Source organism: Stenotrophomonas sp. 89682_Sma (genome assembly GCF_056481405.1).
Map to the genome: position 1 here is coordinate 791,980 of NZ_CM151147.1, position 226,873 is coordinate 1,018,852.

Genomic DNA, 226,873 nt, shown 5'->3' on the forward strand with positions numbered 1-226,873 from the left:
CCTGTTGCAGCAGCGGGTCAGGCAGCAGTCGAAAACCCCGGCGCGCATCGTCAACGCCAGCATGAGCGGCGAGACCACCGCGGGTGCGCTGACGCGCCTGCCGGGCCTGCTGGCGAAGGAAAAGCCGGCCGTGGTGGTGATTGCCCTGGGCGGCAACGACGCACTGCGCGGGCTGACCCCCGCACAGGTGCAGGGCAACCTGGAGAAAATGGTGCAGGCCAGCCAGAAGGCCGGTGCCAAGGTGCTGCTGCTCGGCATCGACGTACCGCCCAACTATGGCCCGGCCTACCGCCAGCGCCTGGCGGCGGCCTACAAGGCGCTGGCCACGCAGTACAAGGTGCCACTGCTGCCGTTCCTGCTGGAGGGCGTGGCGCTGCAACCGGGCATGATGCAGGCCGACGGCCTGCACCCGACCGCGCAGGCACAGCCGAAGGTGCTGGACAATGTCTGGCCGCTGCTCAGGCCGCTCCTCTGAACCGTTTGATTCCCTCTTGACGGAACTTCACATCACGTCCACCGTCGATGCGGCATGTTTCACAAAGCTGAAGTTAGAGGGAATCACATGCGTCAGACGAAGGAGACCTCCGGCTTGGTGCTGGTGGTCGAAGACAACCGCAACATCTCCGAGATGATCGGGGAATACCTGGAAGGTCGCGGCTTCGAAGTCGACTATGCACAGGACGGCCTGGATGGCTACCGCCTTGCGGCGGAAAACAGCTATGACGTCGTGGTGCTCGACCTGATGTTGCCGCGCCTGGATGGCATCGAAGTGTGCCGTCGCCTGCGCAATGATGCGCGCAAGTCCACCCCGGTGCTGATGCTCACGGCACGCGACACGCTGGACGACAAGCTCACCGGCCTCGGTTTTGGTGCCGATGACTACCTGACCAAGCCATTCGCGATCCAGGAGCTGGAAGCCCGCCTGCGCGCGCTGATCCGTCGCGAACGTCGCCAGGTCGGTTCGGAAGTGCTGAAGGTGGCCGACCTGGTGCTCGATCCGGTCAGCATGCGTGCGACCCGTGCGGGCACCGAGCTGCAGCTTTCGCCGATCGGCCTGCGCCTGCTGACCATCCTGATGCGTGAATCGCCGCGCGTGGTCACCCGCCAGGAGATCGAGCGCGAGATCTGGGGCAATGGCCTGCCGGATTCGGATACGCTGCGCAGCCACCTGTACAACCTGCGCAAGATCATCGACAAGCCGTTCGACCGTCCGCTGCTGCACACCGTGCAGAGTGCCGGCTACCGCATTGCCGACATCGCCCAGCCGATGGCCTGAGCAGGATACTCGCCGGTGCAGTGGCAAGCCCGGCCGGGTTGTGGCCACGTACGAGGGCAGGGCATGACCGGCCGGCGTTGTCGCCGGTCATCGCCCATGTACCCGCACGGCGTGGCGCGCTGCCTATAATCGCAGCGCTCTGACCGGGACCCCGCAATGCCGCACGGCCTGCCGCGCAAGATCCGTATCGCCTTCATCCTGCAGGCAGTGCTGGCCAGCCTGGGCATCCTGCTGGGTGCGTGGCTGGTCTCGCTGGTGATCAAGCACAGCCTGGTGGGCGCTGCCCTGCGTGAGGAGGCGGCGTACTACTGGACGCTGCACGAAGCGTCACCGGTGCAGCCGCCGCCCAATACCCAGAACATCCGCGGCTACCTGCTGGAAAGCGGGCAGTCGGCACTGTCGTTGCCGGCCAACCTGCGCAATCTGGAGCCCGGCTTCCACGAACTGCCCAAGGATGACCAGCTGGTGCTGGTGGACGTGCGCCCGGCCGGTCGCCTGTACCTGGTGTTCCTGCGTTCGCGCGCGGAGATGCTGGCGTTCTGGTTCGGCATCGTGCCGGTGCTGCTGACCCTGCTGGCGGTGTATGGCGCCAGCTGGGTGACCTACCGTGCCTCCAAGCGTCTGGTGTCGCCGGTGAACTGGCTGGCGCGGCGCGTCTCGCGCTGGGACCCGGGTCATCCGGAAGCGGCTGACCTGGAGCCGAACAAGCTGCCCGCCGACATGCAGGGCGAGACCCGGCAGCTGGCGGCGGCGCTGCACTCGCTGGCCAACCGGGTCAGCGCGCACGTGGCGCGCGAGCGCAATTTCACCCGCGATGCCAGCCATGAACTGCGTACGCCGTTGACCGTCATCCGCGTTGCCAGCGACATGGCACTGGGTGATGAAACCCTGCAGCCGCGCCTGCGCCGCAGCCTGCAGCGCATCCAGCGGGCTGGCCGCGACATGGAAGCGGTGATCGATGCGTTCCTGATCCTCGCCCGCGAGGCCGACGTCGAACCGCAGATCGAGCTGTTCGACGTCAACGACATCGTCCGCTATGAAGTGGACAACGCCAACGAACTGCTGGGGTCTCGCCCGGTGTCGGTGCACCTGCACAGCGATGGCCCGGTGCAGCTGCATGCGCCGCCGCGGGTGCTGCAGGTGGTGGTCAGCAACCTGGTGCGCAACGCGTGCAGCTACACCGACGAAGGGCGCATCGACGTGCACGTGCACAACGATCGGGTGGTGGTGCGCGATACCGGCATCGGCATGTCCCCCGAAGCGCTGTCACGGGCGTTCGAGCCGTTCTACCGCGCCGAACCCAGCCGCCCGCAGGGCACCGGCCTGGGCCTGTCGATCGTTCGCCGCCTTTGCGACCGCTTCGGCTGGAAGATCAGCCTCGCCAGCGAGCCGGGCAAGGGCACCGAAGCGACGGTGATCTTCCGCTGAAGCGGCACCTGCCGGGGTCGGATCCCGTTGCTGCGCAACGGGCTCTGACCCCATCCTGCTGGAATGTCGGTAGCTCCACGCCATGCCCGGCGTCCGCGGTGCCTCAGTTGCAGTTGACCTTCGGCGCCAGCGCCCTGGTCCAGATCGCATAGCCGGCCGGGGTCATGTGCAGCATGTCCTCGCGGAACAGCTTCGCATCCGGCTGGCCGTCGGCACCCAGCATCGGCGTGTAGATGTCGGTGAAACCGGTGTTGGGCAGCTTGGCCAGGGCGGCCTTGATCAGCGTGTTGGCCTCGTTGATCGCCGGCAGCAGGTGCGCACGCGACGGGCTCGGCTTGATCGACAGGTACTCCACCTTGGTCTTCGGCAGGTCGCGGTGCACGCGCTGCACGAAGGCGACCACGTCGTCGCGCACCTGGGTTGCGGTGCGGCCGCTGTTGAGGTCGTTGTCACCGGCGTAGAAGAACACCTTGCACGGCGCATACGGCACCACGATCTGGCCGGCATACCAGGTGCTGTCACGCACCTCCGAACCGCCGAAACCGCGGTTGAATACCGGCTGGCCGGGGAAGTCGGTGGCCAGGCTCTCCCAGAAGCGGATGGAGGAGCTGCCGATGAATTCGATGCCACCGCGCGGCGGTGGGCTGGCCTGGTCGGCGCTGGCGAAGCGGGCCATGTCTCCGGCCCAGGCCACGTTGGAGACCTGTTCGGGCACCCGGGGCGATGTGGACGGGCCCAGGGCCTGGGCCAGCGGTGCGGCAGTCAGCAGGCCCAGCATCAGCAGGCAGGTACGGCGACGGGACATCAGGCGCTCCAGCAGGGAAGGGGAGGGTCATCATAGGAGCACGGCACGGCATGGCGCTTTCCCCGGGCAGGCCATTCGCCCGGACAGCCGAGGGTATGGGGGGCAGCCTTGTGGCAAAATGGCCGCCATCTGCCTATTCCTGTGCACCCATGATTCCCTGCCGTGCGTCTGAGCGGTCGCTGCGCCGCGCCCCTGTTGCTGGATGCTCCACCCGTGGCTGACCAGTTCGGTCATCTGCCCCGCGGCCCGCGCCGCATCTTCCAGGCCGCCCGCTGGTCCTGGCAGGGCCTGCGCGCCGCCTGGCTGCACGAATCGTCGTTCCGGCTGGAGGTCTACCTGCTGATCCTGCTGACCCCGGTCGCGATCTGGCTGGGGCAGACGCCGGTCGAGCGTGCGCTGATGATCGGTTCGATGCTGCTGGTGCTGGCGATGGAACTTGCCAACTCGGCCATCGAGGCGGTGATCGAACGTTACGGCAGCGAAATCCACGAGCTGGCTGGCCGCGCCAAGGACATGGGCTCGGCGGCGGTGTTCGTGCTGATGATGAACGTGCTGCTGTGCTGGGCCCTGGTCGTGGTTCCGCACGCGCTGGCCGGCAGCTACGGCTGAAACCCCATTCCCCCACTGCCTTGAAGAGTTTCCATGTCCTTTGAGTTCCTCGCCGACCCCAACGCCTGGGTGACCCTGTTCACCCTCAGCGCGCTGGAAATCGTGCTCGGCATCGACAACCTGGTGTTCATTTCCATCGCGGTCAGCAAGCTGCCGGAAGAACGCCGCCCGTTCGCGCGCAAGCTCGGCATCGCGGTGGCCTGCATCACCCGCATCGCGCTGCTGGTATCGCTGGCCTACCTGGCGCACATGTCGGCCAACCTGTTCACCGTGGCCGGCATGGGCATCTCCATCCGCGACCTGGTGCTGATCGTCGGCGGCCTGTTCCTGATCATCAAGGGCTACATGGAGATCAAGGAACTGATCACCGGTGGCGAAGATGAGAACCCGGCCACCAGCAAGGCGTCCGGCGTGTTCGGCATGGTCATCCTGCAGATCGCCATCATCGACATCGTGTTCTCGCTGGACTCGGTGATCACCGCCGTCGGCATCGCCGACCACATCCCGGTGATGGTCGCCGCCATCCTGCTGTCGGTGATGGTGATGCTGCTGGCCGCCAACCCGCTGGGCCGCTTCATCGATGCCAACCCGACGGTGAAGATGCTGGCGCTGGCCTTCATCCTGCTGATCGGCGCGGTGCTGATCCTGGACGGCCTGGACGTGCACGTGCCCAAGCCCTACATCTACGCCGCGATGGGCTTCTCGGTGCTGGTGGAGTGGCTGAACCTGCTGATGCGCCGCCGCGCACGCGACCACCACGTGCCGGGTGCCGGCGACTGGTAAGCGTGTGACTTCGAACCCCCGGCCAACGCCGGGGGTTCTTCGTTGTGGGGCCGCTGCGCTCGCCGGGCATGGCCCGGCGAGGCAGCCGCCCCCGTCTGTGAACTGGAATCAACAGTGTTTTCCCGGGGCGAGGCTTAATCGCCTGCGGCAAAGCGCGCAGGCTACGCACCTGCCCGTTTCCGCCCCCAGGAACCCCCATGAACTCCAGAGCCGCCCTGCTGGCCCTTGCCGTCGGCGCTTTCGCCATCGGTACCACTGAATTCGCCCCGATGGGCCTGCTGCCGGTCATCGCCGATGGCGTCGGCGTCAGCATCCCGTCCGCCGGCATGCTGATCACCGCCTATGCCGTCGGCGTGATGCTGGGCGCACCGGTGATGACCCTGTTGATGGGCCGGTTCGGCAAGCGCACCGCGCTGATGCTGCTGATGTCGATCTTCGTGGTCGGCAACCTGCTGTCCGCGTTGGCGCCGAATTACGGGCTGCTGCTGCTGTCGCGCCTGGTCACCAGCCTCAACCACGGTGCTTTCTTCGGCATCGGCGCGGTGGTCGCCGCCAGCCTGGTGCCGAAGGACAAGCAGGCGGCCGCCGTGGCCACCATGTTCATGGGCCTGACCATCGCCAACATCGGTGGCGTGCCGCTGGCCACGTGGGTGGGCCAGCAGCTGGGCTGGCGCCTGTCTTTCGCCGGCACCGCGGTGCTGGGCGTGGTAGCGATCACCGCGCTGGGCCTGGCCCTGCCGGCATCGGCACCGGGCCCGCGCCCGGACGTGCGCCGCGAGATGAAGGCCATCCTGCAGCCGCAGGTACTGCTGGCGATGGGCACCACGGTGCTCGGCGCGGGTGCGATGTTCACCCTCTACACCTACGTGGCGCCGGTGCTGACCGAACTGACCGGTGCCTCCAACGCCTTCATCGCGATGTCGCTGGCGCTGATCGGTATCGGCTTCACTTTCGGCAACGGCATCGGCGGGCGCATGGCCGACTGGTCGCTGGACGGTGCCACGCGCATCCTGCTGGCAGTCCTGGCCCTGCTGATGTTCGTGCTGCCGCTGGCCTTCATGAGTCACGCCACCGCGGCGCTCGGTGTACTGCTGTTCGGTGCGGCGACGTTCGCCATCGTGCCGCCGCTGCAGATCCGGGTGATGGAAGCGGCCAGCGAGGCGCCGGGGCTGGCGTCGTCGATCAACGTGGGCGCGTTCAACCTGGGCAATGCCGTCGGCGCGGCGCTGGGTGGCGCGGTGATCAGCTCCGGTCTGGGGTACGCGGCGGTGCCGGTCGCCGGTGGTCTGCTGGCGGCAGCGGGATTGCTGCTGGCATGGCTGGGGCGTCCCCGCACTGCGGTGGCTGAGGCCTGCTGAGGGGTGTTGGATTCCGGCAGGGCTGCGCCCTGCACCCGCAGTGGCAACGTCAAAAGCTGGGCTACTGAGGGATGGCGGGGCGGGTCCGGTTGAGGGGGACGCCGTAAACCCGTCCCTGGGGGCTTGGCCGCGGCATCCATGCCGCGGACTGATCTGGCCCCCTGAAAACGGACGCCATGAAGCCGTTTCAGGCGGCAGCCCGGCGCTGCCGGGCGTAGTTGTTAGGCGAGCGGTAGCCCAGCGCCGAGTGTAGCCGGGCTGGATTGTAGAAGCCGTGGATGTAAGCAGCGATGGACTGGCTGGCTTGTTCCCTACTGGCGTAAGGCTCGGCAGCCTCTTCTGTCTTGAGCGTCGCAAAGAAGCTCTCGGCCACCGCGTTGTCCCAGCAATTGCCAGGCCGGCTCATGCTTTGGACCACGTCATGGGACTGCAGCAGCTGGCGAAACTGGTTCCCCCAGTACTGCCCACCACGATCTGAATGGAAGATCAGGCCGGGTCGTTGTGGATGCAGAGCCCAAGCATTGGCAAATGCTTTCGCCACCAGCTCTTCAGTCAGGCGCTTGGAAACGCTGTAGCCCAGCACCTGCCGGGTCTGGACGCTGATGACCACGGCCAGATGCAGCCATCCCTGGCGGGTGGGGACATACGTGATATCCCCAACCCACGCCGTCGGTCCGGTTCCGGGGGCAAATTGCCGATCCAGCAGGTTGGGGGCGAGCTGAGATGAGCCGCCGGAGGACTTGGGTCGGAATCGGCCTTTGGTCTTGCCCTGGATTCGCTCCTCGGCCATTAACCGTGCCACGCGCTTGTGGCCGACTGGGTGATTCCTGGCTCGTAAGGCCCTGACCAGCCGACGTCGCCCATAACTGCGCTTGCTGGTCACATGAATGGCCCGAAGCTCGGTACGGAGGGCCGAATCGACATCGCACGTTTGGGCACACTGCCGGCGCAGGTAATCATGGAATCCAGAGACAGAAACCCTAAGAACCCGACACAACAACCTGGTCGGGTAGTGAGTCCTTTGACTGGCGACGAAGGCGTACCTCACTTGGACTCTCTGGCAAAGAACGCCGCCGCTTTTTTTAGGATTTCCCGCTCCATCTTCAGATTGGCGTTCTCGGCCCGAAGGCGGCTGATCTCGCTTTCCAGGTCGGTGGCCGGCCTGCGAGCCTCAGAGGTCAACGACCGGCCAGCACGGACCGCGTCAAGCCAATTTGCCAGCGTCTTGACCGACATCTCCAGCTGACGGGCTGCTGCGGCAGGCCCGAGCGACTCGGCCAACTCCACGGCTTGGTGCTTGAACTCATCGGTGTAGCTACGACGGGTGATACGGGACATAAGGGACCTCCAGGTGCGATCAAAGTATCGCTTCTTGGCGTCCGCTGACGGGGGGCCAGATCAGACACCCCCGCCACCGGACCCACCCCGCCTTCGACAGTCTTCCGCGATCTGTCGGAATGCGTTCTGCGCTGCTGTTGGTAGGTGTCGACCTTGGTCGACACGGTAGATCCACGCCATGCGTGGATGGCAGACACCAGGAATGTCTGAAGGGTCGGCTTTTGCCTTTGATTTTTCTTTTGATCTTCCCGCGGTGCGCAGAAAACTGTCCATGGCCGGGAGGGTGGGTCGGCTGGGGGCGTGAGCCGCATGGATGCGGCGACCGAGCTTACATGGACGTACTTGCAGCGGCCCCCAGCCGACCCACCCTCCCGGCCCATCCCCGAGCTGGCTGGACCACACCGCGGAGGGGGCCGCGCTCGATGGCCGACCTTCACCCCAACCGTGGCATGCTCGGTGCCAAGCCCACCCGGAACCTCCGCCATGCGCCTGTTCACCCGTTTCCTGCCCCTGATGCTGCTGGCCTCCCTGCTCTCCGGCTGTGGCTACAACGCCATCCAGCAGAAGGATGAAGCGGTCAAGGCCAGCTGGTCCGAAGTGCTCAACCAATACAAGCGCCGCGCCGACCTGGTGCCCAACCTGGTGCAGACCGTGAAGGGCTTCGCCAGCCAGGAAGAGCGCGTGCTGACCGAAGTCACCAACGCCCGTTCGCGTGTCGGCCAGATCAACGTCAACGCCGATGACGAGGCCTCGCTCAAGCAGTTCCAGCAGGCCCAGGGCGAACTCGGCAGTGCGCTGTCGCGGTTGCTGGTGGTCACCGAGAACTACCCGGTGCTGAAGTCCGACCAGAACTTCCGCGACCTGCAGGCGCAACTGGAAGGCACCGAAAACCGCATCACCGTCGCCCGTGGTCGCTACATCCAGCAGGTGCAGGACTACAACACCTACATCCGCTCGTTCCCGCAGGTGATCACCGCCAAGATCTTCGGCTACAAGACCAAGCCGAACTTCACGGTGGAAAACGAAGCGCAGATCTCCAATGCGCCGGCGGTCGATTTCGGCAACGCGCCGCAGCAGCCGGCACCGCAGCCGGGCCACTGACCCATGCGCCTGGCCACCGTGCTGCTGGCCCTGCTGCTGTGGCTGCCGCTGGCGTCGCATGCCCAGCAGCTGGCGCCGATTCCGGCGCTGGATTCGCCGGTGGTCGATACCACCGGCACGCTGGACGCCGCGCAGAAGCAGGCGCTGGTACAGCAGGCGCTGGACCTCCAGCAGCGCAAGGGCAGCCAGCTGCAGGTGCTGGTGGTACCCACCACCCAGCCGGAAGACATCGCGCAGTACACCACGCGCGTCTTCGACCAGTGGCAGATCGGCCGCAAGGGCGTGGATGACGGTGTGCTGCTGGTGGTGGCCAAGGAGGACCGGCGCGTGCGCATTGAACCGGGTTACGGCCTGGAGGGAGCGATTCCCGATGCCATCGCCAACCGGGTCATCCAGGAGTACCTGGTGCCGCGCTTCCGCAGCGGCGACTACGCCGGCGGCATCACCGATGCCACGGCCGTACTGGTGAAGATCGTCGATGGTGAAGCACTGCCTGCGCCGGTCAGCGGCCAGCGTGGCCGCGAGCCCGAGGGTGGCGGCGATACCTGGTTCCTGGCGCTGTTCATCGGCGTGTTCGCCGGCAGCATCCTGCGCGGCGTGTTCTCGCGCGTGCCGCGACCGCTGCGTGGCCTGCTCGGCGGTGCCGGTGCAGCGGTGGCGGCGTTCCTGTTCACCTCAACCCTGCTGGCCAGTGGCCTGGCGGGCGTCGTGGGCCTGATCGTGGCCATGCTCTCCGGTCACCCCGGCCGCTTTGCCGGTGGCGGCGGCTGGGGCGGTGGCAGCTGGGGCGGCGGAGGCGGCTTCGGTGGCGGTGGTGGATTCGGCGGCGGCGGTTGGGGCGGTGGTGGTGGGCGCTCCGGCGGTGGCGGTGCTTCGGGGGGCTGGTGATGATCCAACGACTGTGTCGTCATGTGTTTTCGCCGTCGGTACGGCGCGCGTTCCCGCCGGCCACGCTGCAGGCGATCACCGAGGCCATCGCAGCCGGTGAGCAGCGCCACGGCGGCGAGGTGATGTTCGCGGTGGAAGCGGACCTGCCGCTGGCCGCGCTGTGGCACAGGGTCACCCCGCGCCAGGCCGCCGAGCATGCGTTTGCGCGCCTGCGCACCTGGGATACCACCCACAACAATGGCGTGCTGATCTACCTGCTGCTGGCCGACCATGCGATCGAGATCGTCGCCGACCGGGGCCTGCAGGGCCGGGTCAGCCCGGCGCAGTGGCAGCGGGTCTGCACCCACCTGCGCGAGGGCCTGCGTGGCTCCCATCCGGTGGAAGCGCTGCAGGATGCCATCGACGAGGTCTCCAGCCTGATCGAAGGGCACTTTCCGGCCTCGACCCGGTCGAACGATGACGCGTTGCCGAACTCGCCCCAGCTCCTTGGTTGAGCCGGGGCGGCACTGGCCCGAGAATAGGCGTTCAACCGCAAGGCACCTTCCATGATCTATTTCCACGACATCGACCCCATCGCCCTCTCGCTGGGGCCGATCAAGGTGCATTGGTACGGCATCATGTACCTGCTGGGCTTCACCGCCGCCTGGCTGCTGGGACGCAAGCGCATCGCCGCCGGCCGCCTGCCGGGCGTCGACGCCAATGGTTTCTCCGACCTGCTGTTCTACGCCATGCTCGGCGTGGTGCTGGGCGGCCGCATCGGCTACATGCTGTTCTACGCGCTGGGCGATTTCCTGCACAACCCGCTGCTGCTGTTCAAGGTGTGGGACGGCGGCATGAGCTTCCACGGTGGCCTGCTGGGCGTGCTGGGTGCCTGCTGGTGGTGGTCGCGCAGGCATGCACTGCACTTCTTCGACACCATGGATTTCATGGCGCCGCTGGTACCGCTGGGCCTGGGCTTTGGCCGCATCGGCAACTTCATCGGTGCCGAGCTGTGGGGCAAGTACACCGACGGTACCTGGGGCGTGGTGTTCCCGTCCGGCCTGCCGGCGCCGCTGAACCAGCTGGACCACGCGACCCTGCAGGCGCAGTTCGCCACCGGCGCGCTGAACCAGTTCGCGCGCCATCCGTCGCAGCTGTATGAAGCCTTCCTGGAAGGCCTGGTGATGTTCGTGGTGCTGTGGGCCGTGTCGGCCAAGCCGCGCCATCGTTACCTGGTCGGCGGCCTGTTCGCGCTGATGTACGGCCTGTTCCGCTTCGCGGTGGAGTTCGTGCGCATGCCCGACAACGGCGTCTACGTGGCCTTCGACTGGCTGACCCGCGGCCAGATCCTCAGCCTGCCGCTGATCGCCTTCGGCCTGGTGCTGCTGGCGATGTCGCGCCGCGCGCCGGTGCTGCAGCCGCAGTTGCCGGTGGCTGCCGAGGGCAAGGCATGAAGGCTTACCTGGACCTGCTCTCGCACGTGCTCGAGCACGGCGCCGAGAAGAGCGACCGCACCGGCACCGGCACCCGCAGCGTGTTCGGCTGGCAGATGCGCTTCAACCTGGCCGACGGCTTCCCGCTGGTCACAACCAAGAAGCTGCACCTGCGCTCGATCATCCACGAGCTGCTGTGGTTCCTGAAGGGCGACACCAACATCGGCTACCTGAAGGACAACCAGGTACGCATCTGGGACGAGTGGGCCGACGAGAACGGCGACCTCGGCCCGGTGTACGGCAAGCAGTGGCGCAGCTGGGCCACCGCCGATGGTCGCGAGATCGACCAGATGCAGTGGCTGGTGGACGAGATCAAGCGCAACCCCGATTCGCGGCGGCTGGTGGTCAGCGCCTGGAACGTGGGCGAGCTCTCGCAGATGGCGCTGATGCCGTGCCACAACCTGTTCCAGTTCTACGTGGTGGACGGCAAGCTCAGCTGCCAGTTGTACCAGCGCAGCGGCGACATCTTCCTCGGCGTGCCATTCAACATCGCCAGCTACGCGCTGCTGACCCACATGGTGGCGCAGGCCACCGGCCTGGGCGTGGGCGATTTCGTGCATACGCTGGGCGACGCGCACCTGTATTCGAACCACTTCGAGCAGGCACGCGAGCAGCTGTCGCGTGAACCGCGCGCGCTGCCGAAGCTGTGGTTGAACCCGGAGGTGACCGACCTGTTCGGCTTCCAGTTCGACGATATCCGCATCGATGGTTATGACCCGCATCCGGCCATCAAGGCGCCGGTGGCGGTGTGAGTGCGATGAAGCTCTCGATGATCGTGGCACTGGACCGCAACCGGGGCATCGGCCAGGGCAACGCCATGCCCTGGCACCTGCCGGATGATTTCAAGCACTTCAAGGCGCTCACCCTGGGCAAGCCGATCCTGATGGGGCGCAAGACCGCCGAATCGATCGGCCGCGTGCTGCCGGGGCGGACCAATCTGGTGCTGACCCGCAGCGGCCAGGTGCCGTTCGAGGGCATGCACGCGGTGGCGTCGCTGGACGAGGCGAAGGCGATTGCCGAGGGCGAGGGCGCCAGCGAGCTGTGCATCATCGGCGGTGGCGAGATCTTCCACCAGCTGCTGGACCAGGCCAGTGACCTGTACCTGACCTGGGTGGATGCCGAAGTCCCCGCCGACACCCATTTCCCCGAAGTCGACATGCAGGACTGGCGGGAAGCGGGCAGCGAGCCGCACCCGGCCGACGAACGCCATGCCTACGCGTTCCGCTTCGCGCACTACGTGCGCCGCTGATCGCGGAAGTGCCGACGGGAATACCGACGGAAACACCGGCGGAAACACCGACGGGAATACCGACGGAAACACCGGCGGAAACACCGACGGGGTAGAGTCGACTGTTGGTCGACTGCTCTTGGCGCCCCCCTGAACCCCTCGCGCTGCGCGCGATAGTCGACTGACAGTCGACTCTACCGGGGCGGCCACTACGGCATCCGGTAATGCCCGATGACGGTGTGCTGGAACAGCAGATTCTCTTCGCGCGTGCCGCGCGCGATGTTGTGCAGGACCAACGGCGTGCCGTCGGCCAGCCGACGGTCGGAGACGATGCCCACGTGCAGCAGGCCGTTGCCGTTGAGCTTCCAGGCGACGATGTCGCCGGCCGCATAGTCGGCGGCAGCGGCCGTGACCGGTTGCTGCCAACCCTGCCGTTCGAACCAGCGCATCAGGTTCGGCACACGGCGATGATCGATGTTGCGGTCCGGCCGTGACAGGCCCCAGATCGCGGGATAGGCACTGAAATTGCCGCGCATGTCTTCATGCACGCGCGCTTGCAGGTCCAGGCCTTGGTTGCGCAGGGCGCGCACCACCACGTCGGTGCACACACCGCGATCGAGCGGGACGTCGCCGCCGGGATAGGAGAGGACCCGGTAGGCGGGATCGTAACGGGTGGTAACGCCGATCTGCGCCCGCGCTGCGGCCACCAATGGCGGAGAAAGCGACTGCGGGGATGCCGACGCGTGATCGGCGTCTGCGCCAGTGCCAGGCGCTGGGGACGGATCGCGCTGGCAGCCGCTGACGCTGGCCAGCGTCAGCAGCAGCACCGTCCATGGTGCCCAGCCGCGTCGCGTCATGCCTGCGGCGCTGCACAGTTGTTGTTGGGCCCGCCGGAACCACCACCGCCACCACGACGGCGACGACGACGCGGACCACGATTGCCCGGGTTGGCAGCGGGCGCACTGCCGCCCGCCTGTTCCTTGCCCGGCGCCGAAGTGACGGGGCGCTCGTGCGCCGGTCGCGCTGGCGGGCGTGCGTTGGGCACGGGTGCGGGGACATCGCGGCCCGGCACCTGCACCACGCGCAGTTCATCGGTATCGAGCTGGATCGCGGTCAGCTTGCCGCCCCAGACTGCGCCGGTGTCGATGGCATGCACGCCCTGGGTGATGGTCAGGCCCAGCGCCGACCAGTGGCCGCAGACGATCTTCAGGTCGCGCTCGACCCGGCCCGGCACTTCGAACCAAGGGTACAGTCCCTGTTCCTGCGTGCCCGGCGTGCCCTTGTCCTCGATGCCGATGCGCCCACGCGGGGTGCAGTAGCGCATGCGGGTGAGCACGTTGATGATCGCGCGCGAACGGTCGTAGCCGGACAGGTTGGGCGCCCAGCTCGGCTTGTCGCCGTACATGTTGCGGAACAGCTTGCGGTAGCCGGCGCCGTGCAGCTGCGCCTCGACTTCGGCCGCATGCTTTTCGGCCATCTGCGTGGTCCACTTCGGCGCCAGGCCGGCGTGCACCATCATCCAGCCCAGCTCGCGGTCCACGTGCACCAGCTTCTGCAGGCGCAGCCAGTCCAGCAGCTCGTCGCGGTCCTCGGCCTGCACGATGCGCAGCAGGTCCGGGTTGACCTTGCGCTGTTCCTCTTCGGTGCGCGCACCGACGGCCAGCAGCGAAAGGTCGTGGTTACCCAGCACGACTACGCTGTGCGCGCGCAGCGAGTGGACCAGCCGCAGCGTTTCCAGCGATTGGCCGCCACGGTTGACCAGGTCGCCGCAGAACCACAGGGTGTCCTGCGCCGGGTCGAAACGGATCTTCTCCAGCAGTCGCTGGGTGACGTCATAGCAGCCCTGCAGGTCGCCGATCGCCCACACACTCATCGTTCGGCCTCCTTGTCAGTGCAGGGTACGCGGGATGGCCAGCACGAACGGTGCGACCGGCGCGGCAAATTCGGTGCCGTCGTCGGCGACCATGTCGTAGTGGCCCTGCATGGTCCCGTGATCGGTCCCCAGCATGACACCGGACGTGTAATGGAAGTCTTCACCGGGACGCAGCCGTGGCTGCTCGCCGATCACCCCGTCGCCATCGACATGCTCGACGCGGCCGTTGGCATCGGTGATGCGCCAGTGGCGTGCGACCAGGCGCGCGGCGACACGCCCCTGGTTGTGGATGCGGATCGTGTAGGCGAACGCATAGCGCCCGTCTTCCGGCGCGGATTGATCGTCGAGGAAGCGCGGTGCGACTTCGACGGAGATGGCATAAACGTCAGCGTCTTCCATACCGGCAGTGTAATCAGGAGGCATTGGCCAAGGCGATGAATTCGGCCACGTCCAGCTGCTCGGCACGGGCATCGGGACGCACGCCGGCGGCAACGAACTGCTCGGCGGACACCACGTTGTTCAGGGCGTTGCGCAGGGTCTTGCGGCGCTGCCCGAAGGCGGCCTTGACCACCTCGGCGAAACGCTTGTGGTCGTTGATGTTGATTGAGGCCGGGTCACGCGGCACCAGCCGTACCACGGCCGAATCGACCTTCGGCGGCGGCCGGAACGCACCCGGCGGCACCACGAACAGCGAGGTCACCTGGCAGTACGCCTGCAGCATCACGCTGAGCCGGCCATACACCTTGCTGCCGGGGCCGGCGGCCATGCGGTCGACCACTTCCTTCTGCAGCATGAAGTGCATGTCGCGGATCACTGCGGCATGTTCCAGCGCATGGAACAGGATCGGCGAGGAGATGTTGTAGGGCAGGTTGCCGACCAGGCGGATCGGCTGGCCGGCAGCCAGCTCGGTGAAGTCCACGCGCAGCACGTCGCGGTGGACGATGGTCAGCTCGCCCAGCGGTTCGGCGGCGGCGGTGAGCGGCGCGATCAGGTCGCGGTCGAACTCGATCACCGTCAGCTTCGGATGCACGCGCAGCAGCGGCAGCGTGATCGCGCCCTGGCCGGGGCCGATCTCGACCAGGCGGTCACCGTCTTTCGGGTTGACCGCCATCACGATCTTGTCGATGTAGTGGCGGTCGGCCAGGAAATGCTGGCCAAGCTGCTTCTTGGCCGGGGCGGTGAACACCGGGCCGGAGGGGGAATGCGGGGAATTCATGCGCTCAGTGTACGTTGCCGCGCAAGCTGCGCACACAACGTCGTTGCCGCCTGCAGGCTGGAAGGATCGGCGATGCCGTGGCCGGCCAGATCCAGCGCGGTGCCATGGTCCACCGCTACGCGTGGGTAGGGCAGGCCCAGGGTCAGGTTCACCGCCTGCTCGAAGCCCGAGTACTTCAGGACCGGCAGGCCCTGGTCGTGGTACATCGCCAGCACGCTGTCGAAGCCGGCCAGCTTGGCCGGCAGGAACGCGGTATCGGCCGGCAGCGGCCCGATCAGATCCATGCCCTCTGCGCGCAGGCGCTGCATCAGGGGAATGATCAGGTCCAGCTCTTCGCGGCCCAGGTGACCGTCTTCGCCGGCGTGGGGGTTCAGGCCGAGCACGGCGATGCGGGGTGCAGGCAGGCCGAATTCGCGCCGAAGTGCGGCATGCAGGGTGCGCAGGGTGTGTTCCAGGCTGGGCGCGGTGATCGCGTCGGCCACCTCGCGCAACGGCAGGTGAGTGGTGGCCAGGGCCACGCGCACGATGGGGTTGGCCAGCATCATCACCACCTTCACGCCGGCCTGGTCGGCCAGCAGTTCGGTGGTGCCGCTGTAGGCGATGCCGCCCTCGTTGATGACCGCCTTGTGTACCGGGCCGGTCACCACGCCGTGCAGTTCGCCGGACAGGCAGGCCTGGCCAGCGCCAAGCAGGGCGCCGATGACCGCGCCGGCATTGGCTGGATCGGCCTGGCCGAAGTGGCTCGGGGCGGCATTGGCCACCATGCGCAGGCGCAGGTCGCCGGGGACGCGCGCTTCGGCATCCTCGGGCAGCAGTTGCAGCGGCAGGTTCAGCGCGGCCGCAGCCGCGCGCAGCGTGTCCGGGTCGGCGAAGGCCAGCAGTCGGCAATCTTCACGCGGCTGCTGGACAAGGCGGACGCACAGCTCCGGGCCGATCCCGGCGGGCTCGCCCGGTACCAGAGCGAGCTCGGGTCGCATCGATCAGGACTGCGGCGGCGTGGCGGTGTTTTCCGCGCGGTCACCGGTGCGGAAGCTGACGTAGGCTTCGCCACGCAGTTCCTGCAGGAAGCGGTTGTACTCGTCTTCCAGCTTGCGGCGGCCAATGGTCTCGCGGACCTGGGCACGCTGGTTGTCGTTGGTCACGTCGGTCTGGCGAGTGGCCACGCGCTGCAGGATGTGCCAACCGGCATCGGTGCGGAACGGCTGGCTGACGCCGCCGTCCTGGATAGCGGCCACCTGCTGGCCAAAGGCCGGACCGAACGCATCGGCCGGGAACCAGCCCAGATCGCCGCCCTGGCCCTTGCTGTTGTTGTCCTCGGAGGACTCCTTGGCCACGGTCTCGAAGTCCGCGCCGCCAGCGATGCGGGCACGCAGGGTATCGATCTTGGCTTTGGCGGCCGCGTCGGTCTGGTGGTCGTCCACGCGCACCAGGATGTGGCGGCCGTGGTACTCGGTGACGGTGCTGGCGCCGGCAGTGGCACTGGCATCACGCACTTCCACCAGCTTCAGCAGCTGGAAGCCGCTGGGGCCGCGGATCGGGCCGACCACTTCGCCAGGCTTCATCTTTTCCATCATCTGCGCGAACGCCTGCGGGATTTCATCCAGGCTGCGCCAGCCCAGGTCGCCGCCTTCCAGCGCGTTGGGGCTGTCCGAATAGCGCACGGCCGCTGCGTTGAAGTCCAGCTCGCCCTTGTCCAGCAGGGCCTTCACGCCATCGGCCTTCTTCTGGCCGGTGGCGATCTGGTCGGCGTTGGCGCCGTCCGGCAGGGCAATCAGGATGTGCGCCAGGTGGTACTGGTTGCCCACCGTGGCCTGCTGCTTCAGCGCGGCGTCGACTTCACCCTCGCTGACGCTGATGCGGCTCTGCGCGAAGCTCTGGCGCAGGCGCTGCACGGTGATCTCGTCACGCACCGAGGCGCGGAAATCGTTGAAGTCGATGCCGTCATGGGCCAGGCGCTGGCGCAGGGCGTCCAGGTTCGAGCCATTCTGCTGGGCGATGGAATTCATCGCCTGGTTCAGCTCCTGGTCGCTGACACGGATGCCGCTGCCCTGGGCGCGGGCCACCTGCAGCTTGACCAGCACCAGGCGCTCGAGCACCTGGCGGCTGAGCACGTCTTCCGGCGGCAGCTGGTTTTCCCGGCCGGCGTACTGTGCCTTGATGTTGGCGATCGCACGCTGCAGTTCACTCTCCAGGGGGACGCCCTCATCAAAAACGGGGGGAAGGGGGTCGAGGGGCGGCGCCCCCGGGGAAAACGCCGGGGGGGGGGGGGGGGCGGGGGCCCCCGCGGGGGGGGGGGGGGGGGGGGGGGGGGGGGGGGGTGGGATCAGATTCGGATCGTAGTCATCGCGGGTCGCCCCGGTGTTGGTGGGCGGCACGAGATAGAGGTCGTCGCGGTTGTAGCCGAGGATAGCACGGCGCAGAGTGCGGTCCGTGTCCTGGCCGATGGAGCTCAGGCCCTTCAGGACGAACTCCACCTGGATGGCGTTGTTCATCTCGCCTTCGCGATTGCGGACATAGCGGCGACCGACCACACGCACGGCCAGGCAGCAGCTGTCCCACTGGACACCGCCGATGATTTCCAGCGGCTCCTTGTCCTGCAGCGAGTAGTAATAGCGGCCCACCAGGCTCCAGCGCGCATTCAGCGGGTACAGGAACGACAGGTCGGCCTGCTCCAGCAGGGTGCGGTCATGCTTGTTGGCACCGGGCAGAGCACCGGCATTGATGCGGTAGCGGTAGCTCAGGTTGACCACGCCATCGTTGGGCATCAGGTAGCGGGCACGGACGCTGGCCAGATCCTCGCGCTTGTACTTCGGGTCCCATTGGTAGGTGGCGCCCAGGGTCCAGCGGTCGTTGATCATGTAGTTGCCGTCGGCGATCCAGGCCGACTTGCCCTTTTCCACGGGCTCACCGCCGGGGGTGACGGTCACCCGCGACTCATCGAAGTACTGGATCTGGCCGATGGAGGCCGAGAAGCGCTCCTTGCCGGTGGTCTGGTCGATGAAGCGGGTGCTCAGCGCCAGGGTCAGCTGGTTGGCATCGTTCTGGCGGTCGGCGCCGGTGTAGCGCGAATCGCGGAACAGCTGGCCCCAGCTGAAGGTGAAGTCACGCGTATCGAAGATCGGCAGCTCGTCCTGGTTGCGGTACGGCGTGCGCAGGTAGAACAGGCGCGGCTCCAGGGTCTGCAGGAACGACTTGCCGCCGATGCGGGTCTCGCGGTCGAAGAACAGGCCGGCGTCGATGCTGCCGATCGGCAGGCTGCGGCTGGGCGAGGTATTGCCGCGCAGCTGCTCGGGCGTGGCCGTGGCCGGGTCGATGCCCTGCGAGCGCAGGATCTGGGCCTGGATGCCTCTCACACCATCCACCAGGCCACGGTCCAGCTGATAGGCGGTGTAGCGGTAGGCCAGGGTCGGGGTCACATACCAGGCTGCGCCGCTGATCGGGAATGACACATACGGCTTCACGTCCAATCGCGAACCGCCGCTGACACCGACGCCGTCGGTCCACTGCACTCCATTGCGGGTGTACTGCAGATCCTTGCCGGTGCCGACGGCGTTCTTGAAGTTGATGTCGTCGTGGGTGAAGCGCACCGCTTCGGCATAGATGCCGGCTTCCAGCCAGGGCCGGACCGGCTTGTCCCAGTTGAAGTACAGGCGCGGCTGGCGGTTGTAGGGCAGGGCGCGCTCGTCGAGGGTGTAGTCGGTCAGCTGCCAGCGGTCGGCCATGATGCCGGCCGTCCAGTTCGTGCCGGTGCCATACAGGCCCACCGTGCTCTGCAGGTTGGAGGCGGTCACCCCCACCAGGCGGTTGGCGAAATCCTCGACATAGCGCTCGTCGCTGACCCAGGCCAGGTTCGCGCGGGCCTGCCAGTGGCTGTCCACGTTGTGGTAGCCGGTGAACATCACCCGGCCGCGGTCACGGTCACGCAGGCGGTCGTTGGGCATGAACGAGGTCAGCACCTCGCCGCGGCCGCCGTTGTAGAGATAGCGGAACTCGTTGTCGAGCAGCAGGCCGCGCCGGCTCATGTAGCGCGGGGTCAGCGTGTCGTCGTAGTTCGGCGCCAGGTTGAAGTAGATCGGCTGGGCGTAGTCGAAGCCGTTGCGCCCGGACATGCCCAGCTGCGGGAACAGCAGGCCGGTCTTGCGGCGGTCATCGATCGGGAACTTGAAGTACGGCGCCCACAGCACCGGTACCTTGCCGATGCGCAGCACGGCGTTGCGCGCGGTGCCGAAGCCCTCGTCGTTATCCACTTCGATCTGCGGTGCCGACAGCTTCCACACCGGCTGCGAGGGGTCGCAGGTGGTGTAGGTGGAGCGGTGCATCTGGCCGACCGCACCCTGCAGGTCGACCGATTCGGCATCGCCGTTGCCCCGGCGCGACACCAGCTGGTACTTGATGTCGGAGATCTTGTGGGTGTCGCTTTCCTGGTTGCCTTCGGCACGCTTGGCGACCATACGGATCGACCCGTCCTGGTAGCGGACATTACCGTCGGCGATGTAGTTGCCGGTCTCGGTGTCGAAGCTGAGCTTGTCGGTACCGACGAACTGGTCACCCCGGCGCAGCGCCACGTTGCCCTCGTACTGCGGCACGGTGGTGGTGCCAAGCAGCTGGTCACCCTCGATGTCGGTCGGCTGCTGCTCGCGCGCGGCGGCGGCGCTGGCCTTGTCCTGGCCGGGGACCGGGGTCGGGGCGTCGGTGAACGCGGGAATGACGTCGGTGGCCGGGCACAGGCCCCAGTTGAGCGGCTTTTCATCGGCCATCACCGGCAGGCTGATGGCGATGCTCAGAGGCAGGGGAAGCAGGCGGAGGGCTCGGCGCACGCGGTTCGGATTCGGGCGAAAACGGACGGTAGCTTGCCCCATCCCTTGCATAGGGGCAATGAAGGGCGCAGGAGATTGCCGGTTCGGGTTCATCCGGCAGCGTTGCCACCAGCCGCTGAGATCAGGGCCTGGACATGGGCCACACTGCACTCGGCCAGTGCCTGCAGGTCATAGCCGCCCTCCAGCATCGAGACCACCCGGCCGGCCCCGTGGCGGCGTGCCAGCGCGTGCAGTTCACCGGTGATCCAGGCGAAATCCTCGGTCTCCAGCATCAGGTCGGCCTGCGGGTCGCGCAGGTGGGCGTCGAAGCCGGCCGAGATCAGCAACAGCTGCGGGCGGAAGTCGTCGATGGCCGGCAGCATCTCGTCGGCCCATACGTTGCGGAAGCGGAAGCCCCCGCTGCCGGGGGGAAGCAGGATGTTCATCAGGTTGCCTGCGCCGCGGTCACGGCGCAGGCCGGAATTGGGGAACAGGCCGGCCTGGTGCGTGCTGTAGTAGGAGACCCGGGCGTCGTGCTGGAAGATGTCCTGGGTGCCATTGCCATGGTGGACATCGAAATCGACCACCGCGATCCGCTCCAGCCCATGGCGGTCGCGGGCATAGGCGGCGGCAATGGCGATGTTGTTGAGCAGGCAGAAGCCCATCGCCGTGCTGCTGGTGGCGTGGTGGCCGGGCGGACGCACCGCGCAGAAGGCCAGCGGGTCGTCGCCCAGCATCACCGCATCGACTGCGGCCACGCCCGCACCGGCGGCGTGCACGGCGGCGCTGGCCGAGCCGGGCGAGGTCCAGGTGTCCATGTCCAGCTGGCGCAGCGGCACGGCCTGCGGCTGCAGCACGAAGTCCAGCAGGGCGCTGTCGTGGACCCGGGTCAGCTCACCGAACTTGGCCGGCGGCGCCTGGCGCCATTCGAGCTGGCCAGGGAAGGCCGCATGCAGCGCATCGAGTACGTGCTGCAGGCGTTGCGGGCACTCCGGGTGGCCGGGGCCGGGATCGTGCAGCAGGCAGGACGGATGGGTGTAGACCAGCATCGTGCCGACTCAGCGCTGGCGCTGCTGCGGTTGCCACAGCGCCTCGCCCTGGCCGTCGGCACGGGCCAGCACCCGGGCCAGCACGAACAGCAGGTCCGACAGCCGGTTGAGGTACTGCAGCGCCTCGCTGCGCACGGCTTCGTGGCGGGCCAGGGTGACCGTCTCGCGCTCGGCGCGGCGGACAATGGTGCGCGCCAGATGGCAGCGCGCAGCCGCCTCGCCCCCGGCCGGCAGGATGAACTCCTTCAGCATCGGCAGGCCGGCGTTGTAGTGGTCCAGCTGCTGCTCCAGTGCCGAGACATCGGCGGCGTGGATGGCGGCGTGGCCGGGGATGCACAGCTCGGCACCCAGGTCGAACAGCTGGTGCTGCAGATGCACCACCAGCGCGCGCACATCCTCGGGCAGGGCCGTAGCCAGCAGCAGGCCGAGCGCGGCGTTGGCCTCGTCGACGGTGCCGTAGGACGCCACCCGCGCGTCATCCTTGGCGACGCGCTGGCCGTCACCGAGGCCGGTACTGCCGTCGTCGCCGGTGCGGGTGTAGATGCGCGAGAGGCGATGACCCATGGCGTGGCTCAGTGCCGGATGTCGCGGCGGGCCTGCTGCAGCTTCAGCACCTGCTCCACGGCCAGCTGCAGCGCGGCGGCCAGCGCCACGTAGATGGCGGTGGTGCGCAGGTAGGGGCCGAACCACTGCGCGTAGTTCTGCGCCCAGCCGGCCAGGGTCGGCTCGGCCACGTTGCGGCTGCTCCAGTAGAAACCGCCCTGCGCCAGCAGGTGGCAGACCGCCACCGAGGCCACCAGCAGCAGCGTGCCCTTGGCCAACACCGGCCAGCGCGCGCTCTGGTAGTTGCGGCCCAGCAGCATGCCGCCGGCCCACAGCGAGAAATACGCGGGCAGCAGCAGCCAGTAACCTGGCGACACGCAGTAGTGTTGCCAGAAATCCAGGCCGCTGCTGCGGATCACGATCCAGTCCACCAGCACCGCGAACACCATCAGCAGCGGAAACGCCCAGCGCGTCCAGCGCGCCAGGTAGAAGCCACCGATGAAGAACACCGCCCACGAGGCATCGGGGATCGCTGCGAAGTGGTTGACCCGGGTCGCTGCCAGCACCAGAACGAGCACGGACAGGACGAAGGCGCGGTTGGCAGTGTCGGACATGGTGGCGGGCCCGGAGCGGATTCAGGTTTCATTCTAGCCCGCCGCGCGGGTTGGCGCAGGACCGGCCGTTCGGCGTACAGACGGGGCGAGCGCGTATCATGAACGCATGAGTGAAAGACATGACGTGCTGATTGTCGGTGGTGGCCTGGTCGGCGCCAGCCTGGCCATTGCCCTGGACCGCTTCGGCCGCGACGTGGGCCTGCTCGAGGCCAGCCCGGCCGGCGAGCTGCCGGCGGTGTTCGACCAGCGCAACCTCAGTTTCGCCGCAGCCACCGTCAATGCGCTGACCGCGCTGGGGGTGATGCAGAAACTGGCGATGGCGCCGGGCCCCATCCGGCGCATCCACGTCAGCCGCGCCGGCGATTTCGGCCGTGTGCAGCTGGAAGCGGCCGATTACGACCGGCCATGGTTCGGCCAGGTGGTGGTCGCCCGCGACTTCGGCCAGGCGCTGGAAGCGCGCCTGCAGGAGCTGCCACGGCTGCACCGTTACCGGCCGATGCGGTTCCTGGGCCTGGGTGAAGTGGTCGACGGCTACCGCCAGGTGCGGGTGGCCGACGAGGCCGGCGAGCGCGTATTGCTGGCACGGCTGGTGGTGGGTGCTGACGGTACGACCAGTGGCGTGCGTGGTGCACTGGGCATCGAGGTCGACCGCCATGATTTCCAGCAGACCCTGTTCGTGGCCCGCGTGCGCAGCCAGCGCGCGCCGGACGGCACGGCCTGGGAGCGCTTCACCGATACCGGACCGACCGCGCTGCTGCCGCGGGGTGACCGCCACTTCGGCACCGTGCATGGCGTGGCACGCGACCAGGCCGATGCCGTGATGGCGCTGGACGATGCGGCCTGGCTGCAGCGCCTGCAGGACGCGATCGGCTGGCGTGCCGGCCGTCTGCTTGAATCCGGCCCACGCAGTGCTTATCCGCTCATCCAGGTGCTGTCGCGCGCGCTGGCCGGCGAACGCACGGTGCTGCTCGGCAATGCCGCGCAGACCATCCACCCGCTGGGTGCACAGGGCTTCAACCTGGGCCTGCGCGATGCGCTGACCCTGGCCGAGCTGCTGGAAGATTCCATCGATGATGCCGGCAGCGATGCGCTGCTGCAGGCCTATGTCGCGCGCCGCGAGGAGGACCGCCGGCAGACCGTGGCGTTCTCCGGAGGCCTGGCGCGGCTGACCAGCAACCCGGCACCGCTGATGCGGCCGCTGCGCAGCCTCGGCCTGGTGGCCGCACAACGTGCTTCGGTACAGTCGATGCTGGTCGGTGGCGCGATGGGCTTCCGTGGCGAAGTGCCGCGGTTGTGCCGCGGAGAAGCCGCATGAGCCGCCGCGCCCGACTGGATGTGGCCATCGTCGGCGGTGGCGTGGTCGGTGCCGCGTGCGCGCTGGCGCTGGCCGACGCCGGGCTGTCGGTCGCGCTGGTGGAGGGCCGCGAACCGGCGCCGTGGCGGGCTGCGCAGCCGGACCTGCGGGTATTCGCCTTTGCCGCCGACAACGTGCAGCTGTTGAACCGCCTGGGCGTGTGGCCGGCGATCGCGCAGGCCCGCGCCTGGCCTTACCGGCGCATGCAGGTGTGGGACGCGGCCGGTGGCGAGGATCTGCTGTTCGACGCCGATCGCTTCGGTCGTCGTGAGCTGGGCTACATCGTCGAGAACGGACTGCTGCAGGACCGCCTGTGGGCGGCGCTGCCCGCGGCGGGCGTGCAGCTGCATTGCCCGGCGCGGGTGGAAGCGCTGGAGCAGGACGAGGAAGGCGTGCGCCTGCGCCTGGACGACGGTCGTCGCCTCGAAGCGTCGTTGGCGGTGGCCGCAGACGGTGCCGAATCGACCCTGCGCCAGCTGGCCGGGATCGAGGTGGAAAAGCATGACTACCACCAGCGTGGCGTGGTGGCCTATGTCGACAGTGAACTGCCGAACCAGGCCACGGCCTGGCAGCGCTTCCTGCCGACCGGTCCGTTGGCGTTGCTGCCGGTGGCCGAGCGCCGCAGCTCGATCGTCTGGACCCTGCCGGAGGACGAGGCTGCGCGCGTGCTCGCCTTGGACGAGGAGGCGTTCAACCGGGAATTGACCCGCGCCTTCGCTGCGCGGCTGGGCGAACTGCGCCTGGCCTCGCCGCGCGCGGCGTTCCCGTTGCGCCGCCAGCTGGCCCGCCACTACGTAGCCGGCCGTGTGCTGGCATTGGGAGACGCAGCGCATGTGGTGCACCCGCTGGCCGGGCAGGGCGTGAACCTGGGGCTGCGCGATGTCGCCGCCCTGCAGCAGTGGCTGGCGCCGTCGGCCGAACGCCGCGGCCAGCCGCGCCTGTCGCCGCAGCGCCTGCAGCGCTGGGCGCGCGAACGCCGCAGTGACAACCACATCGCCGCCTACAGCTTCGACGCGATCAACCGCCTGTTCTCCAACGACGAAATGCACCTGACCCTGGCCCGCGGCCGCGCGCTGGGCTGCGTGGGCAAATGGCCGCCGCTGGTGCAGGCGTTCTGGAAGCGCGCCGCCGGCGTCTGACCGGAATACAGGCCGCACGACGCGACGGGAGTCGCTGGCGTGTTACCAACCACGGGACGCCGCTTTGGTAGGTGCCAACCTTGGTTGGCACGTCTGTCAGGTAACGTCGGCCCAGATAGGGCGACGGCGTTTCCGATGCTGTGCCAACCAAGGTGGGCACCTACCGAAAGCGGACTCCGCTACCGCCGTTGATTCAATCCACCAGCCAACCGGCCAGGTCTGCACGATCCAGCTTGCCGCGATGCTTGCGGTCCAGCGAATTGAACTCATCGGCCAGCGCCGGATTCGCCTGTGCTTCCTCGCGGCTGATGAAACCATCGCCGTTCACATCCAGCGCAGCGAAGTGGATGCGGTACTGGCCAACCACGCTGCTGGGCTCCAGCGAACGCACCGTCACCTGCGCCTCGCCGGCCGGCTGTGCAATCTCGACGCTGCCGCTGACCCGGCCCGCATCCAGCGGCTGTTGGCGGATCGCGCCGCCGGTGGGGCCCAGCGGCTGGCTCTGCGCCGGGGTATGCGGCAGTTGCTGGGCCATGGTCGGCGCGGCAGCCAGCAAGGTGGTCAGCAGGGTGAGCGAGTGGTAGCGCATGGTTCCCTTCCTCGGTAGCGCCGGGCCATGCCCGGCGGGCGCGGTGGCCTCAGCGTAGCGGCGAGGCCAGTACCGTGATCTCCTCACGGTCGTGATAGAGCTGCTTGGCACGCACCACCAGCGGCTTGCCGGCCTGGTCCTGGAACAGGTCCAGGCACAGCCGGGTCTCGTCCCAGCGCTTCTTCATCGGCAGCTTCAGGTTGAAGATCGCGTGCCGGCACCAGCCTTCGCGGATCCAGGTGGCCATGCGCTCGGCCACGCGGCGCGGCTGCTCGACCATGTCGCAGACCATCCAGTCCAGCGGCTGTTCCGGATGCCAGTGGAAGCCATCGGCGCGCAGGTGCTCGACCAGTCCGGTGTCCAGCACGTGCTGGCGCAGCGGGCCGTTGTCGATGCTCAGCACGTGCATGTGCTGGCGGGTCAGCACCCAGGTCCAGCCGCCGGGTGCGGCGCCGAGGTCGGCCGCGCGCATGCCGGGCCTGGCCAGCGCCTCGCGTTCTTCCGGCGTCAGCAGGGTCAGCAGCGCTTCGTCCAGCTTCAATGCCGAACGCGAGGGCGCTTCGGGCAGCAGCTTCAGGCGCGGAATGCCCAAAGCCCACGGCGCGCTGTCGGCCGGGTCGGCCACGCAGACGAAGGCGTGAGTGCCGTCGACGAACACCACGTGCAGGCGCGGCAGGCGATTGTTCGGCTTGTCGGTCAGCTTGCCGGCCTTGCGCAGCGCCGGGCGCAGCGCGTTGCCGAAGGCGCGGGCCAGGCCGGACAGCGGCTTGCCGGCATCGGAGTCCGGGTGTTCCACCCACAGGTCGCCGAAGCGCGGTGCATCGGCCAGAACCTCCAGCATCGGGGTGATGCGGTCGGCCGGGTCCAGCTGCGGCAACTCGGCCAGTACCAGCAGCTTCTGCCGCGCGAAGATCAGCTCGCGCCAGCGCAGGCGGGGTGCCAGCGCGGCGGCTTCGTCGCACATGAACAGCACGTAGCCGTCATTGCGCTGGGTGCGCGCGTAGCCGGCGAAACCGGCTTCGCCGGCGCGGAACTGCAGTTCGCCGGCCAGCTCGGGCTCGAAGCCCTGCCGGCACAGGCACAGCAGGCCGATGCCGGCCTCAGTAACGGGCGCCATCGCTTTCCCCATAGGCGCGCAGCACGCTGCGTGCGGCGTCGCGGTTCAGGCCCTGCACCACTTCGATGCCGCGCTTGTTGAGTTCGCCCACCCAGTCGGCCGGCAGCGGGCCTTCGTCGAACGGGGTCAGTTCCTCGACGTCGGCCGAGTTGGCACCGATCAGCAGGCGGTCGATGCCGGCCCACACCGTGGCGCCGTAGCACTGGCAGCACGGCTGCGAGCTGGTGGCCAGGGTGACCGGCGACAGCACCGCGTTCAGGCGCGGGGTCTGCAGGCGCTGCTGGGCCAGCATGTAGGCCATGTTCTCGGCATGCGCCAGCGAAGTGGCGTGCGGCATCACCCGGTTCACGCCGGCGGCGATCACCTTGTCATCCGGGCCGAACACCACGGCGCCGAACGGGCCGCCGCTTGCGTGCTCGACGTTCAGCCGCGACAGCTCGATCGCCAGCGCGACCTTGGCCTCATCGCCCGGATATCGACGATCCAGGTCGATCTGGTCGTGGATCCAGGCGGGAAGGGTCAGGTGGACTTGCGCGTACAGCATCGCGGGGGTGCCTCGTATGGGATGGGAAAAAGTGCGGTTGCTCGGGAAACCGGCGCGCAGTGTAGCTGCCCCGGCCTGTATCGGGTGTGGCGGTGGGTCAGCCCGGCGCGCCGGTGCGGATCACCACGTACTGCTTGCGGAATTCCAGCCCGGCCTGCGGCCAACTGGCGGCATAGGCGCGCAGCAATGGCAGTGCAGGAGCGAAGTCGTGGCCATTGACCCGGCAATCGGCCTCGCACAGGCCATCGGCATCGCGCGAGGCGAACAGGCGGATGGCGAGGAACTGGCGTGCCTTCAGCAGGTCGTCGAAGGCGTCCATGCTCCTGGTGAACAGGCAACAGGGGCAGGAACCGTGGTCGTCCTCACTGCACGTGCTGGCGTCGACCTCCTGCGCGCGGTAGTGCGCCAGCGGCCCCAGCACCACGGTACGCTCGTGTTCCTCGCCGTCGTCGCCGGTCGGGTAGGTCAGGCCCATCATCGGCAGGCCCTGTGCGTCGTCGGCGCCCACTGCAGTCTGCAGCGTTGCCAGGTCCACCCGCACCCAGGTCTGGAAGCCGGACAACAGCGACGCCTGCTCATCGGCACCGTTGGCGTGCTGGTACTCGAACAGGCCATCAGCGAACAGGATGGGGTGCTGTGCCTCGATGACCGTGGACGTCTGCCAGCCGCCGTTGTCGCGTGCGTGCGCGGCCATTGCGTGAGGGGTCAGGCGCAGCCCGCTGTCCAGCAGCAGCGCGCCACCGTCGACGCGGCTGGTGATGCCGGCGTCCTGCAGGACCTGCTGCAGCAGCGGGAGGAGCGCGGTGGGGGTGGTTGTCATGTCAGGCCTGTGGATGGATCGGGTGGGACATCCAGGCTGGGCCGGGTGTCAATGGTCGAGTGCGTCGCGCTCGGCACGATAGCGCTGCGCGTCGGACTGCTGCTGCGGATCGTTGCCATGATCACGCAGCCAGGTGTCCAGCTCGCGGCGATAGTCCGCACGGAAGTCGGCATTGCCCGGGCTGAAATGCAGCTTGCGTGCCGCCACCTCCACGCGCTCGCGTGCGCTGGCACGGGCCTGCGCGATGCCGTGCGGCGATTCGTTGGTGAGGATGACGAAGTTGCGCGGGAAGCCCGGCGTGTACTTCACCACGAACGGCTGGTCCTGCGCAGGGATGCGGATCGTGTTCTCCAGCGGCCACAGCGAGGCGGTGTTGGTGTGGAACACCACTTCCACGTCGCGGCCCTCGGCGGTGCGCAACACCGCTTCGTAACGCCAGATGTACTGTTCGTTGAGCGTGGAATTGGTTTCCTCGGCCTTGACGATCACCGCTTCACCATGCTCGCCCACTGCATTGAGGAAGGTGGCGTTGAGGAAGCTGCCGAGGAAGATGTTGAGCATCGCCAGCGGGAACACCACGATGGCGTAGCCCGGGAAGCGCCGCCACCACGAGACCAGCCCGGCCAGCACCATCGCTGCAAAGAACGTCAGCAGCGGATGCTGGGAGATGAACCAGAGCAGGGCGGACAGGGCGGTGATCATCGTCGGGGGCGTGCGGGCGCCGTGCCGGCGCCCGCGCAGGTCCTCAGGCCGACCAGGTGTCGCGCAGGGTCACGCTGCGGTTGAACACCGGCTTGGCCTCGGTGTGGTCGCGGCGATCGGCGACGAAATAGCCGGTGCGCTCGAACTGGAACGACTGCTCCGGCGCGGCGCTGGCCGCGGCCGGCTCGACATAGCCGGTGACGGTGCGGCGCGATTCCGGGTTGAGGTAGTCGCGGTAGGTCTTGCCTTCCGATTCGTCGTCCGGGTTGGGCACCGAGAACAGGCGGTCGTACAGGCGGATCTCGGCCGGCACGCCGTGCACGGCGCTGACCCAATGGATGGTGCCCTTGACCTTGCGGTTGGCGCCTTCCATGCCCGGACGCGATTCCGGATCCAGCCAGCCGCGCAGCTCGGTGATGGTGCCGTCGGCATCCTTGATCACTTCGTCGCAGCGGATGATGCCGGCGCCGCGCAGGCGCACTTCGCCGCCCGGGACCAGGCGCTTCCAGCCCTTCGGCGGCACTTCGGCGAAGTCCTCGCGGTCGATCCACACCTCGCGCGCGAACGGCACCTGGCGGCTGCCGAAGCTCTCGTCCTTCGGGTGGTTGCTGAAGGTCAGCTGCTCTTCGTGGCCTTCCGGCAGGTTGCTCAGCACCAGCTTGACCGGATCGACCACTGCCATGCGGCGCGGTGCGGCGCTGTCGAGGTCCTCGCGCAGCGCGCCTTCCAGCACGCTGAAGTCGATCAGCGAATTCTGCTTGCTGATGCCCACGCGCTCCGCAAACAGGCGCATCGCGGCCGGGGTGTAGCCACGGCGACGCAGGCCCTGCAGGGTCGGCATGCGCGGGTCTTCCCAACCGTCCACCAGCTGTTCGGTGACCAGCGCCATCAGCTTGCGCTTGCTCATCACCGTGTAGTTGATGTTCAGGCGCGAGAACTCGATCTGGCGCGGCTTGGCCGCTTCGCGCGGCAGGCCGGCATCGACCAGCGGCTGGGTCAGCGCGTCGTCATGGGCGAAATCGACGTTGTCCACGCACCAGTCGTACAGCGGACGGTGGTCTTCGAACTCCAGCGTGCACAGCGAGTGGGTGATGCCCTCGATCGAATCACCCAGGGCGTGGGCGAAGTCGTACATCGGGTAGATCGGCCACGCGTTGCCGGTGTTCTGGTGCTCGACGTGCTTGATGCGGTACAGCGCCGGATCGCGCAGGTTGATGTTGCCGCTGGCCATGTCGATCTTGGCGCGCAGGGTGCGCGCGCCATCCGGGAATTCACCGGCGCGCATGCGGCGGAACAGGTCGAGGTTTTCCTCGACGCTGCGGTCGCGCCACGGCGACGGACGGCCCGGTTCGGTCAGGGTGCCGCGGTAGGCGCGCACTTCCTCGGCCGACAGGTCGCAGACATAGGCCTTGCCCTGTTCGATCAGCTTCTCGGCGGCCAGGTAATAGGTCTGGAAGTAGTCCGAGGCGTGGCGCAGCTCGTTCCATTCGAAGCCCAGCCAGCGCACGTCGTCCTGGATCGCGGCCACGTATTCCGGGTCTTCCTTGGCCGGGTTGGTGTCGTCGAAACGCAGGTTGCAGACGCCGCTGAACTCACCGGCGATGCCGAAGTTCAGGCAGATCGACTTGGCATGGCCGATGTGCAGGTAGCCGTTCGGCTCGGGCGGGAAGCGGGTCTTGATCGCCTGGTGCTTTCCGCTGGCCAGGTCCTCGCGCACGATCTGGCGGATGAAATCGCGCTTCTCGTGGCTGTCGGCGGGGGTCTCGGGGCTGGCGGGGGTGTGCTCGGACATGAGTCGGCGAAAAGAAAGGCAGAAAGACCAACAGTCTAGCGCGTACCGGGCAGGGCTGCCCGGTAGCCAGGGGGTTGCCGGCCAGCGGCCGGCACTACTCCCCATCTTCCGGGGTTGCTGGCCGCCGGATTGCGGATCGACACGCAGATCGGTAGTGCCGGCCGCTGGCCGGCAGGACTCACCACCGGCATTCAGCCCCCAGGCGTATGCTGGACCTCTGTCCCACGGAGCCGCCGCATGCACATCGTGTACAAGGCCGACAACCTGTTCGACGCCCACCTGGTCAAGCACGCGCTGGAAGATGCCGGCATCCCGGCCTTCGTGTTCGGCGAATCGTTGCTGGGCGGCATGGGGGAGCTGCCGCTGTTCGGCGTGCTGCGGGTGGGCATCCCCGACGCGGCACGGCCGCAGGCCGAGGACATCGTCGCTGCGCTGGACTTGGGCCAAGCCCCGTCCGACCCCATTTCGGATGCAGACGACATAGCCGGCCTGCCGGCATAGGAGCGCATCATGTTGGGAATTGGCCAGGGCATCCTCGGCATCGGCGCCTTCAAGCAGCGCCTGCCGCGCCCGGAAGAAGCCCTGCCGGGGCGTGAGCAGCCGCTGCCGCTGCACAGCAACCAGCACTTCGTGAACAGCCATCCGCTGAAGGATCGATTCGCCGGCCTGCAGCAGATCCGTTTCGCGCTGGGCTGCTTCTGGGGCGCCGAGCGCAAGTTCTGGACCGAGCCGGGCGTGTACAGCACCTCGGTCGGCTATGCCGGCGGCATCACTCCGAACCCGACCTATGAAGAGGTCTGCTCGGGCCTGACCGGCCACACCGAAGTGGTGCAGGTGGTGTTCGATCCGGCGGTGGTGAGCCTGGAGCGGCTGCTGCAGCTGTTCTGGGAGAGCCATGATCCGACCCAGGGCATGCGCCAGGGCAACGACACCGGCACCCAGTACCGCTCGGCGATCCACGCCACCGACGAGGCCCAGTACAAGGCAGCGCTGGCCAGCCGCGAGGCCTACCAGGCGCAGCTGGACGCCGCCGGTTACGGCCGGATCACCACGGAGATCGTGTATCCGGCGCCGGAGTACTACTACGCGGAGGATTACCACCAGCAGTACCTGGCGAAGAACCCGAACGGTTACTGCGGGATTGGTGGCACCGGCGTGAGCTGCCCGATCGGGCTGGATGTGGAGGCGCCGCGCTGACGCGCGGTGGTCCGCCTGCGGCGGGCAACGTCAACGTCAAAAGCCAAAGCGGCTCTGGGTTGCTGATGGTTGGGCGGGACGGGGGCGGCTGGCAGGACACGCCGTAAACCCCGCTCCGCGGTCCGGCCCAGCCGCTGGCGGCTGTGCGTTCGGGCGCTTGCGAAGCAGTGCTTCGCAAGCAAAGCGCCCTCACCCCTGGGGGCTCGATGGCGCCATCCATGGCGCCAACGGTCCTGCCAACCCACACCGCCCCACCCCCGACAGTTTCCCGGTGACGGTGGGAAAGAGCATTGGGTTACTGACGAACTGATGGAAAACAAAAAGGACGCGGCGTTCGCCGCGTCCTTTTTGTTTGGTTCTGCATTGCCCTTGTAGAGCCGAGCCATGCTCGGCTCCGAGCAAGCGAAGCGCGCGACCCGCTGTTGCTCTTCTATCTTTCTTCCGTGGCGGGCGGCCGCAGGAAACTGTCAGAGGGCGGGCGGGTTGGGTTCGCGGGAGTGTCCGCCGCATGGATGCGGCGGCCAAGCCCCCAAGGATGGGTTTACGGCGTCTCCCGCGAACCCAACCCGACCGACCCAGCGCGGCACAAGTCGACTAACTGTGATCTCTCTGTACGTTGTTCATCCGGGGCATCTTTGGAAAATGGTGGTTACCACACCGTTCCAGCCCCCAAAGAGCCCGGATGAACAATCATAAAAATGCCCGTTTGACGACGTTTAGTCGAGCGCTTCTGGTCCACCGTATCCTCCACGAGGGCTTACGCCCGGAAGAAGCAGCTCAAGCGTGTGGCGTAAGTGTGCGTACGGCCTACAAGTGGCTGGCCCGATTCCGCCAGTTCGGGGCACCGGGGCTGGAAAACCGCAGCTCACGGCCTCACCAGACGCCGCATGCCACACCTGCTCCGGTAGTCGAGCAGATCAAGGAGCATCGCCGTAAGCGGCAGACCTACCTGACCATCTCCAAGGCGCTGGGGGTCGGCCACAGTACGATTTCAAGGCTGATGCGCGCCCACGGCCTCAATCGGCTGTGTCGGCTTGATCCGCCCAAGGAGGTCATCCGATACGAATACGATCAGCCCGGAGGGCTGCTGCACCTGGACATCAAGAAGCTGGGCAACTTCCAGCGGCCAGGGCACAGAACCGATGCCAAACGCCGGGGAAATACCGCTGGCGGTGGCTGGGGCTACGTCCACGTGGCCATTGACGATCACTCCCGGGTCGCCTTCAGCAGCGTCCACCCCAACGAACAGGGCGAAACCGCCTGCCAGGCGTTGCTGGGCGCTCTGGAGTACTACGCCAGCCTGGGAATCACCTTCAAGCGGATCCTGACCGACAACGGTGCCTGCTATCGCTCCACCGCCTTTGCCAAGCTGCTCAAATCCCTTGGGATCAAGCACATCAGAACCAAGCCCTACACGCCGCGGACCAATGGCAAAGCCGAGCGCTTCATCCAGACCAGCCTGCGCGAGTGGGCTTACGCCTGCGAGTACGCATCCTCGGACCAGCGCAATTCCGTGTTGAGCCAATGGCTGCACCACTACAACTGGCACCGTCCCCATATGGCGATCGGCGGCCAGCCACCTATCTCCAGAGTGCCGCTGAACAACGTAGTGGGTTTACACAACTAACAGTCGACTCTACCGAACCGAGCGCCCCGCCACGAGGGGCTCAGCCGTTGGCCGGAATCACAGCTCCGAACGAATGCGCTCGCGCAGCGCCTGCAGATCCTTGGCAAACGCATCGATACCCGTCGCCAGCTTCTCGGTCGCCATCGGATCGGCGGCCAGGTCGGCGGCGAACTTCGCCGCGTCGATCGGGGTCACCGCCACGCCGTCGGCGGCACCGGCCACCAGCTTGCGCGGCAGCTCGCCGTGGTCGGCGTCCAGCTTCTCCAGCAGGTCCGGCGAAATCGTCAGGCGGTCGCAACCGGCCAGCGCTTCGATCTGCGCGGTCGAACGGAACGAGGCGCCCATCACCACGGTCGGCGAACCGCGGCGCTTGAACTCGGCATACACGCCACGCACGAACTTCACGCCCGGGTCTTCGTCGATGCTGGCCGGGGCCTGGCCGTTGGCCACGTACCAATCGAGGATACGGCCGACGAACGGCGAGATCAGGAACGCGCCGGCTTCGCTGCAGGCCAGCGCCTGGGTCGGGTTGAAGATCAGGGTCAGGTTGCAGTCGATGCCTTCGGCCTGCAGGATGCGCGCCGCCTCCACGCCTTCCCAGGTCGCGGCGATCTTGATCAGGATCTTCTCGCGCGGCACGCCGGCATCGGCGTACATCTGGATGAACTGGCGGGCCTTGGCCACGGTGGCGGCGGTGTCGTGGGCCTGGTCGGCATCCACTTCGGTGGACACACGGCCCGGCACCAGCGTGCTCAGCAGCGCGCCGACGCCGATGGTCAGGCGGTCGGCCACGGCGTGCACCACGGCTTCGCGGTCGCCCGTCTGCTGCCGGCCCCAGGCCAGTTCGCGTTCGATCAGCTCGGCGTAGACCGGCAGGTCCAGCGCCTTCTTCACCAGGGTCGGGTTGGTGGTGCAGTCCACCGGCTGCAGGCGCTTGATGGCGTCGTAGTCACCGGTATCGGCAACGACCACGGACAGTTCGCGCAGCTGGGACAGTTTGGACGGGGTACTCATTACGGCTCCTGGTGCAGGGGGATCGAATCGCGCGCGGTGCGCAGCGGTAATCAGGGGCGGTCGTTGTGGACCGCGGTCACGCGCAGGCGCAGCTTGCGGCCGCCGGGCGCATTCCAGTCGATGCTTTGGCCGATGGCCAGGCCGAGCAGGGCACTGCCGACCGGGGCCAGCACCGAAACCTTGCCTTCGTCGACGTTGGCTTCGCGGGGGAAGACCAGGGTCAGGACGTGCTTCTCGCCCGACACTTCATCTTCGCACTCCACGCGCGAATGCATCATGACGATGCCTTCGGGAATCTGGTCCGGTGCCAGCACGGTGGCCCGGTTGAGCTCTTCAGCAAGCGCGAGCGCGGCAGGCGTCTGGCTCAGCGCAGGGGATTCGAGCATGGCGTCCAGGCGGTCCATGTCGAAGGTAGAAACGGTGATCGACGGCGGCAGGCCGCTGGCGGTGTTCATGGTGAAGCTCCTTGGTTGAAAGCCATGCAAAAGGCGGCACCTGCTGGCGCCGCCTGTCTGTATTGTGGGGACAAATGCGGCCGGAATCGACTCCTGCCGATTCCGAGCCGATGCTGCGGGGGATCAGCCGTTCAGCGCGGGGCCGGGCAGAGCGGCCGCTTCGTCGGCGGCATTCACCGCATCAAGGGTGAACAGCGCCTCCGGCAGGCGCTTGAACTGGTCGGCCAGCTCCATCAGGAAGTCGTTCATGGCCGAGCTGCGGCGCCAGATCATGGCGATGCGGCGGCTGGGACGGCCCTCGCCGGTGAAGTCGAGCAGGCGGATGTTGTTCGAGCGCGGCACCGGCGGCTGCACCGACAGGCTGGGCAGCAGGGTGATGCCGACGTCGGCAGCCACCATCTGCCGCAGCGTCTCCAGGCTGGTGGCGCGGAACTCGGACTTCTCGTTGGCGCCGAACAGGCGGCACACTTCCAGTGCCTGGTCGCGCAGGCAGTGACCGTCTTCCAGCAGCAGCAGCTTCTGCGTGGCCAGTTCCTGCACATCCAGGTGTTCGCGGCGAGCCAGCGGGTGGCGCCCGGACACGGCCAGCAGGAACGGTTCCTCGAACAGGAACTCGGCGTGGAGCTGGTCGTCGATCACCGGCAGTGCCAGCAGCGCGGCGTCCAGCTTGCCCTCGCGCAGCCGGTCCAGCAGCACGTCGCTCTTTTCCTCGACCAGCAGCAGTTCCAGCTCCGGGAAGCGCTCGCGGATGCGCGGGATCACATGCGGCAGCAGGTACGGGCCGAGGGTCGGGAAGATCCCCAGGCGCACCGTACCGGCTTCCGGGTCGCGGCTGCGTCGCGCCGCTTCCTTCAGTTGTTCCACTTCGGACACGATCACCCGCGCCCGTGCGGCCGCTTCCTGCCCTGCCGGGGTCAGCATCACCTTGCGCGGTGCGCGTTCCACCAGCGGCAGGCCCAGCTCTTCTTCCAGCTTGCGGATCTGCGTGGACAGCGTGGGCTGGCTGACGAAGCAGGAAGCGGCAGCCCGGCCGAAATGCTTGTGGTCGGCCAGGGCTACCAGGTACTTCAGATCACGTAGGTTCATCCTTACACCCCAGGGGTAACGGACCGGCTGACGGCGTGGTTACCCGACAGGCAGACAATGTTCCCGGTGATCTGGGAACGGTGGATCAGGCCGCTTCAGCAACGGCACCGCTGCTGTTGCTCACCGACGAGCGGATCAGGTGGTCGAACGCGCTCAGTGCGGCGGTCGAGCCGGCGCCCATGGCAATGATGATCTGCTTGTAGGGTACTGTCGTGCAATCGCCGGCGGCGAACACACCCGGCAGGTTGGTCTGGCCACGGTCGTCAATGACGATCTCGCCACGCGGCGACAGCGCCACGGTGTCCTTCAGCCATTCGGTGTTCGGCAGCAGGCCGATCTGCACGAAGATGCCCTCCAGCTCGACGCGATGGGCGTCGCCGCCGACGCGGTCCTTGTAGACCAGGCCGGTAACGCGGCTGCCATCGCCCAGCACCTCGGTGGTCTGCGCGCTGGTCAGCACGGTGACATTGCCGAGGCTGCGCAGCTTCTTCTGCAGCACTTCATCGGCGCGCAGGCTGGAATCGAACTCCAGCAGGGTCACATGCGACACGATGCCGGCCAGGTCGATGGCCGCTTCCACGCCGGAGTTGCCGCCGCCGATCACCGCCACGCGCTTGCCCTTGAACAGCGGACCATCGCAATGCGGGCAGTACGCCACGCCCTTGTTGCGGTACTGGTCCTCGCCCGGCACGTTCATCTGCCGCCAGCGCGCGCCGGTGGACAGGATCACCGAACGCGACTTCAGCACCGCGCCGTTCTCCAGCTGCACCTGCACCAGGCCGTCTTCACCGGCCGGCACCAGCGCACTGGCGCGCTGCAGGTTCATGATGTCCACTTCGTACTCGCGCACGTGCTGTTCCAGCGCCGTGGCCAGCTTCGGGCCCTCGGTCTCCTTCACCGAAATGAAGTTCTCGATCGCCATGGTGTCCAGCACCTGGCCACCGAAACGCTCGGCGGCGATGCCGGTACGGATGCCCTTGCGTGCGGCGTAGATCGCCGCTGCAGCGCCGGCCGGGCCACCGCCCACCACCAGCACGTCGAACGCGTCCTTGGCGGCGATCTTCTCGGCATCGCGCTTGCTGGCATTGGTGTCCAGCTTGGCCACGATCTGCTCGAGGGTCATGCGGCCCTGGTCGAATACTTCACCGTTGAGGTACACGGTCGGCACCGACATGATCTCGCGCTTCTCGACTTCGTCCTGGAACAGGGCGCCGTCGATGGCCACGTGCTGGATGCGCGGGTTGAGTACCGCGGCCAGGTTCAGTGCCTGCACCACGTCCGGGCAGTTCTGGCAGGACAGCGAGAAATAGGTTTCAAACCTGTAGTCGCCTTCCAGGTTCTGCACCTGCTCGATCAGCTCGGCGGTGGCCTTGGACGGGTGGCCGCCCACCTGCAGCAGGGCCAGCACCAGCGAGGTGAACTCGTGGCCCATCGGCAGGCCGGCGAAGGTCAGGTGGATATCCTGGCCCGGCGTGCCCAGATCGAACGACGGCACGCGGCCCTGGCCATCGCGCAGTACCTGCAGCGAGATCTTGTCCGACAGGCTTTCCAGGGTCTGCAGCAGTTCCAGCATTTCCTGCGACTTGGCGCCGTCGTCGGCGTGCGCGGTGATCTGGATCGGGCGGGTCACGCGCTCCAGATAGGTCTTCAGCTGCGACTGCAGGTTGGCGTCCAACATCGGGTCATCTCCTGGCTTCAGGCAAACAGGGGGCGTGGCACCGCTGTAGAAGGTAGCGGACCAGCAGGGGGTAGGGGTGAACCCAAGACAGCAACCGTGGAAGGGGCTGGCTGGCCAAGGCTGGCGCGCGCGTTGGCTGTCTTGGGTTCACCCCCACGCCGGCGGGGGGACCGGCACGGGGATGAAGGGCACGCCGTGGCGTGGGGCCGCGGCAGGCCGGTACTGCTTTAGATCTTGCCGACCAGGTCCAGCGACGGGGTCAGGGTCTTCTCGCCTTCCTTCCACTTGGCCGGGCACACCTGGTTCGGGTTGGCGGCGGTGAACTGGGCAGCCTTCAGCTTGCGCAGGGTCTCGGACACGTCACGGGCGATCTCGTTGGAGTGGATCTCCAGGGTCTTGATCACGCCTTCCGGGTTGATGATGAAGGTGCCGCGCAGGGCCAGGCCTTCTTCCGGAATATGCACGCCGAAGGCGTTGGTCAGCTGGTGGGTCGGGTCGCCGACCAGCGGGAACTGGGCCTTGCCGACGGCCGGCGAGGTTTCGTGCCACACCTTGTGCGAGAAGTGGGTGTCGGTGGTGACGATGTAGACCTCGGCGCCAGCCTTCTTGAACTCGGCGTAATGGTCAGCCGCGTCTTCGATCTCGGTCGGGCAGTTGAAGGTGAAGGCGGCCGGCATGAAGATCAGGACGGACCACTGGCCCTTCAGGCTGTTGTCGGAAACCTTGATGAACTCGCCATTGTGGTAAGCGTTGGCTTCGAACGGCTGGATCTGGGTGTTGATGAGGGACATCATTTTTCCTCTGGTGAAGGGGAGTGGGTGAATCGACAGGAGCTAGGTTACCGACTCACTGGCGATAAGAACAATCCATTGATTGCATCTATTTGATAGATGGAGTCTATCAAAAGGTCATGAGCAGGCACTGAACCTTGCCGCTCCCATCCTGCAACTGCCTGTGTGACAAGGAAAATCGTCCTGGACGCGTGAACAGGGCTGATAGCCCCTCCTTATGCCCTCTGGCATAACCTGAACGGATTCCGGCTTTTGTAGAGCCGAGCCTACGCTCGGCTGCGGACCTGTAGAGCCGAGCCTACGCTCGGCTGTTCCAGAGGCAGCCGAGCATCGGCTCGGCTCTACAATTGCGGCATGTCTGTCAAAACCGAACCCTCCCTGCGCCAGGTGGTGGCCGAGGCCAGCGCCCGACTCGGCGGCGTTGAAGCCCGCCATGAGGCGGAACTGCTGCTGCTGCATGTGCTTGAGCGCCCGCGCAGCTGGCTGTTCGCGCACGCTACCGATCCGCTGGCCGCCAATGACCAGGCCGCATTCGAGGCGTTGCTGGCACGCCGCGTGGCCGGCGAGCCGGTGGCCTACCTGACCGGCCGCCGCGGCTTCTGGACGCTGGACCTGGAGGTCGACCCGGCCACGCTGATCCCGCGTCCGGAAACCGAGCTGCTGGTCGAGCTGGCACTGGAGCGACTACCGCCAGATCAGCCGCTGCAGTTGGCTGATCTGGGCACTGGCAGCGGTGCGATCGCCCTGGCACTGGCCAGCGAACGGCCGCAGGCGCAGGTGCTGGCCACTGACGCCAGCCCGGGCGCGCTGGCCGTCGCCGCGCGCAACGCCGCGCGCCATGAACTGCGCAACGTGCGCTTCGCCGAGGGCGGGCACGACTGGTATGCGCCGCTGCAGGGCGCGCGTTTCGACCTGATTGCAAGCAACCCGCCGTACATCGCCAGCGACGACCCGCACCTGGAACAGGGCGACCTGCGCTTCGAACCAGCTACCGCGCTGGCCTCCGGCGTCGATGGCCTGGATGACATCCGCCGTATCGTCGACGGTGGCCAGGCCCACCTGCGGCCCGAGGGCTGGCTGTTGATCGAGCACGGTTGGGACCAGGGCGCGGCGATCCGTGCGCTGTTCGACGCCGCGGGATTTGTCGAGGTGCAGACCGCACAGGACCTGGAGCAGCGCGACCGCATCACCCTGGGCCGGCGTCCGGCCTAGAATGGAGGTTCTCCTGCCCCGGCAGGGCATCACCCTGGAGCTGCAAGCATGCGTACGCTGTACCCCGCCATCACCCCCTACGACGTCGGCACCCTGAAGGTCGATGACCGCCACACGCTGTACTTCGAACAGTGCGGCAATCCGGACGGCAAGCCGGTGGTGATGCTGCACGGTGGACCGGGCGGCGGCTGCAGCGACAAGATGCGCCAGTTCCACGACCCGTCCAAGTACCGCATCATCCTGTTCGACCAGCGCGGCGCCGGCCGTTCCACCCCGCATGCGGACCTGGTGGACAACACCACCTGGGATCTCGTTGCCGACATCGAGAAGCTGCGCGAGCATCTCAAGGTCGATCGCTGGCAGGTGTTCGGTGGCAGCTGGGGCTCGACCCTGGCGCTGGCCTACGCCGAAACCCACCCGCAGCGCGTGACCGAACTGGTGCTGCGTGGCATCTTCATGCTGCGCCGCTGGGAACTGGAGTGGTTCTACCAGGAAGGCGCCAACCGCCTGTTCCCGGATGCGTGGGAGCACTACCTGAAGCCGATCCCGTCGGTGGAGCGTCATGACCTGATCTCGGCCTTCCACCGTCGCCTGACCAGTGACGACGAGACCACCCGCCTGGAAGCGGCCAAGGCCTGGGCGGTGTGGGAAGGCGCGACCAGCTTCCTGCATGTCGATGATGACTTCATCAACAGCCACGAAGACCCGCATTTCGCGCTGGCGTTCGCCCGCATCGAGAACCACTACTTCGTCAACGGCGGCTTCTTCGAAGTGGAAGACCAGCTGCTGCGCGACGCGCACCGCATCGCCGATATTCCGGGCGTGATCGTGCACGGCCGCTACGACGTGGTCTGCCCGCTGGCCAACGCCTGGGACCTGACCAAGGTCTGGCCGAAGGCGAAGCTGGAAATCACCCCGGCCTCGGGCCACTCGGCGTTCGAGGCCGAGAACGTGGACGCGCTGGTGCGCGCTACCGATAGCTTCGCCTGATCGGTAGCGCCGGGCCATGCCCGGCGAGGGGTCAGATCCCTTTCCCACGGAAAGGGCTCTGACCCGTGCGGAATCATCCACGCATGGCGTGGATCTACCGTGCTTCGCCGATCAGTAGAGCCAGGCCATGCCTGGCTGCTCCTGCTCTGTATCCTCATCCACGCATGGCGTGGATCTACCGTGCTTTGCCGATTGGTAGAGCCAGGCCATGCCTGGCTGCTCCTGCTCTGTATCCTCATCCACGCATGGCGTGGATCTACCGTGCTTCGCCGATCAGTAGAGCCAGGTCATGCCTGGCTGCTCCTGCTCTGTATCCTCATCCACGCATGGCGTGGATCTACCGTGCTTCGCCGATCAGTAGAGCCAGGCCATGCCTGGCAGCTCCTGCTCTGTATCCTCATCCACGCATGGCGTGGATCTACCGTGCTTCGCCGATCAGTAGAGCCAGGTCATGCCTGGCTGCTCCTGCTCTGTATCCTCATCCACGCATGGCGTGGATCTACCGTGCTTCGCCGATCGGTAGAGCCAGGCCATGCCTGGCTGCTCCTGCTCTGTATCCTCATCCACGCATGGCGTGGATCTACCAGTTCCCGGCCAGCAACGCGTCAGCCAGCACCTGCAGTTTCGGTGAGTGCTGCCGCGACGGCGGGTAGATCAGCGACAGCGCGCGGCTGCGGCCTTCAAACGGCTGCAGCACGCGCTGCAGGCGGCCATCGGCCAACGCGTCGGCCACTGCGAAATCCATTACCTGCACGATGCCGATACCGGCGATGGCCGCTTCCACCAGCGGATCGCCGCTGTCGAACACCATCCGCGTCGGCGGCGTGAACTCGCGCAGTTGCCCGTCCTGCAGGAACTGCCAGTCCACCAGCCGGCCACTGCGCAGGTTGCGCACCGCCAGGCACGCGTGGCCCTGCAACGCCGCCACATCGTCCGGTGCGCCACAGCGGGCCAGGTAGTCCGGGCTGGCCACTGTCACCCAGCGCAACGGCCGCAGCGGGCGCGCGACGATACGCTGGTCGGCGATGACGCCGGTGCGCAGCGCGGCATCGAAGCCTTCCTCGACCAGATCGACCAGGCGGTCGCTCAGCACCGCTTCCACCTGCAGCTGCGGATGCTGTTGCAGCAACGGTGCCAGCATCGGCACCAGCACCTTGCGCCCGAACATCGATGGTGCACTGATCTTCAAGGTGCCCGAGGGCGTGCACGGACGGTCGGCCAACAAGCGTTCGGCATCCTCGAAACCACACAGCAGGGGCGCGACCTGATCGACGAACTGGCGGCCATCCGGGGTCAGCGCCACGTTGCGGGTGTTCCGCTGCAGCAGCTTCACCCCCAGCGTGGCCTCCAGCCGACCGATCGCGCGCGACAGGCCCGACTGGCTCAGGCCCAGCTGCCCTGCGGCGACGGTGAAACTGCGGGCTTCGGCCACCTGCACCAGCATGCGCACCGCATTGAGGTCCATCGACATTCCATTCATGCTGAAAATCATGACAGATATGGCCGAGAAGGGGTTTATTGATTGCTCTGCATCAATGAGACTGCGCTCCCCCCACTGCCCCCGCCCGCCGATGCCTCCCCTCAAGTACCCGCGCTGGGCGCTGACCCTGCTGGCCACCGCCCAGCTGATCATCGCCCTGGACGCCACCATCATCTTCGTCGCCCTGCATGACATGGGCCGTGCGCTGCAGATCAACGCGCAGCAGCTGCAGTGGGTGGTCAGCGCCTACACCGTGGCCTTTGGTGGCAGCCTGCTGCTGGGGGGGCGTGCCGCCGATCTGATCGGGCGCCGTCGTTTCTACCGGCTGGGCATGCTGCTGTTCGCACTGGCGTCGCTGCTCGGTGCGCTGGCGCCGAATGCCACGCTGCTGATCATCGCGCGCGCGGCACAGGGCATCGGCGCGGCACTGCTGTTCCCGGCCACGCTGGCACTGATCAACACGCTGTACGCGGAAGGTCCGGTGCGCAACCGCGCGCTGGCGATCTGGAGCATGGCCAGCGCGGTGGGCCTGGCGCTGGGCACGCTGCTCGGTGGCGTGCTGACCCAGGCGTTCGGCTGGCCGGCGGTGCTGGCGGTAATCGTGCCGCTGGCCACCGCCTGTGCGGTCGCCGCAGGCGCGTGGTTGCCGGCCGATGGTCCGCAGGTGCGCGGCCGCTCCTTCGACCTGGCCGGTTGCCTCACCGTCACCGCCGGCGGCAGTCTGCTGGTCACCACCCTGGTGCAAGGGCCGGAGTGGGGCTGGACTGCACCGGCCACGCTCATCTGCCTGCTGCTTTCAGCGGTACTGCTGACGGTCTTCGTGCAGATCGAAAAGCGCAGCCGTGACCCGCTGATGCAGTTTTCGCTGTTGCGCCTGCCGGGCCTGCGCGCGGCACTCGGCCTGACCTTCGCCTTCATGAGCAGCTATGGCGTGCAGTACTACTTCCTGGCGCTGTACTTCCAGGATGGCTACGGCTGGAGCCCGCTGCAGGCTGGCATGGCTTTCCTGCTGCCGACACTGGTGTGCACCTTCGGCATCCGTATTGCCGAGCGCATGTTGCGGCATCGTTCACCAAGGCAGGTGCTGGCCTGGGGCTTCGCCGCGGGTGCCGTCGGCATCGCTGCGGTGGCGCTGGCGATGCCGCATGGCGCCGGTTACTGGCCGCTGCTGCCGGGGATCGTGGTGCTCAGCGTGGGCCAGGGCATGAGCTGGACAGCAATGTGGATCGTGGCCGGGCAGGGTGTGCCGGGTCCGCAGCAGGGTGTGGCGTCCGGCATGGCGGCCACTGCACAGCAGATTGGCGGCGCGTTGGGGCTGGCGGTGCTGGTGATGGTGGCCAACGCCGCGCGCGGCACGCAGGCGGCAACCAGTGCCGATGCCCTGCAGGGCATGGTCCATGCCCAGTACGGCGCCGCGCTGTTCGCCGCGCTTGGGGTGGTGATCGCGCTGGGCCTGCGCCCGGCGCCGGTAGACTCGGCTGCGACCGCCTGCCTGAGCACCGACGCATGATCGAACTGCTGGACCTGCAACAGGCCCTGCATGCCTTCGCAGCCTGCAACGACGACGATGAGGTGTGGAACGCCTTCGGCTGGGTGATGACCAGCGACGAGAACCTGCTGGCAGCACGGTTGTGGTTGCCGTCATCCAGTGATGAAGCGCTGGATGACGACGGCGAGCGATCGGCCGCGTCGGCAGCGATGGGGCTGTTCCCGTATCTGGAACCGGCCACGTTTGCCGACGTGCTGGACGTGCAGAAGAGGCAACGCCCGCTGTCGTCCGTGCAGGACTACGCGCAGGCGCTGGCGTACTACGCCGAGTACGACGCGTTCCGGCAGGTCGAGGGCATCGACGAGGCCCTGGGCGAAGCGGAAGCTGCGGAACAGGCGGCTGCGCGCGAGGCGGGTGTGGGCACAGGCATCTTCGCGTCCTTCGACTTGGCGCTGCGCGCGTGCCCGGGAGTGCAGGTCAAAGCCGCAGCCCAGCGCGTGGCGCGCCTGCTGGATATTCCGGTGGGCGAGGCGTTGGCGCGCTGCCGCGCGTTGCCGCTACTGCTGGGTGAAGCGCTGGATCGGCGCCGTGCGCAGGCGATCAAGGATGACTTCGCCGACATCGGCGCGACGCTGCAGGTGCAGGGTTTCAAACCGTTCCCGTGGATGGAGGTTCCAACGTTGCGGTAGTGCCGGCCGCTGGCCGGCAATGCAATGATCCAACTACCCTGAGGTTGCCGGCCAGCGGCCGGCACTACCGATCCGGGATGGATCCACGTGCGCTCAACCGAACGCCAGCAATTCCGGCTGCAATGCGCTGAAGATCCGCGCCAGCCGCTCCGCCCACGCCTGCTGCCCGGCCACGTCGGCAATCAGGTCCTGGCGGATCTCCAGCTCCACGTGCACCAGGCCACGGCCTTCGCCATGCACCGGCACCGCGTAGTCACTGGTACTGCTGACCGAATACGGCTCATTGTCACCCACCACCAGGTCGCCTTCGTCGCGCAGTGCCTGCAGCAGCGCATGGGCAAAACGCGTGTCCTGGTGGTACAGCACGCCGGCATGCCACGGCCGCTGCATGCCGTTCATCGCCGGGGTGAAGCTGTGCATCATCACCAGCAGGGTGGGGCGGCCTGCATCACGGCGTGCATCAAGCTCGGCGTCGATGCGCGCGTGGTAGGGCGCGTGGATCGCTTCGATGCGTTGTTGCCGCTGCGCTGCCGACAGCCCGGCATTGCCTGGCACCACCGTGTGGTCGCTCACTTCCGGAATCAGCGTTGGCGACGCCAGCGGGCGGTTGCAGTCGATCAGCAGCCGCGAATAGGTCTGTTCGATCGCCCAGGCATCCAGCCGTTCGGACAGTGCACGGGTGGTGCCGGCAATGCCGATGTCCCAGCCGATATGGCGGTCCAGTTCGGCCTGCGGCAGGCCCAGGCCTGCGAGGACGCGCGGCACCCGCTGGCCGGCATGGTCGGCCAGCAGCAGGAACGGCGAGGCGCCCTGCGGCCGGTGGATCGTGTGGATCGCCGGGTCGTCTGCGCCCAGCAGCGCAGGCAGCGCGTGCAGATCGGCGTCAGCCACGCGGGCGTCCGTCCAGATGGTGCTCGATCATCCACAGCCCGGCCCAGAGCTTGGCATCCAGCTCGTAGCCTTCGCCCATTTTCTGTACCAGCCAGGCTGCCGCCCGAGCACGCGGAATCTCGTGCACGATGATGTCTTCGCTGTCGTCACCACCGCCCTCGCCAACGCGGCGCAGGCCGGTGGCACGCACGAAGGCGATCTTCTCGCTGCTGGCGCCGGAGGAGGTCGGGCCGATCAGCAGCACTTCGGCGTGATCGGCGGTCCAGCCGGTTTCTTCCTCCAGTTCGCGCACGGCCGAAACTTCGATCGATTCGCCTGCATCGATGTCGCCGACCAGGCCGGCCGGCATCTCGATGGTGGGCGCCTGCAGCGGCACGCGGAACTGTTCGACGAACAGCACGTTGTCGTCAGGGGTGACGGCGATGATGATCGCGGCCAGGCCACCGGCATGGGTACGCTCGCTGTACTCCCAGGTGCCGCGCACCAGCATGCGCTGGTACTTGCCTTCATAGACGACGCGCGGGGCTTCGGTGTTGCGCTGGCTCATGCGGGCTCGCTGTGGGTGGGAAGAATATCGGGCACGCCGGCGGCATCGAACAGCCGGCGGCGGGTCATCGGGCCGAAGCGCAGGGTCTGGCACAGGCCGCCGAGCAGCTCGGGATCGGCGGTCTGGCGCAGCAGCCCGGCTTGGCTGCCTTCCAGCGGCGCGTCCAGCGCGATGGTGGTCAGCTGGCGCCAGAGCAGGGCGTGCTCGCGCTGTTCGCGCAGGCGCACGGCCATCTGCGCGGCACCGCGCAGGCGCAGGAACGGCACTTCGTCCAGGCGTTCGTACAGCGCGTCCATGCTGCCGAAATGGGCCAGCAGCACGGCGGCAGACTTGCTGCCGACGCCACTGACACCGGGAATGTTGTCCACCGCGTCGCCACACAGCGCCAGGTAATCGGCGATCTGGTGCGCGTGCACGCCGTGCCGTGCCTTCACCCCGGCCACGTTCCAGCGCTGGTTGCGTGCGTAGTCCCACTGTTCGTCGTGGTCCAGCAGCAGCTGCGACAGGTCCTTGTCGGCGGAGATGATCACGCCGCGGTGGCTGCCACGATGCACATGCAGGGCGCTGCCGATCAGGTCATCGGCCTCGTATTCGTGGTGGGCCAGAACGGCAAGGCCCAACGCTGCGCACAGCGCCTTGCAGTGCACGAACTGGCGCTTGAGCGCCTCCGGCGCCGGGTCGCGGTTGGCCTTGTAGGCCGGGTACAGGCGGTGGCGGAAGCCACTGTCCAGTGCTTCGTCGAAGGCGATGGCGATGTGACGCGGGCGCTCGCGCTCGAGCAGGTCCAGCAGGAAGCGGGCAAAGCCGTGCACGGCATTGGTCGGCCAGCCCTGCGCGTCCTGGAACTGGTCCGGCAGCGAGTGCCAGGCGCGGAACACGTAGATGCTGGCGTCGACCAGGTACAGCGACGGCGGTGGTACCGGCAGGGTCATGCCGGAGGCGTCCAGTCGCGCAGCAGGGCGGCCGGGTCCGGGCGCTCGCGCTCGGGCACGGCGGCCTTCGGCGTGCCGATATGGATGAAACCGGCGATGCCTTCGCCCTCGGCCAGGCCCAGGTAGGCGCGCACGGCGGGGTCGAAGGCCATCCATGCAGTCAGCCACTGCGCGCCGAAGCCCAGCGCCTGTGCGGCCTGCAGCAGGGCGAAGCAGACGCAGCCGGCGGTCATCAGCTGCTCCTGTTCGGGCACCTTCGGGTCCGGGCGTGGGCTGGCCACCACCACGATCACCAGCGGCGCATGGCTGAATCGCTGGCGGTCCTTTTCGAACACGGCCTCGCCGGCGTGCGGGTCGCGTTGGCGGCTGCGCTCGGCCAGGAAGTCGCCCAGAGTGTGACGTGCATCGCCGGCGATCTTCAGGAAGCGGAACGGCACGCGCTTGCCGTGATCGGGCACGCGCACGGCCGAAGCCAGCATCCGCTGCAGGGTGGCCGGGTCCGGGCCGGGCTCGGCCAGTTGCCGCGAAGGCACGGAGCGGCGGGCATCCAGGGCGAGCAGGGCGGCGGGGTCGGGCATGGAGTCTGAACCGGTCATCACGGAGGTTTGATTATAGTCGGGATGGTCAAAGACACCGTCTGTGTCGCGTCTGGCCGTTGAATACCAAACTGTGATGAACGTCATGCCACTGGCGGGAAACGGGCGGCCGCTTCCCCTCGCCTCGCAGGCCTTGCACGGCTTACGATATCTACCTTGCCGGGCCGCCGGTCATGAGGTTTGAAGTGAGGACTGTTTCACTGTCCGTGACGGGCTGGCCGGCCTACCATCGACGTACCGGTACATGGGGTGTGCCGGTTGTCGCGATGTCCACGTTGTCTGTCGTACCAGAGAAGGTGGGGAGCCTTCCCGAATGATGAGCGCGCCCACACCGATGGGGTCGCCGGGCCGTGACCCGGCCCAGCTCCAGCTTGCCCGGGACATGGTCCTGCCCGCGCTGTGCCAGGCCTTTGGCGCCGCACTGGCGCGCTTCGACGATGCCCTGTTCGATCGGGCCGGCAATGCCGGTTCGTCGCAGCTGCTGTTCCTGGATGCGATGCGAGAACTGCGCCGCCGCCGCGAGGACATTGCCGGTGCCTTCTCTGGCCACCTGCAGCGGGCCTGGGATGCGCTGGCCAGTGGTGAGCCCATGTCGGCCGAATCGACGCTGTCCGGCCCAGCCGAGGATGGCCTGAGCCTGCTGGCGGAGCACGTGCTGGAGTCGCGGCTGGCGGTGCGCAATTTCGCCACCGTGCTGCTGCGCGACTTCAAGCCGGTGCTGGCGCGGCTCGACCGCCGCCTGGGCCGTCTGATCGGCGGCGCCGAACTGGATGCCGACCATAATCCCATCAGCCCCGAACACCTGGGCGTGGCCATCCACGAAGCCTTTGCCGGCTGCGAACTGGCTCCGGAAGTGCACCTGGTGCTGATCAAGCTGTGCGAGCGCGACCTGCGCGCGCCGGTGGGCCGCATCTACGAGAAGCTGGACGAGCAACTGGCCGCGGCCGGGGTGATGTCGCAGATGGGGGCGCCGCGGCGTCCACTGTCCGCTGCACCCGACCCGCGCATGGCCTCGGGCCTGGATGACCTGGTGGAGCAGCGCGCGGGCACGGGCCTGGATGGCGAATTCAGTGATGACGAGCAGGCCGCACCGGCCTGGGCGCAGCGCTTTGCCGCGCGCTGGTCCGAGCGGCGTGGCCACATGCAGCAGCACCTGGGCGCCGAAGACGGCGGCACCGGCGAGGCCCATGCGGGCCAGCAGGGCATGCTGCTGGAGGCGCTGCACGAACTGCTGCAGCAGACCCGCCACGTGCGCGAGGACGCGACGTCGGCCGCACAGGTGGCGATCGGCCAGCAGCGTCCGCTCAGCCAGCGCGAGATGATGTCGGTGCTGTCGCTGCTGCAGGCCACGCCCAGTGCGACCCTGCGCGCGGCGATCGGCGAGGACGGCGAATCACTCGCGCAGCGGTTGAAGAGCGAAGTGCTGTCCAGCGCCACCCGCCTCGGTGTCGATCCGGGCCAGACCCGGCTGGACCCGCAGGACGAGGATGCGATCGATCTGGTGGGCATGCTGTTCGACGTGATGCTGGACGAGCGCGAACTGGAAGGCCGCTCGCGCGAGCTGATCGGCCGCCTGGTGGTGCCGTTCGTCAAGGTCGCCATGCTCGACCGCCGTATGTTCGTGCAGAAGACCCATCCAGCGCGCAAGCTGCTCAACTCGCTGGCCGAGGCCTGCGAAGGCAACACCGGCGAAAGCCAGGCCGAGCGCATGCTGATGGCCAAGGTCGAGGAGATCATCGAGCGCCTGGTCGCCGAGTTCAACGAGAACCTGGCGATCTTCCTGACCCTGGAAGAGGAATTCCGCGAGTTCCTCGTGCAGCATCGCCGCCGCGTGGAAATCGCCGAACGCCGCGCCGCCGAGACGCAGCGAGGCCAGGAAAAGCTGGAAATGGCCCGTACCCGTGCCGGTGCCGAGCTGGACCGCCGCATCGGTGATGCCACCCTGCCGCCGGCCATCGCCGAATTCCTGCGCCAGCCGTGGCAGCACCACCTGACCTTGGCGCTGCTGCGCGAGGGTGAGGAGGGCGCGTCGGTGGCCGAGGCCCTGAGCCTGGGCGACGGCCTGCTGGAGGAAGTGGCCGAGGCCCGCCGCCAGATCGTCGGCAAGCCGTGGCTGCAGGCCTGGCAGCCGGTGCTGGCCAAGGTATTCGCCAGCGTGGGTGTGCACGGCGATGCGGCAACCGGAGCGGTCGACGCGCTGCATGACACGTTGCAGGGCATTGCCGAATCGCGGCCGGAACTGCAGCGCGCACTGCCCGAGCTGCCGCAGGTGGCACTGCCGACCCCGCCGGTGGCCGAATCGCCGGCGGTGGAATTGAGCGGCCAGATCGATGCCGACGATTTCGACAACGCCGACGCTGATCGCTTCCGTCGCATGGAGATCGGCAACTGGCTGGACTTCGTCGACAAGGACGGCAAGGTGCAGGCCGGCAAGTTGTCCTGGGTCAGCCCGATTTCCTCGCGCCTGCTGTTCGTCAACCGTCGTGGCGTGCGCTTCTGCGTGGCCTCGCCGGAAGAACTGGCAGTGATGGTGCGGCTGGGACGTCTGCGCGCCCATGTGGATGATGGTGCATTCGACAGCGCCATGCAGGGCGTGATCGATCGGCTGGACCCGGGCAGCGCCACGCTGCACTGAGTGGAGCCGCCTGCTAGGATCGGGAAAACTCACCGATCAGCGGGGACCTGCATGGCCGTGGCGTTGCTGGGGATCAAGGAGACCGCGCCGGGCGAACGGCGCGTGGCGCTGACGCCGGAGACCGCGCGCAAGCTCGGCGCCCTGGGCATCACTGTCTGGTACGAGCCCGGCGCCGGACTGGCCGCGGGTTTCACCGATGCGGCGTATGACGATGCTGGTGCCCGCGCGTTCGATGCCAGCCGCTGGGCCGAAATCGACATACTGTTGTGCGTGCAGGCGCCGGCGGCGGCGGTGCTGGAACAGCTCACGCCGGGTGCCAGCGTGGTTGGCCTGTTGACTCCTGCCAGTGATCCGGCCCTGGCGGCACTGGCTGCCGATGACCGCCTGCACCTGTTCCCGCTGCAGCAGCTGCCGCGCACCACCCGTGCGCAGGCGATGGACGTGCTCAGTTCGCAGGCCGGCATGGCCGGTTACAAGGCCGCGCTGATCGCCGCCGAACGCGCACCCCGTTTCTTCCCGATGCTGACCACCGCTGCCGGCACCGTGCGTCCGGCCAAGGTGCTGGTGATCGGTGCTGGCGTGGCTGGGCTGCAGGCGATTGCCACCGCGCGCCGTCTCGGTGCGCAGGTGGAAGGCTTCGACGTGCGCCCGGAGACCCGCGAGCAGATCCAGTCACTGGGCGCGCGCTTCCTCGACCTGGGAGTGAGCGCGGCCGGCGAGGGCGGTTACGCGCGTGCGTTGACCGATGACGAACGTGCCGAGCAGCAGCGCCGCCTGGCCGACCACCTGCGCAGCGTCGATGTGGTGATCTGCACCGCGGCGGTGCCGGGCCGCCCGGCGCCGACCATCGTCACCGCTGCCATGGTGGAAGGCATGGCCACCGGCAGCGTGATCGTGGACCTGGCCGCCGAGAGTGGCGGCAACTGCGCACTGACCCGGCCGGGGCAATGCATCGAACACCAGGGCGTGACCATCGACGGCCCGTTGGGTCTGGCCAGTCGCGGCGCGACCCAGGCCAGCGAAATGTATGCGCGCAACCTGCTGAACTTCGTCGCGCTGTTCGTGCGCGAGGGGCAGCTGGCGTTCGACTGGGAAGACGAGTTGCTGGCCAAGACACGCTGGCTGGCGTGAGTCGGTAGATCCACGCCATGCGTGGATGAACGGCCCTGTGTGCGGACCAAGGTCCGCACCCACCCTGCGGATGCCGGCGTTACCGCGGCTTCGCCGGCGGCGGGTTCTCGCGCACCCAGTCCTTGCGCTGTTCCGGCGTCATCTGCGACCAGCGCTCGCGCAGTGCGTCGCGCTGCGCGGGCGGCAGTTCCCGCATCTGGCCGAACAGGGCCCGGGCCTGCTCACGCTGTTCCGGGCTCATGTGCTCGAAGCGGCGCAGGCCACGGCGGGCCTTGTCGCGCTCCTCCGGGCTCATCGTCTGCCAGCGCTGGCCATGCGAGAGCATGCGCTGGCGCTGGCCGGCATCGGCGCTGTTCCAGCGGTCGCGCAGTGGCGCCAGCAGCGATTCCCGCTGCGCTTCGCTCAACTGTTCCCAGGCCGGCAGCGGCGTGGCCGGCGCAGGGCGTGCCGCAGGGGCGGGCGCGGCGCTCTGCGCCAGCGCCGGGAGGGCCGGCAGCAGCAACAGGGTCATCAGCAGGGGCAGGGTGTGCAGTCGGGACATGATTCACTCCATCGCCAGGTCGGTATCGCCCAGCCACAGGTACAGATCGGGATTTTCGTCGTAGAGCGCGCTGTTGTCTTCCACCGAGGCCAGCACAGGTGCCGGCGCGGGGCCCGTCAGCGTGCCATGGCCAGTGAACTGCAGGCCGATACCCAGCGCCACCACCAGTGAACAGGCGCTGGCCAGCCACCAGCGCAGGCGCCCGTGCCGGGTCGCGCTGGCGCCGTGTCGGGCCTGGCGCAGGCGTGCCAGTGTGGCCGGCGACAGCGCGTGCAGCGACTGCGCGTGCAGGCTGCGCAGGGTGTCATCGGAAGGCAGGGAGAGGTTCACGGGTGGATCTCCAGGTAGTCCTGCAGCGCCTGCCGGGCGCGTGCCAGATGGGTTTTTACCGCGCCTTCGCTGCAGCCCATGGCGCGGGCGGTGGTGGCCCCGTCCAGGTCCTGCAGCACGCGCAGGGTGAAGGCCTCGCGCTGGCGGGTGGGCAGGCGGCGCAACGCGTCCACCAGCTGCTGGTACTGCTGGCGCTGTTCATGCGCCTGTGCCGGGTCCGGGCCGGGATCGGCCCAGTCGATCTCGCCGCCTTCCGCGTCCTGGTTGTCGCGCCAGAACGGCAGGCGGAAGCGGCGCCGGCGCTGCACGTCGATCACGCGCCGGCGCAGGATGCTCCAGAACAGCGGCGCCCACTCGGCTGCCGGCTTGTCGGCGTAGTCCAGCATGCGCAGCAGCGCGTCCTGCACCGCGTCCATGGCGTCGTCGCGCTGGCGCAGGCCAGCCTCGGCGAAACGGAACGCACGCGGGCCGACGCTGGCCAGGAACGCTTCCAGCGACGCCGGCAGGGCATCGGTCTCGGCGCTCGGGGGGACAGGGCTGCTCACCAGCACAGGGTACGGTTCCTCGCTCGGGGTCACCATCGACAACGCGTGAGCGCGGCTTCGGTTGACCGTGGGCGCGCGCGGGGTTCAGCCCGTGGTTATGATGGGCCGACGAAGACAGAGCGGGAGCGTTGCCAGTGAGTGACGGGTTCGTAGCGCTGTACATCTTCATGCTGGCGGCCATCGCCGGCCACGTGATCATTTCGCGGGTGCCGGTGATCCTGCATACCCCGCTGATGTCGGGATCCAACTTCATCCATGGCATCGTGCTGATCGGCGCGATGGTGGTGCTGGGACACGCGCAGACGCCGCTGGAGAAAGCCCTGGGCTTCCTCGCCGTGGTGCTGGGTGCCGGCAATGCGGCCGGTGGCTACGTGGTCACCGCGCGCATGCTGGAAATGTTCAAGCCGAGCGCGCCCAAGGGTGCCAGGGACGAACCGAAGGAGCCGCAGGCTTGAACATCAGCACCGTCGAACTGCTCGACTGGCTGGTCAAGGCCAGCTACCTCGTCGCCGCCACGTTGTTCCTGCTCGGCCTGCAGCGCATGGCCTCGCCGCTGACCGCGCGCAGCGGCATCCGCTGGGCCGGGCTGGGCATGCTGCTGGCTACGGCGGCGACCTTCTTCCTGCCCGAACTGCACAACGTGCCGCTGATCCTGGTGGCGCTGCTGCTTGGCGCGGGCCTGGCCTGGTGGTCGGCCGGCAAGGTCGCCATCACCGACATGCCGCAGATGGTGGCGCTGTACAACGGCATGGGCGGTGGCTCGGCGGCGGCGATCGGCGCGGTGGAGCTGCTGCGCTACGCCTTCCTTGCCAACCGCGATACCAGCCACTGGAGCGCGCAGGCGCTGGCCGATCTGGCCGCGCGCCAGCCGTCGGGCACGGTGCTGCTGCTGGCGGTGGTCGGCGCAGCGATCGGCGCGGTGTCGCTGTCCGGCTCGGTGATCGCCTGGGCCAAGCTGGATGGACGCCTGGACAAGCGCGTGACCTGGCCGGGCCAGCAGGTGATGAACCTGCTGGTGGCGCTGGCGGTGGTGGTACTGGCGATCATCGCCGCCAGCACGCTCAGCACCTGGGCGATCGTCGCCTTCTTCGTACTTGCGCTGGCGCTGGGCGTGCTGATGACGCTGCCGATCGGTGGCGCCGACATGCCGGTGGTGATCTCGCTGTACAACGCGTTCACCGGCCTGGCGGTGTCGTTCGAAGGTTACGTGCTGGGCAACGAAGCATTGATCATCGCCGGCATGATGGTCGGCGCGGCGGGCATCCTGCTGACCCGGCTGATGGCCAAGGCGATGAACCGGCCGATCCGCAACGTGCTGTTCTCCAACTTCGGCGGTGGTGCTGGTGGCGAAGCGCAGGCGATCAGCGGCTCGCAGAAGCCGATCGAGGCGGCTGACGTCGCAGCGATGATGGCCTTCGCCGAGCGCGTGGTGATCGTGCCTGGCTACGGCATGGCCGTGGCGCAGGCGCAGCACAAGATCTGGGAACTGGCGCAGCGGCTGGGCCAGCGCGGGGTCAAGGTGAAGTTCGCGATCCACCCGGTGGCCGGGCGCATGCCCGGGCACATGAACGTGCTGCTGGCCGAAGCGGGCGTGCCCTACGACCTGATCGCGGACATGGACGACATCAACCCGGAGTTCGCCAACACCGACGTGGTGCTGGTGATCGGCGCCAACGACGTGGTCAATCCGGTCGCACGCACCGATCCGGCCAGCCCGATCTACGGCATGCCGGTGCTGGACGTGGTCAATGCGCGCAACGTGGTGGTGATCAAGCGCGGCAAGGGCACGGGCTTCGCGGGCATCGAGAATGCGCTGTTCTACGCCGACAACACCCGCATGCTGTATGGCGACGGTGCCGAAGCGGCAGCCTCGCTGGTCAGCGAGTTGAAGGCGCTCGACGGCGGGCATTGAGGACCGGGGTCGGATCCCTTTCCGCAGGAATGGGCTCTGATCCCTTTGCCGGCCAGCGGCCGGCACTACCATCCCATCCATGCATGCGTGGATCTACCTGCATGTCCCCGGCGGGCGTGGCAACCGGCGCGCTCAGCGCGCCAGCCAGGCGCCCACGGCCAGGCCCAGCGCCAGCCACAGCCACTCCACCGCGCCATTGGCCAGGGTGATCAGGGTCCAGGCCAGGTGCGGGCCCATCCGCATCGTGGCGTCCCACAGGTCCAGCCCGATCGAGCCGCCCATCCAGGCGCTGGCGATGGCCCAGTTGGCCACGGCGGCCACCAGCAGGGTGCCCACCACGACCAGCACGATGCGCAGCAGGCCCGGGCCGAGCGTACCCATGCGCAGCATGAACACCAGTTCCAGGGCGGTCAGTACCGCCATCCAGCCGACCTGCCGGCCGGTCATCAGTGCCAGCACCATCCAGGCAAGGGGAGCAACAACCAGGCCCAGCAACAGCATGATGGGCCAGAGCCAGGTTACGGTCCTGGCACGCGCGGCATTGGAGGACATCGAAGCTCCCTGAAGATCACCCACAGGATACTGTGGTTTGCGGCGGTGCACCGGCGGCAGCAGGGCGGCTGGGCTAGAATGCCGTCTTGCGTGGCCCCGGCCACGTCCCCATATCGGTCCCCATGTATTCCCGTAGCAGCGAACCTGTCCACTTCGAACGCGATTGCGAGGCCGTGATGGTCCCGCAGGGCGATACCGTGACCCTGCCCGCCGGCAGCTATGGGTACATCACCCAGGCGCTGGGCGGCAGTTATTCGGTGTTCGTCGAGGGCAACCTGTTCCGCATCGCCGGCAAGGACGGCGACGCCATCGGCAAGGAGGCACCGGCACCGCTGGAACTGCCTGCCGATGCCACCGATGAACAGGTGGAACAGCTGGTGTGGCAGCAGCTGCGCACCTGCTTCGATCCGGAAATTCCGGTGAACATCGTCGAACTGGGCCTGGTCTACGAAGTCGAGATCAAGCACCTGGATGAAGGCCAGCGCGAGATCGACGTGAAGATGACCCTGACCGCACCGGGCTGCGGCATGGGCGACATCCTGGTCGACGACGTGCGCAGCAAGCTTGAAATGATCCCGACGGTGGCCGAGGCCGACGTCGACCTGGTGTTCGACCCGCCGTGGAACCAGCACATGATGTCCGAGGCGGCCCGGCTCGAGACCGGCATGCTTTGACCCAGGGCCCGCAGTGACGCGGGCCCGGCACTACCCGCAACCAGAACAGGAATCCTCCGGTGTCCCAGTCCATTCCCAGCTTCGCCGTCACCCGTTCGGACCACCCGCGCAGCGCTGAAGAGCGCGCCCAGATCCTGGAGAAGCCGGGCTTCGGCCTGCACTTCACCGATCACATGGTGGAAGTGCGCTGGGACAAGGATGCCGGCTGGCACAACGCCAACGTGCGTGCCTATGGCCCGCTGCAGCTGGACCCGGCCGCGGCCGTGCTGCACTACGGCCAGGAAATCTTCGAAGGCATCAAGGCCTACCGCCATGCCGATGGCTCGATCTGGACCTTCCGCCCGGATGCCAACGGCCGTCGCCTGCAGCGTTCGGCACAGCGCCTGGCGCTGCCGGAACTGCCGGTGGAGATCTTCGTCGAATCGCTGAAGCAGCTGATCGCCGTGGACAGCGCCTGGGTGCCGTCGGCCGATGAGTCCAGCCTGTATTTCCGTCCGTTCATGATCGGCGATGAAGCCTTCCTCGGCGTGCGCGGCGCGCACAAGGCCGGTTACTACGTCATCGCCAGCCCGGCCGGCCCGTACTTCGCCAAGGGCGTTGCCCCGGTGTCGATCTGGCTGTCCACCGAATACGCGCGTGCAGCCAAGGGCGGCACCGGTGCGGCCAAGTGTGGTGGCAACTACGCCGCCTCGCTGCTGCCGCAGCAGAAGGCGCAGGCGCAGGGCTGCTCGCAGGTGCTGTTCCTCGACCCGGTCGAAGGCAAGTACCTGGAAGAACTGGGCGGCATGAACGTGTTCCTGGTCTACAAGGACGGCACCCTGGTCACCCCGGAACTGTCGGGCAGCATCCTCGAAGGCATCACCCGCGAGAGCATCCTGCAGCTGGCCCGCGACCGTGGCATGAAGGTCGAAGAGCGCAAGGTCACCATCGATGAGTGGAAGCAGGGCGTGACCTCCGGCGATATCGCCGAAGTGTTCGCCTGCGGTACCGCTGCGGTGGTCACCCCGATCGGCCAGCTGAAGGGCGAGGGCTTCTCGGTGGGCGACATCAACGCCCCGGCCGGCGAAGTGACCATGTCGCTGCGCAAGGAACTGACCGATATCCAGTACGGCCGCCTGCCGGACCGCCACAACTGGCTGGTCAAGCTGGGCTGATCGCCCACGGCCCCCTGTAGAGCCGAGCCCACGCTCGGCTGCTTTTCCGGAAAGCCCGTCCCCGTGACGGGCTTTCTGCGTTTTGGGGCCTGGGGTCAGATCCCTTTTCCGTGGGAAAAGGGATCTGACTCCGGATCTGCGGACGCCGATGTCGGCAAAGTCATTCCAGGACACGTGACGACCCAGTCAGGTCTGTGCAGGACACGAGAAAGTTCCTTCACCTTCACAAACCCTCGACCCGAAAAGTCTCAGAACGAACATTTCATCTTGCTGAAAAGACGCTGAAAATCTTGTGGTGTCCGGTTTCGGCCTTTAGCGTCATCTGCACGGCGGATCGTTAGGGGGATCCGCTGACTCACCGGACTTCGAACCTCGCCAATGCAAGCCAGCCCACGGTTCGGGCCGGTGCTTCTGCCGATTCCGGCATTCACACCACAAGAAAGGGAAATACGATGTCCCAGGTAACGCAACCGCGTGTGCGTCGAGTGTGGGTGGTCCTTGGTGCGTCCGTTCTGTCATCGCTGCTGCTGGCCACGCCTGCGCTGGCCGGTGATGTCCAGCTTAGCGGCCTGCAGTCCGCGCCGACGCACCAGCGTTTCATCGTGAAGTACCGCGACGGCAGCGCCGCCGTGGCCAACACCAATGCGCTGGCTTCGTCGCTGAAGACGGCCGCCGCTGGCCTGGCCAGCAGCCAGGGCCGCGCGCTGGGCCTGCAGGAGGTCCGCAAGCTGGCCGTCGGCCCGACCCTGGTCAAGACCGACCGTCCGCTCGACCAGGCCGAATCCGAACTGCTGATGCGCAAGCTGGCCGCCGACCCGAACGTGGAATACGTCGAAGTCGACCAGATCATGCGCGCGACGCTGACCCCGAACGACACCCGCTTCAGCGAGCAGTGGGGCTTCGGTACGTCCAACGCGGGCATCAACATCCAGCCGGCCTGGGACAAGTCGACCGGCACCGGCGTGGTCGTGGCGGTGATCGACACCGGCATCACCAACCATCCTGACCTCAACGCCAACATCCTGCCCGGCTACGACTTCATCAGCGACGCAGCGATGGCGCGCGATGGTGGCGGCCGCGACAACAACCCGAACGATGAAGGCGACTGGTACGGCGCCAACGAGTGCGGCTCGGGCATCCCGGCCTCCAACTCCAGCTGGCATGGCACCCACGTCGCCGGCACCGTGGCGGCGGTGACCAACAATGCCAGCGGCGTCGCCGGCACCGCGTTCAACGCCAAGGTCGTGCCGGTGCGCGTGCTCGGCAAGTGCGGCGGTTACACCTCCGACATCGCTGATGCGATCGTGTGGGCATCCGGTGGCACCGTCAGTGGCGTGCCGGCCAATGCCAATCCGGCCGAGGTCATCAACCTCTCGCTGGGCGGTGGCGGCAGCTGCTCGACCACCTACCAGAATGCGATCAACGGCGCGGTCGGCCGTGGCACCACCGTGGTGGTCGCCGCCGGCAACAGCAACGCCAACGTGTCCAGCTCGGTGCCGGCCAACTGCCCGAACGTGATCGCGGTGGCGGCAACCACCTCGGCCGGTGCACGTGCCAGCTTCTCCAACTACGGCACCGGCATCGACATCTCGGCACCGGGCCAGAGCATCCTGTCCACCCTCAACACCGGCACCACCACGCCGGGCAGCGCAACCTACGCGTCGTACAACGGCACCTCGATGGCGGCGCCGCACGTGGCCGGCGTGGTCGCGCTGATGCAGTCGGTCGCTCCGAGCCCGCTGAGCCCGGCGCAGGTCGAGAGCATCATCAAGAGCACGGCACGTCCGCTGCCGGGCGCCTGCTCGGGTGGTTGCGGCGCCGGCATCATCGACGCCAATGCCGCCGTGGCTGCGGCGATCAACGGTGGCGGCAACCCGAACCCGGGTGGCAACGTGCTGCAGAACAACGTGCCGGTGACCGGCCTGGGGGCTGCGACCGGTGCCGAACTGAACTACACCGTTGCGGTTCCGGCCGGCAGCACCCAGCTGCGCGTGGCGATCAGTGGCGGCAGCGGTGATGCCGACCTGTACGTGCGCCAGGGCAGTGCCCCGACTGATACCACCTACACCTGCCGTCCGTACCTGAGCGGCAACAGCGAGACCTGCACCATCAACAGTCCTGCTGCCGGCACCTGGTATGTGCGGGTGAAGGCGTACAGCACCTTCTCGGGCCTGACCCTCAACGCCCAGTACTGAGCCCAAGCCCCTCTCCATGGGCACGCCCCGGCTTAGGCCGGGGCGTTCTTGCATGGGGCCGCGCGGTGGTGCGTGCCGCCGCGTCGTGGTGGGTGCCGACCTTGGTCGGCACACCGTTCCTCAGACCGACTCGAAACGGTTCGCGGCCACGTTCTTGCGCACGTGCTGCGGGTCGAAAATGCGGCCGTTCATGGCGATGTACACGCCGCTCGGCAGCGACTGCACCGCACCGATCGCGCAGCCGATGTTGAACTCCGCATCCGAACCACGGAAGCGCGCCGGGCTCAGCGCGCCGGTCATCACGATGGTCTTGTCCGGGATCGTTGCCAGCACCTTGCCGGTCTGCACCATCGAATCGGTGCCGTGGGTCACCAGCACGTGGCGGGTGGGCTGCGCGGCGATGGTGGCGCGGATCAGTTCGCGGTCTTCATCGTTGATGTGCAGCGAATCCTTGCGCAGGATCGGAATCACGTTGAAGCGGAACGTCACGCCCAGCTCGCGCAGGATCATGCCGATCTGCGGATCGCCGATCTGGTAGTCCGACTTGTCGTCGAAGTAGATCTTGTCGATCGTGCCACCGGTGGTGACGACCAGGAGCTCTTCCATCATGTGCATGCGCGAAACCAGGACAGGTACAGCGGCGCGGGGCCAGGAACGCAGATGATACGGCCCGGCGGGCGCAGCGTCAGCGTCGCTTGCCGAAGCGGGCACGCAGCCCGGGCAGGCTGGCGCTGAAGATCACCAGCAGCGCCAGGGCGATCTCGATCAGCGCCAGCCAGCGTGTTTCCGGGTGGCTCCAGGCGCTCATCACGCCGTGGCTGAACCAGCCCAGCGCCAGCACCGAAGCCCAGAAACCGGCCTTGCGCCAGCCCAGGCGCAGCGCAAAGGCCAGCGCCAGCGGCGGCGCGGTGAACACCAGCTGGGTGGCCAGCCAGTGCTTGTCATTGATGAACCAGCCTGCGAACAGCGCAGCCAGCCCCATCAGGGCCAACAGCAGGACCGTGCGCGGCGGCCGGTTCATCGGGCCAACCGCTGCGCGATGTCGGCCACCCGGCGGCCCAGCGCCCGCGCCAGCACGGCCTCGTCGTCGGTGGGCTGCGGGTCGTCGGCGGCTCCGGCCACGTGGCTGGCGCCATAGGGCGTGCCGCCACTGGTGGTGTGGCTCAGCGCCGGTTCGGTGAACGGGATGCCGACGATCACGCAGCCGTGGTGCAGCAGCGGCACCTGCATCGACAGCAGGGTCGATTCCTGCCCGCCGTGCATCGAGGCGGTGGAGGTGAACACGCCGGCCGGCTTGCCCGAGAGGGTGCCGTTGACCCATTCGGCGCCCAGCCCATCCAGGAAATGCTTGACCGGGGCGGCCATGTTGCCGAAGCGGGTGGGGCTGCCGAGCAGCAGGCCCTGGCACTCGACCAGGTCCTGCACGCTCACATAGGGGGCGCCATCGTCGGGTACAGGCGGCTGCGCGGTCTGGGTCACCGCGGCCACCGGCGGCACCGTGCGCAGGCGCGCGCTCATGCCCGGCACTTCGCCGATGCCCCGCGCGATCTGGCGCGCCAGCCGTGCCACCGAACCGCCCCGGCTGTAGTACAGCACCAGAATCTCGCCCATCGTGCCCGCTTCTCCTCGTCGTGTGGCCACCAGTATGGCTATCCTGCCAGCATTCCGCATCGGGTACCCTTCCACCGATGGAACCTTTGGATACGCTCAACCTGTGGATGGAGCGCGCGCGGGATCGCGCACGGGCCATCAGTTTCGGCCGCTTCCTGTGGCATCGCTTCCTCGACGACCGCCTGTTCCAGGCAGCGGCGGCGCTGGCGTACACCACGGTGTTCGCACTGGTGCCGCTGGCCATCGTGGTGTTCGGCGTGCTCTCGGCCTTCCCCGTCTTCGACCGCTGGAGCGACCAGCTCAGCGACTACGTCTTCTCCAACTTCGTGCCCAACGCCGCGCGCGCGGCCGAGGGCTACCTGCGGCAGTTCTCGGCCAGCGCCGGCCAGCTCACCGCCGCCGGCTTCATCGCGCTGGTGGTGTCACTGCTGATCACCCTCAACAGTGTTGAAGAGACCTTCAACCAGATCTGGCGGGTCGGCTCGACCCGGCCCAAGCTGACCCGCTTCCTGGTCTACTGGACCGTACTGACCCTGGGCGCGATGCTCGCTGCGGCTTCGCTGGCGGTGTCGGCGCGGGTGTTCGCGATGCCGCTGTTCGGTACCCAGGAGGGCCGCTGGCTGGCCGAACTGGCGCTGCGGCTGGCGCCGATCCTGATCGAGTTCGTGTGCATCACGCTGATGTTCCGGGTGGTGCCGCACCACACGGTGAAGTGGCGGCACGCGGTGCCCGGCGCGATCCTGGCGGCGGTGATCCTGGAGCTGGTGAAATGGGGCATCGGCGCCTACCTGGGCAGCTTCCAGTCCTACCAGAAGCTCTATGGCACGGTGGCCTTCGTGCCGATCCTGCTGCTGTGGATCTACCTGTGCTGGGTGGCGGTGCTGCTGGGCGCATCGCTGTCCTCGTCGATGGCGGCCTTCCGCTACCAGCCGGTGGAACTGCGCCTGCCGCAGGGCTACGAGTTCTATGGCCTGCTGCGCCTGCTGGGCCGCTTCCACCATGCACGTGCCAAGGGCAAGGGCCTGGCCGATGATGAAATCCTGCGGCTGGAGCCGATGCTGACCGATTCGCTGCTGCAGGACCTGGCCTGCAACCTGCAGGAGATCGGCCTGCTGCGCCGCGACGAGCGCGGCGAGTGGTTGCTGTCGCGCGACCTGGATCAGGTCAGCCTGGCCGATCTGTACGAATGCACCCAGCTGCGCATCCCGGTGGCCGAGCAACATCTGCCGTACCGGGACGACAGCCTGGGTCGCGCCGCACTGGCGGCGCTGGACGACCTGCGACTGCCCCTGCGCGAACGCCTCAAGCGCAAGGTCAGCGATATCTATACCGAATCTGGAGACATGCCATGACCCGCAAGACCCCGTTGCTGCTGCTCCCGCTGGCCCTGCTGTTGGCGCTGGCAGCCTGCAAGCCGGCGCAGGAGCCGACCCCGGCCAGCAGCCAGCCGCCGGCGCAGGCACCGACACCGAGCACGCCGGCACCGGTCGAGGAGACCCCGGCCGAACGCACCACCGCGGAGTTCCCGACGCTGAAGATGAAGGCGGTTGATGGCAGCGACTACGACCTGGCCGCGCACCGTGGCAAGTGGGTGGTGGTGAATTTCTGGGCGACGTGGTGTGCCCCGTGCCGCAAGGAAATGCCGGAGTTGTCGGCGCTGCATGCGATGCGCAGCAACATTGAAGTGGTCGGCCTGGCGTATGAGGACATCGAAGCGCCGGAGATGCAGGCATTCCTGACCAAGCATCCGGTGACCTATCCGATCGTGATCGTCGACCCGTTCGATCCGCCGGCCGATTTCGCCACGCCGCGCGGCCTGCCGCTGACGCACCTGCTGGACCCGCAGGGCAAGCTGGCGCACAGCTTCCTCGGCCCGGTGACGGCCGCCGACATCGAAAAGCAGATCGCTGCTGCCAGGTAGTGGGTTGGTCGGCAGGGCCTGCGGCCCTGCACCCGCTGAAACATTCAAGCAACGGCAACAGCAACAGCCAAAGTGCGATTTCCGTGTTGTGGCGGGGCGGTGTCGGAGTGCGGGGACGCCGCAAGTACGTCCATGTAGGCTTGGCAGCCGCATCCATGCGGCTGACACCCCGCACTCCGACACCGCCCCGCCTCTGACAGATTTCTGCGGCTGTTGGTGGGTGTCGACCTTGGTCGATACGTTAGATCCACGCCATGCGTGGATGAATCTCCATTGAGATCGAATATTTCGACAATCGAATGAAGAGCATCCACGCATGTCGTGGATCTGCTGCCGGTCGCGAGAATCTGTCGAAGGCGGGGTGGGTCCGGTTGCGGGGGCGTGAGCCGCATGGATGCGGCGACCGAGCTTACATGGACGTACTTGCAGCGTCCCCGCAACCGGACCCACCCCGCCTACCCACAGGTAACCCGCTTCTGCTTCGGCTGTTGCTGTTGCCTTGGTTCGTAGCAGGTGCAGGGCCGCAGGCCCTGCCGACCCACCCTATTCCTCGACCGGGAAATCCTCGATCGGCTTCAGCACGTCGTAGTGCTCGCGATGCAGCTTGCCTTTCAGCTTCGGCAGTTCCGGCAACGGTGCATCCACGCGCGTATCCGGCAGCCGGTCCAGCAGGTTGCGCACCAGCGTCAGCCGGCCCAGCCGCTGGTCGTTGAAATCCACCAGCGTCCACGGCGCCGCCTCGCGATGCGTCGCGCGCAGCATCGCCTCGCGGGCCTCGGTGTAGGCGCTGTACTTGCTTCGTGATTTCAGGTCCACCGGAGAGAGCTTCCAGCCCTTCAGCGGGTCGATATGACGTTCGGCGAAGCGCTTCTCCTGCTGCTCCTGGTCAACGCACAGCCAGTACTTGAACAGCAGGATGCCGTCGTCCACCAGCAGCTGTTCGAACACCGGCGCCTGGCGCAGGAACTGCTGGTACTCGGTTTCGCTGCAATAGCCCATCACCCGTTCGACGCCGGCACGGTTGTACCAGCTGCGGTCCATCAGCACGATCTCGCCGGCGGCCGGCAGGTGCGAAGCGTAGCGCTGGAAATACCACTGCGTGGCTTCACGGTCGGTGGGCTTGGGCAAGGCCACCACCCGGCACTGGCGAGGGTTGAGGTGCTGGCTGATGGCCTGGATCGCGCCGCCTTTGCCCGCCGTGTCGCGTCCTTCGAACAGCACCAGCAGGCGTTGCCCGCTGTGCTGCACCCAGCGCGCCATCGCCGTCAGTTCCAGCTGCAGTGGCAGCAGCAGTTCGTCGTACTCCTTGCGCTTGAGCTTGGCCATCGTCACACCACGCGGGAAGGAAGCCCGAGCGTAGCGCAGGTGGCGCTCAAACGATGTCGATGCCGGGTAGAGTCGACTGTCAGTCGACTATCGCGCGCAGCGCGGGGTTTTCGGCTTCCTGCCGAGGGCAGTCGACTAACAGTCGACTCTACCCAGTCGATGTCATCCAATCGACGTTACCAGTCGACGCCATCCAATCGACGTTACCTCGTCGGTTCTGCTGTACCCACCCAACCATGTTCGCGCGCCAGCTGCTGCACCAACGCCGACAGATCGCGGGCAAACCCGCCCATGTCGAACAGCCCGCTGCGCTCGCGCGCCTGTGCGAGCTCAGCGCGCAACGCGGCCAGCGCCGCCGGGTCGTTGCCCAGTGCGCTGGCAGTGGCGATGAACGCGGCATCGTCGGCGACGTTCAGCCGGGTCAGGCCGAGGTGATGGTTGAGGCTGCCGGCCACGCGCGCGGCGAAGGTGTCGCCGGGGCAGGTCAGCACCGGGCAGCCGGCCCACAGCGCGTCGGAGGCGGTGGTGTGTGCGTTGTACGGATGCGTGTCGAGGAACAGGTCGGCCAGCGGATAGCGAGCCAGGTACTGCGGATGTGGCAGCTTGGCCATGAACACCAGGCGTGCCGGGTCGAGGCCAGCGGCCTGTGCGGCCCCACGCAGGCGCGCATCGGCCTGGCCGGGACCGGACAGCAGCCACAGCACGCTGCCGGGCACCGCCTGCAGCACCGCGAAGGCGCGGCCCATGCTGCGCGGATTGAGCTTGTAGCTGTTGTTGAAGCAGCAGAACACCACGCCCTGCGCGGGCAGACCGCAGTCGGCACGGGTCGGCGCGGGTTCCAGCACGCGCGTGTTGTCCGACGGCTGGAAGGCGCGCGGCAGGCGCAGTACGTGTTCGCTGTAGTGCGGCTCCAGTGCCGGCGGCAGGGCGAAGGCATCGCCGACCACCGCGTCCATCCACGGCGCCCCCGACGTGCCCGGATAGGCCAGCCAGTTCAGCTGCAGCGGGGCAGGGCGCATCGCCAGCACTTCCGGCGCGCCGCCACCGCCCCAGCCGCGCAGGTCGAACAGCAGGTCGATGCCCTGGGCGCGGATGCGTGCGGCGGTATCGGCATGGCGCAGGCCGGCCACATCATGCAGTTGCGTCGCTGCCTGCAGGCGCTGGCGGATGCGGCTGCCGTCGTCGCGGTTCAGTGCGAACAGATGCAGTTGCAGTGCGGGGTCGTGACGCAGCTGCTCAAACAGCGCCACGGTCAGCAATCCGGTCGGATGTGCGCCGAACCCATTGGAGAGGAAACCGACGCGCAGCGGGCCGTGCGGGCGCACCGTTGCCGGTGGCAATGGCCGCACCGAGGCAGCCACGGCCAGCGCACGGGTGCGCGCGCAGGCCAGCTGTTCGGCAGCGCTGGCGTCCTCGCTGAGGAAGGCGAACGGTTCGACCACGCCCTGGCCGCTGGCAACGGCGGCGCGCACCTGTGCAGCCAGCATATCCACGTCCTGCCAATCGCACAGGCGACGCTGCCAGGCCAGGCGCTGGGCGGCGATGTACGGTTCGGCCGGCATCAGCCCATGTGCGCGTCGATAGGCCGCCGACGCGCCTTCGGCATCATCGGCATCTTCCAGTGCGTGGCCCAGCCACAGCGCAATGCCGGGATGCTGCGGTGCCAGCGCCGAGGCCTGGCCGAGCAACTTGGCCGCGTCGCCATGTGCACCGACCATCCACGCCACGCGGCCCAGCCGTGCCAGCGCTTCGGGGTGGTTCGGGCGCAGCTGCAGGGCACGTCGCGCGGCCTGTTCGCCGGCAGCGATGTCGCCGGCTTCCAGTTCCACGTCGGCCAGCATCACCCAGGCGACGAAGTCGTCGGGCTGGCGGGCGATCGCTTGCTGCAGTTGCTGTCGCTGCTGCCAGGCCGACATCGTGCTCAGCCCGCCGACAGCTGGGCCAGGGCGTCGACCTGGTGTTCGTGGCTGAGCCGCTGCAGCAGCGGGTCGAGGTCGCCGGCCAGGATATTGGGCAGGTCGTACAGGGTCAGGCCTTCCACACGGTGGTCGGTGATGCGCCCCTGTGGGAAGTTGTAGGTGCGGATGCGCTGGCTGCGGTCGCCACTGCCCACCTGCAGGCGCCTCGACTCAGCCTGGGCGGCGTCCTGGCGCTGGCGCTCGGCGTCGAGCAGCTGCGCTTTCAGGCGCTTCATCGCCTTGTCGCGGTTGGCGTGCTGGCTGCGTTCGGTCTGGCATTCCACCACCACGCCGGTCGGTACGTGGGTGATGCGGATCGCCGATTCGGTCTTGTTGACGTGCTGGCCGCCGGCGCCTGAGGAGCGGAAGGTATCCACCTTCAGGTCGGCCGGGTTGATGACGATGTCATCGACTTCGTCGGCTTCCGGGATGATCGCCACGGTTGCGGCCGAGGTATGGATGCGGCCCTGCGATTCGGTGGCCGGAACGCGCTGCACGCGGTGCGTGCCGGATTCGAACTTCAGGCGCGAGAACGCGCCCCGGCCGACCACGCGTGCCACCACTTCCTTGTAGCCGCCGTGCTCGCCGGGATTGTCCGATTCGATCTCGACCTTCCAGCCCTGGCGTTCGGCATAGCGGGCGTACATGCGGAACAGGTCGCCGGCGAAGATCGCCGCCTCATCGCCACCGGTGCCGGCGCGCACTTCCAGGAACAGGTTGCCTTCATCGCGCGGATCGCGCGGTACCAGCAGCAGTGCCAGTTCCTGCTCCAGTTCCAGCAGGCGCGCCTGCGCGGCGGCGATTTCCTCGTCGGCCAGTTCGCGCAGGTCGGGATCGGCGCGCATGCCTTCGGCGGCGGCCAGGTCGGACTTGGCACGCGCTTCATCGGCGAGTGCAGCAGCGACCGGTTCAAGTTGGGCGAATTCGCGCGAAAGGTCGCGGAAACGGGTGTTGTCGGCGACCACGTCGGGTTCGGCGAGCAGGCGTTCCAGTTCTTCGCGGCGCTCGGCCAGCGCTTCCAGCTTACGGCGCAGGGTCGGCGTCATCGGGTCTCACGGGTGGGTGGCGGTAACCCGGCGTGGCCGGGAACAGGCGCTCGGCGGCGCGGGTCAGGTCGGCATCGCCGCTCAGTGCGGCAGCGCGCAGGGCAGCGGTAGGAGGATGCAGCAATCGATTGGTCAGGCCGTGCGCCAGCAGTTCCAGCACTTCGTCGGCCGGCTTGCCATTGGCCAGCTGCTGGCGCGCGCGTTCCAGCAGTTCAGTGCGGGTGGCCTCGCCGAACGCACGCAGCTGTCGCAGCGGCGCCTGGTGGGCGCTGGCCTGCTGGGTCTCGACGAAGCGCGATACCTGAAGGTCGATGATCGCCTCGGCCTCGGCGGCTGCCTCGCGGCGTCCACGACGGTTGTCTTCCACCGCACGTTCCAGGTCGTCGACGGTGTAGAGGAAGGCGTCGTTGAGCGTGCCGACCTCCGCCTCGATGTCACGTGGCACGGCCAGGTCGAACAGCAGCATCGGTTTGTGCCGGCGTGCGCGCAGGGCCTTGGCCACCATCTCGCGGTGGATCACCGGTTCGCGTGCGGCGGTGGCCGAAAACACCACGTCGGCCTCGCCGAGGTGGCGGTCCAGTTCGGTCAGCGGCAGTGCCACGCCGCCGTGGCGGCTGGCCAGCTCCTGCGCGTGGGCGAGGGTGCGGTTGGCGATCAGCAATCGCCGCACCTTGCCCTCACTCAGGTGGCGTGCAGCCAGCTCGATGGTCTCGCCCGCGCCGACCAGCAGCACGGTGGAATCGTCCAGGCGCGCGAAGGCGTTCTGCGCCAGGCGCACTGCGGCCGAGGCGACCGACACCGGATTGGCGCCGACCTGGGTGTCGGTGCGCGCACGCTTGGCGACCGAGAACGTCTGCTGGAACAGGCGGTCCAGCCGCTGGCCGAGCAGGCCGTGGTCTCGCGCGGTCGACCACGCATCCTTCACCTGGCCAAGGATCTGTGGTTCGCCCAGCACCATCGAATCCAGCCCGGTGGCGACCCGGAACAGGTGGCGTACGGCTTCTGCATCGGCATGCTGGTACAGGTAGCCCTGCAGGTCGCCGGCCTGGGCGCGCAGCCACTGGTCCAGTGCCTGTGCCGAATCGGCCACGGCGTACAGTTCGGTGCGGTTGCAGGTGGACAGCAGCACCGCCTCGGCGATCTGCGGGGTATCGCGCAGCGAACCGAGCGCGCGCGGCAACGCCTCACCGGCGAAGGCCGCGCGCTCGCGCAGCTCCACCGGTGCGGTCTGGTGATTCAGTCCGAGCACCCACAGGGTCATTGTTCAGTTGCTTGCGATAAGCTGCTGGCCATTGGACGACATTTTAAGGCCCCGATGCCGACGATGCCCGCATTGATTCGCATCCCCAGTGTTCTGCTGCTGTCCCTGGCCTGTGCCCAGGCCCTGGCAGCGGTGCCGGCCAAGGCCCCCGTACGGGCCCCGGCCACGGAGGAACTGGCGCTGGAACCGGTGATGGCCGGTGAATTCGCCCTGCAGGCCGGCAAGCTGGCCGAGGCCGCCCGCTGGTACCTGCAGGCGGCCCAGCAGACCGACGGCGACGCCGGCCTGGCCGAACGTGCCACCCGCATTTCCATGCTGGCCAACGACGATGCCAGTGCCGCCAAGGGCCTGGCCCTGTGGCAGCAGCGCGCGCCCAGTTCGTTGACCATGCGCAGTGCCGCGGCCGCGCTGGCCATGCGCCAGGGGGATGTGAAGGCCGCGCTTGGCGATCTGCAGGCGTTGCTGGCCGACGCCGACGAGCGCGGCTGGAAGTTCGCCCTGGCCGCCCTGATCGGCGGTGGCCGCGACCCGGCGGTGCCGGCGCAGGTGCTGGGCGAGCTGGTCGACGCCAACGCCATTCCGCCGAAGATCGAGGCCTGGCAGGAGTTCGGTCGCCTTGCCCTGCGCATGGACAAGCCCGACCTGGCGCGGCGCATGATCGATGAAGTGGTCAAGCGTTTCCCCGAAGAACCGCGCGTGGCGCTGCTGCGTGCCAGCCAGCTGCAGCAGGCCGGGGAGACCGGCAAGGCGTTGTCGCTGCTGCACGATGTGGAGCCGAAAACCCGACAGGACCCGGAACTGCGCAATGCAGTGGCCATTGCCTACGACAGTCTCGGCCAGCCGTCAGCAGCCGAGCGCGTACTGGCCTTCGGCCCGCAGGACGTGCAGACCTGGGGCATGCGCGCCTCGCTGCTGGCCAAGCAGGGCGACAAGGCCGCGCTCTCCAATCTTTACAACGAACTTTCACGACAGGCGGCCAAGCCGGACCCGGCGCAGCGTCTGTTGCTCGGCAAGATCGCCGAATACCTCAAGCGTTACCCCGAGGCCGTGCAGTGGTACCACAGCGTGCCCGGTGGCGATGAACTGAGCGAGGCACGCCTGCGTGCAGCCAACGCCCAGGCCCTGGCCGGGCGCCTGCCGCAGGCATTGGATGAAGTGCACGCGATCCAGTCCGATGCGGTGGTCGACGACGACGTGCGTCGCGACGCCTACCTGCTGGAAGCCGAACTGCGCCAGCGCGCCGACGACAGTGCCGGGGAGCTGGACGCGCTGGCCCGGGGCCTGGCCGCCTACCCGGATGACAATGGCCTGCTGTACGCCCGCGCACTCACCTGGGAACGCCGTGACGACATTCCGCGCGCCGAGGCCGACCTGCGCAAGATCCTGGTGACCGACCCGGAAAACGTGCCGGCGCTGAACGCGCTGGGCTACACCCTGGCCGACCGCACCGGCCGGCTGCAGGAAGCGCTGGAACTGATCGACCGCGCGCGCGTGGCCGAGCCGGACAACGCCGCCATCGTCGACAGCTATGGCTGGGTGCTGTATCGCCTGGGTCGCAAGGAAGAAGCGCTGGTGCAGCTGCGCCGTGCCTGGACCCTGGCCAAGGACCCGGAGATCGCCGCACATGTGGGCGAAGTACTGTGGGTGCTGGGCAAGCACGACGAGGCACGTCATTTCTTCGAGGAAGCGGCCAAGCTCGACCCTGAAAACCGCGCGCTGCTGCGCGCCCGCGAGAAATTCAATCCATGAGTGTTTCCCTGATCCGGCCGCTGCTGCTGGCGGCCGTGACCCTGGCGGTCAGCGCCTGTACCACCGTGGGCACGCAGAAGACCCCGCCACCGGCGGTGGTCGAGACGGTCTCGGCCGAAGCGGCACAGGCCGAAGCAGGGCGCGTGGCGGCCCTGCATGCGCAGCCAGACTGGACCTTCCAGGGCCGGGTCGCGGTGAGCAAGGGCAAGGACGGCGGCAGCGGTCGCATCGACTGGAAGCAGGAAGGCCGCCGCTACGTGGTGGAGTTGAGCGCGCCGGTGACCCGGCAGAGCTGGAAGCTGACCGGCGATACCCATTCCGAAGCCGGCCGCCTGGAAGGACTGGCGGGAGGCCCGCGCGACGGCGAGGACGCCCAGCAACTGCTGCTGGAGGCGACCGGCTGGGACATCCCGGTCAACCAGCTGCCGGAGTGGATCCGTGGCCTCGTGGCCGGCGATGCTGCCGGTCCGGAGAAGGTCGAGCGCGACGGTGAAGGCCGGCCGCGCCGCATGCAGCAGATGGGCTGGCAGGTGCAGTACCTGGACTGGTATCCGGCCGAGGCCGGGCGCCCGGCGCTGCCCCGCCGGATCGAGGCCAGCAATGGTGACGCCAAGGTGCGCCTGCTGGTGGACCAGTGGGGTCAGGGCGCCCCATGAGTGCCGGGCGCGATGACGCGGGCTGGTCCTGGTGGCCGGCCCCGGCCAAGCTGAACCTGTTCCTGCATATCACCGGCCGCCGCGCCGATGGCTACCACGAGCTGCAGACCGTGTTCCGGCTGCTGGACTGGGGCGACCGCATCGGCCTGCGCCTGCGTGAAGACGGCTTGGTGCGCCGGCAGGGGGATGGCCTGGCGGGCGTGGCCGAGGCCGATGATCTGGCGGTGCGCGCAGCGAAGCTGCTGAAAGAGGCGGCCAATATCGCGCAAGGCGTAGACATCGTCGTCGAAAAGAACGTTTCTGCAGGGGGTGGCTTTGGCGGCGGTTCCTCCGATGCGGCCACCGTACTGGTGGTGCTGAACCGGCTCTGGCGGGCCGGTCTGGACGAGGATGCGCTGGCCGCGCTGGGCCTGCGCCTGGGCGCGGACGTGCCGGTGTTCGTGCGCGGCCGCAATGCCTGGGCCGAAGGCGTGGGCGAGCGCCTGCAGCCGATCACCCTGGCCCCGGCCTGGTACGTGGTGGTCGAACCTGGCGTTCATGTTCCTACGCCGGCGCTGTTTGCAGACCCGGATTTGACGCGCGACAGCCCAGTTGCGAAAATAGAGGACTTCGCTTCCGGGACCCTGGTCGGGAACGCGTTCGAACCGGTGCTGCGCCGCCGCGAGCCTGCCGTAGAGGCGGCGCTTGTCGCGTTGAGCAGCATCGGGTCCGCGCGGCTGACCGGTTCGGGAAGTGGTTGTTTCGTCGAGTTCGCATCGCAGTCTGCCGCAGAGCAGGGACGGTCGAAGTTGCCGAAGGAGTTGCGGGCAAGGGTGGCAGCGGGCGTTGCGCGTTCGCCACTGCTGGATGCACTCGAGCAACACTGATTTATCAATGCAGGGGCGTCGCCAAGAGGCCCAAGGCACCAGGTTTTGATCCTGGCATTCGTAGGTTCGAATCCTACCGCCCCTGCCAATAGCGGCTGTGTCCGCGCCTTCCAGCGCATCGCCCGCGCGGGACGTGGAAACAGCCGCGGTGTTGTCAGCAGCAAGGGTCCATCAGGGTCCTTGCCGACTCCGGATCCCCGCCACTCGTCCCCGCCCGAGACAATCATGATGCAAGAGTCCCCGAACCTGCTGGTCTTTTCCGGCAACGCCAACAAACGTCTGGCGCAGAACATCTGCAAGGAACTGGGGGTTCGCCCGGGCAAGGCGCTGGTCTCGCACTTCTCCGATGGTGAAGTGCAGGTGGAGATCGAAGAGAACGTCCGCAAGCAGGACGTGTTCGTGATCCAGCCGACCTGCGCGCCGAGCGCGGAAAACCTGATGGAACTGCTGGTGCTGATCGACGCGCTCAAGCGTGCATCGGTGGCCAGCGTGACCGCCGTGGTGCCGTACTTCGGCTACTCGCGCCAGGATCGCCGCATGCGTTCCTCGCGCGTGCCGATCACCGCCAAGCTGGCGGCCAAGATGTTCAGCACCGCTGGCGCTGATCGCGTGCTGACCGTCGACCTGCACGCCGACCAGATCCAGGGCTTCTTCGATATTCCGGTGGACAACGTGTATGCGTCCCCGCTGCTGCTGGCCGACATCTGGCGCGCCTACGGCACCGAGAACCTGATTGTTGTCTCGCCGGACGTGGGCGGCGTGGTCCGCGCCCGTGCAGTGGCCAAGCGCCTGGATGACGCCGACCTGGCGATCATCGACAAGCGCCGCCCGCGCGCCAACGTCTCCACCGTGATGAACATCATCGGTGACGTCGAAGGCAAGACCTGCGTGATGGTCGATGACATCGTCGACACCGCCGGCACCCTGTGCGCCGCTGCCGCTGCCCTGAAGGCGCGCGGTGCGCTCAAGGTCGCTGCCTACTGCACCCACGCGGTGCTGTCGGGCCCGGCAGTGGACAACATCACCAATTCCCAGCTCGACGAGCTGGTGGTGACCGACACCATCCCGCTGAAGGACGCCGCGCGGGTGTGCAGCAAGATCCGCCAGCTGAGCGTGGCGGAAATGCTGGCCGAAACGATGCGCCGCATCGCCTTCGGCGAGTCGGTCAGCTCGCTGTACGTCGATTGAGTATTTCGCCCTCGCCGGCAACGGTGGGGGCATACCCCGGGTGCTTCTGGTCGCGGAAGCATCTTCAACCGCCACGCCGCAAGGCGCGGCAACAACCTGAGTAGTCGAAAATGTCGAAGACCCATGAAATCAAGGTCACCAAGCGTGAACTGCAGCGTAAGGGTGCGAGCCGCCGCCTGCGTCACGCTGGTGTGATCCCGGCCATCGTGTACGGCGGCAACGCCGAGCCGGTCGCCATCAGCCTGGACCACAACGAAATCTGGCTGGCCCAGCAGAACGAGTGGTTCTATGCCTCGATCCTGGACCTGAACCTGGACGGCCAGGTGCAGAAGGTCCTGCTGCGTGACATGCAGCGCCACCCGTACAAGCAGCTGATCATGCACCTGGACTTCCAGCGCGTGAACGAGAACGAAGCCCTGACCGCTTCGGTCCCGCTGCACTTCGTCAACGAAGACACCTCGCCGGCCGGCAAGGCTGCCGACGTCGTGGTCACCCACGAACTGAAGGAAGTGACCATCACCTGCCTGCCGAAGGACCTGCCGGAGTCGATCGAAGTCGACCTGGGCGAGCTGAAGGCCGGTGACGTGGTGTACCTGTCCAACATCAAGCTGCCGAAGGGCGTGGAAATCCCGGCCCTGGCGCTGGGCAAGGACCACGACGACGCCATCGTCACCGCCAAGGCCGGCAAGGCCGACGCGGCTGACGAAGAAGCGGCTGCCGCCGAGTAATACCGCTACGGTGCCTGCCTCCGGGCAGGCACCGTATTGGAAGGAACCATGGCAGGACTGCGACTGATCGTCGGTCTGGGCAATCCCGGATCGGAACACGCCCGGACCCGGCACAATGCCGGGTTTCATTTCGTTGAGGCCCTGGCGGAAAAAGCCGGTGCGCGATGGAATGTGGACAGCAAGCTGTTCGGCGAGACCGCCAAGGTCGAGATTGCCGGGCAGACGGTGTGGCTGCTCAAGCCCGCCACCTTCATGAACCTCAGCGGCAAGTCGGTCACGGCGGCGCAGCGGTTCTGGAAGATCGAACCGGAAGAGACCCTGCTGGCCCATGACGAACTGGACCTGGCGCCCGGCGTGGCGCGGCTGAAGTTCGACGGCGGCCACGGTGGCCAGAACGGCCTGCGCGATACCATCCGCCTGCTCGGTCACGGCAAGTTCCATCGCCTGCGCGTGGGCATCGGCCATCCCGGCCACAAGGACCGCGTGGTGGGTTGGGTGCTCGGCCGCCCGTCCAAGGACGACGACGTGCTGATCGCGCGCGCCATCGACGATGCGATCGACGTGATGCCGCTGGCGGTGCAAGGCGATTTCAGCGAAGCGATGAAGCGCCTGCACACCCCGAAGTAACCCGCTTTGGGTAGGTGCCAACCTTCCCGATTCCGGTGGGTGCCGACCTTGGTTGGCACGCAATGATCAACACCGAGATGGATTGGCCAAGCAGCGCGCGCGCTGTTTCACCAATCACTTTCACCCCAGAGAGCTGTCACCCATGGGTATCAAATGCGGCATCGTCGGGCTGCCCAACGTCGGCAAGTCGACCCTGTTCAATGCGCTGACCAAGGCGGGTATCGCCGCAGCGAACTTCCCGTTCTGCACCATCGAACCGAACGTCGGCATCGTGCCGGTGCCGGATCCGCGCCTGGGCGAACTGGCAGGCATCATCAACCCGCAGAAGGTCATCCCGACCGCGGTCGAGTTCGTCGACATTGCTGGCCTGGTGGCTGGTGCCGCCAGCGGTGAAGGCCTGGGCAACAAGTTCCTGGCGCACATCCGCGAAGTCGATGCGATCACCCACGTGGTGCGCTGCTTTGAGCACGGCGACATCGTGCACGTGGCCGGCAAGGTCGATCCGATCTCGGACATCGAAACCATCGATACCGAGCTGGCGCTGGCCGACCTGGACAGCGTCGAGAAGGCGCTGAACCGTGCTGAGCGTGCGGCCAAGGGCGGCGACAAGGACGCAGCGGCGCGCAAGCCGGTGCTGGCCAAGCTGCAGGCGGCGCTGTCGGATGGCAAGGCTGGCCGTTCGGTGGGCCTGGACGAAGAAGAGAAGGCGCTGGTCCGTGACCTGTTCCTGCTGACCCTGAAGCCGGTGATGTACATCGCCAACGTGCTGGAAGACGGTTTCGAGAACAACCCGCACCTGGAAGCCGTGCGTGCGCATGCCGCCGCCGAAGGTGCGCAGGTGGTGCCGGTGTCGGCCGCGATCGAAGAAGAGCTGTCCCAGCTCGACGACGAAGACCGCGATACCTTCCTGGCCGACCTGGGCCTGAGCGAGCCGGGCCTGAACCGCGTGATCAACGCGGCCTACAGCCTGCTGGGCCTGCAGACCTACTTCACCGCCGGCGTGAAGGAAGTCCGCGCGTGGACCGTGCGCAAGGGCGCCACCGCCCCGCAGGCCGCCGCAGTCATCCACACCGACTTCGAGAAGGGCTTCATCCGCGCCGAAACCATCGCGTATGACGACTTCATCAAGTACAAGGGCGAAGCCGGCGCCAAGGAAGCCGGTCGCCTGCGCCTGGAAGGCAAGGAATACCGCGTGCAGGAAGGCGACATCCTGCACTTCCGCTTCAACGTCTGATCCTGCGGCAACGGATCGACCCTGGACGCCCCGCCCTGTGCGGGGCGTTCGCGTTTGCGGGTATGGACAAAAAAGCACCACACTGCGAAACGCTTGCGGTGTGATGTTCGCCGGCACTTGTCCACAGCAAACTCCCATCGCTTTCCACGTCGGGTGTGGAAAACCGGCGAACCCGATGTAGAGCCGAGCCGATGCTCGGCTGCGATGGACTTGAGCCGAGCATGGGCTCGGCTCTACACGTTTCAATCATGTGGCGTGGTCAAATTTTGGCCACGCTTCGAAACGCCTGCGGTGCAATGCTCGCACCCACTTGTCCACATCAAATCCCAACCACTCTCCACGACGGGTGTGGAAAACCGTCGAAGAGCATGGACAAAAAATAACCACGCTCCGAAACGCTTGCTGCGCAGTGCTCGCCGCCACTTGTCCACACCAAACCCCCACCGCTTTCCACGGCCCGTGTGGAAAAAGAACCCGGCACTCCCTTGCCGGGTTCTTCCCGCATCACCAGTTGTACGAGACGCCCAGCTGGGCGCCGACATCGCGGAAGCCCATGCTGCCGCTCTGCCGGCTGATCTCTCCCCAGCCGCGCCATCCGCCGGACAGGTTCAGCTGCACGCCGGCCTTGGCCTCGTAGATGTCACGCGGCAGCTGGCGGCGCAGTTGCTCGCCGTCCATCGCCAGCCCCGCGCCATTGCCGCCGGACCACCAGTTCACCGCCACGTACGGGTGCACCTGGCCCTGCGCCGGGCTCAACCCACGGCTGTACAGGCGCAGGCCGAGGCGGGTGCTTGTCTCGCCACCGCCGCGGTCCTCGACCACTGTGCCGTTGGCCTCTACTACGCGGTCGCTGTCATAGCGGCTGTGCACCACCTGCAGCTGCGGTTCCAGGTAGATGCCGCGCTGCGCGGTGTGCCGCAGCGGCAGCACGTAGCCGGCTTCGGCAGACGCGCTCCAGCTGCGGGCGTCATAGCGCTCCTTCTGCAGACCGTCGCCCTGCACACTGTTGCGGAAGCGTCCGTACTGCAGCGAGCCATCCACATAGGCGCCGCCTTCCATGCGCGCATCCTGCAGCCAGGTGGCGTAGGCGCCCACGCTGGTGCCGGTCACCACGCCACGCGCGGTATAGCCGGTCAGCTGCGAGCGGCTGTCATTGCGCGCGCGGCCGTGGCCGAGCATCGCGCCCGCCTGCAGCTCGCCCGTGCCACCCACTTCGAAGCGGCGGCCGACGCCGACCAGCACGCTGCTGATCTGGCCATCGACCTGTACCTGGCGGTTGCGGTCGTGGCTGTCGGGCTGCCCACTGCGAAGATGCATCCAGGCCACGGCATCGCTGTTGGCGCCGGCCGCGGCGGCGGGATCACCGGCACGGTCGTGCAGGCTGTGCCGGAACATGCCCAGCGCGGCACCGCGGTTGGCCACGTAGGCGGCCGGTTCCGGACGTTCCACCTGCGGGCGCGGCGGATCGATCGGTGGCTCCGGCGGCAACGGCGGATCGATCGGGGGTACCGGCGGCACTGGCGGATCAACCGGCGGTTCCGGCGGCTTCGGCGGATCAACCGGAGGTTCCGGCGGATCGACCGGCGGTACGTATTCCGAACGCAGGTACCAGTTGCCATCATCCGGCGTCGATACGCCACCCTTGCACAGGAAGTAGTCGTAGGCGCCCGCAACCGCGCGCCCCTGCAGGCTGAACTGTGCATCCGACTGGCCAGCCACGGTGATCAGGCGGATGCCCTCCTGGGTCAGCGCACCGGCACCGCCGGCATTGCGCACGTTCACGCTGGCAGTGCCGCTGCTGTTGCCGTTGATCACCAGCTGGTCACCGAGCGAGGTGTCGTCACCCAGCGCGCGGTTGAAGATCCACTGGCCACCGTTGCCCACGTAGTCGCCGCTGACGGTAACGGTCTTGAAATCGCCGGCCGCCGGCGCATCGAAAGCGATGGTGCCGGTGTGCTCGAGCGTGCCGACGCTGGAACTGGCGCGCACGTTCCACTGGCTGCTGCCGTCCAGCGACAACTGGGCGACCTGGTAGCCGGAATCATCACGTAGCGCACCGCTGAACGTGGTGCCGTTGCGCAGCACCATATGCACGTCAGCCGTTGCGCTGTCGACCACCACGTCACCGCGCAGCGTGCTGGCGTCGGCGCTGAAGTCGATGCGGCTGGTCGCCACGCTGCTGCCATCGGTGAACACCGTGTCGCTGACCCGCAGCAGGCGGCCGCTGCCGTCGCCCGCGGTCACGTCGCTGCCATTGACGGTCAACGCATGGTTGCTGCCCTGCAGCCAGAACGCGGCGCCGCTGGCGGTTTCGATATGGCTTTCGTTGAAGGTGGCACGGTTCCAGTAAGGACCGAAGGCGGTCAGGTAGGAGCGGTAGCCGCCGCTGTTGCTGCCGGTCATGCGGATGTCCAGGCGGTCGGCCTGGGTCAGCCGCGCCGTGTTCATGTGCACGATGCCGAACACGTTCTCGCCGTCGCTGCGGATCGCAACGTTGTCGAGCAGCGCGGTGGCGGTGGAGCCGCCGATGAACACGCCGCCGCCGCCGTTGCCGCGCACGTCGATCACGCTGCCGTTGGCTTCGATGCGGCTGGCGGTGCTGCCGGTGGAGCCGGTCACGCGCACGCCGTAGGTCGCATCACCGTGCGTGGTGATCCGGCCACCCTGCACGGTGGCAACGCCGCCGGCGATCTCCACGCCGTAGCCATAGGTGTCGGTCCAGGTATCAACGGTGCTGTTGGTCAGCTGCAGGCGCGACTCATCGCTGGCCAGCCAGAACCCGGAGTAGCCCTCACGCACATCGAACACGGCGTCGCGGGCGGTCAGCTGGCCCCAGCTGTTGATGTTCACGCCATAGCCGCCCACGGTATAGAAGCTGCCGCCGTTGATCACCGCACTGGAGTAGGTCTTGTTGATGCGGCTGCCGAGAAGGCGCATGCTGCCGCCCACCGAGTGCGCTTCGACGTTGTCCAGCAGCACGCTGCCACCGCTGTCGATATCGAACCAACCGTTTTGCAGGTAGGTGTCGTACAGCTCGGCGCGGCTGCCTGCGCCATCGACGGCGACACCGGCAAGGATGCCGCCGGGGGCGAGGGTGATCCGGCTGTTGCGGACCGTCAGCAGGCCGGCGCTGTCGGCGCGCAGTCGGGCACCACCGTCGCCGCTCATCTGAAGATCGGACAGATGCAGCTCGCTGCCCTTGCCGGACGCACCGGCCAGTGTCCCGCCGGTACCGGTCATCGAAAGGCGGCCGCCGGTGTAGCGGATCACGCCGCCGTTGTAGGCCTGCACGCTGCCGAATCCGCTGCCATTGCGGGTGGTATCGATGTCGACATCCCGGGCGTCGATCACACTGCCGGCACCATTGGCATACAACGCATAGAAGCCAGTGCCGGTGGCCGGCGAGATGGACAGCGCAGCGCTGCGCAGCTGTACCTGGCCGCCGTTGCTGGCGGACACGGCACTGCCATTGCCGGTCACGTTGATGCGGCTGCCATCGATCAGAGCATTGCTGCCTGCACCGGTGACGGCCAGCGCGAAGCTGCCCGTGCCATGGGTGAGGACATCATCGGCACCCAGCTGCAGGCTGTTGCCATCGCTGACCTGCAGCGGCCCGGTCAGGTCGGCGCCCTGGGCCGGCAGTGCCGCCCACAGGGCGGTGGCCAGCAGGCTGGGAAGGAGAGGAGCAGGCGCGGGACGCGCGCGCCCGGACGCACGGCGGCGCCGAGTTGGGGAGGCGTTCATGCTGGTGGACTTCCTGTGGCAGGGCGCAGCGCGGCTGCGCGAACTGGCGCGGCAGGGCCGCGTCGCTGCGGAAGCCCGCTGTGATGGCAGCAGGGGCGCCATCGGCTTCCGTTCCCCCACATGGCGATGCAGCTACTGCCGGCAGGCGCACCATGGCGGGATGCGTCCAGCCTAGGAATCGGCACAGTTCTGTGGAATCAGGCGTTTCCTAAAGCCCATGCAGGCCCTCCTGCGGGGCCGGCAGGGTTCAGCCTGCAGTGGGGCTCAGGCGAACAGCGAGGCCTGCAGGCAGTACTCGATCAGGGCCTGGTCGCTGTCCACGCCCAGTTTGCGCATGGCGCTGATCTTCTGCGTGCTGACCGTCTTGGCGCTGCGCTGCAATTGCCGCGCGATGTCACCCACGCTCATGCCGCCGGTGAACAGGCGGATCACTTCCAGCTCGCGCGGTGACAGGCGGGCGCGGACCGCATCGGCATCGGCCGGTTCGCTGGCAGCGACCGGCAGCAGGCCGGGCGGGCGGTAGACGCGGTCGGCCAGCACCACGCGCAGGGCCTGCACCAGGCTGCCCAGGCCATGGCTCTTCAGTACCACCCCACCGGCGCCGGCTGCGTACATTGCTGCCACCAGCGACGGGTTGGAGACCATGGTCAGCACCAGCAGGCGGGTGTCCGGGAAGCTGCGGTGCAGGAACGAGATCAGCTTGATGCCATCACCGAAGTGGTCGCCCCCGGGCATGCTGTAGTCGGTGATCACCGCCTGTGGCCGGGTCTGCGTCATCAGGTCGATCAACGTGGCCGGATCGGCGGCTTCTCCCACAACCTCCAGGTCCAGTTCGCCCGCCAGCACATCGCGGATGCCGGCAAGGACGATCGGATGGTCGTCGGCAATGAGGATCCGTGTAGTCATGGCAGGTGCGGGTCGTCTGGGAGGGAAGGGGAGCCGGTATCAAGCAGGGGTTCGAGCAGCCGTTGCAAGCGCTGCTGGAACGCGAGCAGCGGGGCGTTCACCGCGTCCAGTCCGTCACCCTGCGCGATGCGCTGTTCGATCTGCAGGCCGTTGTCCACCAGGTCGGGTGCGCCAACAATGACCAGTGCACCGCGGATGCGATGCAGCACCTGCGCGACGCGCGGGGCATCGGTGGCGGTGATCGCCTGGCGCAGGCTGTCGAGATCGTCCTGCATGGTCTGCACGAACAGCGCCTGCATTTTCGGGGGCACCTGCAACGGAGCATCGTGGCCAGCGGCGACGAGCGGCGCCGATCCGGCCGCCGGCGCAACGCTCGCGGAATCCGTGCGGGTGATCCGGGCCAGCAGGCCCTGCAGCGCTTCCAGGGTGATCGGCTTGACCAGCAAGCCCTGCATGCCGGCTTCCTCACAGCGCCGGCGCTCGGCCGGGTCGGCGTTGGCGGTGGCACCGTGGATCGGCACGCCAACGCCGCGTGCCCGCAGTTCGCGGGCCAGGCCGTAGCCATCCAGCCCGGGCATGTTCAGGTCGGTCAATACCAGCGCGAATGCCCCCTGCTGCCAGTAGCCCAGAGCTTCATTGCCATCGCTGGCGACCACGGCGCGGCATCCCAGTTGTTCCAGCTGGTCGCGCAGGATCGCTTGGTTGATCGGGTTGTCTTCGGCCACCAGCACCTGCAGGTTGAAGCGACGGGGCGGCGGGAGCCGACCTTCCGCACTGGTTGCCGATGCCTGGCCACTGGCCGCCGCCAGCGCCATCACGATGGCGTCGAGCCGGTGCAGTCCAATCCGCCAGGCGCCGTCGATCAATTGCGGGCGTGCGCCGCCGTCACGGCTGGCTGCCACGTGCGGGCTGCCCGTGGCCGGCGGCACCGGGCCATCCAGCACCACATCGAGCAGGACCGAGGGTACTGGCGCGTTCGTCGCGACGTCTTCCCGGTACACGCTGGCGATCGCACCGCGTTGCTGCAGGCGTTCGCACAGCGACTGCACCAGTTCGCGTGCGGCGCCCCGCACCTGCACCCGCAGGGGGGCCGGCAGCCGTGGCGGTGGCGACTGCTGCGGATCGGCCGGCGCCGGTGGCAGCGGCAGTTCCACGCTGAAACTGCTGCCCAGGCCGCTTTCGCTCACCACGCGCAGGTGGCCGTCCATCAGCGCTGCAAGATGGGCGCAGATCGCCAGGCCGAGGCCGGTGCCACGCATGGCATCGGTGCCCGGGTTGGCCTGGAAGAACGGCTCGAACAGATGGGCCTGGTGCTCGCTGGCAATGCCGATGCCGGTGTCCGTCACCTGCCACTGGATCCAGCAGCAATCGTCCTGCAAGCGCGTGGATACCCGTACCACCACGCGTCCGCTGTCGGTGAACTTCAGCGCATTGCTGATCAGGTTGTTGAGTACCTGGCGGATCCGTGCCGCATCGCCACACACTGTCTCGGGTACGTCGGCATCGATGCAGGCATAGAACTGGAGGTTCTTGCCGGCCGCCGCAGCGGCATACGAATCCATTGCATCCTCGGTCAGCCGTACCGGATCGAACGGGCTGGGCTCCAGGCTCAACTGCCTGGCTTCGGCCTTGCTCACGTCAAGGATGTCGCTGATCAGCTGCATCAAGGTCGACGAGGAGCGCTGTATGGTGGCCAGGTAATCCTGTTGCTTCGCATCGAGTGGCGTCAGTCCCAGCAGTTCAAGCGTGCCGAGCACGCCGTAAAGTGGGGTTCGGATCTCATGGCTCATCGTCGCCAGGAACTGGCTCTTGGCGCGGTTGGCCTGGTCGGCGGCCTGGCGCGCCTGTTGCAGGACCTGCTCGGCTTCATGCTGGGTGCTGAGATCGATGAACAGGCACAACACGGCGGGTTCGCCGCGGTAGCGTGCCGGCGTGGCGGTGACCAGCAGGTGGCGGTCCTCCGGCGTGGTGTAGGCCAGACCGTCGCCGAGCGTGGTGCCTCCGGCCGTCAGTACACTGCGCTGCCAGGGGCCATGCCATCCGCCAGCGTGGTGGTCTTCGCCCAGCCAGCGGCGGGCGAGGGTGTTGTCCAGCAGCACCGTGCCGTCACTGCGCCGCAGCAGGCACAGCCCGATCGGTGCGTTGTCCAGGATGGTGCGGCTGAAAGCTTCGCTTTCGAGCAGGCGCGCGTGATTGGTGCGCAGTGGCTCGATGACCGATCGGCGGTAGGCGCGCAGCACCAGCGTGCCACCCAGTGCCAGCATCAGCGCGACCAGCGTGGCGCCCAGCAACGGCCCCTGCGGATGCTGGAAGATCTGGCGCCAGCCCACGTGGTAGACCGCCACCACCCCCGGCCGCGGCGCGGCCGGACCCCCAGGCCGCCCGGCCGGCCGCCAAGGGGGCGCGGGCGCGCGGGGCCCGGGGGGCCCCCCAAACGGGCGGCGGCCCCGGGGCCCCCACCCCCAAAGCGCAAACAACGGGGCCCCCCCCCCCCGGGGGGAACCCCCCCCCCCGCCCGGCCCGGGCCCCGGGGCCATCGCTGGGCTCGCCCCACAGGCGCGCGTCCTGTGGCGCATGCGCAATCGCCAGCAGACGGGTCTGGCCATCGCGCCAAGGCACGTCGACCCAGATGATGCCACCGCGCTGCAGGGCCGGCTGCGTGGCCAGCACCCGGTGGATGTCGCTGATCGCCGGGCGCAGGTGGTGCGGGCTGCTCTGGCTGGCGTCAGCGCCGGTCATCTGCACCGGCGCCAGCACGCCGCGCGTGCCCTGGCCATCGACCAGCAGGCACTGCGGTGGTGGGAAATGCGAGGCCGACCAGAACGTGCCGTAGAAGCGCAGGAAACGATCCCCCAGTTCGGTTGGCGGTATCGCTTGGTTGTCGGTGTTCTCCACCAGCGCGAAGTTGGCGAACATCGGGCCACGCTGCGGTTCCACGCTGGCATCCGGAACCGGCTGGCCGCGTGCGCCGACATCATGCAGCCGCCACTGGCGCAGGAAGCGCTCCTGTTCGCGCAGCGTGCCGTCGAGGCGGCGGAAGTGGTACTCGATCTTCCTGTGCTCTTCGTTCAACAGCTGCGTGCCGCTGGACAGCAGCAGGCCGGCCTGCAGTGTGGCCAGCACGACCACGCCGATCAGCAGGGCATGGACGCGCAGGGAGCGGCGGGCAAGTCGACGTACGGGAGCGGCCTCGGCCGGCATGGCGGGTCTCGGAGCAATGGGCAGTCAGCGGCAACTCGCGGCGGCGGGGAATTGCCGGGTATCGCCGCCCATACAGGATCGTCAATGGTGCTTGATGAATCCGTGAAGCCCGAGTGGAACCGGGCTCATCGCAGGGCGGCCGATGCCGCCTCGTCCATTCGCGGCGATTCGTCATCCAGCAGACGGGTGAATTCATCCGATGGCAGCGCCTGCGAAATCAGGAAACCCTGCACCTGGCTGCAGCCGAGCTGGCGCAACGCCGCCAGGTCGGCATCGCTTTCCACGCCTTCGGCCACGATGGTAAGGCCCAGCTGGTTGGCCAGCGCGATGATGGTCGACAGGGTCAGATGCAAGGCAGGATCGCGGGCACAGCCACTGACCAGCGCACGGTCGATCTTGACCTCGGTGAAGGGCGTATTGACCAGGTTGTGCACCGAGCTCAGGCCTTGCCCGAAATCGTCCTGGGCGAGGCCGAAACCCTTCATGCGCAGGCGACAGGCGCCTGCATAGAAGTCGCTGACGTGCCGCGTGGTGCTGTTTTCCATCAGTTCGAAACACAGTTCACCCGGTGTGCCGCCCAGCGCCAGCGTCATTGCCAGCAGCTCGTCGGGCAGGTCGGACTGCTCCAGCAGATGCGGCGGCAGGTTGATCGATACCGGCACGCGGAAGCCCTGCTTGCGCCAGCGCGCCTGTGCCTTGATGCTGGCCTTGAGCATCATCCGCAACAGTTCGCCTTCCAGCCCATGGCGGCACATCGCGGGCAGGAAGCTGCCCGCGGCCAGTGTTCCCAGCTGCGGATGGCGCCAGCGCACCAGTGCTTCAGCAGCGACCACGCGCCCGGTCTGCAGCGATTTCTTGGGCTGGAACCAGGCCGTGAGGCCGCCGTCGGCCATTGCCTGGCGCAACTGTTGGGCATCGGGTTCCGGCAGCGCCGCCGCGCGTGCCGGTGCTGCATCCACCGACGGTCGCGCCTGCGCCAGCGCGTCGAGCAGCGCCTCGACGTCGGTCGCGGCCACCGGCTTGGGCAGCAGGCCGATCACCTCCAGTCCGAGCGATTCGGCCATCAGGCGCGCTGACGTCATCATCCGTCGCGATGCCGCGCTGACCACGGCCAGGCGTGGTGGCCGCGGTTGGGCGGCCAGCGCCTGTATGAACTGGATGCCGTCCTGTCCCGGCATCAGCAGATCGCTCACTACCAGATCGTAGGATTGGCAGGCGCACAGGGCGATCGCTGCTTCCACGTCCTCGCAGGCGTCGACCTGCACACCACGGCGGCTGCCGAACAGGTTGGCGAGATAGCCGCGCTGGAACGGCTGGTCTTCCAGGATCAGGATGCGCTGGGTCATGCGGGGTTTCCTTGGCGCAGGGCGGTGATCGCCTTGCGCAGGCGGGCGATGTCGATGGGTTTGCTCAGATAGCCCCGCATGCCGCTGGCAAGGCAGCGCTCGCGTTCTTCGGCGGTGGCGTTGGCGGTGGCACCGATCACCGGCAGTGGAATGCCGTCATCGCGTAGTTGCCGTGCAAACGCGTGGCCATCCATGCGCGGCATGTTGATGTCGGTCACCACCAGGTCGAAGCTGTGTTCACGGCACAGCTGCAGCGCTTCCATGCCGTCCTGGGCCAGTTCCACGTCGCAGCCCAGGGTGCGCAGCTGTTCTGCCAGGATCACCCGGTTGATCGGATTGTCCTCAACGGCCAGCACGCGCATGCCCAGCGGCATCAGCGGCGCTGCGCCCGCGGCTTCCGGCAGCGCCGTACCGCGTTGCTGGAGGTTGGCCACTGCGTTGCCGATCGCGGTCATGCCATGCAGGCTGACCACCAGGCTGCCATCGGGTGCCGCGATGGGCTGGTCGCCGCCGTCGATCGAGGCCACGACACGCGGGCCCTTCCAGGGCAGCGGCGTCGACGCTTCACCGTCCATCAGGATCGCGCCGTCATGGTCGAGCAGGGCAGGCTCACCGTGCAGCGGCTGTGCGTTGGCACCCCAACGTTGCAGCCAGCCGCACGCACTGTCGACCAGTTCGCGGTCACGGCCACGAACCAGGATCGGCGGCTCCGGCTTCAGGGTCGGCCCATCTTCGACAGCAGCCAGCACCGGCAGCGGCAGGCGCACACTGAAACTGCTGCCCAGCCCGGGTTCGCTGACCACCTGCAGCTCGCCACTCATCAGGCGGACCAGGCGGTCGCTGATGGACAGGCCAAGCCCGGTGCCCTGCGCGCTGGCTGCGCCGCGTACCTGACGGAAGGGCTCGAACAGGCGCGCCTGCTCTTCGGCGGCAATGCCCACGCCGGTGTCGGTCACTTGCCAGGCCAGCACGCTGGACTCGGCCTCGCGCTCCACCTGGCGTACGCGGAGGACCACGCGGCCGTGTTCGGTGAACTTGATCGCGTTGCTGAGCAGGTTGCCCAGCACCTGGCGGATCCGGTCGGCGTCGCCAAGAACGCGCGTCGGCAGGCGCGGGTCGGTGCAGACCAGGATCTGCAACCCCTTGCGGGTGGCGGACGCGGCGAAGCTGCGCAGCACGCTTTCGGTCAGTTCGCGCGGCGAGAATGAACTCGGCTCCAGGCTCAGCTGCCCGGACTCGATCTTGGAAACATCCAGCACGTCGCTGATCAGCTGCAACAGCACCGATGACGAGCTCTCGATGGTGCGCAGGTACTGCGATTGCCGCGCATCCAGCGCGGTGTGTCCAAGCAGTTCAAGCGTCCCCAGTACGCCGTACAGCGGTGTGCGGATTTCGTGGCTCATGGTGGCCAGGAACGCGCTCTTGGCCTGGTTGGCGGCATCGGCGGCCTGTCGTGCCGATGACAGCGCCGCCTGTGCCTGGCGATGCCGCGAGATGTCGTGGAAGACGCACAGCAGCACATCATCGCCCTGATAGCGGCAGGCGGCGTGCAACACCTGCAGTTGCCGGCCTTCGCGGGTTGTGAACTCCAGCCCACGGCCGCGTTCGCCGGCATGCCCGCGCCATGGCGCCTGCCAGTCGCTGTCTTCGCCATCCTGCCCCAGCCAGTCGCGCAGCAGCTGGTTGCAGAGCAGTAGATGGCGGTCACTGCGTCGCAGCACGCAGATCCCGACCGGGGCCATGTCGATCACCGTCGAGCTGAAGTCCAGATTCTCAAGCAGCCGGCGGTGCTGCTGGAGTGCCGGCTGGATCAATTGACCGTCGACGCGATGCCGCAGCAGGCGCAGCGTAAAGCCGGCCAGCAGCAGCGCCATGCTGCAGGCCAGCAGTGGCACCGCCAGGTCGCCCAGCAACAACGAGGGAGGCAGGTGGTAGACCAGCCGCCAGCCATCGTTGCCGACGCTCTTCACCAGGGCCACGCCGCGCGGTATGCCGCTGCTCCACAGCGTGCCGAAGCTGTCGTCCTGGCGTTGCCGCAACGTTTCCCAGCCCGCCCTGTCCAGGCGGGGCGTCTGGCTGGACAAGGCCGGTTGCGCCTGGTCATCGAGCAGCGCGTAGCCACCAATACCCTGGCCATCAATCATGCTCGCCGCCGCCGCACCATCCAGCAGCAGCAACAGCCACTGCGCCGGGTGCGGCCCCGCCTGCACCGGTTGCGCCAGTACCACTCCGGTGTCGCCCGGGCGCAGCCAGTACACGGGGTCGGCGCCGTCCAGGCTGCCGTTGCGCGCCTGCAATGCGTGCAGCGGCGGCAGTTGTGCCAGCGCCACGTCCACCTCGGCGCCAGCCAGCCTGTGCGGGCCACCTGTATCCACCAGTACCAGTTGTGTCTGCAGCGCCTGCAGCGTGTGTTCGGCACGTGCCGACAGCAGCAGTTGCTGGCCGCCTGCGCCATCGGGGATGTCCAGCGCAATCCGGCGCATGCCCTCGGCGTCGGTTGCCGAGGTGACCGGTGGGCCCTTCACCACCGAGTCGCCAAGGTAGCGCAGCAGGGCTTCACGCTGGTCGAAGTAGATCTGTGCCTTGTAGGCGGCTGCGTTCATTTCCCGGCGATGGGTCGAGATGTCCTCGTTGAACGTGCTCAGCAGGTAGAAGCCCGCCGCGGCTGCCAGGCAGATGAACACGCACACGGTCAGGCAGCGCAACAGCACCGATGCGGTGCTGGGCGGCGTGGACTGCGGCAGCAAGGGGCGGGGAATGCGGAACATGAACCGATGCTAGGGAGCCACGCCGAAGTGGCGGAATCAGTTGTTTCCTAAAAGCCGCTGCCGGGCTGCCCGCAGTGGCGCCGTGCGGGGCTTCCGTTCAGCAATGCATGAAAAAGCCCCCGCCGGAGCGGGGGCTTTGGGGAGCATGCTGCGGGCCGTCCTGCTTACAGTGCGCTGCCGCCGAACTTGTGGGTGTACTGCAGGTTGATGGTGCGGCCGACGCTGTCGAACCAGGACACGTCGTAGTACGGGTACGCGGTGTAGGTGGCGTCCTTCGGCGGCATCTTGTTGAACACGTTGACCACCGACAGCGACAGGCGCGAATGGTCGTCGAAGCGGTACTGCACCGAAGCGTTGTAGCGGTAGGTCGCCTTCACGTATGGGCTGTCACCGCTTTCCCAGTCGAACGACTGGTCGTAGTTGTCCGAGGTCGGCAGCTTGCCCAGGCGCGAACCGTAGACCGTGGCCGACCACGCGTCCTTCTCCCAGGTCACGCTCAGGCTGGTCTTGGTGCGCGGGATGTCGAATCCGCTGTTGACCGCGAACTGGTCCAGGGTCGGATCGCCAGGGTAGCGCTGGAAATCGTGCTTCTTCACCCAGGTGTGGGTGCCATTGAGGATGAAGTCGCCCATGCCGGTCTGCAGGCGGTAGCGCAGGCCGACGTCGATGCCGGAGGTGGACTCGCGGGCGACATTGATCGGGGCCACGCGCACGCCATACAGGCGGCCATCGCTGGTGCGGGTGATGCGGTCGAGCGCATCCACGCAGGTCGGCGAGCTGATGTCGGCAGTGCCGAGCCGGCAGTTCGCTTCGTTGGCCAGGATGGTGCGCACATCCATGTCCTGCACCTGCTTGCGCATGTCGATGTCGAACCAGTCCACCGACAGGTCCAGGCCGATCGCCGGCGACCAGACGAAGCCAGCGCTCCACGAGGTGCTGGTTTCCGGGTCGAGCTGGCGGTTGCCGGTGCGGCTGCGGATCAGGTTGCGCTCGTAGTCGGAGCAGTCGCTGGCGCCGTCGGCACGGCAGCTGTACAGGTCCTCGGCAGTGGTCTCGTCGTTGCCGGGGCCCGCGAACACGTAGTGCAGGTCCGGCGCGCGGAACGCCGTGCCATACGAACCACGTACCAGCAGGGTGTCGATCGGGCGCCATTCCAGGCCGCCGCTCCAGGTCGCCTTGCCGATGGTGTGGCCCGAATAGCGGTACTGGTCGTAACGGCCGGCCACGCTCAGGTTGATCGTCTCGTGCAGCGGCATGCGCAGCTCGGCGGCGGTCGCCCAGCGGTTGCGCGAGCCCTGGCCGTCCGAGTCCTTCCAGCTGTAGTAGTAGTACTGGGTGGCCAGCGGATCGGGATTGAGCGCGTAGGCCTGCTGGCCCACTTCCACGGTCGCGGCGAAACCGGCATCACCGCCCGGCAGGCCGAACAGCGCCGAGTTGGTCAGGGTGAACGCTGCGGTCTCGGTGCGCGACTTCGGCGAATAGGTGGTGCGTGCGGCAATCGAATCGTACTCGGCGCGGGTCAGCGGCCGGTACAGCCGCGACGGGTCCGCGTTGTAGATCGGGAAGCCATCATCATCCACACCCAGCTGCGGGCCCAGGAACAGGTCATTGGCCTTGGAGGCGATGATCTGCGCCCAGCTGATCCGCGACTGGTACTGCGAGTGGCTCAGCGCCGCTTCGTAGTCCCAGTTGCCGATCAGGTTGCCCTTGAAGCCGGTGGTCACGCTGAAGGTCTTCTGCGTGCTGCGTACCATCGCATTGCGCAGGCCGCCCATCTCCTCGGGCGAGAACTGGCGCTGCCAGAACTCGATCTCGCCGGTGGCCTGGTTGTTGAAATAGCCCGACTCATCGCCACTGGCATCCATCCGGCCCCACTTGGTGACATCGCGCATCAGCGACATCGTGTGGTAGCCCAGCTGCACGTCGGCAAACCACTGCTGGCCATTGTCGAAGTCGTAGCTCAGCGATGCGTAGCCGTTGGCTCCACGGCGCTTGCTGAGGATGGTGCCGTAGCCGATCGACGCGTCGCTGCCGCAGTAGTAACCGTACTTCGGACGGTAGGCGCGGTAGGTGCTGCCCTGGTTCTGCCCGGCCAGTGCGTCGCAGGTGGCGGCACCCGGGTCCAGGTAGTTGTCGTCGTAGTCGGTACGCAGGTAAGCGCGGCGCGCGATGCGCGAGCCCTCGGTGGGGCCGTCCTGGGTCGAATCCTGGATGTCGCGCTCATAGGCCCACAGCGGGGTCTGCGACTGCAGCTCGACGCTGTACACGGCGTTGAAGTTGCCGCGGCTGAAGCCGCTGGCCAGGCTCATGTCGAACGACTCGCCACCGCCTTCGCTGGTGGTGCCCATGCGCATGTCGATCGTGGTGCCGTCGGCCTTCTTCTTCAGGATGAAGTTGACCACGCCGGCGATCGCGTCCGAGCCGTAGATGGCCGAGGCGCTGCCGGTCAGCACTTCGATGCGCTCGATCATGCCCAGCGGGATGTTGGAGACGTCGGTGAAGTTGCTGCGGCCCTTGAACGGCATCGGGAAGTCGGCGATGCGGCGGCCGTTGACCAGTACCAGTGTGTGGTTCGGGCCCAGGCCGCGCAGGTCCACCTGCTGGGCGCCCGGCGAGAAGTCGGCGCCACTGGAGGACTGCTGGCTCTGCGTCTCACCGCCGTTCTGGGTCATCGCGCGCAGCACGTCCGGCACGGTGGTGAAGCCGCTGGAGCGGATCTGCTCGGCGCTGATCACCGTGATCGGGGCGGGGCCTTCCACCTGGGCGCGCGGAATGCGCGAACCGGTGACCTGCACCGCGTCCAGTTGTTGAACCGAAGAGGAAGCCGGAGCCTGGGCCGCCGCGGAAGCAGCCACGCCCATCAACGCCAGCTGGATCGACCACGCCATCGCCTTTCTACGCATGAGGAATTCTCGGAAATGAAGCCGGCCCGCAGAGGAGGGGCCATGTCCCCCATTCAGATTTCCGGAATGGGCGCGCGCATTTAACGCCTTTTTCATGTCCTTGACTACTGGGTCTCTATCTGGCAAAGAGTGAAAACGCTTGCAAGTCGATTTTGTTCAGGGAGATCAAGATGCGACGCCCCCACAGCCCCCTGCGCGGACGCTTCCTCTGGCTGGCACTGCTGGTTCTGGCGTGGCCCTTCGCGGCCCTTGCCGAGGATCTGCAGGGGCCTGGCTTTGCCTATTACGAAGTGGGTGACCTGGAGGCGCCGAGGCCCGGTCCGCGCGCACCGGCGATGATGCTGATGGGCGGTGGTGAATGGGTGCCCGAGGCCTTCCAGTGGTGGCTCCGGCAGGCCGGCAACGGCCGCGTGCTGATCCTGCGCGCTTCCGGTGGCGATGAGTTGCAGGAACGGCTCTATCGCGAGATCGGTGGGATCACCGCGGTGCAGACCCTGGTCTTCGACAGTCGCCGCGGCGCGGACGATCCCGCCGTGCTGCGCGTGGTTGCCGCAGCCGATGCCATCTTCATCGCCGGCGGTGACCAGTCACGCTACATCCGCTTCTGGAAGGGCACCGCGCTCAACCGCGCGCTCAACGCACATGTGCGTGCAGGCAAGCCGATTGCCGGTACCAGCGCCGGACTGGCGATCCTCGGTGGCTATGCCTACGGCGCGATGGATGGTGGCAGCATCACCTCGGCCGGAGCCCTGGCGGACCCGATGGGCAGCGCGGTGACCATGGACAGCGGCTTCCTGCAGATGCCCTACCTGCAGCGCGTAGTCACCGACACCCACTTCGACAAGCGCGACCGGCTCGGTCGCCTGATCGTGTTCGTGGCGCGCGCCGCACAGGACAGTGGCGACCCCGATATCGTCGGCATCGGGGTCGACGAGGACACCGCTCTCTGCGTCGAACCGGATGGCCAGGCCCAAGTCTACAGTGCCGACGGCGAAGGCAAGGTCTGGGTGGTCAGCCCCGGGCGTGATGCGGACCGCCTGGTCGAAGGAGAGCCGTTGCGCTTCCATGCGGTGCCGGTGACGGTGGTCGCCAGCGGCAGCCGCATGCGCCTGGACGATTTCCAGGCCGAGGCCGATTACCAGGCCGTGGCCGACGTCAGCGACGGCGAGATTGAGTTCACGCTTCGGTAGTGCCGGCCGCTGGCCGGCAACTTACCTTCCCTGATGCGCCCCTTGCCGGCCAGCGGCCGGCACTACCCTGCAATCCATTCCCTCGTTACTGCTGGAGACGTACCCGATGAAACTGCGCCTGGCGCTGTCCGCGCTGCTGTCCCTGCCGTTGCTCGCCCAGGCCGCACCGGCCACCTCGCCGCTGCTGGTCATCCATGGCGGCGCCGGCGTCGAGCGCAAGGACCTGTCACCGGCCGAAGAGAAGGCGGCACGTGAAGCGCTGCGGGCGGCGCTGCTGAAGGGGCATGCCGAACTGGCCGCGGGTCGCCCGGCGCTCGCTGCGGTCACCGCGGCGATCACCGTGCTGGAGGACGATCCGACCTTCAATGCCGGCAAGGGTGCGGTGTTCACCCACGACGGCCGCAACGAGCTGGATGCGGCGGTGATGGATGGCGCCACCCAGGCCGCGGGTGCGGTGGCCGGCGTGCAGCGGGTGCGCAACCCGATCCTGCTGGCGCAGACCGTGATGCAGAAATCCAGGCACGTGATGATGGTCGGGCAGGGCGCAGAGGCGTTCGCGGTGGAGCAGGGCATCACCTTGGTTGATCCGGCGTACTTCCGCACCGACAAGCGCTGGCAGCAGCTGCAGCGCGCGCTGAAGGAAGAGGCCAGCGGCCAGGCGCATGCCGACCTGGAGACCGCAAAGCACTTCGGTACCGTGGGTGCGGTCGCATTGGACGCGCAGGGACATCTCGCGGCGGGCACCTCCACCGGTGGCATGACCAACAAGCGGTATGGGCGTGTGGGTGATTCGCCGATCATCGGCGCCGGTACCTGGGCCGACGCACGCTGCGCGGTGTCTGGCACCGGCTGGGGCGAGTACTACATCCGTACTGCTGCCGCGCACGAGATCTGCGCACGCATGCGTTACCAGGGGCAGAGCCCGGAGCAGGCCGGCAAGGGCGTGATCAACGAGACGATCCCGCAGATGGGCGGCGATGGCGGTGCGATCGTGCTCGCCGCAGACGGAAAAATGGCCACGCCGTTCAACACCCAGGGCATGTATCGGGGCTGGATCGGCGCCGACGGTGTCCCTCATGTCGCAATTTTCGCCAGCGAGACCCTGCCGGTCCCCAGGCAATAACCTTGCGTATCAATGGGTTTGCGACAACGTGTGAAAAAGATGGAAAAAAGCGTTGACAGGCTCCCGTCCCATCAGCAGAATAAGCGGCTCACCACCACACACCGCAACGCTTCGGCGGCAACGGGATGGGGTGGTAAGGAGGGATACCCAAGCGGCCAACGGGGGCAGACTGTAAATCTGCTGGCTTACGCCTTCGGTGGTTCGAATCCACCTCCCTCCACCAGTTTCACGTTATGACATTCCCGGCGCGGGAGTAGTTCAATGGTAGAACCTCAGCCTTCCAAGCTGATGGTGCGGGTTCGATTCCCGTCTCCCGCTCCATTGAATGAACTTTGAATATTATCGAGTTCATGTCATAATGCAAAACTCGGCTCACGTAGCTCAGTCGGTAGAGCACTTCCTTGGTAAGGAAGAGGTCGAAGGTTCGATTCCTTTCGTGAGCACCATCTTAAGCATCACCTCTCAGACGAATTCGAGATAAGCAGCCATGGCCAAGGGTAAGTTCGAGCGCACCAAGCCGCACGTCAATGTCGGCACCATCGGTCACGTCGACCACGGCAAGACCACGCTGACCGCCGCACTGACCAAGATCGGTGCCGAGCGCTTCGGTGGCGAGTTCAAGGACTACTCCTCGATCGACGCCGCTCCGGAAGAAAAGGCTCGTGGCATCACGATCTCGACCGCGCACGTCGAATACGAATCCCCGGTCCGTCACTACGCCCACGTCGATTGCCCGGGCCACGCTGACTACGTCAAGAACATGATCACCGGTGCCGCCCAGATGGACGGCGCGATCCTGGTGTGCTCGGCCGCTGACGGCCCGATGCCGCAGACCCGCGAGCACATCCTGCTGTCGCGTCAGGTCGGCGTGCCGTACATCGTCGTGTTCCTGAACAAGGCCGACATGGTTGACGACGCCGAGCTGCTCGAGCTGGTCGAGATGGAAGTGCGCGAGCTGCTGAGCAAGTACGACTTCCCGGGCGACGACACCCCGATCATCGCTGGTTCGGCCCGTCTGGCGCTGGAAGGCGACCAGAGCGACATCGGCGTGCCGGCCATCCTGAAGCTGGTCGACGCCCTGGACAGCTGGATCCCGGAGCCGGAGCGTGCGATCGACAAGCCGTTCCTGATGCCGGTGGAAGACGTGTTCTCGATCTCGGGCCGCGGCACCGTGGTGACCGGTCGTATCGAGCGCGGCGTGATCAAGGTTGGCGACGAAATCGAAATCGTCGGTATCCGTCCGGTGCAGAAGACCACCGTGACCGGCGTTGAAATGTTCCGCAAGCTGCTGGACCAGGGTCAGGCAGGCGACAACGCTGGCCTGCTGCTGCGCGGCACCAAGCGTGACGACGTCGAGCGTGGCCAGGTCCTGGCCAAGCCGGGTTCGATCAAGCCGCACACCAAGTTCGAAGGTGAAGTCTACGTGCTGTCGAAGGACGAGGGCGGCCGTCACACCCCGTTCTTCAATGGCTACCGTCCGCAGTTCTACTTCCGCACCACCGACATCACCGGCGCAGCTGCTCTGCCGGAAGGCGTCGAAATGGTGATGCCGGGTGACAACGTCAAGATGGTCGTCACCCTGATCAACCCGGTGGCAATGGACGAAGGCCTGCGCTTCGCCATCCGCGAAGGCGGCCGTACCGTCGGCGCCGGCGTGGTCTCGAAGATCATCGAGTAAGCCTGCAGTACCGGTGGTTGCATAGCGCCGCCGGTTACGCGAATGGCGGGCCGGGAACCTCGGTCCGCCTTCGCCGTCTAAGGGAAGGCAAGTTTCAAAACGTACGCCAGTAGCTCAATTGGCAGAGCAGCGGTCTCCAAAACCGCAGGTTGGGGGTTCGAGTCCCTCCTGGCGTGCCATCTGCCCACCTTATCCAGCGGCCTGGGCCGCTAAAGCAGACACAGCCTGATGAATAGCAAGATCGAACACTCCAAGGACAACTCCGCCAACGGTGGGGATATCGTCAAGTATGTCGCCGCATCGCTGCTGGTGCTGGCCGGTCTGTTCGTCTGGTTCTGGTTCTCCGCCGACTCCGGTCGCGCCACCCAGCTGGGTGCGTGGGCGGGTCAGCTGCGTGCGTTGGCGGTCGTAGTCGGTCTGGTTGGCGGTATCGGCGTGTTCATGCTGACCGGCAAGGGGCGCGACACCCGCGAATTCCTCTCCGAGTCGCGCTTCGAACTGCGCAAGGTGGTCTGGCCGACGCGCCAGGAAGCCATCCGCATGACCTGGGTCGTGATGGTGGTGGTGACCATTCTCAGTCTGTTGCTGGGTGGGTTCGATTACGTCATTCAGTGGCTGGTTCAGTTGTTCCTGAGCCGCTAAGGAGAATTGCATGAAGCGTTGGTACGTCGTTCACGCCTATTCGGGCTTCGAGAAGTCGGTGGCGCAGGCTCTGCGCGATCGCATCGTCCGTGACGGCATGGAAGAGCGCTTCGGCGATGTCCTGGTCCCGACCGAAGAAGTGGTCGAGATGCGCGCTGGCCAGAAGCGCCGTTCCGAGCGCAAGTTCTTCCCGGGTTACGTGCTGGTCCAGATCGAGACCCACGAAGAAGCCGGTATTCCGCGCATCGACAACGAAAGCTGGCACCTGGTCAAGGAAACCCCGCGCGTGATGGGCTTCATCGGCGGCACCGCCGACCGTCCGCTGCCGATCGCCGATTCCGAAGCCGAGGCCATCCTGAACCGCGTTCAGGAAGGTGTCGAGAAGCCGCGCCCGAAGGTGCTGTTCGAGCCGGGCCAGATGGTCCGCGTCACCGACGGCCCGTTCAACGATTTCAATGGCGTCGTCGAAGAGGTCAACTACGAGAAGAGCCGTCTGCGCGTCTCGGTGCTGATCTTTGGTCGTGCCACCCCGGTCGAACTCGAGTTCGGCCAGGTCGAAAAGGCCGTCTGATCCAGCTGTAGAGTCGAGCCATGCTCGACTCCGGGGTCTGGATGGTGTGGCAGTCGAGCATGGCTCGACTCTGCAAAGGGAACCGGGCCTTGCCCGGTTTCTTCCGTTTACGTGCCGCTTCAGGCATGTGAAGAAAAAACCTGATATAGTGCGCGGCTCCCCGCTGGGAAGCCAGCAGGACGAGGCCGCCGCAAGGTGGCCTTCAGCATGATTTCAAAACGCGATGCCGGGACGCGTGATTCCCGGTCCGATGGGGAGCCTGTTGTCGAAAGGCGCTAGCACCCGGAGAGCATACTCATGGCAAAGAAAGTTGTCGGTTACATCAAGCTGCAGGTGAAGGCCGGTCAGGCCAACCCCTCGCCGCCGGTCGGTCCTGCGCTGGGTCAGCGCGGTCTGAACATCATGGAATTCTGCAAGGCGTTCAACGCTGCCACGCAGAAGCTCGAGCCGGGCCTGCCGGTTCCGGTGATCATCACGGCCTACTCGGACCGTACGTTCACCTTCATCACCAAGAGCACCCCGGCCACCACCCTGCTGAAGAAGGCCGCTGGCATCTCGTCGGGCTCCAAGCGCCCGAACACCGAGAAGGTCGGCAAGGTCACCCGTAAGCAGCTGGAAGAGATCGCCAAGGCGAAGGAACCGGATCTGACTGCCGCCGATCTGGACGCCGCCGTGCGTACCATCGCTGGCTCTGCCCGTTCCATGGGCCTCGTGGTGGAGGGTTAATAAGATGGCACAGACCAAGCGTGAGAAGGCCATCAAGGCCGCCGTCGTTCCGGGCAAGGCATACGCCTTCGAGGACGCGATCAACATCCTGAAGAGCGCCACCAAGGCCAAGTTCGTCGAGTCGATCGACGTCGCTGTGCGCCTGGGCGTCGATGCGAAGAAGTCCGACCAGCAGGTCCGTGGCTCCACCGTGCTGCCGGCCGGTACCGGCAAGTCGGTCCGCGTCGCCGTGTTCGCTCCGGCCGGTGCCAAGGCTGATGAAGCCCTGGCCGCTGGCGCCGAAGCCGTCGGTATGGATGACCTGGCCGAGAAGATGCAGGCCGGCGATCTGAACTACGACGTCGTCATCGCGACCCCGGACGCCATGCGCGTCGTCGGTAAGCTGGGCACCGTGCTGGGCCCGCGCGGCCTGATGCCGAACCCGAAGGTCGGCACCGTTTCCCCGAACCCGGGTGAAGCCGTGAAGAACGCCAAGTCGGGTCAGGTCCGTTACCGCACCGACAAGGCCGGCATCATCCACTGCACCATCGGCAAGGCCGACTTCGCCGAAGACGCGCTGAAGTCCAACCTGACCGCGCTGCTGCTGGACCTGATCAAGGCCAAGCCGGCCACCTCGAAGGGCACCTACCTGCAGAAGGTTTCGGTCAGCTCGACGATGGGCCCGGGCGTCACCGTCGACCAGTCGTCGCTGACCCTGAAGTAATTGTTTGAAGCGGTCACGGTGCCCCTGGTGCCGTGACCGTGACATTTGAAGGCATCGCTGGCAGTGCATCGCCCGCGGTAGCCGTCAAAGACCGCAGGCGCGGTCGTGGCACTACCGGCGACGGGCACGGAAGCTCGATCTGGCAAGGAGTCGCCGCCGGAGCAGTCACGAACGCTTAATCGATTCCCCGGAATCAACCTGCGTAGATGGTGCCCTTCTGGAGTTTTTCTGGTTCACGCATGTCTGGGATTTCCCTGATTGCCTCCAGGTCTGGAACGGCCCACCCCCCGGAACATCATCCCGATGTTCCCGGCGTCCAGGACGGATGCCGCACAGGACCGCACACGGCAGGAGCCGTAAGCGGAGTTCAATAGGAGGAGTGCAATGGCTCTCAATCTGTCCCAGAAGCAAGAAGTAGTCGCCGAGCTGGCAGACGTCGCCGCCAAGGCCCACTCCTTGATCGCAGCCGAATACGCTGGCACCACGGTCGCCCAGATGACCGCGATGCGCAAGCAGGCTCGTGAAACCGGTGTTTTCTTGAAGGTTGTCAAGAACACCCTGGCTTCGCGCGCCGTTGAAGGCACCGAGTTCGCAGTCGCCCAGGACCAGATGGTTGGTCCGCTGCTGTACGCGTTCTCGCTCGAGGAGCCCGGCGCTGCCGGTCGCCTGATCAAGGAAGCCGCCAAGGGCAACGACAAGCTGAAGGCTAAGGTCGTCGCCATCGGTGGCGAAGTGTTCCCGGCAAGCCACGTCGACGTGCTGGCCTCGCTGCCGACCCGCGACCAGGCCCTGGCCATGCTGGCCCGCGTCCTGACCGAGCCGGTCACGATGTTTGCCCGCGCCATCAAGGCCGTTGGCGAGAAGCAGGGTGGTGGCGATGTCGCCGCCGACGCTGCCGAATCGGCCGCCGAGACCGCCTGAGTTTCGACTTACCGTGGTTCCTGACGGAACCTCAACCCAGAAAATCATCCAAAGGTATTAATCATGTCCCTTACCAACGAACAGATCGTCGACGCCATCGCCGAGAAGTCCCTGATGGAAGTGATGGAGCTGGTCAAGGCCATCGAAGAGAAGTTCGGCGTCTCCGCCGCTGCTCCGGTTGCCGTGGCTGCTGCCGCTGGCCCGGCCGCTGCTGTTGAAGAGCAGACCGAGTTCACCGTCACCCTGAAGTCGGCCGGCGACAAGAAGGTCGAAGTCATCAAGGCCGTCCGCGCCATCACCGGCCTGGGCCTGAAGGAAGCGAAGGACCTGGCCGAAGCCGGTGGCGTCCTGAAGGAAGGCGCTTCGAAGGAAGACGCCGAGAAGATGAAGAAGGACCTGGAAGCTGCTGGCGCGACTGTCGAAGTCAAGTAAGCAGTTACCTTGCATCGTCACCGATTCACGGCGATGCAGCCAAGGCTGGGGGCGTAAGCCCCCGGCCTTTGGTCGTTGTTGCGGTGTTGTGAATCCACGCCATGCGTGGATGTAATCGGTAGATCCACGCCATGCGTGGATGCAAGAAGCAGCAAAAAGCCCAACACGGGCTGCAGTCAAACCCCGGCCGGCCAGCGCAGCGCGCGGCAGCAGGGGCGTGGTAGCAGACGAGTTGGCAGTTGGAAGTAGCGGGAGAAGGCGTGCTGGTGCCGGCAATACCAGCGACTTCCAACTGACAATTTCAAGTTTCCTTCTGGGTCGTGGACGCACGGCCCGCACAACAAGGTGGAAGACCTCATGACGTCCTATTCGTTCACCGAAAAAAAGCGTATCCGCAAGGATTTCGGCAAGCAGCGTTCGATTCTCGAAGTGCCGTTCCTGCTCGCCATCCAGGTGGATTCCTACCGTGAATTCCTGCAGGAAAACGTCGATCCGGCCAAGCGCACGGACCACGGCCTGCACGCTGCGCTGAAGTCGGTCTTCCCGATCGCCAGCTACAGCGGCAACGCTGCCCTGGAATACGTCGGCTACAAGCTGGGCGAACCGGTCTTCGACGAGCGCGAGTGCCGCCAGCGTGGCATGAGCTACGGCGCCCCGCTGCGCGTGACCGTGCGCCTGGTGATCTACGACCGTGAGTCGTCGACCAAGGCCATCAAGTACGTGAAGGAGCAGGAGGTCTATCTGGGCGAAATCCCGCTGATGACCGAGAACGGCACCTTCATCGTCAACGGCACCGAGCGCGTCATCGTCTCGCAGCTGCACCGCTCGCCGGGCGTGTTCTTCGACCACGACCGTGGCAAGACCCACAGCTCGGGCAAGCTGCTGTACAGCGCCCGCATCATTCCTTACCGCGGCTCCTGGCTGGACTTCGAGTTCGACCCGAAGGACGCGCTGTTCACCCGTATCGACCGTCGCCGCAAGCTGCCGGTGTCGATCCTGCTGCGCGCGCTCGGCTACAGCAACGAAGAGATGCTGGCCGAGTTCTTCGAGATCAACACCTTCCACATCAACCCGGATGAAGGCGTCCAGCTGGAGCTGGTGCCGGAGCGCCTGCGTGGCGAAACCCTGGGCTTCGACCTCGCCGACGGCGACAAGGTCATCGTGGAAGCCGGCAAGCGCATCACCGCGCGCCACATCAAGCAGCTGGAAGCCTCGGGCATCGCCGCCCTGGCCGTGCCGGACGACTACATCGTCGGCCGCATCCTGTCGCACGACGTGGTTGACGCCTCGACCGGCGAACTGCTGGCCCAGGCCAATGACGAGATCACCGACGAGCAGCTGCAGGCCTTCCGCAAGGCCGGTGTGGATGCCGTGGGCACCCTGTGGGTGAACGATCTGGATCGTGGCCCGTACCTGTCCAACACCCTGCGCATCGACCCGACCAAGACCCAGCTGGAAGCCCTGGTCGAGATCTACCGCATGATGCGTCCGGGCGAGCCGCCGACCAAGGACGCTGCGCAGAACCTGTTCCACAACCTGTTCTTCACCTTCGAGCGCTACGACCTGTCCGCGGTCGGCCGCATGAAGTTCAACCGTCGCGTGGGCCGCAAGGAAACCACCGGCGAAGCCGTGCTGTACGACAGCAAGTACTTCGGTGAGCGCAACGACGAAGAGTCCAAGCGCCTGGTCGCCGCCCACGGCGACAGCTCCGACATCCTGGACGTGATCAAGGTCCTGACCGAGATCCGCAACGGTCGCGGCGTGGTCGACGATATCGACCACCTGGGCAACCGTCGCGTGCGTTCGGTCGGCGAAATGGCCGAAAACGTGTTCCGCGTCGGCCTGGTCCGCGTCGAGCGCGCGGTCAAGGAGCGCCTGTCGATGGCCGAGTCCGAAGGCCTGACCCCGCAGGAGCTGATCAACGCCAAGCCGGTTGCCGCTGCCATCAAGGAGTTCTTCGGCTCCTCGCAGCTGTCGCAGTTCATGGACCAGAACAACCCGCTGTCGGAAGTGACCCACAAGCGTCGCGTCTCGGCCCTGGGCCCGGGCGGTCTGACCCGTGAGCGCGCCGGCTTCGAAGTGCGCGACGTGCACCCGACCCATTACGGCCGCGTCTGCACCATCGAGACCCCGGAAGGCCCGAACATCGGCCTGATCAACTCGCTGGCCGTGTACGCCCGCACCAACCAGTACGGTTTCCTCGAGACCCCGTACCGCAAGGTCGTGGACGGCAAGGTCTATGACGAAGTCGAGTTCCTGTCGGCCATCGAAGAAAACGAGTACGTCATTGCGCAGGCCAACGCGCTGACCGACGCCAAGGGCACCCTGACCGAGCAGTTCGTTCCGTGCCGCTTCCAGGGCGAATCGCTGCTGAAGCCGCCGGCGGAAGTCCACTTCATGGACGTCTCGCCGATGCAGACCGTGTCGATCGCGGCCGCGCTGGTTCCGTTCCTGGAGCACGATGACGCGAACCGCGCACTGATGGGCGCCAACATGCAGCGTCAGGCCGTGCCGACCCTGCGTGCGCAGAAGCCGCTGGTCGGTACCGGCATCGAGCGCGCCGTGGCACGTGACTCCGGCGTGACCGTGAACGCCCGTCGTGGTGGCGAGATCGTGCAGATCGACGCGGCCCGCATCGTGGTCAAGGTCAACGAGGAAGAGATCGTTGGCGCCACCGACGCAGGCGTGGACATCTACAACCTGGTCAAGTACACCCGGTCGAACCAGAACACCTGCATCAACCAGCGTCCGCTGGTCCAGGTGGGTGACGTCATCGCCCGCGGCGACGTGTTGGCCGACGGTCCGTCCACCGACATCGGCGAACTGGCCCTGGGCCAGAACATGCTGATCGCGTTCATGCCGTGGAACGGCTACAACTTCGAAGACTCCATCCTGCTCTCCGAGCGCGTGGTGGAAGAGGATCGTTACACCACGATCCACATCGAAGAGCTGACCTGCGTCGCGCGTGACACCAAGCTGGGGCCGGAGGAAATCTCCGCCGACATCCCGAACGTCTCCGAGCAGGCGCTGAACCGCCTGGACGAGAGCGGCGTGGTGTACATCGGTGCCGAAGTCCGCGCCGGCGACATCATGGTCGGCAAGGTCACCCCGAAGGGCGAAAGCCAGCTGACCCCGGAAGAGAAGCTGCTGCGCGCGATCTTCGGCGAGAAGGCTTCGGACGTGAAGGACAGCTCGCTGCGCGTTCCGCCGGGCATGGACGGCACCGTCATCGACGTGCAGGTCTTCACCCGCGACGGCATCGAGAAGGACAAGCGCGCCCGCCAGATCGAAGAGTCTGAAATCAAGCGCGTCAAGAAGGACTTCGACGACCAGTTCCGCATCCTGGAAGCGGCCATCTACATGCGTCTGCGTTCGCAGATCGTGGGCAAGGTGGTCAACGGTGGCGCTGGCCTGAAGAAGGGTGATGTGATCACCGACGCCTTCCTGGACGGCCTGAAGAAGGCTGACTGGTTCGCCCTGCGCATGAAGGATGAGGACGCTTCGGAAGCCATCGAGCGCGCGCAGAAGCAGATCCAGGCGCACGAGAAGGAATTCGAGCGTCGCTTCGCCGACAAGCGCGGCAAGATCACCGCCGGCGACGACCTCGCCCCGGGCGTGCTGAAGATGGTCAAGGTGTTCCTGGCCGTGAAGCGCCGCATCCAGCCGGGCGACAAGATGGCAGGCCGCCACGGCAACAAGGGTGTGGTGTCCAACGTGGTGCCGGTCGAGGACATGCCGTACATGGCCTCGGGCGAAACCGTGGACATCGTGCTGAACCCGCTGGGCGTGCCGTCGCGTATGAACATCGGCCAGATCCTGGAAGTGCACCTGGGCTGGGCGGCCAAGGGTCTGGGTCGCAAGATCCAGGCGATGATGGAAGCCCAGGCCGCCGTTGCCGACCTGCGCAAGTTCCTGGACGACATCTACAACCACGACGACACCAACGTGGCCAACCGTGTCGACCTGTCGCAGTTCAGCGACGAGGAACTGCTGCGCCTGGCCCGTAACCTCACCGACGGCGTGCCGATGGCCACCCCGGTGTTCGACGGCGCCACCGAAGCGGAAATCAAGCGCATGCTGGAACTGGCCGACCTGCCGAGCAGTGGCCAGACCCAGCTGTACGACGGCCGCACCGGTGAAGCGTTCGATCGCCACACCACCGTGGGTTACATGCACTACCTGAAGCTGAACCACCTGGTCGACGACAAGATGCACGCCCGTTCGACCGGTCCGTACTCGCTCGTTACCCAGCAGCCGCTGGGCGGCAAGGCGCAGTTCGGCGGCCAGCGCTTCGGTGAAATGGAAGTCTGGGCGCTGGAAGCCTACGGCGCGGCCTACACCCTGCAGGAAATGCTGACGGTGAAGTCCGATGACGTGCAGGGCCGCAACCAGATGTACAAGAACATCGTCGACGGTGAGCACGAGATGGTCGCGGGCATGCCGGAATCCTTCAACGTGCTCGTGAAGGAAATCCGCTCGCTGGCCATCAACATGGAACTGGAAGACAACTGATCCATGCCGGCGCGGCGGCCTCCACCGCCGCGCCGCTGGCAGTCAACTGAAAGCCCATCGACACAGCATTCCTCCTTCTGGAGAACACCATGAAAGACCTGCTCAACCTCTTCAACCAGCAGCGCCAGACGCTGGACTTCGACGCGATCAAGATCGCGCTGGCCTCGCCGGACCTGATCCGTTCGTGGTCCTTCGGCGAAGTGAAGAAGCCGGAAACCATCAACTACCGTACCTTCAAGCCGGAACGCGACGGCCTGTTCTGCGCCGCCATCTTCGGCCCGGTGAAGGACTACGAGTGCCTGTGCGGCAAGTACAAGCGCATGAAGCACCGCGGCGTGGTCTGCGAAAAGTGCGGCACCGAAGTGACCCTGGCCAAGGTGCGCCGCGAGCGCATGGGCCACATCGACCTGGCCTCGCCGGTCGCGCACATCTGGTTCCTGAAGTCGCTGCCGTCGCGCATCGGCCTGATGCTGGACATGACCCTGCGCGACATCGAGCGCGTGCTGTACTTCGAAGCCTACGTGGTGACCGAGCCGGGCCTGACCGCCCTGGAGCGCCGCCAGCTGCTGACCGAAGAACAGTACCTGCAGGCCCGCCAGGAGCACGGTGACGACTTTGACGCCGCCATGGGCGCCGAGGCCGTGTACGAACTGCTGCGCACGATCGACCTGCAGTCGGAAATGACCCGCCTGCGCGAGGAAATCGCCGCTACCGGTTCGGAAACCAAGCTGAAGCGACTGACCAAGCGCATCAAGCTGATCGAAGCGTTCCTGGAATCGGGCAACCGTCCGGAATGGATGGTCATGACCGTGCTGCCGGTGCTGCCGCCGGACCTGCGTCCGCTGGTCCCGCTGGATGGCGGCCGCTTCGCGACCTCCGACCTGAACGACCTGTACCGCCGCGTCATCAACCGCAATAACCGCCTGCGCCGCCTGCTCGAACTGAGCGCGCCGGACATCATCGTGCGCAATGAAAAGCGCATGCTGCAGGAATCGGTCGATGCGCTGCTGGACAACGGCCGTCGTGGCCGTGCCATCACCGGCACCAACAAGCGCCCGCTGAAGTCGCTGGCCGACATGATCAAGGGCAAGCAGGGTCGCTTCCGCCAGAACCTGCTCGGCAAGCGCGTCGACTACTCCGGCCGTTCGGTCATCGTGGTCGGCCCGTACCTGCGCCTGCACCAGTGCGGCCTGCCGAAGAAGATGGCGCTCGAGCTGTTCAAGCCGTTCGTCTTCGCCAAGCTGCAGCGTCGTGGCCTGGCCACCACCATCAAGGCCGCCAAGAAGCTGGTCGAGCGCGAAGAAGCCGAAGTCTGGGACATCCTGGAAGAGGTCATCCGCGAGCATCCGGTGATGCTGAACCGTGCGCCGACCCTGCACCGTCTGGGTATCCAGGCGTTCGAGCCGGTGCTGATCGAAGGCAAGGCCATCCAGCTGCACCCGCTGGTCTGCACCGCGTTCAACGCCGACTTCGACGGTGACCAGATGGCCGTCCACGTGCCGCTCTCGCTGGAAGCCCAGCTGGAAGCGCGTGCGCTGATGATGTCGACCAACAACATCCTGTCGCCGGCCAACGGCGAGCCGATCATCGTGCCGTCGCAGGACGTCGTGCTGGGTCTGTACTACATGACCCGCTCGCTGGAAAACAAGAAGGGCGAGGGCATGGCCTTCGCCAACATCGCCGAAGTCAAGCGCGCCTACGACAACCGCGTGGTGGAACTGCACGCCAAGGTCAAGGTCCGCATCACCGAGGTGGTGACCGACGAAGATGGCAACAAGCAGAACAAGACCTCGATCGTGGACACCACGATCGGTCGCGCCCTGCTGGCTGAAATCCTGCCGGAAGGCCTGCCGTTCGCGCTGGCCAACACCGAGCTGACCAAGAAGAACATCAGCCGCCTGATCAACTCCAGCTACCGCCAGCTGGGTCTGAAGGACACGGTCGTGTTCGCCGACAAGCTGATGTACACCGGCTTCGCCTACGCGACCCGCGCCGGCGTCTCGATCGGCATCGACGACATGCTGATCCCGGACGAGAAGAAGGGCATCCTCACCGAGGCCGAAGCCGAAGTGCTGGAAATCCAGGAGCAGTACCAGTCGGGCCTGGTCACCGCCGGCGAGCGCTACAACAAGGTGGTCGACATCTGGTCGCGCACCAACGAGCGCATCGCCAAGGCGATGATGGACACCATCGGTACCGAGAAGGTGGTCAATGCCAAGGGTGAGACCATCGACCAGAAGTCGATGAACTCGCTGTACATCATGGCCGACTCCGGTGCGCGTGGTTCGCAGGCGCAGATCCGCCAGCTGGCCGGTATGCGTGGCCTGATGGCGCGTCCGGACGGCTCGATCATCGAGACGCCCATCAAGGCGAACTTCCGCGAAGGCCTGAACGTGCAGGAGTACTTCAACTCCACCCACGGTGCCCGTAAGGGTCTGGCCGATACCGCGCTGAAGACCGCGAACTCGGGTTACCTGACCCGTCGTCTGGTCGACGTCGCGCAGGACGTGGTGATCACCGAGGTGGATTGCGGTACCACCGAAGGCCTGATCATGACCCCGATCGTGGAAGGCGGCGACGTGGTCGAGCCGCTGAAGGATCGCGTGCTGGGTCGCGTGGTTGCCGAGGACGTGTTCCTGCCGGGCAACGACGAAGATCCGATCGTCACCCGCAACACCCTGCTGGACGAAGCCTGGGTTGCCAAGCTGGAAGATGCCGGCGTGCAGACCATCAAGGTCCGCTCGACCATCTCCTGCGAATCGGCCTTCGGTGTCTGCTCGCGCTGCTACGGCCGCGATCTGGCCCGCGGCCACCTGGTCAACATCGGTGAAGCGGTCGGCGTCATCGCCGCTCAGTCGATCGGTGAACCGGGTACCCAGCTGACCATGCGTACGTTCCACATCGGTGGTGCGGCGTCGCGAGCTGCTGCGGTCGACAACATCACCGTCAAGACCACCGGCTCGGTCAAGTTCAGCAACCTCAAGTCCGTCGAGCACGCCAATGGCTCGCTGGTGGCAGTGTCGCGCTCGGGCGAAATCTCGGTGCTCGATGCCCACGGCCGTGAGCGTGAGCGTTACAAGCTGCCGTACGGTGCGACCATCACGTCCAAGGACGGTGATGCGATCAAGGCTGGCCAGACCGTGGCCAACTGGGATCCGCATAACCACCCGATCGTGTCGGAAGTGGCCGGCTTCATCCGCTTCATCGACTTCGTCGACGGCATCACCGTCATCGAGAAGACCGACGAGCTGACCGGCCTGGCGTCGCGCGAAATCACCGATCCGAAGCGTCGTGGTACCCAGGCCAAGGACCTGCGCCCGATCGTGCGCATCGTCGACGCCAAGGGCAACGACCTGTCGATCCCAGGCACCGACCTGCCGGCGCAGTACCTGCTGCCGCCGCGCTCGATCGTCAACCTGCAGGACGGCGCTGCCGTCGGCGTGGGTGACGTGGTCGCCAAGATCCCGCAGGAAGCGTCGAAGACCCGCGACATCACCGGTGGTCTGCCGCGCGTGGCCGACCTGTTCGAAGCGCGCAAGCCGAAGGATCCGGCGGTGCTGGCCGAGCGTTCGGGCATCATCAGCTTCGGCAAGGACACCAAGGGCAAGCAGCGCCTGATCATCAAGGACACCGATGGTTCGGAGCACGAAGAGCTGATCCCGAAGTACCGCCAGGTCATCGTGTTCGAAGGCGAGCATGTCACCAAGGGTGAAACCATCGTGGACGGCGAGCCGAGCCCGCAGGACATCCTGCGCCTGCTGGGTGTCGAACCGCTGGCTGCCTACCTGGTGAAGGAAATCCAGGACGTGTACCGCCTGCAGGGCGTGAAGATCAACGACAAGCACATCGAGGTGATCACCCGCCAGATGCTGCGCAAGGTCGAGATCACCGACCAGGGCAGCAGCAAGTTCCTGAACGGCGAACAGGTGGAGCGCCAGCGCGTTATCGAGGAGAATGCCCGCCTTGCAGCCCGCAATGAGCTGCCGGCGCACTTCGATCCGGTGCTGCTGGGTATCACCAAGGCCTCGCTGGCGACCGAATCGTTCATCTCGGCCGCGTCGTTCCAGGAAACCACCCGCGTGCTGACCGAAGCGGCCGTCCGCGGCACCTCGGACAACCTGCGTGGCCTGAAGGAAAACGTCATCGTGGGTCGCCTGATTCCGGCCGGTACCGGCCTGGCGTACCACAGCAACCGCCGTCGCGGCGCTTCCGGTCTCACCGAGTCGGAAATGCAGACCCTGGCCGGCACCCCGGCTGCGGTCGAGGCACCGGTGGTTGAAGCCGAAGCTGAACAGGCCTCGGAAGACTGATGCACCGGTCCGGCCCCAGGGCCGGACCACCCGGGCGGGTAGAGTCGACTGCTATCGAGAGTCGACTAACAGTCGACTCTACCGGGCAGGGCAGGGTGGACCGCTCGCGGTTCACCCCGCCAACCTGAACGGGGTACATGGAGGCCCCCCAGTAACGTTCCGGGATCAGGAACGGGCTTGACAGGAGGCGTTTGACTGCTTTCCTGGCAGGTTGCTACAATCGTCTGTCTCAGCAGGCCAGAATTTTGGCCTGCTTTAACATTTCCGCATCTCTGGCCGGATTTTCCGGCCACCAATCAGAAGAACCTACTGATGGCGACGATCAACCAGCTGGTCCGCAAGCCGCGGCAAGCGACCACCTACAAGAGTGCCTCGCCGGCGCTCGACAAGTGCCCGCAGCGCCGTGGCGTCTGCACCCGTGTCTACACCACCACTCCGAAGAAGCCGAACTCGGCTCTGCGCAAGGTTGCCAAGGTCCGCCTGACCAACCAGGAAGAAGTGATTTCCTACATCGGTGGTGAAGGCCACAACCTGCAGGAGCACTCCGTGGTCCTGATCCGCGGCGGTCGCGTCAAGGACCTGCCGGGTGTGCGTTACCACACCGTTCGTGGCTCGCTCGACGCCGCCGGCGTTGCCAAGCGTCGCCAGGCCCGTTCCAAGTACGGCGCCAAGCGTCCGAAGGCATAAGGAGAGAGCACTATGTCGCGTAAGGGTAATACTCCGCAGCGTTCCGTCCTGCCCGATCCGAAGCACGGAAGCGAAACCATCGCCCGCTTCATCAACATGGTCATGCAGAGCGGCAAGAAGTCCGTCGCCGAGAAGATCGTGTACGGCGCCATGGACGTGATCACCGAGAAGAACAGCAGCGCCAACGCCATTGAACTGGTGCAGAAGGCTCTGGACAACGTCGCTCCGGCGGTCGAAGTCAAGTCGCGCCGCGTCGGTGGTGCCACCTACCAGGTGCCGGTCGAAGTGCGTTCGTCGCGCAAGATGGCCCTGGCCATGCGCTGGCTGATCGACTCCGCGCGCAAGCGTGGTGAGAACACCATGCCGAAGAAGCTGGCTGCTGAACTGATCGACGCCTCGGAAAATCGTGGCGGCGCCATCAAGAAGCGCGAAGAAACCCACCGCATGGCCGAAGCCAACAAGGCATTCGCCCACTACCGCTGGTGAGTTTGACGGCCTTGTAAAACAGGCAGGGCAGCACCACTTCGGTGCGTGCTGCCTCGCGGTCCCAGAAGGACTGCGCCAATCCGAAGGCCGCCGAAAGGCGGCGTTCGGCCATCCGAAATCCAAGAAATCTGAGAGGCTCCCGTGGCCCGTTCCACTCCCATCGAGCGTTACCGTAACTTCGGCATCATGGCTCACATCGATGCCGGCAAGACCACCACGTCCGAGCGCATCCTGTTCTACACCGGCAAGAGCCACAAGATCGGTGAAGTGCATGACGGCGCCGCCACCATGGACTGGATGGAGCAGGAGCAGGAGCGTGGCATCACGATCCAGTCCGCTGCCACCACCGCGTTCTGGAAGGGCATGGACAAGTCCCTGCCGGAGCACCGCTTCAACATCATCGACACCCCCGGGCACGTCGACTTCACCATCGAAGTGGAGCGCTCGCTGCGCGTGCTCGACGGTGCCGTCTTCGTCCTGTGCGCCGTCGGTGGCGTGCAGCCGCAGTCGGAAACCGTGTGGCGCCAGGCCAACAAGTACCACGTGCCGCGCATCGCGTTCGTCAACAAGATGGACCGCACCGGTGCCAACTTCCAGAAGGTCGTCGGCCAGCTGAAGGCCAAGCTGGGCGCGGTTGCCGTGCCGATGCAGCTGCCGATCGGCGCTGAAGACAACTTCAAGGGCGTCGTCGACCTGCTGAAGATGAAGGCCATCCACTGGGATGAGGCTTCGCAGGGCATGAAGTTCGAGTACAGCGACATCCCGGCCGATCTGCAGGCGGCTGCGGAAGAGGCTCGCCAGTTCATGGTCGAGACCGCTGCCGAAGCCAGCGAAGAGCTGATGGAAAAGTACCTGGGCGGCGAAGAGCTGGCCGAGGCCGAAATCATCAACGCGCTGCGTACCCGCACCCTGGCCACCGAGATCGTGCCGATGTACTGCGGCTCGGCCTTCAAGAACAAGGGCGTGCAGGCCATGCTGGACGGCGTGATCCAGCTGCTGCCGTCGCCGGTCGACGTGCCGGACGTGAAGGGCGTGGACGTTGACGACGACACCGTCGAAATGACCCGCAAGTCGGACGACAAGGCGCCGTTCTCGTCGCTGGCCTTCAAGATCATCACCGACCCGTTCGTCGGCGCGCTGACCTTCTTCCGTGTCTACTCGGGCACCCTGAACGGTGGCGACACCGTGCTGAACTCGGTGAAGGGCAAGAAGGAGCGCATCGGCCGCATCCTGCAGATGCACTCGAACAACCGCGAGGAAATCAAGGAAGTTCTGGCGGGTGACATCGCTGCTGCCGTGGGCCTGAAGGACACCACCACCGGTGACACCCTGTGCGCCGTGGATGCGCCGATCATCCTGGAGCGCATGACGTTCCCGGAGCCGGTGATCTCGATGGCCGTCGAGCCGAAGACCAAGTCGGACCAGGAAAAGATGGGTCTGGCGCTGGGTCGCCTGGCGCAGGAAGATCCGTCGTTCCGCGTCAAGACCGACGAAGAATCCGGCCAGACCATCATCTCGGGCATGGGCGAGCTGCACCTGGACATCATCGTCGACCGCCTGAAGCGCGAGTTCAACGTTGAAGCCAACGTCGGCGCGCCGCAGGTGGCCTACCGCGAAACCATCACCCTGGCTGACGTCAAGTCGGACTACAAGCACGCCAAGCAGTCCGGTGGTAAGGGTCAGTACGGTCACGTCGTGATCGAGCTGTCGCCGATCACCGCTGAAGATCGTGCCGATCCGAAGATCGCTCCGATGATCAAGGACGATTTCCTGTTCATCAACGACATCACCGGCGGCGTGATCCCGAAGGAATTCATTCCGTCGGTTGAAAAGGGCCTGCGCGAAACCATCACCAGCGGCCCGCTGGCTGGCTTCCCGGTCGTGGACGTCAAGGTGAAGCTGGTGTTCGGTTCGTACCACGACGTCGACTCCTCGGAAATGGCGTTCAAGCTGGCTTCGTCGATGGCCTTCAAGCAGGGCTTCGCCAAGGCCAAGCCGGTGCTGCTGGAGCCGATCATGAAGGTCGAGATCGTGACCCCGGAGGATTACCAGGGTGACGTGATGGGCGACGTCAGCCGTCGTCGCGGCGTGCTGCAGGGTTCCGACACCACCGGTGACGGTTCGGCCAGCATCATCAACGCGATGATCCCGCTGGGTGAAATGTTCGGCTACGCCACGGCGCTGCGTTCGCAGACCCAGGGCCGCGCCACCTTCACCATGGAATTCGATCACTACGAGCCGGCTCCGACCAACATCGCCGAAGCCGTCATGAAGAAGGGCTGAGCCTCGCTCAGCCTCTCTTGAAACCATTTACGAACAATCAAGGTATAGAACAATGGCAAAGGGTAAGTTCGAGCGCACCAAGCCGCACGTCAACGTCGGCACCATCGGTCACGTCGACCACGGCAAGACCACGCTGACCGCTGCACTGACCAAGATCGGTGCCGAGCGCTTCGGTGGCGAGTTCAAGGATTACTCCTCGATCGACGCCGCTCCGGAAGAAAAGGCGCGTGGCATCACGATCTCGACCGCGCACGTCGAATACGAATCCCCGATCCGTCACTACGCCCACGTTGACTGCCCGGGCCACGCCGACTACGTCAAGAACATGATCACCGGTGCCGCCCAGATGGACGGCGCGATCCTGGTGTGCTCGGCCGCTGACGGCCCGATGCCGCAGACCCGCGAGCACATCCTGCTGTCGCGTCAGGTCGGCGTGCCGTACATCGTCGTGTTCCTGAACAAGGCCGACATGGTTGACGACGCCGAGCTGCTCGAGCTGGTCGAGATGGAAGTGCGCGAGCTGCTGAGCAAGTACGACTTCCCGGGCGACGACACCCCGATCATCGCTGGTTCGGCCCGCCTGGCGCTGGAAGGCGACCAGAGCGACATCGGCGTGCCGGCCATTCTGAAGCTGGTCGACGCCCTGGACAGCTGGATCCCGGAGCCGGAGCGTGCGATCGACAAGCCGTTCCTGATGCCGGTGGAAGACGTGTTCTCGATCTCGGGCCGCGGCACCGTGGTGACCGGTCGTATCGAGCGCGGCGTGATCAAGGTTGGCGACGAAATCGAAATCGTCGGCATCCGTCCGGTGCAGAAGACCACCGTGACCGGCGTTGAAATGTTCCGCAAGCTGCTGGACCAGGGTCAGGCAGGCGACAACGCTGGCCTGCTGCTGCGCGGCACCAAGCGTGACGACGTCGAGCGCGGCCAGGTGCTGGCCAAGCCGGGCACGATCAAGCCGCACACCAAGTTCGAAGGTGAAGTCTACGTCCTGTCGAAGGACGAGGGCGGCCGTCACACCCCGTTCTTCAACGGCTACCGTCCGCAGTTCTACTTCCGCACCACCGACATCACCGGCGCAGCTGCACTGCCGGAAGGCGTCGAAATGGTGATGCCGGGTGACAACGTCAAGATGGTCGTCACCCTGATCAACCCGGTGGCGATGGACGAAGGCCTGCGCTTCGCCATCCGCGAAGGCGGCCGCACCGTCGGCGCCGGCGTGGTCTCGAAGATCATCGAGTAATCTGGTAGTATCTACGCCCCGATGTTGCCTGGGTAGGGCATCGGGGCGTATCAAATGGGAAAGCAGGCACAGGATGTGCCTTGTGTTCCCCGGACCAGGAAGGGTCAATGCCATTCAGGCGGCGTCAACAGGCGACTGTTGACAGCTGCCTTGTGTGCCATTATGCTTCTACGTCTGGGCAGGCCTGGGAACGGGTCTGCCTACGTTTTTGAGGTCTATGGAGTGACCTTGTCGGCCTGCAGGAGTGTGGGCCGTCCGTATTCAGGAATTTCATGGGGCAAAGCAACCCAGAGGCTTTGTCTGTCGCTCTTTTAACGAAGGAACCTACCGCCATGGCGGACCAAAAGATCCGGATCCGGCTGAAAGCGTTCGATCATCGTCTGATCGACCGTTCGGCCAGCGAGATCGTTGAAACGGCAAAGCGGACCGGCGCGCAAGTGCGTGGCCCGATCCCGCTGCCGACCAAGATCGAGCGCTACACCGTTCTCGTCTCCCCGCACGTCGACAAGGACGCGCGTGACCAGTACGAGACCCGCACGCACAAGCGCGTGCTCGATATCGTTGACCCGAATGACAAGACCGTGGACGCGCTGATGAAGCTCGAACTGGCTGCCGGCGTCGACGTTCAGATCAAGCTGACCTGAGGACTACGACCATGACGAAGAAGTATTCGTTGGGCTTCGTGGGCCGCAAGGCTGGCATGAGCCGCGTGTTCACTGAAGATGGCCGCTCCATCCCGGTGACCCTGATCGAAGCAACCCCGAACCGCATCGCGCAGATCAAGACCGTCGAAACCGACGGCTACAGCGCCGTGCAGGTGACCGTCGGCGCGCGTCGCGCTGCCCTGGTCAACAAGCCGGAAGCCGGCCACTTCGCCAAGGCGAAGGTGGAAGCGGGTCGTGGCCTGTGGGAATTCCGCGTTGAAGACGCGCAGCTCGGCGATTTCGCCGTTGGCGGCGAAGTCAAGGCGGACATCTTCGAAGTCGGCCAGATCGTCGACGTCCAGGGTGTCACCAAGGGTAAGGGCTTCCAGGGCACCATCAAGCGCCACAACTTCCGTATGGGCGATGCAACCCACGGTAACTCGCTGTCGCATCGCGCGCCGGGTTCGCTGGGTCAGCGCCAGACCCCGGGTCGCGTTTTCCCGGGCAAGAAGATGTCGGGCCACATGGGCGCGGTGCAGCAGAGCACCCAGAACCTGGAAGTGGTCAAGGTCGACGTCGAGCGCGGTCTGATCGCGGTTCGCGGCGCCGTTCCGGGCGCGGCGGGTGGCGATGTGATCGTCCGTCCGGCGAGCAAGGCATAAGGAGAGATGACGATGGAACTCGTTATCACGGGTAGCAACAACAAGGTCTCGGTCTCCGAAGCCGTGTTCGGTCGCGATTTCAGCGAAGATCTGGTCCACCAGGTCGTCGTTGCTTACCGCAACGCCGGTCGCGCCGGCACCAAGGCACAGAAGACTCGCTCTGAAGTGGCTGGTACCACCAAGAAGTCGAAGAAGCAGAAGGGCGGCGGCGCGCGTCATGGCGCACTGACGGCTCCGATCTTCGTCGGCGGCGGTGTCACCTTCGCGGCCAAGCCGCGCAGCTTCGAGCAGAAGGTCAATCGCAAGCAGTACCGTGCCGCCATGTGCGCGATCCTGTCCGAGCTGAACCGTCAGGGCCGTCTGACCATCGTGGAGTCCTTCGACGTCGAAGTGACCAACACGAAGGGTCTGATCGCCAAGCTGGCCGGCCTGGAAGTGGGCAAGCGCCCGCTGATCGTCACCGAAGAAGCGTCCGAGCACCTGTACCTGTCCGCCCGCAATCTGCCGTACGTGCAGGTGCGTGACGTCCAGGGTCTGGATCCGGTCTCGCTGGTGGGTGCCGACACGGTCGTCATCACCGCTGACGCGGTCAAGAAGGTCGAGGAGTGGCTGGCATGAACAGCAACGAAAAAATCTTCAGCGTGCTGCGTGCCCCGCGTGTCTCCGAAAAGACCGCGCGCCTGCAGGAACTCTCCAACCAGTATGTCTTCGAAGTTTCGAACGAAGCCACCAAGGCCGATGTAAAGGCCGCGGTTGAGCAGCTGTTCGACGTCAAGGTCGAAGCCGTCAACGTGGTCAACGTCAAGGGCAAGAACAAGTCCTTCCGTAACCGTGCTGGCCGCCGCGGCGATTGGCGCAAGGCGTACGTTCGCCTGGCCGATGGCCAGTCGATCGATGTAACGGCCAAGGCCTGAGGTACATCCCATGCCATTGATGAAATTCAAGCCCACTTCCCCCGGCCGCCGTTCGGCCGTGCGCGTGGTCACTCCCGACCTGCACAAGGGTGCTCCGCACGCCGCGCTGGTCGAGTCGCAGAGCCGCTCGGGTGGTCGTAACCACCATGGCCGCATCACCGTGCGTCACGTCGGTGGTGGTGCCAAGCAGCACTACCGCATCATCGACTTCAAGCGCAACAAGCTGGGCATCCCGGCGCGCGTGGAACGCATCGAATACGATCCGAACCGCACCGCCCACATCGCTCTGCTGTGCTACGTCGACGGTGAGCGTCGCTACATCATCGCCCCGAAGGGCCTGAAGGCTGGTGATCAGGTGATCGCTGGTTCGGATGCCCCGATCAAGGCTGGCAACACCCTGCCGCTGCGCAACATCCCGGTCGGCACCACCATCCACTGCATCGAACTGAAGCCGGGCAAGGGCGCTCAGATCGCTCGCGCCGCTGGTGCGGCCGTGCAGCTGGTGGCTCGCGAAGGCATCTACGCCACCCTGCGCCTGCGCTCGGGTGAAATGCGCAAGGTGCCGGTCGAGTGCTGCGCCACCATCGGCGAAGTCGGCAACGACGAGCACAGCCTGGAAAAGCTGGGCAAGGCCGGTGCCAAGCGTTGGCGCGGCGTCCGCCCGACCGTTCGTGGTGCTGCCATGAACCCGGTTGACCACCCGCACGGTGGTGGTGAGGCCAAGGCCGGCCAGGGTAACCCGCATCCGGTCACCCCGTGGGGTGTCCCGACCAAGGGTTACAAGACGCGCCATAACAAGCGCACTCAGCAGTTCATCGTCCGCGATCGTAGGGGCTAATCGACCATGGCACGTTCACTCAAGAAGGGCCCGTTCGTCGATCACCACCTCGTCAAGAAGGTGGAGGCCGCTGCGGGCAGCAAGAAGCCGATCAAGACCTGGTCGCGCCGTTCGATGATCCTGCCTGACATGGTAGGCATCACCATTGCCGTGCATAACGGCAAGAACCACATCCCGGTTCTCGTCAACGAGAACATGGTCGGCCACAAGCTCGGCGAATTTGCCATCACCCGGACCTTCAAGGGTCACGGTGGTGACAAGAAGTCGGGCAAGTAAGGAGAGATGACAATGGAAGCGAAAGCCATCCTGCGCACTGCGCGCATCTCCCCGCAGAAGGCTCGTCTGGTCGCTGACCAGGTGCGCGGTCTGCCGGCCGAACGTGCGGTCAACCTGCTGAAGTTCTCGGACAAGAAGGCTGCCCACCTGATCAAGAAGGTGGTGGAGTCGGCTATTGCCAATGCCGAGAACAACCAGGGCGCCGACGTCGACGAGCTGAAGGTTCAGACCATCATGGTTGATGAAGGTCCGACCCTGAAGCGTTTCATGGCGCGGGCGAAAGGCCGCGGTACCCGCATCCTCAAGCGCACCAGCCACATCACTGTGGTTGTGGGCGCCGCCAAGTAAGCGGATAAGGAAAAGACCATGGGTCATAAAGTTCATCCGATTGGTATCCGCCTCGGCATTTCCAAGGACTGGAACTCCAAGTGGTACGCCAACAAGGCCGAGTTCGCTGGTTACCTGGCAGCCGACCTGAAAGTGCGCGACATGCTGCGCAAGAAGCTGGCCCAGGCCGGCATCAGCAAGATCCTGATCGAGCGTCCGGCCAAGACCGCTCGCGTGACGATCCACACCGCCCGTCCGGGCGTGGTGATCGGCAAGCGCGGTGAGGACATCGAGAAGCTGCGCAAGGAAGTGAGCGAGATGATGGGCGTCCCGGCGCACATCAACGTCACCGAAGTGCGCAAGCCGGAACTGGACGCGCAGCTCGTTGCCGAGTCGATCGCCCAGCAGCTGGAGCGTCGCATCATGTTCCGCCGTGCAATGAAGCGCTCGGTCGGCAACGCGATGCGCCTGGGTGCCCTGGGCATCAAGGTCAACGTCGGTGGCCGCCTCAACGGTGCAGAAATCGCCCGTTCGGAGTGGTACCGCGAAGGCCGCGTGCCGCTGCACACCCTGCGTGCCGACATCGACTATGGCTTCGCTGAAGCCAAGACGACCTACGGCATCATCGGCATCAAGGTCTGGATCTACAAGGGCGAGGTCTTCGATTTCTCCCAGGTTGGCCAGGAAAAGCAGGACGACACCCCGTCGCGCAACGATCGTCACGATCGCGGCGACCGCGGTGACCGTCAGCGCCCGGCCCGTGAAGCGAGGTAACGACAATGTTGCAACCCAAGCGAACCAAGTACCGCAAGGTACACAAGGGCCGTAACGATGGCCTGAGCTGGAGCGCCAACGCTGTCAGCTTCGGCGAATACGGCCTGAAGGCAACCGCACACGGTCAGCTGACCGCGCGTCAGATCGAAGCGGCCCGCCGCTCGATCAGCCGCTACGTCAAGCGCGGCGGCAAGATGTGGATCCGCGTGTTCCCCGACAAGCCCATCACCAAGAAGCCCATCGAAGTCCGAATGGGTTCTGGTAAGGGCAACGTGGAATACTGGGTGGCCCAGATCCAGCCCGGCCGCATGATCTATGAAATCGAGGGTGTTTCCGAGGAAGTGGCTCGCGAGGCGTTCCGCCTGGCCGCCGCCAAGCTCTCGGTCACCACCACTTTCGTGACCCGTACGGTGCGCTGATGGATATCAAAACTCTCCGTGAAAAGTCGGCTGACGAACTCAAGGCCCACCTGATCGACCTGCGTAAGGAACAGTTCTCTGTCCGTATGCAGCAGGTCACCGGCCAGCTGCCGAAGACCCACGACATTCGCCGGGTCCGTCGCGAGATTGCTCGCGTCAAGACCCTGCTCGGCAGCACGAAGTAAGGATGGCCGCTATGAGCGACAATACTGAAAAGAAGACGCTGCGCACGGTCGAAGGCCGTGTCGTCAGCAACAAGATGGACAAGACGGTTACCGTCCTGGTTGAGCGTCAGGTCAAGCACGCGCTGTACGGCAAGTACATCAAGCGCTCGACCAAGCTGCACGCCCACGATGCCGACAACGCCTGCAAGGAAGGCGATGTCGTCCGCGTGACCGAGATTGCTCCGATGTCCAAGACCAAGAACTGGCGCGTGGTGGAAGTCATCACGCGTGCGGCTGAATAAGGAGTCTGAATCATGATCCAGATGCAGAGCTACCTTGACGTCGCGGACAATTCGGGTGCCAAGCAGGTGATGTGCTTCAAGGTGCTGGGTGGTTCCAAGCGCCGTTACGCCGGCATCGGCGACATCATCAAGGTCACCGTGAAGGATGCGATTCCGCGCGGCAAGGTCAAGAAGGGTGAAGTGTATGACGCCGTCGTGGTGCGTACCCGCAAGGGTGTGCGTCGCGCCGACGGCTCGCTGATCCGCTTCGACGGCAACGCTGCCGTTCTGCTGAACAGCAAGCAGGAGCCGATCGGTACCCGTATCTTCGGGCCGGTGACCCGTGAACTTCGTTCGGAGAAGTTCATGAAGATCGTCTCGCTCGCTCCCGAAGTGCTGTGAGCGACAGGAGATAATCATGGCTAACCGTATCAAGAAGGGCGACCAGGTTGTCGTCAACGCTGGCAAGGACAAGGGCAAGCAGGGCGAAGTCGTCCGCGTCGACGGCGACCGTGTGGTCGTCGCCAACGTGAACATCGTCAAGCGCCACACCAAGCCGAACCCGCAGGCAGGTGTTGCCGGCGGCGTGGTCGAGCGCGAAGCTTCGATCCATATCTCCAACGTGAACGTGCTGAACCCGGCTTCGGGCAAGGGCGAACGCGTTGGCTTCAAGGTGCTGGAGGATGGACGCAAACTGCGTGTGTTCCGCTCCAGCGGTGAGGCGCTCGACGCCTGAGGAATGTGAAGATGACTTCCCGTCTCGAAAAGATCTACAAGGAAGAAGTGGTGCCGGCGCTGATGAAGCAGTTCGGCTACACCAACCCGATGGAAGTACCGAAGCTCGTCAAGGTCACCCTGAACATGGGTGTCGGCGAGGCTGCCACCAACAAGAAGATCCTGGAAAACGCCGTCGCGGACATGACCAAGATTTCCGGCCAGAAGCCGGTTGTCACCAAGTCGCGTATCTCGGTCGCGTCGTTCAAGATCCGTGATGGTTGGCCGATCGGCTGCAAGACCACGCTGCGTCGCCACAAGATGTACGAGTTCCTGGACCGCCTGATCAACATCTCGCTGCCGCGCGTGCGCGACTTCCGTGGTGTTTCCGGCCGTTCCTTCGACGGCCGCGGCAACTTCAACATGGGTGTGAAGGAACAGATCATCTTCCCGGAAATCGACTTCGACGCCGTCGATGCGATCCGCGGCATGGATATCGCCATCACCACCACTGCGAAGACCGATGCGGAAGCGAAGGCGCTGCTGGCAGCGTTCAAGTTCCCGTTCCGTAACTGATCTGTCGAGGAAACCGAAATGGCAAAGACCTCCATGGTCAACCGCGACATCAAGCGGGAAAAGCTGGCCAAGAAGTACGCTGAAAAGCGTGCGGCTCTGAAGAAGATCGTGTCCTCCGTGGACGCGACCTACGAAGAGAAGATCGAGGCCGCAACCAAGCTGGCCAAGCTGCCGCGCGATTCGTCGCCGAGCCGCCAGCGTAATCGTTGCGAGCTGTCGGGTCGTCCGCGTGGCGTCTACAGCAAGTTCGGCCTGGGCCGTAACAAGCTGCGTGAAGCCACCATGCGTGGCGACGTCCCGGGTCTGCGCAAGGCCAGCTGGTAACCCCAGCCGGCCCTGCGATCAGGAGCCCCTTCGGGGGTTCCTGAACCGGGCAGGGGAGGCATTCAGCTTTCCCGACGCAAAAAAACCGAGGAGCCCGGCGCAAGCCGGGCTCTTTTGGCGTATACTCCCGCGTCTTGCCCTGCGCAAACGGGGTCGTAGGAGTGGGCTTCCGGCCCGCTGCATCAAGGGACCTGGCCCGTTTCCAGGAGACAACAGATTTTCGCGAAAGCGGATATCGGTGCACTCAAAGGTACTCATATGAGCATGACTGATCCCATCGCCGACCTGCTGGTCCGCATCAAGAATGCGGCCGCGGTGGGCAAGCAGACGGTGAAAGCCCCGTCGTCCAAGATCAAGGTTGCGATCGCCCAGGTCCTGAAGGACGAGGGTTACATCGCCGACCTGCGCGTGACCCAGCTGGAAAACAACAAGTCCGAGCTGGAAATCGTGCTGAAGTATTTCGAAGGCAAGCCGGTCATCGCGACCCTGAAGCGCTTCTCGCGTTCGGGCCTGCGCCAGTACCGCGGCAAGAGCGAGCTGCCGAAGGTCATGAACGGCCTGGGTATCTCCATCATTTCCACCTCCAAGGGCATCATGACTGATGCGCAGGCGCGCCAGCTGGGCGTCGGCGGCGAAGTCCTGTGCTTCGTGGCCTAAGGCGAAAGGAGTAGAACTATGTCCCGCGTAGCCAAGAAGCCGATTACCCTGGGTAAGGTTGAACTGAACGTCCAGTCGGACAGCGTCACCGCCAAGGGCCCGAAGGGCACCCTGTCGCTGGCCAAGCCGGCCGGTATTGCCATCAACGTCGACAACGGCGTTGCCACCCTGAGCACCGAAAGCGCCGACCTGGTCGCACTGACCGGTACCGTGCGTGCGATCCTGTCCAACATGGTCAAGGGCGTGTCCGAAGGCTTCGAGCGCAAGCTGGAGCTGGTGGGCGTGGGTTACCGCGCTGCCATGCAGGGCAAGGACCTGAACCTGTCGCTGGGCTTCTCGCACCCGGTCGTGTTCGTGGCGCCGGAAGGCATCACGCTGTCGACCCCGACCCAGACCGAGATCCTGGTCCAGGGCGCTGACAAGCAGGTCGTCGGTGAAGTTGCCGCCAAGATCCGTGCGTTCCGCAAGCCGGAACCGTACAAGGGCAAGGGCGTGAAGTACTCCGACGAAGTCATCATCCGTAAGGAAGCCAAGAAGGCATAAGCGCGAGTCCCTCGCAAGAGCCCGCACATCCCTGTGCGGACTTCTCAGGGAAAAGCTCTTCCTTCAGCTTTCAAGGAATAATCAAAATGAACAAGAACATCGCCCGCCTGCGTCGCGCCAAGTCGACCCGTGCCCACATCCGTGAGCTCGGCGTCGCCCGCCTGTCGGTGCTGCGCACCGGCCAGCACCTGTACGCCCAGGTCTTCACCGCCGACGGCTCCAAGGTGCTGGCTGCTGCCAACACCACCCAGGCCGACGTCATCGAAGGCCTGAAGAACGGCAAGAACGCCGATGCTGCTGCCAAGGTTGGCCGCATCGTTGCCGAGCGCGCCAAGGCCGCCGGCATCGAGAAGGTTGCCTTCGATCGTTCGGGCTACCGCTACCACGGCCGCATCAAGGCCCTGGCAGAAGCCGCCCGCGAAGCCGGCCTGCAGTTCTAAGGGACAAGGGCAGGGGGCCATTGGCCTCCTGCCCACCTGCTCGCCAGCCTGAGTGAGGCTGGACGGCGCCGCTCTTCTGCAGCGGCCCACCGGAACGCCGCGTCACGCCACAACCATAAGCGGCTTCGAGCCGTACATACCCAAACAACCAAGGAATCAACATGGCAGAAGAGCGTCAGCAGCGGGGTCGCGATCGCGACCGTAACCGCGAAGAGAAGATCGACGACGGCATGATCGAAAAGCTGGTCGCGGTCAACCGCGTCAGCAAGACCGTCAAGGGTGGCCGCCAGTTCACCTTCACCGCCCTGACCGTCGTCGGCGACGGCGAAGGCAAGGTCGGTTTCGGCTATGGCAAGGCCCGCGAAGTGCCGGTTGCCATCCAGAAGTCGATGGAACAGGCCCGCAAGAACCTGGTCAGCGTTGACCTGAACAACGGCACCCTGTGGCACACCATCAAGGATGGTCACGGCGCAGCCCGCGTGTTCATGCAGCCGGCTTCGGAAGGTACCGGCGTGATCGCCGGCGGTGCCATGCGCGCCGTGCTGGAAGCCGTTGGCGTGAAGAACGTGCTGGCCAAGGCCACCGGTTCGCGCAACCCGATCAACCTGGTGCGTGCCACCGTGAAGGGCCTGGCTGCTGCACAGTCGCCGGCTCGCATCGCGGCCAAGCGCGGCAAGAAGGTGGAGGAACTCAACCATGGCTAATGAGTCCAACAAGACTGTCAAGGTCCGCCTGGTGCGTGGCCTGCGTGGCACCCAGTCGCGTCACCGCCTGTCGGTGCGTGCGCTGGGCCTGAACAAGCTCAACGATGTGCGTGAACTGAAGGACAGCCCGCAGGTGCGCGGCCTGATCAACAAGGTTCAGTACCTCGTCCAGGTTGAGGAGTAATCGACCATGACTCTGCGTCTCAATGAACTGAGCCCGGCACCGGGCGCCCGCACCGAGCGTACCCGCGTCGGTCGCGGTATCGGCTCGGGCCTGGGCAAGACTGCCGGCCGCGGCCACAAGGGTTCGTTCGCCCGCAAGGGTGGCGGCAAGATCAAGGCTGGCTTCGAAGGCGGCCAGACCCCCATGCAGCGTCGTCTGCCGAAGATCGGCTTCCGTTCGCCGATCGCCAAGGACACCGCTGAAGTGCTGCTGTACGCGCTGGACAAGCTGCCGGCCGGTGAGATCGACTTCGCCGCCCTGCGTGCTGCCAAGCTGGTCCCGAGCACTGCCAAGAAGGCCAAGGTCGTCGTCAAGGGCGAAGTGACCAAGGCGTTCACCCTGAAGGGTATTGCTGCCACGGCGGGTGCCAAGGCCGCGATCGAAGCTGCCGGCGGCAGCGTAACGGAGTAAGAAAATCATGGCGCAAGCTGGCATCGGTAACCTCGCGGGCGGAATGGGCAAGTTCACTGAACTTCGCCAACGTTTGCTGTTCGTCGTCGGGGCTTTGATCGTCTATCGCATCGGCTGCTACGTGCCGGTGCCGGGCGTCAATCCCGATGCCATGCTTGCCATGATGCAACAGCAGGGCGGCGGCATCGTGGACATGTTCAACATGTTCTCGGGCGGCGCCCTGCACCGTTTCAGCATCTTCGCGCTGAACGTGATGCCGTACATCTCGGCATCGATCGTGATGCAGCTGGCCGTGCACATCTTCCCCGCCCTGAAGGCGATGCAGAAGGAAGGTGAGTCCGGCCGCCGCAAGATCACACAGTATTCGCGCATCGGCGCCGTGCTGCTTGCAGTGGTGCAGGGCGGCTCGATCGCGCTGGCCCTGCAGGGCCAGGTCTCGCCGTCGGGCGCTCCGGTCGTGTACGCGCCGGGCATGGGCTTCGTGCTCACCGCCGTGGTCGCGCTGACCGCCGGCACCATGTTCCTGATGTGGGTCGGTGAGCAGGTCACCGAACGCGGCATCGGCAACGGCGTGTCGCTGATCATCTTCGCCGGTATCGTCGCAGGCCTGCCGGGTGCGATCATTCACACCTTCGACGCCTACCGCGACGGCAACATCCAGTTCATCCAGCTGCTGCTGATCGCCATTGTCGTGCTCGCGTTCACCTTCTTCGTGGTGTTCGTCGAGCGTGGCCAGCGCCGGATCACGGTGAACTACGCGCGCCGCCAGGGCGGTCGCAACGCGTACATGAACCAGACCTCGTTCCTGCCGCTGAAGCTCAACATGGCCGGCGTCATCCCGGCAATCTTCGCCTCGAGCCTGCTGGCCTTCCCGGCCACCCTGGCCATGTGGTCCGGCCAGGCCGCCAACCAGAGCAGCTTCGGCCAGATCCTGCAGAAGGTCGCCAATGCGCTGGGTCCGGGCGAGCCGCTGCACATGATCGTGTTCGCCGCGCTGATCACCGGTTTCGCGTTCTTCTATACCGCGCTGGTGTTCAACTCGCAGGAAACCGCCGACAACCTGAAGAAGTCGGGCGCGCTGATTCCGGGCATCCGTCCGGGCAAGGCCACCGCCGATTACATCGACGGTGTGCTGACCCGCCTCACCGCAGCGGGTTCGGCCTACCTGGTGATCGTCTGCCTGCTGCCGGAACTGATGCGCACGCAGCTGAACGCCTCGTTCTACTTCGGCGGTACTTCGCTGCTGATCGTGGTGGTGGTGGTGATGGACTTCATCGCCCAGGTGCAGGCGCACCTGATGTCCCACCAGTACGAGAGCCTGCTGAAGAAGGCCAACCTGAAGGGCGGCAACCGCGGCGGTTTTGCCCGCGGCTGATTGGCCTGTTATACTTTCGTCTTCCTGACGTGATGGTCCCTCCGCTTCGCGGACTCCGGCCACACAAACGAAGGGCGGCCCCCGCAGCGGTTCCGGGTGGGGGTGTGATGAGGTGGTCCCGCGCTGGAGTAGCGCGGGCGGCCCCGGGGGGAACCCCAGGTCCAACCCCATCCGGCGCCGGAGCCTGGGCACACTCCCCAGGCCGGGTTCATGAAACCAATGGTTTCACGGGCTTCCATGTAAACCGGAACCTTGTTAGTATCGCTAGTTCACTTTTTTGATCCATCCTGCCGGATTGGCGTGCCCGAGGCGCGCTGTCGGCCATCACTCAGCTGGAGAACCGCGTCATGGCGCGTATTGCAGGCGTCAACCTGCCAGCCCAGAAGCATGTCTGGGTCGGGTTGCAAAGCATTTACGGCATCGGCCGTACCCGTTCGAAGAAGGTCTGCGAAGTCGCAGGGGTTGCTTCGACCACCAAGATCCGCGATCTGTCGGAGCCGGAAATCGAGCGCCTGCGCGCCGAAGTCGGCAAGTACATCGTGGAAGGCGATCTGCGCCGTGAGATCGGCATCGCGATCAAGCGCCTGATGGACCTGGGCTGCTACCGCGGCCTGCGTCACCGTCGTGGCCTCCCGCTGCGTGGCCAGCGCACCCGTACCAACGCCCGCACCCGCAAGGGTCCGCGCAAGGCGATCAAGAAGTAAGGGACTGAGAAATGGCTAAGCCCGCTGCTAAGACCAAGAAGAAGATCAAGCGCGTCGTCACCGACGGCGTTGCCCACGTCCACGCTTCGTTCAACAACACCATCGTCACCATCACCGACCGCCAGGGCAACGCTCTGTCGTGGGCGACCTCCGGTGGCGCTGGCTTCCGCGGTTCGCGCAAGTCGACCCCGTTCGCTGCCCAGGTGGCGGCTGAAAAGGCCGGTCGTGCTGCGCTGGACTACGGCGTGAAGTCGCTGGAAGTCCGCATCAAGGGCCCGGGTCCGGGCCGTGAGTCGGCCGTGCGTTCGTTGAACAACGTCGGCTACAAGATCACCAACATCATCGACGTGACGCCTATCCCGCACAACGGGTGCCGTCCGCCGAAGAAGCGTCGCGTCTAAAGGGAGCGATAAGAAATGGCTCGTTATATCGGTCCTACCTGTAAGCTCGCCCGCCGCGAAGGCGCCGACCTGTCCCTGAAGAGCCCGGCGCGTGCGCTGGACTCGAAGTGCAAGCTGGAGCAGAAGCCCGGCCAGCACGGCGCCACTGCCCGCAAGGGCAAGCTGTCCGACTACGCCACCCAGCTGCGTGAAAAGCAGAAGGTCAAGCGTATCTACGGCCTGCTCGAGCGTCAGTTCCGCAACTACTACAAGAAGGCCTCGACCAAGAAGGGCAACACCGGCGAGAACCTGCTGCAGCTGCTGGAAACCCGCCTGGACAACGTCGTCTACCGCATGGGCTTCGCCGTGACCCGTCCGGCTGCCCGTCAGCTGGTGTCGCACCGCGGCGTCACCGTGAATGGCAAGTCGGTCAACCTGGCTTCGTACCAGGTCAAGGCTGGCGACGCCATCGCTCTGTCTGAAAAGGCTGCCAAGCAGCTGCGCGTCCAGGAAGCCCTGACCGTCGCCGCCCAGCATGACCTGAGCCCGTCGTGGGTTGAAGTGGATTCCGGCAAGTTCACCGGCATCTTCAAGGCTGTTCCGGATCGTTCGGATCTGCCTGCGGACATCAACGAAGCGCTGATCGTCGAGCTGTATTCGAAGTAATTCACATTGGAGAGCCCCCGGCGACGGCCGGGGGTTCACTAGGAGAACCCGCAACATGACGGTTACCGCCAACCAGGTTCTGCGTCCTCGCGGTCCGCAGATCGAACGCCTTACCGACACCCGTGCAAAGGTCGTTATCGAACCTTTGGAGCGGGGTTACGGGCATACGCTGGGTAATGCCCTGCGTCGCGTGCTGCTGTCGTCCATCCCGGGCTTCGCCATCACGGAAGTCGAAATCGACGGCGTGTTGCATGAGTACACCACGGTCGAAGGTCTGCAGGAGGACGTGCTCGAAGTCCTGCTGAACCTCAAGGACGTGGCCATCCGTATGCACTCCGGCGACAGCGCCACCCTGTCCCTGTCCAAGCAGGGCCCGGGCGTTGTCACCGCTGCCGACATCAAGGTCGACCACAATGTGGAGATCCTGAACGGCGACCATGTGATCTGCCACCTGACCAAGGACACGGCAATCAACATGCGTCTGAAGATCGAACGTGGTTTCGGCTACCAGCCGGCTGCCGCGCGTCGTCGTCCGGACGAAGAAACCCGTGCCATCGGCCGCCTGGTCCTGGATGCCTCGTTCTCGCCGGTCCGCCGCGTCGCCTATGCCGTGGAAGCGGCCCGCGTCGAACAGCGTACCGACCTGGACAAGCTGGTCATCGATATCGAGACCAACGGCACCATCGATGCCGAGGAAGCCGTGCGCACCGCCGCCGACATCCTCAGCGACCAGCTGTCGGTGTTCGGTGACTTCACCCACCGCGACCGCGGTGCGGCGAAGCCGGCCAACAACGGCGTGGATCCGGTGCTGCTGCGCCCGATCGACGATCTGGAGCTGACCGTGCGTTCGGCCAACTGCCTGAAGGCTGAAAGCATCTACTACATCGGCGATCTGATCCAGAAGACCGAAGTGGAGCTGCTGAAGACCCCGAACCTGGGCAAGAAGTCGCTCACCGAGATCAAGGAAGTGCTGGCTCAGCGCGGCCTGTCGCTCGGCATGAAGCTGGAGAACTGGCCGCCGGCCGGCGTCGCCAGCCACGGCATGCTGGGCTGATATCGGTAATGCCTGAAGGCTCCACCGGCAACGGTGGAGCCTTCAACGCAACACAACATGCCACGACGAACCCCAGGTTCGCGCGGCAGGTCGTCCAGGAGGGGCGGCCAGGACCATCCGCAGTCCGCGCAGCAACGCCAGGATGGCGACAACGATCCGCACAGCCTCATCATTAACCAAGGAATATCACCATGCGTCACCAGAAGTCTGGCCGTAAGTTCAGCCGCACCAGCGCCCACCGCGAAGCGATGTTCAAGAACATGGCCGCCTCGCTGTTCAAGCACGAGCTGATCAAGACCACCCTGCCGAAGGCCAAGGAACTGCGCCGCGTTGCCGAGCCGCTGATCACCCTGGCCAAGGTCGACTCTGTCGCCAACCGCCGTCTGGCCTTCGCCCGCCTGCGCGACAACGAAGCCGTGGGCAACCTGTTCACCATCCTGGGCCCGCGCTACGCGAACCGTCCGGGCGGCTACCTGCGCCTGCTGAAGTGCGGCTTCCGCGCCGGCGACAACGCGCCGATGGCCTACGTCGAACTGGTCGACCGTCCGGTCGTGGCCGAGGAAGTGGCCGAGTAATCGGACCGCTCCAACGCGACACAGCGAAAGCCCGGCCTCCGCCGGGCTTTTGCGTTCTGGTAGCGCCGGGCCATGCCCGGCGTTTCCGTATCCGCTACGCTCGCCGGGCATGGCCCGGCGCTACCTGCGGCACAATGCGACCCACACCGTTCCGACAGGCGTGGCTTGTGGCGGTTCAGACGGCGCGCACTCTCGGTTACGCTTGGCGCCTGATCCATTCGAGCGTTGACGATGAATCCACTGCGCTGGCCCTTCCGCGCCCAGTTCTTCCTGGGCTTCCTGATCTGCGCGGGCCTGCTTGGCTACGCCATCTTCCTGCAGTTGAAGATGGGCCTGGAGCCGTGTCCGTTGTGCATCTTCCAGCGCCTGGCGTTCGCTGCGCTGGGCCTGCTGTTCCTGATCGGTGCACTGCATGGTCCGTCCAACCGCCCCGGCCGGGCGACCTATGGCGTGCTGGCCTTCATTGCCGCGGCAGTAGGTGTCGGCATCGCCGCGCGCCACGTGTACGTGCAGATGCTGCCGCCGGAGATGGGCGCGACCTGCGGCCCGCCGCTGAGCTTCCTGCGCGAGACCATGGGGCCGCTGGAAGTGTTCCGCACGGTGCTGACCGGTACCGGCAACTGCGGCAACATCGACTGGACGTTCCTGGGCCTGACCATGCCGATGTGGTCGGGCGTGTGGTTCGTGCTGCTGGCGCTGTGGGCGCTGGTGGTGTCGCTGCGCAAGGTCAGGCGCTGAACGTGGCCACGCATGGCGTGGCTCTACTGGGTAGTGCCGGCCGCTGGCCGGCATACCGTGGGATTGCCGGCCAGCGGCCGGCACTACCTCAGAAGTCCTGCTGCAGGCTCAGGTAGGCACCGCGGCGTGGTCCCCACTGCGGCGCGAACACACCCACGCCGCCACCGTCGCGCAGCTGGTAGCTGCGGTCCAGCGCGTTGATCACCGCCAGCTGCACATGCAGCGGATGCCCGCTGTCGGCGTTGAAGTCATGCCCGGCGCTGAGGTTCACCTGCAGGTACGACGGCAGCTCGCCGCCGTTGGGCACGCCCTCGATGTCGGAACGCAGGCCGCTGCCGAACACGTAGTTGGCGCCGATCCGGTTGTGCCCGGCGAAGGCGTAGCTGAGGCCACCCGATGACGTCAGCTTCTGGTCGTGGTCGAGGTGGATCCAGTGATCGGCCACATAGGCCAGGGCATCCGGATCGAGGTTGTACTGGCTGGTGATGACCTGGGTGCCGATCGCCTTGTTGTAGGCCGCGTTGAAGTAGGCGCTGAACGGGCCGTTGCTGTAGTCGGCGCTGAACTCCAGGCCGCGGATGTGGCCACGGCGATAGTTGAAGGTCGAGTAGATGTAGGCGGCGCCGAACTGGCCTTCATCCTGCAGGCGCGCGACGCGGCGATCGTAGGCATCCAGCCCGAGCGTCAGGTGCTCGCCCAGTTGCTGTGAGAGACCGATGTCGTAGTAGTCGCTGCGCTCGGCCAGCGGTGTGTTGTTGCCGCCACTGGGTTGCTGGTTGGTGGTGCCGTCGTACAGCGCAATGTCGCTGCTGGCGATCAACTCGCTGGCCGGTGGCGTGAAGTAGCGCGAATAGCCAGCGTGCACGGTGGTGCTGTCGCTGGCATTCCAGACCACGCCCACGCGCGGGCTTAGCTGGCCCTCGCTGCGGCCGAAGGCCCTGTAGCGGTCGCCGCGCAGGCCGTAGTTCACGGTCCAGTCCTCGCCGATCTTCCACTCGTCCTGCACGTACAGTGCCAGCGTGCTGGCGTGGAACGCGCTGCGATCGGCAATCAGCAGCGGCGTGGTGCTGGACTGCTGGCCGTTGTCGTCAACCGGGAACACCCAGCTGTTGCTGCTGGCCCGCGCGTTCTCGTAGTTGCCGTACAGGCCATAGCGCAGCGTGTGGTCGTTGCCCAGCGGCGTGGAGAAATCGGCCTGCAGGGTGTTGGCGCGATTGCTGCGCAGCACCTGCGAGGCGACGCCACTGAACACCAGGTCACCGATGACATCGGGATTGAAGCCGACATCGCTGTAACGCTGCCCGGCCGAGAGCTGGTAGGCGGTGCTGCCAAGCGTGCCCTGCAGCACCAGCATGCCGAAACGGGTGGTCTCGCGCTGGGTTTCATCCAGCTGGCTGGAATCGAAGGTGGTGGTATCGAGATAGCCGAACTGCGGCGCCTGGCCCGGATTGACCGGAATCTGGAAGCGGTTGTTGGCGAAGCCGGCAAACACGCTCAGGCGGGTGTTCTCATTGACCAGGTAGGTCAGGTCGGCGAACGCCTTGCCCTGGTGCGTGTCGTCGTGCAACGGCTTGCGCGTGTTGGTGGGGTTCTCCAGGCCGACGTCGTTCTGGTCGTAGTTGCCGGTCAGGAACCAGCTCCAGCGCCCCTGGTTGCCCCACCAGGAGGCATTCGGATTGACCTTGCCGAACGAGCCGGTGGTCAGCCCCGCGCTGCCGCCATTGCCCAGCTCGGCACCGTTGCGGCTGGTGATGTCGACCACCGCCGCGGTGCGCTCGCCGAACTGCGCCGGCAGCGCGCCGTCCATCAGGCGGATGCTCTTGATGGTGCGTGCATCCAGGGTCTGGCCGAAGCCGGAGATCGATTCGGGCAGCAGCACGCCGTTGATGCGGTACTGCAGGTTGGCGTGGTCGCCGCGCACATGCACGCCGCCATAGGAATCCTGGACCACGCCCGGGGCCTGCAGCAGTACCTGGCTGAGCGGCGCGGAGGCACCCAGCGGCTGTTTCTGGATGTCCTCGGCGGTGATCTGGTACTGGCTGCTGCCGATGTCAGGCGACAGTGTGTTGCGGGCCTGGTCGAGCTGGGCGTGGACGGTGACCGCGTCCAGGTCCTTGACGGACGAAGAGGTGTCGTCGGCTGCCAAGGCGAAGGCGGGCAGGCTGGCCAGGGCCAGGGCGAAGGTGATGCCGGTAGCGAGGGGCGAGGGCTTCATGGTGGGAGAGGTGGCGGCTGGATGTGGAAGGGGCCGGTCCATGACATGGAAGTGTTACTCCGTAACAAAGCATGCGCCTGTCCCGGGCGGCTGACCATGCAGGATCTGGCCACTGGCGTCGGCCTTTCCCTGCCGTTCAGGCGGGCAGGCCAGCCGGACCGGCCCTTTGCGTCAGCGGCTGGCTCTGCGACCATGACCGCCCCCATCCCGGAAGTCTGCAATGAGCCTGTCCGCCGTTCCGCCCGTCCCCGATCCCGCCGCGACCGCCGCTGGCGCTGCCTGGTCGCCGGAGAGCTGGCGTGGCAAGACCGCGCTGCAGATGCCGACCTATCCCGACCCGGTGGCACTGGACGCGGCCCTGCACGAGCTGAAGCGGCTTCCGCCGCTGGTCACCTCGTGGGAGATCCTGGCGCTGAAGCAGCAGCTGGCCGAGGCGCAGGAGGGCAAGCGCTTCCTGCTGCAGGGCGGTGACTGCGCCGAGAATTTCAGCGACTGCGAATCGGGCACCATCTCCAACCGGCTGAAGGTGCTGCTGCAGATGAGCCTGGTGCTGGTGCACGGCCTGCGCCAGCCGGTGATCCGCGTTGGCCGCTTCGCCGGCCAGTACGCCAAGCCGCGTTCGGCCGACACCGAGACCCGCGACGGCGTGACCCTGCCCAGCTACCGCGGCGATGTGATCAACGCGCCGGCCTTCACCGAAGCGGCACGCCTGCCGGACCCGAAGCGGATGCTGCAGGCCCACGCGCATTCGGCGATGACGATGAACTTCGTGCGCGCGCTGATCGACGGTGGTTTCGCCGACCTGCACCACCCCGAATACTGGAACCTGGAGTGGGTAAGCCACTCGCCGCTGGCCGCCGAGTACCAGAAGATGGTGGCCTCGATCGGCGATGCGGTGCACTTCATGGAGACCCTGGCCGGGGCCCGCGTGCACAACCTCAACCGCATCGATTTCTACACCTCGCACGAAGCGCTGCTGCTGCCCTACGAGCAGGCGCTGACCCGGCAGGTGCCGCGCCAGCAGGGCTGGTTGAACCTGAGCACGCATTACCCGTGGATCGGCATGCGTACCGCTGCGCTCGATGGCGCGCACGTGGAGTACCTGCGTGGCGTGCGCAATCCGATTGCGATCAAGGTGGGCCCGTCGGTGACACCGGACCAGTTGCTGCGCCTGATCGACGTGCTCAACCCGCATGACGAACCGGGCCGCCTGAGCTTCATCCACCGCATGGGCGCCGCGCAGATTGCCGAGAAGCTGCCGCCGCTACTGGATGCAGTCAAGCGCGACGGGCGTCGCGTGCTGTGGGTGTGCGATGCGATGCATGGCAACACCGAAAGCACCGCCAACGGTTTCAAGACGCGCCGCTTTGACAACGTGCGTGGCGAAGTGGAGATGTCGTTCGACCTGCATGCGGCCGCAGGCACGCGCCTGGGGGGCGTGCACCTGGAACTGACCGGCGAGGACGTGACCGAATGCACCGGTGGTGCGCGCGAACTGACCGAGCGTGACCTGGAACGCGCGTATCGTTCGACGGTGGATCCGCGGTTGAACTACGAGCAGTCGCTGGAGATCGCGATGGCGATCGTGCGCAAGCAGGAACAGGTGCGGTAAGGGGTTTTCGGCAGGGCTTGCAGCCCTGCACCTGCCAGAAGCCGAAGCAACAGCAACGGCAGAAGCGGGCATTCCGTGGGATGGCGGGGCGGTGTCGGAGTGCGGGGACGCCGTGAACCCATCCCTGGGGGCTTGGCAGCCGCATCCATGCGGCTGACACCCCGCGCTCCGACACCGCCCCGCCTCTGACAGATTCCGGCGGCTGTTGGTAGGTGTCGACCTTGGTCGACACATCTGTCAGACATCGAATGAGTCATCCACGCACGGCGTGGATCTACCGTGTCGACCAAGGTCGACACCCACCAGGGCAATACGCCGTTCCGACAGGTCGCAGGAAACTGTCGAAGGCGGGGTGGGTCCGGTTGCGGGAGTGTCCGCGGCATGGATGCCGCGGCCAAGCCCCCAAGGATGGGTTTACGGCGTCTCCCGCAACCGGACCCACCCCGCCATCCCACAGGAAACCCGCTTCTGCTTCGGCTGTTGCTGTTGCTCCAGCACGCAGCAGGTGCAGGGCTGCAAGCCCTGCCGACCAACACCCTCCTTACGAACGGCTGACGTGACGCTCATGCGCCATGCGCGAGGCTGTCCGCTTGGCTGTTCGAGTGGAGGTAGCAACGGTGCACTGGCAAAGCGCACAGGCCTACGCATGGCCGTTGGGATTGGCAGCAGTAGTGGGCGGCATCGGCGCGTGGCTGATCCTCTGGATCTATCATCGGCTGAAAGGGCGTGATCGCCGACGTGCCCGCATCGGTCGTGTGCTCGGCCTGCCGATGGCGACCGCATGGCCACTGCTGCTGTTGATCCCCGCGCTGCAGGCCACGCCACTGCAGGATCCTGTGCTGGGCAATCTGCAGCATGTGCTGCACATCGCGCTGACCGCCTGCTTCATCTGGTTGCTGGTGCGCGCGGTGGCGGCGGGTGAGCGCGCGATCCTGCGCAGCCATCCCATCGATGTCTCCGACAACCTGGAGGCACGCCGCATCCAGACCCAGACGCGGGTGCTCAGTCGCGTGCTGATGGGCGGCATCATCGTGCTCGGCGCCTCGCTGGTGCTGTTGACCTTTCCGATGGTGCAGAAGATCGGCACGGCTCTGCTGGCGTCGGCCGGCCTGATCGGCCTGGTGGCCGGTATCGCGGCCAAGCCGGTGTTCGGCAATCTCATCGCCGGTCTGCAGATCGCGGTGACGCAGCCGATCCGGCTGGATGACGTGGTGATCGTCGAAGGCGAGTGGGGCCGCATCGAGGAGATCGGCAGCAGTTACGTGGTGGTGCGCATCTGGGACGAGCGGCGGATGGTGGTGCCGTTGACCTGGTTCATCGAGAACCCGTTCCAGAACTGGACGCGGCGCAGTGCCGATCTGCTCGGCACGGCGTTTCTGTGGCTGGACTACCGGGCGCCGATCGCGGCGATCCGCGCCGAGCTGGAGCGCATCTGTCGTGGCGAAGCGCTGTGGGATGGCCGGGTCTGCGTGACCCAGGTGACCGAGACCAGCGAGCGTGCGATCCAGGTGCGGCTGCTGGTCAGCGCGCGCAGTTCCGGCGATGCCTTCGACCTGCGCTGCCTGGTACGCGAGCGCATGCTTGATTTCCTGGCGCGTGAGCATCCGCAGTCGTTGCCGCAGGTGCGTGCGCGGCTCCAGCATGCAGACGAACTGGACATGCCGCGCGGTCCACGTGCACGCACCGTGGATGTGCGATCGCCGGGGGCGGAGGATGGCGAGGCCGCGATCGTGCCGATGGAGGCTCGTGACCGGTAGTGCCGGCCGCTGGCCGGCAACGTCGGGATGATCGAGCTGCCGGCCAGCGGCCGGCACTACCGGAGGTCAGGATCCCCCGGCGTCACCGCCGATCACGGCTCGCCGGCGTCGATCAGCGCATCGGTATCGAAGTGCGGCGGTCGCCGGGCACGGGTGCGCTGCTCGTAGGCGTAGGCCATCTCGATCAGCTTCGGCTCGCTCCAGGCGGTGCCCATGAACAGCAGGCCGACCGGCAGGCCATCGATCTGGCCCATCGGCACGGTCAGGCTGGGGTAACCGGCCACGGCGGCGGCGCTGTAGCTCTCGCCGGGGAAGTCGTCGCCCTCGCTGCGGATCGGCCACGCCACGCCGGTGGTCGGCGCCACCAGCGCATCGAGTTGATGGGCGGCGAGGGCGGCATCGATGCCTTCCGGGCCGGCCAGCCGGCGCGCATCGCTGCGCGCGCGGATGTAGGCCGGGTCTGCCAGGCCGGCGGTGGCGTCGGCCTCCACCAGCAGCTCCTGGCCGAACAGGCCCAGCTCCTGCTTGCTGTGCGCCTGATTGAACGCGATCAGCTCGGCCAGGCTGCGCAGCGGGGCGCGATGGGTGCTGAAGTAGCGCTCCAGGCCCGCCTTGAATTCGTACAGCAGCAGCGTGCGCTCGGCCTCGGCCCAGGCGCCCTGGTTGGGCAGTTCGACGGGTACCACGACGGCACCAGCGCGACGCAGCTCGGTCGCTGCCTGATCGATCAGCGGCGGCATGCCGCGGTATTTCAGCAACGGCGTCTGCAGCAGGCCGATGCGTTTGCCGCGCAGGCCCTGCGGGTCCAGGCGCGCGGTGTAGTCGTAGACCGCACGGCCGGGCATGGTCGCGGTGGCGGGATCGGCGTCATCGCGGCCGGCGATCGCGGTCAGCACGGCAGCAGCATCGGCGACGCTGCGTGTCATCGGTCCGGCGGTGTCCTGGCTGAAGGAGATCGGCACGATGCCATCGCGGCTGACCAGCCCGACAGTCGGCTTCAGGCCGACCACGCCGTTGATCGCGGCCGGGCAGACAATGCTGCCGTCGGTTTCGGTGCCGATCGCCACGCTGGCCAGGTTGGCGGCCACGGCCACCGCGCTGCCGCTGCTGGAGCCGCACGGTGAATGGCTGATGCGGTAGGGGTTGCGGGTCTGGCCGCCGCGCGCGCTCCAGCCGGAGATGGAGTCGTTGCCGCGGAAGTTGGCCCACTCGCTGAGGTTGGTCTTGCCCAGCACCACGGCGCCGGCGTCGCGCAGCCGGCGCACCAGGTAGGCGTCGTCCGGGCGGAAGCCCTGCAGGGCCAGCGAGCCGGCACTGGTGGCCATCGGTGCGGCGTTGATGTTGTCCTTCAGCAGCAGGGGGATGCCATGCAGCGGACCGCGCAGGCGACCTTCGCGGCGCTCGCGGTCGCGTGCGGCGGCTTCCTTCAGGGCATCGGGGTTGAGCTCGATCACCGCGCGCAGGCGTGGCCCGGTGCGGTCGAGGCTGGCGATGCGCTGCAGGTAGGCCTGGGTCAGGGTGGTGCTGTCCAGCTCACCGGCGGTCATCCGCGCCTGCAGGTCGGCGACATCGGTTTCGGCGTACGGGAACGGCACGTTGCGGCTCGCAGGTTCGGCCGCATGCGCGCTGGGCGTGGCCGGGCTGCAGCCAGCCGAAAGCAGCGCCGGCAACGCGGCGAGCAGGCAGGTCAGCAGAGGCGGCAAGGACGGGCGCATGGGGCGGCTTGGTCGGCTCCAATCCCCAGTGTAGCGGGTGCTCAGCGGTGGCGCTTGCGCAGGTCGCGGGCGAGGACGTAGACCACGATCAGGTTGATCGCCAGGATTGTCCACGACGGCCAGCCGGGATGGCGGATGATCGCGAAGATGTCGAAAGGCAGGTACAGCGAGGCGGTCAGGCAACCCAGCCAGGAGGCCCAGGCCTTGGCCCGCCACAGGCCCCAGGCTTCGACCAGGTGCAGCAGGCCGTAGCCGATCATTCCCGCCGCGGCCAGGTGGACCGCGTCGGGACTGATCATGTGCAGCAGCGAGGGCAGGGTGCCATGGTCCGGATCCAGGCTGAAACGCCGGATCAGGACCATGATGCCGTGCCGCAGCGGCTGCGGCCCGAGCACTTCCAGCCCGGTGGCGGCCAACAGCGCAAGCATCGCCTTGCTCGCTTCGAGCAGGGCGATGACATGCAGGCCCGGATGCCGGTGTGGATCCGGGTTGTAGCCGCTCTGGTTCACGGGGTGCTGGCTCAGCCGCCGCGCGAAGCCTTCTTGCGGTCGCTTTCGGTCAGGAACTTCTTGCGCAGGCGGATCTCCTTCGGGGTGATCTCGACCAGCTCATCGTCTTCGATGAAGTCCAGGGCCTGTTCCAGCGAGTACTTGATCGCCGGGGTCAGCTGGATCGCATCGTCCTTGCCCGAAGCGCGCATGTTGGTCAGCGGCTTGGTCTTGATCGCGTTGACGGTCAGGTCGTTGTCCTTGGAGTGGATGCCGACCAGCTGACCTTCATACACGTTGTCGCCTTCAGCAGCGAACAGCTTGCCGCGTTCCTGCAGCGGGCCCAGCGAGTAGGCCGGCGTGGTGCCCGGTGCATTGGCGATCATCACGCCGTTGATGCGCTTGGCGATCGCGCCCTGTTCCTTCGGACCGTAATGGTCGAACACGTGGAACAGCAGGCCCGAACCCTGGGTCAGGGTCTTGAACTCGTTCTGGAAGCCGATCAGGCCACGGGCCGGGATCTGGTACTCCAGGCGCACGCGGCCCTTGCCGTCCGATTCCATGTTCTTCAACTGGCCCTTGCGGGTGCCCAGCTTTTCCATCACGCCGCCCTGGTGGATTTCTTCGATGTCCACCACCAGCTGCTCGATCGGCTCCATCAGCTGGCCGTCGATTTCCTTGATGATCACTTCCGGGCGTGACACGGCCAGCTCGTAGCCTTCGCGGCGCATGTTCTCGATCAGCACCGACAGGTGCAGCTCGCCACGGCCGGAGACCAGGAACTTGTCGGCGTCTTCCAGCTGCTCGACCTTCAGGGCCACGTTGTGGACCTTTTCACGGTCCAGGCGGTCCTTGATCTGGCGGCTGGTCAGGAACTTGCCACCGGACAGGTCCTTGTTGCCGGCGAACGGCGAATTGTTCACCTGGAAGGTCATCGAGATGGTCGGCTCGTCGACGGTCAGCGCAGGCAGGGCTTCCGGGAAGTCCGGTGCGCAGATGGTGTCGGAGATGGTCAGCTCCTGGATACCGGAGATGGCCACGATGTCGCCGGCCTCGGCCGAATCCTGCTCGATGCGCTCCAGGCCCATGAAGCCCAGCACCTGCAGCACCTTGCCGTTGCGCTTCTTGCCTTCACGGTCAATGACCGCGACCTGCATGTTCTTCTTCAGGGTGCCGCGCTGGATGCGGCCGATGCCGATCACGCCCACGAAGTTGTTGTAGTCCAGCTGGCTGATGCGCATCTGGAACGGGCCTTCCGGGTCCACTTCCGGGCGCGGCGCGTGCTGCATGATCGCTTCGTACAGCGGGGTCATGTCGCCGTCACGCACGGTGTCTTCCAGGCCGGCATAGCCGTTCAGGCCCGAGGCGTAGACGATCGGGAAGTCCAGCTGCTCGTTGGTGGCGCCGAGCTTGTCGAACAGGTCGAAGACCTGGTCGATCACCCATTCCGGACGGGCGCCCGGACGGTCGACCTTGTTGACCACGACGATCGGCTTGAAGCCCATCGCGAAGGCCTTCTGGGTCACGAAGCGGGTCTGCGGCATCGGGCCGTCCATCGCATCGACCAGGATCAGCACGGTGTCGACCATCGACAGCACGCGCTCGACCTCACCGCCGAAGTCGGCGTGGCCGGGGGTATCGACGATGTTGATCCGGTTCTTGATGCCGGTCTTCTTGTCTTCCCAGGTGATGGCGGTGTTCTTGGCCAGGATGGTGATGCCGCGTTCCTTTTCCTGGTCGTTGCTGTCCATCACGCGCTCGGCGAGGACGGTGCGCTCGGACAGGGTGCCGGACTGCTTCAGCAGCTGGTCGACCAGGGTGGTCTTGCCATGGTCGACGTGGGCGACGATGGCGATGTTGCGAAGATTTTCGATGGACATACGAAAGGGGGCCAGTCGGCGCCGGATTTGGAAAAAGAAGTCCAACATTATACGTCGAACTTGACGATTCGCGAAAAGGTGGATTTCACGCCGGCCCAGCGGCGCATTCAGCTGGCTGTCCGCCGCTTCGGCCGAGGTCGCCAGGACGGGGCCCCCGGCTCACCTTCCGCTGGCTGAAGGCGGGGGCTCCACCGATGGTCGAAGGCACCGCCGCCACGAGGCAGGTGTAAACTAGGTGGCTAGACGCATTCCCCTTTGCACCAAGGATCTTCATGTCCCTCATCGCCACTTTCGACACCACCCAGGGCCCGATCAAGGTCGAGCTGTTCGCCGACAAGGCGCCGCTGACCGTGGCCAACTTCGTGAACCTGGTCAAGCACGGCTTCTATGACGGCCTGATCTTCCACCGCGTGATCGCCGACTTCATGATCCAGGGCGGCTGCCCGCAGGGTCGTGGCACCGGCGGCCCGGGCTACAAGTTCGAAGACGAGAAGAATGGCGTGAAGCACGAGGTCGGCTCGCTGTCGATGGCCAACGCCGGCCCGAACACCAACGGCAGCCAGTTCTTCATCACCCACATCAAGACCGATTGGCTGGACGGCCGCCACACCGTCTTCGGCAAGGTCCTGGAAGGCCAGGCCATCGTCGATTCGGTCAAGCAGGGCGACGTGATCCATTCGATCACCCTTGAAGGCGACGTCGACGCCGTGCTGGCCGCCCAGGCCGACCGCGTCGCGGAGTGGAACAAGCACCTCGCCGCCTGATCCCCCTTCGAAACGGCCACCCACGGGTGGCCGTTTCCCTGTTCCCCGCCGCCCGCCAGGCCTGCGTGGCTCCGCCCGCGGCGTCCCATCAAACGCTTGCAAGCAAGAGGAAACCCCCATGAAAGCACCCGTTCGTGTTGCCGTGACCGGCGCCGCCGGCCAGATCGGTTATGCCCTGCTGTTCCGCATCGCCTCCGGCGAAATGCTGGGCAAGGACCAGCCGGTCATCCTGCAGCTGCTGGAACTGCCGGTCGACAAGGCCCAGGCCGCCCTGAAGGGCGTGATGATGGAGCTGGAAGACTGCGCGTTCCCGCTGCTGGCCGGCATGGTCGGCACCGATGACGCCGAAGTCGCGTTCAAGGACGCCGACATCGCCCTGCTGGTCGGCGCGCGTCCGCGCGGCCCGGGCATGGAGCGCAAGGACCTGCTGCTGGAAAACGCCAAGATCTTCACCGCCCAGGGCGCGGCGCTGAACAAGGTCGCCAGCCGCGACGTGAAGGTGCTGGTGGTCGGCAACCCGGCCAATACCAACGCCTACATCGCCATGAAGTCGGCCCCGGACCTGAAGCCGGAAAACTTCACCGCCATGCTGCGCCTGGACCACAACCGCGCGCTGAGCCAGCTGTCGACCAAGCTCGGCAAGCCGGTCGGTGGCATGGAGAAGCTGGTGGTGTGGGGCAACCACAGCCCGACCATGTACCCGGACTACCGTTTCGCCACCGCCGATGGTGCGTCGATCGCCGATGCGATCAACGACCAGGAGTGGAACGCCAACACCTTCATCCCGACCGTGGGCAAGCGCGGCGCGGCGATCATCGAAGCCCGTGGCTCGTCCTCGGCTGCGTCGGCCGCCAATGCCGCCATCGACCACGTGCGTGACTGGGTGCTGGGCAGCAACGGCAAGTGGGTCACCATGGGCGTGCCGTCCGACGGTTCCTACGGCATTCCGGAAGGCGTGATCTTCGGTTTCGCGGTGACCACCGAGAACGGCAAGTACACCCTGGTCAAGGATCTGCCGATCGACGACTTCAGCCAGAAGTACATCGACAAGACCCTGGCCGAGCTGGAAGAAGAGCGCGCCGGCGTCGCCCACCTGCTGGGCTGATGCGGGCGGTACCGGTGCGAGCCGGTACCTCTTCCATCAAGGTAGGTACCGACCGCTGGTCGGTATGCAGAAAACGGGGAGGCTTCGGCTTCCCCGTTTTTGTTTGGAATTCCTGGAACCGCATGATCCACCTGCATTACATCGATGACGCGCTGCTGGTGGCCGAGAAGCCGGCCGGCCTGCTGTCCGTGCCTGGCCGCAGCGCCGAGAACCAGGACTGTGTCGTCGCGCGCCTGCAGGCGCTGTACCCGGATGCGTTGACCGTGCATCGCCTGGACCAGGTGACCTCCGGCCTGCTGCTGCATGCGCGTGGCAAGGACATGCAGGCAGCGTTGTCGATGCAGTTCGAGCAGCGCCAGGTTGGCAAGCGGTATGAAGCGGTGGTGCAGGGGTTGCTCGAAGGCGATGCCGGCGAAGTGGACCTGCCGCTGATCGTGGACTGGCCGAACCGGCCGAAGCAGATGGTCGACCATGAGCGTGGCAAGCCGGCGTTGACCCGCTGGCGCGTACGGGCCCGTGATGTTGAGGCGCAGCACACCCGGGTGGAGTTGGAACCGATCACTGGCCGCAGCCATCAGCTGCGCCTGCACATGGCCAGCCTCGGTCATCCCATCGTCGGCGACGTGCTGTATGACGCGGCACCGGCGCAACGCGTGCATCTGCATGCGCGCAGCCTGCGGTTCACCCACCCGGTGACGGGCGAAGCGCTCGCGTTCGAGTCTGCGGCTCCGTTCTAGGGGGTCGGCAGGGCTTGCAGCCCTGCACCTGCAGAATCAACGTCAACATCAACGTCAAAAGCGGGCTGTCCGTGGGTTGGCGGGGCGGTATGGGTGGGCAGGACACGCCGTAAACCCATCCATGGGGGCTCGATGGCGCCATCCATGGCGCCAACGGTCCCGCCCACCCACACCGCCCCGCCTCTGACAGATTCCCGCGGCTGTTGGTAGGTGTCGACCTTGGTCGACACGATTTTTCTTTCAGATATCGAATGAGTCATCCACGCATTGCGTGGATCTACCGTGTCGACCAAGGTCGACACCGACCAGAACAATATGTCGTTCCGACAGCTCGCGGGAAACTGTCGAAGGCGGGGTGGGTCCGGTTGCGGGAGTGTCCGCGGCATGGATGCCGCGGCCAAGCCCCCAGGGATGGGTTTACGGCGTCTCCCGCAACCGGATCCGCCCCGCCATTCCCCAGTAGCCCAGCTTTTGACGTTGACGTTGATTCTGCAGGTGCAGGGCTGCAAGCCCTGCAGAACAAAACCCCACCCCCTACCAAGGTAGGGCGGCCCGCGCGCCAGCGCCGGACTATCCTCGAACCCATGACTTTGTCTGGGAGGGCTGCGTCATGAACTACGAGGAAACCTACCGTCGCTCGATCGACGAGCCGGAGGCCTTCTGGGGCGAGGAAGCCAAGCGCATCCATTGGCATAAACCGCCGCAGCAGGTGCTCGACTACAGCAACCCGCCATTCCGGCGCTGGTTCGTCGGCGGCGAAACCAATCTCTGCTACAACGCCGTGGACCGCCACCTGGCCGAGCGTGCCGACCAGCTTGCGCTTGTCGCCATCTCCACCGAGACCAACAGCACACGCGAGATCACCTATCGCCAGCTGTACCGCGAAGTGAACGACTTCGCCGCCGTGCTCAAGCACCTCGGTGTCGGCCACGGTGACCGCGTGGTGATCTACATGCCGAACATGGCCGAAGCCGTGTTCGCGATGCTGGCCTGCGCGCGCATCGGTGCGGTGCACTCGGTGGTGTTTGGTGGCTTCGCCGCGCACAACCTGGCGCTGCGCATCGACGACGCCAAGCCCAAGCTGCTGATCGCGGCCGATGCCGGCATGCGCGGTGGCAAGCTGATTCCGTACAAGCCGATGGTCGACGCCGCCTGCGCCGAAGCAGCCTCGCCACCACCGCACGTGCTGATCGTGTCGCGCGGACTGGACGCAGCCGAACCGCGCGTGCCGGGGCGTGACGTGGAGTACACCACGCTGCGCGCGCAGATCGGTGAGGTCGATGTACCGGTGCAGTGGCTGGAAGCGAGCGAGCCGAGCTACCTGCTGTATACCTCCGGCACCACCGGCAAGCCGAAGGGCGTGCAGCGTGATGTCGGTGGCTATGCGGTGGCGATGGCGCAGTCGATGGAAACCGTGTTCGACTGCAAGCCAGGGCAGGTGATGTTTTCCACCTCCGACGTCGGCTGGGCCGTCGGCCATTCCTACAACGTCTACGGCCCGCTGATCGGTGGCTGCACCTCGCTGCTGTACGAAGGGCTGCCGACCAATCCCGATCCGGGCATCTGGTGGGCGCTGTGCGAGCAGTACAACGTGCGCACCATGTTCTCTTCGCCCACCGCGATCCGCGTGCTGAAGAAGCACGACGCGGACTTCATCCATCGGCATGACCTGCGTGCGCTGAAGTACCTGTTCCTGGCCGGTGAGCCGCTGGACGAGCCCACCGCGCACTGGATCAGTGAAGCGCTCGGCAAGCCGATCATCGACAACTACTGGCAGACCGAGACCGGCTGGCCGGCACTGACCCTGCTGCCGGGCCTGGAAATGAAGCCGGTGCGCTTCGGTTCGCCCGGTTTCCCCAATCTTGGTTACCGGATGAAGGTGATCGACGAGAACACCGGCGAGGAGGTCGCGCCGGGGCAGAAGGGCGTGCTGGTGGTGTCGCCACCGTTGCCGCCGGGTTGCATGAGCACCGTGTGGAACGATTACAGCCGCTTCCTGCAGAGCTACTTCAGCCACTTCAAGGAACTGTTGTACAGCTCGCTGGACTGGGCGATCCGCGACGACGATGGCTACACCTTCATCCTCGGTCGCACCGATGATGTCATCAACGTAGCCGGGCATCGCCTCGGCACACGCGAGATCGAGGAAGCCATTTCCAGCCATCCGCGCGTGGCCGAGGCGGCGGTGATCGGGGTCAAGGACGAGTTGAAGGGGCAGGTGCCGCTGGTGTTCGTCACCCTCAAGCAGGGGCTCAACGGTGAGGATCCGGCGCCGGTGGTGGCGGAGATGATGGCCACGGTGACCACCTCGCTCGGCGCGGTCGCGCGCCCGGCGCATGTGCATGTGGTCAACGCACTGCCCAAGACCCGTTCGGGCAAGTTGTTGCGGCGCTCGCTGCAGGCGCTGGCCGAACAGCGTGATCCGGGCGACCTGTCGACGCTGGATGACCCCAGCGCGCTGGAGGAGATCCGCCGCGCGCTGGGGCGCTGATCCGGTAGTGCCGGCCGCTGGCCGGCATCCCCATCAATCCCGAGGTTGCCGGCCAGCGGCCGGCACTACCCGCGGCACTTGCGCTAAGCTCGGCCTGTCATCGACCTGCAATACGCGGCGCGCGCCGGGGAAGGCGCGTGCCGTCCGGGGATGGCACACAGGGGAGCGTGCCCGCCAGGGCGCGCCGGCATTGCGCATCGAGGGAGGGGGAGGCAATGGCATTGCTGCACGCCAAGACGGCTGCTGGCCGTCAGGAAATCGAAGACCGTGGCCGGCGCCTGCCGGCGGCATTGCGTTCGATCCTGCTGATGGTCGACGGCCATCGCGACGACACCGAACTGCGCGGCCTGTTCGAAGGCCTGCGCGCACCGGTCGATGCACTGGAGCAGCTGGAAGCGCTGGGCCTGATCGAAGTGATCGGTGGCAATGCCGAGGTGGCACCGGTACGCGGCATCAGCACCGGCCGCGAACAGGATCCGGCGTTGTACCAGCAGTTGTACGACGCGATGAGCGAGGCGGTGCGGCGCCACCTCGGCCTGAAGGGCTACTTCATGCAGTTGAAGATTGAACGCTGCACCGATGCACTGGCGTTGGAACGCCTGTGCCCGGAGCTGCTGGCCGCGGTGGGAAAGGCGCGCAGCCCGGCGCTGGCGCAGCGCTGGTGGCAGGAAACCCAGGCGGCGGTGGTGAACGCTGGCAATGAGGTCGTGCAGGCCTGACTCACCGCGTAAAGTGATCGGTTCACTTCCCCACAAGGAGTCCCGCGTGCAGGACGACCACGACGACACCGATACCCTCGGCTGGGACGCGATCAATGCGGCGCTGGCGCCCCTGTATGCCGGGCAGGAGCCGCGTCATTTCGGCACCGCGCTGCCTTACACGCTCGGTGGCCAGGATCCGCTGGATGGCATCAGCGTGTACTGGGTGGATGCGCCGGTACCGCATTGGCACTACATCACCTACGGCTTCTCCGAGCTGTACGCCAAGGAGAGCAGCGATGCCGGCGCCAGCGGCTATGGTTTCGAGCTGACCTTCCGCCTCGCTGCCGAAGCCGGTGAGCACGCCGGCAGCACGCCGCCGGTGTGGCCGATGAACCTGCTGCAGAACCTGGCGCGCTACGTGTTCGGCAGCGGCAACGTGTTCGAGGATGGTCACCACCTGAATGCCAACGGCCCGATCGCGCTGGAGACCGACACGCGCCTGTGCCACCTGGCCTTCATTGCCGATCCGCAGTTGCCTGCGCGCGACACCGCCAATGGCCACCTGCAGTTCCTGCAACTGGTCGGCCTGACCAACGAAGAGATGGAGGCGGTCAAGCGCTGGTCGACGCGCGGTGTGCTGCAGGCGCTGCAGCCGGCGATGCCGCTGTGGATCAGTGATCTGCACCGTCGCAACCTGCTGGAGGATCCGGCACTGGCAGCCCAAGTGCAGGCCGGCAGCGAGCGCGAGGGCTCCAGCACCGGCATGCTGTTCATCGAGACGTTGGATTGGAGGCAGGAGGCCGGCGTCACCACCCTGGTGCTCGGCGCGGGCCAGGTCGCCAGCGTCTGCGAACTGCTGCCGCTGCGCCTGCGCCACGGAAAGTCGCTGGAACTGGCCAGCCGCGAGCGGCAGTGGGAGTTCATTCCAGCCGAGCGCGGTGACGTGGGCGAAGTCTCGGCCGACAGCGCGCGCTGGGCCCTGGACGAGACGGGGCTGCAGGCCCTGGCAGGCGTGCGTGCCGAACGTGGCATCTACCCGGTGGCGGGAGCGCTGCGCATCGAAGTAGTGCCAACCTACCTGCGCGACGCCAACGGTGAAGTGATCCGCCAGATCGGTTGACCGCACCGATGAAATCTACGGGGTCAGAGCCGCCTGCGGTGCAGGCGGATCCGACCCCGCGTTCGGAGGGCTGCGGGGTCAGATCCGTTCGCCACGCGAACGGCCCTGACCCGGGGCATCCTCAGGCCAGGCCTTCGGCCTTCAGCGCGGCCTGCACACCGGCATCGGCGTCCATGCGTGCCTTGTAGGCGGCCAGGTTGTCCAGGCCGGACAGGTCGACCTTGGTGCCGGCGGCCCAGCGCAGGGTGATGTAGAAGTACGGGTCGGCGAAACTGCGGAAGCCGGCCAGCCACGGCTTGTCGGTCAGCTGCTTGTCGGCGGTCTCGAACAGGCCACGCAGGCGCTTGTGTGCGGCGGCGCGGATTGCATCGAACTGGCTTTCGTCGGCAATGAACTTGCCCGGCGCGAACAGCGGCGAGAAGGCCGGGTGCACGTCGGAATTGACGAAGGCCAGCCAGCGGGTGGCTTCGGCACGCTGTCGCGGGCTGCCATCACCGCCGAGGCCGGCCTGCGGATAGGTGTCGGCGATATAGCCCATGATCGCGGCGTTCTGCAGCAGCACGAAATCGCCATCGACCAGCGCGGGCACCGCGCCGGCCGGATTGATCTTGAGGAATTCCGGACCCTTCAGGGTGTCCTTGTTCAGCAGTTCGACCTCGAACGGCTGGCCGGTCCACTGCAGGGCGATGTGGTCGGCGGTGGAACAGGCACCGGGCTTGCTGTACAGCTTCATGGGAACTCCAGGTGATGCGGGCGGGAAACGCCCACTATCCCAGAGCCTGGCGGCGGGCGGCAACGCTGCCGCCAGCACGGATCGTTACGACTGCCGCGGCTTGAGGTTCTGCACCTTATAGAAGGTGTGATCGCCGATGGTGGCCACCTGGTAGGCATTGCGCCAGTTCGGGCTGGCGATGGACAGCGCGGCGAAGTGGCTGGCACCGGGCACGATCTCGCGGCGCTCGCCTGCCGGCAGCGCCCAGTTGCGCTCGGCGTCGAAGGCCACGTTCATCGCCTCGCTCCAGGCTGCGTCGTTGCCCAGCTGGGTGCCGGGGGAGACGATGGTTGGTGCGAACTGCTTGCGCGCGGTGACCACCTGGCACATCGAGTCGCCCCACAGGCCACTGTCGAGACGGCGCAGGGCGACCTCGGCAACGGCCTGCTGGCCGCGCAGGGTCTGGTCGCGGGCTTCCAGGTAAACGGTGGTGCTCAAACACAATGAATCAGCGGCCGGCTGCGGCAACAACTGCGACAGCCAGAGAATCCAGGCCAGTTTCATATAACTCCTTGCTCCGTGTGGGCCGCACTCTCCACTTCCGGTCGCAGGGGCGACAGGACGCGAGGTACGACTTGGCGTCATGGGGAGGCGGCCATCGGGGCCGCCCCGTGGGCGGCCCCAAAAGACACGATCAGTACCGATCGAAGGGGCCGCACCGGCTCACCGGAAACTGGCTGGTGAGCGGAAAGATGGCGCAAGGTAGGGGGGCATAGCCGAACGCATCGTGAACCGCCAGGCTTGACATTCAGGTTCGGGAGGGGTGACGGAAATCACATTCCGTCACCCATTCAGGCACTCATCAGAGCCCAGCGGCGACCCGACTGCCCTGGTCGATGGCCCGTTTTGCATCCAGTTCTGCGGCCACATCGGCGCCGCCGATCAACGTCGCGCTGATGCCAGCGGCCTGCAGCTCTGCCTGCAGCGCACGATTCGGTTCCTGCCCGGCGCAGATCACCACCTGATCGACCGGCAGCAGCTGTTCGCTGCCCTCAACGCGGATGCGCAGGCCTTCATCGTCAACACCCAGGTACTCGACGCCGCCGAGCATGCGCACGCCCTTGGCCTTCAGCGTGGCGCGATGGATCCAGCCGGTGGTCTTGCCCAGCCGCGCACCGGGCTTGCCCGGGCTGCGCTGCAGCAGCCACAGCCGGCGCGGCGAGGCCTCGGCCTGCGCCCGCGCCAGGGAGCCGCGGGTCTCGAAGGTACTGTCCACGCCCCATTCGGCCATCCAGCGCTGTGGGTCCAGCGAGGGCGACTCACCGGCGTGGCTGAGGAACTCGCCGACATCGAAGCCGATGCCGCCGGCGCCGATGATCGCTGCATTGGCGCCCACCGTGACCCGGCCCAGCAGCACGTCCAGGTAGCTGACCACCTTGGCGTGGTCGGCGCCGGGGAAGTCGACCTTGCGCGGGGTGATGCCGGTGGCCAGCACCACCTCGTCGAAGCCGGCCAGGCTGGCCGCATCCGCTCGCGTGCCCAGGCGCAGCTGCACGCCGGTTTCAGCCAGCTTGTGGCGGAAATAGCGCAGCGTCTCGTGGAACTCTTCCTTGCCGGGGATGCGCTTGGCCACGTTGAACTGGCCACCGATCTCGTCGTTGGCATCGAACAGGGTGACCTGGTGGCCGCGCTCGGCGGCCACCGTGGCGCAGGCCAGGCCGGCCGGGCCGGCACCGACCACCGCAACCTTTTTCGGCGTGGCAGCAGGGTGGTAGACCAGCTCGGTCTCGTGTGCGGCACGCGGATTGACCAGGCAGCTGGCCAGCTTGTTCTCGAACACGTGGTCCAGGCAGGCCTGGTTGCAGGCGATGCAGGTGTTGATTGCCTCGGGGTGGCCGGCTCGGGCCTTGTTCGGCCACTGCGGGTCGGCCAGCAGCGGGCGCGCCAGCGACACCATGTCGGCGCCGCCATCGGCCAGGATGCGCTCGGCGACCTCGGGCATGTTGATGCGGTTGGTTGCCACCAGCGGCACCTTCACATGCGGCTTGAGCTTGGCGGTGACACCGGCAAAGGCCGCGCGCGGCACCGAGGTGGCGATGGTGGGAATGCGCGCTTCGTGCCAGCCGATGCCGGAATTGATGATCGTCGCGCCAGCGGCCTCGATGGCCTGCGCCTGCTGCACGATCTCTTCCCAGTTGCTGCCGTCTTCCACCAGGTCCACCAGCGACAGCCGGTAGATGATGATGAAGTCCGGCCCGCAGGCCTCGCGGATGCGGCGCACGATCTCTACCGCAAAACGCATGCGCTGGTGGGCGTCGCCACCCCAGCGGTCGGAGCGCTTGTTGGTGCGCGGGGCGATGAACTCGTTGATGAGGTAGCCCTCCGAGCCCATCACTTCGACGCCGTCGTAGCCGGCTTCGCGGGCCAGCTTTGCGCTGCGTGCGTAGTCGGCGATATGCCGCTCGACACCGCTGGCCGACAGCGCACGCGGGGTGAACGGATTGATCGGTGCCTTCAGCTTCGACGGTGCCACCGACAGGGGATGGTAGGCATAGCGGCCGGCATGCAGCAGCTGCAGGCAGATCTTCGCGCCATGCTGGTGTGCGGCGGCGGTGAGCTGCCGGTGCGGGCGTACTTCCCAGGGCCAGGACAGCTTGCCGCCGAATGGCTTCAGCCAGCCCACCACGTTGGGCGCGAAGCCGCCGGTGACGATCAGGCCGACACCGCCCTCGGCGCGCTCGGCGAAGTAGGCTGCCAGGCGCGGGAAGTCGCGGGCGCGATCTTCCAGGCCGGTGTGCATCGAACCCATCAGCACGCGATTGCGCAGCTGGGTGAAGCCCAGGTCCAGCGGGGCGAACAGATGGGGATAGGCGCTTTCGTTGGCTGGCGACATGGTCGATACGCTTGCGTACGGAAGCGCGAAGCGTGCCGGGAAACGGCGGCCGGGGCAAGGGGCGCGGGCGTAGTGCCGGCCGCTGGCCGGGTACGCTCGGCACATGCGTGCTGTCGCTCCCGCAATTCGCTGCGCGAACCGCGGGCCCCACTTACCGGCCTCCACGCCCCCGCGCCTGCGGCGCTGTCCCCGAACTCCGGGGGGCGGTAGTGCCGGCCGCTGGCCGGGTACGCTCGGCACATGCGTGCTGTCGCTCCCGCAATTCGCTGCGCGAACCGCGGGCCCCACTTACCGGCCTCCACGCCCCCGCGCCTGCGGCGCTGCCCCCGAACTCCGGGGGCGGTAGTGCCGGCCGCTGGCCGGGTACGCTCGGCACATGCGTGCTGTCGCTCCCGCAATTCGCTGCGCGAACCGCGGGCCCCACTTACCGGCCTCCACGCCCCCGCGCCTGCGGCGCTGCCCCCGAACTCCGGGGGGCGGTAGTGCCGGCCGCTGGCCGGCATACGGGGCAGCTCAGGGTGATTGCGGTTGCCGGCCAGCGGCCGGCACTACCGGGGGACGGCCAATCCCGAACCAGCCCAGCGTTACCCCGCACAGGGGGCCGATCAGCAGGGCGAAGGCGAGGGTGCCGACACCGACGTTGCCGCCGAGCCACCAGCCCAGCAGCAGCACGCTGCCCTCGATCAGGCTGCGTACCTTCCAGATCGGCCAGCCGGTGCGGGCGTGCAGGCCGGTCATCAGGCCATCGCGCGGGCCAGGCCCGAGCTTGGCGCCGATGTACAGGCCGGTAGCCAGGGCGACCAGCAGCATGCCGGCGCAGAACATCGCCAGCTGCCAGCCAAGGCCGACCGCCGAGGGGAGCAACCACAGACCGAACTGCGCGGATGGGCCGATCAACATCACGTTGAGCACGGTGCCGATGCCCGGCTTCTGCCGCAATGGCCACCAGAGCAGCAGCACCAGCGCGCCGATCACATTGGTGGCCAGGCCGAACGACAGCGGTGTCTGTGCGGCGATGCCCTGCGACAACACGTCCCAGGGGGCTACGCCGATCGCTGCACGGATCATCAGCGAGGCGCCGAAGCCGTAGAGGAACAGGCCGATGATCAGTTGCAGCAGTCGCAGGGGCAGGGCGGTAGGCATGGCGGTGCTCGGGGAGAGGGGGATCTGTTTCCACCGTAATCCCGATTCATCCGTCGCCATAGATACAGATGCCGGCCAATCCGCCGCCACAGGCGGAACCTCTAGAGCCGAGCCCATGCTCGGCTGGCGATGCCAGGCAAAGCAGCCGAGCATGGGCTCGGCTCTACATCGGCGTTCCAGCCTGGCTCAATCGCCCCAGCCCGCCAGCGCCAGCTTGCCGACCGTGCGTCCGCTGGCCAGGCGCTGATGCGCGATGTCCAGATTCGCCGCATTGATCGTGCCCAGCGTCTCGCTGAGGGTGCCGCGCAGCTGGCCAGCGTCGATCATGCTGGCCGCGCGGCTGAGGATGCGGTGCTGTTCGATGCGGTCCGCAGTGGCGAAGCGCGAACGCGCGAACATGAATTCCCAGTGGATGCCGATGCACTTGGCCTTGTAGGGATCACCGATGCGCAGCGCACCGCGCGGTTCGACGATGAGGCCGACATGGCCCTGTGGCGCCAGCAGCTGGCCCAATGCGTCCCAGTAATGGTCGGTGTCGGCCAGGTTGAGGGCGACCTGTACTGCGTCGATGCCCAATGCCTGCAGCTGGGGCAGCAGCGGCTGCCGGTGGTCGATCACATGCTGGGCACCCATCTGCCGGCACCAGTCGATCGACGACTCGCGCGAGGCGGTGGCGATCACCTCGAATCCTGCATGCCGGCCCAGCTGGATCGCCATCGATCCAACGCCGCCTGCTCCGCCGATCACCAGCAGGTGCTGGCCGGCATGGCGGCGGTCATCCAGCTGCAATGGCATGCGCTGGAACAGCAGTTCCCATGCGGTGAGCGTGGTCAGTGGCAGGGCGGCCGCTTCGGCGAAGTCGAGCGTGGTCGGCTTGCGCGCTACCAGCCGCTCGTCCACAAGATGAAACTGCGCATTGCAGCCCGGGCGGGTGACATCACCGGCGTAGTAGACCTCGTCGCCGGACGCGAACAGGCTGGCGTCCTCGCCGATCGCTTCGACCACGCCGGCGGCGTCCCAGCCGAGCACGCGGGGTGCTTCGAGCGTGGCTGGATCGGTGGCCGCCCGCTGCTTGCCGTCGACCGGATTCACCGAGACGGCTTCGACCCGGATCAGCAGGTCGCGGCCACCCGGAGGCAGCGGCGGAGGCAGGTGGATATCGCAGAGGGCGGGGGCGGATTCACGACTCAGGGCGACGGCTTTCATCTCGGCTCCGGCTGGGTTCGTGGCTCCATCATAGAGTTCCTCACGTTTCAGCAGATGTGCTGAATCGCGTGGAGCAACCTGTTGCGCAATATGTCGTATTCCGCACCTAAACCCCGTCAAACCCTTGCGGCGTGAGGGTCTTGCGGTTTTTCATCATCCTGTATAGGGTTTCAACGTCGGACCGGTGGAGGGTCGGGCACAACACTTCACATGTTACGGGACTGTTAACATGACCTTCACCCGCCTGAGCATAATGTTCGCGGCGGTGGCGTGCTGAATCGGCTGTCGAACATCGACGCACTAGTGCTGGCCCATGCCTCTACCGGTTTCATACCCCCGAAATAGGAGCTGTACTCAATGAACAAGAAGATCCTTACTGCCGCGCTGCTGGGTGGTCTGGCTTTCGCCCAGGCTGCGTCCGCGCAGGAGTTCGATGACCGCTGGTACCTGACCGGTTCGGCCGGCTTCAACTTCCAGGACAGCGACCGCCTGACCAATGACGCTCCGTTCGTCACTCTGGGCCTGGGCAAGTTCATCAGCCCGAACTGGTCGCTGGACGGTGAGCTGAACTATCAGAACCCGAACTTCGACGCCAACAAGGACATGAACTGGTCGCAGTACGGCGTTTCGCTGGACCTGCGTCGCCACTTCATCAAGGAAGGCCGCGGCTGGAACCCGTACCTGCTGGCCGGCCTGGGCTACCAGAAGTCGGAAGAAGAGTACAACCCGATCGGCGGTGGCCTGGCTGACCGCAAGGACGGCAACTTTGCCGCCAAGGTCGGCGTCGGTCTGCAGACCACCTTCGAGAAGCGCGTTGCTGTCCGTGCCGAAGTCGCCTACCGCGCTGATTTCGACGACCAGAGCGTGAACCCGAAGCGTGCCGGCAACGATGAAAGCTGGTTCGGCGACGTGCTGGCTTCGGTCGGCGTCGTGATCCCGCTGGGCCCGGCTCCGGTCGCGGCTGCTCCGGCCCCGGCTCCGGTTGCTCCGAGCTGCGCCGACCTGGATGACGACGGTGACGGCGTCAACAACTGCGACGACAAGTGCCCGAACTCGCAGCCGGGTCAGACCATCGGTCCGGACGGTTGCCCGGTGCCGGTCTCCATCGACCTGAAGGGCGTCAACTTCGACTTCGACAAGTCGAACCTGCGTCCGGACGCCGTGGCGATCCTGAGCGAAGCCACCGAGATCCTGAAGCGTTACCCGGATCTGCGCGTTGAAGTCGCCGGTCACACCGACTCGAAGGGTACCGACGCTTACAACCAGAAGCTGTCGGAGCGTCGTGCTACCGCCGTGTACAACTACCTGACCAAGAACGGCGTTGACGCCGGTCGCCTGGTCGGCCCGATCGGCTACGGCGAGAGCCGTCCGATTGCTCCGAACACCAACCCGGATGGTTCGGACAACCCGGAAGGTCGCGCCAAGAACCGTCGTACCGAGCTGAACGTCCAGAACTAAGTTCTGACGCTCTGCCCGCAAGACACAGCAGGACCCGGCTTCGGCCGGGTCTTGTTGTTTCTGGGGTCCGGAATCCAGGTAGTGCTGGGTGCGGGAGCAACCGTTCGTCGGGTTTTTGTCCGTAAAACCAATGAGTTGCCGTATTCATTGAAAGTGGCGCTTGAAAGCTGTCGCGGCATTGCTAAACTCGCCGCGTCACTTCCTTTCGTGGATGCCCCTCATGCTGCGCTCTGCATCGGCCGCCTTCCTGGCGCTGGCCCTGGTTCCCGCCGCCCACGCTGCGGTCGATTGCTCGGTCAACGCCAGCGCCTCGCCGCTGCCGTTGCCGGCCACGACCATCGCGCCGGTGGCCGACGAGTTGTACATCCGTGGCAACCAGCTGGGCATGCCGGCCGGTGTGCTGAGCAGCAACTACGATCCGTCGCAGTCGCTGGACCAGGTGCTGCAGCGCCTGCGCATCGACGGCTGCCAGAACATCGCCAAGGCCATTCCGAGCGCACCGGCGGTGAAGCCGAACGATCCGGCGGCCTACAAGCCGCAGACCGAATTCGACAACACGCCCTGGCGCTTCGACATGAGCCAGAACGGCAAGCGCATGACCGCCGAAGAGTTCGACGCCTGGATGAAGGCGCGCGGCGTGCGCGTGGTCAAGGCGCGTCCGGCTCCGGCCACCACCCCGGCTCCGGCCGAAGCACCGGCTGAGACCAAGCCGGTCGACAAGAAGTAAGCGCTGCGGGGAGCAGAGGCTTGCGCACGCGCCGCCCACCTGCCGCCCCCGCCGCCCGCTCCCACGCACCGCGTGGGCGTGCGACGCCCGCTGCCGCAGCCGCCGGTGTCCGTCATGGCCTGGCGCGCGTGCTGTCCAAGGCCGGCGTGTGCTCGCGCAGCGAAGCCGCGCGCTGGATCGCCGATGGCCGCGTACGCGTGTCCGGGCGCATCGTCCGTGACCCCGAGTTTCCGATTGCACAGCCGGCGCCGCCGATCGAGGTCGACGGCCAGCCGTTGGGCGCGCCGCAGCGCCTGTACCTGATGCTCAACAAGCCGCGCGGGGTGGTGACAACCGTGCAGGACGAGCGTGGCCGCGACACCGTCTATCGCTGCTTCGATGGCGCTGGCCTGCCGTGGATCGCACCGGTCGGGCGGTTGGACAAGGCCAGCGAGGGGCTGTTGCTGTTCAGCAACGATCCGCAGTGGGCCGCGCGCCTGACCGATCCGGAAACCGGCCCGCAGAAGACCTACCACGTGCAGGTGGACCGCCTGCCCGACGAGGATACCCTGGCTGCGCTGCGCGCCGGTGTTGAGGACGAGGGCGAATTCCTCGTCGCCCAGGCCGTGTGCGTGCTGCGCAGCGGCGACAAGACCGCGTGGCTGGAGGTGGTCCTCGACGAGGGCCGCAACCGCCACATCCGCCGCCTGCTGGCGGCCTTCGACCTGCAGGTGCTGCGCCTGGTCCGGGTCGCGATCGGTGGGCTGCAGCTCGGCGATCTCGGCAAGGGCCAGTGGCGGGTGCTGGAGGTCAGCGACCAGCAGCGGCTGGGGGCCGCTGCACCGGGCTGATCATCGCCCGCGGCCGGCAGCTGCCGGCCACCGTTCCAGGCGTAGGGGGCGCCTGGTTGTTGAATTTCCCGAACGGAGCCTGCCCATGTACCACCCGACCCTCAATCAAACCCTGCGCTGCGCAGGCCTGCTGCTGCCGATGGTGCTGTTGACCGCGTGCGGCGGCCACAAGAAAGTGGCGAAGGCGGAAACGCCGGCCGAGACCCCGGTGGTGGAAGTGAAGACGCCGGAACTGGATGGTCGCGGCAGCTATCGCTTCCTGATGAGCAACGGCGACAAGAAGATGACCGCCGATGAATTTGATGCCTGGATGAAGGCCAACGGCATCCGCGTTGCCAAGGGTAACGGCCAGGACGCTGCCGCCAAGCCGGTGGTGGTGGCCAGCAAGGACGAACCGAAGGGCAAGAAGAAAAAGAAATGACGCGCGTCGCGCGTCATTTCGGTAGCGCCGGGCCGTGCCCGGCGAGCGCATAGCGCGGCTATCGGGAAACCGCCGGGCATGGCCCGGCGCTACCCGTGGGGATCCGACCCCGGGGCGATCAGCCCTTGATCACGCCCAGCTCGACACCGATGCGGGTGAACGCATCGATCGCGCGGTCCAGCTGTTCGCGGGTGTGCGCGGCACTGATCTGGGTGCGGATGCGGGCCTGGCCCTTGGGCACCACCGGGAAGAAGAAGCCGATCGCGTAGATGCCTTCTTCCAGCAGGCGCTCGGCGAACTTCTGCGCCAGCGGTGCGTCGTACAGCATCACCGGGCTGATCGGATGCACGCCCGGCTTCACGTCGAAACCGGCGGCGACCATCTTCTCGCGGAAGTGGCGGGTGTTCTCCACCAGGGTGTCGCGCAGGTCATCGGCGGCGGCCAGCATCTCGAACGCCTTGATGCCGGCGGCGACCACGTGCGGCGGCAGCGAGTTGGAGAACAGGTAGGGGCGCGAACGCTGGCGCAGCAGTTCGATCACCTCGGCGCTGGCGCAGGTGAAGCCACCCAGCGCCCCCCCCATGGCCTTGCCCAGGGTACCGGTGATGATGTCGATCTTCTCCAGCACGCCCTTCACTTCGGCCGAGCCGCGGCCGGTGGCGCCGAGGAAGCCGGTGGCGTGGCACTCATCGATGTGCACCAGTGCGTTGTACTTCTTCGCCAGTGCGGTGATCTCGTCCAGCGGGGCGATGAAGCCGTCCATCGAGAACACGCCGTCGGTGGTGATCAGCTTGGTCTTGCAGCCGGCGGCATCGGCGGCCTGCAGCTGGGCTTCCAGGTCGGCCATGTCGCAGTTGGCGTAGCGGAAGCGCTTGGCCTTGCACAGGCGCACGCCGTCGATGATCGAGGCGTGGTTCAGTGCATCGGAAATGATCGCGTCATTCTCGCCGAGCAGCGGCTCGAACAGGCCGCCGTTGGCATCGAAGCAGGCGGCGTACAGGATGGTGTCCTGCTTGCCGAAGAAGTCGGCGATCTGCTTCTCCAGCTGCTTGTGCAGGTCCTGGGTGCCGCAGATGAAGCGCACCGAGGCCATGCCGAAGCCGTGGGTATCCAGCGCATCCTTGGCGGCCTGGATCAGGTCCGGATGGTCGGCCAGGCCTAGGTAGTTGTTGGCACAGAAGTTCAGCACCTTGCGGCCGTCGTCGAGGGTGATCTCGGCCGACTGTGGGCTGGTGATGATCCGCTCGGACTTGAACAGGCCCTGGGCGCGGATGGCGTCCAGTTCCTCGGCGTAGTGGCGGGTCAGGGCGGAGGAGGCGTCGGTCATGGCGTGGGCACGGCTCAGCACGGGGAAACCGCTGATTCTACCGGGCAACGATGGCCATCGACCGGGCCGGGCAGGGCACCGCCACGGGCGGCACATGTTGCATCGCAATAGCAAACGGGTTAAAAATTCGTGAACCGCGCCTGTCTGGCGCCGGTTGCCCGCTCCCCCTTCCCGCCCCCGCCACCCTCGGAGACGCCCATGAAGCACGCCCGTGCCTGCCTCGCCATTGCCGCCGCCCTGACCCTCGCGCCGTTCGCCGCCAGCGCCCAGGACAACGAATCGCCGTACAGCTGGAACGTCACCGCCGTGTCGGACTACCTGTTCCGTGGTGTGTCGCAGACCGATGAGGATCCGACTCTGCAGGCCGGATTCACCTACACCAGCCCGGTTGGCCTGTACGCCGGCGTGTGGGGTTCGGGTGTGGATTTTGGTCCGGGTGACCCGAAGACCGAGGTCGACTACCTGATCGGCTACGGCGTGGACGTCACCGAGCGCGTCAACTTCGATGTGCTGCTGAACCGTTACACCTACCTGAAGTCCAGCCACCAGAACTACAACGAGCTGATCACCACCACCACGCTGGATGACACCTACAAGCTGACGGTGGCCTACACCAACGATGTATGGAACAGCAGCACCGATGGCTGGTACTTCGGCCTGGGCGGCAGCTGGGGCCTGCCGAAGGACTTCACCCTGAATGCCAACGTCGGTCGCAGCACCTTCGAGGACGGCATCGCCAAGGACTACACCGACTGGAACGTCGGCGTCGCGCGCCAGTTCGGCCTGTTCAACGTCGGCCTGGGCTACTACGGCACCGACGGCAACGGCCGTGACAATTCCGGCAAGCTGGCCCACAGCCGGGTGATGCTGAGCGTCGCGATCGGTAACTGATGCGCCTTCGCTGATGTCCACGAAAAAGGCGCCCAATGGGCGCCTTTTTCAATTCCAGCAGCATGCCTCACCCCGGCTGGGGGAGAGCCCCCTTGTTGTTCAAGGGGGCGCGCCGACGGCGCGGGGATAAGGAAACCTGCGGGGGAATTGACCCGAAGGGTCAATTCCAGCTCAGCACGACCTTGCCGGCCTTGCCTTCTTCCATCAGGTCGAAGCCCTTCTGGAAGTCGTCGATCGGCAGCTGGTGGGTCATCACCTTGCCGAGCGGGAAGCCGGACAGCACCAGCTGGGTCATCTTGTACCAGGTCTCGTACATCTTGCGGCCGTAGATGCCCTGCACGGTCAGGCCCTTGAAGATGATCTTGTCCCAGTCGCAGCCGGCGCCCTTGGGCATGATGCCGAGCATGGCGATCTTGCCGCCGTGGTACATGCAGTCGAGCATGTCGTTGAACGCACGCGGGTTGCCGCTCATTTCCAGGCCCACATCGAAGCCCTCCATGTGCAGTTCCTTCATCACGTCCTTCAGCGACTGGTTGGCGACGTTGACCACGCGGGTCGCGCCCATGTCGGCGGCCAGCTTCAGGCGGAAGTCGTTGACGTCGGTCACCACCACGTTGCGCGCACCGATGTGCTTGCAGATGCCGGCGGCGATGATGCCGATCGGGCCGGCACCGGTGATCAGCACGTCTTCGCCGATCACATTGAATTCCAGCGCACAGTGCGCGGCGTTGCCATACGGGTCGAAGAACGCAGCCAGCTCCGACGGGATCTGGTCCGGGATCGGCCACAGGTTGCTGGCCGGCATCACCATGTATTCGGCGAAGGCGCCGTTGACGTTGACGCCGATGCCGACGGTGTTCGGGCACAGGTGCGGGCGACCGCCACGGCAGTTGCGGCAGTGGCCGCAGACGATATGGCCTTCGGCCGAGACGCGCTGGCCGATCTCGTAGCCGGTCACGGCCGAGCCGAGTGCGGCGACGCGACCGACGAACTCGTGGCCGATGGTCAGGCCCGGCTTGATGGTGCGCTGGCTCCACTCGTCCCACAGGTAGATGTGCAGGTCGGTGCCGCAGATCGCGGTCTTCTCCAGCTTGATCAGGACCTCGTTCGGGCCCGGGGTCGGCACCGGAACTTCTTCCAGCCAGATGCCCTTGGCCGCTTCGCGCTTGACCAGGGCCTTCATCGTTTGCTGCGCCATCGGGGTGGAACTCATCAGGGGGAAAGCGCGGATTATAGGGTGCCGCGCGGAATTCCCATGTTGCGCTGCGGGTGCAGTGGTGGAACGAAAGGCGTGCGCCGGCGGGCGTTTCGAACGTACTGCGAACAGCGGCGCCTCCCTGATCCGGGAAAGGGGGCGTGGTCACCCTGGCCGGGACACGCAAAAGCCCATCCATGGTGCTCGATGGCGCCTTGCTCGTGCGCGCTGTCCTGCGCACACGGCAAGACCGGGGTTGGGCGTCCTGCCCAACCCGCCAGTCGCATGCGCCCGGCCCATGGCGCCAACGGTCCCGTCCAGGGTGACCACGCCCCCTCTGGACGATTTCCGTGTGCGCGGCCGGCGTGCGCGTGGCAGAGCAAGAAGCACGCCCATGACTTCCGGGGTTCGGGCCGGGGCAGGGCGGCGGGCTACAATCGAGGGTTCCACTACCAGGGGCCGCTCCATGCGCTCGAACCTGCTTGCATTCTCCATCGTCGCCAGCCTCGGGCTGGCCCAGGTCGCCCATGCCGCTGAAGGCATGTGGGTGCCGCAGCAGCTGCCGGAAATCGCCGGCCCGCTGCAGAAGGCCGGCCTGAAGCTGTCCCCGGAACAGCTGTCCAACCTCACCGGCGACCCGATGGGTGCGGTTGTCGCCCTCGGCGGCTGCACCGCCAGCTTCGTTTCGCCGCAAGGCCTGGTGGTCACCAATCACCACTGCGCCTATGGCGCCATCCAGCTGAATTCGACCGCGCAGAAGAACCTGATCAAAGACGGCTTCAACGCCCCGAAGCACAGCGATGAACTGAGCGCCGGCCCGAACGCCCGCGTCTACGTGCTCGACCAGATCACCGACGTCACCGCGCAGGCCAAGGCCGCGATTGCCGCGGCGGGCAACGACCCGCTGGCCCGCAGCCGCGCGCTGGATGCCTTCGACAAGGCCCAGGTTGCTGCCTGTGAAGCCGAGGAAGGCTTCCGCTGCCGCCTGTACACCTTCTCCGGCGGCAATACCTACCGCCTGTTCCGCAACATGGAAATCAAGGACGTGCGCCTGGTCTACGCGCCCCCGGGCAGCGTCGGCAAGTACGGCGGCGACGTCGACAACTGGATGTGGCCGCGCCACACCGGTGACTTCTCGTTCTACCGCGCCTACGTTGGCAAGGACGGCAAGCCGGCGGCGTTCTCGGCCGACAACGTGCCGTACCAGCCCAAGCACTTCCTGAAGTTCACCGACCAGCCGCTGGGCGCCGGCGACTTCGTGATGGTGGCCGGTTACCCGGGCCGCACCAACCGCTATGCGCTGGCCGGTGAGTTCAACGAAACCGCCAACTGGACCTACCCGACCATTGCCCGCCACTACAACGCGGTGCTGAAGATGATCGACGAGGCCGGCAAGGCCGATGCCGACGTCAAGGTGAAGTACGCCGCGACCGCCGCCAGCATGAACAACGTGGCCAAGAACTACTCGGGCCAGCTGGAAGGCTTCAAGCGCATCGACGCCGCTGGCCAGAAGCAGGCCGAAGAAGCCGCCGTGCTGGCGTGGCTGAAGAAGCAGGGCGCCGCCGGCAAGCCTGCACTGGCGGCGCACGCGCAGCTGGTCAAGCACCTGGACACCAGCAAGGCCACCCGCGAGCGTGACCTGTTCGTCGGCCAGTTCAACAACACCCAGGCGGTCAGCGCCGCCATCGGCCTGTATCGCCTGTCGATCGAGCGCACCAAGCCGGACGCCGAGCGCGAAGTCGGCTACCAGCAGCGCGACCTGCCGACCCTGGAAGGCGGCCTGAAGCAGATGGACCGCCGCTACGTGGCGAAGATGGACCAGCAGCTGCAGGCCTACTGGCTGGACCAGTACGTCGCTCTGCCGGCCGCACAGCGCAACAACGACGTGCTGAATACCTGGCTGGGCGGCAGCGATGCCAACGCCGTCAAGGCGCTGGTCACCAAGCTGTCGGGCACCGAGCTGGGCAGCCTGGACGCACGCCTGAAGTGGTTCAAGGCCGACCGCGCCGCGTTTGAAGCCAGCAGCGATCCGGCCATCCAGTACGCGGTGGCGATCATGCCGTCGCTGCTGAAGCAGGAAGAGCAGAAGAAGATCCGCGAAGGCGAGTCGCTGACCGCGCGTCCGCTGTACCTGCAGGCACTGGCCGACTACAAGAAGAGCCAGGGTGAGTTCGTGTACCCGGATGCCAACCTGTCGCTGCGCATCACCTTCGGCAACGTGATGGGCTATGAGCCCAAGGACGGCGTGGCCTACACCCCGTTCACCACGCTGGAAGGCATCGTCGCCAAGGACACCGGCGTGGATCCGTTCGATGCGCCCAAGGCGCTGCTGGATGCGGTCAAGGCCAAGCGCTACGGCGGCCTGGAAGACAAGCGCATCGGCTCGGTGCCGGTGAACTTCCTGTCCAACCTGGACATCACCGGTGGCAACTCCGGTTCGCCGGTGCTGGACGCCAACGGCAAGCTGGTCGGCCTGGCCTTCGACGGCAACTGGGAATCGGTCAGCTCCAACTGGGTGTTCGACCCGGTGATGACCCGCATGATCTCGGTCGACAGCCGCTACATGCAGTGGATCATGCAGGAAGTGGCGCCGGCACCGGAGCTGCTGAAGGAATTGAACCTGGCCAAATAAGGTAGTGCCGGCCGCTGGCCGGCAACGCCGGCACGCCCGGTGCGCAATTCATCCACGCATGGCGTGGATCTACCAACCCCGCGACCCACGTCGCGGGGTTTTTTCATGCCCGGCCCGGTGCGCCGAACAGGTATCATCCCTGTTCCGCGTACTTCACAGGATGTGAACGAAACGCGGAATCCTCCTCCCCCAGGACCCCTTGCACGCATGCGCATCCTGCTTGCCCGCCACGGCGAAACGCCGTGGAACGCCGAAGGCCGCTACCAGGGCCAGATCGACATCCCGCTTTCGCCGATCGGTGAAGCCCAGGCCCAGGCACTGGGTGCCCGCCTGGCCTCGGTGGACATCACCCGTGCCGTCGCTTCGCCGCTGTCGCGCGCGCAGCGCACCGCGCAGCTGGCGCTCGGCGCCGCCCGTGCCGACATGCTGCTGACCGAGCCGGAGCTGCAGGAAATCGCTCACGGTGAGTGGGAAGGCCTGCTGGCCAGCGAAATCAACGAAAAGGATCCGTCGCGCCTGCAGGCCTGGCGCGAAGAACCCGATACCGTGCTGATGCCTGGCGGCGAATCGCTGCGCCTGGTGCTGGAGCGCAGCTGGCGTGGGCTGGCGCGTGCCACCGAAGGCCTCGGCGAGCACGACACCCTGCTGGTGGTCGCCCATGACGCGGTCAACCGCGTGATCCTGTGCAAGGTGCTGGGCCTGCCGATCTCCCGCCTGTGGACCTTCCGCCAGGCACCCACCACGCTCAACCTGCTCGAAGGCCCCGACCTGGACAGTCTGGAAGTGGTGCGCCTGAACGACTGCGCCCACCACACGCCGTTCTTTGGTGAAGCCAAGCACCGCGCCCTCTGATCCCTCCCCTCGCATCAACTGCTTCTGCTGGAACCGCTGCCGTGACGAACACCCCGACCACCCTGGCCGACTGGCTGGACTACATTGAACGCCAGCACCCGGCGACCATCGACATGGGCCTGGAGCGCGTGCGCGCCGTGGCCACGGCGATGGGCCTGGGCGCGCCGGCCAAGCGCACCATCGTGGTCGGTGGCACCAATGGCAAAGGCTCTACCGTGGCCTTCATCGAAGCCATCGCGCGCGCCGCGGGCTGGAAGGTCGGCGCGTACACCTCGCCGCACCTGCTGCGCTACAACGAGCGCGTGCGCATCGACGGCCAGGACGTGGACGATGCCGCGCTGGTTGCCGCGTTCAATGCCATCGAGGCGGCGCGTGGCGAAACCACGCTGACCTATTTCGAGTACGGCACGCTGGCCGCGCTGCAGTTGTTCGCCGACGCCGGACTGGACCTGGCGGTGCTGGAAGTGGGCCTGGGCGGTCGCCTCGATGCGGTCAACATCATCGACGCCGACGTGGCCGTGATCACCACCGTGGACATCGACCACGCCGAATGGTTGGGCGAGGATCGCGAGGCGATCGGCACCGAGAAGGCCGGCATCATCCGCGGCTGGAAGCCGGTGATCCTGGGCGAGACCGATCCGCCGTCGAGCGTGCTGCGCCGTGCCTACCTGGTCGGTGCGAATGCGATCCGTGGCGGCAGCGACTATTTCTACGAGCCGATCGATGCCCAGCGCTGGCGCTGGCGCGATGTCGGCCTGCGCATGGAACTGCCGACCCCGGCGCTGGCCGGCCCGATCCAGCTTGCCAATGCGGGTGCCGCCATCGCCGCGTTGCGCGCGCTGGACAAGCCGGTGCCGCGCGCGGCGTGGGCCGCCGGTGTCGCAGCGGCGCGCATTTCCGGCCGGCTTCAGGCATTCGAGCGCGATGGCGTGCAGATCCGTGTGGACGTGGGCCACAACCCGCAGGCCGCCGGCCAGCTCGCGCGTGCGCTGAAGGCCGAGGTCTCGGCCGGGCGCACCCTGGCGGTGTACGCCGCGCTGCAGGACAAGGACGCAGCGGGCGTGGTGCAGGCGCTGGAGGACGTGGTGGGCGAGTGGACCCTGGCCGGGCTGGAGGGCCCGCGTGGGCAGAGCGCCGCCCAGCTGCAGGCACGCCTGGCCGGCACTGCCGCCGCCACGGCGCTGCTGGCTGACAGCGTCGAACAGGCGCTGGCGCAGGTGCTGGCCCAGGCCGAGCGTGGGGACCGGGTACTGGTGTTCGGCTCCTTCCATACCGCCGCCGCCGCCCTGCAATGGCTGCAGGGCGCCACCTGATACGCGTTCAGCCAACGCCGACGCCGTCCGGTCCGGCACCCGTATAATCCATGGCAATCTCCGGACAGTTGCCTGCCTCACGTGGATACGCCTCTGAAACAGCGTCTGATTGGTGCCATCGTGCTGGTGGCACTGGCCGTGATTTTCCTGCCGATGCTGGTCAAGGGACCTGCACCGGACAGCGGCGTCGCCAATGTGCCGATCGCCGCGCCGGACGCACCGGCCGATGGCCAGTTCGAAACCCGTGAACTGCCGCTGGTGGCCCCTGCGGGCGGCGCCACGGGGCTGCAGAGCGGCCAAGCCAGGCCGCTTGCGGAGGCCGCGGCACCTGCCACGCCGCCGACCGTCGACACCTCGCCGGCGGTTGCTGCCGGCAACTATGCGGTCACCTTCGGTGCATACGGCAGCAAGGCCGACGCCGACGCAGTGATTGCCTACCTGAAGCGCTCGCAGCTGCCGGGCTTCGCCGAAACGGCGACCATCAACGGGCGCCAGGCATGGCGCGTGCGTGTCGGGCCGTATGCCGATCGCGCACAGGCCGAGGCGGCCCGCCTGCAGGCGGTGAAGATCCGCGCCGATGTGAAGGCCGAGGTGATCACCCTGGATGCCGCAGCGGGCAGCAGCGCCCCGGTGGCAGCCACCCCGGCACCTGCCACGCCAAGCGCCAGCACCCCATCCGCAGCCACCGCGCCGTCGGCCAGCAGCAACCCGGTGCGCAGCGAAAGCCTGCCGCCGAGTACGCCGACCGCTACGACCACCCCGGCCGCCAAGCCGGAGCCGCCGAAGCCGGCGCCGAAGCCCGAAACCCCGAAGCCGGATGCCGCCGCCAGCAAGCCGGCAACGGCCCCGACCACGCCCGCCGCACCGGCGGCCAGCGGCGTCGGCTTTGCCGTGCAGCTGGGCGCGTTCGGCCAGGCCAACGATGCCAACGCCCTGCGCGACAAGGTGCGCGCCGCTGGCTTCAGCGCCTTTGTCGAGCAGGTGCGCACTGAAAAGGGCACCCTGCATCGCGTCCGCGTCGGGCCGGTGGCCAACCGCGCCGATGCCGAGCAGCTGAAGGCGCAGGTCGCCGCCAAGGTCGGCGTGGCCGGCATGGTGCGACCGCACCCATGACCCACGCGCAGCCCCGTTGCCAGCGCCGCCGAAGGAGCGGGGCGCCATGATCGACGTGGTGCTGCTGATCGTGATCGCCGCCTCGGCCCTGCTGGGCATGCTGCGCGGGTTCGTCGGCATCGTCATCGGCACCCTGTCGTGGCTGCTGGCCGCGTGGGCGGCCTTCGCCTTCGGCAATGACGCGGCCCATTGGTGGGCCGCGCCGGCCGCACCAGGCGGCGAACACTTCGTTGGTGGCTACCTCGGCGTGGGCATCGGCGTGATGATCGTGGTCGCCGTGGTCGGCATGGTCATCAAGGCCCTGGTCCACCGCAGCATGCTGACCAGCCTGGATCGCCTGCTGGGTGGCGTGCTGGGCGTGGTCCGTGGCGGCCTGATCGCCGCGATCCTGCTGCTGCTGGGCAGTTTCACCCCGCTGACCGCCGAGCCTTCCTGGCAGCGTTCGGCGGTGCGCCCACTGCTGAACCCCACCGTTGCCTGGATGAACAGCAAGCTGCCGCACTGGGAGGTTCCCGGGGCCGATCTGCTGCCCAAGGCCTTGCCGACCGACGCGCTGTCCCCATCTGCATTGATGGAGTTGGGCAAGAACGCAGGCGCCGGGTTGGGAAAGCCGGGCGCGGCAGGCGATAATGGCATCCTCAACCAGGTAGTGGCAGGCAGCGGATGGCTGCGGCCTGCGAAAGCGGAACAGGGCGATTCCTACGATCCGGCCGAAGTGCGTCCGGACGCCCCAGCACTGCCGGACAGTATCGAGCCGGGCGATCCGGCCAATGTCGACCGCAGGCGCGGCGACCACCGCGGCCAGGTACGGCCACCTTCCTTGTAACTGGGCACAGCCCAGCGGAGACCTCGCACCATGTGTGGCATCGTCGGAATCGTCGGCAACCAGAACGTCGCCGGGCAGTTGTATGACGGCTTGACCGTCCTCCAGCACCGTGGCCAGGACGCGGCGGGCATCGCCACTGCCAATGGCAGCCGCCTGCGCGTGCAGAAGGCCACCGGCCTGGTCCGCGATGTGTTCGATGCCCGCACCATGTCCACCCTGGAAGGCAGCGTCGGCATCGCCCATGTGCGTTACCCGACCGCCGGTTCGGAAGGCATGGACGAGGCGCAGCCGTTCTACGTCAATTCGCCGTACGGCATCGCGCTGGCCCACAACGGCAACCTGATCAATACCGAGGCGCTGCGCCAGCAGGTGTTCGAACAGGACCGCCGCAACGTCAACACCGATTCGGACAGCGAAGTGCTGCTGAACGTGTTCGCCTACGAACTGGAACAGCAGCGCCAGCTCAGCCCGGAAGCGGCCATCCGTGCCGTGGCCGGCGTGCACCGCCGCTGCAAGGGTGGCTATGCGGTGGTCAGCGTGGTGCTGGGCCTGGGCCTGGTCGCCTTCCGCGACCCGCATGGCATCCGCCCGCTGGTGCTGGGCAAGCGCAGCCATGCCGAAGGGGACGAGTACATCGTCGCCTCCGAATCGGCCGCACTGGACGTGCTGGGCTTCCAGCGCGTGCGCGACGTGCAGCCGGGCGAAGCACTGGTGATCACCGCGCGCGGCGAGCTGTTCTCTGAGATCTGCGCCGAGCCGGCCGAGCACACCCCGTGCATCTTCGAGTACGTGTACTTCGCGCGCCCGGATTCGATGATCGACAACGTGTCGGTGCACAAGGCGCGCATGCGCATGGGCATCAAGCTGGGCGAGAAGATCCTGCGCCTGCGCCCGGACCACGACATCGACACCATCATCCCGATCCCGGACACCTCGCGCGATGCCGCGCTGGAAATCTCCAACGTGCTGGGGGTGAAGTACCGCGAAGGCTTCATCAAGAACCGTTACATCGGCCGCACCTTCATCATGCCGGGGCAGGGCGAACGCGTGAAGTCGGTGCGCCGCAAGCTCAACCCGATCCACCTGGAGTTCCGCAACCGCGTGGTGCTGCTGGTGGACGATTCGATCGTGCGTGGCACCACCAGCCAGCAGATCGTGCAGATGGCCCGTGATGCGGGTGCACGCAAGGTCTACCTGGCCAGCGCCGCGCCGCCGGTGCGCTATCCGAACATCTACGGCATCGACATGCCGGCTGCAGAAGAACTGGTCGCGCACAACCGCAGCGTGGAAGAGATCGAAGCCCACCTGGGTTGCGACTGGCTGATCTACCAGGATCTGGAAGACATGGAAGCGGCAGTGAGCGAGGGCAACCCGGCGCTGCGCAACTTCGACTCGTCCTGCTTCAACGGCCACTACCCGACCGGTATCGAACCGGGCTACTTCGAGCGCATCCAGCAGCTGCGTTCGGACGACGCCAAGCACAAGCGCCGCGCCTGAGGTCCAGGCGTGGTTGACGTGCCCGACGTCGGTGGCGACCTGCTGCGCGCGGCGCAGCAGTGCCTGGCCGAAGCCGATCCGCTGCGCAAGGTTGCGCTGACCCAGGCCTACGCCGCGGCGTTCCGTGCCGGCCGCCTGAAGGTGGCCGCCGATGCGCTACCGCCGGAGCCGATCCGCATGCCGGGCCGGCCGGCGCAGCTGGTGCTGGTGCACCCGCGCGAAGTGCCGCGGCGCGGACTGGGTGGTGTGGAAGGGCGGGCTGCTTTCATCCACGCCATCGCGCATATCGAACTCAACGCGATCGATCTGGCCTGGGATGCGGTGTACCGCTTCCGCGGCCTGCCGCCGGCGTTCCATGCCGACTGGGTCAGCTGTGCCGACGACGAATCGCGGCACTTCATGCTGCTGCGCGAGCGCCTGCGGGTGCATGGCCACGACTATGCCGACTTCCCCGCGCACAACGGGTTGTGGGAAATGTGCGAAAAGACCGCGCACGATGGCCTGGCACGCATGGCGCTGGTGCCGCGCGTGCTCGAAGCGCGCGGTCTGGACGTGACGCCCGGCATGATCGAGAAGCTGCGCAATGTCGGCGATGGCGAAACCGCGGATGTGCTGGAAGTGATCCTGCGCGAGGAAGTGGCGCACGTCGCTGCCGGTTCGCGCTGGTACCGCTGGTACTGCGATCGCGCCGGTGTCGAACCGCGCGCACGTTTCAAGGAACTGCTGGTGGAGTACGCCGGCGGCTACCTGCACGGGCCGTTCAACATGGAAGCCCGCCTGCTGGCCGGGTTCGATGCGGATGAGCTCGCCAACCTGGTCGAGCAGGCGGGTTGAGAAAAAGGGGACGGAGGGGATTAAGTCGTTAATGCCACAAATGACTTAATCCCCTCCGTCCCCTTTTCCTATGCATTCGGCAGCACCACGCGCTTGCCGTCCACGGTCGGCCGGTTGATGTAGAACAACCCCGGCCCTGGCCGGTACGGCAGTTCGCTGACGCCGGCATCGGCGGCGTAGGTCAGTGCGGTGTCGCCCAGCGCGTCGAAATTCCAGTGTGCCGACTGCATCAGGTAGCGCCGGCGCAGCAGCATTTCCTGGGTCTGGGTCAGTGCCTGTCCGTCGACCAGCCGCCGTGCGATCGGCAGCAGGGCGGACGGCAGCTCCCACCCGGGAACTTCGGCGGCATCGGCGGTCCATTGCACGCCGGCATTGATGGCCTGCTGCTGCATCACCTGCAGTGCGATCAGCTGGTAGCGCCAGTCGATCCTCCGGCGCAGCACCACTGCAGCGGTCACATACAGCACCGGTGACAGCAGCACGCTGCGGCTGCCGGCACGGCGCTGCTGCTGCCATTGGTGCCAGACATCCACCCAGATCTCTTTTTCCCCAACGCCCAGTTGTTGCCGCCAGCGCTCGGCATCGGCCTGCGTTTCAGCGTAGGCCGTGGTCGCCTGCAGCAGGGCCAGCGGTGGCTTCTGGTAGTCAGCCACTGCTGGCCGACGCAGCTGTTGCCGGCGTGGACGACTGAGCAGCTTGGGGCCTTCCTCCAGCTGGTTGTAGCCACCACCGATGTTGGCGTGTACGCCGGGCAGGGCGATTTCGGTGAATGGCGGTGCCACGCTGGTCAGCGGATAATGCTGGCGATGTTCATCGCGTGCAGTGAGCTGCACGACGCGACCGGCGATGCCGCTGTGCAGGGCCAGCTGCGGCCGCTCATCGGCGCGGCCGCCATTGACTGCGACCACGGTGTCGAACAGTCCGATGAAGCGCAGCACCGGTGTGGCGGGGGCGAAGTTCGCAGTGCAGGACAGGCCGGCGGTCTGCAGCAGCTGGCGCCAGCGCACGCTGTCCCAGCCCTGCAGTTGGTTGGCGATGTCACGTGCGGCAGCAGCACCGCGTGAATAACCGAACAGGTCCAGCTGCACACCCTGCAGCGGTCGCTGCCAGCGTGCGGACAATTCCGCCAGTGCGGCCGGCAGCAGCACCTGCAGCGCGCGCTGCACTTTCGCTCGCACGCCGCTGGCACCGATTCCGAAGGCCAGCCCGATCAGATCGTCGTCGGCATCATCGCGGGTACCCACGCCTTCCACGTAGATCGACAGCGAGGGGGCGGCCATCGCATCACGGCGGCTGTCGGGATACAGCTGCTGCAGGCGCGCGATATTGGTCAGGCCGTTGTCGTAGCTGCTGGTCAGCCGGCTCTGGTAGGTCGAATCATCATCGGCCCGCAGCTGCGCCGGCCGCGGCTGCGGGACCTGCGGACGACCGCGCGCCAGATTGTGTGCGTTGTTGCGGGTGCCGTCGAAGAACAGGCCGATCCGCAGCAAGCCAACATCTTCGTCCGTGTCCTGCGATGGTGCCATGTGCATTCCCCGTCGTGGCTGCGTCACGGTAGCGCGAAAGCTGTGTATTGGCGAAGTGTAATGACGCTTTTGACCTCACTGAACGCAGATGCGGTTGATCACAGTTCCTGATTTTCATTCCCATTTTCTATTGAATTCACACGACCCACGCAGGCCATATGGCCAAACCCGGCAAACCCGGGGGTGCTGCATCAACGCTGTTCACATCATTCAAGGAGCGACGCAATGTTGTCCAGATCGATTGGCAAAGCGGCAGGTGGCCTCGTATTGGGTTTGTCGGTGGCGGCGGCCGCGCATGCGGCACCGTTGTTCGAACCGGTAACGGTCATCAGCCGGGCATCGGCCAACAGTGAGCCTGCACTCGGCAAGCTGCTGGCCACCCCGTCCACGGCGACGGTGCAGGAAGTACGTGTCGACGCGGCGGCTACGGCACAGCCACAGCTGGAATTCGAGCTGCTCGGCAAGCGGGTGCAGGCGGTGCGCAGCAAGGTCGAGGCGCTGCCCGATGGTGGCAGCATCTGGTACGGCCAGTTCCGCTCACCGTCCGACCGGTTGACCGCCGCCACCTCCAATGGCCAGGACGATCCGGGTAATTCGTTGATCCTGGTGCGTTCGGGCGACACCATCACCGGTTCGATCCGCAAGGACGGCAAGCTCTATCGCCTGCGTCCGCTGGGCAACCGCCACGTGCTGGTGGAAGTGGACGAATCGCGGATGCCGGCCGATCACCCGGCCGATTACAACCAGCTGCCGAAGATCCCGATGGCCGACAACGACCACATCGGCATCGCGCAGGCTTCGTCGGGAACGCCGGCGACCATCCGCGTGCTGGTGGTGGCGACCAATGCCGCGGTCACTGCCTATGGCGGCAACATGCAGTCGCTGGTGCAGCTGGCGGTGGCCGAGTCCAACCAGGGCTACACCAACAGCAACGTTGGCCTTACCCTGCAACTGGCCGGTTACGAGACCACCAGCTACACCGAGTCCGGCAACTTCACCACTGATCTAACCCGCTTCCGCGGCACCAGCGATGGTTTCATGGACAGCATCCACACCAGCCGCAACAACACGGCGGCCGACGTGGGTGTACTGCTGATCAACAACAGTGCCTACTGTGGCCTCGCTTCGGGCATTGGCTCTACCGCATCGACCGCGTTCGCAGCGGTGTACTGGGATTGCGCGACCGGGTACTACTCCTTCGCGCACGAGATCGGCCACCTGCAGAGCGCGCGGCATGACATCGCCACCGACTCCAGTACCTCGCCCTACGCCTATGGCCACGGCTACCGCTATGAACCGGCCACCGGCACCGGCTGGCGCACGATCATGGCCTACAACTGCACCCGCAGCTGCCCGCGCCTGAACTACTGGTCCAACCCGAACATCAGCTACAACGGCATCCCGATGGGCAACGCCAGTACCGCCGACAACCAACGCGTGCTGGTCAACACCAAGGCCACCATCGCGGCCTTCCGCTGAGTCCGTACGGTCCGCGGCCGCCTTGCGCGGCCGCGGATTTCCTGCCGACGGGAATTACCCGCGGGCGAGGGTATCCAGCGACCAGCCGCTGGCATCCACGCGCAGTACCGAACCCTGCTCGTACCAGTCGCCCAGCACGATGCGGGTGCAGGCGCGGCCACCGACCTGCAGCGAGTGGATCGCCGGACGATGGGTGTGGCCATGGATCATGGTGTCCACGCCATGGCGCACGAAGGTGGCATCGACTTCGGACGGAGCCACGTCGGTGACGGTCTCGAACTGCGCGCGATCACCCTGCTTCATTTCCGACTGGCGGGCCTGGCTGGCTTCGCGCGCCTTCTGCGCGAACGCGATACGCGCGGCCAGCGGCTGTGACAGGAACTGTGCCTGGAACACCGGGTCACGCGTCTGTGCACGGAACTGCTGGTAGGGAATGTCATCGGTGCACAGCAGGTCACCGTGCTGCAGCAGCACCGGGCGACCGTAGAGGTCGATCATGCACGGGTCGGGCAGGATGCGCAGGCCGGCACGGCGCGCGTAGTCCTCGCCAAGCAGGAAGTCACGGTTGCCGCGGATGAAATACACCGGCACGCCGCTGTCGGACAGCACCTTCAGTGCATCGGCCACCGCGTCGGAGGCGGGCGAGGGCGTGTCGTCGCCGATCCAGGCTTCGAACAGGTCGCCGAGGATGTACAGCGCATCGGCGCCGGGCGCCTGCTCGCGCAGGAAGCGCAGGAACAGGTCGGTGATCTCCGGACGGCTGGGGTCCAGGTGCAGGTCGGAAATGAACAACGTGGTCATGCGGCCATTCTAGGACATCCATCGCCGGGCATGGCCCGGCGCTACCGAACGGATCTGACCCCGGGGGCTACACCGGCAACGGCAACCAGGCCAGGCTGGCCGAGGCCAGCCCGATGGCGATGCCGGTGGCGGCCAGCACGTCGGACGGGTAGTGCAGGCCGAGTACCACCCGCGACAGCGCCACGCCCGCCGTGAATGGCACCAGCAGTGGCGCCAGCCACGGGTAATAGGCCAGCGCCACGATGGTGAACGACACCGCGTGCAGGGTATGCCCGGAGGGGAAACTGAACTCGTCCAGCGGTGCCACCCAGGCGCGGATGCGCAGGTCGGCGGCATACGGGCGCGGGCGCCGGGTCCAGCGCTTGAGGCCCTTGTACAGCAGCAGCGCGGCCAGGCCAGTGGCGGCCATGTGCACGGACGCGCGCAGGCCGTCGAAGCCATCAAGCAGCACCAGGGCGCCCATCAGCACATACCAGAACACGCCATCGCCGAGCCGGCTGATGACCGCGAACAGGCGGCGCACGCGGCGGCGGCGGCAGTAGTGGTTGGCCCGCCGGCACAGGCGTGCTTCGCGGTCGGCCAGCAGTTCAAGCCGCGTTGTGCGCATGGCCGGTCCTCCGCGACTGGGCCAGTTCGGCCAGCAGGGCGTCGAATTCCGCCACCACCTGCTGCGGATGCAGGCGCTTCATGGCGCGTGCGGCGTTGCTGCCCAGCACGTGGCGCTGCGCGTCATCCGCGGCCAGTTGCACGGCCGCTTCGATGAACTGCTCATCGTTGTCCACTGCGGCGCCATTCTCGCCATTGCGCAGGTACTCGCGCGCAGCGCCGTAGTCGAAGGCCACCGTTGCCACGCCGCTGGCCATGCTTTCAAGGGTCACGTTGCCGAAGGTCTCGCTGCGGCTGGGGAACAGGAACAGATCGCCGCTGGCGAAATGACGTGCAAGGGCTTCGCCGCGCTGGATGCCGCAGAAGATGAAGTCGGGATTCTCATGCGCCAGCTTTTCGCGGGCCGGGCCATCGCCCACCCACACAAAGCGCGCCTTGGGACGGATCTGCTGCAGCCGGCGGAAGGCCTTCACCGCCAGCCCGAGGTTTTTCTCCGCAGCGATGCGGCCGACGTAGATCGCCACCAGGCCGTTGCCGTCCACGCCCCACTCTTCGCGCAGGGCAGGGTCACGACGGTTCGGATCGAACTGCTGGCTGTCGACCGCGCGCGCCAGCAGGCGTACGCGTTCGAAGCCCTGTTCGCCGAGGAACTGCTGCAGTTCGCGGGTGGGTACCAGGGTTGCATCGGCCTGGTTGTGGAAGCGGCGCATCCAGCGCATCGCGGCGGCCTGCAGCCAGGCCACGCCGTAGTCGGGCAGGTACTCGTCGAAGCGGGTGTGGAAGCCACTGGCGACCGGGATGCCGAGGCGCCGTGCGGTGCGCACCGCCGACCAGCCCAGCGGGCCTTCGGTGGCGACATAGACGGCATCCGGGCGTTGCTGCTGCCAATGACGGCCGAGCCGGATCGGTGCCGGCATGCCGAAGCGCAGGCCGGGGTAACGCGGCAGGGCGGCACCGGGAACCAACAGGGTGCCCGGGGCGGAGTCCAACGCTTCGTTGGCCTGGCGGGGCCGGATCAGGTCGATCTCATGGCCGGCGTTGCGCAGTCCCTGCTCCAGCCCCTGTACGGTGAGGGCAACGCCGTTCACTTCCGGCGGATAGGTCTCGGTGACGATGGCATAGCGCATGGCGGGCCTCCGGGTTTCCGGCATGCTCGGGCCTGGCGATGTAGCCGATGTGACCGCTTTGCGACCGGCAGATGACGCGGCCGGGAGGCCCACGCCACCACGGCCCCGAAGGGCCGTGGTGGGCACCGCGCATGGTGCTTGGATCAGAACCGCTGCTGGTATTTCATGTAGATGAAACGGCCGATGTCGAAGCCGCCGTAGTAGGAGAAGTTGGAACTCGGCTGGCTGTACATGGCCGGGCCCTGGCGGCCGAACACGTTGTTGGCACCGATCGAAACGGTGGCGTCCCACGGCAGGTTGTAACGCGCCTGCACGTCATGGAAGGTGACCGATCCACGACGGTTGTAGTCGCGCGTACCGCTGAACCATGGCGCACGCTGGTCGGGGTGGGAACACTCGTTCGGATAATCCTCCGCACCCAGGCAGCGTTCCTTGACCGCGGAGAAGTAGCGCAGGCCCCAGGTCAGGCCGAGATTGCCATGCTCCCAGCCCAGCGACGCGTTGGAGCGCACGCGGAAGCCGATGCCGCCGTTGGTGGCGATGCCATTGCTGGGGATGGCCGGTACGCCGGCTTCGTTGGTGGTCTTCTCTTCGGCGTTGACCACATAGGTGGTCTTCCAGTCGGCGCTCAACCTGCCCCAGCGGGTTTCGATCTTGTGGCCGATCTCCAGGTCATAGCCTTCTGCCTGGCGGAAGCCGCTGTTGCGGTTGCCGAAGTTGAGCTTGTTGACGATGCCCAGTTCCGGGTCGCGGGTGAAGCTGCTGCAGCGCTCCGCAATGCCCAGCTCGTAGCAGTCGCGGAGGATGTCATTGGGATGGTCGGAAACGATGGTGTTGTCGATGCGGATCTTCCACCAGTCCAGCGCGATGTGAAGTCCTTCGGCGAACGTCGGGCTCCAGACCAGGCCCAGGGTGCGGCTGGTCGAGGTTTCCGGCTGCAGGTCGGGATTGGAGCCGTTGGTGAAGGGCAGGGGCGTCTGCCCACTGCTGCCGGTGATGGGTTCATTGCCCTGGCCGAGCTGGCGGTAGGTGTCGGCATTGGCGATGTCGGCGGCACAGCGTGCGCGGACCTCGGCACTGCTTGCGGCTGCGCCATGGACCGTATCGCAGGGATCGCGGAAGCCGGTGGTGAAGGTCTCCGAGCCGCCGCCGTACAGGTTGGCGATGGTCGGCGCACGGAAGCCCTGTGCCCAGGTGCCGCGGACCAGCAGCTGATCGATCGGCTTCCAGGTGAAGCCGAACTTGCTGTTGAGGGTTCCGCCGAAGGTGGAATAGTCCGAGTACCGCGTCGCCGCGCTGAGGGTCAGTTCGCGGGCGCCGGCGAGGTCGCGCAGCACCGGCACGCTCAGTTCCAGGTAGGCCTCGTCGACGCGGTAGCCGCCACCGGTGGGGCCGGCAGCCAGGTTGGTGGTGGCACCGGTCTGCGCCAGCGCATCCGGGATGAAGCGGCCATCCTCGCGGCGGCTCTCGGCACCCACGGCGAAGCCCAGCTCACCGGCGGGCAGGCTGGCAAGGCTGCCGCTGAGGTTGGCGAACAGGTTGCGGGTGGTGGTGCGGCCGCGGGTGAGTTCTTCCGGGAACAGCCAGTCCTGAAGTTCCGTGTTGCCGGTCAGGCCATAGGGATCATCCTGGCCATACGGAACCAGCGGGTTCCAGGGTTTGCAGCCTGCGATCGGCGCTTCCGGCGTTCCGCATTCGACCTTGCCGGTTGCAGGGTTGTAGAACGAAGGACCGGTGGCATCGGCCACGCGCTGCTTGTGCAGGTTGCCGGTGGCGCGCTGGGTCAGCTCACTGCGGTTGTACTGGTAACCCGCTTCCCAGTCGAAGTCGCGACCGCCGAATTCGAAGTTGCCCTCGAATGCCGCGACGGCCTGCCAGGTGGTCAGATCGCTGGTGCTGACGCGAGGAATCTCCCAGGTACGACGGTTCCAGTGCACATCGCTGGGCGTGTCGTAGCCGTGATGGCTGCCGAACGGATTGAACCAGCTGTCGGCCGACATCGGGGTGATGCCGGCTGCGCCGGACTGGAAAGGGTAGCCGGCGATCTGACGCGTGGTGGTGCGCCGGTTGTAGGCCAGCTGGGTGTTGAAACGGACCTGGTCGTTCAGATCCACACGCGCATCGACGAAGATCGAATCGCGCTTGATCGGCGTCTGCAGATGCATCTGCTCGTTGCTGTTGCTGACATCACCGGTGAACGGTGTGTTGTCGCTGAGGTGGAAGCTGTCCGGTCCACCCGGCTGGCTGCCGCGGTCGAGCGAATAGCTGCAGCCACGGCTGTTGCTGCAGCCGGGGCCCTTGAAGCCGGTGATGCGGCCCCACTGGCCGACCGTGGTCCAGCCGTCATCCGCGTGGCCGTCGGTATAGGTATAGGCACTGAAGCCGCGGTCCCTGGCCCAGACGCCCTTTTCTTCGACATGCTCGGCAGCAATGCTGATGGAAGCACGGTCATTGGACCAGCCGGCAACCACGTCGTACTGGGTACGGGCACCGTCGCCTTCACTGTATTGGCCGTGATAGACGTTGGCGGTTACACCCTGAACGTTGCGCCGGGTGATGATGTTCACCACGCCGGCCATCGCGTCGGACCCGTAGATGGCCGAGGCACCATCCTTGAGCACTTCCATGCGTTCCACCGCAGCGGCGGGAATGCTGGAGATGTCCTGGTACCCAGAAGTGGTCATGCCCAGACGCTTGCCATTGACCAGCACCAGGGTGCGCTGCGCACCGAGGCCACGCATGTTCACGTAGCTGCCACCGGCGGTTTCGCCAGCGCTCAACGGGCTGGCGCGGCTCAATGCCGGACTGCCGGTCGCGGTCAGGTTCTGCAGGATGTCGGCAACGGAGTTGAAGCCCTGTCGCTCGATGTCGGCGCGGCTGACGGTCAGCACCGGCTGTGCGGTTTCCAGGTCGACCTGGCGGATGCGTGAGCCGGTGATTTCGATGCGGTCCAGCGTGGTGGCTTCCGGTGCCTGCTGCGCGAGTGCTGGAACGGCCAGGGTCGTGGTCGCCGTGATCGCAAGCGCACGACGGATCGCCAGCCCCAGTGCGGGAATACGGATGGTCATGGGTCTCTCTCTCTCTCAGTCTTCGAAGTCTTCGGTGCGCGGCCAAGCGGGCTGCGCCAACGCCACCGCAGGCGGTGGTTGTTCGAACCTAGTGAAGGAGGAGCGGGAGAGGTATGGGAAATGGACGAAATCGCCATGGCACGGCATGACGCTTCCGCACAAACCGGAAGTGAATCAATCGATTGATCTGATCGACGTGGGAGCGACGGACGAAGCATCCTCGCCTCGACTCTGGACTGAAAGCGTCATGGCAATTGCAGGGAGCGACAACCTGCGCAGAAACAGAAAAAAACCACGGCCCCGAAGGGCCGTGGTCGTAGAGCTTCAACAGCTTGTCGAACACGCGCGGAAGAGGCCTTTGGCGACGCGTTCTGACGCGCCGCCCTGGCAGTAGGGATCAGGCCACGAACGGCCGGAACTGGATGCCGAGGCCAGCGAGGCCGTCGGTCTCGCCGATCAGGTCGGCGCGGAGCAGCGGGCGGGCATCGATGAAGGCCTGCGGCACGATCAGCGACAGGCGGTTGTCGTCGGCGGTCAGCTCCAATGCCGGCAGCGGATCGTCCTCGTGGGCACGGTTGAGCAGTACCGCCAGGCGCAACAGGGCGGCCAACCGGCGTGCGGTCAACAGCAGGCGCTCGGGCAGGGCGTCGAAGGCGGTCTTGGTCACGCTGCGGCGATGGCTGCGTACCAGTGCGGCCAGCATCTGCTGCTCCTGCCGCGAGAAGCCGGCGATGTCCGAGTGCTCCAGCACGTAGCTGCCATGCACGTGGTAGCCGCTGTGGGCAATCATCAGGCCCAGCTCGTGCAGGCGCGCGGCCCAGCCGAGCATGCGTGCGTCGTCGGCATCGAGCTTCCAGCGCTCCTGCACCTGCTCCAGCAGCGACAGCGCGGTGTCCTGCACGCGGTCGGCCTGTACCGTGTCGATGCCGTAGCGCTGGCTGAGCGCGGCCACCGATTCGTCACGCAGGTCGTTCTCACCGGCGCGGCCGACGATGTCATACAGGATGCCTTCGCGCATCGCCGCCTTGCTGACCAGCAGTTTCTGCAGGCCCAGCGCCTGGAAGGCCGCTTCCAGCACCAGGATGCCGCCGGCGATGATCGGGCGGCGGTCGCTGGACAGGCCCGGCAACTGGATGTCGTCGATCTTCTTGGCCTTCAGCAGTTCGTCGCGCAGCTGGGGCAGGGCCTCGGCGGTGATCGCGCCCTTGCTCAGCTTCATCGTCGCGCAGATCTCGCTGATCGCCTTGTGCGTGCCCGAGGAGCCGAGCGCTTCCTGCCAGCCCAGTGCGCGGTACTTGCTGGCAAAGGGCTGGAACTCGCGGCCGATCTCGGCCAGCGCATCCTTCCAGCGCTTCTTGCTCAGCTTGCCACCCGGGAAGAAGCGGCGGGTGCTGGCGATGCAGCCGGCCTGCAGGCTCTCGCGCTCCAGGGTCTGCATGCCCATGCCGATGATGAACTCGGTGGAGCCACCGCCAATGTCGATGACCAGGCGGCGCTGGCCGGGCTTGGGCGGTTGCGCGTGGGCCACGCCGAGGTAGATCAGGCGTGCTTCTTCGCGGCCGCTGACCACTTCAATGGCATGCCCCAGCGCGGTTTCGGCCGGGACCAGGAACGACTGCGGCGAGCGCAGCTGGCGTACGGTGTTGGTGGCCAGCGCGCGTACCCGGTGCGGCGGCACATTGCGGATGCGCTGGCCGAAACGGGCCAGGCATTCCAGCGCGCGCTGCCGTGCAGCGGCGGAGAGGCCACCTTTGCCATCCAGGCCGTCGGCCATGCGCACGGTCTCGCGCAGGCGGTCGATCACCCGCAGCTGGCCGAGCGTGTAGCGCGCGATGACCATGTGGAAACTGTTGGAGCCAAGGTCGATGGCGGCCAGCAGGTCGCCATCCTGCAATGCGGGCGGAGTCGTAGTGGTATGCGGCATGGGCGAATGTTAGCCGAAGGGGCGGTGTGCTCGTCACCGCGCGGCCTTCACATTTTGGAAGAGGGGAGTGCGGCAGGTCTGCGCCCTGCACCTGCGGTAGTGCCGGCCGCTGGCCGGCAACAGCAGGCTATCCGTGGGATGGCGGGGTGGGTCCGGCTGCGGGGGGCGCTGCAAGTACGTCCATGCAAGCTCGGTCGCGCTTGCTCGTGTGCGCTGTCGTGCGCACACGGCAAGACCGGGGTTGGGCGTCCTGCCCAACCCGCCCGAGGCATGCCTCGGGCCCATGGCGCTCACGCCCCCGCAACCGGACCCACCCCGCCTTCGACAGTTCGCTGCGATCTGCCGGACGGCGTCGCTGCGGTTGGTAGGTGTCGACCTTGGTCGACACACCGGGTCACAGCCCCTGCATCAATGCCATCTGCGCAGAATGTGGGGCTTCGTCGTGGGCCGGGGCACGCTTGTGGTAGATGCCGTCGGCATCCAGCTCCCAGGCGTTGAGGTTGTCGTCAAGGTAGTTCTGCAGGACTTCGCGGTAGACCCGCTTGGCCAGCTCCGGGTCCAGGATCGGGAAGCAGGTCTCGACCCGGCGCAGCAGGTTGCGTTCCAGCCAGTCGGCACTGGCGCAGTACATCTCCGGCGCGCCGTCGTTGCCGAACCAGTAGACGCGGCTGTGCTCCAGGAAGCGGCCGACGATCGAGCGCACGCGGATGTTGTCCGACACACCCGGCACGCCCGGGCGCAGGGTGCAGGCGCCGCGGATGATCAGGTCGATCTGCACGCCCGCCTGCGAAGCGGCGTACAGCGCGCGCACCACCTGCGGTTCGTTCAGGGCGTTCATCTTGGCGATGATCCGCGCCGGGCGGCCAGCGGCGGCGATGCGCGTTTCGCGCTCGATGCGGCCGAGGATGCCGGTGTGCAGGGTGAAGGGCGACTGCAGCAGGCGCTTGAGCTTCATCTTCGAGGCCAGCCCGGACAGCTGCTGGAACAGCAGGTGCACGTCGTTGCCGATGTCCGCATCGGCGGTGATCAGGCTGATGTCGGTGTACGCGCGGGCAGTACCACTGTGGTAGTTGCCGGTGCCCAGGTGCACGTAGCGGCGCAGCTTGCGGCCCTCGCGGCGCACGATCAGCAGCATCTTGGCGTGGGTCTTGTAGCCGACCACGCCGTACACCACCTGTACGCCGGCTTCCTGCAGGCGATCGGCCAGGCCCAGGTTGGCTTCTTCGTCGAAGCGTGCGCGCAGTTCGACCACCACGGTCACGTCCTTGCCGTTGCGTGCGGCCTGGATCAGCGCATCGACAATCAGCGAATCCTTGCCGGTGCGGTACAGGGTCTGCTTGATCGCCAGCACGTTGGGATCGACCGCCGCCTGCCGGATCAGGTCCAGCACCGCGGTGAAGGCATCGAACGGGTGATGCAGCAGCAGGTCGTGGCGCGCCACTGTCTCGAAGATGCCGTCGCTGTCGCGCAGCGTGCGCGGGGTCATCGGCGGGTACTTCAGGTCCGGCTGCGCGATCAGGTCGTACAGCTGGATGATGCGGTTGAGGTTGACCGGGCCGTCGATGCGGTACACCGCGTTCTCGGTCAGGCCGAAGTTCTGCAGCAGGGTGCGCACGATGTCGCGCGGCATGTCCTGCGCGATTTCCAGGCGCACCGCCGGCCGGTAGCCGCGGTCGACCAGTTCGTCGCGCAGTGCCAGCGCCAGGTTCTCCACTTCCTCCTCGTCCACCACCAGCTCGGAGTTGCGGGTAACGCGGAACTGGTAGGCACCCTGGACTTCCATGCCCGGGAACAGCTCATCGACGAAGGTGGACAGCACCGACGACAGGAACACGAAGTTCTGCGATCCGCCGAGCTTCTCCGGCAGCTGGATGATGCGCGGCAGCGAGCGCGGCGCGCGCACGATGGCCAGGTGGCCGGCGCGGCCGAACGCATCGGTGCCTTTCAGCACCACCACGATGTTCAGCGACTTGTTGAGGATCTTCGGGAACGGATGCACCGGGTCCAGGCCCAGTGGCGACAGCACCGGCATGATCTCGTTGCGGAAGTAGGCGCGCAGCCAGCGCTTCTGGCGGTCGGTCCAGGAATGGCGGCCGAGCACGCCGATGCCGGCCTCCATCAGCGCCGGGCGCAGCGTCTCGTTCCAGCAGCGGTACTGCTGGTCCACCAGTTCCGCGGCGCGGTCGTGGATGGCATTGAGGATGGCCTGCGGGCTCATCCCGTCCGGCGCCGGCGGCAGGCCGAACTCCTGCGCGTGGCGGACGGCGGCGGCACGGATCTCGAAGAACTCGTCCAGGTTGGTGCAGGAGATGCACATGAAGCGCAGGCGTTCCAGCAGCGGCACCTGCGGATCCATTGCCTGGGCCAGCACGCGGAAGTTGAAATCCAGCTGCGACAGTTCGCGGTTGATGTAGAGCGCCGGGTCGCGCAACGGATCATTGTCCGGGCTCACGGGGAGGGGGAGGGATCCGAGGCTGCTCATGGCGTCATTCTTCGATGGAAGTCAGGGGGGCGGACTCGCGCGGGCGCACGTGGTCGGCATCGAAATGGCAGGAAAACACCGAGCCCTTGCCGACCTCGCTTTCAATCTCCAGCCGCGCGTGGTGCAGGCCGAGGATGTGCTTGACGATGGACAGGCCCAGGCCGGTACCACCGCTTTCGCGGGAACGGCTGCTGGAGACGCGGTAGAAACGTTCGGTCAGGCGCGGCAGGTGGGTGGCCGGGATGCCGTAACCGGAATCGCGCACCGCCAGCACCGCGCCGTCGCCGTCGCGGCGGAACTCCACCGCGATGCGGCCACCGGCCGGGGTATAGCGCACCGCGTTGGTCACCAGGTTGGAGAAGGCGCTGTGCAGTTCCTTGGTCGAGCCCTGCAGGTCGACACCGGCGAGGTCGTCGATGCTGATCTGGTGACGGCCCTGGCTGTGTGCCTCGGCCTCGCGGCGCAGTGTCGCCAGCATCGGCTGCATGGCCACGGTCTCTTCCTCGCTGTGTTCCTGCGATTCGAGGCGCGACAAGGTCAGCAGGTCTTCGACCAGCTGGGCCATGCGCTGGCTCTGCTTGCGCATTTCTTCCAGCATCGGTCCGGTTCCCGGGAAATCTTCCGGGTCCATCATGTCCAGGTAGCCGTGGACCACGGTGAGTGGCGTGCGCAGCTCGTGTGAAACGTTGGCGACGAAGTCGCGGCGCACCTGTTCCAGGCGCAGCAGCTTGCTGACGTCGCGGGCGATCAGCAGCCAGTAGTCCGACGAATAGGGAATCAGGCGCAGGTTCAGGCGGATCGCAGGATCGACCGGCGAGGGCACGTCCAGGATCGGTTCGGCATTGCGGCCGCCGGCCAGCCAGTGGGCAAGCGGCATCGGCTGCAGGCGTTCGACCAGCGCCTCGCCGAGGTCGCCCGGATGATGCAGGCCGAGCAGGGCGGTGGCCGCTTCGTTGAACCACTGCACGCGCTGGCTGTTGCGGTCCAGCACCACCACGGCATCGGGCAACGCGGCGGCGGCGGCGCGGTAGCTGCGCAGCATGTCGAGCAGGCGGCGCTTGCGAACGCGCATTTCCACCTGGTTGCGGTACAGCAGGCGGTCCAGCTCGTTCCACACGCCGGTGCCTTCCTCGGCGGTGTCCCAGCGCTGGCGCGCGGTCAGCCGGCGCAGCACGCTGCGCAGCCGCCAGTAATGCCAAGCCAGGGTGGCCAGCGCGCCCAGCGCGACGCACAACCACAGGTGACCCGTGAACCACCCCACCAGTCCGGAGAACAGCAGTACCGCGGCAACGGTGGCCAGGGTCTTCAACCAGGCAGAGCGGATGTGGCGGGGCATTGCGATCTCGTCGTTGAGGTGCGGCGGTTCACTGGGGCGAACCGAGGGTTATAGCAGAGTTGCCGGCACCGGCACCCGCAGGTGCGCGGTGCCGGCACGACGAGACTCAGGTGGCAGTGGAGAAGCGGTAGCCGGCGCCGCGCACGGTCTGCACCATGTTCTCGGCGTTGAACGGTTCCAGCGTCTTGCGCAGGCGGCGGATGTGCACGTCGATGGTGCGCTCCTCCACGTACACGCTGCCGCCCCACACATGGTCCAGCAGCTGGGCGCGGGTGTAGACGCGCTCGGGGTGGGTCATGAAGAAGTGCAGCAGGCGGTATTCGGTCGGGCCGATCGGCACCGGCTGATCGTTGGCGAACACGCGATGGGCGGCGCCGTCGATGCGGATCGGGCCCACCGCCACGCTGCCGTCTTCGTCGTCCTCGCGGGCACGGCGCATGACCGCACGGATGCGGGCCAGCAGTTCGCGCGCCGAGAACGGCTTGACCACGTAGTCGTCGACACCGGCTTCCAGGCCACCGACGCGGTCGTTCTCTTCACCGCGGGCGGTCAGCATGATGATCGGCACTTCGCGGGTCAGCGTCTCCTTGCGCCAGCGGCGGGCCAGATCCAGGCCGCTGGTGCCGGGCAGCATCCAGTCCAGCAGGATCAGGTCGGGAACGCGGTCGGCGATCGCGGTCTGGGCCTCGCGGGCATCGCCGGCGTGGACCGGTTCGTAGTCGCCCTTGCGCAGGGCGAAGGCGACCATTTCACGGATCGCGGGCTCGTCATCGACGATCAGGATGCGTTTCTGCACGAGGACACCGTAGGGCTCGGTTACTGGAGTGGTGCCAGTAGACTACGGTTTGATGACATGTTTGTGACTGCCTGGCCGGAACCGGTCGGGATTGCCATCGACCGGTCATGCAGCACTCAGCGGCGGTCAAGGTCCGGGTCCTGCACGCCTTGGCGGCGCAGCTCCAGCACGGTGGGGGTGATCGCCTCGATGCGTGCATCCACCCGTGCCCGGCCCACGTAGTCCAGCGCCGGGTTGCGCTTGAGCGCCTGCAGCTGCATCAGCGACTGCTCCGGGCGGCCGCTGAGGAAGGCGGCCTCGGCATAGGCCTCGCTGGCGCGCACGCTGTCACCGGCCAGCTCGCTGGCACGGGCGTATCGCTGCTGGAAGACCGGATCGTTACCACTTTGCGACAGCAGGGGCCGCAGCATGGCCTGCGCGCGCTGGCCGGCCTCGCGGGTGCCCTGTTCGTTCAGGATCTCGGCGTAGGTCAGGGCCACGGGCCGGCTGTTGGGGTGCTCGCGCAGCAGCTGCTCGAAACGGGTGTTGGCCTGCGCGCCCAGTCCGGCACGCGATTCGGCTTCGCCCAGGCCCAGTGCCAGCCACAGGTTGTCCGGGCGGGTCTGCAGCAGGCCGGCCAGCGTCTGCCGGGCCTGCGTGGCACCGCTGCGGCCGCCGCGCATGACCGCCAGCGCCTGGCCATAGCGCTGGGCGTCGTTGAGGCCGTCCTTCTGCCGCTTGGCCATGTCCGCGTATTCGCGCTCCAGCTCGGCGGTGGAATCGGCGCTCAGCACCCGCAGGCGCTCGCGTGCCCACTCGAAGTCGCCGCTGGCGCCACGGGCCAGCTGGCCGACCGGAATGCGCAGCACGCTGCTGGGCAGCAAGGGGTTGTTTCCGCGCAGCAGCGGCTCGGCCAAGCCCGGGTCGGCCGGATTCACCCGTTCCTTGCGCTCGCCGCTGGGGGTGCTGGTGGTCAGCAGCACCGTATCCTTCTTCATCTGCTCGGCGCGGGCCTTGGCCTCGCTGATGCGGGTGATGTTGACCGGGTGGGTGCGCAGGAACTCGGGCACGCTGTAGCCGCCCTCGTTGCCACGCATCGCCGCCGACATGCGCTCGAAGAAGCCGGCCATCGCGTCCACGTCATAGCCGCTGCGCGACAGGGTGCGGATGCCGAGGCGGTCGGCCTCCGATTCGTTGGAGCGGGTGTAGTTGATCTGCCGCTGCTGCATCAGGCCCATGCCCGAGCTGATCGCGGCCATGGTCGCGTTGCCCGAGGAGGTGCTGTTGCTGGCCTGGGCAGCCACCACCGCAGCCAGCATGCCGAGCAGGATCGGAATCTGGTCGCGCTGGGCGCGCTCGACCCCGCGCAGCACGTGCTGCTGGGTGACGTGGGCGATTTCGTGGGACAGCACCGCAGCCACCTCATCCTCGCGTTCGGCGGTCAGCACCAGGCCGGCATTGACCCCGATGTAGCCGCCCAGCGTGGCGAAGGCGTTGATCTGGCGGTCCTTCATCACGAAGAAAGTGTAGGGCTGGCGCGGCTGGTCGCTGTTGGAGCCAAGCCGGGTGCCCATGGTCTGCAGCCAGTCGTTCACCAGCGGGTCGTCCAGCAGGTAGCCGTAGTTGCGCAGCTCGCGCAGCATCATCGCGCCGTACTCGGCCTGGCGTGCCGGGGTCAGCAGCTCGCCGGCCGAAGAGCCGATGTCGGGCAGCTTCTCCTGGGCCTGGGCCTGGGCCAGTGGCATGGCCAGGGCCAGGGTGAGGGCGGAAGTCAGCAGCAGGGCTCGCAAGCGGAAGGTCCTCGGGCAGGGCGCGCCAAGCCAAGCGTGGCAGGGCAGGGGGCAACCATTCGTTAATCCACAGTGTTGCGGCGGTGGCGTGGAAATTCCAGCGCACCGGTACCATATGTAGACCGTCGATCCATCGTGGAGTTTCCCGTGACAGCCCAGACCGCCGGCGGTGCCCCCGCCATCACCATCTATTCCACCGCCGTCTGCCCGTACTGCGTGGCCGCCAAGAACTTCCTCAAGAGCAAGGGCCAGCAGTGGACCGAGGTCCGCATCGACCTGGACCCGGTCGAGCGCGAGAAGATGATGGCGCTCACTCGCCGCACCAGCGTGCCGCAGATCTTCGTGGGTGATGTCCATGTCGGCGGGTACGACGACATGATGGCCCTGCACCGTGAAGGCAAGCTCGAGCCGCTGCTGGCCGGGCAGGGCCAGGCATGAGCGCGGGCGACGACGGCAGCAAGGACCGCATCGCCGAGTTCACCGAGTTCCGCAAGCGCATGAACGAGCGGATCCTGGGCGAACCGAACCAGGTGGTGCGACGCTTCTTCGCGCTGGACACGCAGACCTACCAGGCCGGCGCGCTGGACGTGAAGACCAAGGAACTGCTGGGCCTGGTGGCCTCGATGGTGCTTCGCTGCGACGATTGCATCAGCTACCACGTGGCCCAGTGCAAGGACGCCGGGGTGACCCGCGAGGAGTTCTTCGAGACCTTCTCGGTTGGCCTGGTGGTCGGCGGCTCGATCGTCATCCCGCACCTGCGCCGCGCGGTCGACTTCCTCGACCAGCTCGAAGGTGGCGCCGCCGCCCCGGCAGCCCACGAGCACTGAGGGGTAGTGCCGGCCGCTGGCCGGCATCGCCTGAATCCGGCATGGCCGGGGTTGCCGGCCAGCGGCCGGCACTACCGGGCCCGCGAGGGGGCCTGTCCCGCGATCCAACAGCCCCAGGAGCCCCCTTGTTGTTCAAGGGGGCGCGCCGACAGGCGCGGGGATAAGGTGGAATGCGCGGGCAATTCTGCCTGAGCCGGGGACTGGGACCATGGTCTATTTGGGACCTCGGCCCCGGCTCAGGCATAATTGCCGGTGAAACTTCCTTTGCGCCGGCGTTTCCGGGCACGTCCGGACGGCGTTTTTCCCCCTGTTCGGAACATCGATCAATGACGCAGAAAATTACGGTCATCCGCGGCGACGGCATTGGCCCGGAAATCATGGACGCCACCCTGTTCGTGCTCGACCAGCTGAACGCTGGCCTGGAGTACGAAGACGCCGACGCCGGCCTGGTGGCCCTGGAAAAGCACGGCGACCTGATGCCGGCGGTGACCCTGGAATCGATCGCGCGCAACAAGGTCGCGCTGAAGAGCCCGCTGACCACCCCGGTCGGTGGTGGCTTCACCTCGATCAACGTCAGCCTGCGCCGTCACTTCGACCTGTACGCCAACGTGCGTCCGGCCCACACCTTCCCGAACACGAAGTCGCGTTTCGACAACGTCGACCTGATCACCGTTCGTGAGAACACCGAGGGTGCGTACCTGGCCGAAGGCCAGGAAGTGTCGGCCGACGGCGAAACCGCCTTCTCCGGCACCCGCATCACCCGCAAGGGTTCCGAGCGCATCGTGCGCTACGCCTTCGAGCTGGCCCGCAGCGTCGGCCGCAAGAAGGTCACCGCCGTGCACAAGGCCAACATCATCAAGTCGACCTCGGGCCTGTTCCTGAACGTCGCCCGTGAAGTGGCCGCGCAGTACCCGGACATCGAGTTCCAGGAAATGATCGTCGACAACTGCTGCATGCAGCTGGTGATGCGTCCGGAACAGTTCGACGTGATCGTTACCACCAACCTGTTCGGCGACATCATCTCCGACCTGTGCGCCGGCCTGGTGGGCGGCCTGGGCCTGGCCCCGGGTGCCAACATCGGCAAGGACGCGGCGATCTTCGAAGCCGTGCACGGCACCGCGCCGGACATCGCCGGCCAGGGCAAGGCCAATCCGTGCGCGCTGCTGCTGGCTGCCGCGCAGATGCTGGACCATATCGGCCAGCCGGAAAACGCCGAGCGCCTGCGCAAGGCCATCGTCGCCACGATGGAAGCCAAGGATTCGCTGACCGGCGACCTCGGCGGCACCGGTACCACCATGAGCTTCGCCAAGGCCATCGCCACCCGCCTGTAAGCGGCCGGTCGACCTCGGTTGGATCCACAGCGGGGCGCCTTCGGGCGCCCCGTTGCGTTTACGTTCGGGTTGAGCAACGCCATGCGTGGATGACCGGGCGCTTTCGCTCGCAGCCACCCATGGGGTGGCTCTACCGGGCGTGGTCTGTGCGTAAATCGCACAGATCATGTGCCGCCACGCGGCTGGTTCGTGCGCCTTTCGCTCCGCATCCTGTACCCCACACCCGCCGCACAGGAACCCGCACCATGAACCTCACCACCTTCGGCCTGGCCAGCCTGATCGGCATGGCCGCCACCGCCCCCCTCGCCGCTTCCGAGCCGTCCCACCCCACCATCCGCCACATGGCCGGCGCACCGGTGGTGGCCTCGCTGGATGCCGCGAAGACCGCGGTGCTGGTCATCGACTTCCAGAACGAGTATTTCGACGCCAGCGCCGCGCCCGGCTTTGCTGGTGGCCGCATGGTCGTCCCTGACGGCGTGGGCGCGCTGCGCCAGGCCAAGCGGATGGTCGAGTTCGCCGATGCCAACGGCATCCGCGTCATCCATGTGCAGCACGTGCTGCCGGCCGGTGCGCCGTTGTTCGCGCAGGGCAGCATCAATGCCGCCTTCCACCGCGACCTGCTGCCGCGCAAGGGTGAGACCGTGGTGCAGAAGGACAACGTAAGCGTGTTCGCCGGCGCCTCGGCCGCTGTGCTCGATACCGTGCTGAAGGACGCCGGCATCGACACCCTGATCGTCACCGGCCTGCAGACCCATGCCTGCGTGGCCGGTGCCGCCCGCGACGCTGCCGCCGCACCGCGCGGTTATCGGGTGATCGTGTCGTCCGATGCGACAGCCAGTCGTGATCTGGATCTGGCCGGCGGCCAGCGCATGGATCATCGCGCGCTGCACCAAGCCTCGCTGGCGCAGATCGAAGACACCTTCGGAGATGTCATGCGTACCGATGCGATCCTGGCGCTGCCGGTGCGCAAGGCCGGCGACGGCGCTTGATAAGCTGGCGGGGCCCACACGCCGTGGGCCCCGCCAGGTGGAGTTGCCCGCTGATGGATCATTTCGCTGCCCTGCGTGCGCTGCGCGCCATCGTCGACGAAGGCAGCTTCACCGCTGCGGCCGAACGCCTGGGCACGACCCATTCGGCGATGTCACGGCAGCTTCGGCAACTGGAAGACCACCTGCAGGTGCGCCTGCTCGATCGAAACAGCCGCCGGCTGTCATTGACTGAAGCCGGACGCGATTACTACCGGGAGGCCGGTGCGCTGCTCGATCGTCTGCAGGAGGCGGATGACCGCGCGCGCGCAGGACAGGCCCAGCCCAGTGGCTCAGTGCGGATCAGCGTGCCGCAGGTGGTCGCCAGCCAGGAGTTGCCACAGTGGTTGCCGTCGTTCCTGCAGCGTTACCCGCAGGTCTCGCTGGATCTGTCGGCCGATGATCAGCTGGTCGATGTCGTGGGCGGTGGTTTCGACCTGGCCCTGCGCATCGCGCGTGCGTTGCCGGACAGCCAGCTGGTCGCACGTGAACTGGCCCGCTGCCCGCGCATCCTGGTGGCCGCGCCAGCCTATCTGGCCCGGCACGGACTGCCGCGGCAGGCGGCCGACCTTGCGCAGCACACGCTGCTGGGGTTCAGTCCCACGCCGTCGATGCTGCCCTGGCAGCTGCAGGGGCCGCGTGGTGCCAGCATGAACATCGAGGCTGGCCAGCGCCTGCGCGTGGATGCCACGCCGGCGCTGTATGCCGCCGCGCTGGCGGGAATGGGCATCAGCCTGTTCACCGCACTGACGGTGCAGGAAGACCTGCGCGCCGGTCGTTTGATCCGTGTGCTGCCGGCCTGGCATGCGGGGCAGCGACGCTACTTCGCGCTGTATCCGCATGCACGTGCGCTTGCCCCCAAGGTGCGCGCGCTGGTCGAGCACCTCGCGGCGCACTACGCTGCACAGGTGGGCGCGGCAGGGTAGTCGTGCCACTGCAACCGAGGTGGTGATGGAGTCGGTGTATCTGCTGGTCGCACTTGGCGCGATCGTTGCCGGGTTCGTGCAGGGGCTGTCGGGTTTCGCCTTCGGGATGGTGGCGATGTCGTTCTGGGCATGGGGGCTGGAGCCGCGACTGGCGGCCACACTGTCGGTGTTCGGCGCGCTGGTCGGCCAGCTGGTGGCGGTGTTCACCGTGCGCCGCGGCTTCAACCTGCGCCTGCTGCTGCCCTTCGTGCTGGGTGGGTTGGCCGGCATTCCGCTGGGCGTGATGGTGCTGCCGCAGCTGGACATGGACTGGTTCAAGGCGTTGCTGGGCGGCTTCCTGGCACTGTGGTGCCCGGTGATGCTGATGGCGCGCTCGTTGCCGCAGATCACGATCGGAGGGCGCGTGGGTGACGCCATTGCCGGTATGGCCGGTGGCGTGCTCAGTGGCATCGGTGGCTTCGCCGGGCCGGTGCCGACGTTGTGGAGCACGCTGCGCGGCTTCGGCAAGGACGAGCAGCGCGCGGTCATCCAGAACTTCAACCTGGCCATGCTCGCGGTGACCATGGCCACCTATGTCGGAAGTGGCCTGGTGACGCGGCAGATGCTGCCGTACTTCGCCATCGTGGCGCCGGCCATGCTGGTGCCGACCCTGCTGGGCGCGCGGGTCTACATCGGTATCAGCGAGACGCGCTTCCGGCAGGTCGTACTGAGCCTGCTGACCGCATCCGGCATCGCGTTGCTGGCCTCGTCGCTGCCGGCGCTGCTGGCGCGTGCGCCGGCAGCCTGAGGCTCAGGCCGGGCGGAACATGCGGAAGCGTTGTTCGGCGCCGATGCGGAAGTAGTCGGCGGGGCCGCCGCCGCGCAGGATCGGCGCCGCTGCAGCGGTGTCGTAGATGCCATTGACCAGCAAACGGGTGTCGATGTGCACTGCCACCACTTCGCCCAGCACCAGCCAGCCGTTGGTGTCCTGGCCGGCGGCATCGCGCAGGCGCACGATCTGGGTGCAGCGGCATTCCATGCTCACCGGACTCTGTGCCACGCGGGGTGGCGCGATCTGTGTGGAGGCCAGTGGCGTCAGCCCGGCCAGGGCGAACTCGTCGACCTCCGGCCCGACCGCACGACAGCTTTCGTTCATCGCTTCGGCCAGGTCGAAGGTTGCCAGGTTCCAGGCGAACTCACCGGTCGTTTCGATGTTGCGCAACGAGTCTTTGCGGCCCTGGCTGGAGAAGCCGATGATTGGCGGGGTGTAGTTGAACGCATTGAAGAAGCTGTACGGCGCCAGGTTCAACGTACCTTGCGCGTCGCAGCTGGAAATCCAGCCGATCGGGCGCGGGCCGATGATGGCGTTGAACGGGTCATGCGGCAGGCGGTGGCCTTCTGCCGGGCGGTAGCTGTGGAAGGTGTCGGTCATGGGGGTCTTGTTCCGTAGCGTCGAGCCTGCTCGACCTGCAAAAAAAAGCCGCGACCCTTGCGGATCGCGGCTTGTCGTTTGCGACATGGTTGGGCTCAGCGCTGCTGGATCTTCGACAGCAGGCGCAGGAACTCCACGTACAGCCAGACCAGGGTCACAATCAGGCCGAATGCGCCATACCACTCCATGTACTTCGGCGCGCGCTGGGCCACGCCGGTTTCGATGAAGTCGAAGTCCAGCACCAGGTTCAGCGCGGCCACGACCACCACGAACAGGCTGAAAGCAATGCCCAGCCAGCTGGAATCGTGGATCACCGGCACGTTGATGTTGAAGAAGCCGAGCACGAACGAGGCCAGGTAGAGCAGGGCGATGCCGCCGGTGGCGGCGACCACGCCCATCTTGAAGTTCTCGGTGGCCTTGATCACGCCGCTGCGGTACGCAAACAGCAGGGCGGCCAGGGTGCCGAAGGTCAGCAGCACCGCCTGGAACACGATGCCGGGGTACTTCATGTTGAACAGGGCCGACACGGCGCCCAGGAACAGGCCTTCGACCAGCGCGTACATCGGCGCGGTGACCGGCGACCATTCCTTCTTGAAGATGGTGATCAGCGCCAGCACCAGGCCGCCGATCGCGCCACCGATGGCGTACAGGCTCGCGCTGCCGGAAATCTGGCCGTACGCGTCGACCGACTGGCTCCAGGCAAACGCCGCGGTCAGCACGGTCAACAGCAGCAGGATGCCGGTCTTGTTGGCGGTGCCGTTGAGGGTCATCACCTGGTCGGGGCTGGTCACCACCGAACCGCTGGCGAGGTCGAGGAAGGTCGACTCGGAAAGAGCCGGGTTGCCGCTGCGCATGCGTGTTCTCCGTGCGAATGAGGGGCTGGACGGCCATCCGGCCGACGACCGGGAGCATAGCCGATGGTTGCACGTGGTGCCCTGCCAGGCGTCGGGTGCGAGTCACCCGCGTTGACAGTTCATGATGCGCTTGGCCACAATGACCAGCTCCCCGGGCCTGGCCCGAGGGGATTGCAAGACCGGGGTATAGCGCAGTCTGGTAGCGCGCCTGCTTTGGGAGCAGGATGTCGGGGGTTCGAATCCCTCTACCCCGACCAATCCCACATCACGTCGGATTGGACGCCGTTCCGGTTCGGGCGCCCGTAGCTCAACTGGATAGAGCACCGGCCTTCTAAGCCGGCGGTTACAGGTTCGATTCCTGTCGGGCGCGCCATTGGCGAGGCACTGGGATCGCATCGGCGGATGTGAAGAAGTGCTTGCAAAAGCGTAAAGACTCCACCAGAATATCGGACTCGCTTCGGCGGACCGGAACTTCGGTGACAGTCCCCAGGCAAAGGTTTGAAGTTCCAGCGCCGGCTGATATCGGCGGGGGAGCAAAAGTTTCAGTGGTGGCTGTAGCTCAGTTGGTTAGAGTACCGGATTGTGATTCCGGTGGTCGGGGGTTCGAATCCCCTCAGCCACCCCACTGATTCACCCGCATCGGCGCTGCCGAAACGGTATTGCAATAAACAGAATGCACGCTACAATGTGCGTCTGAGTTTCACGGGCCGTTAGCTCAGTTGGTAGAGCAGTTGACTCTTAATCAATAGGTCCAAGGTTCGAATCCTTGACGGCCCACCAAGACGGAAGCCACCTGGTACGCCAGGTGGCTTTTTTCTTATAAGTGTGACCGCATCATTTCGATGGATCACGCGCTGAAGCGCTCCGCCTGGCGGGGTTCTGCAGCAGCAGCGGGACCGCAGCGCTGGTTTCAACGATGTTGAAAAAAGTGCTTGCACCCACCGAGCGGATCGGGTCATAATTCGCGCCCCGATTTCGGGTCGCGCCCCGATTTCGGGCTGTTAGCTCAGTTGGTAGAGCAGTTGACTCTTAATCAATAGGTCCAAGGTTCGAATCCTTGACAGCCCACCAGACGAAAGCCACTTGGTCAGCCAAGTGGCTTTTTTCTTGCCCGTGGCCGGGCTGAGGGCGCCAAGTCGCTAAGCCGGTAGATCCACGCCATGCGTGGAGAAGGCGGAGGCCGCATCCACGCATGGCGTGGATCTACTGAAGCGATGATGAAACCGGGGTCACATGCGTCATCAGTGTTTTCAATGCTGTGCGCTGTTTCTCATCGCATCGCGTCCTGCATCGCACCCAATGGTTCTTCCGCGCCGATGGCGCATGCATGAAGGACGATCCTGATGGGTGATATCAATCGACTGCGCCCGGTGCTGTTGTTGCCGTTCGCGCTGGCGGCGCTCGCTGCCTGCAGCCAGCCCGGCGACCCGGCGCAGACCGTGCAGCGCGACACCGACGCGCTGCACGCTCCCGCCGCGCCAGTCAGTGAGGCGATGCAGATGCAGCCGACGGCGCCAGCTGAAGGCGTGACCCGGCCCGCGGCGGTGCAGTTGCGCAGGACCAGCGACGGGGGCGTTGAGATCCGCAAAGTGGACGCAGTGTCCGGGCACGGTGCCGACACGGCACTCGTTGAACCTCAGCAGCACTGATCCACAGCAGCACTGATCCACGGTCACTCCGGGCGGCGGCGGGTCGCCCGGAGTGACGGATTCAGCTTTGTGCAGGCCTTCCGCTTCCGGCCCCCGCCTGCGACAATGAACGCCTGTGCCGGCCACGCGAAAGTGGCGGAATTGGTAGACGCCCTGGATTTAGGTTCCAGTGCCGCAAGGCGTGGGGGTTCGAGTCCCCCCTTTCGCACCAGCCGAGGTGCGTCCATGGCCGGCCAGCCATTCCCCCTGCAATGCCACTGGCAGATGCCGCATCTGCCCATGTGTTGGCCAGCGGTCTTCACATAGTCGTTATACTTGTTGACCGCATCGCGTGGCCGGATTTGCTGCGCTTACAACAAGGAAGGGGGGATTCATGAAGAAGTTTCTGAAGTGGGCGATCATCGTGATCGTGGTCCTGTTCGTGGGCCTGATGGCACTCGGCATGCTGGTCGACGCCAACAAGACGCCTGAGCAGCGTGCAGCCGAGACCGCTGCGCGTGAGCAGCAGCGTACCGAAGCCGCTGCCGCCAGGGAGCAGGCCAAGGCCGACGCTGCGGCATCGAAGGAGCGCGCCAAGGCCGAGGCCGAGCAGAAGAAGCTCGAGGAAGAGCGTGCCGCGCTCGACGCGCTGCCGCAGGTGACTGTTGCCGAGCTGGCCAAGGCCTACGAGGAGAACACCGTTGCCGCCGACCAGAAGTTCAAGGGCAAGCGCTACCGCGTTTCCGGCACGGTGGACTCGATCAACACCGATCTGATGGGCGACCCCTACGTGAGCCTGCGCGCGGGCCTGTTCATCGAGCCGCAGTTCTCGTTCAGCCAGGCTCACCTGGAAGTCATCGGCACCCTGAAGAAGGGTCAGACCGTGAATCTGGTCTGTACCGGTCGTGGTGATGTCGGCAAGACGCCGATGTCCAAGGATTGCCAGGTCCTCTGACCGCGACGCTGTCCCGTACTGAAAAAAGGGCGCCAATGGCGCCCTTTTTTTTGATGTGTGTGGCCCACCATGGGGCGTGCCTGAACGTGGGGCGGGCTCGTCGGGCACAGGCGGAGGGTCTGCCGGGAGCCAGGTTCAAGCCCCCTTGACCGGCACGCGCTGGCAGTGCAGGCCGAATTGGGCGAAACTAAAGGGCTGCGGCAAGCAGGCGCGTCCCAGACGTCGTGTCCTTACAACCGTTTCATCCCAATCATCGAGCCGGGGGCGTGGGCCACCGGTGGCAGGAGTCAACATGCAAGCTTCGATCGAATCCACCGGCAACCTGGAACGCCGCCTGAGCTTCTCGCTGCCGGAAGAGCGTCTGCAGAGCCACATCGTCGGCCGCCTGGGCGAAATCGCCCGTACCACCCGCATCAAGGGCTTCCGCCCGGGCAAGGTGCCGGCCAAGGTGATCGAGCAGCGCTTCGGCGCGCAGGTCCGTGGCGAGGCGCTGGACGGCCTGCTGCGCGAAACCTTCGACGCGGCCGTGCGCGAGCACGACCTGCGCATCGTCGGCAGCCCGCGCATCGACAAGGGCGACGAGGGTGAGTTCTCCTTCGTGGCCACCGTGGAAGTGGTGCCGGACTTCGGCGACATCGACGTCAGCAAGCTGACCGTCGTGCGCCACAGCGCCGAAATCACCGACGCCGACATCGACCAGATGATCGAGAACCTGCAGAACCAGCGTCGTACCTGGGCCCCGGTCAGCCGTGGCGCGCAGGACGGTGACCTGGTCGCGGTGGAAACCTGGTCGCAGGCCGGCGAAGAGCGCCTGCCGGCCGAAGGCACCGAGAAGGGTTCGATCGTGCTCGGCCAGGGCATGATGTTCGAAACCATCGAAAAGGGCCTGGTTGGCCTGGCCAAGGGTGAAGAGAAGACCCTGGACGTCGAGTTCCCGGCTGACTGGCGCGTGCCGGTGCTGGCCGGCAAGACCGTGCAGGTCACCGTCAAGGTTGCTGAAGTCTCCGAGCCGGTCGTGCCGGCGGTCGACGAAGCCTTCATCAAGAGCTTCGGCGTGAAGGGCGGCGATGTGGAGCAGTTCCGCAGCGACATCCGCGCCAACCTGGAGCGCGAGCTGAAGGGCGCCCTGATGAACCGCCTGCGCCGCGAAGTCGGCGAGCAGCTGATCGCCGCCTACGCCTCGGTGGAAATGCCGCCGCGCCTGGTCGAGAACGAAGCCCGCGCCATGCTGGCCCAGCAGGTCGAGCAGATCCGCCGCAACGGCCAGAACGTCGGTGAGATCCCGGCCGATGCCCACGAAGGCTTCAAGGACGCCGCCGCCAAGCGCGTGCTGGTCGGCCTGCTGGTCGGTGAAGTGGCCCGCATCAACGACCTGCGCCTGGAAGCCAAGCGCCTGAACGAAACGATGCGTCTGATCGCTTCGACCTACGAAGAGCCGGAACAGGTCATTGAGATGTACCGCAACGACCCCCAGCTGATGTCTGGCCTGCAGAACCGTGTGATGGAAGAGCAGGTGATCGACTGGATCGCCGAGCGTGCCCAGCACACCGAAGAGAAGCTGTCGTTCCAGGACGCGATCCGCCAGTAAGCCCGGGCGGATCACCGGATGCCCCGCGCCTTTGCCGGCGCGGGGTTGTTGCCCCCCAAGATAGGTACCTCACGTAATGGACAACCGAACCAAAGCCCTGAACCTGGTTCCGATGGTGGTCGAGCAGACCAGCCGCGGCGAGCGTGCCTACGACATCTATTCGCGCCTGTTGAAGGAGCGCCTGATCTTCCTCGTGGGCCCGATCGACGATCACATGGCCAACGTGGTGGTGGCGCAGTTGCTGTTCCTGGAATCGGAAAACCCGGAAAAGGACATCAACATCTACATCAACTCGCCGGGTGGCGTGGTCACCGCCGGCATGGCGATCTACGACACCATGCAGTACATCAAGCCGAATGTGAGCACCACCTGCATCGGCCAGGCCGCCTCGATGGGCGCCCTGCTGCTGGCCGCGGGCGAAGCCGGCAAGCGCTATGCGCTGCCGAACTCGCGCGTGATGATCCACCAGCCGCTGGGTGGCTACCAGGGCCAGGCCACCGACATCGACATCCACGCGCGTGAGATCCTGACCCTGCGTTCGCGCCTGAACGAGGTGCTGGCCAAGCACACCGGCCAGTCGCTGGAGACGATCGCCCGTGACACCGAGCGCGACAACTTCAAGAGCGCCTTCGAGGCGCAGGCCTACGGTCTGGTCGACCAAGTCCTGGAGCGTCGTCCGGATGAGTCGATCCAGGCCGGCTGACCGGCCTTCACGGGGCCATGGAGGCCCCGTTCCTGCAGGGTCGGGCGGGACTGGTGTCCCCTCGGCCCTGTGCTATTCTCGAATCGAACCCCCGTTCAGCGGGTGGGGTAACTGGGTAAGCGAAGCATGAGCGAAGACCGCCAAGGTCGTTCCACGGACACCGGCAAGATCCTCTACTGCTCTTTCTGCGGCAAGAGCCAGCATGAAGTGCGCAAGCTGATTGCGGGTCCGAGCGTGTTCATCTGCGATGAGTGCGTGGAGCTGTGCAACGACATCATCCGCGAGGAGCTTGAGGAAAAGGCGCAGTCGGCGCGCAGTTCGCTGCCGAAGCCGCGCGAGATCCTCGAGGTGCTCGACCAGTACGTGATCGGCCAGAACCGCGCCAAGCGCACCCTGGCCGTGGCCGTGTACAACCACTACAAGCGCATCGAGAGCCGGCAGAAGAACGACGACGTCGAACTGGCGAAGTCGAACATCCTGCTGGTCGGCCCGACCGGTTCGGGCAAGACCCTGCTGGCCGAGACCCTGGCCCGCCTGCTCAACGTGCCGTTCACCATGGCCGACGCCACCACGCTGACCGAAGCCGGTTACGTGGGCGAGGACGTGGAGAACATCATCCAGAAGCTGCTGCAGAAGTGCGACTACGACGTCGAGAAGGCGCAGCAGGGCATCGTCTACATCGATGAAATCGACAAGATCTCGCGCAAGAGCGAGAACCCGTCGATCACCCGCGATGTGTCCGGCGAAGGCGTGCAGCAGGCCCTGCTGAAGCTGATCGAAGGCACCGTGGCCAGCGTTCCGCCGCAGGGCGGCCGCAAGCATCCGCAGCAGGAATTCCTGCAGGTGGACACCAAGAACATCCTGTTCATCTGCGGCGGCGCGTTCGCCGGGCTGGACAAGGTGATCCAGGCCCGTTCCACCGACGTCGGCAGCATCGGCTTCGGCGCCAAGGTGAAGAGCAGCGAGCGCAAGCAGGAAGTGGGCAAGGTGCTGGCCGAAGTCGAGCCGGAAGACCTGATCAAGTTCGGCCTGATCCCCGAGTTCGTTGGCCGCCTGCCGGTGGTGGCGACCCTGGAGGAGCTGGACGAGCCGGCCCTGATCAAGATCCTGACCGAGCCGAAGAACGCCATCACCAAGCAGTTCAAGAAGCTGTTCGAGATGGAGAACGTCGAGCTGGAGTTCCGCCCGGACGCGTTGTCGGCCATTGCCCGCAAGGCGCTCAAGCGCAAGACCGGTGCCCGTGGCCTGCGCACCATCGTCGAATCGGTCCTGCTGGACACCATGTACGACCTGCCGTCGCAGGAAAACGTCAGCAAGGTGGTGGTGGACGAGTCGGTGATCGAGCACAAGTCCGAGCCGTACCTGATCTACCAGACACCGGCGGCCCCTGAACAGAAGGCCGCAGGCGCCGAGTGATCCTTCCAGGTTGTTGATTGGAAAGGATTTTCAAGGAATGCCTTGCATCTGAAAGCCGATGGCCCCATAACGGGGCCATCGGCTTTTTTTGTCTCCGGAAGATGCCCTCCCGGAGGCGGTTTTCCCCTTCCCTGGAGCCCCCATGGCCCGTTCCCCAAGTGAAACCCTCGACCTGCCGGTCCTGCCGCTGCGCGACGTAGTGGTGTTCCCGCACATGGTCATCCCGCTGTTCGTCGGCCGTGACAAGTCCATGCACGCGCTCGAACAGGCAATGGAATCGGACAAGCGCATCCTGCTGCTGGCGCAGAAGTCGGCCGAGACCGACGACCCGCATGCGGCCGACCTCTACCAGGTCGGTACGCTGGCGCAGGTGCTGCAGCTGCTGAAGCTGCCCGACGGCACCATCAAGGTGCTGGTCGAAGGCCTGTCGCGCGTGCAGGTCACCCACGTCGACGAGCGCAACGGCTCGCTGCATGGCCAGGCCGTGGAGATCGACGCCACCGACGAGCGCGAAGCGCGCGAGGTCGAGGCGATCGCACGCTCGCTGATGTCGTTGTTCGAGCAGTACGTCAAGACCAACCGCAAGCTGCCGCCGGAACTGCTGCAGACGCTGTCGGGCATCGATGAGCCGGCGCGCCTGGCCGACACCATCGCCGCGCACATCAGCGTGCGCCTGGCCGACAAGCAGCGCCTGCTGGAAACGCTGGCCGTGGGCGACCGCCTGGAGATGCTGGTCGGCCTGGTCGACGGCGAGATCGATGTGCAGCAGATGGAGAAGCGCATCCGCGGCCGCGTGAAGTCGCAGATGGAGAAGAGCCAGCGCGAGTACTACCTCAACGAACAGATGAAGGCCATCCAGAAGGAACTGGGTGACCTGGACGACGCACCGGGCGAGCTGGAAGAACTGGCCCGCAAGATCGCCGAAGCCGGCATGCCGAAGGCCGTTGAAGCCAAGGCGCGCAACGAACTGAACAAGCTCAAGCAGATGTCGCCGATGTCGGCCGAAGCGGCCGTCGTGCGCAACTACCTGGAGTGGTTGCTGGGCGTGCCGTGGAAGAAGCGCAGCAAGGTGCGCAAGGACCTGAAGGCTGCGCAGGACACCCTGGACGCCGATCACTACGGCCTGGAGAAGGTCAAGGAACGCATCCTTGAATACCTGGCGGTGCAGTCGCGCGTGAAGCAGATGAAGGGCCCGATCCTGTGCCTGGTCGGGCCGCCGGGCGTGGGCAAGACCTCGCTGGGCCAGTCCATCGCCAAGGCCACCAACCGCAAGTTCGTGCGCATGTCGCTGGGCGGCGTGCGCGACGAGGCCGAGATCCGTGGCCACCGTCGTACCTATGTCGGTTCGATGCCGGGCCGCATCGTGCAGAACCTCAACAAGGTCGGCAGCAAGAACCCGCTGTTCGTGCTCGACGAGATCGACAAGATGTCGATGGACTTCCGTGGCGACCCGTCTTCGGCGCTGCTGGAAGTGCTCGATCCGGAGCAGAACAACGCGTTCAACGACCACTACCTGGAAGTGGACCTGGACCTGTCCGAAGTGATGTTCGTGGCCACCTCGAACTCGCTCAACATTCCGGGCCCGCTGCTGGACCGCATGGAAGTGATCCGCATCCCCGGCTACACCGAGGATGAGAAGCTCAACATCGCCACCCGCTACCTGGTTCCGAAGCAGATCAAGGCCAACGGCCTGCAGCCGGAAGAACTGGAGATCGGCAGCGATGCCATCCAGGACATCGTGCGCTACTACACGCGCGAATCGGGCGTGCGCAACCTGGAACGCGAGATCGCCAAGATCTGCCGCAAGGTGGTGAAGGAGATCGCGCTGGCCGGCCCGCAGCCGGCGGCGAAGGCGAAGAAGGGTGCGAAGAAGAAGGCGCTGGTGAGCGTGTCCAGCAAGAACCTGGACAAGTACCTGGGCGTGCGTCGCTTCGACTTCGGCCGTGCCGAGGAAGAGAACGAGATCGGCCTGGTCACCGGCCTGGCCTGGACCGAGGTCGGCGGCGATCTGCTGCAGATCGAATCGACGCTGGTGCCGGGCAAGGGCCAGCTGATCCTGACCGGCCAGCTCGGCAACGTGATGAAGGAATCGGCGTCGGCGGCACTGTCGGTGGTGCGTTCGCGCGCGGTCGGCTTCGGCATCGACAGCGACTTCCTGCAGAAGCACGACGTGCACCTGCACGTGCCCGATGGTGCCACGCCGAAGGACGGCCCGAGTGCCGGCGCGGCGATGGTGACCTCGCTGGTGTCGATGCTGACCAAGGTGCCGGTGCGTGCCGATGTGGCGATGACCGGCGAGATCACCCTGCGTGGTCGCGTCACCGCGATCGGTGGCCTGAAGGAAAAGCTGCTGGCGGCACTGCGTGGTGGCATCCGCACGGTGATCATCCCGGAAGAGAACCGCAAGGACCTGGCCGACATTCCAGCCAACGTCACCCGCGATCTGAAGATCGTGCCGGTGAAGTACATCGAAGAAGTCCTGGACCTGGCGCTGGAGCGTCCGTTGGCACCGAAGAAGGCGCGCAAGAGTGCGCAGCGTGTCACGGTGCGCAGCAAGGCCAAACCGAGTGGAAGCGCGCGCGTCAAGCATTGACGCGCGCTGTCCAATGGCCCGAAACCCGCGTCGTTGCTGGCTTTCCAGCTTGCGTGGGGGTAGGGCCACTGGTATAAAAGCAGCACTCGCGAATGAGTGATCGCTGTCAGCGATGACTGAATCGGCGAACCGTTTCCACATGGCGGCCGCATGCAGAAGGCATGCGGTTGCTTCCCTGTCGAATAAGCGGAACCCACCGCCAAAGGAGTTGTAGAGAATGAACAAGACCGAATTGATCGATGCCGTTGCTGAAGCTGCCGACCTGACCAAGGCCGAGTCCAGCCGCGCTGTCGATGCCGTCGTTGCTGCCGTCACCAAGGCGCTGAAGGACGGCGATGCGGTCACCCTGGTTGGCTTCGGTACCTTCCAGGTCCGCGACCGTGCTGCACGCACCGGCCGCAACCCGAAGACCGGCGACACCATCAAGATCGCTGCTTCGAAGAATCCGTCGTTCAAGGCTGGTAAGGCCCTGAAGGATGCTGTAAACTAAGCGGCTCGCTGGGGTGCTTAGCTCAGCGGTAGAGCGTCTCCTTTACACGGAGAGGGTCGGGGGTTCGAAACCCTCAGCACCCACCACAGCACCGCGGTAAAAGTTTGAGTGTGGAGCGGTAGTTCAGCTGGTTAGAATGCTGGCCTGTCACGCCGGAGGTCGCGGGTTCGAGTCCCGTCCGCTCCGCCATTCAACGAGGCCTCCGGCCAAAAGCTGGAGGCTTTGTTTTCTTCCCGGTCCAGGCTGGTTGGAAAGCAAGAAAAGCAACAATGCGGAGCGGTAGTTCAGCTGGTTAGAATGCTGGCCTGTCACGCCGGAGGTCGCGGGTTCGAGTCCCGTCCGCTCCGCCACTACATCGAGGCCCCCGGCCTGAAGCCGGGGGCCTTGTCTTCTCCCCGGAAGGTTCGGGAAGAAGGCGAAAAGGTTTTTGCAAGAACGGAGCGGTAGTTCAGCTGGTTAGAATGCTGGCCTGTCACGCCGGAGGTCGCGGGTTCGAGTCCCGTCCGCTCCGCCATTGCAGAATTCTTAAGTCCCTGTGAAAAAACTTTGAAAAAAGTGTTCATCGGGCTGGGTTTCCAGGCAGTCTTCGGATATACTGGGCGCCTGCAAAGTTTCAGCGCGGAGCGGTAGTTCAGCTGGTTAGAATGCTGGCCTGTCACGCCGGAGGTCGCGGGTTCGAGTCCCGTCCGCTCCGCCAACTTTAAAAGCCCTCGGCGCAAGCCGGGGGCTTTTTCTTTGTGCCGTCGCGAAGCGGTGCGCAGGCCACGCCGGTGCTGCTTTTGGTCCCTGCGACGAAGCGGGTTACACTGCCGGGCTCGCCAATCAGGCCTTGTGATTCCTCACCATGCTGCAGAAACTCCGCGACAAGACCTCAGGCTGGATCGTCACCGTGATCCTGGGGCTGCTGATGATTCCGTTCCTGTTCGTGATCGACAACAGCTACCTGGGTGGCGTTGGCGCACAGAACGTGGCCAAGGTTTCCGCGCCCCCGACCTGGTGGCGTTCGGCACCGTCGTGGTGGCCGGTGCGCATGCTGTGGCAGCACCATGAGATCAGCGCGCAGGATTTCCGCACCCGCTTCGAGCAGGAGCGCATGCGTGAGCGCCAGCAGCAGGGCGAGAACTTCGACCCGCGCGCGTTCGAGAGCACCCAGAACAAGCTGGCCGTGCTCGACCAGCTGATCGACGAGCAGGTCGTGCGCCTGGTCGGCGAGCAGGCCGGTGTCGTGATCGGCGATGGCGCGGTGCGCGAGTACATCGCCACCATCCCGGCCTTCCTCGATTCGAACGGCAAGTTCAACGAGAACAACTACCGCCTGGCGCTGGCCGGTGGCAATCCGCCGCGTACCCCGACCCAGTTCCAGGAACTGGTGCGTGAGAGCCTGCAGCAGTCGGTGATTCCGTCGGGCCTGCAGAACTCGGGCTTCGTTACCCAGTCCGAGACCGAGCGCCTGCTGAAGCTGCTGGGCGAGACCCGCGACGTCGAACTGGCCGCGTTGCCGGAAGTGCCGGCCGATACCGCGCCGGTGACCGATGCGCAGATCAAGCAGTGGTACGACAGCCATGGCAAGGACTTCCGCCAGGCCGAGAGCGTCTCGCTGGAGTACGTCGAGATCAATGGCGCGAACCTGCCGGCACCGACCGCAGCCGACGAAGCCACCCTGCGCAAGCGCTATGAAGACGAGAAGGCGAAGTTCACCACGCCGGAGCAGCGCCAGGCCTCGCATATCCTGATCACCGGCGACGGTGCCGAAGCCAAGGCGAACAAGATTGCCGCCGAAGCCAAGGCCGCCGGCGCCGACTTCGCTGCACTGGCCAAGGCCAACTCGGAAGACCCGGGTTCGAAGGGGCAGGGTGGTGACCTGGGTTGGGTCGAACGCGGCGCGATGGTCAAGCCGTTTGAAGATGCGCTGTTCGCCGCCAAGGCCGGTGACGTGATTGGTCCGGTCAAGACCGAGTTCGGCTATCACATCATCAAGGTTGCCGCGGTCCGTGGTGGCCAGGGCAAGTCCTTCGAGGAAGTGCGTGACACGCTGGCTGCCGAGCAGCTGAAGGCCGACGGCGAGCGCGGCTTCAACGAACTGGCCGGCCGTCTGGTCGACGCCATCAACAAGAGCCCGAGCGATCTGGCTGCTGCGGCCAAGGAAGTGAACCTGCCGCTGCAGACCCTGGGCCCGATCACCCGTGCCACCGCCAGTGGCATCGCCGCTGACCCGGCCGTGCTGCGTGCCGCGTTCTCCGACGTGCTGGTGCAGGACGGGACCGCCAGCGACCCGATCGCTCTGGGCGGCGCGACCAACCACAGTGTGGTCATCCGCGTGGCCGCGCACACCCCGGAACAGGCCATGCCGCTGGACAAGGCCCGCGAGCAGGTGATCGCCGCGATCCGTGCCGACCGTCAGCGCCAGGCCAGCGACAAGGCGGCCGATGCCGTGCTGGCCAAGCTGAAGGCGGGCGCCACCCTGCAGTCGCTGGCGGCCAGCGAGAAGCTGCAGCTGAGCCCGATGCCGGGCCTGCCGCGCAGCCAGCCGGTGCCGACCCCGGAAATCAACCGCGCGATCTTCAGTGCGCCGGTGCCGGCCGATGGCAAGCCGAGCTACGGCAAGGTCGATGTCAACGGCCATGCGCTGCTGTTCGCGGTGAACAAGGTGAACCCGGGCGACGTGAAGGAAGTGACCGCCGAGCAGCAGAAGCAGCTGAAGGACCAGCTGAGCCAGATCGATGGCATGGCTGCGGCCAAGGCCTACGTCGAGGCGATGCGCAAGAAGTTCGTGATCCAGACCACCGAAGCGAACCTGTAAGCCTCGCGGCGGGCAGGACGAGAAAGGCCCGGCAATGCCGGGCCTTTTTTGTTGGAGCGTTGCTGGAAATTGAACTGTAGAGCCGAGCCCACGCTCGGCTTGCCATGAACGCCGAGAAGTCGCAGGCAAGAAAAAGCCGAGCATGGGCTCGGCTCTACATGGGGAGGCGCTTGGCCTGTCCGTCAGTCTTCCACGCGCAGTACCGCGCCAGGCTTCAGCACGCTGCTGCCGCTCAGGCCGTTCAGCGACAGCAGGGCCTTCACCGGCATGCCGTAGCGGCGGGCGATGGTCCAGGCCGACTCGCCATCACGCACCGTGTGGCGGCGGCTGCGCGGACGGTCGGCGATCGCGGCGACGGTTTTGGTGACCTGCGGCGTGGGGACAGCGGCCGCCACCGGCGCGGTGGTGGCGACCAGCGCGGTCGCTGCCTCCGCTACCGTCGCATTTGCGGCCGAGACCGGTGCCAGCACGCGGGTGGTGCCCGAGGGGCGGCCACCGGAGGCCAGGGCCGGGTTGAGGCGGGCGATCCTGGCCGGGTCCAGGGCGCGCTGTGCGGCCCACTGCTGCACGCTGGTGCCCGCAGGCAGGGTGTGGTCCTTCAGCACCGGCACGGTGAGGTCCAGCGAGGCCATCACGCCGGGCTGGTCTTCCACGTCTTCCAGCACGCACGCCAGGGCATGCAGCTTCTCGACGTAGGCATGGGTGACCGGCGACAGGCCGGGCAACGCCGAAGGCTTGGCGTTCTGCGCGTTCATGCCAGCCTTGCGCATGGACTGCAGCACGCGGTACTCGCCGGCGTTGTAGGCCATGGTGGCCAGGCGCCAGTCGCCGCCGAACATGCCGTGCAGGGTCTTCAGGTAGCGCACTGCGGCCTGGGTCGAATCGACCGCCGACAGGCGGCCGTCGTAGCCGTTGGCCATCGGCACGCGGTGGTTGCGTGCGGTGGTGGCGATGAACTGCCACAGGCCGGTCGGGCCGCTGCCGTTGCGGGCATTGGGCCGGTAGCCGCTCTCCACGAAGGGAATCAGCGCGAACTCGGTGGGCAGGTCGGCCTTGCGCAGCTCTTCGACCACGTAGCCGAACAGCACCAGCGCATCGTCATCCTGGTTGGCCAGGCGCGAGGGGGCGTGGGCGAACTGCTTCTGCCAGCGCGGGCTGGTGGCTTCGGCGTCGCAGCTGGGTTCGGCCAGGCCGTCGCGGAAGCTGGTGAAGATCTCCTGGCCGTTGCGCACCGAGGCCGCTGGCAGTGCGGACGGATCCAGCGGCAGGGCCGCGGCAGCGGTCAGGTTCTGGCTGATTCCGGCGCCCAGCGACTGTGCGCCCGCGGTTCCGGCCAGCCCCAAGGCAAGGCCCAGGGCCAGCGGCAGACTTCGGCGCATCATGCGCGGAAGCCGTCTTTCCAGTGCCGGAGACCGGCCATCACGTCGACGTCGTCAACGACGTCACGGCCCAGGTGTGCCGACACAGACGCACGGATCGGCGCTGCGTGCACACGCAGGAAGGGATTGCAGTCGAATTCGTTGGCCAGGGTTACCGGCAGGGTGGAACGGTCATCGCGGCGCATGGCCAAAGCCTCCTCTTGGCGCTGCCACAGGGCAGCGTTGGCGGGGTCGACATGCCGCGCGAAGACGGCATTTGACACGGTGTACTCGTGGGCGCAACAAAGCAGCAGTTGCGCGGGCAAGGTACCCAGCTTGCGCATCGATGCCAGCAGCTGGGACGGCGTACCTTCGAACAGACGTCCACAGCCCAGGCTGAACAACGAATCTCCACTGAAAAGATGTTCAGCAGTGTGAAACGCGATGTGGCTGCGGGTATGCCCGGGCACGGATAGTACGTGGAACGTCCGGCCCAGTGCCTGAACGCGTTCACCTTCGCCGACCCGCTCGGTCGCCGTGGGAATGCGCTCTTCGATCGGCGCGATCACCCGCGCATCGGGAAAACGCGCTTTCAGGGCAGGCACGCCACCGATATGGTCGTCGTGGTGGTGGGTGAGCAGGATCGTATCCACGCGCAGGCCCTGATCGGCCAGCGCGAACACCGGCGCGGCGTCGCCGGGGTCAACGACCACGGCGGCACCATCGTCGTCGATCAGCGTCCAGATGTAGTTATCCGCAAATGCGGGCAGGGCAGTCAGTCGCATAGAATTGGACCATGCCCGCGCTGCAGAGCACCCGTCAAGCGAGCCAGACCCCGTGGTTCGACAGTGAGCCGGCGGCGGCCCTGCGCGTTCTGGAACGGCAGTTGCTGCTTCCGCAGCTGTCGGTGCTGCCCGCGCAACCCTGGTTGTGGATCGCACCGAGTGTGGCCTGGCTGGAGGATGCGCAGCTGGGTGGGCGCGGCCTGCGCCTGTACCGGCAGGGGCCGGGCTATGACGGCGATACCCGCTGCGGGCTGCCCTTGCCCCTGGCCAACGAGAGCGTCAATGCGATCGTGCTGCAGCATGTCACCACAGGCGATGCCGACCAGCTGCTCGACGAGTGCGAGCGCGTACTGATGCCGGGCGGGCATTTGTGGCTGAGCAGCCTCAATCCGTTCAGCCCGTACCGCACGCACTGGCGGCAGCATGGGCTGGTGGTGCGTACGCCGCAGCGGATCCGCCTGCTGCTCGGCCGCCATGGCCTGGAGTGCGACGATATGCGCTACCTCGGCCCGCTCTGGCGCGGTGCCGGCAGCCGTCGTGCGGGGGGCTGGGCGCCATTGCGCGCGGCCTGCCTGTTCCATGCGGAAAAACGCACGCTGGCCCTGCCCGGGCCGAAACCGTTGCCGGTGCGCTGGCACGGCACCGTTGCTACCTGATTCTGGAGCTGTATTGAAAACCATCGAAATCCACACCGACGGATCCTGCCTCGGCAATCCCGGCCCCGGCGGCTGGGCCGCGTTGCTGCGCTACAAGGGCCACGAGCGCGAGCTCAGTGGCGGTGAAGCGCACACCACCAACAACCGGATGGAGCTGATGGCGGCCATTTCCGGGCTGGAGACGCTGACCGAGCCGTGCAACATCGTGCTCTACACCGACTCGCAGTACGTGCGGCAGGGCCTGACCCAGTGGATGCCCGGCTGGATCCGCAAGAACTGGAAGACTGCTGGCGGTGATCCGGTGAAGAACCGCGAGCTGTGGGAGCGCCTGCACGCGGCCACGCTGCGGCACCAGATCGACTGGCGCTGGGTGAAGGGGCACTCCGGGGACCCGGACAATGAGCGGGTGGATACCCTGGCCCGCAACGCGGCGATCCAGGTCCGCGACTCCAGCCCGGTAAACTGAGCCCATGCGTCAGATCATCCTCGATACCGAAACCACCGGCCTGGAGTGGAAGAAGGGCAACCGCATCGTCGAAATCGGCTGCGTGGAGCTGTTCAAGCGCCGCCCGACCGGCAACAACTACCACCAGTACATCAAGCCGGACTGCGAGTTCGAACAGGGCGCGCAGGAAGTCACCGGCCTGACCCTGGAGTTCCTCGATGACAAGCCTGAATTCGCGCAGATTGCCGATGAGTTCCTGGCGTTCATCGATGGCGCCGAGCTGATCATCCACAACGCGGCGTTCGACCTCGGCTTCCTCGACAACGAGTTGTCGCTGCTGGGGCCGCAGTACGGAAAGATCGCCGACCGCTGTACGGTGATCGATACCCTGGCGATGGCGCGCGAGCGCTTCCCGGGCCAGCGCAACTCGCTGGATGCGCTGTGCAAGCGGCTGGGCGTGGACAATTCGCACCGTGCGCTGCACGGCGGCCTGCTCGATGCGCAGATCCTGGGCGATGTCTATATCGCGCTGACCTCGGGCCAGGAAGAGATCGGCTTCGGCCTGGGCGATGAAGATGGCGGCGGCGCCGGCGCGGCGTTGCAGGCTTTCGATACCAGCAAGCTGCTGCCGCGCCCGCGCGTGGTGGCTACGCCTTCGGAACTGGAAGCGCACACCGCGCGCCTGGAGCGACTGCGCAAGAAGGCCGGCCACGCACTGTGGGATGGCCCGAAGGTGGAAGAGCCCGCCAGCGCCTGATCATCCACGCATGGCGTGGATCTGCTGTAGAGCCGAGCCATGCTCGGCTCATGCGCGAGGCTCAGTGGCAGCGCACCAGGATCACGCTGATGTTGTCGCGGCCACCGCCGTCGAGTGCGGCGGCGACCAGCGTATCCACGCATTCCTGCGCGCTGGCATCTTCGAATGCCAGGGTGCGGGCGATGCCGCGGTCATCCACTTCCTCGGTGAGACCGTCACTGCACAGCAGCAGCTGCATGCCCGGGCGCAGCTCACCGCTGGTGGTGGCCACGTTCAGGTGGGCCGGATCAGTCACGCCCAGTGCCTGGGTGACCACGTTGCGGTGCGGATGCGCGCGGGCCTGCTCGGCGGTCAGGTTGCCCTGTGCGACCAGTTCCTGCACCACGCTGTGGTCCTGGCTGAGCTGCGCCAGCTGGCCGTCGCGCCACAGGTAGGCGCGGCTGTCGCCGACCCAGGCCACTTCATAGCGGTTGCCCTGCACGCGCGCGGCGACCACGGTGGTACCCATCGGCAACGTGTCGTTGCGCCGGCGCGAGGCACGGATGATCTCTTCGTCGGCCGTGCGGATGGCCTGTGCCAGCGGTGCGCCGCGGCGGATCTCGCGCACGATGGTTTCGCGCGCCAGTGCACTGGCCACTTCGCCGCAGGCATGCCCGCCCATGCCGTCGGCCACCAGCCACAGGGCCAGCTCGCTGTCACCGTAGTAGGTGTCCTCGTTGAGCTCGCGGCGCATGCCGGGGTGGGTGAGGTGTCCGAATTCGATCATGGTGGGCAGGGCGGGGTATTGCCGGGGGAGACAGGCATCATCGGGTGGCCGCAGGCATCCGGCAAGGCATGCGTCCAGGAAATTTTCACTTCGTTGGCCGGAATCACTTGTCGTCGGCCTCACTTCCTCGTATGATGCGCGTCCCCGGTCCGCCGGGGACCACCCGGAGAGGTGGCAGAGTGGTTGAATGTACCTGACTCGAAATCAGGCAGGCGTTTATAGCGCCTCGGGGGTTCGAATCCCCCCCTCTCCGCCAGATAAAGAAGAAAGCCGCCCACTGGGCGGCTTTCTTCTTGGCCAACGTTCGGGAGATGCAGGCGGTTGTTGTAGTGATCGACACCTCTGATGCGGGGGGATGAGAACCCCCGACGGGGTTCGACGGTTCTGCAGGAGCAGAACCGGACAGCCGTAGGCTGGCCCTGGAGCGCGTAGCGCGGAAGGGTCGGGTGCATGGATGCACCCGACAATCCCCCCCTCTCCGCCAGATAAAGAAGAAAGCCGCCCACTGGGCGGCTTTCTTCTTGGCCAACGTTCGGGAGATGCAGGCGGTTGTTGTAGTGATCGACACCTCTGATGCGGGGGGATGAGAACCCCCGACGGGGTTCGACGGTTCTGCAGGAGCAGAACCGGACAGCCGTAGGCTGGCCCTGGAGCGCGTAGCGCGGAAGGGTCGGGTGCATGGATGCACCCGACAATCCCCCCTCTCCGCCAGATAAAGAAAAAGGGCTGCCGAAAGGCAGCCCTTTTTCTTTATCTGGCGCGGGACGCGACGCGCGTTTCGCGCGTCGCCCCACACGTTGCTGCGCAACGCGTGGGCCCCTCCCTTTGCCTGCCTCTCCCCGCCCCTGTCGGGGCAGCCCCTCAACAGAGGGGCTTGTTGCTCCAGATGGTTGCGTGCTGGGTGGATGCTGCATTGATGAGTTCCTTGTCTCTGCAGGAATAGTAGAGTGCTGCCGAAAGGCGGCCCTTTTTCTTTATCTGGCGCGGGACGCGACGCGCGCTTCGCGCGTCGCCCCACACGTTGCTGCGCAACGCGTGGGCCCCTCCCTTTGCCTGCCTCTCCCCGCCCCTGTCGGGGCAGCCCCTCAACAGAGGGGCTTGTTGCTCCAGATGGTTCCGTGCTGGGTGGATGCTGCATTGATGAGTTCCTCGTCTCTGCAGGAACAGTAGAGTGCTGCCGAAAGGCGGCCCTTTTTCTTTATCTGGCGCGGGACGCGACGCGCGTTTCGCGCGTCGCCTCACACGTTGCTGCGCAACGCGTGGGCCCCTCCCTTTGCCTGCCTCTCCCCGCCCCTGTCGGGGCAGCCCCTCAACAGAGGGGCTTGTTGCTCCAGATGGTTCCGTGCTGGGTGGATGCTGCATTGATGAGTTCCTTGTCTCTGCAGGAACAGTAGAGTGCTGCCGAAAGGCGGCCCTTTTTCTTTATCTGGCGCGGGACGCGACGCGCGTTTCGCGCGTCGCCTCACACGTTGCTGCGCAACGCGTGGGCCCCTCCCTTTGCCTGCCTCTCCCCGCCCCTGTCGGGGCAGCCCCTCAACAGAGGGCTTGTTGCTCCAGATGGTTCCGTGCCGGGTGGATGCTGCATTGATGAGTTCCTTGTCTCTGCAGGAACAGTAGAGGGCTGCCGAAAGGCAGCCCTTTTTCTTTATCTGGCGCGGGACGCGACGCGCGTTGTGCGCGTCGCCCGCATTCGCGTGGTGTGGGAGTGAAGGCCATCCAAGCACGCGATGGATCCACGCATGGCGTGCGAGGGGAGGCCATTCGCACAGGGTGGGGATCCATGCCCTGTGCGAATGGCGTGTGCTCAGAACGTATAGCCCAGGCCCAGCTGGATGCCGTTCTGGGTCTGGCCGTCGCGACGTTCGCCCACGTAGTCGACCATCACCGACAGGCGCTTGCTGGCGCGGCTGGTCACGCCCAGGTTCCAGGCCAGGACCTGCTCACCGACCGTCTGGCTGCTGGCACTGAACAGCAGGTCCGGGGCGGCGGCGAAGCCGTTGCTGTAGCGGGCCTGGGTATCGCCCAGCTCCTTCTGCCAGACCACGCGGGCACGGGGGGTGATGCGCTCGCCGTTGTTGCCGTCGAAGGTCTTGAACAACTGCAGGCCAGCGCCCACCCGGATGCTCTCCAGGCTGCCACTGCGGCCGACCAGTGCGGCCGCGTCCTGGCCTTCGTTGAAATGCGTGGCCGAGGTGCGCGTGTAGTCGATCACCGGCAGCAGCGGCTGGATCACCACGCCCTTGCCGGTGGTGAACGAGAACGCATGCTCCACGCGTGCGGAAATCGCGTCGTTGCTGTACTTCGCACGCAGCGGAGCCTGCAGGCCCTCGATACCCTCGATGCTGCGACGGGTGTCGTGGCGAAGATCGGTGTAGCGGACGGCGGCGGACAGGTAGCCGCGCGAATAGAGCGCGTCCACGTAGCCGCCGATATCCAGCGCGCGGACATCGCCGCTGAATCCTGCACCTTCGCTGGACCGGGTCGACATGTCTGCCGCGGCAAGGCTCACGCCCAGTGTCACACGGTCGTCTGCCAGGCGTGTATCGGCACCAAGCGCGATGCCGCCGATGGTGTGGCTCAGGCCGGCGACGCCAGCATCACCCTCGATACGGCCGTGGCTGCCGAACCCCCGCGCCCAGAAGCTGCGGTTGCGTCCGGCGTCGCCCGCATCACTGCCCGCATCTGCCGGTGCGACCAGGTGCATCGCCAGCTGGTTGAACAGGCGATTGCCGGTCATCGCCGATTGCGCCGAGGCCGCCTGCGCGGCCTGTGCCGCCAGGCCATCGGCATCGCCACCGCTGCGCGATGCCGCCTGGTGCTGCTGCACGACATTGCCGATGCTGCCGATCAATGCGTTGTCGGCCAGGCGCAGGCTGGCATGCGCGTCACCGCGCAGCGCTCCCGCCTGGCGCGTGATGTCATCGCGGTCAGCAAACTGCAGGGCGCCCAGCAGTCCGCTCATCGACGGCGTGCGCTGCGCGGCCGCCTGCTGCAGCGCGAGGCCCAGGCCGTCGCCGGATTGCGCATTGCCGAACAGTCGGGTGTCGTCGAAGGAGGGATTGGCGGTCAACCAGATGCCGCTGCCGGTCTGGTTGACCGCGAAGCTGAGCAGTGAATTGTGGCGGGGGCGGAATACCGCGCCGGGCGCGGTGAGGTCGACCGCGCTGCCGGCTTCGCCACTACGCTCGACGTACTGGAAGCGCCCTTCGATGAAGTCCGACACCGGCGCTGCGCGGGTCAGGGTGTCGGGCGTAGCGGTACGGCACCACAGGCCAGCGTACTCACCGTTCGACGGGCCGCAGGGGGCGACGGGCAGCTGCAGGGCGCTGGCATCCACCTGGGTCCCGACCAGGTGGTTCTGCTGCCCGGCCGGGAAGAACGCCTGCTTGACGTCCAGTGTCAGCCTGGCGCTGGGGGCAATGCTCAGCACGGCGCGGTTGATGTTGCCGAACAGGTTGTAGTCACCCGCACGCTGGTCCTCATCGACCAGGAAGTAGCGGGCTTCTTCCAGTGTCAGCGCCGGTGCGGTGCGCTGGCTGTCGACCTGGAAAGTCAGGTTCGCGCCGTCCTTGAGGTTGATGTAGCGGCCCTTGCCGATCCGGAAGCGCTCGCTGGTGAACACGTCGTCGCCACCGGGCGCCAGCGCCTCCAGCGAGTACGGGCGCATGACGATGCCGGACGGTGCGAGCGTGCCGCCGTCGTTGATGTCGATCGTGGCGTTCAATGAGCCGTTGCCGGTCAGCACGCCGCCGCGTTCGATCACGGTCAGGCTGCGCAGCGCGCCCTGCTGCAGTTCGATGCGCCCGCCATTGCGCGCGCCGATGGCTTCAGCGTGGTGGATCCAGCCATTCTGCTGCAGGCGCAGGGTGCCGCCATCGGCCACCACATACTGGGCGGCAGAAGCGGTATCCAGCGACCAGACGCCGCCCTTGCCGATGCGGATCACACCGAAGGCGTCGTCCAGCCGGATGTCCGGGGCCGATTGCTGGAAGTAGCGCAGGTTGGCCAGCGCATTGGTATAGCGCCCGCGCACGGCCAGGTTCGGATTGAGGTCTCCGCTCACGTCCTTGTCGATGGAAAGCACGTCGCCGGGCTGGACGTAACCGGCTTCGGTAACGACACGATCACTGTAGAAGGTCACGCCGGGATATGCGGTGCAGTTGCCTGCCGCGCTCTGGTCGCGGGTCGGGCAGAAGCGCGTGGCCACGGCCGCCACGTTCGGGTCGAAGTAGCGCAGGAAGCCCGACTGCTGGGTCAGTTCATAGTGCGCCTGGACGATGCGTGCTTCGATCACCGCGAAGTCGGTCGGCCCGAACATGTCCTTGTAGTACTTGATGTACTTGTCCTGCCCCGGGTACGGGGTAGGGCCGTTCGGGCCGGATTCGCCATGGATGCCCAGTACCGTCTGCGTGTAGTTGCCGTGCGCCGGCAGCAGGCCGAACTGCGTCACCTTGCGCTTGACGCCGGCCACGAAGGCGTCGGCGCAGGCCGAGTAGCAGCCGCCGTCCAGTACGGTGTCCAGCCCATGCTGGCGGATGATGGCGCCCATGCCCACGCCACCGGAGGCGGCCCCGCCCGGCGAGTTGCGGAACACCACCTGGCGCAGCGGCGTACCACGGGCCTGCGCGGCCAGGATGTAGGCCTCCAGCGTCTGCGGATCGGTCGCCAGCACGTTGCCGGTGTAGTAGAGCGTGTCTCCATTCACATGGAAGGCACTGGCATGGGCCTGCGGCGCGGCAGCGATGCCGAGCAGTGCTGCAACAAGGGCGCTGCCGAGGACGGTGGCGCGGCGGGTGGGGAGGGTGGGGTATCGATGCATGCGGAATTCCACGGAAAGGAGTGGAGGGCGGCAGGCGCCTCTCCAGACCGCTAACGCAGCTGCAGGGGTTTCTCCCCCAGTCATCGTGCTCGGGCGTCCATGCAGGCGCCGGGGCGGAGCATTCGCGCCGCGCGGGTTACCATGTGCGCATCACTTGCTGGAGCCTTCCCCCCATGAGCGCTGAAATCCTCGTCCCCGTGTCCTTCGGCGAGCTGCTGGACAAGATCTCGATCCTGCAGATCAAGTCCGAGCGCATCAGCGACGAGGGCAAGCTGGCCAATGTGCGCAGGGAGCTGTCGGCACTGGAGCAGACGTGGATGGCGCACCCGGCGGCGGTGAAGGACATCGCCAAGCTGCGTGCCGAGCTGAAGGCGGTCAACGAGCAGCTGTGGGACATCGAGGACGACATCCGGCTGAAGGAAAAGGCGCAGGCGTTCGACCAGGGCTTCGTCGATCTGGCGCGCAGCGTCTACCTGCGCAACGATGAGCGTGCGCGCATCAAGAAGGCGATCAACCTGGCGCTGGGCTCGGCGTACGTGGAAGAGAAGTCCTACCAGGATTACGCGCAGCGCGGGTGAGGTGGACCCGCCGGGCGTGGCCCGGCGCTACCGATGATCCATCGACTCAGGTGAGGTGGTCCGCCACGTACCGTTCGAATGCGGCGATGCCGTCTTCAACGGTGATCAGTTCCATCACGTCGTCGAACTCGATCTTGGTGCCCCATTTCAGATCGGCGGCCTGCTTGGCCAGGTACTTGCGCGCGGCATCGTCGTAGCGGTCCACGCAGTAGCGGCGGTCCGAGTACGGGCCGCTGCGGTTCGGGTTGCTGGCCGCATGCAGGCCCAGCACCTTGGCACCCATCGCGTTGGCGATGTGCATCGGGCCCGAGTCCGGGGTCATCACCAGGTTGGCGCGGGCCAGCAGGGCCGGCAGCTGCTTGAGCGTGTCCTTGCCGACCAGGTCCAGTGCGGGAGTCTGCAGCTGCGCCTGGATGGCATCGGCCATGCTGCGCTCCAGTTCACTGCGGCCGCCGCACAGCACCACCTGCCAGCCGCGCTGGACGGCATGGTTGGCCACGGCGGCGTAGCGGTCGGCGTACCAGTTGCGGCGCACGTGGCTGGAACAGGGAGAGATCATCAGCACCGGGCGGCCATCGTCCTGCCACTGCGCCGCAGCCCACTCGTACGCGGATTGCGGCACGGCCAGATCCCAGCTGACCTCGGTCTGGCGCAGGCCCAGCGGCTCGCAGAAGCTGCCGATGGCGTCCAGCACATGGATGCCGGGGCGGTCGGGGATGCGCTCGTTGATGAAGAGCCCGTGCAGGTCCTTGGAGCGGCTGCGGTCGTAGCCGATGCGGCGCTCGGCGGGAATGAAGGCCGACAGCAGGTTGGCGCGGAACGCCACCTGCATCTGCAGCAGCGCTTCAAAACGCCCCGGTGGCAGCTGTTTGCGCAGCTCCTTGACCCCTGCCATGCCGCTCTTCTTGTCGTAGGCGTGGAAGGTGACGCCGGGCAGGCCGTCGAGCAGTTTGTGGCCGACCTTGTCGATGATCCAGTGGATCGGCGTGTCCGGACGCGCAGCCTGCAGGGTGCGCACCAGGGGCACCACGTGGGTGACGTCGCCGAGTGCGGACAGGCGCAGGAGGCACAAGGAGGAGGACGCTGATGCCATGTGTTGTTAGACTCAATGAAATGGTCGCATTCGACGCCAATGAAGCGCTGACGCCATGCCGCGAGGGTCGCGGCATCGGGGCCATTCTGTTCGACCGCGAGCGGCTGCGGCAAGCCGAGGTTGGCCTGTTCTCGCCCCAGCACTGGGGCAGCAAGGCCCGGCCGGTCGGCGAGGGCGGTCGCGGCAGCGCCTGGTTCATCGATGCGCCGTTCGGCGCCAGCGTGCTGCGCCACTACCTGCGCGGCGGTCTGGCAGCGAAGATCAGCCATGACCAGTACCTCTGGCGCGGGTCGGACCGGACCCGGAGCTTTGCCGAATTCCGCCTGATGCGCGCCCTGCGCGAGAAGAAGCTGCCGGTGCCCCGGCCGATCGCCGCGTACTACATGCGCGAGGGCCTGCGTTACCGCGCCGCGATCCTGATGGAGCGGATCGAGGGCGTGCGCTCGCTGGCCGACCGCGCATTGGTTGCCGGCCGCGGCGCCCCGTGGGAGGAGACCGGGCGGTTGATCGCCCGCTTCCACCGTGCCGGCCTGGACCATGCCGACCTCAACGCGCACAACATCCTGTTCGATGGCAACGGCCATGGCTGGCTGATCGACTTCGACCGCGGGGTGATCCGCATTCCGGCCACGGCCTGGCGCGAACGCAACCTCAAGCGCCTGCTGCGTTCGCTGATCAAGCTGCGTGGCGAGCGCAGCGTGGAAGACGTGCAGAAGGACTACGCGCGGCTGCGCCGCGCCTATGACATGGCCTGGAACCGGGGCACCTGATGGACTGGTCGTTGCGTTTCCTCGGCGTCGGCAATGCGTCGGCGGTCGAGCTGGGTTCGCCGATGTCGGTGATCGAGCGCGATGGCCGGCCGTGGCTGACCATCGATTGTGGCGGCGAAGGCCTGACCGCGTTCAAGGCCCACTACGGGCACATGCCGCAGGCGCTGTTCGTCACCCATGTGCACCTGGACCATGTCGCCGGCTTCGAGCGGCTGTTCGTGGATACCTTCTTCAGCACGCAGCGCCGCGGCAAGGTGCGCCTGTACGTGCCGGCCACGGTGGTGCCGCTGCTGCACAAGCGCATCGGCGACTACCCGAACGTGCTGGCCGAGGGCGGTGCCAACTTCTGGGATGCCTTCCAGCTGATCGTGGTGGGCGAGGCGTTCTGGCATGAGGGCGTGCGCCTGGAAGTATTCCCGGTACGCCACCACTGGCCGGAGACGGCTTACGGCCTGCGCCTGCAGGGCGCGCTGACCTGGACCGGTGACACCCGGCCGATTCCGGAGATGCTGGCCCGCTTCGCCAACGACAACGAGCTGATCGCCCACGACTGCGGCCTGCACGGCAACCCTTCGCATACCGGCGTGGACGACCTGGAGCGTGAGTACAGCGCAGAGCTGCAGTCCCGGATGATGCTCTACCACTATGCCAGCGTGGCTGACGGTGCGGCGCTGGCCGCGCGCGGCCACCGCGTGGCGCAACCGGGGCAGCGCGTGCCGCTGGCTTTCCCGACCGCACCGAACGTGCTGGCACAGGATCCGCCGTGAGCGGAACCGGCGGGCCCGCCGATGCGGCGTTGGCCGCCGAACTGGAGATGTTGGAGCGCGCGCTGCATGCGCCTGCGGTGCGGGCTGATTGTGAGCGCCTTGCCGCACTGCTGGACGAGGATTTCAGCGAAATCGGCAGTTCCGGCCGCTGTTACGGCCGTGAAGCGGCGTTGGCGGAGATTCCGCTGGAGCGCGCGCAGGTGCAGATCGAATCGGAGCAGTACGCGGTCTCGCTGCTGGCGCAGGACCTGGCTCAGGTGCGCTACCGCAGCCGCTATCACGTCGATGGGCAGGCGCAACGCTGGGTGCTGCGCAGTTCGCTGTGGCGCCGGCATGCGCAGGGTTGGCGGGTGCTGTTCCACCAGGGCACGCCGCAGGCACGCTAGCGCTGGGCCATGCCGGGCGAGGCATGTGAAGCCGGGGTCAGATCCCTTTGCCATGCAAAGGGATCTGACCCCAGTGCAGAAAAGGCGGTGGCCCCGCCGGCTGACCTCGGCGCCCGCGTCGATCGATACCGTTGCTGCCTTCCGGCCCTGGCGGGGTTTTCGACCTAGCGTCGCGAGGGGCCGACGGGGCCACCATAGAGACGTTGGCCGCCCGGTGGGCGGCCAGTTCACGGATCAGGGGAAGCAGCGCGCGATGCGCCAGAGACCACAGCCGGACTGCGCATCGGTTGGCCGATGGCAGACGCGTAGTCTAGCGCAGGCAAGTGCATCGACGCCAGCTTCACGCGCTGAATCTGCTGTAACCCGTTCCCGCCCATGGCGGCCCGGGCCAGCCCCCGTTGCTAGAATGCCGGCCTGGAGGAACGACCTCCCCCACATCGGGAATCAATGACCAGGACGGCCTGGCCCTACCAAGAGGAGGGCCGTCATGGCCTGGATCTATCTGTTGTTCGCCGGCCTGCTGGAAATCGTCTGGGCCGTGTCCATGAAGCAGTCCGAAGGCTTCACCAGGCTCACCCCCACCGTGGTCACGATCGTCGGCATGATCGCCAGCTTCTGGTTGCTGGCGGTGGCCATGCGCAGCCTGCCGCTGGGCACCGCCTACACGATCTGGACCGGCATCGGCGCGGTCGGTGCGTTCGTGGTTGGCATCGTATTCCTCGGCGAGCAGGTCAGCCCGATGCGGATCGGTGCAGCGGTGCTTATCGTTTCTGGCCTGGTTTTGATGAAGCTATCCAGCACCTGAGGGTTTATCGAGGCCGGGTTATCTACGTCCGGCCCGGTTTGCCGTGAATATGCGATGCGCATTTTCGGCAAAGTAGATTTATTCACCTGTTTTATTTGACGTACGTCATAAAAATTATCTGGGTGATTCACGCGGCACTGTCGGCATCAGTCGCACAGTGCCGCCATTCGTCAAGCGAAACCGGGGAGTTTTCGCCCTGACGAATACGCCGGCGCGCCGCTCTTCCGTGCGCGATCGCGTGAGGATGTGAAGATTTTCCGAAGTAAATGTCGTAGGCCTTGTTCCCATGAAGGAGCAGGGACGGGCGGCATCGTCTTCAAAAAAACCTGCCCGCTGTGCCATCCGGTCTTTTCATGGAGATTTACCGATGAACCGCATTTACCGTCTGGTTTTCAATCGCGCCCTCGGCGTAATGCAGGTTGCTTCGGAGGTCGCCCAGAATCCTGGCGGAAGCGCGGTACGCACGGCACGGGTGCCGCGATTGCGGACGCACCAGCTGGCGGTGGCACTGGCAGCCACGCTGGCCAGTGGATCGGCATTCGCGGCCTGCACTACCGCAGGTACGACGGTGACCTGCGCCACCGGCTCCAATACCAATTCTCTGGCAAACAGCATCAATGGCGTGACGCTGGATATCCAGACCGGCGCCGCGCTCAGCGTGCTGCCGGTCGTTGGCGGAAGTGCAGTGAATTTGAGTGGTAATGGCATCACCGTGAACAACCAGGGCACGGTCGATCCCACCATCAACGGTGGCCTGAGCCTGGCGGCGTCGGGCATGGTGCTGGGCAACAACACCGTCGGTGGAAACACCATCAACGTCAACAATCAGGCAGGCGGGGCGATCAAAGGCCTGGTCAACATCGGCTCCATCTTCGGTTTCGGCGGACAGGCGCTGGTGCTGCAGAATGCTTCCGGCGGTGTCAGCAACATCGTCAACGCCGGTAATGTGGACATGTCGATCTTTGGTGCAGGCCTGTTGACCACGGCCGATGCGGCATCGATCGTCAGCTACGGCGGTGCGCAGACCACTCTCGACAACACCGGCACCATTACCGGCCGCATAGGGTTCCAGGGTTCGGCCACGGCGGGAGCCGGCAATACCTTCCTCAACGCAGGAACCATCAACGGCAGTGTGAACCTGGGCAGTTCGGTCTCCGGCAACACCTTCACCGCCGTGTCTGGTTCCAGCGTCAATACCGCCGGTATCGGCGTGGCCGGGCAGGTCGGCGCGCTTGCGGTGAATCTGGCCGCGGCCGGCATCGTCGACGGTGGTTCGGCGTCCAACAACAGCCTGGTGCTGCAGAACAGCGCCACCGGCCCAGGCAGCGGTACCGGTGGGGCGGTGACCACGCTGGGCTGGAACCAGTACATCAACTTCCAGAGGCTCACCGTCAACAGCGGTACCTGGAACCTGCAGGGTGCGTGGGCTGGTGCAGGCACGACCACGCTCAATGATGGCCTGGTCAATTTCAATAATGCCGGTTCCTTCGGCACAGGGCTGTTCACCGCCAACGGCGGTGCCATCGCCGCCTCCACGGCCGGTCTGAATCTGGCCAACGCTTTCAGCCTTGGTGGCAATCTGTCACTGGCGGGGACCAATGCGTTCAGCCTGGGTGGCGTGCTGTCCGGTACTGGCGGGCTGACGGTCAACAACACTGGCATCGTCACGCTCGGCGGCGCAAACCTGTTCTCCGGCGGCGTCAACCTCAATGCCGGCGGCCTGCTGCTGGGCAATGCCGGTGCACTCGGCATCGGCAACCTGACCGTCGGTGGCAGCGCTTCGCTGGATATGACGGCGGGGTTCAACCTGGGCAACAACCTGGTGGTCAATGGCGGGGGCTCGCTGAACCTGCTGGGCAGCAATGCGCTGACATTGAGTGGCTCGATTTCCGGTGCCGGCAACGTGACCAAGAACGGCGCGGGCACGCTGACCTTGAATGGCACCAATTCGCTGACCGGCGCCTTCAACCTGGCCGGCGGCGCATTGGCGCTGGGCGCGGGCGGCAGCCTGTCACCCACGGGTGCGATGACGCTGAGCGTTGGCACCACGCTGGACCTGACGGCAGCGGCCAACCAGACCATCGGCTCGTTGGCCGGCCTTGGCGGCTCGGTCAACCTGGGCAGCCACACGCTCACCCTCGCTGGGCTGGGCAATACCAGCTACAGCGGTACGTTCGGCGCCGGCACGGGTGGCCTGATCAAGCAGGGCATCGGTGTGCAGACCCTGTCCGGCGTCAACAACCTCAGCGGCGGCGTTGCACTCAACGCCGGCGGACTGCTGCTGGGCAACGTGGCAGCGTTGGGCAGCGGTACGCTGTCTGTCGGCGGCAATGCCACGCTGGATGGCACGACCGGGTTGGCGTTGACCAATGCCGTCAACCTCGGTGCCGGGGCCAGCCTGAATCTGCTGGGCAACCAAGCGCTCACGTTCAACGGGGTGATCAGCGGCGCGGGTGGCCTGATCAAGGATGGCGCATCGTCACTGACCCTCAACGGCGCCAATACGTTCGGCGGCGGTCTGGCGCTCAACGCGGGCAGCCTGGTGCTGGGCAACGGCGGTGCACTGGGAACCGGGGCACTGAACGTCGGCGGTGCGGTATCGCTCGACGCCAGCGCCGGCCTCACCGTGGGCAATGGCATAACGCTTGGCGCCGGTGGTCCGCTCACTGTGCTGGGCTCGAATGCGCTGACGCTGGGCGGTGTCATCGGCGGGAGCGGCAGCCTGGTCAAGAACGGCGCCTCCACGCTGACGCTGGGCGGCGCGAACACGTTCACCGGTGGGCTGGCGGTGAATGCCGGAACGGTGTCATTGGCCAGTGGTGGCAGCCTGGCGGCGACCGGCGCGGTCAGCCTGGCCGGCGCGGGCAGCACACTGGATATCTCGCTGGGGGGCAACCAGACCATCGGTGCGTTGTCCGGCGTGGCTGGCAGCACCCTGGCGCTGGGCAGCAGCACGCTGACCTTCGGTGATGCCACCAACCAGACCTTCGCCGGCGTGATCGGCGGCACCGGTGGCCTGATCAAGCAGGGCACCGGCGTGCAGACGCTGACCAGCGCCAACACCTTCAGCGGTGGGGTGAATCTTGCCACCGGTGGCCTGGTGCTGGGCAACGCCGGTGCGCTGGGAAGCGGTGCGCTGACCGTAAGTGGCAACGGTTCGCTGGACGCCACTGCTGCGCTGAACCTGGGCAATGCGATCAACCTCGGCGCGGCGTTGACCCTGCCGGGCAGCCAGAACCTGGCCCTGGCCGGCAACATCACCGGCACCGGCAGCCTGGTCAAGAATGGCGCGTCGACATTGACCTTGAACGGTACCAACACCTTCAGCGGTGGACTCAACGCAAACGCGGGCAGCCTGCTGCTGGGCAACAGCGGCGCGCTCGGTACGGGAGTATTGGGCATTGGCGGTAGCGTCTCGCTCGATGGCGGCGCCCCGCTGAACCTGGTCAACAATGTGTCCCTGGGCGCGGGTGCCGCGCTGTCGCTGCCGGGCTCGCAGGCGATCACGCTGGGTGGCGTGGTGTCCGGTGCCGGCAGGCTGGTGAAGAACGGTGCCAGCACGTTGACCCTCAACGGCGCCAACAGCTTCGGTGGTGGGCTGACCGCCAACGGCGGCGGCGTGTTCTTGGGGAACACCGGCGCATTGGGCACCGGTGCACTGTCGGTGGGTGCCAATACCACGCTGGACAGTTCGGTAGCGTTGAACCTCGCCAACAACCTCAACCTCGGGGCAGGCGCGGCGCTGGATCTGCTGGGCAGCCAGAACGTGTCGCTGGGCGGTCTCATCAGCGGCACTGGCAGCCTGGTCAAGAACGGTACGGCCACGCTGGCGTTGAATGGACCCAATACGTTCAGCGGAGGGGTCGGCCTCAACGCAGGCCTGTTGCAGCTGGGCAATGCACAGGCACTGGGAACCGGCCAGCTGGACGTAGGCGGTAGCGCTTCGCTGGATGCGACGACAGCGATTGCGGTGGGCAGCACAATCGGCCTTGCCGCCGGTGCCAACCTCTCCGTGCTGGGCAGCAATGACCTGACGCTCACCGGTCCGGTATTCGGTGCTGGCGGGCTGATCAAGGACGGTGCCACGCGTCTCACGCTGTCCGGCGCCAACGTCTACACCGGTGGCACCACCATCAACGCCGGCACGCTGGCGCTGGGGGCAGGCGGCAGTCTTGCCGCAGCCGGTGCGGTGGATCTTGCCGGTGCCGGTGCGACGCTGGACATCTCCGCAGCCGGTGCAGCGCAGACCATCGGCGCGTTGAGCGGCGTGGCAGGCAGCCAGCTGGCGCTGGGCGCGCAGTCGCTCACCTTTGGCGGCGCCAGCAACGGCAGCTTTGCCGGCGTGATCGGTGGCACCGGTGGCCTGATCAAGACTGGCGCAGGCGTGCAGACGCTGTCCGGCGCCAATACCTTCAGTGGTGGCCTTGCGCTCAATGCGGGTGGCCTGATTCTCGGCAACGCCAGCGCGCTTGGTACGGGTGCGCTCGGTATTGGCGGCACCACCACGCTCGACAGCACCGTGGCGCTGAACCTGGCCAATGCGGTGAACTTCGGTGCCGGTACGCAGCTGACGCTGGGTGGCAGCAATGATGTCACCCTCGGTGGCGTGGTGGCCGGCAATGGCAGCCTGATCAAGAATGGTGCGGGCCTGCTGACCCTCAACAACACCAATACCTTCGGTGGCGGCCTGACTTTGAATGGCGGCAGCCTGGTGGTTGGCGCGAATGGTGCGCTCGGTACTGGCGCGCTGGCGGTCAATGCCAGCACCACGCTGGATGCGGGCGCTGCAGTGACACTGGGCAATGCGGTCACGCTGGGTTCGGGCGTCGCACTGACGTTGCCCGGCAGCAATGCGCTGACACTGTCGGGCGTGGTCGGCGGCAATGGCAGCCTGGTCAAGAATGGTGCCACCACGCTGACGCTGTCCGGTGCCAATACCTACACTGGCGGTACCACGATCAACGCCGGCACGCTGGCGCTGGGCACGGGCGGCAGCCTTGCCGCAGCGGGTGATGTCACGTTGGGTGCAGGCGCTGGCTTCGATATCTCCGGTGCCGGCAGCAGCCAGACCATCGGCGCGCTCAACGGTGCTGGTGGAAGCACGCTGGCGCTGGGCGGCAATTCGTTGACCTTCGGTACGGCCGGCAACGCCGCGTTCGACGGCGTGATCAGTGGCAGCGGCGGGCTGATCAAGGTAGGCGCGGGCGTACAGACGCTGTCCGCGGCCAACACCTTTGGCGGCGGCGTGACGCTCAACGCGGGCGGACTGGTGCTTGGCAATGACGCGGCGCTGGGCAGCGGCGCACTGACCGTTGGTGGTGCCGCCACGCTGGATACCACCGGCCTGGCAGCGCTGACCAACAACATCGCGCTCAACGCCGGGCTGACCGTGCTCGGGACCAATGCGCTGACGCTCAACGGCGTCCTGTCCGGGGCCGGCAGCCTCACCAAGAATGGCAGCGCGACGCTGACCCTGAATGGCATCAACACCTATACCGGTGGCACCAACATCAACGCCGGCACGCTGGCGCTGGGGGCCGGTGCCAGCCTGGCGGCGAGCGGTACCGTCAATCTCGCCACCGGCGCCACGCTGGATCTGTCTGCCGGCAGTGGCACGCAGCAGTTCGGTACGCTGGTCGGCAACGGTACGGTGAACCTCGGTGCCAACTCGATCGAGGTCGGCGGCGCTGCCAATGGCACCTTCAGTGGCTCGATCGCAGGCACGGGTGGCCTGACCAAGGTCGGTGCGGGCATCGAGACGCTGACCGGTACCAATACCTACACCGGAGGTACCTTCATCAATGCCGGCACGCTGGCGATTGGTCCGGGCGGCAGCCTGGCCGCCACCGGCGCTGTGACGCTGGGCGCTGCCGGCACCGGCTTCGATATCTCCACCGCAGGGGCCGGCCAGACCATCGGGTCGTTGAATGGCGTGGCGGGCTCGACGGTGAGCCTGGGGGCGCAGACGCTGACACTCGGTGGCGTTGGCAACAGCCTCTTCGATGGCACGATTTCCGGCACCGGTGGCCTGGTCAAGAATGGCGCCGGCATCCTCACGCTGGGCGGCGCCAATCTGTTCAGCGGTGGCGTTGCACTCAACGGCGGTGGCCTGGTTGTCGGCAACAACGCTGCGCTCGGCAGCGGTGCGTTGACGGTCGGAAGCAACGCAACGCTGGATGCATCGACCGGTGCCAGCCTGGCCAACAACATCAGCCTGGCAGCGGGTGCCAATCTTGATCTGCTCGGCAGCCAGTCGCTGGCACTGGGCGGTGTGATCTCGGGTACAGGCGGGTTGATCAAGGACGGTGCGGCCACGGTAACCCTGAGCGGTGCCAACACCTACACCGGTGGTACCACCATCAACAGCGGCACGCTGGCGATCGGTGCCGGTGGCAGCCTCGCCGCAACCGGCGCGGTGAACCTGGCCGGCACCGGTACGCTCGACATCTCCGCGGGCAACCAGGCCATCGGTTCGCTGGCCGGCGTGGCCGGCAGCACGGTGGCGCTGGGCGGCAGCACGCTGACCCTGGGCGGCACGGTGGACAGCACCTTCAACGGTGTGATCGGCGGCAGTGGTGGCCTGATCAAGAACGGCGCGGGCGTGCAGACGCTCAATGGCGCCAACACCTTCGGCGGCGGCGTGGCGCTCAACGCCGGTGGCCTGGTGGTCGGCAACAATGCTGCGCTGGGCACCGGTACGGTGACGGTCGGAGGCGCTGCCACGCTCGATTCGAATACTGCGGTCATCCTTGCCAACAACTTCGTCCTCAACAACGCGTTGACCGTGCTGGGCAGCAACAACCTCACCCTCAATGGCAGCCTGAGCGGCACCGGCAGCCTGACCAAGGAGGGGGCAGCCACGCTGACCTTGAACGGCACCAATAGCTACACCGGCGGCACCATCATCAACGCCGGTACGTTGGCACTGGGCGCGGGCGCGAGCCTGCACGCCAGTGGCATCGTCAACCTGGCCTCGGGAGCGACCTTCGATCTGTCGGCGGGCAGCGGCACGCAGCAGTTCGGTACCCTGGTCGGCAACGGTACGGTGAACCTGGGCGCCAACACGCTGACGATCGGAGACGCCACCAATGGCACGTTCAGTGGCTCGGTGGCTGGCTCCGGTGGCCTGATCAAGGAAGGATCGGGTACCCAGACCTTGACCGGCACCAACACCTTCACCGGTGGTACCACCATCAACGCAGGCACGCTGGCGATCGGCGCCGGTGGCAGCCTGGCTGCCACCGGTGCGGTGAACCTGGCCAACGCCGGCACCGCCTTCGACATCAGTGCGGGGGGCGCGCAGGCCATCGGCTCGCTGGCCGGCGTGGCGGGTTCGGCAGTGGCGCTGGGCGGCAGCACGCTGACGCTCAATGGCGTGAGCAACAGCGTCTTCGCCGGTGACATTACCGGCACCGGTGGCCTGGTGAAGAACGGCGCAGGCATACAGACCCTGAGCGGCAACAATACCTTCAGCGGCGGCGTGGCACTCAACGCCGGCGGCCTCGTCCTGGGCAACAACAATGCACTGGGAACCGGCGCGCTGACCGTGGGCGGCAATGCCAGCCTGGACGGCACCAGCGCGCTGACCCTGGCCAACAGCGTGCAGCTGGCCAGCGGTACGCTGACCCTGGCCGGCAGCAACGCGTTGACCTTGAATGGCCCGATCAGCGGTGCCGGCGGCCTGCTGAAGGATGGCGCGGCGACGGTTACCCTCGGCGGCGCCAGCAGCTACACCGGCACCACCACCATCAACAGCGGCACGCTGGCGGTGGGTGCGGGCGGCAGCCTGTCTGGCGCCAGCACGGTGAACCTGGCCGGCACCAGCACGCTGGACATCAGTGCCGGTGGCAACCAGAGCATCGGCGGCCTGGCCGGTGTTGCCGGCAGCACGGTGGCGCTGGGCGGTGCAACGCTGACCACCGGCGGCAACAACGCCAGCACCACGTTTGCCGGTGTCCTTGGTGGTACCGGCGGCCTGGTGCAGAGCGGTACCGGAACGCTGACCCTTAGCGGCGACAACACCTACACCGGTGGTACCACCATCAACGGTGGCAGCACGCTGCAGATCGGCAGCGGCGGCAGCACCGGTTCGGTGCTGGGCGACATCACCAACAACGGCAGCCTGGTCTACAACCTTGGCACCACGGCAACCGTGGGTGCCGTGGTCAGTGGCACTGGTGGCCTGACCCAGGCCGGCAGCGGCACGCTGGTGCTGACCGGCAACAACACCTACACCGGTGGGACCACCATCAATGCCGGTGGCACGCTGCAGGTGGGCAATGGCGGTGCGACCGGTGCGATCGTCGGCGACATCACCAACAATGGCGCGCTGGTCTCCAACGTGGCCGGCAACACCACGCTGGGCGGCACCATCAGCGGCAGCGGTGGCCTGACCCAGGCCGGCGCCGGTACGCTGACCCTGACCGGCAACAACACCTATACCGGTGGCACCACCATCAATGCCGGCGGCACGCTGCAGGTGGGCAATGGCGGCGCGACCGGTGCGATCACCGGCAATGTCGCCAACAACGGCAGCCTGGTGTTCGACGTGGCCGGCAACACCACGGTCGGTGGCGCGATCAGCGGCAGCGGTGGCCTGACCCAGGCCGGCGCTGGCGTGCTGACCCTGGTCGGCAACAACAGCTACACCGGTGGCACCACCATCAACGCCGGCGGCACGCTGCAGGTCGGCAATGGCGGCGCGACCGGCTCCCTCGCCGGCGATATCACCAACAACGGTGCGCTGATCTCCAACGTTGCGGGCAATACCCTGCTGGGCGGCACCATCAGCGGCAGCGGCGGCCTGACCCAGGCTGGCAGCGGCACGCTGGTCCTGGCCGGCACCAACACCTACAGCGGCGTCACCACCATCAACACCGGCGGTACGCTGCAGCTGGGCAACGGTGGCGCGACCGGTTCGATCACCGGCGACATCACCAACAACGGTACGCTGGTCTCCAACGTGGCCGGCAACACCACGCTGGGGGGAACCATCAGCGGCAGCGGCGGCCTGACCCAGGCTGGCAGCGGCACGCTCACCGTGACCGGCAACAACACCTACACCGGGCCGACCACGATCAACGCAGGCGGCACGCTGCAGGTCGGCAACGGCGGTGTGACCGGCGCGATCGGCGGCAACGTCACCAACAATGGCAGCCTGGTGTTCAACGTGGGCGGCAACACCACGCTGGGTGGAACCATCAGCGGCAGCGGTGGCCTGACCCAGGCCGGCAGCGGCACGTTGATCCTGGGCGGCAACAACACCTATACCGGTGGCACCACCATCAACACCGGTGGCACGCTGCAGGTCGGCAATGGCGGCGCCAGCGGTGCCATCACTGGCAACGTCAGCAACAATGGCAGCCTGGTGTTCAACGTCGGTGGCAACACCACCGTCGGCGGCACCATCAGCGGCAGCGGCGGCCTGACCCAGGCCGGCACCGGAACGGTCACCCTGACCGGCAACAACACCTACACCGGCGGCACCACCATCAATGCCGGCGGTACCGTGCAGGTCGGCAACGGTGGTACCAGCGGATCGATCACCGGCAACATCACCAACAACGGTGGCCTGGTCATCAACACCGGCGGTACCACCACGCTGGGCGGCACCATCAGCGGTGGTGGCAGCATCGTGCAGGCCGGCCCGGGTGGCCTGAACCTGGGCGGTAACAGCGGTGGCTTCAGCGGCACCGGCCAGGTCACCGGCGGGGGCCTGAATGTCACCGGCACCATCGGTGGCCAGTGGACCATCGGCAGCGGTACCACGCTGTCCGGCACCGGCACCATCGGTGGCACCGGCGGCGGCGTGACGGTGTCCAGCGGTGGTGTGTTGTCGCCGGGTAATGGCCCCGGCAACGGCAGTGGCGCGGGCAACGGTACCGGCACGATCACGGTGGGCGGCAACCTGAACCTGTCGCCGGGCAGCACGCTGGGCATCGACCTGGGCGCCACCGGCAGCGATACGGTACAGGTGGGCGGCAGCGCGAATGTGGGCGGCAGCACGGTGCAGGTGAACACCATTTCGCCGAGCACCAGCTACCAGCAGGGCCAGCAGTACACCGTGATCAACGCGGGTGGTGGCGTCAGTGGGCAGTTCGCTTCGGCGACCTCGCCGTCGGCCTTCCTGACCATCACCCCGGTCTACACCGCGAACACGGCCAACCTGCAGATCGATGTGGCACAGACCGCGGCATTCACCACGGCGGCGAAGACGCGCAACCAGTTCAACACCGCTGCAGCGCTGGACAGCCTGCCGCAGAGTGGTTCGGCACTGGGCCTGTACAACACGGTGCTGATGTATGACGCAGGTACCGCGCGCGCGGCGTTCGACCAGTTGTCCGGTGAGGTGCATGCGGCCAGCCGTGCGGTGTTGCTGTATGACAACTACCTGGAAGAGGGCATCCGCCAGCGTCTGGGCAGCGAGCTGCCGACCGTGCGTGGCGAGCGTGCCTCGGCCTGGCTGGCCGGCAGCGGCAAGGTGTTCAAGCAGGATGGCGATGGCAACGGCGACGACATCCGCTCCAACCGCAATGCACTGATGGCGGGCGTGGACTGGCAGCTGGGTGAGCATGTGGTGCTGGGTGCGGCCGCAGGCAACGAGCGGCTGGATACCCGCCTCTACGATCGCAGCTCGCGGGCCCGCCTGCGCGGCAACACGTTCGGCCTGTATGCGCAGGGCCAGTGGAACAACGGCTTTGCGCTGGGTGGCAGCGTGTCGCGCGGTGATTACCGCACGCGCACCACGCGTGAGGTGCCGCTGCTGGGGCAGACCCTGTACAGCCGCCAGGATTCGGATGTGACCATCGCGCAGGTGGAGGGCAGCTGGACCTGGACCCATGGCAGGACCCAACTGCAGCCGTATGTGCAGTTCACCAGGCACTGGGTCGACAGTGATCGTGCGGTGGAGCAGGGCGGCACGGCTGCGCTGGTGCTGGAAGGCGGCAAGGACACGCTCAATGTCAGCACCGTGGGCGTGCGCGGCCGTTGGGATGTGGGCAGCGGCGAGCGCTTCCCGGCGCAGCTGACGGTCGGCCTCGGCTGGCAGCACGCTTCGGGTGACACCGATGTGGCCAGCCGCAACCGCTTTGCGGTCGGCGGGAATGCCTTCGACGTCTACAGCGCGGTGATGGCGCGCAATGCGCTGGTCAGCCAGGTCGGCGTGGCGGTGGGCCTGGGTCGCAACAGCCAGCTGTCGATGTTCGTGCAGGGCCAGCACGGCGATGGTCGCCGCGATGTCGGCGGGCAGATCAACCTGCGCGTGGGTTTCTGAGGGGAGCAGGGCAGCAAGGGATCCACGCGCGGCGTGGATCCGGGCCGGGGCGGAGGACTACACCCTCCGCTCCATCTCCACGGCGTCGATCCCGGCGCCGTGGCCATCGGATACCACCCGTGTCACCTGGAAACCGAGGCCGGCGTAGAACCCCTGGGTGTGCTGGCTGGTGCTGAGCGTGATGCGTGCAATCGAGGCATCACGTTCGGCCTGCTGCAGTCGTGCCACCGCCAGTTCACGGCCGATCCCCTGCCGGTGCAGCGCGCGCTGGACCATGCCCCAGCAGAAGCCGGCGCTGCCATCGCCGCGGCGCGAGAGCCCGCCGCAGGCAATGATGCTGCCGTCGCGCTCGATGACCTGGAACGCGCAGTCCGTGGCCTGGTCATGCAGGAAGCGCTCGAAATCGCTGCGCTCTTCGGGCGCGAAGTAGGTGGGTACGTTGCTGTCGAAGATCGACAGGCAGGCGCTGGCATCCGTGGGGCGGTAGAGGCGGAGTGTCATGTGCCCACAATAGACGATCGTCATTAGATCCACGCCATGCCGGATTCATGGGCCGGATGCCGTGCGTGCTTCGCTCAGGCCGAGATTCCCGCCAGCACCGCATACATCACCACGAAGCTGACCAGGAACAGGTAGACGCCGCCGATGGCGAGGTAGCGCAGCACGGTCAGCACCTTGTTGCCGCCGTAGACGCGTTGCTGCATCCACAACAGGTAGACCGGGACCGCCAGCCACAGCAGTGCATACAGCCATTTGCTGATGGCGGCGAAGGTGGGCGACGCGAAGGCAGTGCCCAGCCCGGCGATGAGGAACGTGGCCAGCAGCACCATCATCAGCCAGCAATGGCTGTACAGCGCGACCACCAGGTGTTCCAGATAGCCCATCGGCCGCGGAATGTAGGCGATGCGCAGCACCAGCGCGAACACCGGCATCAGGAAGAACAGGGCGCCGGGCAGGGCGGTCAGGATCGCCTGCATGTACAGGTCGGTCTTGC

Annotated in this window: 199 protein-coding genes, 17 tRNA genes, 1 other RNA gene and 2 pseudogenes (2 of these 219 running past the window's edge); 141 read left to right on the top strand and 78 right to left on the bottom strand. The window is 66.4% G+C overall.

What is annotated here, in order from left to right; all coding sequences use genetic code 11:
* From ACZK29_RS03510 to ACZK29_RS03520, 3 genes are all read left to right on the top strand, one after another.
* Positions 1–475: the 3' portion of an arylesterase gene (locus ACZK29_RS03510; RefSeq protein ID WP_459047830.1), read on the top strand. 170 nt of this gene lie to the left of the window's left edge; 475 of the gene's 645 nt are visible here — the last part of the coding sequence; the start codon falls outside the window, past its left edge; it ends in the stop codon at positions 473–475.
* 87 nt (positions 476–562) lie between these two features.
* Positions 563–1,276, top strand: coding sequence for a response regulator transcription factor (locus tag ACZK29_RS03515; RefSeq protein ID WP_002811889.1), 714 nt, complete (start codon positions 563–565; stop codon positions 1,274–1,276).
* A 156-nt stretch (positions 1,277–1,432) separates the two neighbouring features.
* Positions 1,433–2,704 (top strand): sensor histidine kinase, encoded by a 1,272-nt coding sequence (locus tag ACZK29_RS03520; RefSeq protein ID WP_111205220.1) that lies wholly within the window; start codon positions 1,433–1,435, stop codon positions 2,702–2,704.
* Positions 2,705–2,807: 103 nt separating this feature from the next.
* Here the strand turns inward: ACZK29_RS03520 and ACZK29_RS03525 are convergent, their stop codons facing one another.
* Positions 2,808–3,509 (bottom strand): SGNH/GDSL hydrolase family protein, encoded by a 702-nt coding sequence (locus ACZK29_RS03525; protein ID WP_111205221.1) that lies wholly within the window; start codon positions 3,507–3,509, stop codon positions 2,808–2,810.
* 213 nt (positions 3,510–3,722) lie between these two features.
* Here ACZK29_RS03525 and ACZK29_RS03530 point away from each other — a divergent pair, with 213 nt between their 5' ends.
* The 3 genes from ACZK29_RS03530 (at position 3,723) to ACZK29_RS03540 (ending at position 6,259) form a co-directional block, all read left to right on the top strand.
* Positions 3,723–4,118, top strand: a complete 396-nt coding sequence (locus ACZK29_RS03530) for a diacylglycerol kinase (protein WP_106550125.1) — start codon at positions 3,723–3,725, stop codon at positions 4,116–4,118.
* A 33-nt stretch (positions 4,119–4,151) separates the two neighbouring features.
* A complete protein-coding gene (locus ACZK29_RS03535; RefSeq protein ID WP_106550124.1) occupies positions 4,152–4,901 on the top strand; it encodes a TerC family protein in 750 nt (249 codons plus the stop codon).
* 197 nt (positions 4,902–5,098) lie between these two features.
* A complete protein-coding gene (locus ACZK29_RS03540; RefSeq protein WP_111205222.1) occupies positions 5,099–6,259 on the top strand; it encodes an MFS transporter in 1,161 nt (386 codons plus the stop codon).
* A 187-nt stretch (positions 6,260–6,446) separates the two neighbouring features.
* On the opposite strand, the gene ACZK29_RS03545 is transcribed toward ACZK29_RS03540, so the two are convergent.
* Together ACZK29_RS03545 and ACZK29_RS03550 are read right to left on the bottom strand one after the other, a co-directional pair.
* Entirely contained in the window at positions 6,447–7,307 is an 861-nt protein-coding gene (locus ACZK29_RS03545) for an IS3 family transposase (protein ID WP_111202687.1), read from the bottom strand.
* Positions 7,304–7,597 (bottom strand): transposase, encoded by a 294-nt coding sequence (locus ACZK29_RS03550; RefSeq protein WP_006388655.1) that lies wholly within the window; start codon positions 7,595–7,597, stop codon positions 7,304–7,306. The genes ACZK29_RS03545 and ACZK29_RS03550 overlap by 4 nt, the downstream gene beginning before the upstream one ends.
* Before the next feature lie 483 nt (positions 7,598–8,080).
* Here ACZK29_RS03550 and ACZK29_RS03555 point away from each other — a divergent pair, with 483 nt between their 5' ends.
* From ACZK29_RS03555 to ACZK29_RS03580, 6 genes are read left to right on the top strand one after another with little or no spacing between them, the layout of a single operon-like run.
* Positions 8,081–8,698 carry a LemA family protein gene (locus ACZK29_RS03555; RefSeq protein ID WP_478446684.1) on the top strand — a complete coding sequence of 206 codons (618 nt, stop codon included), beginning with the start codon at positions 8,081–8,083 and terminating at the stop codon, positions 8,696–8,698.
* A 3-nt stretch (positions 8,699–8,701) separates the two neighbouring features.
* Entirely contained in the window at positions 8,702–9,586 is an 885-nt protein-coding gene (locus ACZK29_RS03560; RefSeq protein WP_478446685.1) for a TPM domain-containing protein, read from the top strand.
* Positions 9,586–10,080, top strand: coding sequence for a TPM domain-containing protein (locus ACZK29_RS03565; protein WP_478446686.1), 495 nt, complete (start codon positions 9,586–9,588; stop codon positions 10,078–10,080). The genes ACZK29_RS03560 and ACZK29_RS03565 overlap by 1 nt, the downstream gene beginning before the upstream one ends.
* A 51-nt stretch (positions 10,081–10,131) precedes the next feature.
* Complete coding sequence (gene lgt / locus ACZK29_RS03570; protein ID WP_478446687.1) at positions 10,132–11,019, top strand: prolipoprotein diacylglyceryl transferase; 888 nt, start codon at positions 10,132–10,134, stop codon at positions 11,017–11,019.
* Positions 11,016–11,810 (top strand): thymidylate synthase, encoded by a 795-nt coding sequence (locus ACZK29_RS03575; protein WP_012479193.1) that lies wholly within the window; start codon positions 11,016–11,018, stop codon positions 11,808–11,810. The genes lgt and ACZK29_RS03575 overlap by 4 nt, the downstream gene beginning before the upstream one ends.
* 5 nt (positions 11,811–11,815) lie before the next feature.
* Positions 11,816–12,307: a dihydrofolate reductase gene (locus ACZK29_RS03580; RefSeq protein ID WP_111202425.1), complete on the top strand. Its 492-nt coding sequence runs from the start codon at positions 11,816–11,818 to the stop codon at positions 12,305–12,307.
* Positions 12,308–12,495: 188 nt separating this feature from the next.
* On the opposite strand, the gene ACZK29_RS03585 is transcribed toward ACZK29_RS03580, so the two are convergent.
* The 10 genes and pseudogenes from ACZK29_RS03585 to ACZK29_RS03630 all read right to left on the bottom strand — a co-directional run bounded on the left by ACZK29_RS03585 (position 12,496) and on the right by ACZK29_RS03630 (position 22,377).
* Positions 12,496–13,143, bottom strand: a complete 648-nt coding sequence (locus ACZK29_RS03585; protein ID WP_478446688.1) for a DUF1287 domain-containing protein — start codon at positions 13,141–13,143, stop codon at positions 12,496–12,498.
* Entirely contained in the window at positions 13,140–14,159 is a 1,020-nt protein-coding gene (locus ACZK29_RS03590) for a symmetrical bis(5'-nucleosyl)-tetraphosphatase (RefSeq protein WP_478446689.1), read from the bottom strand. The genes ACZK29_RS03585 and ACZK29_RS03590 overlap by 4 nt, the downstream gene beginning before the upstream one ends.
* A 15-nt stretch (positions 14,160–14,174) precedes the next feature.
* On the bottom strand, positions 14,175–14,558 hold the full coding sequence (gene apaG, locus ACZK29_RS03595; protein ID WP_005412297.1) for a Co2+/Mg2+ efflux protein ApaG: 384 nt from the start codon (positions 14,556–14,558) through the stop codon (positions 14,175–14,177).
* 13 nt (positions 14,559–14,571) lie between these two features.
* The gene (gene rsmA, locus ACZK29_RS03600; RefSeq protein WP_111202423.1) at positions 14,572–15,375 is read right to left on the bottom strand and encodes a 16S rRNA (adenine(1518)-N(6)/adenine(1519)-N(6))-dimethyltransferase RsmA; all 804 of its coding nucleotides are present in this window, start codon (positions 15,373–15,375) and stop codon (positions 14,572–14,574) included.
* Positions 15,372–16,352, bottom strand: coding sequence for a 4-hydroxythreonine-4-phosphate dehydrogenase PdxA (gene pdxA / locus ACZK29_RS03605; protein ID WP_111202422.1), 981 nt, complete (start codon positions 16,350–16,352; stop codon positions 15,372–15,374). The genes rsmA and pdxA overlap by 4 nt, the downstream gene beginning before the upstream one ends.
* 18 nt (positions 16,353–16,370) lie before the next feature.
* A pseudogene (locus tag ACZK29_RS03610) lies at positions 16,371–17,582 on the bottom strand (peptidylprolyl isomerase); the annotation flags it as partial.
* Positions 17,583–17,693: 111 nt separating this feature from the next.
* Positions 17,694–20,192 (bottom strand): annotated as a pseudogene (gene lptD / locus ACZK29_RS03615) (LPS-assembly protein LptD); the annotation flags it as partial.
* 89 nt (positions 20,193–20,281) lie between these two features.
* Positions 20,282–21,220, bottom strand: a complete 939-nt coding sequence (locus ACZK29_RS03620; RefSeq protein ID WP_459047825.1) for a histone deacetylase family protein — start codon at positions 21,218–21,220, stop codon at positions 20,282–20,284.
* Positions 21,221–21,229: 9 nt separating this feature from the next.
* A complete protein-coding gene (locus ACZK29_RS03625; protein WP_459047824.1) occupies positions 21,230–21,784 on the bottom strand; it encodes a cob(I)yrinic acid a,c-diamide adenosyltransferase in 555 nt (184 codons plus the stop codon).
* Between the two features lie 8 nt (positions 21,785–21,792).
* Complete coding sequence (locus ACZK29_RS03630; protein ID WP_478446691.1) at positions 21,793–22,377, bottom strand: hypothetical protein; 585 nt, start codon at positions 22,375–22,377, stop codon at positions 21,793–21,795.
* Positions 22,378–22,483: 106 nt separating this feature from the next.
* Here ACZK29_RS03630 and ubiH point away from each other — a divergent pair, with 106 nt between their 5' ends.
* Positions 22,484–23,692 carry a 2-octaprenyl-6-methoxyphenyl hydroxylase gene (ubiH, locus tag ACZK29_RS03635; protein WP_478446692.1) on the top strand — a complete coding sequence of 403 codons (1,209 nt, stop codon included), beginning with the start codon at positions 22,484–22,486 and terminating at the stop codon, positions 23,690–23,692.
* Positions 23,689–24,870 (top strand): UbiH/UbiF family hydroxylase, encoded by a 1,182-nt coding sequence (locus ACZK29_RS03640; protein WP_478446693.1) that lies wholly within the window; start codon positions 23,689–23,691, stop codon positions 24,868–24,870. The genes ubiH and ACZK29_RS03640 overlap by 4 nt, the downstream gene beginning before the upstream one ends.
* A 193-nt stretch (positions 24,871–25,063) precedes the next feature.
* On the opposite strand, the gene ACZK29_RS03645 is transcribed toward ACZK29_RS03640, so the two are convergent.
* The 6 genes from ACZK29_RS03645 to ACZK29_RS03670 form a co-directional block, all read right to left on the bottom strand.
* Positions 25,064–25,459 (bottom strand): EF-hand domain-containing protein, encoded by a 396-nt coding sequence (locus ACZK29_RS03645; RefSeq protein WP_111202416.1) that lies wholly within the window; start codon positions 25,457–25,459, stop codon positions 25,064–25,066.
* Between the two features lie 49 nt (positions 25,460–25,508).
* Complete coding sequence (gene rlmM, locus ACZK29_RS03650; RefSeq protein WP_478446694.1) at positions 25,509–26,576, bottom strand: 23S rRNA (cytidine(2498)-2'-O)-methyltransferase RlmM; 1,068 nt, start codon at positions 26,574–26,576, stop codon at positions 25,509–25,511.
* Entirely contained in the window at positions 26,560–27,120 is a 561-nt protein-coding gene (locus ACZK29_RS03655) for a nucleoside deaminase (protein WP_004154307.1), read from the bottom strand. Before ACZK29_RS03655 ends, rlmM begins: the two co-directional genes overlap by 17 nt.
* Before the next feature lie 97 nt (positions 27,121–27,217).
* Entirely contained in the window at positions 27,218–27,940 is a 723-nt protein-coding gene (locus ACZK29_RS03660; protein ID WP_164147382.1) for a DUF6348 family protein, read from the bottom strand.
* Between the two features lie 48 nt (positions 27,941–27,988).
* A complete protein-coding gene (locus ACZK29_RS03665) occupies positions 27,989–28,642 on the bottom strand; it encodes a hypothetical protein (RefSeq protein WP_478446695.1) in 654 nt (217 codons plus the stop codon).
* A gap of 43 nt (positions 28,643–28,685) precedes the next feature.
* Positions 28,686–30,434, bottom strand: coding sequence for a glutamine--tRNA ligase/YqeY domain fusion protein (locus tag ACZK29_RS03670; RefSeq protein WP_111112387.1), 1,749 nt, complete (start codon positions 30,432–30,434; stop codon positions 28,686–28,688).
* A 237-nt stretch (positions 30,435–30,671) separates the two neighbouring features.
* Here ACZK29_RS03670 and ACZK29_RS03675 point away from each other — a divergent pair, with 237 nt between their 5' ends.
* From ACZK29_RS03675 to ACZK29_RS03685, 3 genes are all read left to right on the top strand, one after another.
* The gene (locus ACZK29_RS03675; RefSeq protein WP_106550103.1) at positions 30,672–30,935 is read left to right on the top strand and encodes a putative signal transducing protein; all 264 of its coding nucleotides are present in this window, start codon (positions 30,672–30,674) and stop codon (positions 30,933–30,935) included.
* 30 nt (positions 30,936–30,965) lie between these two features.
* Entirely contained in the window at positions 30,966–31,631 is a 666-nt protein-coding gene (msrA, locus tag ACZK29_RS03680; protein WP_181502514.1) for a peptide-methionine (S)-S-oxide reductase MsrA, read from the top strand.
* Between the two features lie 682 nt (positions 31,632–32,313).
* Positions 32,314–33,258: an IS481-like element ISStma3 family transposase gene (locus ACZK29_RS03685; protein WP_478446312.1), complete on the top strand. Its 945-nt coding sequence runs from the start codon at positions 32,314–32,316 to the stop codon at positions 33,256–33,258.
* A 57-nt stretch (positions 33,259–33,315) separates the two neighbouring features.
* Here the strand turns inward: ACZK29_RS03685 and ACZK29_RS03690 are convergent, their stop codons facing one another.
* The 5 genes from ACZK29_RS03690 to ahpC all read right to left on the bottom strand — a co-directional run bounded on the left by ACZK29_RS03690 (position 33,316) and on the right by ahpC (position 38,282).
* On the bottom strand, positions 33,316–34,272 hold the full coding sequence (locus tag ACZK29_RS03690) for a transaldolase (RefSeq protein ID WP_087921592.1): 957 nt from the start codon (positions 34,270–34,272) through the stop codon (positions 33,316–33,318).
* Positions 34,273–34,322: 50 nt separating this feature from the next.
* Complete coding sequence (gene rnk, locus ACZK29_RS03695) at positions 34,323–34,727, bottom strand: nucleoside diphosphate kinase regulator (protein WP_014036052.1); 405 nt, start codon at positions 34,725–34,727, stop codon at positions 34,323–34,325.
* A 123-nt stretch (positions 34,728–34,850) separates the two neighbouring features.
* Entirely contained in the window at positions 34,851–35,813 is a 963-nt protein-coding gene (locus ACZK29_RS03700; RefSeq protein ID WP_111202519.1) for a LysR substrate-binding domain-containing protein, read from the bottom strand.
* An 85-nt stretch (positions 35,814–35,898) separates the two neighbouring features.
* Positions 35,899–37,491 (bottom strand): alkyl hydroperoxide reductase subunit F, encoded by a 1,593-nt coding sequence (gene ahpF / locus ACZK29_RS03705; RefSeq protein WP_106550869.1) that lies wholly within the window; start codon positions 37,489–37,491, stop codon positions 35,899–35,901.
* 227 nt (positions 37,492–37,718) lie between these two features.
* A complete protein-coding gene (gene ahpC / locus ACZK29_RS03710) occupies positions 37,719–38,282 on the bottom strand; it encodes an alkyl hydroperoxide reductase subunit C (RefSeq protein ID WP_049436466.1) in 564 nt (187 codons plus the stop codon).
* 354 nt (positions 38,283–38,636) lie between these two features.
* Here ahpC and prmC point away from each other — a divergent pair, with 354 nt between their 5' ends.
* Positions 38,637–39,494, top strand: a complete 858-nt coding sequence (gene prmC, locus ACZK29_RS03715; protein ID WP_459047820.1) for a peptide chain release factor N(5)-glutamine methyltransferase — start codon at positions 38,637–38,639, stop codon at positions 39,492–39,494.
* A gap of 48 nt (positions 39,495–39,542) precedes the next feature.
* Positions 39,543–40,484, top strand: a complete 942-nt coding sequence (gene pip / locus ACZK29_RS03720) for a prolyl aminopeptidase (RefSeq protein ID WP_014646006.1) — start codon at positions 39,543–39,545, stop codon at positions 40,482–40,484.
* Positions 40,485–41,064: 580 nt separating this feature from the next.
* Here pip and ACZK29_RS03725 read toward each other — a convergent pair.
* On the bottom strand, positions 41,065–41,949 hold the full coding sequence (locus ACZK29_RS03725) for a LysR family transcriptional regulator (protein ID WP_164147668.1): 885 nt from the start codon (positions 41,947–41,949) through the stop codon (positions 41,065–41,067).
* A 106-nt stretch (positions 41,950–42,055) separates the two neighbouring features.
* Between ACZK29_RS03725 and ACZK29_RS03730 the strand changes: the two genes are divergently transcribed.
* Positions 42,056–43,474, top strand: a complete 1,419-nt coding sequence (locus tag ACZK29_RS03730; RefSeq protein WP_164147406.1) for an MFS transporter — start codon at positions 42,056–42,058, stop codon at positions 43,472–43,474.
* The gene (locus ACZK29_RS03735; protein WP_459047818.1) at positions 43,471–44,142 is read left to right on the top strand and encodes a DUF7716 domain-containing protein; all 672 of its coding nucleotides are present in this window, start codon (positions 43,471–43,473) and stop codon (positions 44,140–44,142) included. Before ACZK29_RS03730 ends, ACZK29_RS03735 begins: the two co-directional genes overlap by 4 nt.
* A 93-nt stretch (positions 44,143–44,235) precedes the next feature.
* Here the strand turns inward: ACZK29_RS03735 and ACZK29_RS03740 are convergent, their stop codons facing one another.
* The 4 genes from ACZK29_RS03740 to ACZK29_RS03755 are packed head-to-tail and all read right to left on the bottom strand — an operon-like array spanning position 44,236 to position 47,090.
* A complete protein-coding gene (locus ACZK29_RS03740; RefSeq protein WP_111205165.1) occupies positions 44,236–45,033 on the bottom strand; it encodes an N-formylglutamate amidohydrolase in 798 nt (265 codons plus the stop codon).
* A complete protein-coding gene (locus ACZK29_RS03745; RefSeq protein WP_111205164.1) occupies positions 45,026–45,580 on the bottom strand; it encodes an NUDIX hydrolase in 555 nt (184 codons plus the stop codon). The genes ACZK29_RS03740 and ACZK29_RS03745 overlap by 8 nt, the downstream gene beginning before the upstream one ends.
* Positions 45,577–46,512, bottom strand: coding sequence for a 5'-3' exonuclease (locus ACZK29_RS03750; RefSeq protein WP_478446696.1), 936 nt, complete (start codon positions 46,510–46,512; stop codon positions 45,577–45,579). The genes ACZK29_RS03745 and ACZK29_RS03750 overlap by 4 nt, the downstream gene beginning before the upstream one ends.
* On the bottom strand, positions 46,509–47,090 hold the full coding sequence (locus tag ACZK29_RS03755) for a nitroreductase family protein (RefSeq protein WP_478446697.1): 582 nt from the start codon (positions 47,088–47,090) through the stop codon (positions 46,509–46,511). The genes ACZK29_RS03750 and ACZK29_RS03755 overlap by 4 nt, the downstream gene beginning before the upstream one ends.
* Positions 47,091–47,421: 331 nt before the next feature.
* On the opposite strand from ACZK29_RS03755, the gene ACZK29_RS03760 reads away from it, so the two are divergent.
* Together ACZK29_RS03760 and ACZK29_RS03765 are read left to right on the top strand one after the other, a co-directional pair.
* A complete protein-coding gene (locus ACZK29_RS03760) occupies positions 47,422–49,743 on the top strand; it encodes a DUF1631 domain-containing protein (protein ID WP_459047816.1) in 2,322 nt (773 codons plus the stop codon).
* A 51-nt stretch (positions 49,744–49,794) separates the two neighbouring features.
* The gene (locus ACZK29_RS03765; protein WP_111205161.1) at positions 49,795–50,874 is read left to right on the top strand and encodes an NAD(P) transhydrogenase subunit alpha; all 1,080 of its coding nucleotides are present in this window, start codon (positions 49,795–49,797) and stop codon (positions 50,872–50,874) included.
* Positions 50,875–50,953: 79 nt separating this feature from the next.
* On the opposite strand, the gene ACZK29_RS03770 is transcribed toward ACZK29_RS03765, so the two are convergent.
* From ACZK29_RS03770 to ACZK29_RS03780, 3 genes are read right to left on the bottom strand one after another with little or no spacing between them, the layout of a single operon-like run.
* Positions 50,954–51,415 carry a DUF3106 domain-containing protein gene (locus tag ACZK29_RS03770; RefSeq protein WP_111205160.1) on the bottom strand — a complete coding sequence of 154 codons (462 nt, stop codon included), beginning with the start codon at positions 51,413–51,415 and terminating at the stop codon, positions 50,954–50,956.
* A gap of 3 nt (positions 51,416–51,418) precedes the next feature.
* Positions 51,419–51,745: a hypothetical protein gene (locus tag ACZK29_RS03775; RefSeq protein WP_478446698.1), complete on the bottom strand. Its 327-nt coding sequence runs from the start codon at positions 51,743–51,745 to the stop codon at positions 51,419–51,421.
* Positions 51,742–52,326 carry an RNA polymerase sigma factor gene (locus ACZK29_RS03780; protein ID WP_478446699.1) on the bottom strand — a complete coding sequence of 195 codons (585 nt, stop codon included), beginning with the start codon at positions 52,324–52,326 and terminating at the stop codon, positions 51,742–51,744. Before ACZK29_RS03780 ends, ACZK29_RS03775 begins: the two co-directional genes overlap by 4 nt.
* 98 nt (positions 52,327–52,424) lie before the next feature.
* Here ACZK29_RS03780 and ACZK29_RS03785 point away from each other — a divergent pair, with 98 nt between their 5' ends.
* Positions 52,425–52,745 carry an NAD(P) transhydrogenase subunit alpha part 2 gene (locus ACZK29_RS03785; RefSeq protein ID WP_262094889.1) on the top strand — a complete coding sequence of 107 codons (321 nt, stop codon included), beginning with the start codon at positions 52,425–52,427 and terminating at the stop codon, positions 52,743–52,745.
* Entirely contained in the window at positions 52,742–54,202 is a 1,461-nt protein-coding gene (locus tag ACZK29_RS03790) for an NAD(P)(+) transhydrogenase (Re/Si-specific) subunit beta (protein ID WP_005412324.1), read from the top strand. The genes ACZK29_RS03785 and ACZK29_RS03790 overlap by 4 nt, the downstream gene beginning before the upstream one ends.
* 132 nt (positions 54,203–54,334) lie before the next feature.
* Here the strand turns inward: ACZK29_RS03790 and ACZK29_RS03795 are convergent, their stop codons facing one another.
* On the bottom strand, positions 54,335–54,754 hold the full coding sequence (locus ACZK29_RS03795) for a hypothetical protein (RefSeq protein ID WP_059033210.1): 420 nt from the start codon (positions 54,752–54,754) through the stop codon (positions 54,335–54,337).
* A gap of 122 nt (positions 54,755–54,876) precedes the next feature.
* Here ACZK29_RS03795 and sufT point away from each other — a divergent pair, with 122 nt between their 5' ends.
* From sufT to ACZK29_RS03810, 3 genes are all read left to right on the top strand, one after another.
* Positions 54,877–55,428, top strand: coding sequence for a putative Fe-S cluster assembly protein SufT (gene sufT, locus ACZK29_RS03800; protein WP_012479222.1), 552 nt, complete (start codon positions 54,877–54,879; stop codon positions 55,426–55,428).
* 59 nt (positions 55,429–55,487) lie between these two features.
* Complete coding sequence (locus ACZK29_RS03805) at positions 55,488–56,582, top strand: branched-chain amino acid aminotransferase (RefSeq protein WP_049428774.1); 1,095 nt, start codon at positions 55,488–55,490, stop codon at positions 56,580–56,582.
* A gap of 452 nt (positions 56,583–57,034) precedes the next feature.
* Positions 57,035–58,777, top strand: a complete 1,743-nt coding sequence (locus ACZK29_RS03810; RefSeq protein WP_111205157.1) for a S8 family peptidase — start codon at positions 57,035–57,037, stop codon at positions 58,775–58,777.
* Between the two features lie 120 nt (positions 58,778–58,897).
* Here ACZK29_RS03810 and ACZK29_RS03815 read toward each other — a convergent pair whose 3' ends face one another.
* The 3 genes from ACZK29_RS03815 to wrbA form a co-directional block, all read right to left on the bottom strand.
* On the bottom strand, positions 58,898–59,383 hold the full coding sequence (locus ACZK29_RS03815; RefSeq protein WP_010481766.1) for an asparaginase domain-containing protein: 486 nt from the start codon (positions 59,381–59,383) through the stop codon (positions 58,898–58,900).
* 79 nt (positions 59,384–59,462) lie between these two features.
* Positions 59,463–59,798: a DUF2069 domain-containing protein gene (locus ACZK29_RS03820; protein WP_094000359.1), complete on the bottom strand. Its 336-nt coding sequence runs from the start codon at positions 59,796–59,798 to the stop codon at positions 59,463–59,465.
* Positions 59,795–60,388 (bottom strand): NAD(P)H:quinone oxidoreductase, encoded by a 594-nt coding sequence (gene wrbA / locus ACZK29_RS03825; protein WP_005408181.1) that lies wholly within the window; start codon positions 60,386–60,388, stop codon positions 59,795–59,797. Before wrbA ends, ACZK29_RS03820 begins: the two co-directional genes overlap by 4 nt.
* A gap of 77 nt (positions 60,389–60,465) precedes the next feature.
* Between wrbA and ACZK29_RS03830 the strand changes: the two genes are divergently transcribed.
* Together ACZK29_RS03830 and ACZK29_RS03835 are read left to right on the top strand one after the other, a co-directional pair.
* Positions 60,466–61,740: a YihY family inner membrane protein gene (locus ACZK29_RS03830; protein WP_049428781.1), complete on the top strand. Its 1,275-nt coding sequence runs from the start codon at positions 60,466–60,468 to the stop codon at positions 61,738–61,740.
* On the top strand, positions 61,737–62,309 hold the full coding sequence (locus tag ACZK29_RS03835) for a TlpA family protein disulfide reductase (RefSeq protein ID WP_111205156.1): 573 nt from the start codon (positions 61,737–61,739) through the stop codon (positions 62,307–62,309). The genes ACZK29_RS03830 and ACZK29_RS03835 overlap by 4 nt, the downstream gene beginning before the upstream one ends.
* A gap of 543 nt (positions 62,310–62,852) precedes the next feature.
* On the opposite strand, the gene ppk2 is transcribed toward ACZK29_RS03835, so the two are convergent.
* The 4 genes from ppk2 to hemA all read right to left on the bottom strand — a co-directional run bounded on the left by ppk2 (position 62,853) and on the right by hemA (position 67,900).
* Positions 62,853–63,635, bottom strand: coding sequence for a polyphosphate kinase 2 (gene ppk2, locus ACZK29_RS03840; protein WP_111110805.1), 783 nt, complete (start codon positions 63,633–63,635; stop codon positions 62,853–62,855).
* Positions 63,636–63,838: 203 nt separating this feature from the next.
* The gene (locus ACZK29_RS03845) at positions 63,839–65,551 is read right to left on the bottom strand and encodes an O-linked N-acetylglucosamine transferase, SPINDLY family protein (protein WP_164147320.1); all 1,713 of its coding nucleotides are present in this window, start codon (positions 65,549–65,551) and stop codon (positions 63,839–63,841) included.
* A gap of 5 nt (positions 65,552–65,556) precedes the next feature.
* Positions 65,557–66,639 (bottom strand): peptide chain release factor 1, encoded by a 1,083-nt coding sequence (prfA, locus tag ACZK29_RS03850; protein WP_106550854.1) that lies wholly within the window; start codon positions 66,637–66,639, stop codon positions 65,557–65,559.
* Positions 66,617–67,900 (bottom strand): glutamyl-tRNA reductase, encoded by a 1,284-nt coding sequence (hemA, locus tag ACZK29_RS03855; protein WP_111204509.1) that lies wholly within the window; start codon positions 67,898–67,900, stop codon positions 66,617–66,619. The genes prfA and hemA overlap by 23 nt, the downstream gene beginning before the upstream one ends.
* A 63-nt stretch (positions 67,901–67,963) precedes the next feature.
* Here hemA and ACZK29_RS03860 point away from each other — a divergent pair, with 63 nt between their 5' ends.
* The 8 genes from ACZK29_RS03860 (at position 67,964) to ychF (ending at position 74,948) form a co-directional block, all read left to right on the top strand.
* Positions 67,964–69,649 (top strand): tetratricopeptide repeat protein, encoded by a 1,686-nt coding sequence (locus tag ACZK29_RS03860; protein ID WP_181502611.1) that lies wholly within the window; start codon positions 67,964–67,966, stop codon positions 69,647–69,649.
* The gene (gene lolB, locus ACZK29_RS03865; RefSeq protein WP_478446700.1) at positions 69,646–70,305 is read left to right on the top strand and encodes a lipoprotein insertase outer membrane protein LolB; all 660 of its coding nucleotides are present in this window, start codon (positions 69,646–69,648) and stop codon (positions 70,303–70,305) included. Before ACZK29_RS03860 ends, lolB begins: the two co-directional genes overlap by 4 nt.
* Positions 70,302–71,171, top strand: coding sequence for a 4-(cytidine 5'-diphospho)-2-C-methyl-D-erythritol kinase (ispE, locus tag ACZK29_RS03870; protein WP_111204506.1), 870 nt, complete (start codon positions 70,302–70,304; stop codon positions 71,169–71,171). Before lolB ends, ispE begins: the two co-directional genes overlap by 4 nt.
* Before the next feature lie 11 nt (positions 71,172–71,182).
* Positions 71,183–71,259: transfer RNA gene (locus ACZK29_RS03875), tRNA-Gln, on the top strand.
* 140 nt (positions 71,260–71,399) lie between these two features.
* Complete coding sequence (locus ACZK29_RS03880; protein WP_005415400.1) at positions 71,400–72,359, top strand: ribose-phosphate diphosphokinase; 960 nt, start codon at positions 71,400–71,402, stop codon at positions 72,357–72,359.
* 110 nt (positions 72,360–72,469) lie between these two features.
* Positions 72,470–73,087, top strand: coding sequence for a 50S ribosomal protein L25/general stress protein Ctc (locus ACZK29_RS03885; protein WP_111204505.1), 618 nt, complete (start codon positions 72,470–72,472; stop codon positions 73,085–73,087).
* A 48-nt stretch (positions 73,088–73,135) separates the two neighbouring features.
* A complete protein-coding gene (gene pth / locus ACZK29_RS03890) occupies positions 73,136–73,714 on the top strand; it encodes an aminoacyl-tRNA hydrolase (protein WP_008268208.1) in 579 nt (192 codons plus the stop codon).
* A gap of 142 nt (positions 73,715–73,856) precedes the next feature.
* Positions 73,857–74,948, top strand: coding sequence for a redox-regulated ATPase YchF (gene ychF, locus ACZK29_RS03895; RefSeq protein WP_049432727.1), 1,092 nt, complete (start codon positions 73,857–73,859; stop codon positions 74,946–74,948).
* Positions 74,949–75,452: 504 nt separating this feature from the next.
* Here the strand turns inward: ychF and ACZK29_RS03900 are convergent.
* The 7 genes from ACZK29_RS03900 to ACZK29_RS03930 all read right to left on the bottom strand — a co-directional run bounded on the left by ACZK29_RS03900 (position 75,453) and on the right by ACZK29_RS03930 (position 89,816).
* A complete protein-coding gene (locus ACZK29_RS03900) occupies positions 75,453–78,692 on the bottom strand; it encodes an autotransporter family protein (protein ID WP_478446701.1) in 3,240 nt (1,079 codons plus the stop codon).
* A 264-nt stretch (positions 78,693–78,956) separates the two neighbouring features.
* Positions 78,957–79,598: a response regulator gene (locus ACZK29_RS03905; protein WP_111204503.1), complete on the bottom strand. Its 642-nt coding sequence runs from the start codon at positions 79,596–79,598 to the stop codon at positions 78,957–78,959.
* Entirely contained in the window at positions 79,595–81,388 is a 1,794-nt protein-coding gene (locus tag ACZK29_RS03910) for an ATP-binding protein (RefSeq protein WP_478453104.1), read from the bottom strand. The genes ACZK29_RS03905 and ACZK29_RS03910 overlap by 4 nt, the downstream gene beginning before the upstream one ends.
* 316 nt (positions 81,389–81,704) lie before the next feature.
* Positions 81,705–82,799, bottom strand: a complete 1,095-nt coding sequence (locus tag ACZK29_RS03915) for a hypothetical protein (protein ID WP_478453101.1) — start codon at positions 82,797–82,799, stop codon at positions 81,705–81,707.
* 125 nt (positions 82,800–82,924) lie between these two features.
* Entirely contained in the window at positions 82,925–84,145 is a 1,221-nt protein-coding gene (locus tag ACZK29_RS03920) for an EAL domain-containing response regulator (RefSeq protein WP_478446703.1), read from the bottom strand.
* Entirely contained in the window at positions 84,142–86,913 is a 2,772-nt protein-coding gene (locus ACZK29_RS03925) for a response regulator (RefSeq protein ID WP_478446704.1), read from the bottom strand. The genes ACZK29_RS03920 and ACZK29_RS03925 overlap by 4 nt, the downstream gene beginning before the upstream one ends.
* A gap of 164 nt (positions 86,914–87,077) precedes the next feature.
* Positions 87,078–89,816: a TonB-dependent receptor plug domain-containing protein gene (locus tag ACZK29_RS03930; RefSeq protein ID WP_111204499.1), complete on the bottom strand. Its 2,739-nt coding sequence runs from the start codon at positions 89,814–89,816 to the stop codon at positions 87,078–87,080.
* A gap of 170 nt (positions 89,817–89,986) precedes the next feature.
* Between ACZK29_RS03930 and ACZK29_RS03935 the strand changes: the two genes are divergently transcribed.
* From ACZK29_RS03935 to ACZK29_RS04165, 47 genes are all read left to right on the top strand, one after another.
* Positions 89,987–91,006, top strand: coding sequence for a cyanophycinase (locus ACZK29_RS03935; protein WP_478446705.1), 1,020 nt, complete (start codon positions 89,987–89,989; stop codon positions 91,004–91,006).
* 106 nt (positions 91,007–91,112) lie between these two features.
* The gene (locus ACZK29_RS03940; protein ID WP_111204498.1) at positions 91,113–92,129 is read left to right on the top strand and encodes an isoaspartyl peptidase/L-asparaginase family protein; all 1,017 of its coding nucleotides are present in this window, start codon (positions 91,113–91,115) and stop codon (positions 92,127–92,129) included.
* Between the two features lie 137 nt (positions 92,130–92,266).
* Positions 92,267–92,352, top strand: a tRNA-Tyr gene (locus tag ACZK29_RS03945).
* Between the two features lie 24 nt (positions 92,353–92,376).
* Positions 92,377–92,450: transfer RNA gene (locus ACZK29_RS03950), tRNA-Gly, on the top strand.
* A 49-nt stretch (positions 92,451–92,499) separates the two neighbouring features.
* A tRNA-Thr gene (locus ACZK29_RS03955) sits at positions 92,500–92,575 on the top strand.
* A gap of 41 nt (positions 92,576–92,616) precedes the next feature.
* Entirely contained in the window at positions 92,617–93,807 is a 1,191-nt protein-coding gene (tuf, locus tag ACZK29_RS03960; RefSeq protein ID WP_004154360.1) for an elongation factor Tu, read from the top strand.
* 103 nt (positions 93,808–93,910) lie between these two features.
* Positions 93,911–93,986, top strand: a tRNA-Trp gene (locus tag ACZK29_RS03965).
* Positions 93,987–94,035: 49 nt separating this feature from the next.
* A complete protein-coding gene (gene secE / locus ACZK29_RS03970) occupies positions 94,036–94,449 on the top strand; it encodes a preprotein translocase subunit SecE (protein ID WP_005408202.1) in 414 nt (137 codons plus the stop codon).
* 10 nt (positions 94,450–94,459) lie between these two features.
* On the top strand, positions 94,460–95,020 hold the full coding sequence (nusG, locus tag ACZK29_RS03975; protein WP_004154362.1) for a transcription termination/antitermination protein NusG: 561 nt from the start codon (positions 94,460–94,462) through the stop codon (positions 95,018–95,020).
* A 297-nt stretch (positions 95,021–95,317) separates the two neighbouring features.
* Positions 95,318–95,746: a 50S ribosomal protein L11 gene (gene rplK, locus ACZK29_RS03980; protein WP_004145248.1), complete on the top strand. Its 429-nt coding sequence runs from the start codon at positions 95,318–95,320 to the stop codon at positions 95,744–95,746.
* A 4-nt stretch (positions 95,747–95,750) separates the two neighbouring features.
* Positions 95,751–96,449 (top strand): 50S ribosomal protein L1, encoded by a 699-nt coding sequence (gene rplA / locus ACZK29_RS03985; protein WP_004154350.1) that lies wholly within the window; start codon positions 95,751–95,753, stop codon positions 96,447–96,449.
* A gap of 384 nt (positions 96,450–96,833) precedes the next feature.
* Positions 96,834–97,370 carry a 50S ribosomal protein L10 gene (gene rplJ / locus ACZK29_RS03990; protein ID WP_478446706.1) on the top strand — a complete coding sequence of 179 codons (537 nt, stop codon included), beginning with the start codon at positions 96,834–96,836 and terminating at the stop codon, positions 97,368–97,370.
* A 63-nt stretch (positions 97,371–97,433) separates the two neighbouring features.
* Positions 97,434–97,802, top strand: coding sequence for a 50S ribosomal protein L7/L12 (rplL, locus tag ACZK29_RS03995; protein ID WP_005408204.1), 369 nt, complete (start codon positions 97,434–97,436; stop codon positions 97,800–97,802).
* A gap of 357 nt (positions 97,803–98,159) precedes the next feature.
* On the top strand, positions 98,160–102,314 hold the full coding sequence (gene rpoB, locus ACZK29_RS04000) for a DNA-directed RNA polymerase subunit beta (protein WP_005408205.1): 4,155 nt from the start codon (positions 98,160–98,162) through the stop codon (positions 102,312–102,314).
* Between the two features lie 89 nt (positions 102,315–102,403).
* Entirely contained in the window at positions 102,404–106,624 is a 4,221-nt protein-coding gene (rpoC, locus tag ACZK29_RS04005; RefSeq protein ID WP_111202449.1) for a DNA-directed RNA polymerase subunit beta', read from the top strand.
* A gap of 312 nt (positions 106,625–106,936) precedes the next feature.
* Positions 106,937–107,311 carry a 30S ribosomal protein S12 gene (gene rpsL / locus ACZK29_RS04010; RefSeq protein WP_004145320.1) on the top strand — a complete coding sequence of 125 codons (375 nt, stop codon included), beginning with the start codon at positions 106,937–106,939 and terminating at the stop codon, positions 107,309–107,311.
* Positions 107,312–107,323: 12 nt separating this feature from the next.
* Positions 107,324–107,797, top strand: coding sequence for a 30S ribosomal protein S7 (gene rpsG / locus ACZK29_RS04015; protein WP_004145321.1), 474 nt, complete (start codon positions 107,324–107,326; stop codon positions 107,795–107,797).
* A gap of 141 nt (positions 107,798–107,938) precedes the next feature.
* Positions 107,939–110,080, top strand: a complete 2,142-nt coding sequence (fusA, locus tag ACZK29_RS04020) for an elongation factor G (protein ID WP_019662237.1) — start codon at positions 107,939–107,941, stop codon at positions 110,078–110,080.
* A gap of 52 nt (positions 110,081–110,132) precedes the next feature.
* On the top strand, positions 110,133–111,323 hold the full coding sequence (gene tuf / locus ACZK29_RS04025) for an elongation factor Tu (protein WP_033835886.1): 1,191 nt from the start codon (positions 110,133–110,135) through the stop codon (positions 111,321–111,323).
* 332 nt (positions 111,324–111,655) lie between these two features.
* Positions 111,656–111,967, top strand: a complete 312-nt coding sequence (rpsJ, locus tag ACZK29_RS04030; protein ID WP_005408208.1) for a 30S ribosomal protein S10 — start codon at positions 111,656–111,658, stop codon at positions 111,965–111,967.
* 11 nt (positions 111,968–111,978) lie between these two features.
* Positions 111,979–112,629, top strand: a complete 651-nt coding sequence (gene rplC / locus ACZK29_RS04035; protein WP_004145336.1) for a 50S ribosomal protein L3 — start codon at positions 111,979–111,981, stop codon at positions 112,627–112,629.
* Between the two features lie 12 nt (positions 112,630–112,641).
* Positions 112,642–113,247, top strand: a complete 606-nt coding sequence (gene rplD / locus ACZK29_RS04040; RefSeq protein WP_049432779.1) for a 50S ribosomal protein L4 — start codon at positions 112,642–112,644, stop codon at positions 113,245–113,247.
* Complete coding sequence (rplW, locus tag ACZK29_RS04045) at positions 113,244–113,543, top strand: 50S ribosomal protein L23 (protein ID WP_004145338.1); 300 nt, start codon at positions 113,244–113,246, stop codon at positions 113,541–113,543. Before rplD ends, rplW begins: the two co-directional genes overlap by 4 nt.
* 10 nt (positions 113,544–113,553) lie before the next feature.
* Positions 113,554–114,381, top strand: a complete 828-nt coding sequence (gene rplB / locus ACZK29_RS04050) for a 50S ribosomal protein L2 (protein WP_004145339.1) — start codon at positions 113,554–113,556, stop codon at positions 114,379–114,381.
* 6 nt (positions 114,382–114,387) lie between these two features.
* The gene (rpsS, locus tag ACZK29_RS04055) at positions 114,388–114,657 is read left to right on the top strand and encodes a 30S ribosomal protein S19 (RefSeq protein WP_005415413.1); all 270 of its coding nucleotides are present in this window, start codon (positions 114,388–114,390) and stop codon (positions 114,655–114,657) included.
* A gap of 12 nt (positions 114,658–114,669) precedes the next feature.
* Positions 114,670–115,005: a 50S ribosomal protein L22 gene (gene rplV, locus ACZK29_RS04060; protein WP_004145348.1), complete on the top strand. Its 336-nt coding sequence runs from the start codon at positions 114,670–114,672 to the stop codon at positions 115,003–115,005.
* A gap of 18 nt (positions 115,006–115,023) precedes the next feature.
* Positions 115,024–115,758 (top strand): 30S ribosomal protein S3, encoded by a 735-nt coding sequence (rpsC, locus tag ACZK29_RS04065; protein ID WP_005415414.1) that lies wholly within the window; start codon positions 115,024–115,026, stop codon positions 115,756–115,758.
* 5 nt (positions 115,759–115,763) lie between these two features.
* Positions 115,764–116,177, top strand: coding sequence for a 50S ribosomal protein L16 (rplP, locus tag ACZK29_RS04070; protein WP_004154486.1), 414 nt, complete (start codon positions 115,764–115,766; stop codon positions 116,175–116,177).
* Complete coding sequence (rpmC, locus tag ACZK29_RS04075) at positions 116,177–116,362, top strand: 50S ribosomal protein L29 (protein WP_004154487.1); 186 nt, start codon at positions 116,177–116,179, stop codon at positions 116,360–116,362. The genes rplP and rpmC overlap by 1 nt, the downstream gene beginning before the upstream one ends.
* Before the next feature lie 11 nt (positions 116,363–116,373).
* Entirely contained in the window at positions 116,374–116,643 is a 270-nt protein-coding gene (rpsQ, locus tag ACZK29_RS04080) for a 30S ribosomal protein S17 (RefSeq protein ID WP_004154489.1), read from the top strand.
* Positions 116,644–116,655: 12 nt separating this feature from the next.
* A complete protein-coding gene (gene rplN / locus ACZK29_RS04085; RefSeq protein ID WP_004145357.1) occupies positions 116,656–117,024 on the top strand; it encodes a 50S ribosomal protein L14 in 369 nt (122 codons plus the stop codon).
* A 16-nt stretch (positions 117,025–117,040) separates the two neighbouring features.
* On the top strand, positions 117,041–117,358 hold the full coding sequence (gene rplX, locus ACZK29_RS04090) for a 50S ribosomal protein L24 (protein WP_004154490.1): 318 nt from the start codon (positions 117,041–117,043) through the stop codon (positions 117,356–117,358).
* Positions 117,359–117,369: 11 nt separating this feature from the next.
* On the top strand, positions 117,370–117,912 hold the full coding sequence (gene rplE, locus ACZK29_RS04095; protein WP_005415416.1) for a 50S ribosomal protein L5: 543 nt from the start codon (positions 117,370–117,372) through the stop codon (positions 117,910–117,912).
* 18 nt (positions 117,913–117,930) lie between these two features.
* Positions 117,931–118,236, top strand: a complete 306-nt coding sequence (gene rpsN / locus ACZK29_RS04100; RefSeq protein WP_019659577.1) for a 30S ribosomal protein S14 — start codon at positions 117,931–117,933, stop codon at positions 118,234–118,236.
* A gap of 258 nt (positions 118,237–118,494) precedes the next feature.
* Positions 118,495–118,893 (top strand): 30S ribosomal protein S8, encoded by a 399-nt coding sequence (gene rpsH / locus ACZK29_RS04105; RefSeq protein WP_021204581.1) that lies wholly within the window; start codon positions 118,495–118,497, stop codon positions 118,891–118,893.
* An 18-nt stretch (positions 118,894–118,911) separates the two neighbouring features.
* Complete coding sequence (gene rplF, locus ACZK29_RS04110) at positions 118,912–119,436, top strand: 50S ribosomal protein L6 (protein ID WP_019659576.1); 525 nt, start codon at positions 118,912–118,914, stop codon at positions 119,434–119,436.
* Positions 119,437–119,516: 80 nt separating this feature from the next.
* Positions 119,517–119,876, top strand: coding sequence for a 50S ribosomal protein L18 (gene rplR, locus ACZK29_RS04115; RefSeq protein WP_026346969.1), 360 nt, complete (start codon positions 119,517–119,519; stop codon positions 119,874–119,876).
* A 161-nt stretch (positions 119,877–120,037) separates the two neighbouring features.
* A complete protein-coding gene (gene rpsE, locus ACZK29_RS04120; RefSeq protein WP_004154496.1) occupies positions 120,038–120,580 on the top strand; it encodes a 30S ribosomal protein S5 in 543 nt (180 codons plus the stop codon).
* On the top strand, positions 120,573–120,764 hold the full coding sequence (gene rpmD / locus ACZK29_RS04125; RefSeq protein ID WP_005408214.1) for a 50S ribosomal protein L30: 192 nt from the start codon (positions 120,573–120,575) through the stop codon (positions 120,762–120,764). Before rpsE ends, rpmD begins: the two co-directional genes overlap by 8 nt.
* Positions 120,765–120,770: 6 nt before the next feature.
* Entirely contained in the window at positions 120,771–121,214 is a 444-nt protein-coding gene (rplO, locus tag ACZK29_RS04130; RefSeq protein ID WP_004154498.1) for a 50S ribosomal protein L15, read from the top strand.
* 7 nt (positions 121,215–121,221) lie between these two features.
* A complete protein-coding gene (gene secY / locus ACZK29_RS04135) occupies positions 121,222–122,589 on the top strand; it encodes a preprotein translocase subunit SecY (protein WP_049418077.1) in 1,368 nt (455 codons plus the stop codon).
* Between the two features lie 347 nt (positions 122,590–122,936).
* Positions 122,937–123,293 (top strand): 30S ribosomal protein S13, encoded by a 357-nt coding sequence (rpsM, locus tag ACZK29_RS04140; protein WP_004154500.1) that lies wholly within the window; start codon positions 122,937–122,939, stop codon positions 123,291–123,293.
* Positions 123,294–123,304: 11 nt separating this feature from the next.
* On the top strand, positions 123,305–123,694 hold the full coding sequence (gene rpsK / locus ACZK29_RS04145) for a 30S ribosomal protein S11 (RefSeq protein ID WP_004145443.1): 390 nt from the start codon (positions 123,305–123,307) through the stop codon (positions 123,692–123,694).
* 15 nt (positions 123,695–123,709) lie between these two features.
* On the top strand, positions 123,710–124,339 hold the full coding sequence (gene rpsD / locus ACZK29_RS04150) for a 30S ribosomal protein S4 (protein ID WP_004145446.1): 630 nt from the start codon (positions 123,710–123,712) through the stop codon (positions 124,337–124,339).
* Between the two features lie 55 nt (positions 124,340–124,394).
* Positions 124,395–125,393, top strand: a complete 999-nt coding sequence (locus tag ACZK29_RS04155) for a DNA-directed RNA polymerase subunit alpha (protein ID WP_005408216.1) — start codon at positions 124,395–124,397, stop codon at positions 125,391–125,393.
* Between the two features lie 191 nt (positions 125,394–125,584).
* A complete protein-coding gene (gene rplQ / locus ACZK29_RS04160; protein ID WP_005408217.1) occupies positions 125,585–125,968 on the top strand; it encodes a 50S ribosomal protein L17 in 384 nt (127 codons plus the stop codon).
* Positions 125,969–126,199: 231 nt separating this feature from the next.
* The gene (locus tag ACZK29_RS04165) at positions 126,200–126,706 is read left to right on the top strand and encodes a disulfide bond formation protein B (protein ID WP_100471395.1); all 507 of its coding nucleotides are present in this window, start codon (positions 126,200–126,202) and stop codon (positions 126,704–126,706) included.
* Positions 126,707–126,794: 88 nt separating this feature from the next.
* Here ACZK29_RS04165 and ACZK29_RS04170 read toward each other — a convergent pair whose 3' ends face one another.
* The gene (locus tag ACZK29_RS04170) at positions 126,795–128,921 is read right to left on the bottom strand and encodes a TonB-dependent receptor (protein WP_478446707.1); all 2,127 of its coding nucleotides are present in this window, start codon (positions 128,919–128,921) and stop codon (positions 126,795–126,797) included.
* Between the two features lie 220 nt (positions 128,922–129,141).
* Between ACZK29_RS04170 and ACZK29_RS04175 the strand changes: the two genes are divergently transcribed.
* Positions 129,142–130,533 (top strand): class II 3-deoxy-7-phosphoheptulonate synthase, encoded by a 1,392-nt coding sequence (locus ACZK29_RS04175; protein WP_111189432.1) that lies wholly within the window; start codon positions 129,142–129,144, stop codon positions 130,531–130,533.
* Positions 130,534–131,105: 572 nt separating this feature from the next.
* Positions 131,106–132,290 (top strand): mechanosensitive ion channel family protein, encoded by a 1,185-nt coding sequence (locus ACZK29_RS04180; RefSeq protein ID WP_343126072.1) that lies wholly within the window; start codon positions 131,106–131,108, stop codon positions 132,288–132,290.
* A gap of 92 nt (positions 132,291–132,382) precedes the next feature.
* Here the strand turns inward: ACZK29_RS04180 and ACZK29_RS04185 are convergent, their stop codons facing one another.
* The 3 genes from ACZK29_RS04185 to typA are packed head-to-tail and all read right to left on the bottom strand — an operon-like array spanning position 132,383 to position 136,373.
* Positions 132,383–134,005: an amidase gene (locus ACZK29_RS04185; protein ID WP_111202670.1), complete on the bottom strand. Its 1,623-nt coding sequence runs from the start codon at positions 134,003–134,005 to the stop codon at positions 132,383–132,385.
* A gap of 41 nt (positions 134,006–134,046) precedes the next feature.
* The gene (locus ACZK29_RS04190; protein ID WP_005415426.1) at positions 134,047–134,514 is read right to left on the bottom strand and encodes a DUF2127 domain-containing protein; all 468 of its coding nucleotides are present in this window, start codon (positions 134,512–134,514) and stop codon (positions 134,047–134,049) included.
* 11 nt (positions 134,515–134,525) lie between these two features.
* The gene (gene typA, locus ACZK29_RS04195) at positions 134,526–136,373 is read right to left on the bottom strand and encodes a translational GTPase TypA (RefSeq protein WP_029550652.1); all 1,848 of its coding nucleotides are present in this window, start codon (positions 136,371–136,373) and stop codon (positions 134,526–134,528) included.
* A gap of 272 nt (positions 136,374–136,645) precedes the next feature.
* On the opposite strand from typA, the gene ACZK29_RS04200 reads away from it, so the two are divergent.
* From ACZK29_RS04200 to ACZK29_RS04225, 6 genes are all read left to right on the top strand, one after another.
* Positions 136,646–137,137, top strand: a complete 492-nt coding sequence (locus ACZK29_RS04200; protein WP_005408225.1) for a peptidylprolyl isomerase — start codon at positions 136,646–136,648, stop codon at positions 137,135–137,137.
* 118 nt (positions 137,138–137,255) lie between these two features.
* Positions 137,256–138,242: a malate dehydrogenase gene (locus ACZK29_RS04205; RefSeq protein WP_004153634.1), complete on the top strand. Its 987-nt coding sequence runs from the start codon at positions 137,256–137,258 to the stop codon at positions 138,240–138,242.
* Between the two features lie 122 nt (positions 138,243–138,364).
* Positions 138,365–138,979, top strand: a complete 615-nt coding sequence (locus tag ACZK29_RS04210; RefSeq protein ID WP_459048035.1) for an RluA family pseudouridine synthase — start codon at positions 138,365–138,367, stop codon at positions 138,977–138,979.
* Positions 138,980–139,589: 610 nt separating this feature from the next.
* Complete coding sequence (gene prpE, locus ACZK29_RS04215; RefSeq protein ID WP_478446708.1) at positions 139,590–141,470, top strand: propionate--CoA ligase; 1,881 nt, start codon at positions 139,590–139,592, stop codon at positions 141,468–141,470.
* Between the two features lie 215 nt (positions 141,471–141,685).
* Positions 141,686–142,189, top strand: coding sequence for a hypothetical protein (locus tag ACZK29_RS04220; RefSeq protein ID WP_111205230.1), 504 nt, complete (start codon positions 141,686–141,688; stop codon positions 142,187–142,189).
* A gap of 46 nt (positions 142,190–142,235) precedes the next feature.
* Positions 142,236–143,291: a suppressor of fused domain protein gene (locus tag ACZK29_RS04225; RefSeq protein ID WP_459048034.1), complete on the top strand. Its 1,056-nt coding sequence runs from the start codon at positions 142,236–142,238 to the stop codon at positions 143,289–143,291.
* A 121-nt stretch (positions 143,292–143,412) separates the two neighbouring features.
* Here ACZK29_RS04225 and ACZK29_RS04230 read toward each other — a convergent pair whose 3' ends face one another.
* The 5 genes from ACZK29_RS04230 to ACZK29_RS04250 form a co-directional block, all read right to left on the bottom strand.
* Positions 143,413–144,024 carry a glutathione S-transferase N-terminal domain-containing protein gene (locus tag ACZK29_RS04230; protein ID WP_478446709.1) on the bottom strand — a complete coding sequence of 204 codons (612 nt, stop codon included), beginning with the start codon at positions 144,022–144,024 and terminating at the stop codon, positions 143,413–143,415.
* A gap of 84 nt (positions 144,025–144,108) precedes the next feature.
* Entirely contained in the window at positions 144,109–144,567 is a 459-nt protein-coding gene (locus ACZK29_RS04235) for a cell wall hydrolase (RefSeq protein ID WP_004154513.1), read from the bottom strand.
* 298 nt (positions 144,568–144,865) lie between these two features.
* The gene (locus tag ACZK29_RS04240; protein ID WP_111205233.1) at positions 144,866–146,896 is read right to left on the bottom strand and encodes an NADPH-dependent 2,4-dienoyl-CoA reductase; all 2,031 of its coding nucleotides are present in this window, start codon (positions 146,894–146,896) and stop codon (positions 144,866–144,868) included.
* A gap of 513 nt (positions 146,897–147,409) precedes the next feature.
* Positions 147,410–148,039: a membrane protein YczE gene (gene yczE, locus ACZK29_RS04245; protein ID WP_478446710.1), complete on the bottom strand. Its 630-nt coding sequence runs from the start codon at positions 148,037–148,039 to the stop codon at positions 147,410–147,412.
* 186 nt (positions 148,040–148,225) lie between these two features.
* The gene (locus ACZK29_RS04250; RefSeq protein WP_005412353.1) at positions 148,226–149,245 is read right to left on the bottom strand and encodes a zinc-binding alcohol dehydrogenase family protein; all 1,020 of its coding nucleotides are present in this window, start codon (positions 149,243–149,245) and stop codon (positions 148,226–148,228) included.
* 357 nt (positions 149,246–149,602) lie between these two features.
* On the opposite strand from ACZK29_RS04250, the gene ACZK29_RS04255 reads away from it, so the two are divergent.
* The 4 genes from ACZK29_RS04255 (at position 149,603) to ACZK29_RS04270 (ending at position 152,681) form a co-directional block, all read left to right on the top strand.
* A complete protein-coding gene (locus tag ACZK29_RS04255) occupies positions 149,603–150,703 on the top strand; it encodes an OmpA family protein (protein ID WP_005412354.1) in 1,101 nt (366 codons plus the stop codon).
* Positions 150,704–150,923: 220 nt separating this feature from the next.
* The gene (locus ACZK29_RS04260; RefSeq protein ID WP_049430334.1) at positions 150,924–151,430 is read left to right on the top strand and encodes a hypothetical protein; all 507 of its coding nucleotides are present in this window, start codon (positions 150,924–150,926) and stop codon (positions 151,428–151,430) included.
* 20 nt (positions 151,431–151,450) lie between these two features.
* Positions 151,451–152,260 carry a pseudouridine synthase gene (locus ACZK29_RS04265; RefSeq protein ID WP_049430332.1) on the top strand — a complete coding sequence of 270 codons (810 nt, stop codon included), beginning with the start codon at positions 151,451–151,453 and terminating at the stop codon, positions 152,258–152,260.
* Positions 152,261–152,345: 85 nt separating this feature from the next.
* Complete coding sequence (locus ACZK29_RS04270; protein WP_005412356.1) at positions 152,346–152,681, top strand: hypothetical protein; 336 nt, start codon at positions 152,346–152,348, stop codon at positions 152,679–152,681.
* A gap of 118 nt (positions 152,682–152,799) precedes the next feature.
* Here the strand turns inward: ACZK29_RS04270 and kbl are convergent, their stop codons facing one another.
* Positions 152,800–154,008, bottom strand: a complete 1,209-nt coding sequence (gene kbl / locus ACZK29_RS04275; protein ID WP_106551237.1) for a glycine C-acetyltransferase — start codon at positions 154,006–154,008, stop codon at positions 152,800–152,802.
* A gap of 198 nt (positions 154,009–154,206) precedes the next feature.
* Between kbl and ACZK29_RS04280 the strand changes: the two genes are divergently transcribed.
* A complete protein-coding gene (locus ACZK29_RS04280; RefSeq protein ID WP_111202606.1) occupies positions 154,207–154,899 on the top strand; it encodes a TorF family putative porin in 693 nt (230 codons plus the stop codon).
* 160 nt (positions 154,900–155,059) lie between these two features.
* Here the strand turns inward: ACZK29_RS04280 and tdh are convergent, their stop codons facing one another.
* Positions 155,060–156,082 carry an L-threonine 3-dehydrogenase gene (gene tdh / locus ACZK29_RS04285; RefSeq protein ID WP_010483949.1) on the bottom strand — a complete coding sequence of 341 codons (1,023 nt, stop codon included), beginning with the start codon at positions 156,080–156,082 and terminating at the stop codon, positions 155,060–155,062.
* 478 nt (positions 156,083–156,560) lie between these two features.
* Here tdh and ACZK29_RS04290 point away from each other — a divergent pair, with 478 nt between their 5' ends.
* The 7 genes from ACZK29_RS04290 (at position 156,561) to ACZK29_RS04320 (ending at position 165,161) form a co-directional block, all read left to right on the top strand.
* The gene (locus ACZK29_RS04290) at positions 156,561–158,726 is read left to right on the top strand and encodes a S46 family peptidase (RefSeq protein WP_111202736.1); all 2,166 of its coding nucleotides are present in this window, start codon (positions 156,561–156,563) and stop codon (positions 158,724–158,726) included.
* Positions 158,727–158,933: 207 nt separating this feature from the next.
* Positions 158,934–159,578, top strand: a complete 645-nt coding sequence (locus tag ACZK29_RS04295) for a histidine phosphatase family protein (RefSeq protein ID WP_049430321.1) — start codon at positions 158,934–158,936, stop codon at positions 159,576–159,578.
* 41 nt (positions 159,579–159,619) lie between these two features.
* A complete protein-coding gene (folC, locus tag ACZK29_RS04300) occupies positions 159,620–160,891 on the top strand; it encodes a bifunctional tetrahydrofolate synthase/dihydrofolate synthase (protein ID WP_049430319.1) in 1,272 nt (423 codons plus the stop codon).
* Positions 160,892–160,972: 81 nt separating this feature from the next.
* Positions 160,973–162,004 (top strand): SPOR domain-containing protein, encoded by a 1,032-nt coding sequence (locus ACZK29_RS04305; RefSeq protein ID WP_478446711.1) that lies wholly within the window; start codon positions 160,973–160,975, stop codon positions 162,002–162,004.
* Between the two features lie 46 nt (positions 162,005–162,050).
* The gene (locus ACZK29_RS04310) at positions 162,051–162,830 is read left to right on the top strand and encodes a CvpA family protein (protein ID WP_106550077.1); all 780 of its coding nucleotides are present in this window, start codon (positions 162,051–162,053) and stop codon (positions 162,828–162,830) included.
* Positions 162,831–162,860: 30 nt separating this feature from the next.
* Entirely contained in the window at positions 162,861–164,327 is a 1,467-nt protein-coding gene (gene purF / locus ACZK29_RS04315; protein ID WP_049430313.1) for an amidophosphoribosyltransferase, read from the top strand.
* 9 nt (positions 164,328–164,336) lie between these two features.
* Positions 164,337–165,161, top strand: coding sequence for a ferritin-like domain-containing protein (locus ACZK29_RS04320; protein WP_111202733.1), 825 nt, complete (start codon positions 164,337–164,339; stop codon positions 165,159–165,161).
* A 68-nt stretch (positions 165,162–165,229) separates the two neighbouring features.
* Here the strand turns inward: ACZK29_RS04320 and ACZK29_RS04325 are convergent, their stop codons facing one another.
* The gene (locus tag ACZK29_RS04325) at positions 165,230–166,687 is read right to left on the bottom strand and encodes a DUF2235 domain-containing protein (RefSeq protein ID WP_478446712.1); all 1,458 of its coding nucleotides are present in this window, start codon (positions 166,685–166,687) and stop codon (positions 165,230–165,232) included.
* A 225-nt stretch (positions 166,688–166,912) separates the two neighbouring features.
* Between ACZK29_RS04325 and ACZK29_RS04330 the strand changes: the two genes are divergently transcribed.
* Positions 166,913–168,166 carry a zinc-dependent metalloprotease gene (locus ACZK29_RS04330; RefSeq protein ID WP_049430308.1) on the top strand — a complete coding sequence of 418 codons (1,254 nt, stop codon included), beginning with the start codon at positions 166,913–166,915 and terminating at the stop codon, positions 168,164–168,166.
* Positions 168,167–168,220: 54 nt separating this feature from the next.
* Here the strand turns inward: ACZK29_RS04330 and lpxH are convergent, their stop codons facing one another.
* From lpxH to ACZK29_RS04375, 9 genes are all read right to left on the bottom strand, one after another.
* Positions 168,221–168,967, bottom strand: a complete 747-nt coding sequence (gene lpxH, locus ACZK29_RS04335) for a UDP-2,3-diacylglucosamine diphosphatase (RefSeq protein WP_478446713.1) — start codon at positions 168,965–168,967, stop codon at positions 168,221–168,223.
* 67 nt (positions 168,968–169,034) lie between these two features.
* A complete protein-coding gene (locus ACZK29_RS04340) occupies positions 169,035–169,574 on the bottom strand; it encodes a phosphatase PAP2 family protein (RefSeq protein ID WP_005408251.1) in 540 nt (179 codons plus the stop codon).
* Positions 169,555–170,700 carry a glycosyltransferase family 4 protein gene (locus ACZK29_RS04345; protein WP_106550082.1) on the bottom strand — a complete coding sequence of 382 codons (1,146 nt, stop codon included), beginning with the start codon at positions 170,698–170,700 and terminating at the stop codon, positions 169,555–169,557. The genes ACZK29_RS04340 and ACZK29_RS04345 overlap by 20 nt, the downstream gene beginning before the upstream one ends.
* A gap of 143 nt (positions 170,701–170,843) precedes the next feature.
* Complete coding sequence (locus ACZK29_RS04350) at positions 170,844–173,768, bottom strand: TonB-dependent receptor domain-containing protein (RefSeq protein WP_478446714.1); 2,925 nt, start codon at positions 173,766–173,768, stop codon at positions 170,844–170,846.
* A 397-nt stretch (positions 173,769–174,165) separates the two neighbouring features.
* On the bottom strand, positions 174,166–175,692 hold the full coding sequence (ppx, locus tag ACZK29_RS04355) for an exopolyphosphatase (RefSeq protein WP_106550085.1): 1,527 nt from the start codon (positions 175,690–175,692) through the stop codon (positions 174,166–174,168).
* A gap of 394 nt (positions 175,693–176,086) precedes the next feature.
* Complete coding sequence (ppk1, locus tag ACZK29_RS04360; protein WP_111202607.1) at positions 176,087–178,174, bottom strand: polyphosphate kinase 1; 2,088 nt, start codon at positions 178,172–178,174, stop codon at positions 176,087–176,089.
* A gap of 4 nt (positions 178,175–178,178) precedes the next feature.
* Positions 178,179–179,510 carry a phosphate regulon sensor histidine kinase PhoR gene (phoR, locus tag ACZK29_RS04365; protein ID WP_111202608.1) on the bottom strand — a complete coding sequence of 444 codons (1,332 nt, stop codon included), beginning with the start codon at positions 179,508–179,510 and terminating at the stop codon, positions 178,179–178,181.
* 106 nt (positions 179,511–179,616) lie between these two features.
* Positions 179,617–180,306 carry a phosphate regulon transcriptional regulator PhoB gene (gene phoB / locus ACZK29_RS04370; protein WP_005408258.1) on the bottom strand — a complete coding sequence of 230 codons (690 nt, stop codon included), beginning with the start codon at positions 180,304–180,306 and terminating at the stop codon, positions 179,617–179,619.
* 116 nt (positions 180,307–180,422) lie between these two features.
* Entirely contained in the window at positions 180,423–182,075 is a 1,653-nt protein-coding gene (locus tag ACZK29_RS04375; RefSeq protein WP_459048026.1) for a M48 family metalloprotease, read from the bottom strand.
* 147 nt (positions 182,076–182,222) lie between these two features.
* On the opposite strand from ACZK29_RS04375, the gene grxC reads away from it, so the two are divergent.
* From grxC to ACZK29_RS04405, 6 genes are all read left to right on the top strand, one after another.
* The gene (gene grxC / locus ACZK29_RS04380) at positions 182,223–182,513 is read left to right on the top strand and encodes a glutaredoxin 3 (RefSeq protein ID WP_049400919.1); all 291 of its coding nucleotides are present in this window, start codon (positions 182,223–182,225) and stop codon (positions 182,511–182,513) included.
* Positions 182,510–182,902, top strand: a complete 393-nt coding sequence (locus ACZK29_RS04385) for a carboxymuconolactone decarboxylase family protein (protein ID WP_106550087.1) — start codon at positions 182,510–182,512, stop codon at positions 182,900–182,902. Before grxC ends, ACZK29_RS04385 begins: the two co-directional genes overlap by 4 nt.
* Positions 182,903–183,228: 326 nt before the next feature.
* Positions 183,229–184,233 carry an isocitrate dehydrogenase gene (locus ACZK29_RS04390; RefSeq protein ID WP_099551263.1) on the top strand — a complete coding sequence of 335 codons (1,005 nt, stop codon included), beginning with the start codon at positions 183,229–183,231 and terminating at the stop codon, positions 184,231–184,233.
* A 245-nt stretch (positions 184,234–184,478) separates the two neighbouring features.
* Positions 184,479–185,222 carry a cysteine hydrolase family protein gene (locus tag ACZK29_RS04395; protein WP_164147299.1) on the top strand — a complete coding sequence of 248 codons (744 nt, stop codon included), beginning with the start codon at positions 184,479–184,481 and terminating at the stop codon, positions 185,220–185,222.
* A 53-nt stretch (positions 185,223–185,275) separates the two neighbouring features.
* Positions 185,276–186,184: a LysR family transcriptional regulator gene (locus ACZK29_RS04400; RefSeq protein ID WP_164147298.1), complete on the top strand. Its 909-nt coding sequence runs from the start codon at positions 185,276–185,278 to the stop codon at positions 186,182–186,184.
* Positions 186,185–186,209: 25 nt separating this feature from the next.
* Complete coding sequence (locus ACZK29_RS04405; protein WP_111204897.1) at positions 186,210–186,971, top strand: sulfite exporter TauE/SafE family protein; 762 nt, start codon at positions 186,210–186,212, stop codon at positions 186,969–186,971.
* A gap of 3 nt (positions 186,972–186,974) precedes the next feature.
* On the opposite strand, the gene ACZK29_RS04410 is transcribed toward ACZK29_RS04405, so the two are convergent.
* Together ACZK29_RS04410 and ACZK29_RS04415 are read right to left on the bottom strand one after the other, a co-directional pair.
* The gene (locus ACZK29_RS04410; RefSeq protein ID WP_164147297.1) at positions 186,975–187,595 is read right to left on the bottom strand and encodes a flavin reductase family protein; all 621 of its coding nucleotides are present in this window, start codon (positions 187,593–187,595) and stop codon (positions 186,975–186,977) included.
* A 95-nt stretch (positions 187,596–187,690) separates the two neighbouring features.
* The gene (locus ACZK29_RS04415; RefSeq protein WP_478446715.1) at positions 187,691–188,449 is read right to left on the bottom strand and encodes a Bax inhibitor-1/YccA family protein; all 759 of its coding nucleotides are present in this window, start codon (positions 188,447–188,449) and stop codon (positions 187,691–187,693) included.
* A gap of 180 nt (positions 188,450–188,629) precedes the next feature.
* On the opposite strand from ACZK29_RS04415, the gene ACZK29_RS04420 reads away from it, so the two are divergent.
* The 19 genes from ACZK29_RS04420 (at position 188,630) to ACZK29_RS04510 (ending at position 200,622) form a co-directional block, all read left to right on the top strand.
* A tRNA-Pro gene (locus ACZK29_RS04420) sits at positions 188,630–188,706 on the top strand.
* A gap of 39 nt (positions 188,707–188,745) precedes the next feature.
* Positions 188,746–188,822: transfer RNA gene (locus ACZK29_RS04425), tRNA-Arg, on the top strand.
* 175 nt (positions 188,823–188,997) lie between these two features.
* Positions 188,998–189,074 (top strand) — tRNA-His (locus tag ACZK29_RS04430).
* A gap of 79 nt (positions 189,075–189,153) precedes the next feature.
* Positions 189,154–189,229, top strand: a tRNA-Lys gene (locus ACZK29_RS04435).
* A 215-nt stretch (positions 189,230–189,444) separates the two neighbouring features.
* A tRNA-Lys gene (locus ACZK29_RS04440) sits at positions 189,445–189,520 on the top strand.
* Positions 189,521–189,792: 272 nt separating this feature from the next.
* Positions 189,793–190,098: a hypothetical protein gene (locus ACZK29_RS04445; protein WP_111204891.1), complete on the top strand. Its 306-nt coding sequence runs from the start codon at positions 189,793–189,795 to the stop codon at positions 190,096–190,098.
* Positions 190,099–190,224: 126 nt separating this feature from the next.
* Positions 190,225–190,309, top strand: a tRNA-Leu gene (locus ACZK29_RS04450).
* Positions 190,310–190,471: 162 nt separating this feature from the next.
* On the top strand, positions 190,472–191,032 hold the full coding sequence (locus ACZK29_RS04455; protein WP_111204889.1) for an OB-fold protein: 561 nt from the start codon (positions 190,472–190,474) through the stop codon (positions 191,030–191,032).
* 292 nt (positions 191,033–191,324) lie between these two features.
* Complete coding sequence (gene tig / locus ACZK29_RS04460; protein WP_106550097.1) at positions 191,325–192,620, top strand: trigger factor; 1,296 nt, start codon at positions 191,325–191,327, stop codon at positions 192,618–192,620.
* Positions 192,621–192,696: 76 nt separating this feature from the next.
* The gene (gene clpP, locus ACZK29_RS04465; protein ID WP_004146318.1) at positions 192,697–193,323 is read left to right on the top strand and encodes an ATP-dependent Clp endopeptidase proteolytic subunit ClpP; all 627 of its coding nucleotides are present in this window, start codon (positions 192,697–192,699) and stop codon (positions 193,321–193,323) included.
* Between the two features lie 126 nt (positions 193,324–193,449).
* A complete protein-coding gene (clpX, locus tag ACZK29_RS04470) occupies positions 193,450–194,739 on the top strand; it encodes an ATP-dependent Clp protease ATP-binding subunit ClpX (protein WP_004154600.1) in 1,290 nt (429 codons plus the stop codon).
* Between the two features lie 142 nt (positions 194,740–194,881).
* Positions 194,882–197,332 (top strand): endopeptidase La, encoded by a 2,451-nt coding sequence (lon, locus tag ACZK29_RS04475; RefSeq protein ID WP_099485204.1) that lies wholly within the window; start codon positions 194,882–194,884, stop codon positions 197,330–197,332.
* A gap of 217 nt (positions 197,333–197,549) precedes the next feature.
* Positions 197,550–197,822, top strand: a complete 273-nt coding sequence (locus ACZK29_RS04480; protein WP_004146343.1) for an HU family DNA-binding protein — start codon at positions 197,550–197,552, stop codon at positions 197,820–197,822.
* An 11-nt stretch (positions 197,823–197,833) separates the two neighbouring features.
* Positions 197,834–197,908: transfer RNA gene (locus ACZK29_RS04485), tRNA-Val, on the top strand.
* 26 nt (positions 197,909–197,934) lie between these two features.
* Positions 197,935–198,011: transfer RNA gene (locus ACZK29_RS04490), tRNA-Asp, on the top strand.
* An 84-nt stretch (positions 198,012–198,095) separates the two neighbouring features.
* Positions 198,096–198,172, top strand: a tRNA-Asp gene (locus ACZK29_RS04495).
* Positions 198,173–198,259: 87 nt separating this feature from the next.
* Positions 198,260–198,336: transfer RNA gene (locus ACZK29_RS04500), tRNA-Asp, on the top strand.
* Positions 198,337–198,442: 106 nt separating this feature from the next.
* A tRNA-Asp gene (locus ACZK29_RS04505) sits at positions 198,443–198,519 on the top strand.
* Between the two features lie 147 nt (positions 198,520–198,666).
* Positions 198,667–200,622, top strand: coding sequence for a peptidyl-prolyl cis-trans isomerase (locus tag ACZK29_RS04510; RefSeq protein WP_106550098.1), 1,956 nt, complete (start codon positions 198,667–198,669; stop codon positions 200,620–200,622).
* 182 nt (positions 200,623–200,804) lie between these two features.
* On the opposite strand, the gene ACZK29_RS04515 is transcribed toward ACZK29_RS04510, so the two are convergent.
* Together ACZK29_RS04515 and gloB are read right to left on the bottom strand one after the other, a co-directional pair.
* Entirely contained in the window at positions 200,805–202,004 is a 1,200-nt protein-coding gene (locus ACZK29_RS04515) for a lytic transglycosylase domain-containing protein (RefSeq protein ID WP_478446716.1), read from the bottom strand.
* Positions 202,001–202,765 carry a hydroxyacylglutathione hydrolase gene (gene gloB, locus ACZK29_RS04520; RefSeq protein ID WP_111204885.1) on the bottom strand — a complete coding sequence of 255 codons (765 nt, stop codon included), beginning with the start codon at positions 202,763–202,765 and terminating at the stop codon, positions 202,001–202,003. The genes ACZK29_RS04515 and gloB overlap by 4 nt, the downstream gene beginning before the upstream one ends.
* A gap of 11 nt (positions 202,766–202,776) precedes the next feature.
* On the opposite strand from gloB, the gene ACZK29_RS04525 reads away from it, so the two are divergent.
* Genes ACZK29_RS04525 through dnaQ form a run of 3 tightly spaced genes read left to right on the top strand, consistent with a single transcriptional unit; the run spans position 202,777 to position 204,623 of the window.
* Positions 202,777–203,421: a class I SAM-dependent methyltransferase gene (locus tag ACZK29_RS04525; protein WP_111204883.1), complete on the top strand. Its 645-nt coding sequence runs from the start codon at positions 202,777–202,779 to the stop codon at positions 203,419–203,421.
* Positions 203,422–203,434: 13 nt separating this feature from the next.
* Positions 203,435–203,887, top strand: coding sequence for a ribonuclease HI (gene rnhA, locus ACZK29_RS04530; RefSeq protein ID WP_004154603.1), 453 nt, complete (start codon positions 203,435–203,437; stop codon positions 203,885–203,887).
* Between the two features lie 4 nt (positions 203,888–203,891).
* The gene (gene dnaQ / locus ACZK29_RS04535; protein ID WP_060380022.1) at positions 203,892–204,623 is read left to right on the top strand and encodes a DNA polymerase III subunit epsilon; all 732 of its coding nucleotides are present in this window, start codon (positions 203,892–203,894) and stop codon (positions 204,621–204,623) included.
* A 61-nt stretch (positions 204,624–204,684) separates the two neighbouring features.
* On the opposite strand, the gene ACZK29_RS04540 is transcribed toward dnaQ, so the two are convergent.
* Complete coding sequence (locus ACZK29_RS04540; RefSeq protein ID WP_005408277.1) at positions 204,685–205,389, bottom strand: PP2C family protein-serine/threonine phosphatase; 705 nt, start codon at positions 205,387–205,389, stop codon at positions 204,685–204,687.
* Positions 205,390–205,554: 165 nt separating this feature from the next.
* Here ACZK29_RS04540 and ACZK29_RS04545 point away from each other — a divergent pair.
* Positions 205,555–205,645 (top strand) — tRNA-Ser (locus ACZK29_RS04545).
* Positions 205,646–207,193: 1,548 nt separating this feature from the next.
* On the opposite strand, the gene ACZK29_RS04550 is transcribed toward ACZK29_RS04545, so the two are convergent.
* Positions 207,194–210,208, bottom strand: coding sequence for an autotransporter domain-containing protein (locus tag ACZK29_RS04550; RefSeq protein WP_478446717.1), 3,015 nt, complete (start codon positions 210,206–210,208; stop codon positions 207,194–207,196).
* A 173-nt stretch (positions 210,209–210,381) separates the two neighbouring features.
* On the opposite strand from ACZK29_RS04550, the gene ACZK29_RS04555 reads away from it, so the two are divergent.
* Positions 210,382–210,786 carry a DUF6165 family protein gene (locus ACZK29_RS04555; RefSeq protein ID WP_049430220.1) on the top strand — a complete coding sequence of 135 codons (405 nt, stop codon included), beginning with the start codon at positions 210,382–210,384 and terminating at the stop codon, positions 210,784–210,786.
* A gap of 46 nt (positions 210,787–210,832) precedes the next feature.
* On the opposite strand, the gene ACZK29_RS04560 is transcribed toward ACZK29_RS04555, so the two are convergent.
* Complete coding sequence (locus ACZK29_RS04560) at positions 210,833–211,879, bottom strand: glycosyltransferase family 9 protein (RefSeq protein ID WP_111174121.1); 1,047 nt, start codon at positions 211,877–211,879, stop codon at positions 210,833–210,835.
* 20 nt (positions 211,880–211,899) lie between these two features.
* Between ACZK29_RS04560 and ACZK29_RS04565 the strand changes: the two genes are divergently transcribed.
* Genes ACZK29_RS04565 through ACZK29_RS04575 form a run of 3 tightly spaced genes read left to right on the top strand, consistent with a single transcriptional unit; the run spans position 211,900 to position 213,802 of the window.
* Entirely contained in the window at positions 211,900–212,649 is a 750-nt protein-coding gene (locus ACZK29_RS04565) for a 3-deoxy-D-manno-octulosonic acid kinase (RefSeq protein ID WP_012479275.1), read from the top strand.
* On the top strand, positions 212,649–213,416 hold the full coding sequence (locus ACZK29_RS04570) for an MBL fold metallo-hydrolase (protein ID WP_478446718.1): 768 nt from the start codon (positions 212,649–212,651) through the stop codon (positions 213,414–213,416). Before ACZK29_RS04565 ends, ACZK29_RS04570 begins: the two co-directional genes overlap by 1 nt.
* Positions 213,413–213,802: a nuclear transport factor 2 family protein gene (locus ACZK29_RS04575; protein WP_414487298.1), complete on the top strand. Its 390-nt coding sequence runs from the start codon at positions 213,413–213,415 to the stop codon at positions 213,800–213,802. Before ACZK29_RS04570 ends, ACZK29_RS04575 begins: the two co-directional genes overlap by 4 nt.
* A gap of 90 nt (positions 213,803–213,892) precedes the next feature.
* Here ACZK29_RS04575 and ffs read toward each other — a convergent pair.
* Positions 213,893–213,989, bottom strand: an RNA gene (gene ffs, locus ACZK29_RS04580) — signal recognition particle sRNA small type.
* A gap of 300 nt (positions 213,990–214,289) precedes the next feature.
* Here ffs and ACZK29_RS04585 point away from each other — a divergent pair.
* Both ACZK29_RS04585 and ACZK29_RS04590 read left to right on the top strand, forming a co-directional pair.
* The gene (locus ACZK29_RS04585; protein ID WP_008265478.1) at positions 214,290–214,607 is read left to right on the top strand and encodes a DMT family transporter; all 318 of its coding nucleotides are present in this window, start codon (positions 214,290–214,292) and stop codon (positions 214,605–214,607) included.
* Positions 214,608–214,974: 367 nt separating this feature from the next.
* Positions 214,975–225,879, top strand: a complete 10,905-nt coding sequence (locus tag ACZK29_RS04590; protein WP_478446719.1) for an autotransporter-associated beta strand repeat-containing protein — start codon at positions 214,975–214,977, stop codon at positions 225,877–225,879.
* A 57-nt stretch (positions 225,880–225,936) separates the two neighbouring features.
* Here ACZK29_RS04590 and ACZK29_RS04595 read toward each other — a convergent pair whose 3' ends face one another.
* Together ACZK29_RS04595 and ACZK29_RS04600 are read right to left on the bottom strand one after the other, a co-directional pair.
* The gene (locus tag ACZK29_RS04595) at positions 225,937–226,380 is read right to left on the bottom strand and encodes a GNAT family N-acetyltransferase (protein WP_111204536.1); all 444 of its coding nucleotides are present in this window, start codon (positions 226,378–226,380) and stop codon (positions 225,937–225,939) included.
* A 74-nt stretch (positions 226,381–226,454) separates the two neighbouring features.
* Positions 226,455–226,873: the 3' end of a DUF3667 domain-containing protein gene (locus tag ACZK29_RS04600; RefSeq protein WP_111204535.1), read on the bottom strand. The gene runs 688 nt beyond the window's last position; only the last 419 of its 1,107 coding nucleotides appear in the window; the start codon falls outside the window, past its right edge; its stop codon occupies positions 226,455–226,457.

Bases quoted from the DNA above. Each gene is read 5' to 3' on its own strand.
- ACZK29_RS04205 (WP_004153634.1), top strand. From the start codon at position 137,256: ATGAAAGCACCCGTTCGTGTTGCCGTGACCGGCGCCGCCGGCCAGATC.
- ACZK29_RS03795 (WP_059033210.1), bottom strand. From the start codon at position 54,754: ATGTCCTCCAATGCCGCGCGTGCCAGGACCGTAACCTGGCTCTGGCCC.
- ACZK29_RS03625 (WP_459047824.1), bottom strand. From the start codon at position 21,784: ATGGGTCATCGCCTCTCGCGCATCTACACCCGCACCGGCGACGACGGC.
- ACZK29_RS04570 (WP_478446718.1), top strand. From the start codon at position 212,649: ATGGACTGGTCGTTGCGTTTCCTCGGCGTCGGCAATGCGTCGGCGGTC.
- ACZK29_RS03580 (WP_111202425.1), top strand. From the start codon at position 11,816: ATGAAGCTCTCGATGATCGTGGCACTGGACCGCAACCGGGGCATCGGC.
- ubiH (WP_478446692.1), top strand. From the start codon at position 22,484: ATGAGTGAAAGACATGACGTGCTGATTGTCGGTGGTGGCCTGGTCGGC.
- ACZK29_RS03920 (WP_478446703.1), bottom strand. From the start codon at position 84,145: ATGACCCAGCGCATCCTGATCCTGGAAGACCAGCCGTTCCAGCGCGGC.
- tuf (WP_033835886.1), top strand. From the start codon at position 110,133: ATGGCAAAGGGTAAGTTCGAGCGCACCAAGCCGCACGTCAACGTCGGC.
- gloB (WP_111204885.1), bottom strand. From the start codon at position 202,765: ATGCGACTGACTGCCCTGCCCGCATTTGCGGATAACTACATCTGGACG.
- ACZK29_RS03925 (WP_478446704.1), bottom strand. From the start codon at position 86,913: ATGTTCCGCATTCCCCGCCCCTTGCTGCCGCAGTCCACGCCGCCCAGC.
- ACZK29_RS03620 (WP_459047825.1), bottom strand. From the start codon at position 21,220: ATGCTGGTCTACACCCATCCGTCCTGCCTGCTGCACGATCCCGGCCCC.
- ACZK29_RS03640 (WP_478446693.1), top strand. From the start codon at position 23,689: ATGAGCCGCCGCGCCCGACTGGATGTGGCCATCGTCGGCGGTGGCGTG.
- ACZK29_RS04270 (WP_005412356.1), top strand. From the start codon at position 152,346: ATGTACCACCCGACCCTCAATCAAACCCTGCGCTGCGCAGGCCTGCTG.
- lpxH (WP_478446713.1), bottom strand. From the start codon at position 168,967: ATGACCACGTTGTTCATTTCCGACCTGCACCTGGACCCCAGCCGTCCG.
- ACZK29_RS04585 (WP_008265478.1), top strand. From the start codon at position 214,290: ATGGCCTGGATCTATCTGTTGTTCGCCGGCCTGCTGGAAATCGTCTGG.
- rplB (WP_004145339.1), top strand. From the start codon at position 113,554: ATGCCATTGATGAAATTCAAGCCCACTTCCCCCGGCCGCCGTTCGGCC.
- lolB (WP_478446700.1), top strand. From the start codon at position 69,646: ATGAGTGTTTCCCTGATCCGGCCGCTGCTGCTGGCGGCCGTGACCCTG.
- ACZK29_RS04445 (WP_111204891.1), top strand. From the start codon at position 189,793: ATGGGTGATATCAATCGACTGCGCCCGGTGCTGTTGTTGCCGTTCGCG.
- rpsD (WP_004145446.1), top strand. From the start codon at position 123,710: ATGGCTCGTTATATCGGTCCTACCTGTAAGCTCGCCCGCCGCGAAGGC.
- rpsN (WP_019659577.1), top strand. From the start codon at position 117,931: ATGGCAAAGACCTCCATGGTCAACCGCGACATCAAGCGGGAAAAGCTG.
- ACZK29_RS03525 (WP_111205221.1), bottom strand. From the start codon at position 3,509: ATGTCCCGTCGCCGTACCTGCCTGCTGATGCTGGGCCTGCTGACTGCC.
- ACZK29_RS03910 (WP_478453104.1), bottom strand. From the start codon at position 81,388: ATGAGCCATGAGATCCGAACCCCACTTTACGGCGTGCTCGGCACGCTT.
- ppx (WP_106550085.1), bottom strand. From the start codon at position 175,692: ATGCCGCATACCACTACGACTCCGCCCGCATTGCAGGATGGCGACCTG.
- ACZK29_RS03900 (WP_478446701.1), bottom strand. From the start codon at position 78,692: ATGAACGCCTCCCCAACTCGGCGCCGCCGTGCGTCCGGGCGCGCGCGT.
- ACZK29_RS03575 (WP_012479193.1), top strand. From the start codon at position 11,016: ATGAAGGCTTACCTGGACCTGCTCTCGCACGTGCTCGAGCACGGCGCC.
- rplX (WP_004154490.1), top strand. From the start codon at position 117,041: ATGGCTAACCGTATCAAGAAGGGCGACCAGGTTGTCGTCAACGCTGGC.
- rsmA (WP_111202423.1), bottom strand. From the start codon at position 15,375: ATGAATTCCCCGCATTCCCCCTCCGGCCCGGTGTTCACCGCCCCGGCC.
- ACZK29_RS03560 (WP_478446685.1), top strand. From the start codon at position 8,702: ATGCGCCTGGCCACCGTGCTGCTGGCCCTGCTGCTGTGGCTGCCGCTG.
- ACZK29_RS04525 (WP_111204883.1), top strand. From the start codon at position 202,777: ATGCCCGCGCTGCAGAGCACCCGTCAAGCGAGCCAGACCCCGTGGTTC.
- rplE (WP_005415416.1), top strand. From the start codon at position 117,370: ATGACTTCCCGTCTCGAAAAGATCTACAAGGAAGAAGTGGTGCCGGCG.
- pip (WP_014646006.1), top strand. From the start codon at position 39,543: ATGCGTACGCTGTACCCCGCCATCACCCCCTACGACGTCGGCACCCTG.
- rplA (WP_004154350.1), top strand. From the start codon at position 95,751: ATGGCACAGACCAAGCGTGAGAAGGCCATCAAGGCCGCCGTCGTTCCG.
- rplK (WP_004145248.1), top strand. From the start codon at position 95,318: ATGGCAAAGAAAGTTGTCGGTTACATCAAGCTGCAGGTGAAGGCCGGT.
- ACZK29_RS04350 (WP_478446714.1), bottom strand. From the start codon at position 173,768: ATGACCATCCGTATTCCCGCACTGGGGCTGGCGATCCGTCGTGCGCTT.
- ACZK29_RS04185 (WP_111202670.1), bottom strand. From the start codon at position 134,005: ATGCGCCCGTCCTTGCCGCCTCTGCTGACCTGCCTGCTCGCCGCGTTG.
- yczE (WP_478446710.1), bottom strand. From the start codon at position 148,039: ATGCCTACCGCCCTGCCCCTGCGACTGCTGCAACTGATCATCGGCCTG.
- ACZK29_RS03565 (WP_478446686.1), top strand. From the start codon at position 9,586: ATGATCCAACGACTGTGTCGTCATGTGTTTTCGCCGTCGGTACGGCGC.
- ACZK29_RS04260 (WP_049430334.1), top strand. From the start codon at position 150,924: ATGCTGCGCTCTGCATCGGCCGCCTTCCTGGCGCTGGCCCTGGTTCCC.
- ACZK29_RS03655 (WP_004154307.1), bottom strand. From the start codon at position 27,120: ATGCTGTACGCGCAAGTCCACCTGACCCTTCCCGCCTGGATCCACGAC.
- hemA (WP_111204509.1), bottom strand. From the start codon at position 67,900: ATGACCCTGTGGGTGCTCGGACTGAATCACCAGACCGCACCGGTGGAG.
- rplJ (WP_478446706.1), top strand. From the start codon at position 96,834: ATGGCTCTCAATCTGTCCCAGAAGCAAGAAGTAGTCGCCGAGCTGGCA.
- wrbA (WP_005408181.1), bottom strand. From the start codon at position 60,388: ATGGGCGAGATTCTGGTGCTGTACTACAGCCGGGGCGGTTCGGTGGCA.
- ACZK29_RS03935 (WP_478446705.1), top strand. From the start codon at position 89,987: ATGCGACGCCCCCACAGCCCCCTGCGCGGACGCTTCCTCTGGCTGGCA.
- ACZK29_RS03700 (WP_111202519.1), bottom strand. From the start codon at position 35,813: ATGAACCTACGTGATCTGAAGTACCTGGTAGCCCTGGCCGACCACAAG.
- lon (WP_099485204.1), top strand. From the start codon at position 194,882: ATGGCCCGTTCCCCAAGTGAAACCCTCGACCTGCCGGTCCTGCCGCTG.
- rpmD (WP_005408214.1), top strand. From the start codon at position 120,573: ATGGCTAATGAGTCCAACAAGACTGTCAAGGTCCGCCTGGTGCGTGGC.
- rpmC (WP_004154487.1), top strand. From the start codon at position 116,177: ATGGATATCAAAACTCTCCGTGAAAAGTCGGCTGACGAACTCAAGGCC.
- ACZK29_RS03815 (WP_010481766.1), bottom strand. From the start codon at position 59,383: ATGGAAGAGCTCCTGGTCGTCACCACCGGTGGCACGATCGACAAGATC.
- ACZK29_RS03685 (WP_478446312.1), top strand. From the start codon at position 32,314: ATGAACAATCATAAAAATGCCCGTTTGACGACGTTTAGTCGAGCGCTT.
- ACZK29_RS04325 (WP_478446712.1), bottom strand. From the start codon at position 166,687: ATGGCACCATCGCAGGACACGGACGAAGATGTTGGCTTGCTGCGGATC.
- sufT (WP_012479222.1), top strand. From the start codon at position 54,877: ATGTATTCCCGTAGCAGCGAACCTGTCCACTTCGAACGCGATTGCGAG.
- ACZK29_RS04240 (WP_111205233.1), bottom strand. From the start codon at position 146,896: ATGTCGCCAGCCAACGAAAGCGCCTATCCCCATCTGTTCGCCCCGCTG.
- ACZK29_RS03750 (WP_478446696.1), bottom strand. From the start codon at position 46,512: ATGACCCTGCCGGTACCACCGCCGTCGCTGTACCTGGTCGACGCCAGC.
- rnk (WP_014036052.1), bottom strand. From the start codon at position 34,727: ATGAACACCGCCAGCGGCCTGCCGCCGTCGATCACCGTTTCTACCTTC.
- ACZK29_RS04515 (WP_478446716.1), bottom strand. From the start codon at position 202,004: ATGATGCGCCGAAGTCTGCCGCTGGCCCTGGGCCTTGCCTTGGGGCTG.
- rpsG (WP_004145321.1), top strand. From the start codon at position 107,324: ATGTCGCGTAAGGGTAATACTCCGCAGCGTTCCGTCCTGCCCGATCCG.
- ACZK29_RS04405 (WP_111204897.1), top strand. From the start codon at position 186,210: ATGGAGTCGGTGTATCTGCTGGTCGCACTTGGCGCGATCGTTGCCGGG.
- ACZK29_RS03555 (WP_478446684.1), top strand. From the start codon at position 8,081: ATGCGCCTGTTCACCCGTTTCCTGCCCCTGATGCTGCTGGCCTCCCTG.
- ACZK29_RS04220 (WP_111205230.1), top strand. From the start codon at position 141,686: ATGGCATTGCTGCACGCCAAGACGGCTGCTGGCCGTCAGGAAATCGAA.
- nusG (WP_004154362.1), top strand. From the start codon at position 94,460: ATGAAGCGTTGGTACGTCGTTCACGCCTATTCGGGCTTCGAGAAGTCG.
- ACZK29_RS04415 (WP_478446715.1), bottom strand. From the start codon at position 188,449: ATGCGCAGCGGCAACCCGGCTCTTTCCGAGTCGACCTTCCTCGACCTC.
- ACZK29_RS03905 (WP_111204503.1), bottom strand. From the start codon at position 79,598: ATGACTACACGGATCCTCATTGCCGACGACCATCCGATCGTCCTTGCC.
- purF (WP_049430313.1), top strand. From the start codon at position 162,861: ATGTGTGGCATCGTCGGAATCGTCGGCAACCAGAACGTCGCCGGGCAG.
- ACZK29_RS03690 (WP_087921592.1), bottom strand. From the start codon at position 34,272: ATGAGTACCCCGTCCAAACTGTCCCAGCTGCGCGAACTGTCCGTGGTC.
- rpsE (WP_004154496.1), top strand. From the start codon at position 120,038: ATGGCAGAAGAGCGTCAGCAGCGGGGTCGCGATCGCGACCGTAACCGC.
- ACZK29_RS03810 (WP_111205157.1), top strand. From the start codon at position 57,035: ATGTCCCAGGTAACGCAACCGCGTGTGCGTCGAGTGTGGGTGGTCCTT.
- rpsS (WP_005415413.1), top strand. From the start codon at position 114,388: ATGGCACGTTCACTCAAGAAGGGCCCGTTCGTCGATCACCACCTCGTC.
- ACZK29_RS03585 (WP_478446688.1), bottom strand. From the start codon at position 13,143: ATGACGCGACGCGGCTGGGCACCATGGACGGTGCTGCTGCTGACGCTG.
- prpE (WP_478446708.1), top strand. From the start codon at position 139,590: ATGAACTACGAGGAAACCTACCGTCGCTCGATCGACGAGCCGGAGGCC.
- ACZK29_RS03880 (WP_005415400.1), top strand. From the start codon at position 71,400: ATGCAAGAGTCCCCGAACCTGCTGGTCTTTTCCGGCAACGCCAACAAA.
- ACZK29_RS03630 (WP_478446691.1), bottom strand. From the start codon at position 22,377: ATGTCCGACACTGCCAACCGCGCCTTCGTCCTGTCCGTGCTCGTTCTG.
- pth (WP_008268208.1), top strand. From the start codon at position 73,136: ATGGCAGGACTGCGACTGATCGTCGGTCTGGGCAATCCCGGATCGGAA.
- kbl (WP_106551237.1), bottom strand. From the start codon at position 154,008: ATGACCGACGCCTCCTCCGCCCTGACCCGCCACTACGCCGAGGAACTG.
- dnaQ (WP_060380022.1), top strand. From the start codon at position 203,892: ATGCGTCAGATCATCCTCGATACCGAAACCACCGGCCTGGAGTGGAAG.
- rpsK (WP_004145443.1), top strand. From the start codon at position 123,305: ATGGCTAAGCCCGCTGCTAAGACCAAGAAGAAGATCAAGCGCGTCGTC.
- ACZK29_RS03915 (WP_478453101.1), bottom strand. From the start codon at position 82,799: ATGCCGGCCGAGGCCGCTCCCGTACGTCGACTTGCCCGCCGCTCCCTG.
- rpsH (WP_021204581.1), top strand. From the start codon at position 118,495: ATGAGCATGACTGATCCCATCGCCGACCTGCTGGTCCGCATCAAGAAT.
- ACZK29_RS04555 (WP_049430220.1), top strand. From the start codon at position 210,382: ATGAGCGCTGAAATCCTCGTCCCCGTGTCCTTCGGCGAGCTGCTGGAC.
- ACZK29_RS04560 (WP_111174121.1), bottom strand. From the start codon at position 211,879: ATGGCATCAGCGTCCTCCTCCTTGTGCCTCCTGCGCCTGTCCGCACTC.
- ACZK29_RS04400 (WP_164147298.1), top strand. From the start codon at position 185,276: ATGGATCATTTCGCTGCCCTGCGTGCGCTGCGCGCCATCGTCGACGAA.
- ACZK29_RS04210 (WP_459048035.1), top strand. From the start codon at position 138,365: ATGATCCACCTGCATTACATCGATGACGCGCTGCTGGTGGCCGAGAAG.
- ACZK29_RS03520 (WP_111205220.1), top strand. From the start codon at position 1,433: ATGCCGCACGGCCTGCCGCGCAAGATCCGTATCGCCTTCATCCTGCAG.
- phoR (WP_111202608.1), bottom strand. From the start codon at position 179,510: ATGCCCCGCCACATCCGCTCTGCCTGGTTGAAGACCCTGGCCACCGTT.
- rplQ (WP_005408217.1), top strand. From the start codon at position 125,585: ATGCGTCACCAGAAGTCTGGCCGTAAGTTCAGCCGCACCAGCGCCCAC.
- apaG (WP_005412297.1), bottom strand. From the start codon at position 14,558: ATGGAAGACGCTGACGTTTATGCCATCTCCGTCGAAGTCGCACCGCGC.
- ACZK29_RS04395 (WP_164147299.1), top strand. From the start codon at position 184,479: ATGAACCTCACCACCTTCGGCCTGGCCAGCCTGATCGGCATGGCCGCC.
- ACZK29_RS03820 (WP_094000359.1), bottom strand. From the start codon at position 59,798: ATGAACCGGCCGCCGCGCACGGTCCTGCTGTTGGCCCTGATGGGGCTG.
- ACZK29_RS03735 (WP_459047818.1), top strand. From the start codon at position 43,471: ATGATCGAACTGCTGGACCTGCAACAGGCCCTGCATGCCTTCGCAGCC.
- ACZK29_RS04410 (WP_164147297.1), bottom strand. From the start codon at position 187,595: ATGACCGACACCTTCCACAGCTACCGCCCGGCAGAAGGCCACCGCCTG.
- ACZK29_RS04345 (WP_106550082.1), bottom strand. From the start codon at position 170,700: ATGCGCTATGCCATCGTCACCGAGACCTATCCGCCGGAAGTGAACGGC.
- ACZK29_RS04595 (WP_111204536.1), bottom strand. From the start codon at position 226,380: ATGACACTCCGCCTCTACCGCCCCACGGATGCCAGCGCCTGCCTGTCG.
- rplN (WP_004145357.1), top strand. From the start codon at position 116,656: ATGATCCAGATGCAGAGCTACCTTGACGTCGCGGACAATTCGGGTGCC.
- ACZK29_RS04565 (WP_012479275.1), top strand. From the start codon at position 211,900: ATGGTCGCATTCGACGCCAATGAAGCGCTGACGCCATGCCGCGAGGGT.
- ACZK29_RS03675 (WP_106550103.1), top strand. From the start codon at position 30,672: ATGCACATCGTGTACAAGGCCGACAACCTGTTCGACGCCCACCTGGTC.
- ACZK29_RS03755 (WP_478446697.1), bottom strand. From the start codon at position 47,090: ATGCCCGACCCCGCCGCCCTGCTCGCCCTGGATGCCCGCCGCTCCGTG.
- ACZK29_RS04590 (WP_478446719.1), top strand. From the start codon at position 214,975: ATGAACCGCATTTACCGTCTGGTTTTCAATCGCGCCCTCGGCGTAATG.
- prfA (WP_106550854.1), bottom strand. From the start codon at position 66,639: ATGACGCCGACCCTGCGCCGTAAGCTGGAAGCGCTGGCCGAGCGCCGC.
- ACZK29_RS03830 (WP_049428781.1), top strand. From the start codon at position 60,466: ATGGAACCTTTGGATACGCTCAACCTGTGGATGGAGCGCGCGCGGGAT.
- ACZK29_RS04155 (WP_005408216.1), top strand. From the start codon at position 124,395: ATGACGGTTACCGCCAACCAGGTTCTGCGTCCTCGCGGTCCGCAGATC.
- ACZK29_RS04385 (WP_106550087.1), top strand. From the start codon at position 182,510: ATGAGCGCGGGCGACGACGGCAGCAAGGACCGCATCGCCGAGTTCACC.
- rlmM (WP_478446694.1), bottom strand. From the start codon at position 26,576: ATGGCGCCCGTTACTGAGGCCGGCATCGGCCTGCTGTGCCTGTGCCGG.
- rplL (WP_005408204.1), top strand. From the start codon at position 97,434: ATGTCCCTTACCAACGAACAGATCGTCGACGCCATCGCCGAGAAGTCC.
- ACZK29_RS03660 (WP_164147382.1), bottom strand. From the start codon at position 27,940: ATGACAACCACCCCCACCGCGCTCCTCCCGCTGCTGCAGCAGGTCCTG.
- ACZK29_RS03780 (WP_478446699.1), bottom strand. From the start codon at position 52,326: ATGGTGACCCCGAGCGAGGAACCGTACCCTGTGCTGGTGAGCAGCCCT.
- ACZK29_RS04480 (WP_004146343.1), top strand. From the start codon at position 197,550: ATGAACAAGACCGAATTGATCGATGCCGTTGCTGAAGCTGCCGACCTG.
- ACZK29_RS04310 (WP_106550077.1), top strand. From the start codon at position 162,051: ATGATCGACGTGGTGCTGCTGATCGTGATCGCCGCCTCGGCCCTGCTG.
- ACZK29_RS04340 (WP_005408251.1), bottom strand. From the start codon at position 169,574: ATGCGCACAACGCGGCTTGAACTGCTGGCCGACCGCGAAGCACGCCTG.
- rplV (WP_004145348.1), top strand. From the start codon at position 114,670: ATGGAAGCGAAAGCCATCCTGCGCACTGCGCGCATCTCCCCGCAGAAG.
- ACZK29_RS03835 (WP_111205156.1), top strand. From the start codon at position 61,737: ATGACCCGCAAGACCCCGTTGCTGCTGCTCCCGCTGGCCCTGCTGTTG.
- rpoB (WP_005408205.1), top strand. From the start codon at position 98,160: ATGACGTCCTATTCGTTCACCGAAAAAAAGCGTATCCGCAAGGATTTC.
- ACZK29_RS04510 (WP_106550098.1), top strand. From the start codon at position 198,667: ATGCTGCAGAAACTCCGCGACAAGACCTCAGGCTGGATCGTCACCGTG.
- ACZK29_RS04280 (WP_111202606.1), top strand. From the start codon at position 154,207: ATGAAGCACGCCCGTGCCTGCCTCGCCATTGCCGCCGCCCTGACCCTC.
- ACZK29_RS03760 (WP_459047816.1), top strand. From the start codon at position 47,422: ATGATGAGCGCGCCCACACCGATGGGGTCGCCGGGCCGTGACCCGGCC.
- prmC (WP_459047820.1), top strand. From the start codon at position 38,637: ATGTCTGTCAAAACCGAACCCTCCCTGCGCCAGGTGGTGGCCGAGGCC.
- rpsQ (WP_004154489.1), top strand. From the start codon at position 116,374: ATGAGCGACAATACTGAAAAGAAGACGCTGCGCACGGTCGAAGGCCGT.
- ACZK29_RS03770 (WP_111205160.1), bottom strand. From the start codon at position 51,415: ATGTCCCGACTGCACACCCTGCCCCTGCTGATGACCCTGTTGCTGCTG.
- rpsL (WP_004145320.1), top strand. From the start codon at position 106,937: ATGGCGACGATCAACCAGCTGGTCCGCAAGCCGCGGCAAGCGACCACC.
- rpsM (WP_004154500.1), top strand. From the start codon at position 122,937: ATGGCGCGTATTGCAGGCGTCAACCTGCCAGCCCAGAAGCATGTCTGG.
- lgt (WP_478446687.1), top strand. From the start codon at position 10,132: ATGATCTATTTCCACGACATCGACCCCATCGCCCTCTCGCTGGGGCCG.
- ACZK29_RS03730 (WP_164147406.1), top strand. From the start codon at position 42,056: ATGCCTCCCCTCAAGTACCCGCGCTGGGCGCTGACCCTGCTGGCCACC.
- tig (WP_106550097.1), top strand. From the start codon at position 191,325: ATGCAAGCTTCGATCGAATCCACCGGCAACCTGGAACGCCGCCTGAGC.
- ACZK29_RS03940 (WP_111204498.1), top strand. From the start codon at position 91,113: ATGAAACTGCGCCTGGCGCTGTCCGCGCTGCTGTCCCTGCCGTTGCTC.
- ACZK29_RS04235 (WP_004154513.1), bottom strand. From the start codon at position 144,567: ATGAAACTGGCCTGGATTCTCTGGCTGTCGCAGTTGTTGCCGCAGCCG.
- ACZK29_RS04550 (WP_478446717.1), bottom strand. From the start codon at position 210,208: ATGCATCGATACCCCACCCTCCCCACCCGCCGCGCCACCGTCCTCGGC.
- ACZK29_RS03745 (WP_111205164.1), bottom strand. From the start codon at position 45,580: ATGAGCCAGCGCAACACCGAAGCCCCGCGCGTCGTCTATGAAGGCAAG.
- ACZK29_RS03645 (WP_111202416.1), bottom strand. From the start codon at position 25,459: ATGCGCTACCACTCGCTCACCCTGCTGACCACCTTGCTGGCTGCCGCG.
- tdh (WP_010483949.1), bottom strand. From the start codon at position 156,082: ATGAAGGCCCTGGTCAAGCGCGAAGCGGCCAAGGGCATCTGGCTGGAA.
- ahpF (WP_106550869.1), bottom strand. From the start codon at position 37,491: ATGTTGGACGCCAACCTGCAGTCGCAGCTGAAGACCTATCTGGAGCGC.
- ACZK29_RS04330 (WP_049430308.1), top strand. From the start codon at position 166,913: ATGTTGTCCAGATCGATTGGCAAAGCGGCAGGTGGCCTCGTATTGGGT.
- ychF (WP_049432727.1), top strand. From the start codon at position 73,857: ATGGGTATCAAATGCGGCATCGTCGGGCTGCCCAACGTCGGCAAGTCG.
- clpX (WP_004154600.1), top strand. From the start codon at position 193,450: ATGAGCGAAGACCGCCAAGGTCGTTCCACGGACACCGGCAAGATCCTC.
- ispE (WP_111204506.1), top strand. From the start codon at position 70,302: ATGAGTGCCGGGCGCGATGACGCGGGCTGGTCCTGGTGGCCGGCCCCG.
- ahpC (WP_049436466.1), bottom strand. From the start codon at position 38,282: ATGTCCCTCATCAACACCCAGATCCAGCCGTTCGAAGCCAACGCTTAC.
- tuf (WP_004154360.1), top strand. From the start codon at position 92,617: ATGGCCAAGGGTAAGTTCGAGCGCACCAAGCCGCACGTCAATGTCGGC.
- ACZK29_RS03590 (WP_478446689.1), bottom strand. From the start codon at position 14,159: ATGAGTGTGTGGGCGATCGGCGACCTGCAGGGCTGCTATGACGTCACC.
- ppk1 (WP_111202607.1), bottom strand. From the start codon at position 178,174: ATGAGCAGCCTCGGATCCCTCCCCCTCCCCGTGAGCCCGGACAATGAT.
- ACZK29_RS03725 (WP_164147668.1), bottom strand. From the start codon at position 41,949: ATGGACCTCAATGCGGTGCGCATGCTGGTGCAGGTGGCCGAAGCCCGC.
- ACZK29_RS04200 (WP_005408225.1), top strand. From the start codon at position 136,646: ATGTCCCTCATCGCCACTTTCGACACCACCCAGGGCCCGATCAAGGTC.
- ACZK29_RS04455 (WP_111204889.1), top strand. From the start codon at position 190,472: ATGAAGAAGTTTCTGAAGTGGGCGATCATCGTGATCGTGGTCCTGTTC.
- ACZK29_RS03885 (WP_111204505.1), top strand. From the start codon at position 72,470: ATGTCGAAGACCCATGAAATCAAGGTCACCAAGCGTGAACTGCAGCGT.
- rplO (WP_004154498.1), top strand. From the start codon at position 120,771: ATGACTCTGCGTCTCAATGAACTGAGCCCGGCACCGGGCGCCCGCACC.
- clpP (WP_004146318.1), top strand. From the start codon at position 192,697: ATGGACAACCGAACCAAAGCCCTGAACCTGGTTCCGATGGTGGTCGAG.
- ACZK29_RS04290 (WP_111202736.1), top strand. From the start codon at position 156,561: ATGCGCTCGAACCTGCTTGCATTCTCCATCGTCGCCAGCCTCGGGCTG.
- ACZK29_RS03535 (WP_106550124.1), top strand. From the start codon at position 4,152: ATGTCCTTTGAGTTCCTCGCCGACCCCAACGCCTGGGTGACCCTGTTC.
- ACZK29_RS04165 (WP_100471395.1), top strand. From the start codon at position 126,200: ATGAATCCACTGCGCTGGCCCTTCCGCGCCCAGTTCTTCCTGGGCTTC.
- ACZK29_RS04255 (WP_005412354.1), top strand. From the start codon at position 149,603: ATGAACAAGAAGATCCTTACTGCCGCGCTGCTGGGTGGTCTGGCTTTC.
- ACZK29_RS03930 (WP_111204499.1), bottom strand. From the start codon at position 89,816: ATGCGTAGAAAGGCGATGGCGTGGTCGATCCAGCTGGCGTTGATGGGC.
- rpsJ (WP_005408208.1), top strand. From the start codon at position 111,656: ATGGCGGACCAAAAGATCCGGATCCGGCTGAAAGCGTTCGATCATCGT.
- rplC (WP_004145336.1), top strand. From the start codon at position 111,979: ATGACGAAGAAGTATTCGTTGGGCTTCGTGGGCCGCAAGGCTGGCATG.
- ACZK29_RS03540 (WP_111205222.1), top strand. From the start codon at position 5,099: ATGAACTCCAGAGCCGCCCTGCTGGCCCTTGCCGTCGGCGCTTTCGCC.
- ACZK29_RS03845 (WP_164147320.1), bottom strand. From the start codon at position 65,551: ATGTCGGCCTGGCAGCAGCGACAGCAACTGCAGCAAGCGATCGCCCGC.
- rplF (WP_019659576.1), top strand. From the start codon at position 118,912: ATGTCCCGCGTAGCCAAGAAGCCGATTACCCTGGGTAAGGTTGAACTG.
- ACZK29_RS04390 (WP_099551263.1), top strand. From the start codon at position 183,229: ATGACGCAGAAAATTACGGTCATCCGCGGCGACGGCATTGGCCCGGAA.
- ACZK29_RS03515 (WP_002811889.1), top strand. From the start codon at position 563: ATGCGTCAGACGAAGGAGACCTCCGGCTTGGTGCTGGTGGTCGAAGAC.
- ACZK29_RS03670 (WP_111112387.1), bottom strand. From the start codon at position 30,434: ATGTCCGAGCACACCCCCGCCAGCCCCGAGACCCCCGCCGACAGCCAC.
- secY (WP_049418077.1), top strand. From the start codon at position 121,222: ATGGCGCAAGCTGGCATCGGTAACCTCGCGGGCGGAATGGGCAAGTTC.
- ACZK29_RS03860 (WP_181502611.1), top strand. From the start codon at position 67,964: ATGCCCGCATTGATTCGCATCCCCAGTGTTCTGCTGCTGTCCCTGGCC.
- rplW (WP_004145338.1), top strand. From the start codon at position 113,244: ATGAACAGCAACGAAAAAATCTTCAGCGTGCTGCGTGCCCCGCGTGTC.
- ACZK29_RS04250 (WP_005412353.1), bottom strand. From the start codon at position 149,245: ATGAAAGCCGTCGCCCTGAGTCGTGAATCCGCCCCCGCCCTCTGCGAT.
- secE (WP_005408202.1), top strand. From the start codon at position 94,036: ATGAATAGCAAGATCGAACACTCCAAGGACAACTCCGCCAACGGTGGG.
- ACZK29_RS04180 (WP_343126072.1), top strand. From the start codon at position 131,106: ATGCGCGAGGCTGTCCGCTTGGCTGTTCGAGTGGAGGTAGCAACGGTG.
- ACZK29_RS03665 (WP_478446695.1), bottom strand. From the start codon at position 28,642: ATGATCACCGCCCTGTCCGCCCTGCTCTGGTTCATCTCCCAGCATCCG.
- ACZK29_RS04175 (WP_111189432.1), top strand. From the start codon at position 129,142: ATGAGCCTGTCCGCCGTTCCGCCCGTCCCCGATCCCGCCGCGACCGCC.
- ACZK29_RS04540 (WP_005408277.1), bottom strand. From the start codon at position 205,389: ATGATCGAATTCGGACACCTCACCCACCCCGGCATGCGCCGCGAGCTC.
- ACZK29_RS04295 (WP_049430321.1), top strand. From the start codon at position 158,934: ATGCGCATCCTGCTTGCCCGCCACGGCGAAACGCCGTGGAACGCCGAA.
- ACZK29_RS03550 (WP_006388655.1), bottom strand. From the start codon at position 7,597: ATGTCCCGTATCACCCGTCGTAGCTACACCGATGAGTTCAAGCACCAA.
- ppk2 (WP_111110805.1), bottom strand. From the start codon at position 63,635: ATGGCCAAGCTCAAGCGCAAGGAGTACGACGAACTGCTGCTGCCACTG.
- ACZK29_RS04230 (WP_478446709.1), bottom strand. From the start codon at position 144,024: ATGAAGCTGTACAGCAAGCCCGGTGCCTGTTCCACCGCCGACCACATC.
- rplD (WP_049432779.1), top strand. From the start codon at position 112,642: ATGGAACTCGTTATCACGGGTAGCAACAACAAGGTCTCGGTCTCCGAA.
- typA (WP_029550652.1), bottom strand. From the start codon at position 136,373: ATGTCCATCGAAAATCTTCGCAACATCGCCATCGTCGCCCACGTCGAC.
- pdxA (WP_111202422.1), bottom strand. From the start codon at position 16,352: ATGCGACCCGAGCTCGCTCTGGTACCGGGCGAGCCCGCCGGGATCGGC.
- rpoC (WP_111202449.1), top strand. From the start codon at position 102,404: ATGAAAGACCTGCTCAACCTCTTCAACCAGCAGCGCCAGACGCTGGAC.
- rplP (WP_004154486.1), top strand. From the start codon at position 115,764: ATGTTGCAACCCAAGCGAACCAAGTACCGCAAGGTACACAAGGGCCGT.
- ACZK29_RS03765 (WP_111205161.1), top strand. From the start codon at position 49,795: ATGGCCGTGGCGTTGCTGGGGATCAAGGAGACCGCGCCGGGCGAACGG.
- rpsC (WP_005415414.1), top strand. From the start codon at position 115,024: ATGGGTCATAAAGTTCATCCGATTGGTATCCGCCTCGGCATTTCCAAG.
- ACZK29_RS04170 (WP_478446707.1), bottom strand. From the start codon at position 128,921: ATGAAGCCCTCGCCCCTCGCTACCGGCATCACCTTCGCCCTGGCCCTG.